At 68.8% G+C, this 164026-nt stretch carries 177 protein-coding genes, 4 tRNA genes and 2 pseudogenes (1 of these 183 running past the window's edge); 113 read left to right on the forward strand and 70 right to left on the reverse strand.

Features of this window, described 5'->3' with window-relative positions; genetic code table 11:
* Positions 1–290 carry the start of a nucleotidyltransferase family protein gene (locus tag ACWEKR_RS12440; RefSeq protein ID WP_452354569.1) on the reverse strand. The gene continues 307 nt to the left of window position 1, outside the view, so only the first 290 of its 597 coding nucleotides appear in the window; its start codon is at positions 288–290; the stop codon falls past the left edge of the window.
* Positions 291–426: 136 nt separating this feature from the next.
* Between ACWEKR_RS12440 and uraD the strand changes: the two genes are divergently transcribed.
* From uraD to puuE, 9 genes are all read left to right on the forward strand, one after another.
* Positions 427–930, forward strand: coding sequence for a 2-oxo-4-hydroxy-4-carboxy-5-ureidoimidazoline decarboxylase (gene uraD, locus ACWEKR_RS12445; RefSeq protein WP_452354570.1), 504 nt, complete (start codon positions 427–429; stop codon positions 928–930).
* The gene (uraH, locus tag ACWEKR_RS12450) at positions 927–1244 is read left to right on the forward strand and encodes a hydroxyisourate hydrolase (RefSeq protein WP_159841481.1); all 318 of its coding nucleotides are present in this window, start codon (positions 927–929) and stop codon (positions 1242–1244) included. The genes uraD and uraH overlap by 4 nt, the downstream gene beginning before the upstream one ends.
* Positions 1245–1250: 6 nt before the next feature.
* Positions 1251–2156 carry a factor-independent urate hydroxylase gene (gene pucL, locus ACWEKR_RS12455; RefSeq protein ID WP_452354571.1) on the forward strand — a complete coding sequence of 302 codons (906 nt, stop codon included), beginning with the start codon at positions 1251–1253 and terminating at the stop codon, positions 2154–2156.
* Positions 2144–3502, forward strand: coding sequence for an 8-oxoguanine deaminase (locus ACWEKR_RS12460; protein ID WP_452354572.1), 1359 nt, complete (start codon positions 2144–2146; stop codon positions 3500–3502). Before pucL ends, ACWEKR_RS12460 begins: the two co-directional genes overlap by 13 nt.
* A gap of 291 nt (positions 3503–3793) precedes the next feature.
* Positions 3794–4636, forward strand: coding sequence for an FAD binding domain-containing protein (locus tag ACWEKR_RS12465; RefSeq protein WP_452354573.1), 843 nt, complete (start codon positions 3794–3796; stop codon positions 4634–4636).
* A complete protein-coding gene (locus tag ACWEKR_RS12470; RefSeq protein ID WP_452354574.1) occupies positions 4636–7998 on the forward strand; it encodes a molybdopterin-dependent oxidoreductase in 3363 nt (1120 codons plus the stop codon). The genes ACWEKR_RS12465 and ACWEKR_RS12470 overlap by 1 nt, the downstream gene beginning before the upstream one ends.
* Entirely contained in the window at positions 7995–9212 is a 1218-nt protein-coding gene (locus ACWEKR_RS12475; RefSeq protein WP_452354575.1) for a DUF6986 family protein, read from the forward strand. Before ACWEKR_RS12470 ends, ACWEKR_RS12475 begins: the two co-directional genes overlap by 4 nt.
* Entirely contained in the window at positions 9209–10216 is a 1008-nt protein-coding gene (gene alc / locus ACWEKR_RS12480) for an allantoicase (protein ID WP_452354576.1), read from the forward strand. The genes ACWEKR_RS12475 and alc overlap by 4 nt, the downstream gene beginning before the upstream one ends.
* A 327-nt stretch (positions 10217–10543) precedes the next feature.
* Positions 10544–11479 (forward strand): allantoinase PuuE, encoded by a 936-nt coding sequence (puuE, locus tag ACWEKR_RS12485; protein WP_452354577.1) that lies wholly within the window; start codon positions 10544–10546, stop codon positions 11477–11479.
* A 56-nt stretch (positions 11480–11535) separates the two neighbouring features.
* Here puuE and ACWEKR_RS12490 read toward each other — a convergent pair whose 3' ends face one another.
* The 6 genes from ACWEKR_RS12490 to ACWEKR_RS12515 all read right to left on the reverse strand — a co-directional run bounded on the left by ACWEKR_RS12490 (position 11536) and on the right by ACWEKR_RS12515 (position 15374).
* Complete coding sequence (locus ACWEKR_RS12490) at positions 11536–11988, reverse strand: hypothetical protein (RefSeq protein WP_452354578.1); 453 nt, start codon at positions 11986–11988, stop codon at positions 11536–11538.
* Positions 11989–12699: 711 nt separating this feature from the next.
* Entirely contained in the window at positions 12700–13119 is a 420-nt protein-coding gene (locus tag ACWEKR_RS12495; RefSeq protein ID WP_452354579.1) for a hypothetical protein, read from the reverse strand.
* Positions 13120–13151: 32 nt separating this feature from the next.
* Entirely contained in the window at positions 13152–13607 is a 456-nt protein-coding gene (locus ACWEKR_RS12500; protein WP_452354580.1) for a hypothetical protein, read from the reverse strand.
* A 317-nt stretch (positions 13608–13924) separates the two neighbouring features.
* A complete protein-coding gene (locus tag ACWEKR_RS12505; RefSeq protein WP_452354581.1) occupies positions 13925–14083 on the reverse strand; it encodes a DUF397 domain-containing protein in 159 nt (52 codons plus the stop codon).
* Positions 14084–14286: 203 nt separating this feature from the next.
* A complete protein-coding gene (locus ACWEKR_RS12510; protein ID WP_452354582.1) occupies positions 14287–14496 on the reverse strand; it encodes a DUF397 domain-containing protein in 210 nt (69 codons plus the stop codon).
* The gene (locus ACWEKR_RS12515; RefSeq protein ID WP_452354583.1) at positions 14493–15374 is read right to left on the reverse strand and encodes a helix-turn-helix domain-containing protein; all 882 of its coding nucleotides are present in this window, start codon (positions 15372–15374) and stop codon (positions 14493–14495) included. The genes ACWEKR_RS12510 and ACWEKR_RS12515 overlap by 4 nt, the downstream gene beginning before the upstream one ends.
* 331 nt (positions 15375–15705) lie before the next feature.
* Between ACWEKR_RS12515 and ACWEKR_RS12520 the strand changes: the two genes are divergently transcribed.
* The 5 genes from ACWEKR_RS12520 to metE all read left to right on the forward strand — a co-directional run bounded on the left by ACWEKR_RS12520 (position 15706) and on the right by metE (position 22548).
* A complete protein-coding gene (locus tag ACWEKR_RS12520; protein WP_452354584.1) occupies positions 15706–15969 on the forward strand; it encodes a hypothetical protein in 264 nt (87 codons plus the stop codon).
* Positions 15966–16340, forward strand: a complete 375-nt coding sequence (locus tag ACWEKR_RS12525) for a hypothetical protein (protein ID WP_452354585.1) — start codon at positions 15966–15968, stop codon at positions 16338–16340. Before ACWEKR_RS12520 ends, ACWEKR_RS12525 begins: the two co-directional genes overlap by 4 nt.
* Positions 16341–17360: 1020 nt before the next feature.
* A complete protein-coding gene (gene aceA / locus ACWEKR_RS12530; protein ID WP_195084173.1) occupies positions 17361–18650 on the forward strand; it encodes an isocitrate lyase in 1290 nt (429 codons plus the stop codon).
* Between the two features lie 294 nt (positions 18651–18944).
* Positions 18945–19814: a 3-hydroxybutyryl-CoA dehydrogenase gene (locus ACWEKR_RS12535; RefSeq protein WP_195084172.1), complete on the forward strand. Its 870-nt coding sequence runs from the start codon at positions 18945–18947 to the stop codon at positions 19812–19814.
* A 427-nt stretch (positions 19815–20241) separates the two neighbouring features.
* A complete protein-coding gene (metE, locus tag ACWEKR_RS12540) occupies positions 20242–22548 on the forward strand; it encodes a 5-methyltetrahydropteroyltriglutamate--homocysteine S-methyltransferase (RefSeq protein WP_452354586.1) in 2307 nt (768 codons plus the stop codon).
* 47 nt (positions 22549–22595) lie between these two features.
* On the opposite strand, the gene ACWEKR_RS12545 is transcribed toward metE, so the two are convergent.
* On the reverse strand, positions 22596–23921 hold the full coding sequence (locus tag ACWEKR_RS12545; protein WP_452354587.1) for a tetratricopeptide repeat protein: 1326 nt from the start codon (positions 23919–23921) through the stop codon (positions 22596–22598).
* Positions 23922–24034: 113 nt separating this feature from the next.
* A complete protein-coding gene (locus ACWEKR_RS12550) occupies positions 24035–24223 on the reverse strand; it encodes a hypothetical protein (protein ID WP_452354588.1) in 189 nt (62 codons plus the stop codon).
* 57 nt (positions 24224–24280) lie between these two features.
* Between ACWEKR_RS12550 and ACWEKR_RS12555 the strand changes: the two genes are divergently transcribed.
* The gene (locus tag ACWEKR_RS12555; RefSeq protein WP_452354589.1) at positions 24281–24436 is read left to right on the forward strand and encodes a hypothetical protein; all 156 of its coding nucleotides are present in this window, start codon (positions 24281–24283) and stop codon (positions 24434–24436) included.
* Positions 24437–24446: 10 nt separating this feature from the next.
* Here the strand turns inward: ACWEKR_RS12555 and ACWEKR_RS12560 are convergent, their stop codons facing one another.
* Both ACWEKR_RS12560 and ACWEKR_RS12565 read right to left on the reverse strand, forming a co-directional pair.
* On the reverse strand, positions 24447–25637 hold the full coding sequence (locus ACWEKR_RS12560; protein ID WP_452354590.1) for an AI-2E family transporter: 1191 nt from the start codon (positions 25635–25637) through the stop codon (positions 24447–24449).
* Between the two features lie 60 nt (positions 25638–25697).
* The gene (locus ACWEKR_RS12565) at positions 25698–26750 is read right to left on the reverse strand and encodes an NAD(P)-dependent alcohol dehydrogenase (protein ID WP_452354591.1); all 1053 of its coding nucleotides are present in this window, start codon (positions 26748–26750) and stop codon (positions 25698–25700) included.
* Between the two features lie 161 nt (positions 26751–26911).
* On the opposite strand from ACWEKR_RS12565, the gene ACWEKR_RS12570 reads away from it, so the two are divergent.
* Complete coding sequence (locus tag ACWEKR_RS12570) at positions 26912–28033, forward strand: S1C family serine protease (RefSeq protein WP_452354592.1); 1122 nt, start codon at positions 26912–26914, stop codon at positions 28031–28033.
* A gap of 6 nt (positions 28034–28039) precedes the next feature.
* Here the strand turns inward: ACWEKR_RS12570 and ACWEKR_RS12575 are convergent, their stop codons facing one another.
* From ACWEKR_RS12575 to ACWEKR_RS12585, 3 genes are all read right to left on the reverse strand, one after another.
* Positions 28040–28606 carry a vitamin K epoxide reductase family protein gene (locus ACWEKR_RS12575; RefSeq protein ID WP_452354593.1) on the reverse strand — a complete coding sequence of 189 codons (567 nt, stop codon included), beginning with the start codon at positions 28604–28606 and terminating at the stop codon, positions 28040–28042.
* Positions 28603–29382: a DsbA family protein gene (locus tag ACWEKR_RS12580; RefSeq protein ID WP_452354594.1), complete on the reverse strand. Its 780-nt coding sequence runs from the start codon at positions 29380–29382 to the stop codon at positions 28603–28605. The genes ACWEKR_RS12575 and ACWEKR_RS12580 overlap by 4 nt, the downstream gene beginning before the upstream one ends.
* 108 nt (positions 29383–29490) lie before the next feature.
* Positions 29491–30135, reverse strand: a complete 645-nt coding sequence (locus ACWEKR_RS12585; protein WP_452354595.1) for a TetR-like C-terminal domain-containing protein — start codon at positions 30133–30135, stop codon at positions 29491–29493.
* A 94-nt stretch (positions 30136–30229) separates the two neighbouring features.
* On the opposite strand from ACWEKR_RS12585, the gene ACWEKR_RS12590 reads away from it, so the two are divergent.
* Positions 30230–31567, forward strand: a complete 1338-nt coding sequence (locus tag ACWEKR_RS12590; protein WP_452354596.1) for a carboxylesterase family protein — start codon at positions 30230–30232, stop codon at positions 31565–31567.
* 106 nt (positions 31568–31673) lie between these two features.
* Entirely contained in the window at positions 31674–32537 is an 864-nt protein-coding gene (locus ACWEKR_RS12595; protein WP_452354597.1) for an LLM class flavin-dependent oxidoreductase, read from the forward strand.
* A 31-nt stretch (positions 32538–32568) separates the two neighbouring features.
* On the opposite strand, the gene ACWEKR_RS12600 is transcribed toward ACWEKR_RS12595, so the two are convergent.
* The 4 genes from ACWEKR_RS12600 to ACWEKR_RS12615 are packed head-to-tail and all read right to left on the reverse strand — an operon-like array spanning position 32569 to position 35270.
* Positions 32569–33417 (reverse strand): polyphosphate kinase 2 family protein, encoded by an 849-nt coding sequence (locus tag ACWEKR_RS12600; protein WP_452354598.1) that lies wholly within the window; start codon positions 33415–33417, stop codon positions 32569–32571.
* Between the two features lie 34 nt (positions 33418–33451).
* On the reverse strand, positions 33452–34177 hold the full coding sequence (locus tag ACWEKR_RS12605; protein ID WP_452354599.1) for an ESX secretion-associated protein EspG: 726 nt from the start codon (positions 34175–34177) through the stop codon (positions 33452–33454).
* Positions 34174–34836 carry a hypothetical protein gene (locus ACWEKR_RS12610; protein ID WP_452354600.1) on the reverse strand — a complete coding sequence of 221 codons (663 nt, stop codon included), beginning with the start codon at positions 34834–34836 and terminating at the stop codon, positions 34174–34176. The genes ACWEKR_RS12605 and ACWEKR_RS12610 overlap by 4 nt, the downstream gene beginning before the upstream one ends.
* Before the next feature lie 41 nt (positions 34837–34877).
* Complete coding sequence (locus tag ACWEKR_RS12615) at positions 34878–35270, reverse strand: hypothetical protein (protein WP_452354601.1); 393 nt, start codon at positions 35268–35270, stop codon at positions 34878–34880.
* A gap of 182 nt (positions 35271–35452) precedes the next feature.
* Here ACWEKR_RS12615 and ACWEKR_RS12620 point away from each other — a divergent pair, with 182 nt between their 5' ends.
* Both ACWEKR_RS12620 and ACWEKR_RS12625 read left to right on the forward strand, forming a co-directional pair.
* Positions 35453–36196 (forward strand): GntR family transcriptional regulator, encoded by a 744-nt coding sequence (locus ACWEKR_RS12620; RefSeq protein WP_452354602.1) that lies wholly within the window; start codon positions 35453–35455, stop codon positions 36194–36196.
* A gap of 61 nt (positions 36197–36257) precedes the next feature.
* Positions 36258–36449: a hypothetical protein gene (locus ACWEKR_RS12625; RefSeq protein WP_281875845.1), complete on the forward strand. Its 192-nt coding sequence runs from the start codon at positions 36258–36260 to the stop codon at positions 36447–36449.
* A 181-nt stretch (positions 36450–36630) separates the two neighbouring features.
* Here ACWEKR_RS12625 and ACWEKR_RS12630 read toward each other — a convergent pair whose 3' ends face one another.
* From ACWEKR_RS12630 to ACWEKR_RS12645, 4 genes are all read right to left on the reverse strand, one after another.
* Positions 36631–37263, reverse strand: a complete 633-nt coding sequence (locus ACWEKR_RS12630) for a class I SAM-dependent methyltransferase (protein WP_452354603.1) — start codon at positions 37261–37263, stop codon at positions 36631–36633.
* 13 nt (positions 37264–37276) lie between these two features.
* Positions 37277–38527, reverse strand: a complete 1251-nt coding sequence (locus ACWEKR_RS12635) for a saccharopine dehydrogenase family protein (protein WP_452354604.1) — start codon at positions 38525–38527, stop codon at positions 37277–37279.
* A gap of 36 nt (positions 38528–38563) precedes the next feature.
* Positions 38564–39976, reverse strand: coding sequence for an ABC1 kinase family protein (locus ACWEKR_RS12640; RefSeq protein WP_195084154.1), 1413 nt, complete (start codon positions 39974–39976; stop codon positions 38564–38566).
* A gap of 222 nt (positions 39977–40198) precedes the next feature.
* Positions 40199–40882: a TetR/AcrR family transcriptional regulator gene (locus ACWEKR_RS12645; RefSeq protein WP_452354605.1), complete on the reverse strand. Its 684-nt coding sequence runs from the start codon at positions 40880–40882 to the stop codon at positions 40199–40201.
* 218 nt (positions 40883–41100) lie between these two features.
* On the opposite strand from ACWEKR_RS12645, the gene ACWEKR_RS12650 reads away from it, so the two are divergent.
* From ACWEKR_RS12650 to ACWEKR_RS12670, 5 genes are all read left to right on the forward strand, one after another.
* The gene (locus tag ACWEKR_RS12650) at positions 41101–42435 is read left to right on the forward strand and encodes a DUF445 domain-containing protein (protein WP_195084152.1); all 1335 of its coding nucleotides are present in this window, start codon (positions 41101–41103) and stop codon (positions 42433–42435) included.
* A gap of 104 nt (positions 42436–42539) precedes the next feature.
* The gene (locus ACWEKR_RS12655) at positions 42540–43046 is read left to right on the forward strand and encodes a helix-turn-helix domain-containing protein (RefSeq protein WP_159841552.1); all 507 of its coding nucleotides are present in this window, start codon (positions 42540–42542) and stop codon (positions 43044–43046) included.
* Entirely contained in the window at positions 43043–43726 is a 684-nt protein-coding gene (locus tag ACWEKR_RS12660) for a heparin-binding hemagglutinin (protein WP_452354606.1), read from the forward strand. Before ACWEKR_RS12655 ends, ACWEKR_RS12660 begins: the two co-directional genes overlap by 4 nt.
* Positions 43727–43808: 82 nt before the next feature.
* Positions 43809–44099, forward strand: coding sequence for a DUF2516 family protein (locus ACWEKR_RS12665; RefSeq protein ID WP_040870424.1), 291 nt, complete (start codon positions 43809–43811; stop codon positions 44097–44099).
* A 92-nt stretch (positions 44100–44191) separates the two neighbouring features.
* Positions 44192–45235, forward strand: a complete 1044-nt coding sequence (locus tag ACWEKR_RS12670; protein ID WP_452354607.1) for an alpha/beta fold hydrolase — start codon at positions 44192–44194, stop codon at positions 45233–45235.
* Between the two features lie 19 nt (positions 45236–45254).
* Here ACWEKR_RS12670 and purU read toward each other — a convergent pair whose 3' ends face one another.
* The gene (gene purU / locus ACWEKR_RS12675) at positions 45255–46145 is read right to left on the reverse strand and encodes a formyltetrahydrofolate deformylase (protein WP_159841558.1); all 891 of its coding nucleotides are present in this window, start codon (positions 46143–46145) and stop codon (positions 45255–45257) included.
* A 57-nt stretch (positions 46146–46202) separates the two neighbouring features.
* Between purU and ACWEKR_RS12680 the strand changes: the two genes are divergently transcribed.
* A complete protein-coding gene (locus tag ACWEKR_RS12680; RefSeq protein WP_452354687.1) occupies positions 46203–46496 on the forward strand; it encodes a PIN domain-containing protein in 294 nt (97 codons plus the stop codon).
* Between the two features lie 82 nt (positions 46497–46578).
* Here the strand turns inward: ACWEKR_RS12680 and ACWEKR_RS12685 are convergent, their stop codons facing one another.
* Positions 46579–47121 carry a GNAT family N-acetyltransferase gene (locus ACWEKR_RS12685; RefSeq protein WP_452354608.1) on the reverse strand — a complete coding sequence of 181 codons (543 nt, stop codon included), beginning with the start codon at positions 47119–47121 and terminating at the stop codon, positions 46579–46581.
* 154 nt (positions 47122–47275) lie between these two features.
* Here ACWEKR_RS12685 and deoC point away from each other — a divergent pair, with 154 nt between their 5' ends.
* The gene (deoC, locus tag ACWEKR_RS12690; protein WP_452354609.1) at positions 47276–47944 is read left to right on the forward strand and encodes a deoxyribose-phosphate aldolase; all 669 of its coding nucleotides are present in this window, start codon (positions 47276–47278) and stop codon (positions 47942–47944) included.
* Between the two features lie 68 nt (positions 47945–48012).
* On the opposite strand, the gene ACWEKR_RS12695 is transcribed toward deoC, so the two are convergent.
* The gene (locus tag ACWEKR_RS12695) at positions 48013–48735 is read right to left on the reverse strand and encodes an LmeA family phospholipid-binding protein (RefSeq protein ID WP_452354610.1); all 723 of its coding nucleotides are present in this window, start codon (positions 48733–48735) and stop codon (positions 48013–48015) included.
* 153 nt (positions 48736–48888) lie between these two features.
* On the opposite strand from ACWEKR_RS12695, the gene ACWEKR_RS12700 reads away from it, so the two are divergent.
* Positions 48889–49443: a type IV toxin-antitoxin system AbiEi family antitoxin domain-containing protein gene (locus ACWEKR_RS12700; RefSeq protein WP_452354611.1), complete on the forward strand. Its 555-nt coding sequence runs from the start codon at positions 48889–48891 to the stop codon at positions 49441–49443.
* 11 nt (positions 49444–49454) lie between these two features.
* On the opposite strand, the gene ACWEKR_RS12705 is transcribed toward ACWEKR_RS12700, so the two are convergent.
* The 3 genes from ACWEKR_RS12705 to ACWEKR_RS12715 all read right to left on the reverse strand — a co-directional run bounded on the left by ACWEKR_RS12705 (position 49455) and on the right by ACWEKR_RS12715 (position 51359).
* Positions 49455–50261: a class I SAM-dependent methyltransferase gene (locus tag ACWEKR_RS12705; protein WP_452354612.1), complete on the reverse strand. Its 807-nt coding sequence runs from the start codon at positions 50259–50261 to the stop codon at positions 49455–49457.
* A complete protein-coding gene (locus ACWEKR_RS12710; RefSeq protein ID WP_159841570.1) occupies positions 50231–50752 on the reverse strand; it encodes a DUF2505 domain-containing protein in 522 nt (173 codons plus the stop codon). The genes ACWEKR_RS12705 and ACWEKR_RS12710 overlap by 31 nt, the downstream gene beginning before the upstream one ends.
* Before the next feature lie 121 nt (positions 50753–50873).
* Positions 50874–51359, reverse strand: a complete 486-nt coding sequence (locus tag ACWEKR_RS12715) for a DUF2505 domain-containing protein (protein ID WP_452354613.1) — start codon at positions 51357–51359, stop codon at positions 50874–50876.
* A 199-nt stretch (positions 51360–51558) separates the two neighbouring features.
* Here ACWEKR_RS12715 and ACWEKR_RS12720 point away from each other — a divergent pair, with 199 nt between their 5' ends.
* Entirely contained in the window at positions 51559–52653 is a 1095-nt protein-coding gene (locus ACWEKR_RS12720) for a UDP-N-acetylmuramate dehydrogenase (RefSeq protein WP_452354614.1), read from the forward strand.
* 81 nt (positions 52654–52734) lie between these two features.
* Positions 52735–53958 carry a L,D-transpeptidase gene (locus ACWEKR_RS12725; protein ID WP_452354688.1) on the forward strand — a complete coding sequence of 408 codons (1224 nt, stop codon included), beginning with the start codon at positions 52735–52737 and terminating at the stop codon, positions 53956–53958.
* A gap of 6 nt (positions 53959–53964) precedes the next feature.
* Here the strand turns inward: ACWEKR_RS12725 and mscL are convergent, their stop codons facing one another.
* Both mscL and ACWEKR_RS12735 read right to left on the reverse strand, forming a co-directional pair.
* Positions 53965–54438, reverse strand: coding sequence for a large conductance mechanosensitive channel protein MscL (mscL, locus tag ACWEKR_RS12730; protein ID WP_452354689.1), 474 nt, complete (start codon positions 54436–54438; stop codon positions 53965–53967).
* Between the two features lie 126 nt (positions 54439–54564).
* Positions 54565–55302: an SDR family NAD(P)-dependent oxidoreductase gene (locus ACWEKR_RS12735; protein WP_452354615.1), complete on the reverse strand. Its 738-nt coding sequence runs from the start codon at positions 55300–55302 to the stop codon at positions 54565–54567.
* A gap of 70 nt (positions 55303–55372) precedes the next feature.
* On the opposite strand from ACWEKR_RS12735, the gene ACWEKR_RS12740 reads away from it, so the two are divergent.
* The 8 genes from ACWEKR_RS12740 (at position 55373) to ACWEKR_RS12775 (ending at position 64183) form a co-directional block, all read left to right on the forward strand.
* Complete coding sequence (locus ACWEKR_RS12740; RefSeq protein ID WP_452354616.1) at positions 55373–56194, forward strand: alpha/beta fold hydrolase; 822 nt, start codon at positions 55373–55375, stop codon at positions 56192–56194.
* 77 nt (positions 56195–56271) lie between these two features.
* Positions 56272–57708: a D-inositol-3-phosphate glycosyltransferase gene (gene mshA, locus ACWEKR_RS12745; protein ID WP_452354617.1), complete on the forward strand. Its 1437-nt coding sequence runs from the start codon at positions 56272–56274 to the stop codon at positions 57706–57708.
* 5 nt (positions 57709–57713) lie between these two features.
* Positions 57714–58208, forward strand: a complete 495-nt coding sequence (locus ACWEKR_RS12750) for a type III secretion system chaperone family protein (protein WP_195084494.1) — start codon at positions 57714–57716, stop codon at positions 58206–58208.
* A 66-nt stretch (positions 58209–58274) separates the two neighbouring features.
* Positions 58275–59165: an ROK family protein gene (locus ACWEKR_RS12755; protein ID WP_452354618.1), complete on the forward strand. Its 891-nt coding sequence runs from the start codon at positions 58275–58277 to the stop codon at positions 59163–59165.
* An 82-nt stretch (positions 59166–59247) separates the two neighbouring features.
* Positions 59248–59985 (forward strand): phosphoglyceromutase, encoded by a 738-nt coding sequence (locus ACWEKR_RS12760; RefSeq protein WP_195084135.1) that lies wholly within the window; start codon positions 59248–59250, stop codon positions 59983–59985.
* 214 nt (positions 59986–60199) lie between these two features.
* The gene (locus ACWEKR_RS12765) at positions 60200–62257 is read left to right on the forward strand and encodes a CocE/NonD family hydrolase (RefSeq protein ID WP_452354619.1); all 2058 of its coding nucleotides are present in this window, start codon (positions 60200–60202) and stop codon (positions 62255–62257) included.
* Positions 62258–62446: 189 nt separating this feature from the next.
* Positions 62447–62866 carry a YciI family protein gene (locus ACWEKR_RS12770; protein WP_159841588.1) on the forward strand — a complete coding sequence of 140 codons (420 nt, stop codon included), beginning with the start codon at positions 62447–62449 and terminating at the stop codon, positions 62864–62866.
* Between the two features lie 15 nt (positions 62867–62881).
* Positions 62882–64183, forward strand: coding sequence for an RNA polymerase sigma factor (locus ACWEKR_RS12775; RefSeq protein WP_452354620.1), 1302 nt, complete (start codon positions 62882–62884; stop codon positions 64181–64183).
* An 11-nt stretch (positions 64184–64194) separates the two neighbouring features.
* On the opposite strand, the gene ACWEKR_RS12780 is transcribed toward ACWEKR_RS12775, so the two are convergent.
* Positions 64195–64854 carry an NADPH-dependent F420 reductase gene (locus tag ACWEKR_RS12780; protein WP_452354621.1) on the reverse strand — a complete coding sequence of 220 codons (660 nt, stop codon included), beginning with the start codon at positions 64852–64854 and terminating at the stop codon, positions 64195–64197.
* A gap of 91 nt (positions 64855–64945) precedes the next feature.
* Here ACWEKR_RS12780 and ACWEKR_RS12785 point away from each other — a divergent pair, with 91 nt between their 5' ends.
* The 3 genes from ACWEKR_RS12785 (at position 64946) to ACWEKR_RS12795 (ending at position 67407) form a co-directional block, all read left to right on the forward strand.
* On the forward strand, positions 64946–65344 hold the full coding sequence (locus tag ACWEKR_RS12785; protein ID WP_452354622.1) for a winged helix-turn-helix transcriptional regulator: 399 nt from the start codon (positions 64946–64948) through the stop codon (positions 65342–65344).
* Positions 65345–65485: 141 nt separating this feature from the next.
* Positions 65486–66721 (forward strand): sensor histidine kinase, encoded by a 1236-nt coding sequence (locus tag ACWEKR_RS12790; RefSeq protein ID WP_452354623.1) that lies wholly within the window; start codon positions 65486–65488, stop codon positions 66719–66721.
* Entirely contained in the window at positions 66718–67407 is a 690-nt protein-coding gene (locus tag ACWEKR_RS12795) for a response regulator transcription factor (RefSeq protein ID WP_039802162.1), read from the forward strand. Before ACWEKR_RS12790 ends, ACWEKR_RS12795 begins: the two co-directional genes overlap by 4 nt.
* Before the next feature lie 192 nt (positions 67408–67599).
* Here ACWEKR_RS12795 and ACWEKR_RS12800 read toward each other — a convergent pair whose 3' ends face one another.
* Complete coding sequence (locus ACWEKR_RS12800; protein WP_195084129.1) at positions 67600–67929, reverse strand: hypothetical protein; 330 nt, start codon at positions 67927–67929, stop codon at positions 67600–67602.
* Between the two features lie 109 nt (positions 67930–68038).
* Entirely contained in the window at positions 68039–68911 is an 873-nt protein-coding gene (locus ACWEKR_RS12805; RefSeq protein ID WP_324198049.1) for a hypothetical protein, read from the reverse strand.
* A gap of 65 nt (positions 68912–68976) precedes the next feature.
* Here ACWEKR_RS12805 and ACWEKR_RS12810 point away from each other — a divergent pair, with 65 nt between their 5' ends.
* The 9 genes from ACWEKR_RS12810 to ACWEKR_RS12850 all read left to right on the forward strand — a co-directional run bounded on the left by ACWEKR_RS12810 (position 68977) and on the right by ACWEKR_RS12850 (position 77507).
* A complete protein-coding gene (locus tag ACWEKR_RS12810; protein WP_452354624.1) occupies positions 68977–70011 on the forward strand; it encodes a Ppx/GppA phosphatase family protein in 1035 nt (344 codons plus the stop codon).
* Positions 70008–71576 (forward strand): hypothetical protein, encoded by a 1569-nt coding sequence (locus ACWEKR_RS12815; protein WP_452354625.1) that lies wholly within the window; start codon positions 70008–70010, stop codon positions 71574–71576. Before ACWEKR_RS12810 ends, ACWEKR_RS12815 begins: the two co-directional genes overlap by 4 nt.
* A 115-nt stretch (positions 71577–71691) precedes the next feature.
* A complete protein-coding gene (locus ACWEKR_RS12820; RefSeq protein WP_452354690.1) occupies positions 71692–72570 on the forward strand; it encodes a sugar phosphate isomerase/epimerase family protein in 879 nt (292 codons plus the stop codon).
* 132 nt (positions 72571–72702) lie between these two features.
* Positions 72703–73590 (forward strand): thioesterase family protein, encoded by an 888-nt coding sequence (locus ACWEKR_RS12825; RefSeq protein ID WP_452354626.1) that lies wholly within the window; start codon positions 72703–72705, stop codon positions 73588–73590.
* A 32-nt stretch (positions 73591–73622) separates the two neighbouring features.
* Positions 73623–74441: a pyrroline-5-carboxylate reductase gene (gene proC, locus ACWEKR_RS12830; RefSeq protein WP_452354627.1), complete on the forward strand. Its 819-nt coding sequence runs from the start codon at positions 73623–73625 to the stop codon at positions 74439–74441.
* A 145-nt stretch (positions 74442–74586) separates the two neighbouring features.
* Positions 74587–74889 (forward strand): helix-turn-helix domain-containing protein, encoded by a 303-nt coding sequence (locus ACWEKR_RS12835; RefSeq protein WP_416382523.1) that lies wholly within the window; start codon positions 74587–74589, stop codon positions 74887–74889.
* Positions 74890–75115: 226 nt separating this feature from the next.
* Positions 75116–75217, forward strand: a complete 102-nt coding sequence (locus tag ACWEKR_RS12840; RefSeq protein WP_003402602.1) for a 30S ribosomal protein bS22 — start codon at positions 75116–75118, stop codon at positions 75215–75217.
* Positions 75218–75427: 210 nt separating this feature from the next.
* Entirely contained in the window at positions 75428–76507 is a 1080-nt protein-coding gene (locus ACWEKR_RS12845) for an NAD-dependent epimerase/dehydratase family protein (protein WP_452354628.1), read from the forward strand.
* Positions 76500–77507, forward strand: coding sequence for a lysophospholipid acyltransferase family protein (locus ACWEKR_RS12850; protein WP_452354629.1), 1008 nt, complete (start codon positions 76500–76502; stop codon positions 77505–77507). The genes ACWEKR_RS12845 and ACWEKR_RS12850 overlap by 8 nt, the downstream gene beginning before the upstream one ends.
* A 3-nt stretch (positions 77508–77510) precedes the next feature.
* On the opposite strand, the gene ACWEKR_RS12855 is transcribed toward ACWEKR_RS12850, so the two are convergent.
* Positions 77511–78458, reverse strand: coding sequence for an HAD family hydrolase (locus tag ACWEKR_RS12855; protein ID WP_228829332.1), 948 nt, complete (start codon positions 78456–78458; stop codon positions 77511–77513).
* A 223-nt stretch (positions 78459–78681) separates the two neighbouring features.
* On the opposite strand from ACWEKR_RS12855, the gene ACWEKR_RS12860 reads away from it, so the two are divergent.
* The 5 genes from ACWEKR_RS12860 to ACWEKR_RS12880 all read left to right on the forward strand — a co-directional run bounded on the left by ACWEKR_RS12860 (position 78682) and on the right by ACWEKR_RS12880 (position 84283).
* Positions 78682–78942 (forward strand): glutaredoxin family protein, encoded by a 261-nt coding sequence (locus tag ACWEKR_RS12860; RefSeq protein WP_452354630.1) that lies wholly within the window; start codon positions 78682–78684, stop codon positions 78940–78942.
* Between the two features lie 238 nt (positions 78943–79180).
* Positions 79181–80026: a redox-sensing transcriptional repressor Rex gene (locus ACWEKR_RS12865; protein ID WP_452354631.1), complete on the forward strand. Its 846-nt coding sequence runs from the start codon at positions 79181–79183 to the stop codon at positions 80024–80026.
* Between the two features lie 144 nt (positions 80027–80170).
* Positions 80171–81604, forward strand: a complete 1434-nt coding sequence (locus ACWEKR_RS12870; protein ID WP_195084123.1) for a glutamyl-tRNA reductase — start codon at positions 80171–80173, stop codon at positions 81602–81604.
* On the forward strand, positions 81601–82656 hold the full coding sequence (gene hemC / locus ACWEKR_RS12875) for a hydroxymethylbilane synthase (protein WP_236566836.1): 1056 nt from the start codon (positions 81601–81603) through the stop codon (positions 82654–82656). Before ACWEKR_RS12870 ends, hemC begins: the two co-directional genes overlap by 4 nt.
* Positions 82657–82720: 64 nt before the next feature.
* Positions 82721–84283, forward strand: coding sequence for a uroporphyrinogen-III synthase (locus ACWEKR_RS12880; protein ID WP_452354632.1), 1563 nt, complete (start codon positions 82721–82723; stop codon positions 84281–84283).
* 141 nt (positions 84284–84424) lie between these two features.
* On the opposite strand, the gene ACWEKR_RS12885 is transcribed toward ACWEKR_RS12880, so the two are convergent.
* The 3 genes from ACWEKR_RS12885 to ACWEKR_RS12895 form a co-directional block, all read right to left on the reverse strand.
* Positions 84425–84697, reverse strand: a complete 273-nt coding sequence (locus ACWEKR_RS12885; RefSeq protein ID WP_195084122.1) for a hypothetical protein — start codon at positions 84695–84697, stop codon at positions 84425–84427.
* 120 nt (positions 84698–84817) lie between these two features.
* Entirely contained in the window at positions 84818–85627 is an 810-nt protein-coding gene (locus ACWEKR_RS12890; protein WP_452354633.1) for a tetratricopeptide repeat protein, read from the reverse strand.
* Between the two features lie 45 nt (positions 85628–85672).
* The gene (locus ACWEKR_RS12895) at positions 85673–86458 is read right to left on the reverse strand and encodes a hypothetical protein (protein ID WP_452354634.1); all 786 of its coding nucleotides are present in this window, start codon (positions 86456–86458) and stop codon (positions 85673–85675) included.
* Positions 86459–86641: 183 nt separating this feature from the next.
* Here ACWEKR_RS12895 and hemB point away from each other — a divergent pair, with 183 nt between their 5' ends.
* The 6 genes from hemB to ACWEKR_RS12925 all read left to right on the forward strand — a co-directional run bounded on the left by hemB (position 86642) and on the right by ACWEKR_RS12925 (position 89882).
* A complete protein-coding gene (gene hemB / locus ACWEKR_RS12900; protein ID WP_452354635.1) occupies positions 86642–87619 on the forward strand; it encodes a porphobilinogen synthase in 978 nt (325 codons plus the stop codon).
* 5 nt (positions 87620–87624) lie between these two features.
* The gene (locus ACWEKR_RS12905; RefSeq protein ID WP_452354636.1) at positions 87625–88140 is read left to right on the forward strand and encodes a hypothetical protein; all 516 of its coding nucleotides are present in this window, start codon (positions 87625–87627) and stop codon (positions 88138–88140) included.
* Between the two features lie 323 nt (positions 88141–88463).
* Positions 88464–88946 (forward strand): hypothetical protein, encoded by a 483-nt coding sequence (locus ACWEKR_RS12910; protein WP_452354637.1) that lies wholly within the window; start codon positions 88464–88466, stop codon positions 88944–88946.
* Positions 88943–89203, forward strand: a complete 261-nt coding sequence (locus tag ACWEKR_RS12915; protein WP_195084116.1) for a hypothetical protein — start codon at positions 88943–88945, stop codon at positions 89201–89203. The genes ACWEKR_RS12910 and ACWEKR_RS12915 overlap by 4 nt, the downstream gene beginning before the upstream one ends.
* Positions 89204–89260: 57 nt before the next feature.
* Positions 89261–89491, forward strand: coding sequence for a hypothetical protein (locus tag ACWEKR_RS12920; RefSeq protein ID WP_452354638.1), 231 nt, complete (start codon positions 89261–89263; stop codon positions 89489–89491).
* Between the two features lie 169 nt (positions 89492–89660).
* Positions 89661–89882, forward strand: a complete 222-nt coding sequence (locus ACWEKR_RS12925) for a hypothetical protein (RefSeq protein ID WP_281875781.1) — start codon at positions 89661–89663, stop codon at positions 89880–89882.
* Between the two features lie 19 nt (positions 89883–89901).
* On the opposite strand, the gene ACWEKR_RS12930 is transcribed toward ACWEKR_RS12925, so the two are convergent.
* The gene (locus ACWEKR_RS12930) at positions 89902–90288 is read right to left on the reverse strand and encodes a hypothetical protein (RefSeq protein WP_452354639.1); all 387 of its coding nucleotides are present in this window, start codon (positions 90286–90288) and stop codon (positions 89902–89904) included.
* 192 nt (positions 90289–90480) lie between these two features.
* On the opposite strand from ACWEKR_RS12930, the gene hemL reads away from it, so the two are divergent.
* The 7 genes from hemL (at position 90481) to ccsB (ending at position 97157) form a co-directional block, all read left to right on the forward strand.
* A complete protein-coding gene (gene hemL / locus ACWEKR_RS12935) occupies positions 90481–91800 on the forward strand; it encodes a glutamate-1-semialdehyde 2,1-aminomutase (RefSeq protein ID WP_452354640.1) in 1320 nt (439 codons plus the stop codon).
* Positions 91801–92141: 341 nt separating this feature from the next.
* Entirely contained in the window at positions 92142–92792 is a 651-nt protein-coding gene (locus ACWEKR_RS12940; protein ID WP_195084488.1) for a histidine phosphatase family protein, read from the forward strand.
* Between the two features lie 47 nt (positions 92793–92839).
* The gene (locus ACWEKR_RS12945) at positions 92840–93430 is read left to right on the forward strand and encodes a TlpA disulfide reductase family protein (protein WP_228829327.1); all 591 of its coding nucleotides are present in this window, start codon (positions 92840–92842) and stop codon (positions 93428–93430) included.
* On the forward strand, positions 93427–93672 hold the full coding sequence (locus ACWEKR_RS12950; protein WP_195084110.1) for a hypothetical protein: 246 nt from the start codon (positions 93427–93429) through the stop codon (positions 93670–93672). Before ACWEKR_RS12945 ends, ACWEKR_RS12950 begins: the two co-directional genes overlap by 4 nt.
* Before the next feature lie 40 nt (positions 93673–93712).
* Positions 93713–94546, forward strand: a complete 834-nt coding sequence (locus ACWEKR_RS12955; RefSeq protein ID WP_452354691.1) for a cytochrome c biogenesis CcdA family protein — start codon at positions 93713–93715, stop codon at positions 94544–94546.
* On the forward strand, positions 94543–96189 hold the full coding sequence (resB, locus tag ACWEKR_RS12960; protein WP_452354641.1) for a cytochrome c biogenesis protein ResB: 1647 nt from the start codon (positions 94543–94545) through the stop codon (positions 96187–96189). Before ACWEKR_RS12955 ends, resB begins: the two co-directional genes overlap by 4 nt.
* 2 nt (positions 96190–96191) lie before the next feature.
* Positions 96192–97157 (forward strand): c-type cytochrome biogenesis protein CcsB, encoded by a 966-nt coding sequence (ccsB, locus tag ACWEKR_RS12965; RefSeq protein WP_452354642.1) that lies wholly within the window; start codon positions 96192–96194, stop codon positions 97155–97157.
* 210 nt (positions 97158–97367) lie between these two features.
* Here the strand turns inward: ccsB and ACWEKR_RS12970 are convergent, their stop codons facing one another.
* Positions 97368–98534, reverse strand: coding sequence for an alpha/beta hydrolase family protein (locus ACWEKR_RS12970; RefSeq protein WP_452354643.1), 1167 nt, complete (start codon positions 98532–98534; stop codon positions 97368–97370).
* Between the two features lie 147 nt (positions 98535–98681).
* On the opposite strand from ACWEKR_RS12970, the gene ACWEKR_RS12975 reads away from it, so the two are divergent.
* Both ACWEKR_RS12975 and ACWEKR_RS12980 read left to right on the forward strand, forming a co-directional pair.
* Entirely contained in the window at positions 98682–99041 is a 360-nt protein-coding gene (locus tag ACWEKR_RS12975; protein WP_452354644.1) for a hypothetical protein, read from the forward strand.
* Between the two features lie 265 nt (positions 99042–99306).
* Positions 99307–99960 carry a Uma2 family endonuclease gene (locus tag ACWEKR_RS12980; RefSeq protein WP_452354645.1) on the forward strand — a complete coding sequence of 218 codons (654 nt, stop codon included), beginning with the start codon at positions 99307–99309 and terminating at the stop codon, positions 99958–99960.
* Positions 99961–100104: 144 nt separating this feature from the next.
* Here the strand turns inward: ACWEKR_RS12980 and ACWEKR_RS12985 are convergent, their stop codons facing one another.
* From ACWEKR_RS12985 to ACWEKR_RS13025, 9 genes and pseudogenes are all read right to left on the reverse strand, one after another.
* Positions 100105–100368 (reverse strand): hypothetical protein, encoded by a 264-nt coding sequence (locus tag ACWEKR_RS12985; RefSeq protein WP_452354646.1) that lies wholly within the window; start codon positions 100366–100368, stop codon positions 100105–100107.
* A 270-nt stretch (positions 100369–100638) separates the two neighbouring features.
* Entirely contained in the window at positions 100639–101478 is an 840-nt protein-coding gene (locus ACWEKR_RS12990; protein ID WP_452354692.1) for an alpha/beta fold hydrolase, read from the reverse strand.
* A gap of 512 nt (positions 101479–101990) precedes the next feature.
* Positions 101991–102344: a hypothetical protein gene (locus tag ACWEKR_RS12995; protein WP_452354647.1), complete on the reverse strand. Its 354-nt coding sequence runs from the start codon at positions 102342–102344 to the stop codon at positions 101991–101993.
* Entirely contained in the window at positions 102331–102798 is a 468-nt protein-coding gene (locus ACWEKR_RS13000) for a hypothetical protein (RefSeq protein ID WP_452354648.1), read from the reverse strand. The genes ACWEKR_RS12995 and ACWEKR_RS13000 overlap by 14 nt, the downstream gene beginning before the upstream one ends.
* A gap of 239 nt (positions 102799–103037) precedes the next feature.
* A complete protein-coding gene (locus tag ACWEKR_RS13005) occupies positions 103038–103259 on the reverse strand; it encodes a hypothetical protein (RefSeq protein WP_452354649.1) in 222 nt (73 codons plus the stop codon).
* Between the two features lie 7 nt (positions 103260–103266).
* Positions 103267–103761 (reverse strand): DNA-directed RNA polymerase subunit beta, encoded by a 495-nt coding sequence (locus ACWEKR_RS13010; protein ID WP_452354650.1) that lies wholly within the window; start codon positions 103759–103761, stop codon positions 103267–103269.
* A complete protein-coding gene (locus ACWEKR_RS13015) occupies positions 103758–104210 on the reverse strand; it encodes a hypothetical protein (RefSeq protein ID WP_452354651.1) in 453 nt (150 codons plus the stop codon). Before ACWEKR_RS13015 ends, ACWEKR_RS13010 begins: the two co-directional genes overlap by 4 nt.
* 170 nt (positions 104211–104380) lie before the next feature.
* Positions 104381–105232 carry a hypothetical protein gene (locus tag ACWEKR_RS13020; protein ID WP_452354698.1) on the reverse strand — a complete coding sequence of 284 codons (852 nt, stop codon included), beginning with the start codon at positions 105230–105232 and terminating at the stop codon, positions 104381–104383.
* 135 nt (positions 105233–105367) lie between these two features.
* Positions 105368–105541, reverse strand: a pseudogene (locus ACWEKR_RS13025) (helix-turn-helix transcriptional regulator); the annotation flags it as partial.
* Between the two features lie 431 nt (positions 105542–105972).
* On the opposite strand from ACWEKR_RS13025, the gene ACWEKR_RS13030 reads away from it, so the two are divergent.
* Complete coding sequence (locus ACWEKR_RS13030; protein WP_452354693.1) at positions 105973–107169, forward strand: lipase family protein; 1197 nt, start codon at positions 105973–105975, stop codon at positions 107167–107169.
* A gap of 476 nt (positions 107170–107645) precedes the next feature.
* Here ACWEKR_RS13030 and lppU read toward each other — a convergent pair whose 3' ends face one another.
* Positions 107646–108296 carry an LppU family putative lipoprotein gene (gene lppU, locus ACWEKR_RS13035; protein WP_452354652.1) on the reverse strand — a complete coding sequence of 217 codons (651 nt, stop codon included), beginning with the start codon at positions 108294–108296 and terminating at the stop codon, positions 107646–107648.
* Positions 108297–108607: 311 nt separating this feature from the next.
* Between lppU and ACWEKR_RS13040 the strand changes: the two genes are divergently transcribed.
* The gene (locus tag ACWEKR_RS13040; RefSeq protein ID WP_195084100.1) at positions 108608–109216 is read left to right on the forward strand and encodes a hypothetical protein; all 609 of its coding nucleotides are present in this window, start codon (positions 108608–108610) and stop codon (positions 109214–109216) included.
* 189 nt (positions 109217–109405) lie between these two features.
* Here the strand turns inward: ACWEKR_RS13040 and ACWEKR_RS13045 are convergent, their stop codons facing one another.
* Both ACWEKR_RS13045 and ACWEKR_RS13050 read right to left on the reverse strand, forming a co-directional pair.
* A complete protein-coding gene (locus ACWEKR_RS13045; RefSeq protein ID WP_452354653.1) occupies positions 109406–109612 on the reverse strand; it encodes a hypothetical protein in 207 nt (68 codons plus the stop codon).
* Positions 109613–109728: 116 nt separating this feature from the next.
* Positions 109729–109938: a BldC family transcriptional regulator gene (locus tag ACWEKR_RS13050; protein ID WP_040783886.1), complete on the reverse strand. Its 210-nt coding sequence runs from the start codon at positions 109936–109938 to the stop codon at positions 109729–109731.
* Between the two features lie 248 nt (positions 109939–110186).
* On the opposite strand from ACWEKR_RS13050, the gene ACWEKR_RS13055 reads away from it, so the two are divergent.
* The 5 genes from ACWEKR_RS13055 (at position 110187) to ACWEKR_RS13075 (ending at position 112944) form a co-directional block, all read left to right on the forward strand.
* Entirely contained in the window at positions 110187–110486 is a 300-nt protein-coding gene (locus tag ACWEKR_RS13055) for a DUF4229 domain-containing protein (protein WP_267470261.1), read from the forward strand.
* Positions 110483–111568, forward strand: coding sequence for a PLP-dependent cysteine synthase family protein (locus ACWEKR_RS13060; RefSeq protein ID WP_452354654.1), 1086 nt, complete (start codon positions 110483–110485; stop codon positions 111566–111568). The genes ACWEKR_RS13055 and ACWEKR_RS13060 overlap by 4 nt, the downstream gene beginning before the upstream one ends.
* Before the next feature lie 115 nt (positions 111569–111683).
* Positions 111684–111905, forward strand: coding sequence for a helix-turn-helix domain-containing protein (locus tag ACWEKR_RS13065; protein WP_040870358.1), 222 nt, complete (start codon positions 111684–111686; stop codon positions 111903–111905).
* Complete coding sequence (locus tag ACWEKR_RS13070; RefSeq protein ID WP_195084096.1) at positions 111905–112486, forward strand: Clp protease N-terminal domain-containing protein; 582 nt, start codon at positions 111905–111907, stop codon at positions 112484–112486. The genes ACWEKR_RS13065 and ACWEKR_RS13070 overlap by 1 nt, the downstream gene beginning before the upstream one ends.
* Before the next feature lie 74 nt (positions 112487–112560).
* Positions 112561–112944: a phage holin family protein gene (locus ACWEKR_RS13075; protein WP_195084095.1), complete on the forward strand. Its 384-nt coding sequence runs from the start codon at positions 112561–112563 to the stop codon at positions 112942–112944.
* A gap of 82 nt (positions 112945–113026) precedes the next feature.
* Here ACWEKR_RS13075 and ACWEKR_RS13080 read toward each other — a convergent pair whose 3' ends face one another.
* Positions 113027–113896 carry a 1,4-dihydroxy-2-naphthoate polyprenyltransferase gene (locus ACWEKR_RS13080; RefSeq protein WP_452354655.1) on the reverse strand — a complete coding sequence of 290 codons (870 nt, stop codon included), beginning with the start codon at positions 113894–113896 and terminating at the stop codon, positions 113027–113029.
* A 105-nt stretch (positions 113897–114001) separates the two neighbouring features.
* Complete coding sequence (locus ACWEKR_RS13085; protein ID WP_195084093.1) at positions 114002–114457, reverse strand: SRPBCC family protein; 456 nt, start codon at positions 114455–114457, stop codon at positions 114002–114004.
* Positions 114458–114588: 131 nt separating this feature from the next.
* On the opposite strand from ACWEKR_RS13085, the gene ACWEKR_RS13090 reads away from it, so the two are divergent.
* On the forward strand, positions 114589–117921 hold the full coding sequence (locus ACWEKR_RS13090) for an AfsR/SARP family transcriptional regulator (protein WP_452354656.1): 3333 nt from the start codon (positions 114589–114591) through the stop codon (positions 117919–117921).
* A 96-nt stretch (positions 117922–118017) separates the two neighbouring features.
* Here ACWEKR_RS13090 and ACWEKR_RS13095 read toward each other — a convergent pair whose 3' ends face one another.
* Positions 118018–118854, reverse strand: coding sequence for an ABC transporter permease (locus ACWEKR_RS13095; protein WP_452354694.1), 837 nt, complete (start codon positions 118852–118854; stop codon positions 118018–118020).
* 68 nt (positions 118855–118922) lie between these two features.
* Entirely contained in the window at positions 118923–119915 is a 993-nt protein-coding gene (locus tag ACWEKR_RS13100) for an ATP-binding cassette domain-containing protein (RefSeq protein ID WP_452354657.1), read from the reverse strand.
* Positions 119916–120175: 260 nt separating this feature from the next.
* On the opposite strand from ACWEKR_RS13100, the gene ACWEKR_RS13105 reads away from it, so the two are divergent.
* Entirely contained in the window at positions 120176–120604 is a 429-nt protein-coding gene (locus ACWEKR_RS13105; protein WP_452354658.1) for an organic hydroperoxide resistance protein, read from the forward strand.
* Positions 120605–120752: 148 nt separating this feature from the next.
* On the opposite strand, the gene menE is transcribed toward ACWEKR_RS13105, so the two are convergent.
* From menE to ACWEKR_RS13120, 3 genes are all read right to left on the reverse strand, one after another.
* A complete protein-coding gene (gene menE, locus ACWEKR_RS13110; protein ID WP_452354659.1) occupies positions 120753–121913 on the reverse strand; it encodes an o-succinylbenzoate--CoA ligase in 1161 nt (386 codons plus the stop codon).
* 337 nt (positions 121914–122250) lie between these two features.
* Positions 122251–122643, reverse strand: a complete 393-nt coding sequence (locus ACWEKR_RS13115; protein WP_452354660.1) for a VOC family protein — start codon at positions 122641–122643, stop codon at positions 122251–122253.
* 1 nt (position 122644) lies between these two features.
* Positions 122645–123538 (reverse strand): 1,4-dihydroxy-2-naphthoyl-CoA synthase, encoded by an 894-nt coding sequence (locus ACWEKR_RS13120; RefSeq protein ID WP_452354661.1) that lies wholly within the window; start codon positions 123536–123538, stop codon positions 122645–122647.
* A 188-nt stretch (positions 123539–123726) separates the two neighbouring features.
* On the opposite strand from ACWEKR_RS13120, the gene ACWEKR_RS13125 reads away from it, so the two are divergent.
* From ACWEKR_RS13125 to menD, 3 genes are all read left to right on the forward strand, one after another.
* On the forward strand, positions 123727–124383 hold the full coding sequence (locus tag ACWEKR_RS13125) for a PaaI family thioesterase (protein WP_195084085.1): 657 nt from the start codon (positions 123727–123729) through the stop codon (positions 124381–124383).
* 74 nt (positions 124384–124457) lie between these two features.
* Positions 124458–124904, forward strand: coding sequence for a DUF6918 family protein (locus ACWEKR_RS13130; RefSeq protein ID WP_159841696.1), 447 nt, complete (start codon positions 124458–124460; stop codon positions 124902–124904).
* A 443-nt stretch (positions 124905–125347) separates the two neighbouring features.
* Positions 125348–126991 (forward strand): 2-succinyl-5-enolpyruvyl-6-hydroxy-3-cyclohexene-1-carboxylic-acid synthase, encoded by a 1644-nt coding sequence (gene menD, locus ACWEKR_RS13135; RefSeq protein ID WP_452354662.1) that lies wholly within the window; start codon positions 125348–125350, stop codon positions 126989–126991.
* Positions 126992–127011: 20 nt separating this feature from the next.
* Here menD and ACWEKR_RS13140 read toward each other — a convergent pair whose 3' ends face one another.
* Positions 127012–127239 carry a hypothetical protein gene (locus ACWEKR_RS13140; protein WP_452354663.1) on the reverse strand — a complete coding sequence of 76 codons (228 nt, stop codon included), beginning with the start codon at positions 127237–127239 and terminating at the stop codon, positions 127012–127014.
* A 429-nt stretch (positions 127240–127668) separates the two neighbouring features.
* Here ACWEKR_RS13140 and ACWEKR_RS13145 point away from each other — a divergent pair, with 429 nt between their 5' ends.
* Positions 127669–128262 (forward strand): TIGR03086 family metal-binding protein, encoded by a 594-nt coding sequence (locus tag ACWEKR_RS13145; protein ID WP_452354664.1) that lies wholly within the window; start codon positions 127669–127671, stop codon positions 128260–128262.
* Here ACWEKR_RS13145 and ACWEKR_RS13150 read toward each other — a convergent pair.
* The gene (locus ACWEKR_RS13150) at positions 128259–128891 is read right to left on the reverse strand and encodes a TetR/AcrR family transcriptional regulator (RefSeq protein WP_452354665.1); all 633 of its coding nucleotides are present in this window, start codon (positions 128889–128891) and stop codon (positions 128259–128261) included. The two genes, ACWEKR_RS13145 and ACWEKR_RS13150, sit on opposite strands and share 4 nt — an antisense overlap.
* Positions 128892–129004: 113 nt before the next feature.
* Here ACWEKR_RS13150 and ACWEKR_RS13155 point away from each other — a divergent pair, with 113 nt between their 5' ends.
* Entirely contained in the window at positions 129005–130039 is a 1035-nt protein-coding gene (locus tag ACWEKR_RS13155; RefSeq protein ID WP_452354695.1) for an aldo/keto reductase, read from the forward strand.
* Positions 130040–130059: 20 nt separating this feature from the next.
* Here the strand turns inward: ACWEKR_RS13155 and ACWEKR_RS13160 are convergent, their stop codons facing one another.
* From ACWEKR_RS13160 to ACWEKR_RS13180, 5 genes are all read right to left on the reverse strand, one after another.
* On the reverse strand, positions 130060–130410 hold the full coding sequence (locus ACWEKR_RS13160) for a hypothetical protein (protein ID WP_195084080.1): 351 nt from the start codon (positions 130408–130410) through the stop codon (positions 130060–130062).
* Positions 130411–130537: 127 nt separating this feature from the next.
* Positions 130538–134713, reverse strand: coding sequence for a molybdopterin-dependent oxidoreductase (locus ACWEKR_RS13165; protein WP_452354666.1), 4176 nt, complete (start codon positions 134711–134713; stop codon positions 130538–130540).
* A 114-nt stretch (positions 134714–134827) separates the two neighbouring features.
* Entirely contained in the window at positions 134828–135532 is a 705-nt protein-coding gene (locus tag ACWEKR_RS13170; RefSeq protein ID WP_195084077.1) for a demethylmenaquinone methyltransferase, read from the reverse strand.
* A gap of 73 nt (positions 135533–135605) precedes the next feature.
* Positions 135606–136748, reverse strand: coding sequence for a glycosyltransferase family 4 protein (locus tag ACWEKR_RS13175; protein ID WP_452354667.1), 1143 nt, complete (start codon positions 136746–136748; stop codon positions 135606–135608).
* 110 nt (positions 136749–136858) lie between these two features.
* Positions 136859–137329: a DUF3592 domain-containing protein gene (locus ACWEKR_RS13180; protein ID WP_159841714.1), complete on the reverse strand. Its 471-nt coding sequence runs from the start codon at positions 137327–137329 to the stop codon at positions 136859–136861.
* Between the two features lie 39 nt (positions 137330–137368).
* Here ACWEKR_RS13180 and ACWEKR_RS13185 point away from each other — a divergent pair, with 39 nt between their 5' ends.
* Positions 137369–137875 (forward strand): DUF2505 domain-containing protein, encoded by a 507-nt coding sequence (locus ACWEKR_RS13185; protein ID WP_452354668.1) that lies wholly within the window; start codon positions 137369–137371, stop codon positions 137873–137875.
* A gap of 41 nt (positions 137876–137916) precedes the next feature.
* Here the strand turns inward: ACWEKR_RS13185 and ACWEKR_RS13190 are convergent, their stop codons facing one another.
* Genes ACWEKR_RS13190 through ACWEKR_RS13200 form a run of 3 tightly spaced genes read right to left on the reverse strand, consistent with a single transcriptional unit; the run spans position 137917 to position 140123 of the window.
* Complete coding sequence (locus tag ACWEKR_RS13190) at positions 137917–138354, reverse strand: VOC family protein (RefSeq protein ID WP_195084076.1); 438 nt, start codon at positions 138352–138354, stop codon at positions 137917–137919.
* A gap of 57 nt (positions 138355–138411) precedes the next feature.
* Positions 138412–138840: a helix-turn-helix transcriptional regulator gene (locus ACWEKR_RS13195; protein WP_452354669.1), complete on the reverse strand. Its 429-nt coding sequence runs from the start codon at positions 138838–138840 to the stop codon at positions 138412–138414.
* A gap of 14 nt (positions 138841–138854) precedes the next feature.
* On the reverse strand, positions 138855–140123 hold the full coding sequence (locus ACWEKR_RS13200) for a geranylgeranyl reductase family protein (protein ID WP_452354670.1): 1269 nt from the start codon (positions 140121–140123) through the stop codon (positions 138855–138857).
* A gap of 223 nt (positions 140124–140346) precedes the next feature.
* Here ACWEKR_RS13200 and ACWEKR_RS13205 point away from each other — a divergent pair, with 223 nt between their 5' ends.
* Positions 140347–141378, forward strand: a complete 1032-nt coding sequence (locus ACWEKR_RS13205) for a polyprenyl synthetase family protein (RefSeq protein WP_452354696.1) — start codon at positions 140347–140349, stop codon at positions 141376–141378.
* A gap of 94 nt (positions 141379–141472) precedes the next feature.
* Positions 141473–142354: a zinc metalloprotease HtpX gene (gene htpX, locus ACWEKR_RS13210; RefSeq protein ID WP_195084073.1), complete on the forward strand. Its 882-nt coding sequence runs from the start codon at positions 141473–141475 to the stop codon at positions 142352–142354.
* Between the two features lie 12 nt (positions 142355–142366).
* Here the strand turns inward: htpX and ACWEKR_RS13215 are convergent, their stop codons facing one another.
* Positions 142367–142831 (reverse strand): MarR family winged helix-turn-helix transcriptional regulator, encoded by a 465-nt coding sequence (locus tag ACWEKR_RS13215; RefSeq protein ID WP_452354671.1) that lies wholly within the window; start codon positions 142829–142831, stop codon positions 142367–142369.
* 134 nt (positions 142832–142965) lie between these two features.
* Here ACWEKR_RS13215 and ACWEKR_RS13220 point away from each other — a divergent pair, with 134 nt between their 5' ends.
* Positions 142966–143187 (forward strand): nitroreductase/quinone reductase family protein, encoded by a 222-nt coding sequence (locus ACWEKR_RS13220; protein WP_452354672.1) that lies wholly within the window; start codon positions 142966–142968, stop codon positions 143185–143187.
* Between the two features lie 60 nt (positions 143188–143247).
* Here the strand turns inward: ACWEKR_RS13220 and ACWEKR_RS13225 are convergent, their stop codons facing one another.
* Entirely contained in the window at positions 143248–143739 is a 492-nt protein-coding gene (locus ACWEKR_RS13225) for a YajQ family cyclic di-GMP-binding protein (RefSeq protein WP_039802015.1), read from the reverse strand.
* 174 nt (positions 143740–143913) lie between these two features.
* On the opposite strand from ACWEKR_RS13225, the gene ACWEKR_RS13230 reads away from it, so the two are divergent.
* The 25 genes and pseudogenes from ACWEKR_RS13230 to ACWEKR_RS13350 all read left to right on the forward strand — a co-directional run.
* Positions 143914–143996, forward strand: a tRNA-Tyr gene (locus tag ACWEKR_RS13230).
* 617 nt (positions 143997–144613) lie between these two features.
* Positions 144614–144686 (forward strand) — tRNA-Thr (locus ACWEKR_RS13235).
* A gap of 76 nt (positions 144687–144762) precedes the next feature.
* Positions 144763–144838 (forward strand) — tRNA-Met (locus ACWEKR_RS13240).
* A gap of 42 nt (positions 144839–144880) precedes the next feature.
* On the forward strand, positions 144881–145051 hold the full coding sequence (gene rpmG, locus ACWEKR_RS13245) for a 50S ribosomal protein L33 (protein ID WP_011211653.1): 171 nt from the start codon (positions 144881–144883) through the stop codon (positions 145049–145051).
* Between the two features lie 184 nt (positions 145052–145235).
* A complete protein-coding gene (locus tag ACWEKR_RS13250; RefSeq protein ID WP_452354697.1) occupies positions 145236–146303 on the forward strand; it encodes a fused (3R)-hydroxyacyl-ACP dehydratase subunits HadA/HadB in 1068 nt (355 codons plus the stop codon).
* A 222-nt stretch (positions 146304–146525) separates the two neighbouring features.
* Positions 146526–146598: transfer RNA gene (locus ACWEKR_RS13255), tRNA-Trp, on the forward strand.
* A 108-nt stretch (positions 146599–146706) separates the two neighbouring features.
* Positions 146707–147105: a preprotein translocase subunit SecE gene (secE, locus tag ACWEKR_RS13260; protein WP_195084071.1), complete on the forward strand. Its 399-nt coding sequence runs from the start codon at positions 146707–146709 to the stop codon at positions 147103–147105.
* Between the two features lie 119 nt (positions 147106–147224).
* On the forward strand, positions 147225–148013 hold the full coding sequence (nusG, locus tag ACWEKR_RS13265; RefSeq protein ID WP_195084477.1) for a transcription termination/antitermination protein NusG: 789 nt from the start codon (positions 147225–147227) through the stop codon (positions 148011–148013).
* A 97-nt stretch (positions 148014–148110) separates the two neighbouring features.
* Entirely contained in the window at positions 148111–148545 is a 435-nt protein-coding gene (rplK, locus tag ACWEKR_RS13270; RefSeq protein ID WP_040783829.1) for a 50S ribosomal protein L11, read from the forward strand.
* Between the two features lie 147 nt (positions 148546–148692).
* Positions 148693–149406 carry a 50S ribosomal protein L1 gene (gene rplA / locus ACWEKR_RS13275; protein WP_063017222.1) on the forward strand — a complete coding sequence of 238 codons (714 nt, stop codon included), beginning with the start codon at positions 148693–148695 and terminating at the stop codon, positions 149404–149406.
* Positions 149407–149505: 99 nt separating this feature from the next.
* Positions 149506–150045: an NADPH-dependent FMN reductase gene (locus ACWEKR_RS13280; RefSeq protein WP_452354673.1), complete on the forward strand. Its 540-nt coding sequence runs from the start codon at positions 149506–149508 to the stop codon at positions 150043–150045.
* A 423-nt stretch (positions 150046–150468) separates the two neighbouring features.
* A complete protein-coding gene (gene rplJ / locus ACWEKR_RS13285; protein ID WP_452354674.1) occupies positions 150469–151008 on the forward strand; it encodes a 50S ribosomal protein L10 in 540 nt (179 codons plus the stop codon).
* Between the two features lie 55 nt (positions 151009–151063).
* Positions 151064–151444 carry a 50S ribosomal protein L7/L12 gene (gene rplL / locus ACWEKR_RS13290; protein WP_043733084.1) on the forward strand — a complete coding sequence of 127 codons (381 nt, stop codon included), beginning with the start codon at positions 151064–151066 and terminating at the stop codon, positions 151442–151444.
* 237 nt (positions 151445–151681) lie between these two features.
* Positions 151682–152758 (forward strand): ABC transporter ATP-binding protein, encoded by a 1077-nt coding sequence (locus ACWEKR_RS13295; RefSeq protein ID WP_195084067.1) that lies wholly within the window; start codon positions 151682–151684, stop codon positions 152756–152758.
* Positions 152759–152856: 98 nt separating this feature from the next.
* Positions 152857–153564, forward strand: coding sequence for an MlaE family ABC transporter permease (locus ACWEKR_RS13300; protein WP_228829281.1), 708 nt, complete (start codon positions 152857–152859; stop codon positions 153562–153564).
* Positions 153565–153567: 3 nt separating this feature from the next.
* Positions 153568–154431, forward strand: a complete 864-nt coding sequence (locus ACWEKR_RS13305) for an MlaE family ABC transporter permease (protein WP_452354675.1) — start codon at positions 153568–153570, stop codon at positions 154429–154431.
* Positions 154428–155777: an MCE family protein gene (locus ACWEKR_RS13310; protein WP_195084065.1), complete on the forward strand. Its 1350-nt coding sequence runs from the start codon at positions 154428–154430 to the stop codon at positions 155775–155777. Before ACWEKR_RS13305 ends, ACWEKR_RS13310 begins: the two co-directional genes overlap by 4 nt.
* Positions 155774–156850, forward strand: coding sequence for an MCE family protein (locus ACWEKR_RS13315; protein ID WP_195084064.1), 1077 nt, complete (start codon positions 155774–155776; stop codon positions 156848–156850). The genes ACWEKR_RS13310 and ACWEKR_RS13315 overlap by 4 nt, the downstream gene beginning before the upstream one ends.
* Complete coding sequence (locus ACWEKR_RS13320; RefSeq protein ID WP_228829280.1) at positions 156850–157860, forward strand: MCE family protein; 1011 nt, start codon at positions 156850–156852, stop codon at positions 157858–157860. The genes ACWEKR_RS13315 and ACWEKR_RS13320 overlap by 1 nt, the downstream gene beginning before the upstream one ends.
* Positions 157861–157897: 37 nt before the next feature.
* Complete coding sequence (locus ACWEKR_RS13325) at positions 157898–159130, forward strand: MCE family protein (protein ID WP_195084475.1); 1233 nt, start codon at positions 157898–157900, stop codon at positions 159128–159130.
* A complete protein-coding gene (locus tag ACWEKR_RS13330) occupies positions 159127–160365 on the forward strand; it encodes an MCE family protein (RefSeq protein WP_195084063.1) in 1239 nt (412 codons plus the stop codon). The genes ACWEKR_RS13325 and ACWEKR_RS13330 overlap by 4 nt, the downstream gene beginning before the upstream one ends.
* Positions 160362–161603: an MCE family protein gene (locus ACWEKR_RS13335; protein ID WP_452354676.1), complete on the forward strand. Its 1242-nt coding sequence runs from the start codon at positions 160362–160364 to the stop codon at positions 161601–161603. Before ACWEKR_RS13330 ends, ACWEKR_RS13335 begins: the two co-directional genes overlap by 4 nt.
* A 106-nt stretch (positions 161604–161709) precedes the next feature.
* Positions 161710–162417 carry a hypothetical protein gene (locus tag ACWEKR_RS13340; RefSeq protein WP_452354677.1) on the forward strand — a complete coding sequence of 236 codons (708 nt, stop codon included), beginning with the start codon at positions 161710–161712 and terminating at the stop codon, positions 162415–162417.
* 9 nt (positions 162418–162426) lie between these two features.
* Positions 162427–163164, forward strand: a complete 738-nt coding sequence (locus tag ACWEKR_RS13345; RefSeq protein ID WP_452354678.1) for a hypothetical protein — start codon at positions 162427–162429, stop codon at positions 163162–163164.
* A gap of 409 nt (positions 163165–163573) precedes the next feature.
* Positions 163574–164026, forward strand: a pseudogene (locus ACWEKR_RS13350) (DNA-directed RNA polymerase subunit beta); the annotation flags it as partial.

A 164026-nucleotide genomic window follows, 5' to 3' on the forward strand; every position in this document is an offset into this window, starting at 1 on the left:
GACGCGGCGATCAGACCCGCCCGCAGCGAGGCGCTCAGGCCGGTGGCCCAGTCCGCCGCCCAGACGTGGCGCACCCCCGGCGGCAGATCGATGATCTGCGGTGTGGGGCCGGTCGCGCCGAGCACCACGATGATCGGATCACAGCCCCCGTCGCACAGCGCGGTGACCGTCGTTCGCAACCAGGCGCCGCCCTCGGCGAGCACTTTGGGTTTTCCGTAGCGGGTTCCGGCGCCCGCGGCGAGCACGACGCCGGCGCACGGTGCGACGGCGGAGCGATCAGGGTCGGCCATGCGTAAACGGTAATACCGGCCGGTCTGCGCCGCACGATGGGAAACCGGTGCTCAGACGCATCCATGGAGCGACACGCCGACAGCGATCCGTGCCCTTCCGGTGGCGGCGGGCCCGGGCGTATTCGATGCTGGTCCGATGACGGATCGGCGACCCGGGATCGCGGCGTTCGACGCGCTGTCCGACGACGCCGCCTATCAGGCGGTGCTGGGCTGCTGCTCGTCGCCGGGCTTCGCGCGGTCGCTGGTCGCGGGCCGTCCGTACCGGAGAGCCGAAGCGATGCTCGACGCGGCGGAGGAGTTGTCGGTGCGGCTGCCGGAGCCGGAACTGGACTTCGCGCTGGCGGGCCATCCCAGGATCGGGGAGCGGCCGCATTCCACGGCCTCGGCGCGCGAGCAGGCCGGGGTGGCGGGAGCGGACGAAGCGGTACGCGCGGCACTCGCCGAGGGCAACCGCGTCTACGAAGAACGGTTCGGGCACATCTACCTGGTGTGCGCGAGCGGAAAGTCGGGCGAGGAGTTGCTCACGCTGCTCACCGCCCGGTTGCGCAATGATCCCGAAACCGAAAGGCGAGTCGTGCGAACTGAATTGGCCAAGATCAACCGCATCCGGCTGCGCGCGCTGCTGGCGGAGCTGTCGTGAGCACGCTGAGCACCCACGTGCTGGATGCCGTGCGCGGTACGCCCGCCGCTGGCGTCACGGTGACGTTGTACCACCAGGAGCGACAGCTCGATTCGGGCGAAACGGGCGCGGATGGGCGGATCCGGGCATTGGGCGAAGCGCTCGAACCGGGAACCTATCGGCTGGTGTTCGACACCGGCGCCTACTTCGCGAGGCAGGGGGTCGAAACCTTCTATCCGGAAGTGAGCATCGCGTTCGCCGTGACCGACGAAAAGCGCTATCACGTCCCATTGCTGCTGTCGCCCTTCGCTTTTTCCACCTATCGAGGGAGCTGAGCGAGCATGGAACTGACCGGACCGATCGAGCTGACCGACCACCGCTACGGCAAGGCGGAGAACCGGATCGTCCGCATCTACCGCCGGGCCGCACGGCACGAGATCCGCGATGTGAACGTCTCCACCGTGCTGCGCGGTGATTTCGCCGACGCGTACGTGTCCGGCGACCAGGCGAAGGTCCTGCCCACCGATACGCAGAAGCAGACGGCCTACGCCTTCGCCGAGCAGCCGGGACTGCGGGCGATCGAGGACTACGCGCTCGCGCTGGCCGATCATTTCGTCGCCGACATCGAACCGGTGCGCAGCGCGCGCGTCGAGGTCGACGAATACGCCTGGCAGCGCGTCTCGGTCGGCGGCGTGGAGCACGACCACACCTGGGTGCGCAGCGGGCCGGACGTGCGCACCGCGGCCGTCACCGTGACCGGCAGCGGCGACGAGCGACGGGCCTGGGTCGTCGGCGGGGTGAAAGACCTGACCATCCTCAAATCGACCGGCTCGGAATTCGCGGATTTCCTGACCGACGAGTTCACCGTGCTCGCGCCGACCCGTGATCGGATGCTGGCCACCGCGCTGGTGGCCGAGTGGCGGTTCGCGACCAGCACGGGCGTGGACTGGGACGAGGTCTACGCGGGCGTACGGGCGCGGCTGGTGGAGACCTTCGCGACGCTGCACTCGAAGGCCCTGCAACAGACTCTGTTCGAAATGGGCAAGGCCGCGCTGGCGGCCTACCCGGTGCTCGCCGAGATCCGGCTCGCTGCGCCGAACAAGCATCATTTCGAGTACGACCTGGCTCGCTTCGGCATCGAGAACCGCGGCGAGGTGTACCACGCCGACGACCGGCCCTACGGGTTGATCCACGCCACCGTGGCACGTGCCGACGCGCCGGAAGCGGGCCTGGCGTGGACCAGGTGACCGTCATCGCGGACTGCGCCGTCGCGACCGTGGACCCGCACGGGACCGAGTACGAACGCGGCCACGTCGTGGTGCGCGGCAACCGGATCGACGCGGTGGGCGCGGGCGATCCGCCGGAATCAGACGGTGCGCGGCGTATCGACGGGCGCGGCTGCCTGCTGACTCCCGGGCTGGTGAACACCCACCAGCATCTCTATCAATGGATCACCCGCGGCCTGGCCACCGACCACACGCTGTTCGAATGGCTCGGAAAGCTCTACCCCGTCTGGGCGGGTATCGACGAGGACGCGGTCCGCGTGGCGGCCACGGGCGCGCTCGCCGCTCTCGCAGGCACCGGGTGCACCACCACCACCGATCACCACTACGTGTTCCCCCGCGACGGCGGTGACCCGCTCGCCGCCGAGATCACCGCGGCGGCGCGGGTCGGTCTGCGGTTCCACCCCTGTCGCGGCTCGATGGACCTGGGGGCGAGTGCGGGCGGGCTGCCGCCCGATCACCTGGTGGAACGCCTGGACGACATCCTCGCCGCGAGCGCGGAGGCCGTCGCGCGCTGGCACGACCCGTCGTTCGACGCCATGCTCCGGATCGCGCTGGCGCCGTGCTCGCCCTTCTCGGTCACGCCCGATCTGCTGCGCGAATCGGCGGCCCTGGCCCGCGCGACCGGGGTGCGGCTGCACACCCACCTCGCCGAGACCGCCGACGAGCAGGATTACTGCGCGTCCGCCTTCGGCTGCACGCCGGCGCAGTACATGCAGCGGCTCGGCTGGTTCGGTCCCGACGTCTGGTACGCGCACGCCGTCCACTTGGACGACGACGCGATCGATGCCATGGCGGAAACGGGCACCGGCGTGGCGCATTGCCCCACGTCGAACGCGCGGCTCGGCGCAGGCGTCGCCCGCACCGCCGACCTGGTGCGCGCGGGCGTCCCGGTGGGTCTCGGTGTCGACGGGGCGGCCAGCAACGAGGCCGGTTCGATGATCGAGGAACCGCGCCACGCGCTGCTGTGGGCGCGCAACCGAGGCGGCCCGCACGCGATGACCGTGCGCACCGCGTTGGAACTGGCCACCATGGGCGGGGCGCGCGTGCTGGGCCGCGCCGCCGAGATCGGTTCGATCGAGGTGGGCAAACTGGCCGACTTGGCGCTGTGGCGCCTGGACACGGCCGCGCACGCCGGGATCGAGGATCCGGTGACCGCCCTGGTGCTCGGCTCGGCCCCGCCGCTGGCGGCGCTGCTGGTGAACGGACGCGAGGTGGTGCGCGACGGCGAGGTACGGACGGTCGACACGGATGTGGTGGCCGCCGAGGTGGCACGGGCGCAGGCGGCGTTGCTCGCGAAGGCGGGTTGAGCGGCTCGTCGGTGTCCGGTCGGCGGGCCGGATGTCACCGCGGATCTGGGCGAGGTGTCGTGCCTGGTCAAGCGGGACGAGCAATACTGAAGCAGTATCGGCTCGGACGCCCGTGGAGGCGGGCGGAGCTGTGGTGTTGTGGACGGTATGCCGGCTCGGCCGGGACGGGTTCCGGCGGCAGGTGGCCGTCGTGCGGTGCGGTAACCGCGGCGCAATCCGACGCGCGTCGCGCGCAATATGGCGGCAACCGACTGGCTCTACGGTGACGGAGAGGCAGGAACGAGGTGAGACGTGGACCTGGACACGATCCGCGAGGTGGTGATCGCCCGCGAGCGCGCGGACCTGGCGGCGCTCGGCGCTTCGGCCGCGGTGCTCGCCGGAGGGACCTTCCTGTTCTCCGAGCCGCAGGATCAGCTGGTGCGGCTGGTGGACATCACCGGCCTGGGGTGGCCTTCGTTCGAGATCCGAGACGACGGGCTGGAGATCGCGGCGACCTGCACCCTGGCCGAGTTCGCGGGCGCCGCGCCGGGACGCGAGCTGGGGATGCCGGTGCTGCACGACCCGTGGCCGGGGACCGCGCTGTTCGCACGGTCGTGCCGGGCGCTGTTGGCTTCGCACAAGATCTGGCGCACCGCCACCGTCGGGGGCAACGTCTGCCTCGCCTTGCCCGCGGGCGCGGTGCTCGGCGCGCTGGTCGCGCTCGACGGGACGGCGCAGGTATGGGCGGCGGACGGTGTCGATCGGAGTGTCCCGCTGCGGGAGTTCGTCCTGGCGCCGGGACAGACGGTGCTGCGGCCCGGTGACGTGCTGCGCTCGATTCACTTGCCGCGGTCGAGTCTGCTGGCGCGCACGAGTTTCCGGAAGATCGCGCTCGCTCCGCTGGGCCGGTCCGGCTCCGTGGTGATGGGACGGCGGGAACGGGACGGCCGCAGCGCGGTCACCATCACGGCCGCCACGACCAGGCCCGTCGTCCTGGACTTCGCCGCGCCGCCCACCGAGGGCGCGATCAGCGACGCCGTGGACGGCATCGATCCCGCCTTCTGGTTCGACGATCCGCACGGGTCGCCCGAGTGGCGCGAGCACGTCACGGGGATGCTCGCCCGCGAGGTCGCCGCGGAATTGCGGGAACCCTGATGCGGTTCGAGGTGGACGGCAGGACCGTCGACGTCGCGGCGCAGCCGGGCCAGTGCCTGCGGACGGCGCTGCGGGACGGTGGCGCCCTGGCGGTGAAGAAGGGGTGCGACACCGGCGATTGCGGCGCCTGCTCGGTGCTGGTCGACGGAATGACGGTGCACTCCTGCGTCTTTCCGGCCTATCGCGCCGACGGGCGTTCCGTCACCACCGCCGCCGGGCTCGGGGCGCCCGAGCACCCGCACCCGGTGCAGCGCCGGTTCGTCGACAACGCCGCCTTCCAGTGCGGTTTCTGCACTGCGGGCATGGTGGTCACGGCCGCGGGGCTTGGGGGTGGTGAGCAGGTCGACGTTCCGAGCGACGACCTCGCCGAACTGATGAAAGGAAATCTCTGCCGCTGCACGGGCTACCGCGCCATCCGCGCGGCGCTGGGCGAGCCGCTCGATCCAGGCGAGTCCGGGGTGTCGGCTCCCGACCAGGTATCGCTGAACGTCGTCGGTGCGGGTGGTGGGGTCGGTGAGTCGGTGGGGCGGGGGGTTGTCGCCGGTGGGGAGTCGCGGGAGCGGGGCGAGTCTGGGGCGTCGGTTTCTGATCGTGCCGCGCCGAGTGTTGTCGTTGCGGCCGGTGAGTCGGTGGGGCGGGGGGTTGTCGCCGGTGGGGAGTCACGGGAGCGGGGCGACTCCGCGGCGTCGGTTTCTGATCGTGCCGCTTCGAATGTTGTGGTTGCGGCCGGTGAGTCGGTGGAGCGGCGGGTCGTTTCCGGTGGGGAGTCGCGCGAGCGGGGCGAGTCTTGGGCGTTGGCTCCTGGTAGGACCTCGGCCAATGCAGTGGGTGCGGGCGGTGGGGTCGGTGAGTCGGTGGGGCGTCGGGTTGTCGCGGGTGGGGAGTCGCGCGAGCGGGGCGACTCTGCGGCGTCGGTTTCTGAGCGGGCCGCGCCGAATGCCGCAAGCACGGGGGGTGGAGTCGGCGAGTCGGCCGCGCGGCGGATGGTCCCAGGCAGTGACCCGCACAGCCCGAGTGACCCGGCAGCCATGGCTCTCGGTCGAACCGCGACGACCGTCACCGGCGGGGGCGCCGGGGGCGGCGCCTTGGCCGGGCCGCGTCTCGTGTCCGGCACCGAGCCGTTCACGCTGGACTTACCGCAGGTCGGCTCCCGCGCGGAGGACCGGTCGCGAGGGGGCGATAGCGCGCCGCCGATCGCTCCGCTGCACATCGCAGTGCTGACCAGCCCGCACTCCCACGCGCGCATCCGCTCGATCGCCACCGCCGCCGCCGAGTCGCTGCCGGGCGTGCACGCGGTATTCACCCATGCCGATGCGCCGGGCGTGCCGTTCTCCACGGCGCGGCACGAATCGCGCACCGACGATCCCGATGACACCTACGTACTCGACCGGACCGTCCGTTTCGTTGGGCAGCGGGTGGCCGCGGTGGTGGCCGACAGCGTCGCGCTCGCCCGCGAGGCATGCCGCTTGCTGGAAGTCGACTACGAGGTGTTGCCCGCCGTCTTCGAGCCGGAAGACGCGCTACGCGCCGACGCGCCGAAACTGCACGGGGACAAACCGGCCTCGGCCCGGATCGTCGATCCCGGTCGCAACCTGGTCGCGGAGCTGCACGGGGAAGTGGGCGATGTCGCGGCGGGACTGACCGCCGCGGCTCAGGTGGTGCGCGGTGTCTGGCACTCGCCGCGCGGGCAGCACGTGCACCTGGAGACGCACGGAGGGGTCGGCTGGCTGGACGACGCCGGACGGCTCGTCATCCGGTGCAGCACGCAGGTGCCGTTCCTGGTCCGCGACGAACTGTGCCGTCTGTTCGGGCTGGAAGCGGCGCGGGTGCGGGTGTTCGCGGCCCGGGTCGGCGGCGGATTCGGCGCGAAACAGGAGATGCTGGCCGAGGACCTGATCGCGCTGGCCGTGCTGCGGACCGGCAGGCCGGTGCAGTACGAGTTCACCCGCACCGACGAGTTCACCTCCGCCACCTGCCGTCATCCGATGCGGGTCGAGGTGACGGCGGGGGCCGACACCCACGGTGTACTCACCGCCTTGGCCGTCGATGTGCTCGCCGACACCGGCGCCTACGGCAATCACAGCGGCGGGGTGATGTATCACGGCGTCGGCGAGTCGGTGGAGCTGTACCGCTGCGCCAACAAGCGGGTCGACGCGCGGGCGGTGTACACCAACAACGTTCCTTCCGGCGCGTTCCGCGGCTACGGCCTCGGGCAGGTGATCTTCGCGGTGGAGTCGGCGCTGGACGAGCTGGCGCACGCGCTCGGCATGGACCCCTTCGAACTGCGCCGCCGCAATGTGGTGGTGCCCGGAGACCGGTTCGTCGGCGCGGCGGTGAACGAGAGCGACCTCATGTTCGGCAGCTACGGCCTGGACCAGTGCCTCGACCTCGCCGAACGAGCGCTCTTGCGCGGCAACGACGTGCACGCGCCCGGCCCCGAATGGCGGGTGGGCACCGGCATGGCCGCCGCGATGATCGCGACCGTCCCGCCGCGCGGCCACCGGTCGGCGGCGACGGCCGCGCTGCTGCCCGACGGTCGCTACGAGATCCGTTGTGGAACAGCGGAATTCGGCAACGGAACGACGACGGTGCACGCGCAGCTCGCGGCCGCCGCACTGGACACCGAGGTCGCCCGCATCGTGGTCCGCCACGCCGACACCGACCTGGTGGACCACGACACCGGCGCGTTCGGCTCCACCGGCATCGTGGTCGCGGGCAAAGCCGTGTACGCGGCGGCGTGCGCGTTGCGCGGGCTCCTGCTGGCCAGAGCGGCCGAACTGGCGGGCGTTCCGGAGCGGGACTGCGTGCTGACCTCCGGCGGCGTGCACTGCGGTGACCGGTTGCTTCTCGCGGCCGAACTGCTGACCGGCGGCGATCTCGTCGCCCACGCCGAGCACGGGGGCAGTCCCCGGTCGGTGAGTTTCAACGTGCACGCCTTCCGCGTCGCCGTGCATCCGGGCACCGGGGAGGTGCGCATCCTGCAGTCGATCCAGGCCGCCGACGCGGGCACGGTGCTCAACCCGGTGCAGTGCCGCGGGCAGGTCGAGGGCGGTGCCGCACAGGCCGTCGGCACCGCGCTCTACGAGGACATGCGCAGCGCGCACGGCGTGATCGGCGCGCGAACCCTGCGGCACTACCACATACCGCAGTTCGCGGATGTGCCGCGCACGGAGGTCTACTTCGCCGAAACCGCCGACACGCTCGGCCCGTTGGGCGCCAAGTCGATGAGCGAATCGCCGTACAACCCGGTCGCGCCCGCGCTCGCCAACGCGATCCGCGACGCGGTCGGCGCGCGGCTGTACCGGCTGCCGATGACCGCGGACCGGGTCTGGGCCGCACTGCGGGAGAGGGGATCACGATGACGAAGGTGCCGGAGAACGTCCGCGCGCGCATCGAGGCGCTACTCGACACGGTCGACGCCGAGCTGCGCCGCAGATATCCCGGCTCGAACGGCCCCCCGCAACCGATCCACACCGTGTACGTCCCGGCCGACCGGGTCGCCGAGCAGACACCGGAGGTCTGGGGCGCGACCGCGGTCGAGTTGCTCGACCGCCACCAGGACCTGCTGGCCATGCTCGACACGACCGGTGCGCTGCCCGACGTGCGTAAGCGGCTGGAAGCCGCCCCGGTCCAGGACTTGCGCATCGACTTCGAGGACGGTTACGGCCTGCGCGCCGACGCCGAGGAGGACCGCGCCGCCACGGCGGCGGGCACGGTGCTCGCGGGCTGGGCGCGCAGCTCCGGAGGCCCGCCGAACAGCGGCATCCGGATGAAAGGTCTGGGCGGCGGTGAGCGTCGCCGGGCGCTGCGCACGCTGGACCTGGTTCTGGAGGGCGCGGGCGGGGTGCCTGCGGGGTTCGTCTTCACCGTCCCCAAGATTCGGGCCGCGCAGCAAGTGACGGCTCTGGTGCAGTTGTGCGTCGGGGTGGAGCGCGCGTACGGCATCGCCGAGGGCAGCTTGCGTTTCGAATTGCAGATCGAGAGCCCGCAGGCGATCCTGGCCGCGGACGGCACCTCGCCGGTGGCCACCATGCTCACTCTTTCCGAGGGACGGTGCAGCGCACTGCATTTCGGCACCTACGACTACACCGCCGCTTGTGGCGTCGCCGCGCCGGATCAAGCGCTCGACCACCCGGCCGCCGACTACGCCAAAGCGGTGATGCAGGTGGCGGCCGCGCAGACCGGGGTGTGGGTGTGCGACGGGTCCACGCAGATCGTGCCGGACGGCGATCCCGCGGCCGCGCTACGCAACCACCACCGGCTGGTCACCCGCGCGTTGCGGCGGGGGTACTACCAAGGCTGGGACATGCATCCGGGCCACCTGGTCACCCGCTGGCTGGCCACCTACGACTTCTTCCGCCGGGCGATCGACGTGGCGGTGCCGCGCCTGCTGGACTACCTGGCTCGGCGCGGCGGCGACGTCGTCGACGAACCCGCCACCGCCGAAGCACTGGCCGCCACCGTGCTGCGCGGCATCGAGTGCGGGGCCCGCCCGGACGCCGGCGCTCCGGAACTCACCGAGGCGGTCCTGCGCGCCCTGGCGGCCCGCGCGCCGCTGCCTGCGGAGACGCCGTGACCGCCCATCCGAACGGGGTCATCCCGGGAGACGCGGGGCACGAGGACGCGGATTTCGTACTGTTGCCGGATCTGGCGGTCCGGCCGCTCGGCGGCTCGGTGATCTGGGCGAACGACGAATTCTTCGCGGAAAAAGAGAATCTGATCAACCCCGGCCCCGCGCAGTATCGTCCGTCCACCTTCGGCCACAAAGGGCAGATCTACGACGGCTGGGAGACCCGTAGACACCGCGGGCAGCCCGGCGACGACGCCGCGATCGTGCGGCTCGGTGTGCCGGGCGTGATCCGCGGGATCGTCGTGGACACCGCGTGGTTCAAGGGCAACTACCCGCCCGCCGTCTCGGTGTCCGCGCTGGAGATCGAGGACTATCCGACCGCGGAAACCATTGCCGCGCGCGACGATTGGGTGATGCTGGTCGATCGCTCCCCGATCGCGGGCGACAGCCGCAACCTGTTCCAGGTCGAGAACGAGAAGCGCTGGACCCACGTGAAACTCGAGATGCATCCGGACGGCGGCGTGGCCAGGCTGCGGGTGCACGGCGAAGGCAGGCCCGATCCGCGCCTGCTCGGGCTCGGCCCGCTGGATCTGGCCGCCTTGGAGAACGGCGCGCTGGTGCTGGACTGCTCCAATCGCTTCTACAGCTCGCCCAACCAGCTGCTGTATCCCGGCCTGGCCCGGTCCATGGGCGAGGGCTGGGAGACCGCCCGCCGCCGGGACGACGGCAACGACTGGGTGCGCATCCGTTTGGCCGGACCCGGACTGATCCGGCTCGCCGAACTGGACACCTCCTACTTTCTCGGCAACAGTCCGGGGGCCGCCCGGCTCACCGGCCGCACCAACGACGGCACCGAACTGGAGCTGTTGCCGCGCACCGCCCTGCTGCCCGACACCAGGCACCGGTTCCCGATCGCGCCGATGGCCGCGTCCGTGGAGGAAGTGCGCCTGGACATCTACCCGGACGGCGGGTTGGCGCGATTGCGACTATGGGGCGAGCTCGGCGGATGAGCGAGCGCGGCGAGCGGAAGTCGATACAGCACAACGCATCTGCTGGAGCCGAGTGCCGGGGAGGTGCCGTCGTGAACAGTCCAGAGCTGGGGCCGGTCGGGTGTCGATCGGGCGCAGTCGTGGGGCAGGCGAGTGTGGGAGGTGCCGTCGTGAACAGTCCAGAGCTGGGGCCGGTCGGGTGTCGATCGGGCACAATCGTGGGGCAGGCGACTGCGGGAGAGTCGCAGTGGTGAGGGGCACAGTCCTGGGGGTGGCGGCCGAGCGTCGATCGGGCGCAGTGGTTGGGCAGGTGCGGGGGCGGCAGGCAAGTGTGGGGAAGGCGTGATCGTGAGCAACGCGGACTCGGGGGGAACAGCCGAGGGTGCGCGGGATTTCGTCGGTTACGGCCCGAACCCGCCGGACCCACGGTGGCCGGGCGCGGCGCGGGTCGCGGTGCAGTTCGTGCTCAATTACGAGGAGGGCGGCGAGAACAACGTGCTGGACGGCGACGACTTCTCCGAGACGTTCCTGTCGGAGATGACGCCCGCCGAAGCGTTCCCCGACCGGCACATGAGCATGGAGTCGCTCTACGAGTACGGCTCGCGGGCCGGGCTGTGGCGGGTGCTGCGCGTCTTCGAGCGCCGCGGACTGCCGCTGACGATCTTCGCGGTGGCCCGCGCTCTGCAACGCAATCCGGAGGCGGTGGCCGCTTTCCGGGAACTGAACCACGAGATCGCCTGCCATGGTCTGCGGTGGAAGTCCTACCAGCTGACCGACCGCGACACCGAACGCGCGCACATGGCCGAGGCGGTGCGCATCCTCACCGAGCTGACCGGCGCGCCGCCGTTGGGCTGGTACACCGGCCGCGACTCCCCGAACACCAGAGAACTGGTGGTCGAGCACGGCGGCTTCGCCTACGACGCGGATTCCTACGCCGACGACCTGCCCTATTGGGTACGCGTACACGACCGCGACCACCTGGTGGTGCCCTACACCCTGGACACCAACGACATGCGGTTCGCGTCACCCGCAGGCTTCCCCACCGGCGAACAGTTCTTCGCCCACGTCCGCGATGCCTTCGACGTCCTCTATCGCGAAGGCGCGGAGGGAAGTCCGAAGATGCTCTCGATCGGCCTGCACTGCCGCCTCATCGGCCGCCCCGCCCGCACCGCCGCCCTGGAACGCCTACTCGACCACATCCAGTCCAACGACCAGGTCTGGATCACCCGCCGCATCGACATCGCCCACCACTGGCACTCGGCCCACCCCCCGCCCGCTCGATAGCCGACGAGTGACCCGGCTGCGGCAGAACGCGAGAAGGCCCCTCGCTGATGTGCCACTCATGAACTGCAGTCAGGGGGGGTCCGGGTCAGAAATTCGGATAGCGCGGTGGTGATAGCGGCGTCTATGGCGGCGCGATTGTCGGGCTCATCCTCCCATTGGGTGCACCACGCGTGCATCGGCTCGCAAATGCCGAACGGATCGTCAGGTTCGTAAATGCGGAGCGTTCGAATCGCGACGGCCGCGAGATAGGGGCGCTCTACGCGTTCCAGCACCGCCACCGCTTGGTGCTCGCAGACGAAGGCGAGGCCCGCGTGCGGCTGCCCCGCCGTCAATCCGAACTTCTCCATCACCTGTGCGACAACCTGGCGTGTCGCACTTTCCAACGCGTCGAGGTCCGTATCCGACCCAGCCGCGTAGTCGACAACGAACTGGCGTGCACAGCGGATGCACAGCTCCTCGTAGGCGGAGTGGGTCCGCAGCTGTTCTGCATCATCGAGCAGAGCAGCCACGTCACGGGCCGTAGCCAATACCGTCGACGCCGGCACTTCCCACACCGTGTGATACCCGCAGGCAGTAAAGAAGTCGGTCAGAGCCCGTCGCATCGCCCATCGGGGGTCGGCGGTCCGTCGAGCCTCCTCCATGGCACGTGCTTGTCGAACTCGCGCGACAACACCTGCCGGTCGTTCAACGCCCATTCGAACATCCCACCCAGTCGTCGTCCGGATCCGTCATTGGTGGTCCCGATTTGGTTGGACGTCGCGGATGACCGATCGGTTCGGTCGATATCTGAATCGGATCGGTTTCCGTAGTGCGGCAGCGGCGGCTCAACCAGGCCCCAAAGTTCATCTGGCACAAGGTGTTTTCGACAATTAGCCCGTCACGTTCTGGCAGGACAGCGGCTGCGTTGACATCACCAGCACGATGGCCTACGAACATGCATGGGAAGAGGGAGTGCTGACTACACGGGGTGTTGGAAAGTAAGCGTGTCACGGGATTTGTCGAGTCCTCCACCGGAGCCCACATCTGGTTCGTTTGGACCCATTGCGTGGGAGAAATTTCGACGACATCTCGATAGGCGATAATGTCGAGGTCGAATACGAGTTCGCCCAACAAGACTTCCATACGATGCGCGCAGTAGGAATCTACTGGTTGTAAACCGCACCACAGTCGTTGACGTGAATCGTTCGATGCGATCGAAGTAGGCTCATGCCGCGCTGCATTTATCGGGAAATGTCGAAAGGCGGCCAACCTCCGATCGTGAATTCTACGTAATCATGTCCTGGGATCTTTGAGCTCAGTGCGCCATTCTGGAATTCCAGTGTGTAGCGTATTACCGGCTCCCCGAACGGATTGATGGGAATCGAAATCGAAATCCCTGACTCGATAAGTGATTTCACGATAACAAGGATGTCGGATAGCTCGAACGGGTCGTCTCGTGGTGCCAGGAACGACACATTGAGTCCGAGATCAACGCGAATCCCCTCCTCTTGTTTGGTCAAGGCGATGGATAACCCCGATCCGCCTCTGGGAATCGCTGTAACAATATCCGAACCTGCATCGAACAAGATGTGCCCGACGGTCCCGTACTCTGTAGACAGCCACGAATGCACGTCCGACATGACATGATCGAAATCATCCACGAAGTCTAGTCACCTCTTTCTTTGTCGGCGAATCAGCAGGTCACCGTCGATCGTGGCCCAAACCCATTCTGATAGTTCTTGGTTGTCTTCCCGTCCACGGTGAGATACCCTTCTGCTACTCCAATGTACTCCCCTGGTACGCAACGAGTTCCATTCTGCGACATGACGGTATATTTCTTTCCAGCTGTAGGGGAGTGCACCGTTCTCTGGGCAATGCTGCTCTCGATACGAACCCACTCCGCCCCGTCTACCTTGACGTAGTAGATGAACACATCTGCGCGCTCGACATCACCCTGGCATGTGAGAGTTCCTTTGACGTCCATCAGGCCAGGTGAACCTTTCGATTGATGCACGTTATGAACGTTGACCTCGCAGCTGCCGACACCGGCGCTTGCAACACCCGTTCCAACGCCCAAAATCCATCCAGCGGATAAGATTAGAACTGCTCCGAGAAATTTCCACAACTGGACATTCGAATAGAAACGCATCGAGTACATCGTTCCCCTGTCTCGGAAGCATATCCCGAGGTTGATCCCAGACTCAGGTTACGTATCGACTTCCGCATGGTCAAGGTTGAAATTTATTGACCGCGTGGATCTCTGGCTCGCGGCAACGACATGTGCGCTGATCTCGACGAGGGGATAGGCTCAGCCCGCAAGGAATGGCTGGACTGCGACTCGTTGGTGATCGACGGTGACCCGCCGAAGCGCTCCGTCAGGGTTTCCGGCGTCGTCGTCGACGCCGAGAACCGAGGTCAGGCGGGCGGGTGGAACTGTCCATACTGCACGCCAGAGATGACGGCGTCTTACGCGCCTGGAGTGAAGACCAGCGCCGGGCCGGTGGGGTCCTTGGAATCACGGACTCCGACCGTGCCTCCCTCGAGGTGCGCAACCTCCACGCAATCTCCGCCGGTGCCGCTGCGGCTACTCTCTAACCACTTCGCTCCAGGCAGGTCGGTCTTCACGCCTCGTAACTCTGTGCTATTCGCCTGAGTGGGTCTCGCGATCTCATTGCCGGGTGTCAGCAGTCGGGGGGTTGAACTCGCCGCTGGTCATGCCAGCAGTGGAGGTGGTGGGCGAGCGTGATGAGGGCTTCGAGGACCTCCTGGACGGCGGCGGGTCGGCGGTGGGTAGTGCCGCGACGGCGTCGTCTATGGAGGAAGCGTGCTCACCCCGAGAAATCGAACCCGCCGCCGGCGATGGTTGCTGTGAAGGCATCCCACTCGGAGGGTGTGAAGATCAACGCTGGTCCGGTGGAGTTCTTGGAGTCACGGACGCCGACCATGCCCCCGGTGAGATGTGCGACCTCGACGCAGTCTTTGCCGGTGCCGCTCCGACTGCTTTTGAACCACTTCGCCGTCGATAGGTCGGCACTCACGCTCCGTACTCCTCTGCAATTGCCACCAGCAGCGCTCGGGACTCGTCCTCGCTCAGTGCCGCACTCTCGACACTTGACCGCGCGGTCTGGTACTGCTCGATCTCGTCGGGTTTGTCCAGGTACAGGGCCCCAGTGTAGCCCTCGACGTAAATCACGGGCGGCTCGGTCAGCGACGGGTTCGGGTGTTCGGGAAACTCCAGCAACACAAAGGAACCTGCCTCCAGTCCGAGGTAGGAACCGGCGCTCAGTGGAACGATTCGGATGGACACGTTCGGCAAGCCGCTCAGTTCCGCCAAGTGACTGGACTGGGCTGCCATGACCGCAGCGCCACCGATCTGGTGGCGCAACGTCGCCTCGCTCAGTCTCACGTCCAAGCGGAATCGGTCAGGTGGTTCCTGGAGGCGTGCTTGTCGTTTGGTGAGCAACTCTATGTGTCGGTCGATTGCGTCATCGGTCAACGCTGGGATGAAAGCTTTGGCAACGGCACGTCGGTAGTCGGCTGTCTGCACCAACCCTGGCAGCAAGGTCAATTGGAACGACGTGACATGGCAGGCGGACTGTTCGAGCACGACGAACAAGTCTGTGTTCGCGAACATCGCGTCGCTGTAGGACTGCCACCACCCGGTCTTGCGCGCCTCTTCCGCCAGCCAGAGCAGCGCTTGCCGATCGTCGTCACTCGCGTCGTACACGTCGCACAACGCTCGGATCACCATCTTCTTGACCATAGCGACCTGACCGTTCTCCAAGCGCCACAGCGTTTGTGAACTCATCTCGGACAGCTTGGCCGCCTTGTCCCTGGTGAGTCCGGCGTTCTCGCGCAGCTCGAGCAGGCGTCGAGCCAGCAGTCTGCGCGGAAGAGTCGTCGTCTGGGCTGCCACGCGAACCCCCACCTTTCGTTAGCAGTGCTATGAAGTCATTCCAGTTGATCTGGAGTGAATCTGCCTGTGTTCAATCATATTGTTATTACTCCATTTTCGAGCTGAATGGTGCTGTACTCGGTGTGCGCCAAGCGGCTGGAGCGCTCGAGGGAACGCGCCGATGCCGCAAGTCGGACGTATCGCTACGAAAATGCTGGGGGTTTCGATGAACAGGCAAGTCGCAAATGTCGAGTCGGGTCTCCGCCCGGGCGCGAGTGGGAAGGAGCCGGAAGCGATCGGGCTCGTTCGCGGTGACGTGTCCGGCCCGGACGCACCACGGCATGCTGATGCGGTGCAGCGGCACGCTCGCACGCTCGGCTATCAATACGTCTACACGGTTCGTCCACCGGCCGACGTCGATGATCCGATCGGGTACATGCTCACGATCGCGAGTGGGCTCGCGATCGAGGTGATCGTCGTCTTCGGTCTCGAGCAGGTGGACAACCAGCCCGCGTTGGTTTGTGATGCGGGTTTCGATCTGGAAACCGTTTGTCCGCAGAGCGCTTGGGTGCGGTCGGCGCAGGCTGCGCCGGCCCCAGGAGCGGGGGCGGCGTGAGGCATCGACCCGTAATTCTGGCTCCGCCGCGCGTCTGCGCGTCCGCTGATCTCGAGCTGGCGCACCAGCAGATGCAGCGTCATCGTGCCTGCCGGATCGAGCGGTGCGCCTGGAAGTGGGTGGCCTACTGCACGCTGGTGTGGAGCGGCCGGATCGTGCCGCAGCGGTTCAGCCCGCGAGAACGTGCTCATCGTCGCGGTATCGCTTTTCCGCTCGACCACAGCGGGCGCGGACCGGAGCTCGAAGGGACGCCGGAAGTGGCGACCCTTCGGCAAGTGCTCGACGGCCTCGCGCAGTTGGCGCTATCCACACCGGACCCGGACAACGGTGGTGCTGGGGAAGGCGAGCGGCCGTGTGCCTGTGGCAAATAACGCACAGCGTTCTCGCCGTGGTTGGGGGTGGCGCGTTCGCCGTGATCGGTGTCGCTTGCGTCTGGCCGATCGCCCGCCCGCGCCGTCCCGCCCGCCCGCGTAGTTCCGCCCGGGCCCGTTGTTCATTGCGGCCGGTGACCTGGCCGGAGGCATGGACATGTAACCGTCCGGGGCAGTCGTTCACGCTCGCCGATGCTCATCGCGCGATGCAGTTGCATCGCGATCACGACTGCCCTCGCAAGCGCGCCGCCTTCGCGGCATTGATCGCGGCGGGGCGCGTCACGCCGGACTCCGCGCGACGACACCGGCCGTGGGGATGGTCCGAGGACTCCGAGTGACGGCTTTGGGAAGCGCGCGTGGCGGGTGCCGGGGGAGCGTGCATAGCGGGTTACGGGGAAGTGCGCGTTGCGGGCGGCTGCTGAGCGCGCATGGCGGCTGCTGAGCAGCGCATGGCGGGTGGGGAAGCGCGCGCTGCGGTCGGCTGCGGAGCATGCATGGCGGGCGGCTGCGGAGCGTGCATGGCGGGTCCGGGGGAGCGCGCGCGGCGGGCGGCGGAAGCGCGCATGGCGGGCAGCTGCGGAGCGCGCATGGTGGCGGGGGAACACGCTCGGGTTCGGGAGCCGAGGGAGGCCGTGTGATCGGAGCATTGATGCGACGCGTGGCGTGGGCCACAGCGGCCGTGTGAAGGTCCTCACAGTTGGGAATGGCGATGCCGGGGTGAGGGGGACCGCTCGCTGATCGCTAACAGTACAAGCGTTACGCTAAAACCCCACGTCAGAGCTACCGGCTAGTAGATTGCGCTACTGCAATTCGAGGGCAAATTTTGCAGAGTTAGCAAAGGGGGTGGAAATCCTAGCTCAGATTCACACTAACAACAGGTAGACGGCTATTTCTTCGTGTGCCATCGTGTGGAAGTACACCCCAAAGGCCTAGCAAGCCTGCAAATTGCCGCTCCAGCAGTACGAGCTGCTTCGTAGCTCGACCGGGCGGCATGGACCGAACGAAGAAGTGGAGTCACAGATGTCGACCACCGGCACCCCGAGGACCGCCGCGGAAATCCAGCAGGATTGGGACACCAACCCCCGCTGGAAGGGCGTCACCCGTAACTACACCGCGGAGCAGGTGTCGAAGCTCCAGGGCACCGTCGTCGAGGAAGCCACCCTCGCCCGCCGCGGCTCGGAGATCCTGTGGGATCTCGTCAACAACGAGGACTACATCAACTCCCTCGGCGCCCTCACCGGCAACCAGGCGGTCCAGCAGGTCCGCGCCGGACTGAAGGCCATCTACCTGTCGGGTTGGCAGGTCGCCGGTGACGCGAACCTGTCCGGCCACACCTACCCCGACCAGTCGCTGTACCCGGCCAACTCGGTGCCTGCCGTGGTTCGCCGCATCAACAACGCGCTGCTGCGCGCCGACGAGATCGCCAAGGTCGAGGGCGACACCTCCGTCTCCAACTGGCTGGCGCCGATCGTCGCCGACGCCGAGGCCGGCTTCGGTGGCGCGCTGAACGCCTACGAGCTGCAGAAGGCCATGATCGCCGCCGGCGCCGCCGGTGTGCACTGGGAGGACCAGCTGGCCTCCGAGAAGAAGTGCGGCCACCTGGGCGGCAAGGTGCTGATCCCGACCCAGCAGCACATCCGCACCCTGACCTCCGCGCGTCTGGCCGCCGACGTCGCCGACGTGCCTTCGGTGATCATCGCCCGCACCGACGCCGAGGCCGCCACCCTGATCACCTCGGACGTGGACGAGCGCGACCGTGAGTTCCTCGACGGCACCCGCACCCCCGAGGGCTTCTTCGGTGTGAAGAACGGCATCGAGCCCTGCATCGCGCGTGCCAAGGCCTACGCCCCCTACGCCGACCTCATCTGGATGGAGACCGGCGTGCCGGACCTCGAGGTCGCGCGCAAGTTCGCCGAGGCCGTCCGTGGCGAGTTCCCGGACCAGCTGCTGGCCTACAACTGCTCGCCGTCCTTCAACTGGAAGGCCCACCTGGACGACGCGACCATCGCGAAGTTCCAGCGTGAGCTCGGCGCGATGGGCTTCAAGTTCCAGTTCATCACCCTGGCCGGCTTCCACTCGCTCAACTACGGCATGTTCGACTTGGCCTACGGCTACGCCCGCGAGGGCATGACCGCCTTCGTGGACCTGCAGGAGCGCGAGTTCAAGGCCGCCGCCGAGCGTGGCTTCACCGCCATCAAGCACCAGCGTGAGGTCGGCGCGGGCTACTTCGACACCATCGCCACCACGGTCGACCCGAACACCTCCACCGCGGCGCTCAAGGGCTCCACCGAAGAGGGCCAGTTCCACTGAGTTGACGGGCCGCGCCCCGGGCGCGGCTGGTCGAATGCCCCGCGCGGCGCGGACCGCGGAGAAACGACGCGCGGGACATTCGAAACACATCGGGTGCTTACCGAGGGAAGTGAGGTTCCCGACGTGAAAACCGACAATCCTCTACTCCGGTAGGGGTGTACTGCCCTCCCCGCTGAACAGCCCCGGCGGGGAGGGCATCCCTATACCTTGGACCATCGAAGGGCGCGCTCACACCGGAGCGACACCTTCGCAGACCAGCCACCCCAGAGCCAGACAACCCAGCAGGAGCGGGACGTGAGCAGCGAAAAGATCCAACGCGTCGGCATCATCGGCGCCGGCCAGATGGGCGCAGGAATCGCGGAGGTGTGTGCCAGGGCGCACGTCGACGTACTGGTGTACGAGCAGACCCGCGAACTGGCCGCGGCGGGCCGCGCACGCATCCTGCGGTCCCTCGATCGTGGCGTCAGCAGCGGCAAGATCACCGAGCGCGAACGCGAACAGGCGGCCTGGCGTCTGCGGTTCACCTCCGACCTCGGCGACTTCGCCGACCGCCAGCTGGTGGTCGAGGCCGTGCTCGAGGACGAGAAGGTCAAGACGAGCATCTTCGCCGAACTCGACAAGGTCGTCACCGATCCCTCGGCCGTGCTGGCCTCCAACACCTCCTCCATCCCGATCATGAAGATCGCGGTCGCCACGGCGAACCCCGAGCGCGTGGTCGGCATGCACTTCTTCAACCCCGTCCCGGTGCTGCCGCTCGTCGAGTTGGTCACCACGCTCAAGACCAGCGAGTCGGTCTCCACGCGGGCCGAGGCCTTCGCCGGCGACGTGCTCGGCAAGCAGGTCGTGCGCTCGGCCGACCGCTCCGGCTTCGTGGTCAACGCGCTGCTGGTGCCCTACCTGCTGTCGGCGATCCGCATGGTCGAGTCCGGTTTCGCCACCAAGGAGGACGTCGACAAGGCGATGGTGCTCGGCTGCGCCCACCCGATGGGCCCGCTGGCGCTGACCGACCTGGTCGGCCTCGACACCGTGAAGTCCATCGCCGACTCGATGTACGGCGAGTTCAAGGAGCCGCTGTACTCCGCGCCGCCGCTGCTCATGCGCATGGTGGAGGCGGGACTGCTCGGCAAGAAGACCGGCGCGGGTTTCTACCAGTACCGGGCCTGATTTGCGGTGTTGAATTCGCAGCGCCTGCGGCGCTGTGCGTTCGCGGCCCCTGGGAGTCTCGCGTCCGAGCGTCCGCCGCTCGCGCCTGCGACGCATGCGCGACGGACGCACGGACGCGAGACGGGCCGCGAACGGTGCTCGTAAGACTCGCACCTGACGGGGCCGAGAAGGCGAGCATCGAGCGATTCGCCGACGCAACGCTCCCGGGCCGGTGCGAAACGCGAGGGTAGTAGGACACGGCACCGTCCGACCTCGATGCGGAGCCGACCAGAAGTCGGTGTCGCCGAGCCGGTGACGGCAATCGGCATAAGCTGCACAACAGCCGGGCCATGGCGACGGTTCGGCTGGGTATCCGGAGCGCAGCGCCGGATCGATTCGTCGATCTCGGCAAGGGCCGCGCAGGTGATCGAAAGAAGGTATCCCGCTCATGGTGAACGTGACCGACGGCTACGGGTCGAGCATCCTCGGCTATCCCAGAATCGGGCCGCACCGCGAGCTCAAGCGGGCGCTGGAGGCCTACTGGCACGGTTCGCTCGAGCGCGAGGAACTGCTGGCGGTGGGCCGCGAGATCCAAGAGACCCAGTTCAACGAGCTGGCCGCCACGGGCCTGACCCAGGTGCCGGGCAACACCTTCTCCTTCTACGACCACGTGCTGGACAACGCGCTGCTGTTCGGCGCGGTGCCGAGGCGGTTCGAGCCGTACCGCGAGGGCCTGCATCCGCTGGACTTCTACTTCCTCATGGCGCGCGGCCGTCCGGACCTGCCGCCGCTGGAACTGGTCCGGTTCTTCGGCACGAACTACCACTACCGCCAGCCGGAAGTGGACGCCGACACCGAGTTCTCGCTGCATCCCGAGGCGCTGCTCGACGAATTCGATCGCGCGAAGGCGGTCGGCATCGAACTGCGGCCGGTGGTGATCGGCCCGGTGTCGTTGCTGCTGTTGTCCAAGGCGGGCCACATCCCCGGGGAGTCGGGCGGATTCGACACGCTGAGCCTGCTGGACAAGTTGCTGCCGGTCTACGAGGAGCTGTTCGAGATCCTCGCCAAGCGCGGCGCCACCTGCGTGCAGCTGGATGAGCCCGCGTTCACCAGCGAGCGCACGCCCGCCGAGCTGGCCGCGTTCGAGGCGGCCTATCACCGGTTGGGCAAGGCTCCACTGCGCCCGCGCATCCTGGTCACCGGCCAGTACGGCGATTTCGGTGAGGCGCTGACCATCCTCGCGGGCACCCACGTCGAGGCGATCGGGCTGGACCTGGCCAGCCACCGGATACGTCCCGAGGACCTCGCCGAGGTGCCCGGCATCCGTCGCAAGCGCCTGTACGCGGGCGTGATCAGCGGACGCAACGTCTGGCGCGCGGACCGCTACGTCACGCTGGAATATCTCAACGAGCTGGCCCAGGTGTGCCCGGATCTGGTCGTCTCCACCGGGACCACGCTGCTGCACGTGCCCTACGACCTGCTGATCGAATACGACATCGAGGGCCACGTCGCCGACCGGCTCGCGTTCGCGAAACAGAAGGTCGGCGAGGTGGTCTCGCTCGCCAAGGCCCTCACCGAAGGCCCGTCGGACAAGTGGCGCAAACGGCCCACCGAGGTGCACTTCAAGCAGAAGCACGCGGTGCGGCAGCGGGTCTACGCGGTCACCCCGGACATGCGCGCGCGGGAGCCCTACGAGGTGCGCCGGGAAGCCCAGCAGCGCAAGCTGAACTTGCCGCCGGTGCCCGCCACCACGCTCGGCTCGTTCCCGCAGACCACCCGGATCCGTCAGGCCCGTTACGAACTCGGTCAGGGCCGGTTGTCCTACGAGGAGTATCGCAAGCGGATCGAAGCCGAGATCGAGGCGACGATCCGGCTGCAGGAGGACATCGGCCTGGACGTGCTGGTGCACGGCGAGCACGAGCGCAACGACATGATCCAGTACTTCGCCGAGCTGCTCGACGGCTTCGCGACCACCCACTTCGGCTGGGTGCAGGTGTACGGGTCGCGGTGTGTGCGGCCGCCGATCATCTACGGCGACGTCTCCCGCCCCGCGCCGATGTCGGTCGAGTGGATCACCTACGCGCAGTCGCTCACCGAGAAGCCGGTCAAGGGCATGGTCACCGGTCCGGTCACCATGATCGCCCGTTCCTTCGTCCGGCAGGACCAGCCACTGCACGAGACCGCCGACCAGGTGGCGCTGGCCATCCGTGACGAGGTGGTGGACCTGGAGAAGGCGGGCATCGCGATCATCCAGGTCGACGAGCCCGCGATCCGGGAAATGCTGCCGCTGCGGCCGGAGGGCCGCGCGGAGTACCTGCGCTGGGCGATCGGCGCGTTCCGGTTGGCCACCTCCGGGGTGCAGGCGGAGACCCAGATCCACACGCACATCGGTTATTCCGGCCGTGCCGAGGTGGTCGAGGCGATCGAGGAGCTGGACGCCGACGTCACCGCCATCGTGGCGACCCGCTCGATCGAGTGGGTGCTGCGGGCGCTGAAGGAGGACTGCGCCTCCGGGCACGGCCTGAGCCACGGCGTCGGCCCCGGCGTGTACGAGAGCCGGTCGGCGCGCATCCCGGACATCGACGAGCTGGATGAATTGCTCACCGCGGCGGCCGCGGCCGTGACGCCGCAGCGGTTGTGGGCCAATCCCGACGGTGGTCTGAAGACCCGGCACTACTGGCAGCTCGAACCGTCACTGCGGAACATGGTCGCCGCGGCGCGTCGCATCCGCAGGCGGGTGGAGTCCGAAGAGTAAGATCGCGCGCCGACAACAGCGGGCCGGACTCGCTGCGCGTCGCGCGATCACCCGCTGACGGTGGGCAGCGCGCTCAGCGTCGCGAGCACTTCGGTGGCGGCGTTGGCCACCGTCTCGGCCTCGGCCATGGCCAGTGCGGCCGATGTCGCGGCACGCACGCGCGGCAGCAGCGTCAAGCAGGCCGCGGCGGCGGCGCGGTCGGCCGCGGTGAGCTCGGCGTCGTCCTCGGCGGCGGACTGCCATGCCGCGGTGGCCATCACCTCGTGCAGCCAATTGAGCAGCTCCGAACGCAGCGGTTGCGGCTCGCGCACCCAGGCGCGGGCATAGGTCACGTCGGTGCGCTCGTGCAGCAGGGCGCCGAGCACGACCTCGGCGGCGGGCGCGGTGACGGAGTAGATCGATCCCTGGTGCAGGACGGCGGAGAAGAGGAAGACGATGCCGCGCACCTGGTCCTCGACGGTCGGGCCGATCAGGTCGGCGAGCATGGCCGGAGCGTCGACCGCGGGTCCGTCGGCGTGCGCCAGCCCCGCCCAATCCGTCTCGCGCAGCACGGTCGCGGCGCGTTCGTGATAGATCGGCGCGAGCGCGGCGGCCGCGCGGACCCGAGCTTCGGCGTCCGTCGAGTCGAGCGCGCGCTGGAAGGCCGCCAGCGCCACGTCCGGCTCGCCGAGCCGCTCGCTGAATACTCCGACGTCGAGGCTGGCGCGCGCGGCGACCGCGGGATCGTCCGATTCGGCCAGCGACCGGCTGACCTCCCTGGCCCCCGCGAGATCGCCTGCCTCGCCGAGATGCTGGACCAGGTCACCCGCGACGATGAGCGATTGATCGGCGGGCCAGCCGTCGATGACCGCGCGGTAGGCGGATTTCACGCCGTCCAGGTCGTCCTCGGTGCGCAGCAGGTAGGCCAGGTTGGACAGCGCGAGCCGGGCGATGTCGCCGGGACCGGCGTCGATCGCGTGCCGGTAGGCCGTGCGCGCCGCGTCCGAATCCCCGCGCTTGGCACGGGAATAGCCGAGGTTGATCCAGGCCCGCGGCGCGGCGTCGGGATGGCCGGATTCGGCGGCGCGCTCGTACATCGCTTCGGCCGCCGCGGTATCGCCGCGTTCGGCCAGCAGCAGGCCGAGGTTGTAGGCCGCGCGCGGCGCCGCGTCTTCATGGCCGGAATCGACCGCGACGTGGTACGCGCCTTCCGCGGCCGGCTTGTCGCCCACCGCGCTGAGCAGTCCGCCCAGCTCCGCGGCGGCCAGCGGCGCCCAGTTCGGATGGCCGGAGGCGATGGCGATCTGGAACGCCTCGCGCGCGGCCGCCACGTCGTTGCGCCTGCGGTGCATCTTGCCGAGGTCGAAGGCCAGATCCGGCGGCCGCTTCAGCATTGTTCCCATCCAGCCTTCGGCACCGAGTCGGTGCGAATCGTTTCGGAGAAGTTCTACATCGGCGCGCGATCCCTGGCTACCCATGGCGTGCGATACCCCGGGCGCGGGACGGTTCAGTCGGCGCCGATCTCGCTTGCGAGCGTGCGCAATCCGGCGATCAGGTCGGCGGGTGGCAGCGCGTGTTCGGGGTCGACCAACCACTGAGCCATGAGGCCGCCGATCAGCGCGTGCAGCACCGCGCCGACGGCGCGGTCGGCGTCCGCGCCCCGAGTCGGGCCGAACAGCTGCCAGATCTCGGTCACCTGCCCGCGCTTTCGACCCCACCCGGTCTGCGAATCGTCCGCAACGACGTTTTCGCCATGGCGGCGGGCATGCCGCCGAAGCTGACCGTGTTCACCGTCGGCGACCGGATGACCATTCGGGTGGAGTACGACACCGCCCGCTACAGCCCGGCTCAGCTGCGGGAGGTGGGTCAGGCGCTGATGCGGACGTTGGCGACGGTCCGCGCCGCCTAGCGCGCCCGGCTCACTCCGCGGGCGGACCGTGACGGCCGGTCAGGCGAAGAGCCAATTGCCTGGCAAACCTGCGGCGTCGCTTGGGCGGGCCCGCGCGCTCGATCTCGGCCTCCACGTCGGCCTCGACGTCGTAGCGGCGGATGTAGGCGCCGGCGAACGCCTGCACCGTCGCGGTGACCGGGATGGCGAGCAGTGCGCCGGTCGCGCCGAGCAGCGCCGCGCCCGCCAGCACCGCGCCGAAAGCGACGGCCGCGTGCATGTCCAAGGTGGTCGCGGTGATGCGCGGTTGCAGTACGTAGTTCTCGAATTGCTGGTAGAGCACGATGAATCCGAGGATCCACAGCGCGGTGCTCGGCCCGTGCACCAGCCCGACGATCACCGGCAGCGCACCGGCGAGATAGGTGCCGACCGTGGGGATGAACTGGGAGACCACGCCGACCCACAGCGCGAGGGCGAACGCGGACGGCACGTCCAGGATCCGCAACATCACGTAGTGCGCCAGCGTCGAGATGAGCCCGAGCAGCGCCCGTGAGTAGATGTAACCGCCGGTCTTGTCCACCGCGATGTCCCAGGCGCGCAACACGTGCCGCTGGCGCCGCGGCGGCAGCAGCGAGCAGACGGCGGTGCGGATCCGGGGGCCGTCGGCGGCGAAGTAGTAGGTGAACAGCAGGATGCCGAGCCCCTGGAAGAGCGCGCCGATCGCGGCGGTGCCGATGCCCCAGACGTTGCCCGCCAACCCCGTGAGGTAGCCCTCCAGGGTCGAACTCCAGTCGGTGGCGTACTTCTGGATGTCCGTACTCGACAGATCCTGGTGGAAGGTGTGGTTGATCCACTCCACGCCCCGATCGGCGTACTCGGGGGCGTTCTTCACCAAGGTGGTGACCTGCTCGACCAGCAGCGCCCCCAGCGTCCAGAGGAAGGCGACCACGAGGGCCGTCAGCCCGAGAAACACCAATCCGGTGGCGGGACCCCGCCGCATGCCGCGCCGCGCCAGCCAGTTCACCGCGGGCTCGATCGCGAAGGCGAGGAACAACGAGACCAGCAGAACCGTCAGCAGGCCCTGCAGCCGCTCGAGCACCCAGAACGCCGCCAGCAACCCGGTGATCGTCGCCGCGGCCAGCAGAAACGCACGCGGCAGCCACGGCGGCATGCCCCGCGCGCCGTTGACGGGTGGCGTCTCGTCGTCATCCTGCACAGGCACACCGCCAAGGTACCCACGCCGCGGCGGACGACGCGGGCCGCGCCGGTGCGGCGAGCAGGCTCACATGGTCGAGACGTCGATGACGAACCGGTAGCGCACGTCGCTGGCCACCACCCGGTCGTAGGCGCCGTCGATCTCGTCGGCGGCGATCAGCTCGATCTCGGCGCCGATGCCGTGCTCGGCGCAGAAGTTCAGCATCTCCTGGGTCTGGGCGATGCCGCCGATCGACGAACCCGCCAGCGAACGGCGGTACCCCGCGAGGTTGAACGGCTTGACGCTCACCGGATTCTCGGGAAGACCCAGGATCACCAGGGTGCCGTCCAGGTTCAGCAGGCGCACGTAGTCGTCCATGGGCAGGTCCGCCGAGACGGTGTTGAGAATCAGGTCGAACCGGCCGCGCAGTTCGCGGAAGGTCTGCTTGTCGCTGGTCGCGTAGTAAGCACTGGCGCCGAAGAGCTTGCCGTCGTCCTGCTTGCTCAGCGAGTGGCTCAGCACGGTGACCTCGGCGCCCATCGCGGCCGCGAGCTTCACCCCGACGTGGCCGAGCCCGCCCATGCCGATGACCGCGACCTTCTTGCCCGGTCCGGCGCCCCAGTGCCGCAGCGGCGAGTACAGCGTGACGCCCGCGCACAGCAGGGGCGCGGCCACGTCCAAGCCGATCCCTTCGGGGATGGCGACCACGAAGTTCTCGGTCACCACGATCTGCGTGGAGTACCCGCCGAGGGTGTGCCCGCCGGGCTGCACCGCCGGGTCGACCGCGGTGTTGTAGGTCATCGTCGCGCCCACGGCGCAGTACTGCTCCTCGTCGGCCAGGCACGGCCCGCAGACGCCGCAGGAATCGACCATGCAGCCGACGCCGACGCGGTCGCCGACCCGATGCCTGGTGACCGCGGATCCGACCGCCGCGACCACGCCCGCGATCTCGTGCCCCGGCACGCAGGGGTAGCGGGTCCGGCCCCACTCGTTGCGGGCGGTGTGGATGTCGGAGTGGCAGATGCCCGCGAACTCGATGTCGATCAGCACGTCGTGCGGACCCAGGTCCCTGCGTTGGATCGTGACCTTCTCGAACGAGCCGTCGGAGGCGGACAGGGCGTAGGCGGCGGCGGTGCTCATGAAGACATGCCTACCGTCGCATGGGTGCCGTTGCCAACTGTGACACGAGAAAGGCACGCTCGAGGGCCTTTTTCCGGCGCGGTCCAGCGTTCGATGATCTTCGGCGGCGTTCTCCGGCGACAATGGAATCGGTGAGCGGTTTCGGCCGAGGCGGGAGAGCCATGGACGAACAACGGCAGCAATGGACCGGGGCGCGGCGCACACCGCGCGGTGGCCGGGTGTTCGTGTCGGTCCTCACCCTCGTGCTCGCGGTCACGGCTTTCCTCGGATATCGCGCCGATCTGCCGGACCCCGCCCCGCACGACCCCGCCGGGACCGCGGCCTCGGTCGCCTTCGCTCCGCCCGCGCCGCTGGACCCCGGCATGGTCACCGCGGCGGTGCGGCCCGCGCTGGTCAACATCAACGCCTCGGCCGAACGGTCCGGGCCGGGTGCGGCGGGATCCGGCATCGTCCTGACCGCCGACGGAGAGGTGCTCACCAGCCATCACGTGGTCAAAGGCGCGGACAGCGTGACCGTCACCGACGTGGGCGACGGCAAGGTCTACGACGCGGTGGTACTCGGCTACGACGCCGAGGCCGACATCGCGTTGCTCGACCTGGCCGCCGCCGGGCTGCCCACCGCGCAGATCGGCAGTTCGGCCGGATTGCGGCTGCGGGAGGAACTCGTCGCGATCGGCAACGCGGGCGGAACCGGTGGAACGCCGACCGCGGTGCACGGCCCCCTCACCGACTTGGACAGCGCGATCGTCGCGGTCAACACCGCCGATCTGTCCCGCAAAGCGCTCAGCGGGATGCTGGAGGTCGCCGCGGCGGTCACGCCGGGACAGTCCGGCGGAGCCCTGGTCGATCGCAACGCCTCCGTGGTCGGTGTCATCGCCGCGGCCTCGGGCGACGGGGCGCGCCCGGCCGACCATCCGGCGAACGGGTACGCGGTGCCGATCGACGCCGCGATGCGGGTGGTCCAGCAGATCCGCTCGGGGACTCCCACCGACACCGTGCACATCGGTCCCACGGCCACCCTCGGCGTGCTCATCTCCAACGCGCTGCCGGCCGGGACGGGCGCGCGGGTGGACGTGGCGATCTACGGCATGCCCGCGTATGCCGCCGGTCTGGCCGCCGGGGACGTCATCACCTCCGTCGACGACCGCATGGTCACCAGCGCCCAAGCCCTGCGCGCCGCACTGAACAAGCGCAAACCCAACGACACGGTGCGATTGGGGGTCACCGGCGCGGGCGGCGCGCGCACGGTGCCGGTGGCGCTGGTCGCGGGTCCGCCGAACTGAGCCGGATCAGACCAGCGACAGCCAGTAGTCCTGGAAGCGCAGGAACACCAGCAGCAGCACGACCGCGAAGAACAGCGCGACGATCGTCCACCGCCATTCGGCGAGCACGCCCAGCGGCCCCCGGGAGCCGCCCCACAGCTGGTCGGTGGTCACCGCGAGCAGCGGTGTGATGATCGCCCAGACCACCATGCAGTACGGGCACAGCGCGTTGATCCGGTACAGGCTCTCGAAGATCAGCCAGCCGATGAAGCCGACCCCGAGCAACGTGCCCAGCCACAGCCCGCCCCAGACCCAGCGCGGGAAACCGACCGCGGCCACCGACAGCACGCCGAGCGTCACGACGACCGAGAACCCGACGATCCCCATCAGCGGGTTCGGGAAACCGAAGACCGAGGCCTGGTCGGTCACCATCACCGACCCGCAGGACAGGATCGGGTTGATGCTGCACGACGGTGTGTAGCCGGGATCGGTGAACAGTTTGAACCGTTCGACGGTGAGCGCCACAGCGGCCAGCCAACCGGCCAGCCCGCCGATCAACAGGACCCAGGCGGCCCGGGGTCCCGCGGTGATCATCGGCCCGCGGCGGCGTTGATCGCGGGTGCGAGGCCGCCGGTGCCGAAGATCTCCTGGCTGGACTCGACCTTCTTGCCGTTCACGAACACCGAGGGCGTCGACTGGATACCGCTTTCCAGCACGTCCTTGGTGCGGGCCTGGATGTACTTGTCGAACTTGTGGTCGGTGATGCACTGGGCGACCGCGTCGTCGGTGTAGCCGACGCCCTTGGCGATCTGCACCAGCTGGTCGTCGGGCAGACCCGCGCCGCCCTCCGGCGGCTGCTGCGCGAACATCGTCTTCAGCCACGCCTGGTACTTCGACGGGTCGGCCTCGGCGACGCAGTAGGCGGCGTTCGCCGCGCGTGTGGAGTACCGCGTGGTGGAGGCCTTGTCCAGGAAGGCGATGATGTTGTACTCGACGACCGCGGTGCCGTTGGCCACCGCTTCCTCGAGCACCTGTCCGTTGGCTGCCTCGAAGGCTTTGCAGGCGGGGCACTGCAGGTCGGCGACGACGCGCACGGTGACCTTCGCGTCCGGCTTGCCGATCCGGACGGCGCCGTTGTCGGTGAGCGAGCCGGGCACGCCGCCCGCGTTCGCGGTGCCGGTCGCCGTGATGGCCGGGGTGGGGCCGGGATCGTCGTTGCGGGCCTTCTTCACCGCGATGCCGATGCCGATCGCCGCGATCAGCGCGACGAGCACGGCGGCGACGGCCACCTGGATCAAGATCTTGCGGTTGCGGTCGGCGCGTTCCGCCGCCAGCAGCGGGTTCGACTTCCCACCCTGGTTTTTGCTCACCGTGCGCTCACCACGCCTTTCGCTCGCCGGACGGTTCCTGCCGCCTCGATCGTAGATCCGCCGACCACCTTGCCCGGCGATCGGCCCACAGCGGTCATCATGGTCGGCCTACCTGAGAGATTCCGAAACATCCGTCCCGCTGCCGGTGACACCGGCCGAGTCGCGCCCCGCGGCGGGTTCGGTACCGGTGATGCCGGTGAGGATCAGATCGACGGCGTCGCGGGCCAGCCCGGGCGGCAGGTCGCCGCCCAGTTGCGTGACGTGCAGATGGACCAGGCCGCCCAGGGTCAGCACGGTGAGCCGGGGATCCGCCGTCGCCGCGACGTCGCCGCGGGCGATGGCCCGCTGGACGATCTCTTCGGACGCCGACAGCCGCCGCACCCAGAATTCGCGCCGGATCGCCTCCACCTCCGGATCGGCTTCGGTGATCACACTGCCGCGGATCAAAGCCCGGCCCGAAGGCGTCCGCGCGAAACGGATGAGATCGGTCATGAACCGCTCCAGATCGCCGCGTAGCGATCCGGTGTCCGGTAGCGGGATCTCTTCGGCCACGCGGGACAGCAGGGCCTCCAGAAGCAATCGAGGCAGCGTCTTCCACCGGCGATAGATCGAGGTCTCGTGGACGCCCGCGTCCACGGCGATATCGGCGATCCGGACGGCGCCGATGCCCGCCGACTCGATGCGGGCCACGGTCGCGTCGAGGACGGCTTTCCGCAGACGTGCGCCGCGGATCTGTCCGGGGGAATCAGCCATACGGCGATTATCGCAAGTCCTCTTGCGTTCATGTCGGACGCGGCTTTAGCGTGGAGCTATCGCAAGTCATCTTGCGATAGAAAGCGAGAGTGGCATGGAGCATGTCATCGCGGCCTCCGGGCGCTGGCGAGGCGAGGCCCGCGCCGGAGTGGCGGTGTTCCGCGGCATCCCGTACGCCGGGGCCGAGCGGTTCGGCCCGCCGGAGCCGGTCGAGCCGCCGGACGGGGTGTACGACGCGACGCGCCGCTACGCCATCGCGCCGCAGTTGCCCGGACGGCTCGAGGGTGTGATGGGCCGGGCGAACGCGATGCCACAGTCGGAGGACTGCCTGGCGGTCACCGTGACGGCCCCCGCAGGCGCCGAACCGGGGAGCTGTCCGGTGCTGATCTGGCTGCACGGAGGCGCCTATCTCGCGGGCAGCGGCCAATGGAACCTGTACGACGCGGACCGGCTCGTGCGCGAGACCGGCATCGTGGTGGTGTCGGTGAGCTACCGGCTCGGTGTGCTGGGATACCTGCGCGCACCGGGTGTCTCGGTCGGAAATCGCGGCGTGGACGATCAGATCGCGGCGCTGCGCTGGGTGCGGGAGAACATCGCCGAGTTCGGCGGCGATCCGGCGCGCGTCACCCTGGCGGGACAGTCCGCGGGCGCGCAGTCGGTCGTCGCGCTGCTCGGCATCGCGGCGGCCAGGAGCCTGTTCGGCCAGGCGATCGTGCAGAGCGCGCCGTTCGGCGTCGGGTTCCGGAGTCACCGGCAGGCCGAGCGGGTGGGGGCGATGTTCCTCGCCGAACTCGGCGCCGATCCGCGTACCGCACCGGTGGCCGACCTGCTCGCCGCCCAGGCACGCACGGCCCGCCGGATAGCGGGGCCCGCCGCGCTGAATCCCGCACCACCCTTCTCGCCGGTGGCCGATGCGGGCGCACTGCCCGGCGAGCACGCGTGGCGGCAGGCGGTGCGGGACGCGGCGACCGAACTGCCGGTGCTGCTGGGTCGCACGGCCGAGGAGGCCCGGGCGTTCTACGGTGGCCCGCATCCGGTCTTCGGCAGACTACGGCGACTGCCGGTGACGGGCGCCCGGCTCGACACGGCGATCCAGCGGCTGATCGGGCGAAAGGCCTTCGAGGACGGGCTGTTCCGTTTCGCCGACGAACTGGCCGACGCCGGGGCGCGCGTGTACTGCTACCGGATCGGACAGCTCCATCCGGCGAATCCGTACGGCGCCTGCCACTGCATCGACCTACCGCTGCTGTTCGCCGACGGTGACACCTGGCGAGCCGCTCCGATGCTCGCGCCCCTCACAGCGGGCGAGATCGACGCGCTCGGCCGCCGAACCCGCAGCCACTGGGGCGAATTCGTGCACACCGGACGGATCACGGGCAGCGGCTGGACGCCGCACCGGCCGGGCTCGCGTCTCGCCCGGCAGCTGCCGTGAGCGCACCTCGGGTGAGGTCACCGAACTGTTCGCCATCGACGTCGCGAACCGACCGGCCGCACATGCCGCCGCGCTCGATAGATCCGCAGCCGGTAGGAATAGTGGGATGACTGTTCTCGGTGCTGTGTTCCGTCCGCAAAATCCGCCCGAACTGCTGCGCGAGTCGGTCCGCGTGGCCGAGGCCACGGGCCTGGAGGAGCTGTGGCTGTGGGAGGACTGCTTCCTGGAGAGCGGAATCGCCGGCGCGGCGGCCGCGCTCGCCTGGACCGAACGAGTGCGCGTCGGAGTCGGGCTGCTGCCGGTGCCGCTGCGCAACGTCGCGCTCACCGCGATGGAGGCGGCGACGCTGCACCGGCTGTTCCCGGACCGGTTCCTGCTCGGTGTCGGCCACGGCGTGCAGAGCTGGATGGCGCAGGTCGGCGCACGCGTCGAGTCGCCGGTGACGTTGCTGAGCGAGTATGTGGCCGCGTTGCGCGCCCTGCTGGCCGGCGAGCGGGTCACCGTCTCGGGCCGCTATGTGCGGCTCGACGCCGTCGCGCTGGACTGGCCGCCCGCCACGCCGCCGAAGGTCTACGCGGGCGCGCGCGGACCGCGCTCGATCCGGCTGTCGGGAGAACAGGCCGACGGCACCCTGCTGGATTCGATCACCGACGCCGACGGCGTCCGTGCGGCGCGCACGCTGATCGACGAGGGACGTGCCGCGGCCGGGCGCACCGACCGTCACCACGTGGTGGCGAACCTGCTGGCGGTCACCGGCCCGGACGCCGAAGCGCGCCTGGCCGCCGAACGCACCCCGGCGCACGCGCCGAAGGCGGGCGTGGCGGGTGACGCGCACGCGATCGCCGAAGCCGTGACCGCGCTGGCCGAAGCGGGCGCCGACACCGTCGTCCTCCAGACCACCGCCGACGATCCGGATGCCGCCGCTTACCTCCGGTTCGTCGCCGAGGAGGTCCGGCCCCTGGTCGCCTGAGTTCGCCTGCGCGAAGCCGCGCCGCGACGCCCTACGCTCGGGCCAGGCGACGTTTCTGCGCCTCGACGTCGAACGTCGGCCCGGGCCAGTCGAGGTCCAGCCGCTCGAGGGCGGCGATCAGCAGTTCGGTGACCGCGAGCCGGGAGAACCACTTGCGGTCGGCGGGCACGACATACCAGGGCGCGTACTCGGTGGACGTGCGATCCAGCATCGCCTGGTACGCCTCCTGGTAGGCGGGCCAGTACGCGCGCTCATCGATGTCGGCCGGGTTGAACTTCCAGAACTTGTCCCTGCGTTCCAGTCGCTCGGCGAGCCGTCTCTTCTGCTCGTCGAGCGAGACGAACATGGCCACCTTCACCAGCGTGGTGCCCTCGTCCACCAATTCGCGCTCGAACGCGTTGATCTCGTCGTAGCGCGGCTCCCACACCGTGGGCGGCACCAGGTTGTGCACGCGCACCACCAGCACGTCCTCGTAGTGCGAGCGATCGAACACCCCGAGTTGACCCGCGCGCGGCAGCGCCTTGCGGATGCGCCACAGATAGTGATGACGCCGCTCTTCCTGTGTCGGCACGCCGAAGGCGGCGTGATCGACGCCCTGCGGGTCGACGGAGCCGATGACGTGCCGGACGATGCCGCCCTTGCCCGCGGTGTCCATGCCCTGCAGGATCAGCAGCACATTGCGCCGGTCGCCGCCCGACCTGCCGTTGGCGTACAGCTTCTCCTGCAGATCCGACAGCACCTGGCTGCGTTCGGCCAGCAGCTCGAGCCCTGCTTTCTTGCTGCCGGAGAATCCGGGTGTCCCTGAGGTGTCCAGCTCCGCTACGTGCAGGCCATCGGCTTTCATGGCTTCGGTAGGGCACGTCGTCCACTGTTCGGGCATGGTCTCAACCTACCTACGCGGCCCTCGCGCCCGGTCAGACTTGCGCGAGCCGCAGCAGCTGGGCGGCGAACTCTTCGTCCGAGACGGGGGTGAGCACGAGATCCTGCGCCGTGGTGAGCAGGTAGCGGCCGTCGCCGGTGAAGTCCAGCCAGGTGCGGTGGCGGGTGGGCGGGGACATCGGGTTCTCCGGCTCCACCGTGACGGTGATGAAGCCGCGCCCGTCCACGGGTTTGCGCAACGTGTGGCGGAATTTCGCCGCCCCGCGATGACCATTGGCGCCGAACGGCTCGGTGCGGTCCGGACTCAGCACCGCGTCCTGCGGCTCGCGCATCGGGGCGAGCTTGCCCGGCCGCGCCGACCCGATGATCTGGACCAGGCGTTCGCCCACAGCGCGGGCATGGCACATCTGCACGGTCACCCGGTCGGGCGTGGCGACCAGGATGCCCGCGTGGTTGTGCACCACCGCGGCGAAGGCGAGGATCTGTTCGGCCGCCGCGCCGTCTCCGTTCCGGGCGAGCGGCGTGCGTTCGCCGGAGACGGTGATGGTGGTCGCGTCGTTGCGCGCGCAGAGCATCAACGCGGCGGCCAGGTCCGGGTCGGCCTGGCGGGCGAAGCGCTGTGGGAGACGCAGGGCCAGGTATTCCGACTCGGTCCGAGCCGTGGCCGAGGGGACCATGTTGACCGGGTAGGGCCTGCGGTCCAGGCTTGTTTCGTTCGTCCAGACATGCGTGAATTCGTCCGGGGTCAGCACCCATTTCACCGTGCGCCGCCTCCGCGGACGGAATCCGGATCGCCGGGTGCGTCCTCGGTCGCGGAACCTGCTCGCGGCCGGGGGAATTGCGGAACGTGATCGCCGGTGGCGGGCATCGTCGGGGTGTAGACGTACGTCATCGTGTCCCGGACATCCGCCTCGATGTCTGCCGCCGCACTATCGTGTTCCATCCTACGTTTTCCACCGTAAACCGCTTCGGCGGCCGGGTCGGCCAGCGGGCGATACCGCTGCGGCGGCGCGATCGCGCCCCGGACCGTTTGCGCGGCATCGCTATTCAACTCCATCAGCCGGGCGACCGCCCGGCACACGTCGTGCGCGTCCTCGCCCGCGCGGACGAACTGCCTGGTCGCGCCGACCGCGGCGTCGGCCGCCCGGCCGGACCAGCGCGCGAACTCCCGGTTGGTGGCATCGGAGAACGCTTGGAACGCTTCGGCCACCGCGGTGGCGTTCGCCTGCCACGCCGCGGCGACCCGGCCGAGCGCCGCCGGGTCGAGCGCTTCGTGCACCAGGTCCCAGATCTGCTGGTGGGTGTAGGCGCCGAACAGTTCCCGATCCGGCGCGTAAGCGGGATCGGTTGCGCCGCTGGTGAATCCGGCCAGCTCCTGCCGGATGCCGTCGGCGGCGGCGCGTGCCGCGGAGTCTGCCATCGATCCTCCCCCTCAGTCGGTTCCGGCGCGTGGGCGCATGCTCACCGTGGCTCCAAGTAGTCGGCGACCAGCCGCAGCGCGGCCTGGTTCGCCGCCTCGGCGTCGGCGAGCCGGTCGGCCGCGGCGAGATAGGCGGCCTTGAACAGCAGCGCCGTCTCCTGGAACGCGGTGAGGGTGTCCAGGTACTGGCGTCCTTTCGCGGCGAATCCGCGGGTGAGACCCTGGCCGGTGGGCAGGTCGGGGAACCCGGTCACGTCGGTGAGCAGGTGTTCGTCGGCCATCGCGCGGCGCAGATCGTCGACGAGCCGATCGCAGGCGGCGGCGAGGTTCTCCGCGACCGCGGTGTCCAGCTCGAACCTCTCGCCCCCGCCCGCGCCGACGGCCGCCGCGTACAGCTCTCGCGCCGTCCCCTGTCCGGTATCGGGTACCGCCACGTGGAACCCCCTTCGGCTCGGTCCTGTTCGTACCGCGCTGTACTGGACTCGCACTTTACCGGTCGGTACAGCGCTACGGACCGTGTCGGTGCCGGGCTTGTGCGCGTCACCCGGAAGCCGGCTCCGCCGTTGTTACACTGACCAGCGGTCCGAGGGGCGGTGTCCGCAGGGGAAGGCGACCGGTGACCGGAATCGAGGGCGTGGTCCCGAAATACCTGCAGATCGCAGCGCATCTGCGGGAGCTGATCGAGCGCGGCGAGCTGGCCGAGGGCGCCGAGGTGCCGTCCGAGCGCGAACTCGCCGCCCGCTGGAAGGTGGCTCGGCCCACCGCCGCCAAGGCGCTGAATACTCTGCGGCAGCAGGGAATCGTCAGGTCGCGCCGCGGGTCGGGCACCTATGTGGCCGAACAAACCGTGCTGCGGGAGAGCGCGCCGCGATACGAGTCGTCTTCGCCCGGCGTTCACTCGGTGCGCGTGCTGCGCGCGGAGGTGGTGGAAGGACCGCGGGAGGTCACCGCCGCGCTCGGCCTGCCCGCCTCCAGCGCGGTGGTCGTCCGGACGCTGCTGAGCGAGGAGCATTCCGGCGCCGCGCGGCTGGTCACCTGCTGGTACCCCGGCGAATTCGCTTCGGCCGCCACACTGTTACTCGAACCCGAGGCGGTGCCCGGGGACGGCTTGCGGTATCCGGAAGCCGTGCTCGGGCGTGGTGTCGCGATCGTGCGGGAGAGCGTCGGCGCCCGGCTGGCCACGGAGGACGAACGCCGCCATCTCGCGCTCGCGCCCCCGGCGGCGGTGCTGGTGGTGCACCGCATCGGCCTGGATGCCCACGGTGTCGCGCTGGAGTACCGCGAAAGCGTCCACCCGCCCGGACGGTCCACCTTGCATCGGGAGTATTTCACCAGCTCAACGGCCGATTTCCGCCGTTGACACCCGTTCGCCGCAACTGGCATAGTCCACTTGTCGGAAGTGTCGAAGGGTGGGAGGGGCGATGTCCGATCAATTGACCGTCGGCGGCTGGGTGATCGTGGGGGAGCAGTGCTCGGTCCGCCTGGCCCCGGTACCCCGCGGCGACTACCTCGCCTTCGTCTTCGAAAGCAGCGGAACGGAATTCGAATTAGCCCTGGCTCCCGCCATCCTGCACCGCATGGTCGATCTCGGCTCCGGTCCGCGGCCGTCCTGACGCGAACCTCGGCTCCGGCCGCACAGGGCACCCTTTTCCCCGATGCCGACCGTGGTCGGGGCGGCGATGCGCCGGGCCGATTGCGGCCTCCGCCCGCCCGGACCGTGGACGAGCGCGACTTGCTGATCCGGTAGGTCCCCGGCGAACGGACGCCGCTCCTGCGGCCGGGGAAGCCGCGCGATCAGGCGGGTTTCGTCGCGCTGACGTACTGGAGCAGACGATGGACCCGCTGGTCGATCTCCACCAAGCCCTGCTCGGCGAAGAGGGTCGGGAAAGTCCGCGTGCCGAACACCCGCAGACCGCTCAAACCGCCGACCACGCGGCTCACCTCGCCGATGGGGTTCGCGGCCCGGTAGCTGGTGGTGATCGCGATCCGGCCACCGGGAGCCAGGACGCGGATCATCTCCCGCGCGGCGACGAGCGGATCGGGGATGAGGTAGAGCGCGCCGAAACAGTAGACGGCATCGAAGGTTCCGTCCGCGAACGGGAGCGAGCGGGCGTCGCCACGCAGATACCCGACGCGCGGGCCGGCGTTGTCGGCGACGGCGCGCGCCAGCATCGGCTCGGAGTAGTCCAAGCCGATCGCGTAGCCGTCGCCGGACAGTGCGTCGCTCAGGTATCTGGTGAAATTGCCCGGCCCGCAAGCGATGTCGAGCACCTTCTGCGCGCCGCCGAGCCGCAGGGTCGTCACCGCCTCGCGCCGGTCCGACGCGGTCGTCCGCCCGCTCGCGAGATAGAACAGCGCCGGCCGCCAGGCTCGCTCGTACACCGCGGCGAGCGCGGGGGCGTTCATCGTCTTCCGTGCGAGGTTCACCGGAGCATGTCCCTCAGGCCCGGTCCACGGTGATGGTCATGCCCGCCGCGCGCAACCGCTCGGTCAGGGCGTCGCCCATCGCGGCGGCGGGCGTGAGGATGCCCGCGAGGTCGGGTTGCTTGTCGGTGTCGAACGCCAGGCACAGGCCGCTCTCGCCGAGCAGCACCGCGGTGGCCTGGTAGCCCGGGTCGCCGGTGCCGGAGAAGGTGGCCACGTACTTCGCGCCGGAAGTGGTGTGCGCGAACGTCTTCATGGTGAACCAGCCGCTCTTGCGCGCCTTTTCGTCCGGTCCGGTGCCCGGCTTGGGCAGCACGCGGTCCAGCAGTTTGCGGCCCGCGGCCGCCCGCGACAGCAGCGCGCCCGCGGTCATGCCCGCCACGATGCCGCCCGCCATGCCCGCCGCCACCAGCGGCGCCACTCGCGACTTCCCCGCGCTCATCACCTCGCGGTAGCGGAAGTTCTTGCCGTAGACCCAGCCGAGCAGTCCGTTGGTGCGGCGCACGACTTTGGTGTTGTGCGCGGCCATCACGAACGTGCTCACCCATCCGTCCAGGCTCGGGTCGATGGCGCCGGCTCGCGACAGCGCCTGATCGGACTGGCGGCCGACGTCGGGATCCATCGCCTTGTCCGGGCTCAGCGAGTACGGGTGCGACAGCACCTTGCCCTTGGCCGGGTCGGCGGCGATCGCCTCCATCATGGCGCGGCCGGAATCGATGGTGCCGCCGCTGACGCCGCCTTTGAGCGAAGCCACCAGCGTGGTGTCGACGAGTTCACCGGCGTTGTCCTCGACCGTGCGGCGATAGAGCTGGTACACGCTCAGATCCGACGGAATCGAGTCGTAGCCGCAGGAGTTCACGATCTTCGCGCCCGTGGCGACGGCCTGTTCGTGATAGGCGTCGATGGCGTCGCGGATGAACAGCGGCTCACCGGTGAGGTCGGCGTAGTGGGTGCCGGCCTTGGCACACGCCGCCACCAGCGGCATCCCGTAGCGCAGGTACGGGCCGACCGTGGTGACCACGACCTTGGTGCGCACCGCCAGTGCGTCCAGCGCGGCCTGGTCGGTCGAGTCGGCCACCACCAGGTCCCAGCCCGCGGCCTTCGGGCCGAGATCGGCACGAACCGACGTCAGCTTGTCCAGCGACCGCCCCGCCAGCGCGATCCGGGCGGATTCCGGCGCGGCCCCGAGGAGGTACTCCGCGGTGAGTTTGCCGACGAAACCCGTCGCGCCGAAGAGGACTAGGTCGAATTCCCGTGTGTCTGCCATGGTCTTCCGTTCTGGGGTAGGGTCGCCGGTCTGCGGCTACTTCGTGGTCTTCTTGCGCGGCCGTTGCGGCGCGGCAGTGGGACGGTCGGCGAGCCAGGCGTGATGGGCCCGGCCGAGTTCGGTGACCGGCGGTTCGTCGTAGAGCCATTCCCGGGCGACGCGATGCCAGTTCGCGGTGCAACCGAGCTGACCGAGCATGCCGAAGGTGAGGAAGTCGGCGCGGCGCGAGAAGAGGTGCTCCGGCGGCAGATTCTGCTGCTTCATGCCGGTGAACTCGCTGGCCCTCGGGTCCACCGCGAGCAGGAACGCGCCGCTGGCCAATTCGGGGGTGATGGTCAGTTCCTCGTCGACCAGACACCATTCCGAGGCGGCCAGCACGTATTCCAGGCACTCCTCGGCGCCGATCTCCTGCGGCGAGTCGATGACGCCGCGCCGGATCATCAGCTCGCGCAGGTCTTCGGCGCGATCCTCCGCGGCGGCGCGCAGACAGACCAGTTCGAACTGCACGTGCTCGGCGTCCATCCGGTTGAACAATCCGAAATCCAGGAAGCCGACCCGGCCGTCGGCGGCCAGCAGGACGTTGCCGGGATGGGGGTCGCCACAGAACTCGTTGAAGGTGAACAACGATCCCACGTAGAACCGGTAGATGATCTCGCCGATCCGGTCGCGCTCCGCCTGCGGCAGCTGCCGAATCGCATCGAAGCCTTGGCCCTCCACGTACTCGGTGACCAGCACCCGCGTGGTGGAGAACTCCGGCAGCGAGCGCGGCACGATGACGAACGGGTGCCCGGCGTACAACTCGGCGATCTGCAGCTGGGTGGCCGCCTCGGCCCGGTAGTCGAGCTCGGCTTCCATGTTCAGCCGCAGCTCGTCCAGCACGGCGGGCGTCACCCAGGGCATCGCGGACTGCAGCACGCGCCGGAACATCGCGAGATTCTTCAGATCCGCCCGCACCGCGGCGTCGATGCCCGGGTACTGCACCTTGACCGCGACCTGGCGACCGTCGTGCAGCCGCGCCCGGTACACCTGGCCGATCGAGGCGGCGGCGACCGGCTCGGCGTCGAACTCGGCGAAGACCGCGTCGAGCGGCTTGCCGAAGTCGTCCTCGATGACCTGGCGCATGGCCGCGAAGGAGACCGTCGGGGCCGCGTTGCGCAGCACGGCCAGGCGTTTCTGGAATCGTTCCCGGTGGTCTTCCGGCACCAGATCCAGGTCGAGCACCGACATCATCTGGCCGAGCTTCATGGCCACGCCCTTCATGGTGCCCAGCACCGTGACCACTTGCTCGGTGGTGCGAATCATGGATTCCTCGGCCATCTTCGCCCGGACGGCCTCTGATCTGCCCCGCATGGTCAGTCGCGTGCGCTGGGTGCGAAGCACGGAACCGGCTGCCACCGCGCCCAGTTTCGTGCCACGAGCAAGCCGAGAGGTCGGTACTTGCTTCGCCATCGAGGTACCTCCGTTGGTGCCGCGGTCGTAGCGACGGACACGCAGGCGGCTACGCGCGGAACCGGGAGGTCTCGCGTGGACCGCCGTCGAGTACGGCGCAGGCGGTGACGCAGCGCACTCGGCGCACCGCTCGGGTTCAGACTAGCCAAGGTTTCGACAAAGTCGAGAGTGGCAGTGAACTTTTGCAAGCGGCCCAGCTAGCGCTGGGGGCGGAGGGCCGATTCAGTCTTGCGCGGGAGACTCGGGCACGGGCAGCACGTGCTGCTGCGCGTTGAACGCCGCGGGGGAACCGCCGGCGCGGGCCATGCCCTCGATCGCGCTCCAGGCGAGCATGGTGAGGTAGTCGATCACGTCCTCGCGCGACAGCGACTTGTTGGTGGTCCACCAGTGCGTCGCCAGCTGGATGCCGCCGACCAGCACGTACGACGCCAGCGCCGCGCCCTCGGTCGCCACGCCCCGATCCTTGGCGCGCTCGGTGATGACCGCGCACACCACCTCGGCGAAGAGCTTCTCGAACTCCGCGAGCGAGGACTGGTCGGCCGAGCCGTTGCCCATGATGAACCGGTAGACCTCGGGATCCTCGTCCACCGTCCCGACGTACTCGGCCAGCGCGGAGCGGACCAGCTGATACTCGTCGGCGTCCAGGCTGATCGCGCCGTACACCCGCGGCATCAGCGTGGTCTCGATGAACCGCTGCATGGTCGCGTGGACCAGGTCGTTCTTGTCGGAGAAGTAGCGGTAGAGCACGGTCTTGGAGACGCCGATCTCCGCGGCGATCTCGTCCATGCCCGCGTTGGAGCCGCGGGCGCGCACGGCGGCCAGGGTGCCGTCGACGAGCTCCTCGCGGCGATCGATCTTGTGTTGCCGCCACCGGCGCTTGCGGCCGTCCATCCGGCCGCCGCGCACCGCCGACGGTCGCTCGCCGATATCGACAAGGTCTTCGGTGGACAGCGTGGGCTCCCTCGTTCGTACGTGTTCCGGTGGCTACCAGCTTAGGTCCCCGATACCCGTGATATGCGCTTTTGGGCCCGGATGCGGCGGGAACCACAGTGTCGGGCGCGTCTGGCGTGTCCCGGTCCGCTCGCCCGCTCGCCCATTTCGCCGCGCACAGCAGAATGGGAGGCATGGAGAAAGCTCCCGGCAACACCGCGGTGGCGGATGCCCCCGCCGCGCCTGCCGCCGCGCCCTTCGGCTTCGCCGCCGTGCTCGACGAGGCGGCCAAGCGTCGTGACCTCTGGCGGATGAAGGCGCTGGCCACCGGCCTGCTCGCCCTGGCAACCGCGATCTATCTGTTCTGTCGCTGGACCGAATCGCGCGGAGCGGGTGGCGACTGGGTCGGCTACCTGCGCGCCGCGTCCGAGGCGGGCATGGTCGGCGCGCTGGCGGACTGGTTCGCGGTGACCGCCTTGTTCCGGCACCCACTCGGCCTGCCCATTCCGCACACGGCGATCATCCGGCGCAAGAAAGACCAGCTCGGCGCCAGTCTCGGCACCTTCGTCGGCACGAACTTCCTGGCGCCGGAGGTGGTGTCGACGAAACTGAGTTCCGCCCAGATATCCCTGCGGGTCGGACGATGGATGGCGGATCCCGGTCATGCCGCGCGAGTGGCGCAGGAGAGCTCGACGCTCCTGCGGGCCGTGGTCGGCGTGCTGCGCGACGAGGACGTGGAACAGGTCATCGACAACACCATCGTCAAGCGGATCGCCGAGCCGCTGTGGGGCCCGCCGATCGGGCGCGTGCTGGCGGAACTGCTGGCCGACAACCGGCAGCTCGCGCTGCTGGATCTGCTTGCCGAGCGCGCGCACCAGTGGGCGCTCGGCTCCCAGGAGACGATCGACCGGATCGTGCTGCGCGACGCTCCGCAATGGGCGCCGAAATTCGTCAACATCCTGCTTTCGGAACGGATCTATCGTGAGCTGGTCGAGTTCACCTGGAAAATCCGCTCCAATCCGGAGCACGAAGTGCGCCTCGCCGCGAATCGGTTCCTGGAGGAATTCGCCGAGGACCTGCAATTCGACGACGCCATGATCAAGAAGGCGGAGCGCATCAAGGCGCAGATCATGGGCCGTGAGGAGATCACCGGACTGGCCTCGGCCACCTGGCGCGCGGCGAAGCGGCTGATCCTGGAGTCCGCCGACGATCCGGGCAGCACGCTGCGGCGCAAGGTCGCCGAGAACGTGCAACAGCTCGGCGAGCGGTTGCGCGACGACGCGGACATGCGGGCCAACGTCGACGGCTGGATCGATCGCGGCGCGCGGTACCTGGTGGAAAACTATGCCGGTGAGATCAGCACCCTGGTCACCGACACGGTTGCCCGGTGGGATGCCGACGAAGCGAGCAAGAAGATCGAATTGCAGGTCGGCCGGGATCTGCAATTCATCCGGATCAACGGAACCGTGGTCGGTTCGCTTGCCGGACTGGCGATCTACACGATTTCCCATCTGATGTTCGGCGGCTGATCCGCGGCACGCGGAACGTTTGCCGAAACACTGCTAGCAGACTGCTTGCAATAGCTAGCACCCTGACCTAGAATCGAACCCGTACAACCGCCAGAAGGTGAGTGATGGCAGACCAGCCCGAGGTTTCCGCCGAGTACACCGACAGATCGGACGAGCACTCGTCCGGCGTCGGAGAACGAGCGGGTCGCGTCGTCAACGCGGCGCACGACATCGGAGGCTTCATCAGGGCGCAGCGGGAAGCCGCGCAAGTCTCGCTGCGTCAGCTCGCCCAGCTGGCGGGAGTGAGCAATCCGTACCTCAGTCAGATCGAGCGCGGACTGCGTAATCCGTCCGCCGAAGTGCTCACGCAGATCGCGAAAGCGCTGCGGGTCTCCTCGGAGGTCTTGTACGTACGGGCCGGCTATCTCGAGCAGCGGCCGCACAGTCCGGTCCGGGACGCCCTGCTCGCCGACACATCGATCAGTGAGCGGCAGAAGCAGGTGCTGCTGGACATCTATGAGTCGTTTCGCCGGGAAAACGGAGGAAACGAGGCAGGGGGGGACGTATGGGACAGCGACGTTCCGCGCACGACAACCGACACTCCGCCACGCCAGGAGAACGAAACCTTATGACCGAGAAGAACGCCACCGTCACCAAGCCCTTGCTCGCCACCGTCGGCGCGGGTGACGCCCTCTACGCCGCCGTGAACGACGTGTTCGCCCAGGTGCGCGAGCGCGCGGCCGCCACCGAGGTGCAGGCCCGGGTGGAGGAGGCGCGCGAGCGCTTCGCCAACGTCCCCGCCGACGTCCAGTCGCAGTTCGGTTCGCTGCGCGAGCGGCTGTCCGTACTGCCGTCGGAGCTGCCGGACGACCTCGCCGAGCTGCGCGAGAAGTTCACCGCCGAGGAGCTGCGCGCCCTCGCCGAGAAGTACTACCGGCAGGCGCTCGACATCTACGCCGACCTCGCCGCCCGCGGTGAGGAGACCATCGAGCGGCTGCGCGCCAACCAGGCCGTCGAGGAGCGGATCGGCAAGGTCGAGACCCTCTACGGCGACGCCGTGAGCCGCGCCGAGGACGTGGTCGGGCGCGTCAACGGGCTGCTCGGCCGCCCGGCCAAGGTGGAAACCGAGGTGGAAACCGAGGCGGACCTCCTCCCGGCGCCGGTCGTCGAGGCCGAGGTCGTCGAGGTGACCACCGAGTCCACCCCGGCGCCCGTCACGAACGGTGCGGCGAAGAAGGCTCCGGCCAAGAAGGCCGCCGCGCCCGCCGCCAAGAAGGCTCCGGCGAAGAAGGCCGCGCCCAAGAAGGCCTGAACGGCCCGCCGCTGAGGCGATTCGACGCCCTCGCGCACCCCTGGTGCGCGGGGGCGTTGCTTCTATGATGGGTGGGGTGAATATGGTGCACGGATTGACCGGGATGATCCTGCTGGTGCTGTGGCTGGCGGCGCTCGGTGCGACGATTTTCGCGCTGATCCACGCCGTGCGTCAGCGTCCGGACGCGTTCACCGCGGTGGACAAGCTGACCAAGCCGATCTGGCTGGCGATTCTCGGGGCGGCTGTGCTCGTGCTTCTTCTCTCGCCCGCGGGGCTGGGCCTGCTGTCCTTCGCGGCGATCATCGCCACGGGTGTCTACCTGGCCGATGTGCGGCCGAAGGTGGACGAGGTGCAGCGCGGTCCGCGCTGGTGAGAGGGAAGTCTGCCGACGGGTAAGGGTGCTTGCACTAGCAAGCGGCGCGAATCGGGGTTACTGTATCTGGCAGTAACACAAAGGAGTGTCCGATGCGTGCCATGCTGCCGACCGCGTTGACGAGCTTCCCGGGACTGCTCCGGAGCTTGCGCGCCGCGCACAGCGCCGACCTGCGTTCGCGTACCTACCAGACCGCCGCGTTCAATCCACCGGCCGCGCCCCGCGAGGTGATCCCGGTCCGCGCCGGAGACGGAGCGCGCCTGCGGGTACACGCCTACGGTCCGCCGGACAAGCCGGTCGTCGTGCTCGTGCACGGCTGGACCTGCTGCCTCGAGTACTGGAACCCGCAGATCAACGCGTTCGCCGGCGATTATCGCGTGATCGCCTACGACCAGCGCGGACACGGCGAGAGCGAATACGGCTCGAGCGAGCTCAGCATGGAATTGCTGGCCGACGACTTGGCCGCGGTGCTCGACGCCGCGCTCGCACCCGGGCAGCGGGCCGTGCTGGTCGGCCACAGTCTCGGCGGCATGACGCTGCAGGCGTGGGCGGGACGTCACCCGGAGCAGGTCGCGCGCCGAGCCCTCGCGGTGCTGCTCACCAACACCGCGGCCGATCGGCTGATCCTGGAGACCACGGTGGTGCCGCTGCTCAACCGGCCGATGCGGCTGCTGCAACTGAAAGTGCCGCTGCCGTTCCTGTTCGGCAGGCTCGGCCTGGGCGCTCCGATCGTCTTCCCGCCCATCGCGCCGGTGCGCTGGCTGTTCGCGCGCCAGATCCTCAGCACCGCGGCGAAAGGTGACCTGCTGGACTTCAGCATGGCCATCGTGCGGTCGTGCCCGGCCTGGGTGCGGTCCAAGTTCGGGTTCCTGCTCGCCACGATGGACGTCGGGGATGCGGCCAGGAGCCTGGTGGTGCCCACGACGGTGCTGTCGGGGCAGTTCGACGACATGACGCCGCCGGTCCACTCCGAACGCATCGTCGAGTTGCTCCGGCAGACCGGCAGCCTCGTGCGCTACCAAGTGCTGCCCACCGGCCATCTCGGCAACGTCGAAGCCTACGAGCGGTTCAACGAGGAACTCGCCCGCGTCCTCGCCGCGGCGGGCAAGTCCGCCCGCGCCGACCTGGCGGGCTGACGCGCCGAGCGCGCGCCGGTCAGGAGAACACCACCGTCCGGCGGCCGTGCACCAGGACGCGTCCTTCCAGATGCCAGCGCAGCCCGCGCGCGAGCACCACCCGCTCGATGTCGCGGCCCTGGCGGACCATGTCGCGTACTTCGTCCGCGTGATCGATGCGGATGACGTCCTGTTCGATGATCGGGCCCGCGTCCAGTTCGGCGGTCACGTAGTGGCAGGTCGCGCCGATCAGCTTCACCCCGCGGGCGAACGCCTGGTGGTAGGGGCGGGCGCCGACGAACGAGGGCAAGAAGCTGTGGTGGATGTTGATGGCCTTGCCCGCCCAGTGCTCGCACAGTTCGGCGGGCAACACCTGCATGAACCGCGCCAGCACCACCGCGTGCGGGTCGTGCGCGTCCACCAGGGCGCGGACCTCCTCGAACGCGGGACCGCGCTCGGCCGGGTCCTTCGGGAACGGCACGTGATGGAACTTCACCCCGTGTGCCTCGGTCATCGCAGCCAGATCCGGGTGGTTGCCGATCACCGCCTCGATAGTGGCGGGCAGTTCACCGCTGGCCGCGCGCCCGAGCAGGTCGTGCAGACAGTGTCCGTCCTTGCTGACCAGCAGCACCGCCCGGCGGCGCGACCGGGAGTCCAGCAGTTGCCATTCGGTCTCCGGCCCCAGGCCGGCCGCTACCCCGGCGAACCGGTCCCGCAGTTCCGCGATCCCGAACGGCACCGTCGCGGCCTTGATCGCCTGGCGCGTGAAGAACCAGCCCGTCTCCACGTCGGAGTGATACCCCGCCTCCACGATCGAGCCGCCGAACTCGGCGATGAACGACGTGATCCCGGCGATGATGCCCGGACGATCCTTGCAGCCGAGCGTCAGCACGTACCGGCGATCGTCCAGAACGGGAGAAGCGGAACTCATGCGTACATCTTCCCAGGTGCACCGCTCGCCGATCGCCGCGCCTTCGCCCGGGTGCGCGTGAAGCTGTTCTGCGGCTCAGCGCCGTCTTCTGGTAGGCGGCGAGACAACCTGCGCGAAAAATTCGAGGCTCGCGTGTTGCCACTGTTCGCAGGGCGAGTCCTCGCTTTCGATGTCACCACCTCGGCGGTGTATGCGGAACTCATGGCCGCGGCCCGCGCCAGTGGAGCCGCGATCGGCACTGCCGACGGCTATATCGCGGCTACCGCCAGCGCTGCGCGGATGGCCGTCGCCACTCGCGATACCGCGCCGTTCCGAGCTGCCGGAGTGCCCGTCATCGACCCGTGGGCCTAGCGCCGTCGCGCTGGTACTCCTGCCGCGCAGGGTATCGCAGAGCTCGGGTTGTCTGCGCCGACTCTGAACCCGGAGGTGGCGCTCAAAGGTTGTAAAACGGCTCCGCGTAACGGAACTCGCCGACGATTCGGGAATCGTAGGCGGACAGGGAGCGGACCTGGAAGTGGCTGATCCAAGCCGGGTCGTCCGGGGTGATGCCGAGGCGGGCGGCGGGGACGAAACCGAAGCGGGGGTAGAACTCCAGGCTGCCGAGCAGGCCGATCAGGGGTTCGTCGAGGGCGTCGGCGGCGCCGAGAGCCGCGTGCATGAGGGCCGAGCCGACTCCGGCGCCTTGGTGATCGGCGAGCACGCCGATCGGGCCGAGTGCCAGCACCGGGAACGGGCCGACGGCGGCTCTGGTCAGGCACAGGTGGCCCACCACGCTGTCGTGCTCGATCGCCACCAGCGACAGGGTGGGGATCCAGCCGTCGTCGCTGCGCAACTGCGCGACCAAGTCCACTTCGGGCGGATCCGCGCCGACCCGGTCACCGGAAGCGCCGGCAGCGGCATAGCGCGGGGCGAATGCGCTGCGATGCACCGCCGCGATCGCAGCGGCGTCGTCGGCGCGTTCGCGACGGATCAGCACGGTCGTCTCCTCCCGAACGAAGTAGGCCCATCCGCACACGTTAGTCGGTCGACCGCGGCGTCCCGCTGTCCGATGCGCCATCAGCTACGAGTGTGCGGGAAGTGCCGCCAGGCGCGCAACGGAATTCGCGCCGGGTGTGCCAGACTCTGGACCCATGGCAAGTTCCACGTCGCTGAGCAGGTCCGAAGTGGCCGCCATGATCGATCACACACTGCTCGCCCCGGAGGCGACGCGCGACGAGGTGGACGCGCTGGTCGAAGACGGGCGGGCGTTGGGCGTGTTCGCGATCTGCGTGTCGCCGTCCATGTTGCCGGTGCGCGCGCCCGGGCTGGTGGTCGCCACCGTCGCCGGTTTCCCTTCCGGCAAGCATCATTCGCTGGTGAAGGGCGCCGAGGCACGGCTCGCGGTGGACCAGGGCGCCGCCGAGGTCGACATGGTCATCGACGTCGGCGCGGCCCGCGCGGGTGATTACACGGCGGTGCTCGCCGACATCGTCACGGTGCGCGAGGCGGTGGGCGATCGGGCGCTGCTGAAAGTGATCATCGAATCCGCCGCGCTGCCGGACGAGGCGATCGTGCAGGTGTGCCGGGTCGCCGAACGCGCGGGAGCCGATTTCGTCAAGACCTCCACGGGATTTCATCCCGCGGGCGGCGCGAGCGCCCACGCGGTGGGATTGATGGCCGAGACGGTCGGCGGCCGGCTCGGCGTCAAGGCCAGCGGCGGCATCCGGACCGCGCAGGCGGCGGCGGAGATGATCGCGGCGGGCGCGACCCGGCTCGGACTGTCCAGGTCGCGCGACGTGCTCGACGGCTTCCCGGCCTGACCGGAGCCGGACGGCTTCGCGGCTGTCCGGTTCGCCGCCGAGCATCCCGGAGTTGTTGCGGGGCGTGTTCAGCAGCGCATGTCGGAGCTGTTGCCTGCGGACTCGAGTCGGGTAGGACCACCCGACAGATGGACGTCGACGCCCGAGTCGGTGACCTTCACCTCGGTCGCCGTCATGCCGAGCGGATAGCTCTGCAGACTCTGGGTGAACAGGTCGACGATGCTCTGCACGAAATCGGCGGGCAAGCCGATGCCGAGCAGTTCCGCCGACATCGTTTCCACCTGCACGGCGCCGTTCACGATCTGCGGCTTCAGCTGGAGTTCGGCGATGCCGCCGAGCACCGCCAGGTTCAGCATGCCGGAATCCGCCGAGGAGGTCACGCCGCTGACCATGCCGCCGAGGGTCTCCTTGATTCCTTCGTTGCTCCAGGTGACGTCGGCGGAGGAGCTGCCGATCACGCTGCCGTTGGGGTCGGCGACGTCGACGTCGCGAAAGACGGCGTGCACCCCCATCCCGACGGCGGGGCCGAACTTGGAGTCGGCGCTGTTCACCCGCACCGACGGCACCTTGCCGTCGATCCACGTGACCAGCATCGGCTTGGGCCCGAAGCCCACGTCGATCTTCGATCCCATTTCCTTCTCGAACTGCGAGCTGATGCAGTTCGAGACCGTGTGCCTGGCGTAGGCCTCGCCGCCGACCAGCACCGTGGCGAGCAGAACCGCTACCACGGTCAGGGCGATCAGCAGGCCTCGCCGGGTGATCCTCGAGGTGGAGGTTGCGTTCGTACTCATGGTCAAAATTCTTCCCGACCTTTCTGAGCCGTCTCTGTGGAGGCGGTGAGGGGTTCGAATGTGACATGAAGCACAAAATCCGAGCGTAGCCTGATCTCCATGGCCGGCGATGTGGCAAGCCGCGCGATCGGATCCGCGGAACAAGGATGGCGTGTGCTGCGCCGTTGGGCCGGTCGGCACGCCGGTTTCTTCACCACTCGGCAGGTGCTGCGCACGGGGTGCGGGGAGCGGGTGCGCACAGCCCTCGGCGACGGTTCGGTGACCAGGGCGGGAACCGGCATGTTGCGGTTGGCGGGGTGGCCGGACGGCCCCCTCGACGAATACGCGATGTGGGCGGCCTGGTTCGACGGCGCCGCGGTCGTCTCCCACCAGAGTGCGGCCGAACTGCACGGCCTCGGCAGCCTGTCCCCGCGTTTTCTGCACCTGTCGGTGCGCACGGGACGTCCGCCGGTGACGCCGCGGCTGGCGGTGGTGCGCCGGTCGCTGGCCGACGGCGACGTGGAATCGGCGGGCCCGTTCCTGGTGACGACGCCGGTGCGCACGGTGCTCGACCTGGCCGAGGCAGATATCGGCCAAGCGGCTTTGAACGAGGTGGTCGCCGACGCGGTCGCCATCCGCCGGTGCGCGGGCGAGGAGATCACCGACGCCGGGTCGCGCTTGTCGCCGCGCGCCGCGCGACGGATATACCAGGCGCTCGCCGTAGCGTGACGAACCGGCCCTCAGCCCGCACCGAGCGGCGCGACGGCCCGCCACGGCACCGAGAGCACGTTGTCGCGCAGGCGACGGCGGTAGTGGCGGATCGGGAAGCCTTCGGCGCGCAGCGCCCGCGCCGCCGAGCGCCAGCGGACGCGAGGACCGAAAGGCGCCATCGGCGCCGCGTGGGCCCACGCGCGATCGGCGGCGGCGAGCAGCGCGTGAATCGGTTCGCCCGGGACGTTGCGGTGGATCAGCGCCTTAGGCAAGCGTTCGGCGAGATCGGAGGGCCGCTCGACGGTGAACGGGTCCCAGGCCAGCGTGAGCGAGCGCGGCCCGTCCCGGTCGAGCAGGACCCATGCGCACCGCCTGCCCAATTCGTCACAGGTACCGTCGACCAGCAGGCCGTCCGGCGCCAGTCCGGCCAGCACGGTCGACCACGCCTCCGGCACCGCCGATTCCGGATACTGCCGCAGCACGTTGAAGGCGCGCACCAGAACGGGTCGCAACCCGGCCAGTTCGAAGCCGCCGCGCGCGAAGGTGACGCCGTCGCGGCCGGGCACCACGCGCTGCGGATCGATCTCGAGCCCGACCACCCGCACGTCGGCGCGGATCGTGCGCAGTCGCGCGGCCAGCTCGAACGTGGTCCAGGGGCTCGCGCCGTAGCCGAGGTCGACCACCAGCGGATCGGCGGCGGCACGCAGCCGGTCGGCGACGAATTCGTCGTTGATCAGCCAGCGGTCGCTGCGGCGGAGACGGTTGACGGCGGTGGTGCCACGGGTGATGGTGCCGACCGGTTTGGTCAGCGAGTGGAGTGCTGTTCTTCCAGCCACCGCACCGTGAACTCTGCCTCGCCACGGAACAGGTCGACCAGGTTGACCAGCATCAGCTGTTCCAGGCGCGGCCCGACCATGGGAATGAACACCTTCGCCTCCGAGGAGAAGCGCATGGTGCAGCCGGTCTCGGTGGGGAACAGGCGGATGGCGCCGCCGAGGCTGCCGGGCCCCGCCGGGATGGACGCCGAGTACTTGCCGGTGGTCTCTTCCGCGTCGTACGGGCTGTAGGACTCCTTGCGGGTGATCACCATATCCTTGCGCATCACCGTCTGGGCGATCTCCGGCAGCATGTCGCGGGGCAGGACATGATGCAGTTCGACGTCGATGCCACCGTCGCCCGCCTCCAGCCGGACCACCTGGTTGCCGGGAGTGAGCTTCCGCATCTCTTCCATCCGCGCTTCCCAGTAGTCGCGGTTCGACAGCGCCGCGTACAGCTCTTTCGTGGTGTGCAGCGGATAGCGGGCGGAGTAGTCCAATCGGCGTGCCATGGGCTCACACGTTACTGGGTGCGACGGCGCCGACCTCGGCGGGCGGGGGGAGTGCCCAATAGCCACGGATGCCGGGGCCGCATGGTGTGACGTGGAACAATACCCACGCGCCCCGGGCGGATCAGTGGTCGGCGAGCCAGGTATCGGTGAATTCGGCCTCGTTCTTCAGCAGCTCCGTCAGGCGCTCCGCGATCGCCTTCTCGATCTTGCCGCCGAACAGCGGAATCTTCACCTCGATGGTGCCGTCGACCGTGGCGACGGCACCGGAGCCCTCGGCGGCCAGGCCGATGGTGCCGCGCACCTCGGCGGGCGCGCCCTCGACGCGGGCCTCGAAGGTGGCCGCGTCCCCGGTCCACTGCTCGACACGCGGGATGATCAGATCACCGGGACGCACCGCGGTGATCGCGGGCGGCAGCTGGTCGGCGGCGATGGCCTGCACCATCTCGACGCGCACCTGGTCACCGCTGACGGTGACCGAATCCAGCCGGGCGTTGGGGCCACCGACCGCCGCGATGCGATCCTTCCAGTACTGGTCGTTCGCGAACGCCGCGCGCACCGCGGCGGGCGGATGGGAGTAACGGGCCGTGTACGCGAGCGGTGTAGCCATGGGTGCACACGCTACCGTGTGACGTTCGAGCCGCACGAGTCGTGCCGCCGGAGCCGCTAGCGGTGGAAATATGCCGTTGATTAGCTGTCAGCGGGCGCTACAACCGGGCAATTCGAGCTTCCGGAGTGCTGTCTGCGAGCTGCGCGAGGCGGAATACGCGAGCGTGCGGTCGTCCGGGCGCACGCTACCGTTGAGCACCGTGCGAACTTCACGAGTGGTGCCGTCGGACCTCCTCGCCGGTACCGGTGCGCGGCTGCGCGCCGACGTGCGGCTTTCGGAGTTGACCACCTTGCGGGTGGGCGGCCCCGCTCTGGTCGCCGAATGCGCGACGACCGAGGCGCTGGTCGCGACGGTGCGCGCGCTGGATGCGGCGGCCGTCCCGGTACTGCTGCTGGCGGGCGGCTCCAATCTGCTGGTGGGTGACGAGGGCTTCGACGGCGTGGTGGTGCGGGTCGCCACCACCGGTGTCGAGATCGGCGACGGCGGCGTGCTCGCCGAGGCCGGCGCGAACTGGGACGACGTGGTGCGCGCGACGATCGCCGCAGGTCTCGGCGGACTGGAGTGCCTGTCCGGGATTCCCGGCTCGGCCGGTGCGACGCCCGTGCAGAACGTGGGAGCCTACGGCGCGGAGGTGGCGCACCTGCTGCGTCGCGTTCGCCTGCTGGACCGCGCCGCCGGGGAGATCCGCTGGGTGGAACCGGGCGAACTCGGGTTCGGCTACCGCACCAGCGTGCTCAAGCATCGCGACGACGCCATGGTGCTCGCGGTCGAATTCGCCTTGCGCCGCGATGGTTCCAGCGTGCCGCTGCGGTACGGCGAACTGGCTTCGGCGCTGGGCGCCGCGGACGGCGAGTCCCGGCCCGCGGCGCAGGTCAGGGACGCGGTGCTGCGGTTGCGCGCGGGCAAAGGCATGGTGCTCGATCCCGCCGACCACGACACCTGGAGCGCGGGATCGTTTTTCACCAACCCGGTGGTCGCGCCGGAACGGGAGGCGCAGGTGCGCGCCATGATCGCCGCGCACGTCGGCGACGTCGCGGTTCCCACCTACCCGGCGCCGGACGGGGTCAAGTTCTCCGCGGGCTGGCTGATCGAGCGGGCCGGCTTCGCCAAGGGGTTCCCCGGTGACGGGGCGCCCGCCCGGCTGTCCACGAAACACACACTGGCGCTGACCAATCGCGGCGCCGCCAGTGCGGCCGATCTGGTGGCGCTGGCCCGGACGGTCCGTGACGGCGTCGCCGAGCGTTTCGGGATCCGCCTGGAACCGGAACCGGTCACCGTCGGCATCACGCTCTGACGCTGAGGCCGACACCACACGCTGCGACGACGGGATGGAGCACGCGTCGAGCGTAGATTCGACGAAGTGAACCACCGCCCGATGCTCCGCCGATCGGTTGCCGTGGTGTCGGCCGTCCTGCTGGTGGTCGTCGCCTTGGCGGCCGGGTGCACGATCGACCGCGACTCCGGCAAGCCGAGTTCCGCCGCCGGCCCGATCGCGAAAGCGACGTTGAACCCAGCCGACGACGCGGCGAACGTCAACCCGACCGCGCCGGTGTCGGTGACGATCAGCGACGGCGCCATCGATCAGGTCGCGCTGACCAACGCCGCGGGCAAGCAGGTTCGCGGCGAACTCGCGCCGGACCGGCGCCGCTTCACCATCACCGAGCCGCTCGGCTACGGCGCCACCTACACCTGGTCGGGTACCGCCGTCGGCACCGACGGCAAGGCGATCCCGATCGACGGCTCGTTTCGCACCCTCGCGCCCAAGAGCACCGTCCCCGCGACGCTGAATATCGGCGACCATCAGGAAGTCGGTATCGCGGCGCCGATCATCCTGCAGTTCAAGTCCTCCGTCGCGAACAAGGCGGCGGTGGAGAAAGCACTGACCATCACCACCGACCCGCCGACCGAGGGCGCGTGGGCCTGGTTCCCGGACGACGGGGGCTCCCGGCTGCACTGGCGTCCGAAGAACTATTGGACGCCGGGGACGAGCGTGCACGTCTCGGCCCGGCTCTACGGACTCGACCTGGGCGGCGGCAATTACGGCGATTCCGATCTGACCACGGATTTCCGCATCGGCCGCAGCCAGATCGTCAAGGCGAGCGCACCGAGCCACCGCATGCAGGTGGTGCGCGACGGGCAGGTGGTGTTCGACTTCGCGGTCAGTTACGGCGAGGGCAACGAACCGCGCAACGTGACCCGTTCCGGCGTTCACGTGGTCACGGAGAAGTACGAGGATTTCATGATGTCGAATCCGCCGTACTACACCAATGTCCGCGAGCGTTGGGCGGTACGCATTTCCAACAACGGCGAATTCATCCACGCCAACCCGGAATCACTGTCCGCGCAAGGATCGGCGAACGTCACCAACGGATGCATCAATCTCTCGCCCGGTGACGCCCAGGCGTATTTCCCCACGGCCTTGTACGGCGATCCGGTCGAGGTGACGGGGACATCCATTCCGCTGTCGGCCGCCGACGGCGACCTCTACGACTGGACCATCGACTGGAGCACCTGGAAGACCATGTCGGCGTTGCAGGGCGCGCCGTCGGCCGTGGTCTCCGCCACGCCCTTGCCGCCGCAGCCGGCGGGAGCGCGCTGATCGGTTCTAGCGGACCTTCACATCCTGGGATTCGGCCTCGTCGTCGTCCGAATGCTCCGCTTCGACTTCGCGGTTGGCGGCGCGTTCGGCGCGGATCGCGTCGTGCCGCTCGGCGAGCAGGTCGCGGATCTCGGTCAGCAGCTCGACTTGGGTGGGCTCGGCGGCCTTCGGGGTGCCGAAGCGGTTCTTGATCGTCTTCATGGGCAGGATCAGCACGAAATACAGCACCGCGGCGACCATGACGAAATCGATGGCGGCGGTGATGATCGGGCCGATGGCGATGAAGGTGGCGGGCTTGGAGGGGATCAGCTGCACGCCGAGGCCGAGTTCGTTGGTGCTGCCGAATACCGCGAGCAGCGGATTGACGACGCCTTTCGTCACCGAGGTCACCACGGAGGTGAACGCGGTGCCCATCACGACGGCGACCGCGAGGTCGATGACGTTCCCGCGCATCAGGAACTCTTTGAAGCCCTTGAACATGAGCCGAATCACTCCCATCCGATGTCCTTACCTTGCGGCTGCGTGGATGCTAGCGGCTCCGGGCGAACAGCGAAGTCCCGGCGATTCGCGGCCGCACCGAGGCGCCGGCCGAATCGTTCGCTCGAGCTATGCGGTGCGGCGGGCGAATCGACCCGCGTCCGCCTGATCCCGCGGCTTGATGATGATCTGGTCCAGGTTGACGTGCGCCGGCCGCGACGCGACGAACCCGATGACTTCCGCGATGTCCTGGGCGACCAGCGGGTCGATGCCCTCGTAGACCTTGGCCGCCCGGTCGGCGTCGCCGCCGAAGCGCACCAGCGAGAACTCGGTTTCCACCGCGCCGGGAGCGATCTCCGTCAATCGCACCGGCTGCCCGAGCAGCTCGCCGCGCAGCGTCCGGTGCAGCACCGCCTGCGCGTGCTTGGCGGAGGTGTATCCGGATCCGTTGTCGTAGGCGGTGAACGCGGCCACCGACGTGACGGTGACGATCAACCCGTCGCCGGAGGCGATCAGCTTCGGCAGCAGGGTCTTGGTGACCCGCAGCGTGCCGAGCACGTTGGTCTCCCACATCCAACGCCAGTCGTCCAGGTCGGCCTCGGCCACCGGAGCCAGCCCCTTGGCGCCGCCCGCGTTGTTGACCAGCACGTCGACGCGCTCGACCGCTTCGCCGAAGGCGCGCACCGATTCGTCCGAGGTGACATCGAGTTCTACTGCGGTGCCGCCGATCTCGTCGGCGAGGCGGCGCAGACGGTCGAGCCTGCGCGCACCGACGTAGACGTGAAAGCCCTGCTTCGCCAGCTCGCGGGCGGTGGCCTCTCCGATCCCCGAGCTGGCTCCGGTGACGACGGCGATGCGAGTGCTCATGTCCAGAGATCCTAGGTGCGCGACGTTTGCCGGGTGCGGCCCGGTCACCGCGCGCGGTTAGCCTCGGGACATGGCTATTCGGGACGTGGTGAGTGCGGACGGAACGAACATCGTCTACCGGGTGAGCGGTCCGGCGCACGGCAGGCCGCTGGTGTTGCTGCACGGTTGGTCGGCGAATCTGCGCTGCTGGGGCGCGGCCGCCGACGACCTCGCGGCGCGTTTCCGGGTGATCGCCGTCGACTTGCGCGGCCACGGCTACTCCGACGCGCCCGCGGCGGGCTACGACGATCCGAAGAACTGGGCGGCCGACGTCGCGGCGGTGCTGGCGGCCGAGAGCATCGCGTCCGGCGCGGTGCTGCTGGGGTGGTCCTACGGCGGGATCGTGCTGTCGGACTACCTGACCGCGTACGGCACGGACGCCGTCGCGGGCGTCGTCTACACCGGCTCGATGGCGAACATCGGTCCCGGTGTCCCGGGTGCGGCGACCGGCGACATGATGCGCGAGGCCATCCCCGGTGTCTTCGAGGAGAGCGCGGGACGGGCGGTGCGCGCCTTCGGCGTGTTCGGCAACGCCAACACCGGACCGGGCACGGACAAGGGCCCGGACGCCCAGCGCCTGTTCGGGGCCAGTCTCGCCACCCCGCCCGCGGTGCGCAAAGCGCTGTTCTACCGAACCGTCGACAACACCGAGACGCTGCGCACGCTGGACGTTCCGGTGCTCGTGCTGCACGGGACGGCCGACCGGGTGGTGCCGGTCGAGAACGGCCGCTACATCGTCGAGGCCGCCCCGGACGCACGCGCGTCGTTCTGGGAAGGCGCCCAGCACGGGCTGTTCATCGAAGACCGCCCGCGCTTCGTCGCCGAGGTCGGTGCGTTCGCCGAGAGCCTGTGATCGGATTCATGTCTGCCGTGTGATAGCTCTCACTTGCCGCGGATAGCGTGTCTGGGCCGGGGAACGCAACGTGCACTATGGATAGTGTGAGCCAGCGCCCGGGCCTACGGCCGAACCGTATCGCCGTGTTATCGGTGCACACCTCACCACTCGCCCAGCCGGGCACCGGCGACGCGGGCGGCATGAACGTCTATGTCCTGCAGACGGCCGTCGAACTGGCCCGGCGCGGCACCGAGGTGGAGATCTTCACCCGGGCCACGGCGTCCAACGTTCCACCCGTCCAAGAGGCCGCACCCGGCGTGCTGGTGCGCAACGTGGTGGCGGGCCCGTTCGAGGGGCTGGACAAGCACGATCTGCCCACCCAGCTGTGCCCCTTCACCGCCGAGGTGCTGCGGCAGGAAGCCAGGCATCTGCCCGGTCACTACGACCTGGTGCACTCGCACTACTGGCTGTCCGGCCAGGTCGGCTGGCTGACCAGGGACCGCTGGCGGGTGCCGCTGGTGCACACCGCGCACACGCTGGCGGCGGTGAAGAACGCCGCGCTGGCCGAAGGAGACTGTCCCGAGCCCGCGACCCGCGAGATCGGCGAGAAGCAGGTGATCGCGGAATCCGATCGGCTGGTCGCCAACACCGCCGAAGAGGCCCGTCAGCTGGTCGAGCTGTACGGCGCCGATCCCCGGCGCATCGACATCGTCCCGCCCGGCGCCGATCTGACCCGCTATCGCCCCGGCGACAAGGCCGCCGCCCGCGCCGAGTTCGGACTCGCCGCCGACGAGCAGATCGTCGCGTTCGTCGGCCGCATCCAGCCGTTGAAGGCGCCCGATGTGCTGGTGCGCGCCGCGGCCGAGGTGCTGCGCGCCGACCCGGAACGCAAGTTGCGCGTGCTGATCGTGGGCGGTCCGTCCGGCAGCGGACTGGAGCGGCCCCACGCGCTGATCGATCTGGCCGCCGAGCTCGGCATCGCCGAGCGGGTCAGCTTCCTGCCCCCGCAGCCGCCGCGGCAACTGGTGCAGATCTACCGCGCGGCCGACCTGGTGGCGGTGCCGAGCTACAACGAGTCCTTCGGGTTGGTCGCGATCGAAGCGCAGGCCAGCGGTACTCCGGTGCTGGCCGCCGAGGTGGGCGGTCTGGGCACGGCCGTACGGCACGAGGTGTCCGGCCTGCTCGTCCCGGGACATCGCACCGCGGACTGGGCGAACGCGCTGCGCCACCTGCTGGACGACCCCGACCGGCTGCGGCGGATGAGCGAGCAGGCCGTCGCGCACGCGGCCAATTTCTCCTGGGCGCACACCGCCGACGGGCTGCTCGCCAGCTATGCCGCGGCTCTGGCCGGTTTCCGGGACGAGCGGGCCGGGCTCGGCGGCCGGGGCCTCGCGCACAGCGTGGTACGCGACGATGCCTACGACCGGGTCGCCACCGGCCCGGCCGGTGAACGGACCGCCGCCCTGCTCGGTGAGACCAGCCAGTCCAGATCGCGGGCGCTGTGGCGGCGCCGGATGGGAGTACGCCGGTGAACGAGATACAGGTGACCGCGCAGCTGATCGATGAGACGCTGCGCGACAGGGAGATCGAGTACACCCGGCCGGGGGAGGAGACGTTCGTCGTCGTCCTGCCCGGCGAGCGCAAGCTGAAAACCACGGTGATGGTCACGGTGGGCAAGCACGGCGTGCGGTTCGAGGCGTTCGTCTGCCGCAAACCGGACGAGAACTTCGAGGGCGTCTACAAGTTCCTGCTGCGCCGCAACCGCAGGCTCTACGCCGTCGCCTACACCCTCGACCGGGTGGGCGACATCTACCTGGTGGGCCGCATGTCCGCGCACGCCGTCACCGCCGACGAACTGGACCGCGTGTTCGGGCAGATTCTCGAGGCCGTCGACGCCGACTTCAACGTGCTGCTGGAACTCGGCTTCGCGGAATCCATTCGACGGGAATGGAAGTGGCGCGTCTCGCGCGGCGAGTCGCTGCAGAACCTGCGCGCCTTCGAGCACTTGGTCGACTCCGCCGACAAGCCGTAGCCGGTCGCCGGACCCGGCCGGCCGGGTGACAATCGCAGGCGTTCGGATCGGCGGAGGGACACGGCGTTGGCGATTCTCGCTCTGGACATCGGCGCGACGAAGTTCGCGGCCGGGGTGGTAGGCCCCGGCGCCGAAGTGCGCGACGTGCGCCGGGTGGACGTGCCGGCCGCCCGTGTGTGGGACACCTGTCGCGAGTTGCTGCTGGCGGTGGCCGGTGGGGAATCCGTCACCGCGGTGGGGATCGGTGCGGCGGGACCGGTGGACGTGCGGACCGGCGTCACGGGTCCGTTGAACATTCCGGAGTGGAAAGCGGGCTTCCCGGTGGTCGCCGCCGTGCAGGAGCTGTTTCCCGCCGCCGCGATTCGTTTCGCCATCGACGGCGCCTGCCTCGCGCTGGCCGAACATCGCCTCGGCGCGCTGCGCGGGGTGCCGGACGCACTGGCCATGACGGTGTCGTCGGGGATCGGCGGCGGGATCCTGGCGGACGGGAAGGTACTGCTCGGGCGCACCGGTAATGCCGGGCACGTGGGCCACATCGTCGTGCCCGGCTGGGACACGCCCTGCGGGTGCGGTGGCCGTGGTTGCGTCGAAGCGGTCGCGAGCGGCATGTCGTCGGTGCGCTGGGCGCGCGAGCAGGGCTGGTCCGGCACGACGGGCGCGCAACTGGCCGCGGACGCGCACGCGGGCGACGAACTCGCCGTCGCCGCACTGCGCCGGGCGGGCACCGCGCTCGGCGCGGCCATCGCCTCGGCCGCGGCTGTGCTGGACGTCGACCGGGTGGTGATCGGCGGCGGTTTCGCGCAATCCGGTGCGCCGCTGTGGGATCCGCTACGTGCCGCGCTGGACGCGCACGCCGGACTGAAGTTCCTGCGCGGGCTGCGAGTGGAACTCTCCGAGATCACCCACGGCGCCACCCTGGCGGGCGCGGGGGTGCTCGCCGTCGACGAACCCGTCTGACTTCGCGCTTTCCCGCGCGGGCCGGGGGCGGGCCGGCGGGAACCGATGCGACCCGGTCGAGCGCGCATGGGAGGATGACCGCATGACGTACACCCTCGTGCTGCTGCGCCACGGCGAGAGCGAATGGAATGCCATGAACCTGTTCACCGGCTGGGTGGACGTGCACCTGACCGACAAGGGCATCGCCGAGGGCAAGCGCGCCGGGGAACTGCTGGCCGAGCACGGCATCCTGCCGGACGTCGTCTACACCTCGCTGCTGCGCCGCGCGATCTCCACCGCGAACATCGCGTTGGACGCAGCCGACCGGCACTGGATCCCGGTGATCCGGGACTGGCGGCTCAACGAGCGGCACTACGGCGAGTTGCAGGGCAAGAACAAAGCGCAGATCCGGGAGAAGTACGGCGACGAGCAGTTCATGTTGTGGCGTCGCAGCTACGACACCCCGCCGCCGCCGATCGACCCGACCAACGAGTACAGCCAGGAAGGCGACCCGCGCTACGCGGGCATCGACGTCCCGAAGACCGAATGCCTGCTGGACGTGGTCAACCGGATGGTGCCCTACTGGGAGTCGACCATCTCCAAGGACCTGCTGTCCGGCAAGACCGTGCTGGTCGCCGCGCACGGCAACTCGCTGCGCGCGCTGGTCAAGCACCTCGATCGGATCTCCGACGACGACATCGCCGGCCTGAACATCCCCACCGGCATCCCGCTGCGCTACGAGCTGGACGAGAACCTGCGCCCGGTGCGCCCGCACGAGTACCTGGATCCCGAGGCGGCCGCCGCCGGAGCCGCCGCTGTCGCCGGGCAGGGCGGCAAATAGCCCGCACAACGCGAATCCGCAACGCGCCGTCACCCGCAGGGGTGGCGGCGCGTTGTCGTTTTCCCGCGGGCGAAAGCGTTGCCGGGCGACACGCCGGTGGGATGACATCGACCTGCGACGCGGCCGCGCCGAATTAAGTTACCCACTGTTTTTACCGGCAAGTAGATAGGTACACTCTGGTCCGTTCGACCAGCCGAGAGGTGGATCACGTCCGATGAAGCACGCGTTGCGGGCCACGGTGGCGGCAGTTGCCGTCACGATGCTCGTTCCCTTCCTCGCCGGCGGCGCCGATGCCGTCGCGCCGCCCACCGGTCCGGATGGCGGCGCCGCGGGAGCGTCCTGGGCGGCCACCCAGGACGGCCCTCAGCAGTTCCCGAACATCTACATCCAGTGGGACGTCCCCATCACGATGAGTGACGGGACCGTCTTGAAGGGCAACGTCTACCGCCCCGCCGACGCCTCCGGCCGCCCTGTCGACGCGCCCACGCCGACGATCGTCAACCTCACGCCGTACACCAAACTGGTCTCGAACCTGGCCGATCACGCGCAGTCGATCCCCGGCCTGTCCGACGCGCTGATCGAGTTCTTCCGGCAGATCGACATGAGCGGCACCCCGCTGTCCGGCGTCACCGATCTGACGAAGGCGTTCGGCGGTGGCGAGTTGCGCAACTTCACCGTCGACCGGCAGCTGATCAAGAGCGGCTACACGCAGGTGGTCGTCGACGTGCGCGGCACCGGTTTCTCCCAGGGTGTCTGGGACATGCTGCGCGGGCGCGAACAGCAGGACACCGTCGAGGTGATCGACTGGGCCTCCCGGCAGCCGTGGTCCAACGGTCGCGTCGGCATGAACGGCATCTCCTACTCCGGGATCAACCAGGTGCAGGCCGCCGAGCAGCGGCCGCCCGCCTTGCAGGCGATCTTCCCGGTCGTGCCGGGCAGCGACCTGGTCAACGACGTGCTCGCGCCGGGCGGCGGCTTCGGTTTCAACTTCATCCCGCTGTGGCTGACCGCGATCAACGGTCTCAAGCTGATTCCCGACCTGGCCTCGGTGCTCAACGGTCGACTGGACACCACATGGCTGGCCGACCGCGCCCGCGACCCGTTGACGTTCATGGACGTCCTGCTGAACGTCTACACCACCGCGCGGCTGGAGGACCTCGATCCGCGCGCCAAGGAACTGCTGACCGACGGCTCGGCACCGCGGCAGGACTGGCTCGGCGATCCGGGCGGGATCCGGACGCCGACCTTCGTCACCGGCGGCTGGCACGACCTGTTCACCTATTCGGAATCGAAGATCTACAACGAGATTCCGCTGCCGCCGGGCCAGAAGCAGTTGCTGATGGGCAACACCTACCACCTCAACTCGGGCAACGAGTACGGCAAACCGGGCCTGCCGCCGCGGCTGGACGTGCTACAGCGCGCGTGGTTCGACAAGTGGCTCAAGGACGTCGACAACGGCATCGATCGATACGGCCCGATCACTCTGCGCCAACAGGGCGGCGGCTGGATCACCACCGACTCCTTCGCCGCGCCGAGCGCTACGGCGGATCCGGCACAGGCGGTGCACCGCAGGATGTATCTGTCGGCCGCGCCCAGCGGCACCGCCGCGAGCGTCTACGACGGTTCGCTCAGCCCCGAGGGCAGCGGCGAGCCCGCCCGCCTGACGGTCGCGCCCGGCCTGACCAGCCTGTGCTCCAACGACGCGGCTCAGGGCACCGCCGGTGTGCTGGCGGTCATCGACGGTTGCGCCAAGGACTCCAGGATCGAGGAACTCAACGGGCTGACCTTCACCAGCGCCCCGGTCGCCGAGCCGACCTCGATCTCCGGGCGGATCGCGGTGCGGCTGAACACTGTCCAGGACACGGCCGACGGCTACTGGGTGGTCACCGTGAACGACGTCGCGCCGGACGGGCAGTCCACCGTGCTGTCCTCGGGACAACTCATGGCCTCACTGCGCGCGATCGACGAGGCCAACAGCAGCAAGTCGGCCAACGGCGACTACACCGACCCGCGGCCGTACACCTCGCTCGACCAGCGGCAGCCGACGGTCCCGGGCGAAGTGACCACGCTGGACATCGCGCTGCCCGCCACCGAGGCGCTCCTGCAGCCGGGCCATCGCCTGCGCGTCGACGTGTACGCGGGCAACTTCCCCAAGGGCCTGCCGATTCTGCCGATGCTGATCGACACCGGCCTGCGGCCGCAGCATCTGGAGCTGGATCCCGCTCGTCCGAGCTTCGTCAACGTCCCGGTTCGGGGAAATCCGGGCTGGTAGACCGGGGCGTGCGCCCTCGCGCATCAAGGTTGACGCCGCGGGGTATGGGTGAGGGCGCACGCTCCGACCGGGTCTGTGGAAACAGGCCGGAAAAAAATTTCCGCGCGTGTGTCGATCGTCTGGATCTCCCGTTCGACCTATGGGTGAGAGGGTCCGGTCAGGGACCCGGACAGCCAGAGGGAGACAACGATGAAGTTCATGCTGATCATGCGCGCCACCGACGAGGCCTACGCCACGATGGTGAACACCGACTTCGACCAGATGCTCGACACCATGGGCAAATTCAACGACGAGCTGATCCGGGCGGGCGTGCTGCTCGCGGCGGAGGGGTTGGAGGACGCCGCCGAGGGCGTGGTCGTCGACTACTCCGCTGAGACCCCCGTCGTCACCGACGGCCCGTACGGCGAGACGAAGGAGTTGTTCGGCGGGTTCTACCTGCTCAACGTGGCGTCGAAGGAGGAGGCGATCGAGTGGGCCAAGCGGATGCCGATCAGCGGCCCCGGCTTCAAGACCGAGATCCGCCGGGTTCCCACGATCGACGAGTTCCCACAGGACAATGTGTGGGTCCAGAAGGAGCGGGCGTGGCGCGAAGCCACCGGTCAGCTCTGAGCGGATCGAGGGGCGATGGGCGACCACACCGGCCGTGAGGCGGTCGCCGCGGTCTGGCGGATCGAGTCGGCCCGGATCGTCGGCGCGCTCGCCCGCTACACCGGCGACTTCGCGCTGGCCGAGGACCTGGCGCAGGAGGCGCTGGCCGAAGCGCTGGTGACGTGGCCGCGGGAGGGGGTGCCGCGCCATCCCGCCGGGTGGTTGCTCACCGTCGGCCGCCGCCGCGCGATCGACGCGTTCCGCCGGCGCTCGGCCCTCGACGAGAGATACGCCGCCTTCGCCCGGGACCTGGGCGAGGGCGGCGCCGTCTCGGGTGGCGCCGCGGTCGATCCCGTCCGCGACGCCCAGGACGTGCTGTGGGATCCGGACCGCATCGATGACGACCTGCTCGCGCTGATGTTCGTCTCCTGTCATCCCGTGCTGTCGCGCGAGGCGCGGGTGGCGCTCACCTTGCGGGTGGTCGGCGGTCTGACCAGCGACGAGATCGCCAAGGCGTTCTTCGTTCCGGCCGCCACCGTGCAGGCTCGGATCACGCGCGCCAAGAAGACCCTCGCGGCGGCCCGGGTGCCGTTCGCCGTGCCTCCGGCCGACGAGCGGGCCGAGCGCCTCGGCTCGGTGCTCAGTGTGGTCTACCTGATCTTCACCGAGGGGTCCTCGGCCAGCTCCGGTGCGGATCTGATCCGGCTCGACCTCGCCAGCGGGGCGTTGCGCCTGGCCCGGGTGCTGGCCCGGCTGATGCCGGAGGAGCCCGAGGTACACGGCCTGCTGGCGCTGCTCGAGCTCACCGCGGCGCGTTTCCCCGCCCGTACCGGGCCGGACGGCGAGCCGGTGCTGCTGGAAGACCAGGACCGCCGCCGCTGGGACCGCGCGGCGATCGGCCGGGGCCGGGCGGCGCTGGCCCGCGCCGAGCAGGCGGGCCGGGGGCTGGGCGCCTACGGCTTGCAGGCGGCGATCGCCGAATGCCATGCCGTCGCCCCGTCGGTCGAGGAGACGAACTGGGAGCGCATCGTGCTCGTCTACGAGGCGCTCGGCCGCCTCGCGCCGTCGCCGGTGGTCGACCTCAACCGGGCGGTGGCGGTCGCCATGGCGCAGGGACCGGCCGCGGCGTTGCCGATCGTGGACGAGCTGGCGGCCACCGACGCGCTCGCGCGGTCGCACCTGCTGCCGAGCGTCCGCGGGGAACTGCTCGTCCGGCTGGGACGCACGCAGGAGGCGCGCACCGAACTGGAGCGCGCCCTCGGCCTTTGCGGCAACCAGCGTGAGCGGGTGGTGCTGGAGCGTAAGCTCGCGGACCTCGACGCGGCCGATCCGGCCTGAGCGCCCGGCAGTCAGTCCGCGACGGCGAACGCGGCCGCCAAGGGCGGAAACATCGCACGGACGTCGTGCCCGGCGAACCAGAGGCCGACGGCGAATACCGATGTCGCTTCCAGGTACCGGGCCCGGTGCAGCCCGCCCGCCGGGAATGGTTGTGCGCCGAGGTCTTCGGCCAGCGTCGCGACCGCTCGCACCGCGGCCGCGTCGTCGCCGCAGAGCGGCACCGCCAAGCGTCGCTCGTCGAAGACGCGCGCCGCCGCCTGCCACACCTCGGCGGCGCAGAGGTTGAACGCTTTCACCACTTTCGCCCCCGGCGCCTGCGCCGCGATCCGTTCGGCGACAGCGTCCTCGGTGAGGACGAACGCGGTGATTCCCTCGGGCGCCGCGGCGTCCGGGGCGAAGGCGTTGGTGCAGTCGATCACCGTGCGGCCGGTCAACAGCTCACCGACGGCGCGCAGCACTTCCGGCAACGCGGGGACCGGTAACGCGAGCAACACCACATCTCCGAAAACCGCGGCGTCGCCGATCGTTCCGGGCTGTGCGCCGATCCCGGCCGCCAGTTCCGCGGCGGCCCCGGCGTTCCGGGCGCCGACCAGCACCTCGTGACCCGCCGCGCGCCAGCCGCCGCCGAGCGCCCGCGCCATCGCGCCCGCGCCGATGATTCCGATTCGCATCCGAACTCCTGACTCGAAAGGTTTCCGGCGACGAGGCTAGGAACTCCGATAGGCACTCTGGGGTGCGCAACGGCGCTGGCAAGCTGGAGCAGTGAGCGCAGAACCGATCACCGCCGAACGGGTGGAATTCGCGCCCTACGGCGACTTCGAATCCGACTGCCCGGCCCGGATGGGGGTGGACATCTTCGGCAACTCCTGGTTGCCGGTGCTCGTCTACCTGCTGCGCGAGGGCCCCATGCGTCCCGGTGAGCTCCGCACGGCCATCGGCGGGATCAGTCAGAAGATGCTGACGCAGACGCTGCGCCGGATGGAACGGATGACGCTGGTGCGCAGGCGCCGCTACGCCGAGGCGCCGCCGCGCGTCGAGTACGAACTGACCGCCGCGGGCGCGGACCTGCTCGTCCCGATCTACGCCCTCGGCGACTGGGTGGACAAACACGGCCGCGCGGTGAACGAGGCGCTGGCCGGAGCCGACGACCACGCAGACTGACCGGTCGGTGAATACGCAGCGGGTACGCCGTGTCGAACAGCGCGTAAACATGCGGCTAACGGGGCCGGAAGGGGCTATGACCTGCGCGAAACTTCGTGTACCCCGCGTTGGCCGACCGGTCGGCGACCGTACGATTCAAGGGTGAGTGTTCCCCAGGCCGTGCTGCTGGCCATCTTGGCGGCTGTCGTCGGCCTGGCAGTCGGCGGGCTATTGATCCCGTATGTGAATGCCAGGCAGGCCGCGCGCAGGCAGGCCGAGTCCGGTCTCACCATGTCCCAGGTCCTCGACCTCATCGTGCTCGCTTCCGAGAGCGGGATCGCCGTCGTCGACGAGTACCGCGACGTGGTGCTGGTCAATCCGCGCGCGGAGGAACTCGGGCTGGTCCGCAATCGCCTGCTCGACGAGCGGGCCTGGGCTGCGGTGGAGAAAGTGCTCGCCACCGGCGAATCCGCCGAGTTCGACCTGACCGCGAAGAATCCGGTCCCCGGTCGCGGCCGCATCGCGGTGCGCGGCGTCGCCCGGCAGCTCTCGCGCGAGGAGACCACGTTCACCGTGCTGTTCGCCGACGACGATTCCGAGCAGGCCCGCATGGAGGCCACCCGCCGCGACTTCGTCGCAAACGTCAGTCACGAGCTCAAGACCCCCGTCGGCGCGATGAGCCTGCTCGCCGAGGCTCTGCTGGAATCCGCCGAAGACCCGGAGGCCGTGCGACACTTCGGTCAGCGTGTGCTCGGCGAATCGCGCCGCCTCGGCAAAATGGTGACCGAACTCATCGCGCTCTCCCGCCTGCAAGGCGCGGAGAAACTGCCCGAACTCGAGGTGGTGGATGTGGACACCGTGGTGATGCAGGCCGTAGATCGTTCCCGCACCGCCGCCGAAGCCGCCGGAATCACCGTCAGCACCGACCGCCCGAGCGGACTCGAGGTGCTCGGCGACGAAACTTTGCTGGTCACCGCCCTGTCCAACCTGGTGGAGAACGCGATCGCCTACTCACCGGCCGGCTCCCACGTGTCGGTGAGCCGCTCGCTGCGCGGCGATCACGTGGCGATGGCGGTCACCGACCGCGGCATCGGCATCGCCAAGGAAGACCAGGAGCGCGTGTTCGAGCGCTTCTTCCGGTCCGACAAGGCGCGTTCCCGCGCCACCGGCGGCACCGGTCTCGGCCTGGCTATCGTCAAACACGTGGCCGCCAACCACAACGGGGAAATCACCCTGTGGAGCAAGTTGGGCACCGGATCGACGTTCACCTTGCGCATACCCGCCCACCACGAAGCAGGCGCCGACGACGACCACGACGGCGCCGTGGTGGGCATGAAAGAAACAAGCCCGCGTCCCGCCGGGCCGGGCCGACCGAATGGTGTGGAGGCACGCAGATGACGAGTGTTCTGATCGTCGAGGATGAGGAGTCGCTGGCCGATCCGCTCGCGTTCCTGCTGCGCAAGGAGGGTTTCGAGGTCACCGTGGTTGGTGACGGGCCGTCCGCGCTCGCCGAGTTCGACCGGTCCGGCGCGGACATCGTCCTACTCGACCTCATGCTGCCCGGCATGAGCGGCACCGACGTGTGCAAGCAGTTGCGCACCCGCAGCGGCGTCCCGGTGATCATGGTCACCGCGCGCGACAGCGAGATCGACAAGGTGGTCGGCCTGGAACTGGGCGCCGACGACTACGTCACCAAGCCGTATTCCGCGCGCGAGCTCATCGCGCGCATCAGGGCCGTGCTGCGCCGCGGCGCGGGCGACGAGCTGGAAGGCTCCAACGAGAGCGGCGTGCTGGAAGCAGGTCCGGTCCGGATGGACGTCGACCGGCACACCGTGATGGTGAACGGCAAGCCGGTCACTTTGCCGCTCAAGGAGTTCGACCTGCTCGAATACTTGCTGCGGAACTCCGGGCGGGTGCTCACCCGCGGCCAGCTGATCGACCGCGTGTGGGGCGCCGACTACGTCGGCGACACCAAGACCCTGGACGTGCACGTCAAGCGATTGCGCTCGAAGATCGAGGCGGACCCGGCCAAGCCGGAACACCTGGTCACCGTGCGCGGCCTCGGTTACAAACTCGAAGCGTAAACCCCACAAGCGAGGTCGGTTCCGGCCTCCATCCACGCCGACGCCCCATGTGCTCACGAAACGTAACAACCGATTTCGTGAGCACATGGGTAACTCGCCGGGGACGCCCAGAACGTGCGTGGCATCCAACGCAGGACATGAACGCAAATTTCGCGCTCCCGACCAGTACGGCCTGAAGACGCGCAGAGGCGGCTACGGCAAGTAGATCCAGGTGGTGCCGAGCGGCGTCTCGGTCTTCTGCAGGGTGATCCAGCCCAGATCGTCTTCCTGCATGCAGTCGTAGAGGTCCGCGGCGTTGGTGCCACGGCAGGCGATGGTGTGCGAGGTGCCGTATGGACTCGCGATCAGGAGCTTGCCCGCGGCCTTGGCGTTGACCGCGGCCGGGTCGGTGGCCGCCACGAACTCCGTGGTGAAGTCGTAGAACTTGTGCGGATCGCCGTTCGGCTCGGCGTGGGCTACTCCGGTCAGCGAGAGGGCGGCGCCCAGGGCGATGGTCGCCACGGTGAGAAGTTTCTTGGACATAACGGCACATCAAACCCGATCCGGGTAAAGCTCGCATGGCGACGGGGTGAACCACCCGCCGAACCGGGCAGCCCACGGCCTCCCGACCGAGCGCTCGACCGGCAAACCCTCAGGCGAACGGATCCGCGCAATCGCGCATACGGTCGGCGTGCACCGTCGCCGGGTGGACGGCGATCAAGCCCAGGCCCTCGCGGCGCTTGCAGTGCCGGGCCAGTTCGGCATACGCGGGCGCGCCGATCAGTTCGGTCAGCTCGGGAGCGTAGGACTGCCACACCGGCTTGCTGCCGACATGGGCGTCGGGGGAGCCCGAGCAGTACCAGTCCAGATCGGCCCCGCCCGGCCCCCATCCGCGGCGGTCGTACTCGGTGATCACGGTACGGAGAATCTGCACGCCGTCGGGCCGGTCCACCCAGTCCTGGGTGCGGCGGATCGGCAGCTGCCAGCACACGTCCGGCTTGACCTCCAGCGGCTCGATACCGCGCCGCAGCGCCATGGTGTGCAGGGCGCAGCCGACTCCGCCGGCGAAGCCGGGACGGTTGAGGAAGATGCACGCGCCCTCGAACCGCCGCGTGCGCAGCGCGGGCTCGTCGTCCAGCTCGTCGAGTTCCAGATAGCCGCTCTTGGTGATCTTGCCCTGCGCGTTGGTCGCCTCCTCCCGCAGTTGCCAGTCCTGCGGTGTGAGCATCTTCACGGCGCGGCCCAGCCTCTTCCGGTCGTCCTCGTCGGAGAGGAACGCGCCGTGCGAGCAGCAGCCGTCGTCCGGCCGGTCGGACAGGATCCCTTGACAAGCCGGGGTACCGAAGACGCACGTCCACCTCGACAGCAGCCAGGTCAGGTCGGCGACGATCAGATGCTCGTCGTTTGCCGGATCTACGAACTCGATCCATTCACGGGGAAAGTCGGGGTCGACTTCGGGGGCTGGGTCGATCTTCCCCGCTGGTCGGGGCCGGGTCGGGCTGCTCGGGGATGCGCCTACCGTCACGAAATACGACGCTAACAGTTAAGTCGCCTGGGTTGTAGTGCCGGATCACCCAGTACCGTGTTCATGTGCGGCTTGGGGTACTCGATGTCGGAAGCAATACCGTTCACCTGCTCGTGGTGGACGCGCACCGTGGCGGTCATCCCTTGCCGATGAGCTCGACGAAAGCCACCTTGCGGCTGGCGGAGAACATCGACGACGCGGGGTGCATCACCGAAGCGGGCGCGCAGCGGCTGATCGACACCGTGGCCGAATTCGCCAGCATCGCCGAGACCTCCAGATGCGTCCAACTGATGCCGTTCGCCACCTCCGCGCTGCGGGAGGCGGCCAACTCCGACGAGGTCCTCGGCCGCGTGCGCGCGCAGACCGGCGTCGACCTGCGGGTGCTGACCGGCGTCGACGAGGCGCGGCTGACCTTTCTCGCGGTGCGCCGCTGGTACGGCTGGAGCGCCGGGCGCATCCTCAACCTGGACATCGGCGGCGGCTCGCTGGAAATGACCAACGGCGGCGATGAGGAACCCGACGTCGCGCTCTCTTTACAGCTCGGTGCGGGCCGGTTGACCAGGGAATGGCTGCGCGAGGATCCGCCCGGCAAGCGCCGGGTGGCGGTGCTGCGCGACTGGCTCGACGCCGAGCTGGTGGTACCGGCGAAGAAGCTGCTCGAGCCGGGTAAGCCCGATCTCGCCGTCGGCACTTCGAAGACGTTCCGGTCCCTCGCCCGGCTGACCGGAGCGGCGCCCTCGGCGGCAGGCCCGCGGGTGCGCCGTACACTCACGAGCTCGGGCCTGCGCCAACTGATTGCGTTCATCTCGCGGATGACCGCGGCGGACCGTGCAGAATTGGAAGGCGTAAGTTCCGATCGGTCACAGCAATTGGTGGCCGGTGCGTTGGTCGCGGAGGCGAGTATGCGGGCACTTTCGCTGGATTCCTTGGAGATTTGTCCGTGGGCGCTGCGTGAAGGGCTCATCCTGCGCAAACTGGATACCGATATGAATGGTGGACCCGAAGCAACGTACTCAGCGGGCTCGGCGACCGGAGACGGTCGGCCGGCGTCCGGCAGCGGCGCCCCGGCGCCGGGCTCGATCGGGACGGTGTCGTCATGAGTGAGGACTCCAAACAGTTGTCGGTCGCGGAGCTGCTGGCGCGCAACGGCCAGCAGAGCGGCGCCTCTTCCGGTGGTGGTAGACGCCGCCGCAGTGGGCGCGGCATCTCCGTCGCCGAACTCACCGGCGACCTGCCGGTCATCCGGGAAGGCGGCGGTCACTCCGCGCACGCGGCGCCCGACGCCGGCGCCGACGAGCAGGCGTACGCGCCGCCCTCGTATGATCCGCCCGCGCCGGAGCCGGTGTCCTACTCGCCCGACCCGCAGCCCGACCTGTCGTCGTATTCGCCCATATCGGGCCCGATCTCGATGTACGACCCGCTGGCCGGTTACGCGGAGCCCGACCCGCCGCAGGCCGATCCGCCGCCCGGGCGATCCAGCCGGGTCATGCCAGGCCGGGAGATGCCTTCCGCGCGGCACGGCACGTCGTTCGATCCGCTGTCGCCCGATACCCCGGTGTCCGACCTGTTCTCGGCCGCCCCCGTTCCGTACGTGCCCGACCCGCTGCCCGAGACGCCTCCGCGTTCGGGGCGCAGGCGCAGGCGGGAGGAATCCGACGAGCAGGCCACCGAGGTCCGCTCGTGGCACGATGTCTCACCCGAGCCGTTCGGCGGCGGCGCGCCGCCCGATCGCGGTTTCGGCGAGCCGGGGCGCAGCAGCCACGCGGAGTTCGACGAGCCCGCCTTCGGCCGCTCGCCCCTTCCCGAGCGCAACGGCGCCAGAGGTGGTCGCGCGGCCAGGCGCAGAGCGGCGGAAGCGGCCGAGGATCTCGGCCCGTCCACCGCGGCCTGGTCACCGTCCACCGGCGGCTTCGCCCCGGAATCGGAACCGCTGCCGCTCCCGCCGCCACCCGACCCGCGACCGAAGCCGGGCAGGCCCGCTCCTCCAGACCCACAGCCGGAGGGGCATCGCCGACCGGCCCGCCGCGAGGGCGTCGGCGAGAACGGTCTCCCGGCCTGGTCCGCGCGGCGGCACAAACCGCAGCCCGACGCCGCGCCGGAATCCGGCGGCCTTTCGACCGCCGCGTGGTCGCTGGCCAGCCAGGACCAGCAGTTGCTCTCCGGCCAGACGGTCGCGGGTGACCTGTTGCGCGATGGCGTCGACCGGGCCGAGCGCGGGGCAGCGCAACGGCGCGGGCGCGGAGGGCGCGCCGCCGTCGACGTCGCGGAAATGGACGGCGTCACCGACGTCTACGAGCCGATCGAGCTGGACGAGGACGACGAGGACGATCTCCCCGACGAACCTCGCGCCACCCGGGCCGCGTCGCGGCGGTCCAGGACGGCCAAGAAGACGGAGGACGACGACAACCGGCGCCAATGGATGATCCTCGGCGGTCAGAGCACCGGCGCCGCCGTCGCGGGCATGCTGCTGTTCAAGGGCTTCGAACGCATGTGGGAGATGCTTCCCTGGGTGGCGCTGGCGCTGGCGATGATCGTGATTCTCGGCCTGGTGGCCCTCGTGCGGATTCTGCGCAGGACCGACGACATCCTCAGCACTGTGATCGCCGTCGTCGTTGGCATCTTCGTCACGCTGGGGCCACTGGCCTTTCTTCTCAGTACGAACTGAGCAGGGAGCAGTCGTGGCGAATATCGGACAAGCGAACGAGACCGGGGCGGGGTCGCGCGCAGGCGCCGGTCCGCCGGGCGAAGACGACGGCGTGGCCCGGACGCGCCCGATCCGGGTGGGGCTCTCGACCGCCTCGGTGTACCCGCAGAACACGGAGGCCGCGTTCCGGTACGCCGCCGAGCTGGGCTACGACGGCGTCGAGCTGATGGTGTGGGCCGAGCCCGCCAGCCAGAGCATCGCCACCGTGCAGGCCTACTCGCACAAGTACGACGTTCCGGTGCTCGCGTTGCACGCGCCGTGCCTGTTGATCTCGCAGCGCGTGTGGGGGTCGGACCCGGTGGCCAAACTGGAGCGCAGTGTGCACACCGCCGAGGCGCTGGGCGCGAGCACTGTGGTCGTGCATCCGCCGTTCCGCTGGCAGCGCCGCTACGCGGCGGGGTTCGCCGCGCAGGTGGCCGAGCTGGAGGAGAACAGCCCGGTGATCGTGGCGGTGGAGAATATGTTCCCGATGCGGGCCGACACGCTGTTCGGCCGACGCGAAGGCGCGGTGAAACGGCTGGAGCGCCGTGGCGGTCCCGGCCCCGCGGTCACCGCGTTCAGCCCCTCCTACGACCCGACCGATACCGGCTTCCGCCACTACACGCTGGACCTGTCGCACACCGCCACCGCCGGAGTCGATCCCTTGGCGCTGGCCGCGCGGATGGGCTCGGGTCTGGCTCATCTGCACTTGGCCGACGGCCGGGGCGCCGCGCACGACGAGCATCTCGTTCCCGGCGAGGGCACCCAACCGTGCGTCGAGGTGTGCGCGAACCTGGTCCGTACCGGCTTCAGCGGCCAGGTCGTCGCCGAGATCAACACCCAGAACGCGCGCACCACCAAGGAGCGGGCCGAGATGCTGCACCGCACGCTGGCCTTCGCCCGCAAGCACTTGGTCGTGGCCGCCGCGCCCACCCCTGCCGGCGCGAGCCGGAGGTCGCCCGACCGTCCGATGTGACGCTCGTCGCTTCTGCGCCATACGGCGATGCGGTTCGCCACGGCGTGCGTTGTACGCTGTACGAACCCCGGCGACGTTGGGCCGCACCCGCGAACGACGCCATCGGGTGCAGGTCGACGGACAGGAGTGAGGATGACGATGGAGCTGACGGCCGAGTTCGGCCCGGCGGCCACCACCGACGCGCCGTTCAGCCGGGTGTGCGCGGTGCGCGATGTATCGCCCGCCACCGCGGAGACCGGACGCTATCTGGGTGTCATCGACGACATCTGGACCATCGGCCCGAAGGTGCACGGTGGGACGATGGTCGCGGGCAGCGCCGCGGCGGCCACGGAGTGGCTGCGCGCCTCCGATCCGGCTCTGGTCGGCATGGCTCCGATCGCCGCGAGTTCCGACTTCCTCGGCGCCCCGAACCCCGGTGAGGTCGAGTACGAGGTGCGCGTCCGCAAGATCGGTCGCCAGATCTGCCTGGCCGACGCCGACCTGATTCAGGACGGCCGCGTCCTGGTGCGCACGGCGCTGACCTTCAGCCGTCTCGACGACGCGGAACCGAGCTACGCGCCGCAGCACTCCGACATGCCCGTGCAGCCGCCCGCCGACGCCGTCGGCTACGAGCCCGGTTCCCAGATGGGCGACATCGTGCACGTCGGCCGAGGCGCCGAGATCTACCTCGATCGCGAGTGGGCCCGCTTCCTCGACGGAGAAAAGGGCGAACCGCGTCTGCGGATGTGGATCCGGCCGCGGCCGGGCGACGAACAGGACCCCGACGTCGCGATGTACTTCGCCATGATGAGCGCCGACATGAGCCCGCCGGTGCCGATGAACCTGGGCCACTTCGGCTGGGCGCCCACCGTGCAGATGACCACCTACCTGCGCCGCAGGCCCGCGCCGGGCTGGCTGCGGATCATCGCCACCACACACGAGGTGGGCGGGCGCATGTTCGACGAGGACCAGCTGGTGCTCGACGCCACCGGCGCGGTCGTCGCGCAGAGTCGTCAGCTGGCGCTCGTTCCCCAGCGCTGAGTTCCGGCGCGCGCCGTCTAGCCTTGAGGCCCATGACGAGAATTGCGGTGATCGGTGGCGGGCGCATCGGGGAGGCGTTGGTCGCCGGTTTGCTGGAGTCCGGGCGGCTGACCAAGGACCTGGTCGTCGTGGAGACCCATCGGGAGCGGGCCCATCAGCTCGCCGAACGCTTCGGCATCCGGGTCACCGACGACTTGGCGGATGCCGCGATCGGCGCGGATCTGCTGGTGATCGCGGTGAAACCGAACGACGTAGACGCGGTGCTCGCTCCGCTGGGCAAGGCGGAGATCGGCAGCGACCGCGATCAAGTGCTGGTCTCACTGGTGGCCGGTGTGCCGACCGCCCGGCTGGAGGGCAAGATGCCCGCCGGGTTCCCGGTGGTCCGGGTGATGCCGAATACGCCGATGCTGGTGGGGCAGGGCATGAGCGTCCTCGCGCCGGGCCGCTACGCGCGCGAGCAGCATCTGGAACTGGTGACCGAGGTGCTCGGCGCGGTCGGCAAGGTGGTCATCGTGGCGGAGAGCCAGATGGACGCGGTCACCGCGGTGTCCGGATCGGGGCCCGCCTATTTCTTCCTGGTGGTGGAGGCCATGGTGGAGGCGGGCGTCGGGCTCGGGCTCACCAGGGACGTGGCCACCCAGCTCGTCGTGCAGACCATGGTCGGCTCGGCCGCCCTGCTCGACAGTTCCACGCAGACCGCCGCGGAACTGCGCGCCGCGGTGACCTCGCCGGCGGGCACCACCGCGGCGGCGATCCGCGAACTCGAGCGTGGAGGACTACGCTCGGCGTTCTACGAAGCCCTCCTGGCGGCCAAGGAAAGGTCGCTCGAACAGGGCGCGTCAGCGGAGTGACCGGTCTGTTTCAAATCGGAAAACCCGATTTCTCACTCCCGTCGCAGTAACACCACTGGTCCCGCTAAGCTTCAAGGAGCACGTGCGTGTCTGTTCCGCCGGTGGGGAAGCCGGCGGCGCGGACGTGCCGGAGGTCAATGGTGCAATGATGTCTGCGAACAAGATGTCTGCGAATTCCGGAGGGTCCGGCGGCTCCGGTCCCGCGGGCGGTCGGGGGAATTCCCGTACACAGCGTGAGGCCGCGACACAGGGGCAATCCGTGCTCGGCGGCGGCACCCAGTTTCTCACCGTCGCCGAAGTGGCGAATCTGATGCGGGTGTCCAAGATGACGGTCTACCGGCTGGTGCACTCGGGCGAGTTGCCCGCCGTGCGCGTCGGCCGATCGTTCCGGGTGCACGCCAAGGCGGTGCACGACTATCTGGAAACGTCCTATTTCGACGCCGGATGAGGCGGTTTCGGGACCACTGGGGAGTGCCGGTACGATAGTTCCTCGGTTCGTGTTCGCCCGCCGGTGGCATCGCTGTTCGTTGCCCCGTGGTATCCGGCGGCGCGGACACGGGGCGTGAGCTTGCCGAGTGACCCCGGCCCGTCGGCCGGGGACTCGGCGGACGGGCGTCCGGCAATCGCGCACGGGCAGCGTGCGCGCCGAGTAGAGAGAACGCGAGGACAACCCTATGGGTTCTGTGATCAAGAAGCGCCGCAAGCGCATGTCGAAGAAGAAGCACCGCAAGCTGCTTCGCCGTACGCGTGTGCAGCGGCGCAAACTCGGCAAGTAAGACTTCGCTGCGTGATAGCTGCGGGAGCCCGTCACCACTAGGTGACGGGCTCTTTTGTTTGAAATTCGAAATTTTGCAATCGTCGTTTGTATCACGTGACTGAAGTCATCGTTAGATCCTGGTTAATACTCTCGGTGAGCGGGTAGGCAGCCGCTACGCTAGGCACTGGGAATAATCACAAGGGCGGCTGGCAAGGGAAAGCGGGTGCCGGTGGGTTCTGCGGGTCGGGAAGGAAACGCGCCGAAGGTCGTGCTGGTCACTGGAGCCAGCCGCTTCTTCGGTGGCACGGTCGTCGCCCGGCTCGCCCAGGATCCCGGGATCGAGCGCATTCTCGCCGTCGACACCATGACGCCGAGCCGAGAGCTGCAGCGGCGCATGGGCCGCGCCGAATTCGTGCGAGCGGACATCCGAAATCCGTTGATCCGTAAGGTGATCGATGGTGGCGAGGTGGACACGGTGGTGCACACCGCCTTGCTGACCCGCCCGCCCGCGGGCGGCGGTCGCGCGGTGATGAAGGATCACAACGTCCTCGGCGCGATGCAGCTGTTCGCGGTGTGCCAAAAGGTGTCTTCGGTGCGCCGGGTGGTCCTGCGGTCCTCGTCGGCGGTGTACGGGTGCAGTGCGAAGGATCCCGCGAAATTCAGCGAGGAAATGAGCGCGCGTACACCGCCGCGTGGCGGGTTTGCCCGCGACCTGATCGATATAGAGGGTTACGTTCGCGGGCTCGCCCGGCGCCGTCCCGATATCGCCGCGTCCATTTTGCGATTCGCACCCATCGTCGGCCCGCGGCTGGCCGCTCGCGGCGTGCAATATCTGCGTTCGCCGGTGACTCCCACCGTATTCGGCCGGGACGCCAGGATGCAGCTGCTGCACGAGGAAGACGCCGTGGCCGCGCTGACGCACGCGGCGCGGCGGACGGCAGGCGGCACGTACAACATCGCGGGCGACGGCGCGCTGTCGCTGTCCCAGGCGGTCCGGCGGGCGGGCCGGATCGAATTGCCCGTTCCGTTCACGGTGTTCCGCACCGCTGGTCGCCTGCTCATGGGCCCGGTGATGCGGGAGTTCTCCGCCGAACAGCTCGATTATTTCCACTTCGGTTGTGGCCTGGACACCACGCGCATGCGCACCGAACTCGGGTTCGTGCCGCGCTGGACGACAGTGCAGGCGTTCGACGACTTCATCGGGGGCGCAGCGTTGCGGCCCGTGGTCGATCCAGCCTGGATCGACGCCGCAGAACACAAACTGCTCGGCCTGCTCGGGGCCGGTACGGGAGCACACACCAATGAATGACGTAGCGAAAGTCATCCAACTCCACGACCTTCAGATCGAGGCGGGCCGGCGGCCTGCGCCACGACGCCTGGCCGCGCCGAGTCCGGTGACCTCGCTGGTCGAGCGCCGCGCGGCGGTGACGCCCGCCGCGCCGCTGTCGCTGTCGGGGATGCTGCGCGGCGCGCTCGGCAAGCAGATCACCAAGACCGCGGATTTCGCGCGCCGCAGGCTCACCGGCGATTATCAGGTCGACGAGTTCGGTTTCGACGAGCATCTGCTCGAGTCGGTCATCCTGCCCGCCCTGCGGCCGCTGTCGGACCTGTGGTTCCGGGTGGAGGTCAGCGGAATGGACAACCTCCCGGAGGCGGGCGGCGCGCTGATCGTGGCCAACCACGCGGGCACCGTGCCGCTGGACGGCCTGATGCTGCAACTGGCCGTGCACGACCGCCACCCGAAGCAGCGTGCGTTGCGCTTGCTCGCGGCCGACCTGATCTTCGAGACGCCGGTGCTCGGGGTGCTGGCCCGCCGAGCGGGCCACACACTGGCCTGCCGGGAGGACGCCGAACGGCTGCTGCGCTCCGGCGAGCTGACCGGCGTGTTCCCGGAAGGGTTCAAGGGCGTCGGCAAGCAGTACACCGATCGCTACAAGCTGCAACGCTTCGGCCGCGGCGGCTTCGTGGCCGCGGCGGTGCGCACCGGCGTGCCGATCATCCCGTGCTCCATCGTCGGGTCCGAGGAGATCTACCCCAAGCTGGCCGATCTGAAGCCGTTGGCCCGGCTGCTCGGCCTGCCGTACTTCCCGGTGACGCCGCTGTTCCCGCATCTGGGTCTGCTCGGCGCGGTGCCGCTGCCGTCCAAGTGGTACATCGAATTCGGCACCCCCATCCCGACCACGCCCTACGAGCCGGAGGCCGCCGACGACCCGATGACCATGTTCGAGGTCACCGACCAGGTCCGCGAGACCATCCAGCAGACGCTCTACAAGCTGCTCACCAAGCGCCGCAACGTCTTCACGGGGTAACGGCTAGCTCCCGTCGCGTCGGCGTGTAACTGCCGCGGCGACCGCGCCGCCCGCCGCGCCCAGGGCGAGGGCGGTGGGCACGCCGATCTTGGCGGCCTTGCGGCCGGTGCGGAAGTCGCGGATCTCCCAGCCGCGGTTCTTGGCGACTTCGCGGAGATCCGAATCGGGGTTGATCGCCACGGCCGTGCCGACCAGTGAGAGCATCGGCACGTCGTTGTGGCTGTCGGAGTACGCGGTACACCGCTTGAGGTTCAGGCCCTCGCGAATGGCCAGCGTGCGCACGGCGTGCGCCTTACCGAGGCCGTGCAGGATGTCGCCGACCAGCCGCCCGGTGAACGTCCCGTCCACGCTCTCGGCCACCGTGCCCAGCGCCCCGGTGAGCCCGAGCCGCTTCGCGATCACCTGCGCCAGCTCCACCGGAGTCGCGGTCACCAGCCACACCTGCTGGCCCGCGTCCAAGTGCATCTGGGCCAGCGCGCGCGTTCCGGGCCAGATCTTGTCGGCGATGATCTCGTCGTAGATCTCCTCGCCCAGCGCGGCCAGCTCGGCGGTCGAGCGCCCGGCGATGAACGCCAGCGCCTTCTCCTTGCCGCTGGCCATATCGGTGCTGCTCTCCTTGCCGGTGACCCGGAATTTCACCTGTTTCCAGGCGACGTCCACCAGATCGGAGGTCTTGAAGTACTTGCGCGCGGCCAGACCGCGAGCGAAATGCACGATCGACGCGCCCTGCACCATGGTGTTGTCGACGTCGAAGAACGCCGCCGCGGTGAGGTCGCGCGGGGCCTCCGGGCCGACGGTCTCCAACTCGCCCGCGGCGAGTTCGGCGTCATGCAGGGTCAGCGCCGCGTCGGCGCTCGCCTCACCGGCCAGATTGGCCCGCAATTCCTCTTCACTCGGGCCGAAAGGGCTGCGCGAGATGCGGGCGAGCTGGTCCTGCAATCCCTGGCCCATCTGGCTCAGGTTCCACCGTGCCGGAAACTCACCGAACCGTCCCGCGATGAATCCGGCCCTCGCCACCTTCGATCGTTCCGGCACCAGTACCTCCGCCCGTCGCGCGAACCATGTCAACAGTAGCCGGATGAGCCGACAGTCACGGCAGAAGGCGGCGCGCGACACAATCGCGTGGCGCGTACCGGGCCGCCCCGGCGTGCGGCCCGCGGATTAAATTCCGGTCATGACCAATCCCACACATTCGGTGACATTGCTGACTCGCACGGGCTGTGGACTGTGTGCGACAGCACTGGAACAGCTGCGCGTGATCTGCGCCGAATTCGGTATCGAACCGGGGACCGTCGACGTCGACGAAGTCGCCGTTACCGACCCTGGCCTGCGCGCGGAGTACGGCGACCGGCTTCCCGTCGTCCTGCTCGACGGCCGCGAACACAGCTATTTCGATGTGGACGAGACCCGATTGCGGGCGGACCTGAAGCGCTGAGCGCGCCGTTTCGCGTCCGATTCGGCCGCTGTGCTGGTCGCGGCGGAAAATGAGGCCAATTTCACCGACTTTGTGCAGGGCTTCACAAGCAGTTACGGTGGTGGCACGCGACCCGCATGCCGAGGCTGCGGAGCCGCCCCGAAATCCGAAACTTCGACACCCTGGCACCGGACCGTCCCCGGTGCAGCGGGTCGAGCGACGAACCGGAGCCCGAGGCCCGGGACGAGGAGCCGACGACGTGACAGAGCAGCATGAGGCGCCGAGCGGCGTCTCCGGCAGGGCTCTGCAGAAGGACATCCCGCAGGCCACTGTCGCGCGGCTGGCTACCTATCTCCGGGTCCTCGCCATGTTGGCCGACGACGGTGTTGCCATCGTATCGAGTGAGGAACTGGCTGTCGCGGCGGGTGTCAATTCGGCCAAATTGCGCAAGGATCTCTCCTTCCTCGGCCCCAACGGGGTTCGCGGCGTCGGCTACGACGTGGCCAAGCTCCGCTCCCGGATCGAGGACGTGCTCGGCTTGTCGCAGGGCCACCGCGTCGTGCTGGTCGGCGCCGGGAATCTGGGCCGCGCCCTGGTCGGCTACGGCGGGTTCCAGCGACGCGGTTTCACCGTGGTCGGCATTCTCGACAGCGACCCCGAGGTGATCGGCATGCCGGTCGCGGGCCTGGTGGTGCGCGACGTGGCCGAGCTGGCCGCGGCGGTCGCCGAGTTGGAGCCGACCATCGCGGTCATCACGGTGCCCGACGACGCGGCCCAGGACGTGTGCGACCGGCTCGTCGCCGCGGGCCTGCAGTCGATCCTGAGCTTCGCGCCCTGTGAGCTGGTCGCACCGGCGACCGTCGAAGTCCGGCGCGTCGACCTGGCCGTCGAGATGCAGATGCTGTCGTTCGAACGGGTGCGCAACGCCGAGCAGGCCCCGCTGCCGGAGGTCGCGCACGCCGGATCCGGCCGCATCGCCCACCGCCTGCCGACCCCGCACCCGGCGCAGGCGCATCCGGCACTCCAGCACTCGACAACCCCGCATACGACAACCTCGCATACGGCAACGGAGCCAAGCAGCAAGGGATCGGTGGTCACACCATGAGTGAGCGCAGCGAGCGAATCATGCAGCACAGCACGGCCGAGCATTCCGTCCGTGCCGGGACGGTGGCGGCATGAGCGGTCAGGCCTGGAGGAGGCGGCGCAGCGTGACCACGCAGGGTCCCGCTCATGCCGGAAAGGTCACAGCATGAGCGTTCTCCTCGTCGGCATCTCGCACCGCAGCGCGCCGGTTCCCGTGCTGGAGAAGGTGGCCGTCACCGACGCCGACCGGCCGAAGCTGATCGACCGGCTGATCGCCTCCAGTCATGTGTCCGAGGCGATGATCGTGTCCACCTGCAACCGGGTGGAGGTCTACGCGGTGGTCGACGCCTTCCACGGCGGTCTCGCCGAGATCGGCGACCTGCTGACCAAGCACTCCGGCCTGCCGATGCCCGATCTGACCAAGCATGCCTATGTGCGCTACTCCGAGGCCGCCGCCGAGCACCTGTTCGCGGTGGCCAGCGGCCTGGATTCGATGGTCGTCGGCGAGCAACAGGTGCTCAGCCAGATCCGCGGCGCCTACGCCTCCGCCGACGCGCAGAGCGCGGTCGGACGGACCCTGCACGAGCTGGCGCAGCACGCGCTGCGGGTCGGCAAGCGGGTGCACGCCGAGACGGGCATCGACCGCGCGGGCGCGTCGGTGGTGTCGGTCGCGCTGGACCGCGCGCAGCAGGTTCTCGGCCCGTTGGCCGGGCGGACCGCCGCGGTGGTCGGCGCCGGGGCGATGGGCGGGCTCGCGGTCGCGCATCTCTCACGCGCCGGGATCGGCCGGATCATCGTGGTGAACCGCACCATCGAGCGGGCTCGCAGACTCGCCGAGACCGCGCGCACGCACGGCGTCGAGGCCGAGGCGATGGAGCTGTCGCGGCTCACCGAGGCGATGGCTGCCACCGACGTGGTGGTCACCTGTACCGGCGCGGTCGGCGCGGTCGTGACGCTCGCCGACACCCACCGCGCGCTCACCGACCGCGAGCGCGGCGAGGAAGCCACGGTGGAGCGGCCGTTGGTGTTCTGCGATCTGGGGTTGCCGCGCGACGTCGAGCACGCTGTGACCGGCCTGCCCGGTGTCACGCTCATCGACATCGAGACGTTGCAGCGCGATCCGGCCGCGGGCGCCGCCGCCGACGACACCGCGGCCGCCCGGTCGATCGTCGCCGACGAACTGGCCAGATATCTGGCCGGACAGCGGATGGCCGAAGTCACCCCCACGGTGGCCGCGCTACGCCAGCGCGCCGCCGAGGTGGTCGAGGCCGAACTGCTCCGGCTGGATTCGCGGCTGCCCGGCCTCGCCGACCCGGAACGCGACGAGGTCGCGCGCACGGTGCGCCGGGTGGTCGACAAGCTGCTGCACGCGCCGACGGTGCGGGTCAAGCAGCTCGCGTCCACGCCGGGTGGCGACAGCTACGCCGAGGCGCTGCGCGAATTGTTCGAACTGAAGCCCGGTGCGGCCCAGGCGGTCGCCGCGCCGATGGAGATCACCACGCTTGCCGGCGATCACGCCGAGCTCAGCGACGGGGAGATCGCGCTGGCCGACGATTTCACCGCAGGCCATCGCGGCGAGGAACAGGGGCAGACGGCATGACCATGGTCCACCAAGAAGGCAACGCGACCGCGGACGGCACCCGCGCCCCGTGGCGGATCGGCACCCGCGGCAGCCTGCTCGCGCTCACCCAGGCGGGCACGGTGCGCGACGCGCTGATCGCGGCCGGGCAGCCCGCCGAGCTGGTCGTCATCAAGACCGCCGGTGATCTGTCGTCGGACCCGGTGCAGAAGATCGGCGTCGGCGTGTTCACCTCCGCGCTGCGCGACGAGCTGGCGGCGGGCGCGATCGACATCGCCGTGCACTCCTACAAGGATCTGCCCACCGCGCAGGACCCGCGCTTCACCATCGCCGCCATCCCGCCCAGGGAGGACCCGCGCGACGCGCTGGTCGCGCGCGACGGACTGGTGCTCGGTGAGCTGCCCGCGGGCGCCAAGGTGGGCACTTCCGCGCCCCGGCGCGCCGCCCAGCTGCGAGCGCTCGGGCTCGGCTTGGACGTCGTCCCGCTGCGCGGCAACCTGGACACCCGGCTGCGCAAGGTCAGCGAAGGCGAGCTGGACGCCGTCGTGGTGGCCAGAGCCGGACTGGCCCGCATCGACCGGCTGGACGCGGTCACCGAGGCGCTGGAGCCGGTGCAGATGCTCTCGGCTCCCGCCCAGGGCGCGCTCGCGGTGGAATGCCGCAGTGACCACGCCGCCCTGGTGGAGATCCTGTCCGGGCTGGACGACGCGGCCACCCGGGCCTCGGTGATCGCCGAGCGGTCCCTGCTGGCCGAACTGGAAGCGGGCTGCACCGCGCCGATCGGTGCGCTCGCCGAGGTCGTCGAATCGCTCGACGACGAGGGGCGGATCGTGGACGAGCTGTCGCTGCGCGCGTGCGCCGCGGCCGTCGACGGATCCGACGTACTGCGGGCGTCGGTGGTCGGCGCCCCGGCCGACGCGGCAGAGCTCGGCCGCGCGCTCGCCCGCGAGTTGCTCGACATGGGTGCGCGCGAGTTGCTCGCCACCGAACCGGACGACGGTTCCCCCACCCGGGCGGTGAGTTCGCCCGCCACAGACTTGCCCAACCCCAGCCCAATGGAGAACAGCCGATGAGCCAGCGAAGCACAGGCACCGTGCCCTCGGGTTTGCCGGAGCCGAGCGCAAGCGAGGTGCAGGCATGAGCCGAGCCGCGAAGAAGCACCCCGGTCGCATCCTTTTCGTCGGATCGGGTCCCGGTGACCCGGCGCTGCTCACGGTGCGTGCGCGTGAGGTCATCGGACGGGCGACGCTGGCGTTCACCGACCCGGACGTCGACAAAGGCGTGCTCGCCCTGATCGGCACCGCCGTGGAGCCGGGCCCGGACGGGGAACGTCCCGTCGACGTGCGACCCGCGCTCGGCGAACCCGCCGAGGTGGCCAAGACGCTGATCGCCGAAGCGCGTGCCGGGCACGACGTGGTGCGTGTGGTCGCGGGCGACCCGTTGACCACCGACTCGGTGATCGCCGAGGTCAACGCCGTCACCCGCTCGCACATGGTCTTCGAGGTCCTGCCCGGCCTGCCCAACGGCTCCGCGGTGCCCAGCTACGCCGGCATCGCGCTGGGTTCCGGGCACACCGAGGCGGATGTGCGCGGCGAGGTCGACTGGGCCGCTCTGGCGGCCGCGCCGGGCCCGCTGGTGCTGCACGCGACCTCCGGGCATCTCGCCGAGACCGCGAGTGCTCTGGTCGAGCACGGTATGGCGCCGCAGACGCCGGTCGCGGTGACAGTGCGGGGCACCACCCGGCAGCAGCGCACCATCGAGGCCACGCTGGCCACGCTGAACAGCGCGGCCTCCGAGCTGGTCGGCCCCCTGGTGGTGACCATCGGCAAAGTGGTCGCGCAGCGCTCGAAGATGTCCTGGTGGGAGTCGCGCGCGCTGTACGGCTGGACCGTGCTGGTGCCGCGCACCAAGGACCAGGCCGCGGAGATGAGCGAACGACTCGTCACGCACGGCGCCATTCCGATGGAGGTGCCGACCATCGCGGTCGAGCCCCCGCGCAGCCCCGCCCAGATGGAGCGCGCGGTCAAGGGTCTGGTCGACGGGCGCTACCAGTGGGTGGTGTTCACCTCCACCAACGCGGTGCGCGCGGTGTGGGAGAAGTTCGCCGAGTTCGGCCTGGACGCGCGGGCGTTCTCCGGCGTGAAGATCGCCTGCGTGGGCGAGGCCACGGCGGACAAGGTGCGCTCGTTCGGTATCAACCCCGAACTGGTCCCCAGCGGTGAGCAGTCCTCCGAGGGCCTGCTGGCCGACTTCCCGCCCTACGACGACGTGTTCGACCCGGTCAACCGGGTGCTGCTGCCGCGCGCCGATATCGCCACCGAGACGCTGGCCGAGGGTTTGCGCGACCGCGGCTGGGAGATCGACGACGTCACGGCCTACCGCACGGTGCGCGCTTCGCCGCCGCCCGCGGAGACCCGCGAGATGATCAAGACCGGCGGTTTCGACGCGGTCCTGTTCACCTCGTCCTCCACGGTCCGCAACCTGGTCGGCATCGCGGGCAAGCCGCACGCGCGCACCATCGTGGCCTGCATCGGCCCCAAGACCGCCGAAACCGCCATCGAATTCGGCCTGCGCGTGGACGTGCAGCCCGACGTGGCACAGGTCGGTCCGCTGGTCGAGGCCCTGGCCGAGCACGCGGCCCGGTTGCGCGCCGAGGGTCTGCTGCCGCCGCCGCGCAAGAAGAGCCGCCGCAGCAGGTGATGCCGTGTCGAACCTCCAGTGCCTGCGGCACTGGAGGTTCGCGGCCCCTCTCCTGGCCCGCTCCGAGCTTCTCTCGGACCAGCCATTCGACAACGCTCTGCCCGCACTACTTGTAGCGCGGGACAGCGCACTTCGCAGGTCTCAGTACCGCCTGCGCATCAAGGTGCGGACCATGGAGCAGGTGGCGTCGGAGGGCGGCCGGATGCCGATCACCTCGGCGGTGTGCCTGATCCGCTTGTTCGTGGCGTAACTCGGTGCGTAGACACCGGAATCGAGCAGTGCGATCGCCAGGCGCATCGCCTTGAGCCGCCGGTTGTGCAGGACGTACCAGGCCCGTGGGCGGCCCGCGGGCAGCGGGCGCTTCTGCAGCGGGGTGTAGGGGCGATCGATGAGAACGGTTTGCGGTGTGCGCATTGGCATCCCTCCCGTGGCGATCGGGGGCAGGCGAGCCCCCTCGAACGTACCTTCGATTCTACCCGGAGGGTCCGACAAACTTGGCTGGCCAGAAGGGTTTTCGGACGCGGAATGGGCGGGTCACAGGTCGTGCAGCAACCGCAGCGACTGCGAATGGCCCAGTGCGGCCGCGCGTTCGAGCCACTGCCTGGATTCCAACTGCGCCGGAGTGCGGCCGGTCGCGATGGCGGCGGCGGTCCGCAGCACCTCGGGGTCGGCGAAATCTCCTGCGAGGTAGGGCGTGTTGGCGGCGCGCAGCAAGAGCGCGAGGTGGAACATCGAGTCCGCGTCGCCCGCTTCGGCGCCCTTGCGCAACCAGCGCTCGCCCGCGATCGGTTCGCCGCGGTCCAGATACAGCGCGCCCAGCACCGCCATCGCATCCGTTCTTCCCCGCCGTGCGGCCTCGGTGAGCAGGTCGATCGCGCGCTCGAATTCGCCGCGGCGCGCCAGGCGAAGGCCGAGACTGCGCATGGCCGTGGGATTACCGGCGTGAACGGCTCGTTCGTACCACTGCTCGGCCTCTTCGTCGCGCCCGCGGCGGTTGGCGATGACGCCCATGTTGCAGAGAGCTTCGGGCAACCCGAGCTCGGCGGCGGGTCGCAGCCAGCGCTCGGCCTCGTCGAAATTCCCCCGCTCCACGTGCAGCAGCCCCAGCTGTATCCCCGCCGCCTCGTTGCCACGCGCCGCGGCGGTCTCCAGCCAGCGGATGCCCTCGCCGATCCGTCCGTCCGCGCCCAGCAGCGCGCCGAGCATGCCCATGGCGGGCGCGCTGCCACCCGCGGCGGCCCGGCGCAGCCAGTGCTCGGCGCCCGCCGCGTCGCCGGCGTCCCACAGCGCTTCGGCGCGCCGCTGCATGGCGAGCAGTTCCACCTCGCTCGGCAGCTCGCTCATCTCAGCACCCGGCCTGGCGGTATCGCGCGGACAACACGCAGTCCATCATCGCGCCTGTTCGAGCGGGGCGCGGTACCCGTTCGCCCGCGCGTACGCGGTCAACTGCTCGTCGTAGTTGCGGAGGCTGTCCAGCAACCAGGTGTGTCCGGTGTCCTTGACGACCACGATCGGCCCGCGGCTGCCCGGCGGGAGCGTGGGCACGGAGCCGTCGAGGTACCAGCTCGTGGTCGACCACGGGAAGATGTACGCCCAGCCGATGTCGGCCACCCGTTGCGGCGGCCCGAGCTGCAAGGGGTCGGCGGGAGTGGCATGCCGCGCGCTGTGCTGGGCGAGCAGGTGCCGGGCGCTGTTGCGGGCCACCCGCACGTCCAGCGGCCCCGACGTCGTGCAAGGGAACCGCAGACTGATCTCCGCCCCTGGGCGAAGCAGCCGACCTGCCTCTTGCATCACTTCGCACGGCCTGCTCTGCAGGCGCAGGAGAACGCTATGGGCGGTGTCGGAGAAGCGCAGCTGGATGGTGGCGTCCTCGGTGCCGCCGACGAGGTGCGTCCCCCGGCTGCGTGCCCACTCCGACTCGTCGGGACGGATGCCGAGCGTGGCGAAGGCGACGTGCGCGCCGGGCATCACGCCGGGCGCGGCCGACTGACGTGCGACGAACTCCACGCCGAAGTTCCGCCCGGTCGCGTCGACGGCACGCCAGATGCGCAGCACCGTCGCCGGCGGGGGCAGATTGCCGGTCAGCACGGGCCACCAATCCGACAGCAGTACCGCCACCCACGACTCGAAGTCGGCGGCTCTGGCCAGCGAGATATCGATGTGCGGATCGGTCATGCTGTCCCCCAGCGGGTCTCGCCCCTAGTCGGAGTATGCGCCTTCGGGCGCGGAACCAGGTGTGATTTCACACACCGTTATCAGTCGGATGACATGGCCGATCGCCGCATAACGGCCCGGGGTCCGCGAGCACGCCCACGGGCGCTCGCGACAGCGGATCGCACCGGGCGTATCGTGCGATTCATGACCGGAATGGACCGCCCACGGCGGTTGCGCCGCACCCCGGCTATGCGTCGTCTCGTGGCCGAAACAACACTCGAACCACGGCAATTGGTACTACCGATGTTCGTGGCCGACGGCTTGGCGGAGCCGCGCCCGATCGGTTCCATGCCGGGCGTGGTGCAGCACTCGCTGGACTCGCTCCGCAAGGCGGCCGTCGAGGCGGTCACGGCGGGGGTCGGCGGCATCATGCTGTTCGGCGTGCCGCGTCCGGAGGACAAGGACGCCGTCGGCAGCGCGGCGAGCGATCCAGGCGGCATCCTCAACCGCGGACTGCGCGCGCTCGCCGACGAGGTGGGCGGCTCGACGGTGGTCATGGCCGACACCTGCCTGGACGAATTCACCGACCACGGCCATTGCGGTGTACTGGCCGCCGACGGCGCGGTCGACAACGACGCGACGCTGGACCGCTACGTCGAGATGGCGCTGGCACAGGCCGAGGCGGGCGCCGACCTGCTGGGCACCAGCGGCATGATGGACGGCCAGGTGGGCGCGATCCGGCGCGGCCTGGACGCAGCCGGGCGCATCGATACCGGCATCCTGGCCTACTCGGCGAAATACGCGTCGGCGTTCTACGGCCCGTTCCGGGAGGCGGTCGGTTCCTCGCTGGAAGGCGACCGGCGCACCTATCAGCAGGACCCGGCCAACCGCCGCGAGGCGATCCGCGAACTGGAACTGGACCTGGCCGAGGGCGCGGACATCGTGATGGTCAAACCGGCCATGTCGTATCTGGACATCCTGCGCGAGGTCGCCGATCGCTCGACGGTCCCGGTCGCGGCCTACCAGATCTCCGGTGAGTACGCGATGATCACCGCCGCGGCCGAGCGCGGCTGGATCGATCGCCGCGGCGCGATCCTCGAGTCGCTGCTGAGTATCCGCCGGGCCGGCGCGGACATCGTGCTCACCTATTGGGCGACCGAGGCCGCGAACTGGCTGTCGTGACGAATATGGCGGGACCGTTCGCCGTGGGCCCGGCCCGGCCCCCGATGCCCGAGGACGTCGGCACCGCGCGGCAGCTGTGGTGGGGTGTGATCGGCTTCGGCGTCGTGCAGTTGATCGCCTCGATCCTCGCCGCGCTCGATCAGCGGCGCACTTTCGCCGAAGAGGTCTTCGAGCAGGCCAAAGTGCAGGATCCGCAGGTCACGATGGCCAGCGCCGAGCTGATGGTGTCGCTGGTCTACATCGTCGTGGTCCTGATCGGGCTGGGCGTGGCGGCGCTGGCGTCGGTGATCGTGCACCAGTTCGGGCGCGGCAAGTCGTGGGCGCGCACCGTGCTGACGGTGCTCGGCGCGTGGGTGGTGGTGATCGGCGTCGGGGCGCTGCTGGCGATCGACGCGGTGACCGGGACGGCCTCGCTCGTGGCGGGCGGCGCTTCCATCGTGCAGGCGGTGCTGGCGGGCGGCGCCATCTATCTGTCCCACCGGCCCGAGTCCACCGCCTACTTCCAGCCGGGCGGACGCTGAGGCGCCGATGGAACACGTTGCCAATTTGTCCCGGACATTCCGGCATGTATGGTGAGGGTTGTCACAGTGGACGTGGGAACCGGAAGCTACTTGCCGTCCGTTTTCGTGGATTACGCGCGGGAACTGGGCAGATGGCTCCGGAGGATCGGAGGCAACGATGCGAGTGGTGATCCAGCAACCGCACAGCATTCGGCGAGATCTGGCCGTCTTGAGCCTGCTGATTCTGTTCGCCGTGCTGACCGTCGCCGTGCTGTTGCTGCCCGGCTCGATTCACTGATTCCGCTTTCCGCCGTGCCGGCGCGCGCTGCCGTGGGGGGCCCGGCGTGACCGCAGCGGCCGTCTTGTTCTCCGAACCGGGTGCCCGGTGGCGTGCGGTGGCCTACGGGCCGATCCTGTGCCTGGCCGTTCTCGTTCTCGAACTCGTCACCGGCGGTGACGTGCATTGGTTCGCCCTGCTGTTCTGTGCCGCGCTGATCGCGGGTTTCGTGGCGCTGCAGGTGGTGGCGGGCAAGCGGCACGTCAGCGTGGAGCTGACTACGGAGACCCTGCGCTCGGGCGCCGAGTCGCTGCCCTTGAGCTCGATCGCGGAGGTTCTTCCCGAGCGTGACGAGGACTCCTGGGACGAGCAGGAGTGGGAGTCGGCCAGGGCGCTCGGTGAGCTGACCGGCGTGCCCCGCCGCCGCACCGGCATCGGATTGCGGCTGGCCGACGGCGGCTTGGTGCAGGCGTGGGCCAGAGACCACAAGGCGCTGCGCACGGCGTTGACCGACGCCGTCCAGCGCAGTTCGGACGGAGTGGACCGTTGAGGCGCTGGATCGTCGCGGTGCTCGTGGAAGTGGATCTGCTCGTGCTCGCCCTGGTCGGGGCGGCGCTGAGCGCGCACGCGGGCGTGCGCACCACCGACTTCGGGCCCTCCGGCGACGCCCCCGGCTTCACCGCCACCCGCTACGTCGGCCCCTGGTGGCTGCTGGCCGCGGTGCTCGTCGCGGTGGCAGGTGTGCTGGCCATCGACGCCGCGGCCCGGCTCGTGCGCGGGCTCCGGAGCGCCGAGGCCGGGCGCTGATCGGCGCGAGTCCGCTTGCCGCCGTTTGATCCCGCGGTGCGCGGGAACGCCCAGCACATGAAACCAACTGTCCAGCGAACACTTTTCGGTGCGGTGGCGGCCGGTGTGATCGGCGCGGCCGCGGCCGTACCAGCCACCGCGTCCGCCGAAACCGTTCCGGGAACGCCTGTTCCGGGGACACCGGTTTTCGCGGCGACACCGCCCGCGCCGTTGCTACACGCGCTGCCCACGCCGTTGGCGTGCCTGGTGACCACCGGGTTCGCCAAGTTCTGCCTCGGTCTGACGTAGCCACGGATTGCCTGCGAACCGCTGCGGACGGCGCGCGAACGCGTTACCGTGCAACCGCGCGCCGTCGGGCGCAGGACGTCGCCGACCGCGTGCTTTGGCTGGAATGGCCCTGGGGCAGTTAGTATTTCGGCCGTAGTTCGGAATGTGTGTCGATGAAGGATAGTGTTCGATGAACCGGTTCGCCGTGAAGATCTGTGCCGCGTTTGCCGTGGCCGCCGCCCTCGGGATGGGAGCCGCGCCCGCGGGCGCGACCCCGGGATTGCCGTTGGAGGATGCGAGCCCGGTCGACGCGCCGATCCTCGTGCCGGATTCCGGTTCCGCGGGCCCCTACAACGGGTTCATGTGCGTCCTGCACACCATGTCGGCGCAGGTTCCCTGCATGTACGCCTGATCTCCAAGCCCGCGCCCGGTCAGTTCCAGTGCTGGTAGACGTCCAGCACGCGGCCGTTCCGGGTACCGGGCGCGTTCAGGTAGACGGTGACCGTCCCATCCGGATGGCCCGCGGCCTCGAGCACCACTTGGCGCAGCGTCGCGTGCACCGCGCCGCGGTCGTCGCGATAGATCTCCGAGTCGCTCTTCAGCCCGGCACCGATCCGGTTGGGCGGGACGAACATGGTGACCACGGCGGGAATCGGGCCGCCGGCCAGCGCGGTGGTCATCGTGTGGTCCAGCGGGATGGCCAGTCGCGCCTCGTCGAGTTGATCGAGCGGCTGCGCGGCGGCGGACCCGGCGCCGAGTACCGCTGCGGCTCCCGCGACGACCGCGAGCACACCCACGCTGACGATGGCAATCCGCATGCAGACCCTCCCGGATGATGGACGAATGTGAGCTGAGACTACGCACCGGCAACCGTCCAGCGATCGAAATCCGCGCGAACCCCACCTCGGCGTGTTGCCGGACGGCTGCGGCCTGCATCACTGCACTACACCCTGTCGTCAAACGGATTTTTCGGTGCTGAGAGACTGGAACGCGTGAGTTCTTCTCCGCGCGTGACCAGTGCGACTGTGCCGGTTTCCGCTCACCTCTTCGACCGGGCGAGTTCGGTGATTCCGGGTGGCGTCAACTCCCCGGTGCGGGCATTTCGATCCGTCGGCGGCACACCGCGATTCATCGCCTCGGCCGACGGCTGCACACTCGTCGACGCCGACGGCAACGAGTACGTGGACCTGGTCTGCTCCTGGGGGCCGATGATCCTCGGTCACGCGCATCCCGCGGTCGTCGAGGCGGTACGCCGCGCGGCGAGCGGCGGCCTGTCCTTCGGCGCGCCGACCGAGGCCGAGATCGAACTCGCCGAGGAGATCGTGCGCCGGGTCGCGCCGGTGGAGCGGGTACGACTGGTGAACTCCGGCACCGAGGCCACCATGAGCGCGGTCCGGCTGGCCCGCGGCTACACCGGGCGCACCAAGATCATCAAGTTCGCCGGTTGCTATCACGGCCATGTCGACGCCCTGCTCGCGGACGCGGGCTCCGGTGTCGCCACGCTCGGACTGCCCACCTCCCCGGGCGTCACGGGCGCGCAGGCGGCCGACACCATCGTCCTGCCCTACAACGACCTCGACGCCGTCGCCGCCGCGTTCGCCGCGAACCCCGGCGACATCGCCTGCGTGATCACCGAGGCGGCGGCGGGCAACATGGGCGCGGTCGCGCCGCTGCCCGGATTCAACGCGGGCCTGCGCGCACTGACCGCCGAGCACGGGGCACTGCTCGTCATGGACGAGGTGATGACCGGTTTCCGGGTCAGCAGCGCGGGCTGGTTCGGCCGGGAAGGCGTCGCGGGCGACCTCTACACCTTCGGCAAGGTGATGAGCGGCGGCCTGCCCGCGGCCGCGTTCGGCGGACGCGCCGAGATCATGAACCACCTCGCGCCGCTCGGGCCGGTCTACCAGGCCGGGACGCTGTCCGGTAACCCGGTCGCGGTGGCCGCGGGCCTGGCCACACTGCGAGCGGCCGATGAGGCGGTCTATGCCGCGCTGGATCGCAACGCCCAACGGCTCGGCGAACTGTTCTCCTCGGCGCTGACCGCCGCGGGGGTCGGGCACCAAGTTCAGTTCGCGGGCAATATGGTGAGCGTGTTCTTCGCCGAACGCCCGGTCACCGACTACGCCGCCGCCAAGGCGAGCGAGACCTGGCGCTACCCAGCGTTCTTCCACGCCCTGCTCGACGGTGGCGTGTACGCGCCGCCGAGCGCGTTCGAAGCGTGGTTCGTCTCCGCGGCGCTCGACGAGGACGCGTTCGACCGTATCGCTGCCGCCCTGCCCGCCGCCGCGCACGCGGCGGCGGCCGCCACCCCCGAAGGATCCCGCGCGTGACCTCCGACCTCGATCAGCCCGATGCCGACCAGCGCGAGCCGGCCCAGCCGTCCGCCGAGCCGGACGTGACCGCGACGAACGGCGCGGCCGCTGTCGCGTCGGTCATCGACCAGGTCGCCGAGGCGACCGTGATCGACGCGGGCGTGCAGTTCGCCGCCGCGAGCGCCGCCAGGACCGCTACCACCGACGCCGTCGCGTCCAGCCTGGTCGATGCGGGCGCTCACTTCGCCGCGGCCGCCGGCGCCCAGGCCCGCAAGGACGCCGAGGCCGCGCCCGCCGAGAACGAGAGCTCCGCGCCCGACCCGGTCGAGCGCGCCGACAGCCGGGCCGGCGCCGAGCGGGTGCACGACGGCGGCACGGCTCCCGTCGAGACAATCGTGCACGTGCTGCGGCATGGCGAGGTGCACAACCCCAACGGCATCCTCTACGGCCGCCTGCCCGGCTTCAGCCTTTCGGTGGCGGGGCGCGCGCAGGCCGCTGCGGTCGCGCGCACCCTGGCCGATCACGACATCGCGCTGGTCATCGCGTCGCCGTTGCAGCGTGCCCAGGAGACCGCCGAACCGATCGCCGCGCAGCACGACGTCATCGTGCGCACCGACGAGAACCTCATCGAGGCGGGCAACACCTTCGAGGGCCTGCGCGTCTCGGTCGGCGACGGCGCGCTGCGCAAGCCGCGGCATTGGTGGAAGCTGCGCGATCCGTTCACCCCGTCCTGGGGCGAGCCCTATCTGCAGATCGCGCACCGCATGCTGGCGGCGGTGAACAAAGCCAGGGTCGAAGCGGCCGGGCGGGAGGCGGTGCTGGTCTCCCACCAGTTACCGGTGTGGACGCTGCGGCGGTTCCTACAGGGGCAGCGCCTCTGGCACGACCCGCGCCATCGGCAGTGCTCGCTCGCGTCGCTGACCTCACTGGTCTACCACGGCGACACGCTCGTCGACATCGTCTACTCCGAGCCCGCGGGCGGTTCGGACCCCTCGATCCACGGCGCATGATGCATCGCACCGCGTTCTCCTTCCCGCCCTCGGCGCGCGCCGGGCGGATGCTGCCGGTTCTGCTCGCGTGCGTGGCGCTGATCGCCGCGCTCGCGGGTTGTTCGACCGGTTCGGACGCGGTGGCCACGGGCGGCACCTTCGAATTCGTCTCGCCCGGCGGCAAGACCGACATCCGCTACGACCCGCCCGCCGCGCGCGGCACCATCGGCAGATTAGCCGGTCCGGATCTGATGACGGCGGGCAAGACCACGTCGGTCGAGGACTACGCGGGCAAGGTCGTGGTGCTCAACCTGTGGGGGCAGTGGTGCGGTCCGTGTCGCGCCGAGGCGCCCGCCTTGGAGCAGGTCTACGAGGCGACGAAGGACAAAGGCGTCGCCTTCCTGGGGATCAACGTCCGCGATCCGCAACAGGACAAGGCCCAAGATTTCGTGGTCGACAACAAGGTCGGCTACCCGTCCATCTACGACCCGTCGATGCGCACGCTCTTGGCGCTCGGCGGGAACTTCCCAACCAGTGTCATCCCCACCACTCTCGTCCTCGACCGGCAACACCGGGTCGCCGCGGTCTTCCTGCGGTCCCTGCTCGCCGAGGATCTGCAGCCAGTGGTCGAAAGTATCGCCGCGGAGGAACAACAGTGAATCGCGACCGTCGTACCCGCCACCTGCGTGCCTGTCGGCCACGGCAGGGCGCCCGACGCATCGGCGGCGGATGGGCCGTCGACGACCGGTGGGCGGGTATCGCCACCGTGCCGCGCAGCGTCGCGGCGGAGTCCTTGCTCGACTTCGCCGTGTTCGAGGAGCCACAGGCCACCGAGCGGACGGTAGCGCCGCGCCGTGGCGCCGGACGAGCGCCGGAGGAAACGCCGGAGGACTCGGTGTGACCCTTCCGCGCACCGCGCCGCGCATCGGTGAGGGCCTGTGATGGTGCTCGCCGGAGTCGGTGATTCGTTCCAGCAGACGGCGTCTTCCGGGCCGCTGCTGCTGGCGCTCGGCGCGTGCCTGCTCGCGGGTCTGGTGTCGTTCGCGTCGCCGTGCGTGGTGCCGCTCGTGCCGGGATACCTGTCCTACCTGGCCGGACTGGTCGGCGCCGAGGCGCCGCCCGCCACCGTCGCGGAGGCCACCGGGACCCGCCGCGCGACCGTGGCCGCGGCGGCGCGACTGCGCTCAGGACGGATGCGCGTCGCCGGCGCGGCGGGCTTGTTCGTCGCCGGTTTCACGGTGGTTTTCGTGCTCGCGACCGCGACGGTGTTCGGCGTCATCCAGACCCTCAACGTCAATCGGGAGCTGCTGCAACGTATCGGCGGCGTGGTGACGATCCTGATGGGCCTGGTCTTCATCGGCCTGGTGCCAGCGTTGCAGCGCGACACCCGGATGGAACCGCGCAGGCTCACCAGCCTCATGGGCGCACCGCTGCTGGGCGGGGTGTTCGCGCTCGGCTGGACACCGTGTCTGGGACCGACGCTGTCCGGTGTCATGGCGGTGGCCGCGGGCACCGACGGGACGACAGCGGTGCGCGGGGTCGCGCTGATCGTCGCCTACTGTCTGGGGCTCGGTCTGCCGTTCGTCGTGCTCGCGTTCGGGTCGGCGAGCGCGTTGCGGGGTGTGGGCTGGCTGCGCCGTAATTCCCGCACCATCCAGATCATCGGGGGCATGTTGCTCGTCGCGGTCGGCGCCGCGCTGGTCACCGGGGCGTGGGACCAGTTCGTCGCCTGGGTGCGCGACGCGTTCGTCTCCGAGGTGACCTTGCCGATATGACCGTGACCGATCACCCTGCGATCGAAAGCCCCGAACAGCCGCCGCGCCAATCCGTCGCCGGACGGGCGTTGGCGTTCCTGCGCAATACCTGGCGCGGGCTCACCAGCATGCGCACCGCCCTGGTGCTGCTGTTCCTGCTCGCGCTGGCGGCGATTCCTGGGGCGCTGCTGCCGCAGCGCAACCTCAACGAGCAGAAGGTCGAACAGTACATCGCCGACCGGCCCACGCTCGGTCCGTGGATGGACCGTTTCGAGCTGTTCGACGTGTTCTCCAGTTTCTGGTTCACGGCCGTCTATGTGCTGCTGTTCATCTCGCTGGTCGGTTGCATCCTGCCGCGCACGTTCGATCACTACCGCGCGCTGCGCACCCCGCCGGTGCGCGCGCCGCGCAACCTGACCAGGCTGCCGCATCACTATTCGGGGCGGGTGGAGCGCTCGCCGCAGGAGCTGATCGATCACGCCCGCGCCCAGCTGCGCGGATGGCGCAGCGAGGTTCGCCCCGGCCCCCGCGAGGGGGAACTGGCGCTGTCGGCGGAGAAGGGCTACTCCCGTGAGCTCGGCAACCTGGTGTTCCATCTCGCGCTGGTCGGACTGCTGATCGCCATCGCCGCCGGCAAGCTGTTCGGCTACGAGGGCAGCGTCATCGTCCTGGCGAACAACGGCCCCGGCTTCTGCACCACCTCGCCCGCGGTGTTCGACTCGTTCAAGGCGGGCAACGTCAACGACGGCACCGGCATGACCCCGCTCTGCGTGCGGGTGAAGGATTTCCGAGCCGACTACCTGACCAACGGGCAGGCCGAGATGTTCACCGCGAACCTCGCCTACCAGGCGGGCGAAGACCTGCGGACGAACACTTGGCGCGACACTCAGGTGCAGGTCAACCACCCGCTGCGGGTCGCAGGTGACCGGCTCTACCTGCAAGGGCACGGCTACGCTCCGACCTTCACCGTCACCTTCCCGAACGGTCGGACCCGAACCGAATCCATCCAGTGGCGTCCCGACGACGCCTCGACGTTCCTGTCCAGCGGTGTGCTGCGGATCGACCCGCCCGGGGGTATGTACGCGACCGACGAGGAGCGCCGCAAGAACCAGATCGCGATCGAAGGGCTGTTCGCGCCCACGGCGCTGTTCCACGGATCCTTGCTGAGTTCGGCGTTTCCCGCGATGAACGATCCCGCCGTCGCGGTCGACGTCTACCGCGGGGACACCGGCCTGGACACCGGGAAGCCGCAGTCGTTGTTCGCCCTGGATCCCGAGCAGGTCAAGCAGGGCCGGCTGACCAAGGAGGCCAGGGTCAATCTCCGTCCCGGTGAATCGACCACGCTGCCGAACGGCACCAAGGTCACCTTCGACGGCGCGCAGGAGTTCGTGAACCTTCAGGTGTCGCACGACCCCGCACAGCAGTGGGTGCTGGTCAGCGCGCTGCTGATGATGGCGGGCCTGCTGGTGTCGCTGCTGATCAAGCGTCGCCGGATCTGGGTGCGGGTCTACCCGGCCGAGGACACAGCCGGTACCGTTGACCAACGACGCACTGTAGTAGAGATGGGCGGGCTCGCCCGGACCGACCAGGCGGGCTGGGGCGGCGAGTTCGATCGGCTGCGCGCCCGCCTGCTCGACCAGCCCGCCGAGACCACGGGAGAGTGACGATGCCGATCGACGAGACCATCGCCAGGTACAGCGATTTCGCCTTCAAGACGGCGATCGTGGTGTACGCGCTGGTGCTGGTGCTGCTGATCTGGCAGTACGCGACGGCCCGCAGCCGCCAGGTCAGCGAGCGCGAACTGGTGACCGTGGGCGGCGGATCGACACCGCGGGGGCCCGGCCGGATCGTCGAGCCCGCGCGGCGGCCGCTGTCGGAGCGGCTGGGGAACATGGCGTTCTCGGTGCTGATGGTCGCCATCGCGCTCCACGTCGGCGCGATCGTCCTGCGCGGTTTCGCGACCCACCGTTTCCCGCTGGGCAACATGTACGAGTTCGTCACCATGGCCACGGCCGCCGCCGTGCTGGTCGGGCTCCTGCTGCTGCGGGAGCAGCGCTACCGCGCCATGTGGGCGTTCCTGCTGGTTCCGGTGCTGATCCTGCTGTTCCTCGCGGGGACGGTGCTCTACGCCGACGCCGCGCCCGTGGTGCCCGCGTTGAAGTCGTTCTGGTTGCCGGTGCACGTCACCATCGTCAGCGTCGGCAGCGGCGTGTTCCTTTTCGCGGGTGTGGCGAGCATGCTGTTCCTCTACCGCCTGCGTCAGCCGGATGGTCAGGAGTCGGACAACGTCCTCGGCGCCATCGCCCGCCGCCTGCCCGACGCCCGCACCCTGGACCGCCTGGCCTACAAGGCCACCATCATCGGCTTCCCGCTGTTCGGCGCGGGCGTCATCCTCGGCGCCATCTGGGCCGAAGCCGCCTGGGGTCGTTTCTGGGGCTGGGACCCGAAGGAAACCTGCTCCTTCATCGCCTGGGTCCTCTACGCCGCCTACCTGCACGCCCGCGCCACTTCCGGCTGGCGCGACACCAAGGCCGCCTGGATCAACATCGCCGCCTTCGTCGCGATGCTGTTCAACTTGTTCATCATCAACATGGTGATCAGCGGGTTGCACTCGTATGCGGGATTGAACTGATAGGGCTTGACCAGCGCTTTCGTACGTGTGGCGCGCTATTCGGCTTGGTCGCTCGCGTCGTCGGTACGCAGTGAGTACGCAGTAGTGCCGAGGCGGGCCTCGAGTACGCCGCCGACCGCTGTCCGCGTCGTCTCATCGGCATCCGGCCACAAGTGGGCGTAGTAGCGCAAGCGCTTGCCGCGACGAGGTGACGCGGCCCGGCTGCGGGGTTCATGGGCAGCCGGGTGCTGCCGTTCGGTTCTCGTCGCGGACGTGGGATAGATGGATGCCGAAGAAGGCGCTGAGTGTGTGGTGTTGAACGGCCAGGCTGTAGGCAGGATCGATGGCGCCGACGAACCCTGCTGCGGCACCGCCCAGCTGGGGGAGCAAGATTTGGTAGTCGGTGTAGCTGAAGTGTTCACCGTCGGCCAGGTGAACTCGGCAGAGCGGCCCGCGGTGATGGCGGAGGAACTGTTGCCATGAGGCGTCGGTGTCGAGGCTGTGGTCGCCGGCGCTCATCAGCAGGAACGGCCGGTCCAAGCCTTCGTCGGCGGCTCGGCCGAAGTCGCGGGCGGATTGGGAGTAGGCCATACTGCCGTCGAGATCGGCGCCCGCGCTGATGCGCTGGTCGGCGAGCATGGTCTCGGCGGTGGTGAATCCGCCGCCGGAGTGACCGAACATGCCGATCCTGGAGAGATCGAGAGCTGTGTTCAGCCCGGCCGGTAGGGCCCCGCCGTCGGCGTCGCGGTGTGCGCCGGCCGCCAGCAGTTCCAGCTGGTCCAGGACGAACCGGATGTCCGCGATGCGGGTGGTGATCAAGCGTTTGGAGACGTCGATGGTGGGCGCCGGGAGGGCTTTGCGCGCGACGCGGCCGCCGGGGAATTCGACGGCTTCGGCTTCGTGGGTGTGGTCGATCGCTACGACGATGTAGCCGTCGCTGGCCAGTTGTTCCATTTGCGTGGTGCCGTGTGAGCGCGACAGGGTCGCCCCCGGCGAGTACAGCAGGACCGGCCGGCGGCCGTCGGCCGCAGGCGCGCCCAGACCGGAGTGGGTGGGGAAGCGGTAGTCGAGCAGGTTCGGCTCGACGCCAAGTTTGCCGGCATCGGTTGCGGCTACGGCTTCGGCGACCCCAGCGGCCATGTACGGCGCTTTCGGCTCGGTGTTCGGCTGCGCCGGATAGCGCACGGTGACCATCAACTCCCGCACGCCCTCGGGTACCCACGGATCTACCCGGCTCGGGTCGATCAGGTGCAGCTCGGCGCTACCGACCGGATACGGGCCGGTCGGTGCGGGCAGGCCCAAACGAACCGGCTCCGCGGACGCGGCGGCGGGTACACCGGCCAACGCCAAGGCGATCACGAGCGCGCTGACCCGGAGCAGCAGGGAAGTAGCAGTCACACACGAGAACATAGAACCGCAAGCGCTGCGCATACATCGGGGCGATCACCCGTACCGACCCTGAGGTCCGGAGGGATTTGTCGATCAAGCCTGCGCCACCCCGGTTCGACTTGACCTCAACCATTATCGAGGTTTAATTATCGAGGAATGAGCATTCTGTTCCACAACACCATGCGGATAACCGACGGTCATCTCGAACAGTTCAAGGAGGCCGTGCAGCGGGCGGTGGCGTTCGTCGCAGAGCATGGCCCGCAGCTGATGGTGCAGGTCTTTCTCGACGAAGACCGCGGGCTTGCACACAGTTTCCAGCTCTATCGTGACTCGGAGGCAGTGCTCGCGCACTGGAAGTTGTCCGATCCCTACATCCAGGATGTGATGGAGCACTGCAGTATTCAGTCGTTCGAGACCTACGGCGAGATGTCCGACGAGGTGCTCGACGGGCTGCGTGCTGGACCCGTCGGCGAGGTGACGGTACGGCGAGCGCTCACCGGCTTTACTCGATTCTGACCGTCCGTACGGTAGCCACGAACCGCCCCTCACACACCTAGGGCTACAGCCTTCGCCCGGAGTTGCGTGCCACACCTCGTCGGCAACATCCGATGTTCGGCGGGACGCTGGCAGGGTGTCAGCGGCGGCAACCGGCCGCCTGCGGGGAATCGCAACTGGCCGTACGCAGGAACTTCGCGGTGGCCACTGACAGGGCTCGGGCGGTGGGCGCGTCGTGCGCGGCCTTCGGCGCGTGGCGGTCCGCACTGGCCGTTACCATTGCGGCATGTCGGTGCCACACATCGAGCGGCCGGAACTTCCCCAGTCGATGACTTGGGAGGAGTTGGAGCGGCTTCCCGACGAGATCGCGCAGCAGATCGAGTTGTGGGACGGTCGAGTGGTCTGGGTGCGTCGCGGGCCCGGCGAACATCAGGTCTTCACACGTCGCCTGACGAACTCGCTGGAGCGCTGCGCGCGGAAGTCGATGTCCGACGAGCCGGAACACTGCTGGCGGGTCACCTTCGAAACCAACGTGTTCCTAGGTCCTACTGGGAAGTCCAACTTCCTGACGCCGGACTTCCTTGTCCACCGCTGTCTCGAATCCCCCTATCAGGACGTGCGGGGGAGTGATGTCGTACTGGTCGGCGAAGTCTTGTCCCCGTCCAACTCGCAGACGGACATCGAAGCAAAAAAGGGACGCTATGCCACCGCCGGGATCCCTTGGTACTGGGAGGTGACCCTGGCCCGCGAGGTCAGCGAGATCGCCACCGTTCGCGCTTATGGCCTCGACATCGGCCATGTGCAGCTTCCGGGCCGGGTGCGCCCGCTCCGTGCCGCCAATTACATCCTCGCCGCCGAGTGGACCCACCAGAATCCGGATGGGATCGAAGTCGAGGCACCCTTCCCGATCAGCATCCCCTGGACCGAACTCGAATACTGACGGAGGTGTTCCCGCCATCCTCCGTACGCGATCCCGGTTGCCTGGACCGGGCAGGGATAGCGCTCGGGGATGCGGAACGTCGGATCAGCCGCAATATCAATGCGGCCCGCCAGTGTGCGGGCCGCACGTCGTCGCCTTGCTCGGTCACATGATCCCCGGCCCGATCAGCCGGGAGTGAGGTCGGTGGGGAGTACCCGAATCGAGGTTGCTGTGGCCGCCGGGGGCCGGGCTGTCCTGCGGGACGCAAACCAGGTTGGGCCCGGAACAGGTGGTTACGGTGGCGTCCTGACCGGCTTGGGCCACTCCTGCGGTCACCACGCCGATGCCGAGTAGGGCGGGTATCGCCGCGATCGCCAAAGCGCGGGTTGATCGATGCCTGCGGTGGGTCGAGCGCTGGTCCGTCGTCATGCGGGCTCCTTCGTGTTCGTGTCGCGGGACGATCCCGCTGTCGAGGTGACGCGGTAAAGCCTCATCGACGCCGGATCCCGCCGAAAGGACACCAAGGGTGCCCGGCAGTGCACCCGTGCGGTACGCCGATTCCGCCAAGGTGGGGTTGCGGCCCAGATCCTCCGCCGGTTTGTCAGCGGCCTCCTTGGAGGAACGTGAAGCCCGTCACGGTCTCGTCGAGGGAGAACGCCACGTAGACGATTTGCTTGACGCGGAACTCGAGCCGGGCGGTTACAGGGCGAGCATGGCGGCAGCGACCTGGTCGGCTGCGGCATGGCGCAGAGCGGTGCCGATGTCGTCGAGCACGAGCAGTCGCGCCCCGGGGATTTCGGCGGCGAGGACCGCACCGTTGCCGACCGGGAAGAACGGGTCTGCGCGACCGTGCACCACGAGCGTGGGCACGTCGAGTTCCCCGAGCCGCTCCCGCCAGCGTGGGGCGCAGTCGATCCGGGAGAACACCATCCCGAGCTGGTTCGCCTGGTGCACCGCGGGATCGCTCGACGGTGTCCGGTCCCAGATTCGGGCCGCCGTCGCCCGCGCCTGCTGCGGATCGTTGCCCATCGGCTCGGCGCCCTCGGCGGCGAACGCCGCGACAGCATTTCGGTCGGTCCAGTCCGGCTGTGGGCGGGAGAACAGCGCGCCCATGACCGCGCTGTCGTGGTCGGGCAGGTCCTCGTCGACCGGGCCCGGCGCCACCGGCCGGGTGCCGACGAGAGTGAGTGCGGAGAACATGTCCGGGTGGTCCAGCGCGGCGATCTGAGCGACCATCCCGCCGACGCCGACCCCACCGAGGTGGGCGGTCCCGGCGCCGAGCACCTCGACCAGCGCAGCCGCGTCGGCGGCGAGATCGCGCAGGTCGTATCCCGGGTTCTCCGGGTCGAGGGTCGTCGACGCGCCGGAGTCACGCAGGTCGTAGCGGACCACCCGCCGCCCGCCCGAGGCGAGCCGCTCGCACAGCGCGTCGGGCCAGGACAACATTGTCGTGCCACCGACCAGCAGGATCAGCGGATCGTCCTCGCGGCCGAAGCTCTCGATGCCCAGATCGACACCGTTCGCCCGCACCGACGTCATGCCCACCCGAAACGGTCCCATGCCTGAACTCCTGTCTGCCGGTATCTCCAGAGGTGTTGACGACAGGTTCACCCCAAAGTCATCGGTGCAGCCGAGACCGCGTCCACACTCCCGCAATCGCCCCGAACCCGACAACAGCGGGTTGTCCCGCCTGAATGCTCGCGGTATGCCATATCGCCACAACTGGCCGCTCGCGGGGAGTCGCAACTGGCCGTACTCGGGAACTCCCGGTGGCCGCTGACACCGGTTGGACACCGACAACCCGCGACAGCCGAATCCGACATCCCCACGTTCCCGGTTACAGCCCTACGCGAAACCGTGGAAGGTCACGCCCGTTCGGCCCGAACAGGCAGGGCTTCTAGAGGGTGTTCGACGAGTCACCGACGGCCACTCGGTGACGTCGAATCGTAGAGGACCGGCCGGCGGGCGAGGTCGCCGGTGCGGGCCAGCGGCGCCAATTCCCAGCACATCCGCAGGACTTCGCTTGCGCCATCGCGAGGCCCTGCGGTGTTCTACACCGGTTCGGCCCAGAATCCAGCCCTATCGATCACGATGACGCATGGCTGGTTGAGCACCCCCACCTTGTAAACGGCCTCGCTGAGGTGGGTCGACATCAGAACCATCCACGTCTTCCACGGCGTGCTCTCGCCGGTCGGTGTTCCAGCTTTCGCTGCGAGGCGCGCGTAGTAGTCGCGGAGTTCCTGGTCGCTGAACCGGAACTCGACGGTGGGAACCACCGGCGATTCGCCTACAGCCGTGAGTAGCAGCCGACCTGCGCTGTCGCGGCCGATCCGGTATCCCCACTCGTTACCGGCACGAACCACCGAATCGGTGAGTTCATCCAGATCGGGATCAGACTTTTCCACCACAGGCTCCTCCCGGGTAGGCGGTGATGACCTTGCCTTTCTCGTTCACGATCACGGTGGGCTGAACCGTCTTGGCTATCGCTCCCGTGGCACGGTTGACGAGATAAATCTGCCCCGTGTAACAGTACTTGCCGCTCCCAACCGAGCCATGCCAGTCGGGTGCGTCGTGAGCTTTGGCGATAGCCATGTCGGTGATGTCCCTCCAATTGCGACCTTCGATTCCCGCGAGGCCTTCCCACTCGCTCATGTGCCTCTGCTGGATGTGCCGATAACCTGATTCTTCGTCCCCACACAGCAGTTTCCAGTCGCCGAAGGTTGTGACGACCTTGTCCGCGGGCGAGCTGATTCCGCACGCTCCCCAAGGGAATGACGCTTGAGCCGGTGGGCTTTGGATCGCCCCACCGATCAGGCTGAACACCACTGCTGCGGCGACTATCAATGCATGTGTCTTCATCTCAACCCCCACGTAGTCGCACCGGACCGGTGCCTATCTGAAATGTCGTTGCTTCTCCAGTGATGGCGGGTCAGCGCCCGAGACGGCTCCATCGCCGCAGCGGGTGGCGCAACATCCTGACTGCCGAATTCATTGCTTTTCAACATGATTTGACGCATCCGCCACGGTTTCGGTTCCCTGGGTTCCCCGAGTGACTCGGTCGCTTCTCTGGCCCAGTCGGCGGGCACCGGCTGGCCTGTTCAGGATTCGAGGTAGAGCCGTTCGTTGGGGAGGCGGGGGAGGCCGGTGGGGTTGCCGGGGAGGACGGTTACCGCGCCGGGGCGGTGGCGAGCGTTCCAGTCCTGGATGAACACCAGGGCGGCGGTCAGGCATGCGGCGAAGTCCATCCGCTGGTCGTGCAGGTAGACCGAAAGGTGGACGTCGGGTTCTTCTGTGTGCGGAGACTGGGCGAGACCGGTCATGAGGCTGTCAACGGGTTCGTTGGTGGCGTGATCGCTCCGCGAGCAGGCACGCGCGCACCGCTTCCACCACCAGCCGCCCCGACGGTCGGTAGGTGTCGCGGGGCGCTTCGAGCCATGCGCGATACGCGGTGTCGCTGTCGGCCGGGGAAGGGAGTGCGATCAACCCGCCGTCGCGGATCACCTTCACTCGATCCCGGAACAGGCCCGCGAAGGCTCGAGGGTCGTCGGGCAGATCAGGTCGCACCAGAAAGGTCCAGGTCCCCGAATGCGGGTGCGTGATGATCGGGCCGAGGCCATAGCCGCCGCTTCGTAAGCGGTCTGTCACTGCCCGGCCCAACGGCTCGGGTACCGATACACCCCAGACCATCGAACCCGCCCGCATCACGATCCGGCCGAGGGCTTCGGGGTCTACCTCGGCCGGGAGCTGACAGACCAGCCTGTAGAAAGCGCACCGCCCGTTCGGTGTGGTCGGATCGAAACCGCTTATGCCCGCTGCGCTCATCCCTGCACCTCTGCGTCTTCGGCGCCGCCGGGCACTGTCGGCGTCGGGTACAGCGAGCGGCCGAGCATCACGTGCCCCGGCATGATCACGCTGCACACCCGCGTGAACTCGGCCGGGACCGACCCGCCCAGATGCGCCATCCCAGGGACGATCACCGCACCCGCGCGGGCCACGTGCACCATCTCGAGCACGTTCGCTGCCGTGACCAGCGGCGCAGTGTCCGGCGCAATCACGTACGTGGCAACCAGCGTGTACCGGTGGCGACGTGCCGGCATCGCAACCGTTGTATGTGCCAACGCGCCGGGCAACGGTATCGACTCGTCTTTCAAATACGCCGCGATCCGTCGCAATTCGGCGATCCCCGCCGAATAGAACCCCTGCCGACTGCTCGCATCCATCCCCTGCGCCTCCCTGCCATCCGATTGGAAAGCACCCGACGCCGAGGGCATCGACCCCAGCCGGCGGCCATCACCGCGCTGGCGGCCGAGAGGAAATCGGCCCGCTCACCCCGGCGTCGGGGCCGGTGACAGCGTCACAGTCCGAGAAGCCCCGCAACAATGGCACTCTCGGTGAGTGGCCCGATGAAGTGCCATCAGGCCATCGAAACTTGTTGTAAGGCTTAGTATTCGAGGTGAATCAAATCGGCGAGGGACCGCATCTCCGGGGTAAGGGTGCGTCGTCTGGCGATGATCCGGCCGAGTAGTTCCTTCGCGTACCGCTGTTCGATCAACCACGGGCGCGCCTCGCGGGACAGCTGGACCAGGACGTCGAACGCGGTGTCGTAGCTTCGAAGTTCGATGTGTGCCGCGGCGACATCGAGCAGGTGTCTGTTGCGGTTGTCGGACGTCGGCCGCAACCCTGGCGGCACCTGTCGGGCCAGTCGTAACGCGAGGTCGGGACGGTCGTCCACGATGGCGTTCTCGACCCGCTTCATGGCGACCGTGGCGGGCCCGAATGTCGTCCAGTATTGGTGATAGCTTCCCGAATCGCGTTTCAGCGCGGCCGCTGCCGCGTTGGCGAGCCGCATCATGTCGTCCGCCTCATCCGGCCGGTTGTCTCGTATCGCCGCCGCTGAGCCGCGCAAGAGTAACCACCCCCAGGTCGACAGTTCTCGGGTTGTGGCCACGGACAGTCGCGGCTCGATCCGATCTGCCCACGACGCGGCCAAGGTGCGGACTTGGCCGAACTGTCGTTCCACAAGTAGGAGCCAGCACAGAGTGATCACCGCCGACGCTGCGTCGAGCACGTTCCCGGTCGATTCCGCATCCCGCAGCGACTGATCGAGCGCGGTTTTCGCGGATTGGAGTTGCCGCGTCTGGACCATCACCGACCCGGCCAGTTGCAGAATCCGGGATCGCATGAGCGGCGAAGCGGCGCGCCCGTCGAGTATCAGGTGGGGAAGCAGTCGGCTCAACTGGTCGTACTCGTTGTCGTGGTAGAGCTTCACCGCGGTGACAAGTGACTCGTTCATGCTCCGTTCTGGAGGCGTTTCGGCCGCTTGTCCATCTGCGATCGAAAGGAGAGCCCGCCGCGTGGGAAGCCAGGCTTCTCCGTTTTCGGTCTCGGGGCGGTAGGGGTCCGGACCGAGAAGCGCAGACAGCGGGCAACTCATCGCCACGGCCAGTCGTCGAAGTGTCTGCACGCGAGTGTCGTCGCGCTCGCCCTGTTCGATCTTGCGAATCAGTGAGAGCGATACCCCTGAACTCAGTGCGAGTTCACGTTGCGTCAGACCGCTCCGCTTGCGAACCGATCGCAAGCGTTCCCCGAGATCGGTGCTCATGGCCCGAGGCTACGGGAGCTCTCGGTTCTCGTCAGGCCGTGTCGGCATGAATTGTGCGGGTGATCGAAGCGAGTCGAATCGCGAGCGGACGCGCCGAGTCGCCGTCGGCACCTGTCCCGATGGCATGCCCTGACCCGGGGGCTGCGCGAAGCCCTGCGTGGAGATCCGCCTGCGGGAAAGACCACCTCGGCGGTCCGCTGGAGACGTGGCCGAACGATTCGCCTGATCGGGATGACTCGGGCGGATTCCTTGCGTTTCCGCTCGCTGTCCGGCGTGTCGCTGAAGGTTTGCTCGTTGCGTCCGATTTGAATGCAGGCTGGCTGATCGACGAATGCCGCCAACTACCCGTGGAGGTCGAGGCCGTGATCAGGCAGGTTCTTTCCGCCGACAGCAGGCGCGGTGGTGTCCGGGTCCTCGGCGCCGTCGGCTGTCTGGCACTCGGGTTGCTCCTCGCGACGACGGCAACCGCGGAACCGCTGTACCCACGGCCCGATCCGGACCCGTTCTACGCCGCCCCGGCGGATCTTGCGGCACACCGACCAGGGGATGTGCTCGGTGTGCGCGCTCTGCCGCCGTTGGCGATGTTTCCCGGCTCGACCGTCACGCTCGTCAAATTCCGGTCCAGCAACTCGCATGGAGCGCCGATCGCGGCGACGACGACGGTGCTCACCCCCTTCGGCCGTCGGTCCGACGGGCCACTGCTGTCGTATCAGCACTTCATCAATGCGCTCGGCACCGGCTGCGCGGTGTCGCACAAGCTGTACGGCGACGACCTGAATCTGAACGTGACCACGCCGATCTTGAACGTGGCGCTGGCGCAGGGTTGGGCCGTCGCGCTGCCGGATCACCTCGGACCGCAGTTCGCGCTGGGGGCCGCTCGCCTGGGTGGCCAGATCGTTCTGGACGGCATCAGAGCGGTGCAGCGCCTGCCCGCGCTCGCCGCGCAGCACAGCGCGACGGTCATGGCGGGTTACTCCGGCGGCGGTCTGGCGACCGCATGGGCGGCCGCGCTACAGCCGACGTACGCACCGGAGTTGCGGCTCGCGGGCGCCGCCATCGGCGGCGTCCCGATGAACTTGGTGACGATGGCGGAGGCGCTGGGTCTGGATCCGCACCCGTCGTTCGGCTTGGCCATGGCGGCGGCGATCGGACTGGAGCGGGAGTATCCGGACCGGCTGCCGATCAGCTCATATCTCACCCCGCGCGGGCGCGAGGTCGCTGACGCCATGGCCAACAGCTGCAGCAACGAGATTCTCACTGCGGGTATCAATGGCAGCGCTCGGGAGTACGTCACCGACACTTCGATCTTCGACAGCCGCCAAGCACGCTCGGTGGTGGAGGAGAACAGTCTGGAACTCTACGGCGGGGTACCGGACACACCGATCTTCGAATGGCATTCGCCGGAAGACCGGCAGATCGCGGTCGAAGCCATCGATAACACCGTCCGCCGCTGGTGCGCGGCGGGGGTGCGAGTGCAGACACTGCGGGTGCCCGCGATCGAACAGCTGCCGGAAGCCGAGCCGCTGTCCGGAGCCGAGCATCTGACCACAGCGGTACTGGGTGCGCCGGCCGCGATGATGTGGCTCGGCGCGCGGGTTCGCGGCGAGCCCGCGCCCAGCAACTGCTGACGAAGCGGGTGGGTGGACATCAGTGCGGGCGACCCCGGCGCGGTCAGCGCGACTCGGCGACAGCCGTGCACCTACTGACGCGGAGGAGGGAGGCATTGGCTGTGTTGCGAGCTGATTACCAGCACCGCAGGAGCGACCTGTTGGACGCGGTGCCGTCGGGGACACGAACGCGGCGGCCTGACAAGACGTATGCCTCCAACTATTTGGCGGAATAGTAGGGTTTTTATTAGCGCGCTTGCGTCGAAAGATTGAATACGACCGTTTCAGATTGTGTCGCCCAAATATGCGAGACCGTCTTCGGCGCGTGATGCGAGTAAGACGCAGATCAGCATTACGCCGAAATATGTACCGCCGGAATCGATAACACTTCGAGTTCCGCTGCCTTAAGGGACACGCGACTTCGCATGTCTGCTAAAGAGCTCCTCTGGGTGGCTACGCCGCGGACGGCCGACGCGGAGGACGGCCGAGCGATGTTCCTACAGCCGGGCCACGCAGACGACGAAATGTCGCTGCTGGTAAACGATTCCGCTGTCGGCCGAGCCGCAGGCGTTCACGTCGACGGTGTTCTGCTTGATGTCGATCACGCGGACGGCGCCGGGGGTGTGGGCTGCGCAGTCGAGACGCTTGGGGCTGCCGGGCGTGAGTTCCATGCAGCCGCCGACGACCCAGTCGATGTCCAGGCACAGCGCGGCCTGTGCCGCTCCGTGCAGGGTTTCGTTGTAGGTGTGGTCGGCGTCGGTGGGGCAAGTGGCGTTGGCCGGGGCCTTCTCGACGACCTTGTAGACCGAGTTCGGGCTGCCACAAGCGGTTTTGTCGATCGCGCCCGCGCCGCCGAACTGCACGCAATCGCCGATGTTCACCTGCAGGCTGGTCGCGCTCTTGTTCGACGCGCCACGTAACGCCGACGTGGTCGGCAGTGCCTCCGTGGTGGTCGGCAGTGGCTCCTCGGTGGTCGTCGGTGGCGCGGAGGTGGTTGCCGCGCTGGCGGCCTGAGCGGCGGCCTTGGCCGGCTCGTCGGCGGGGTCGGACATCGATAGCGCGGCGACGACCACGAGAGTGGCCGCCAGCCCGGTCCCGACCATGAAGGCGGCCAGGGTGATACCGGCGCGGACACGTTGGCGCGACACGTACGTCCTCCAGAGCTCTGAACCCTTCGAACCCACCTAGCGACCCGAAGTTGTGAATCTTGCGGATTGAAGACCACGCCATGCTTACACTACGCGGCACGTCCGCGTCGAGTTTTGCTTCCCAAGGGGAGCGAACCGTCCTGGCAATTCACCTGTGTCCCGGCATCCGGGGCAGCGGTGATCACGATCGGATAACGAACTTCGTGATCATGTGTGCCGGCCGCCAGGTCTGGAAACAAGTCACGGGCGCTGTACAGTCACACGCCATCCGGCCTCCGGAGCCGGGTGTCTCGGTGAGAAGGAATTCCAGAATGAAGTTCGGCACTATTGCCGCCATTACGCTCGGTGCGGTTGCCGCAGTGGGCATCACAGCGGGGGCCGCGAACGCGAAACCCATCGAACCGGAGCGGGAGACCACGACAGCGGGCGTCGAGCAGGGCGTCGACTACCGCACCACGGTTTCGCGCGAGACCGGGGCCATCACGACCGCCGTCGAGCACGGCACCTTCGCGGTGACCGACGACGGCACCAAGATCAAACTGACCTCCGATACCGGAGCCGTGGTGGCGGAAGTGCCGCTGACTTTCCAGGTTTCCGGCAGCAAGCTCTCGGTCGCGCACGAAATCAGCGACAGCGGACGGCGTCTCGCGCTGACGCCGACGGCCGGCGCCAAGGAGATCGGCGAGATGCAGCCGATCAGCTCGATGAACCGCCTCATCGCCGAGCTGAACCAGAACGTCGTCGGTGTGGTCGCGGGCGCGCTGCTCGGTGGACTGCTCGGGGCCCTGATCGGTCTGGGCTTCTTCAGCATCATCACCGGCCCGATCGGTCTGGTCGTCGGTGCGATCGCGGGCGGAGCCATCCAGGGCGGGCAGCCGTTCATGGACGCGCTGATGGCGGTCGTCAACGGCGAACCCTGATCGGGACCGCACGATCGGGTACGGCAGGCGCACCGCAGCGCGCCTGCCGTACCCGGACCGGCTTGCCGATCGCCGTGGCCGCCTGACGGGAGCTCGGTCAGGCCGCCACGGCTGCGGCGCGGAGCGAAGAGAACGCGCGAACGCCCGATGCCGCTGGACGCGTGCTATCGCGCGGGTGACGCGACACGATCAGCGCTCGGTGGAACCGGACTCGCCGTCGCGGTGCTGGCGAGATAGTCGCCAGAGGAACTCCGGGTCGTCGTCGGGTCCGATGACGCGCTTGCGCTGTGGTGAACGCTTCTGCGGGGCAGTGGGTCCAGTCCGCTCGGGGCCGAACGCCTTCCAGCACAACACCGCTATCGCCACCACCGCGATGAGTGCCAACAAGTACGTCACGTCGCTCACCTCCTGGTTACGAGGGTAGCCGCGGACGTGACTCCCGCACACCGCAGACGCAGAAAATGGTCTGCGGGCGAGCGGACCCGAGCACGACGGGCCCGCGCGCCCTGCGATCAGCGTGCGGTCGCCTCGGTGGTCAGCGACTTGAGCAGCTGGAGTACTTCCGATTCGCGGAACCGGCGATGTCCGCCCGGTGTGCGCAGCGACCCGAGGCGCCCGGCGTGGGCCCAGCGCGTCACGGTCTTGGGGTCGACGTGGAACAGGGCAGCAACCTGGCCCGGAGTCAGCAGGGTGTCCTGGCCGCCGACGGTGATCGCAGTCATAGCAAACCTCTCCGTTCTCGACAGTTCCCTCATCAGATGGCGCCATCGTCGCACTGAAACCCCTAGGTACTCGAACCACCTACAGTTGGTAAAGGGGAGGTAATAGACAAAACGGATGCGCGCCCCACCCCCGGCTGTTGGGCGTGCACCGGGGGCGGGCAACAGCTTCGCATAGGCTGAGGGATGTGCGTGACGCAACTCCACCAAAAGGTGCTTCCGGACAGCAAACGGCTGGCGCAGGTCGTCGGTTGGCCCGCAATCTGGCGCTATACACCGTCGCCAGGTTGGGTCTCGTGGTAGCGCTCGCCGCGCTGATCAAGCTGGCCGCGTGGCTGGTGGCGGTGGACATCCCGGTGGTGGTCGCGGCCCTGTTCGCGTTGATCATCGCGATGCCGCTGTCGCTGACCCTCTTCAAGCGGCTGCGGGCCAAGGTGAACGAGGACATCGCCCTGGTCGACGAGCGCAGGCGACGGGACAAGGCCGAGCTTCGGGCGCGGTTGCGCGGCGACGAGCCGCCCACTCCGCCGGAGGCCGGGGCCTCTTCGTGAAGTCCTGTGATCACACCGCACCGCGCGATTGGGTCGACAACGCGGTGCGGTTGATCGACGCCGACGCCCAGCGCAGCGCGGACACCCACTTGCTGCGCTATCCGCTGCCTGCCGGGTGGAACGTCCAGCTCTACCTCAAGGACGAGTCCACCCACATCACCGGCAGCCTCAAGCACCGCCTGGCCCGCTCGCTGTTCCTGTACGCGATCTGCAACGGCTGGGTCACCGAGGGGACGACCGTGGTGGAGGCGTCCTCCGGTTCGACCGCGGTCAGCGAGGCCTACTTCGCCAAGCTGCTCGGCCTGGACTTCGTCGCGGTGATGCCGGCGAGCACTTCCCCGCAGAAGATCGCGCTGATCGAGGCGCAGGGCGGGCGCTGCCACTTCGTGCGCCGCCCGCCGGATATGTACACCGAGGCCGCACGGCTGGCCGCCGAGTGCGGCGGTCACTACATGGACCAGTTCACCCACGCCGAGCGCGCCACCGACTGGCGCGGCAACAACAACATCGCCGAGTCGATCTTCCAGCAGATGTTGTTGGAGGCCAACCCGGTGCCGGAATGGATCGTGGTCGGCGCGGGCACGGGCGGCACCAGCGCCACGATCGGCCGCTATATCCGGTACCGCAGGCACGCGACGAAGCTGGCCGTGGTCGATCCGGAGAACTCCGCGTTCTACGGCGGGTACGAGACCGGGGACGCGGCTTATCAGACCGGAATGCCTTCCCGGATCGAGGGTATCGGCCGTCCGCGCGTGGAGCCCTCGTTCGTCGGCCAGGTGGTGGACCGTATGTTCGAGGTGCCCGACGCGGCGTCCATCGCGGCGGCCAGGTTCGCGAGCGCGCGCCTCGGCCGCCGGGTCGGTGGATCGACCGGGACCAACCTGTGGGGCGTGTTCGCCCTGATCGCCGAGATGCTCTCCGAAGGCCGCGGCGGCAGTGTCGTCACCCTGCTGTGTGATGGCGGCGATCGTTACGCGGGAACCTATTTCGATGATGCGTGGGTCGCGGGCCAGGGATTGGATCTCGCCGCGCCCACCGCGGTATTGGAGAAGTTCATGGCGACCGGCGTCTGGGACGCCTGATCGGTTCGCGCCTCGCGTAGGTGCTGTTCGCTGCGAGCGGAATGGGGTGCCTGTCGCACCCCATCGTGTCAATTTTTGTTGACACCACACGTTGACGTCAATCAAAATTGACGACATGACGGAAGCAACCACTCTGGCGGCCGCCGCGGGCAGCCCCGATCCCAAAGTCGGGCTGCGCGCGGTGCTCGCCCTACGCAGGCTGCTCGAACGTCTCGAAGCGATCCAGGTGGCCAACGCCCGTGCCCAGGGCTGGTCCTGGCAGGCGATCGCGGAAGCGCTCGAGGTCAGCAAGCAGGCAGTTCACCAGAAATACAACCGGAAAGGCAGGAGCCGCTGATGTTCGAACGGTTCAGCAGGTCGGCGCGCACGGCGATCGTCGCCGCTCAGGAGGACGCGCGCGAACTCCGCGCGTCGACTATCGAGGTCGAGCACGTGCTGCTCGGATTGCTCGCGCAGGCCGAGCCCGCGGTGACGGCTTTGCTCGCGGAGGCGGGCCTCACTCGGGACGGCGTGCGCCGCGCGCTGGCCGAACAGGGCAACGGTGTGCCACTCGGTCCCGAGGACGCGGAGGCGTTGCGATCCATCGGCATCGATCTGGACGCCGTCCGGGAATCGCTGGAAGCGAATTTCGGCGAGGACGCACTCGACCGCGCCGCGCCGGACCCGCGCCGTGGGCCGTTCCCCTGGAGCCGCGGCGGGTACTACGGGCACATTCCGTTCACGAAGGAAGCGAAGAAGGTGCTCGAACTCTCCCTGCGTGAGGCGCTCGGCCGCAAGGACAAGACCATCGAATCCGGGCACATGCTGCTCGGCATCCTGCGCGCTCCCAACCAGACGACGGTGCGCCTGTTCGGCGGCCCCACCGTGATCCAGGAGTTGCGGCCCAAAGTGCACGCCCTGCTCGACCGTGCGGCCTGAGCCGGCGGACATGCGCTGCCGGAGTTCGGGTTTTCCGGCGGCGCGTGTCCGCATCCGACGCCTAGCATTGGGCCATGCAGCTCGTGATTCGGTTGATCATCAACGCGGTGGCCATCTGGCTGGCCGCCTTCTGGATCGACAAGATCGACATTCTCGCTCCCGAAGGCGGCAACGGCGCGAAGATCGGCGTGGTCCTCGCCGTGGCCGCGGTATTCACGGCGGTGAACGCGGTGGTGAAGCCGATCGTGAAATTGCTGTCACTACCGCTGGTGATCGTCACCCTCGGCTTGTTCCTGCTGCTGATCAACGCGCTCATGCTATGGCTGACCGCCGAGATCACCGAGGCGTTCACCGAATACGGCCTGCGCGTCGAGGGTTTCTGGGCCGCGGTGTTCGGCGGCATCATCGTCTCGCTCGTGAACTGGGTGCTCGGCATCCTGGTTCCGGACGAGGACTGATTCGCGGCGCAGGCGCACGCGCGGTCACGTTCCGCGCGGAGGCCGTCAGCGGGTCGGCGCGGCCGGGGAACGGGTTCGGACGTCAGCCCAGCCCGACTGCCAGCGCGGTGACGGCCGACCACACCAGGAGAGCCAGGCCGGAGTCCCGCAGCGCGGGAATCAGTTCCAAGCCGCCCTTGCCGCCGCGCACCGGCGCGTTGGCGCGCACGGCGAGCGGCACCGCGAGCAGTCCGGCCAGGGCCAACGGCGTGCGGGCGATCAGCGCCAACGTCACGAGGAACGGCACCGTGAGCAGCGCGAGGTGCAGGGTCCGGGTACGCGGGTCGCCGAGTTTCACCGCGAGGGTGACCTTTCCGGAGCCGGTGTCGGTCGGGATGTCGCGCAGGTTGTTCGCGACCAGCACGGCGCTGGAGAACGAGCCCACCGCGATCGCGAGCAGCGCGCCCACCCAGTCGATCCGGCCCGCCTGCACGAACTGGGTGCCGAGCACGGCGACCAAGCCGAAGAAGACGAACACCGCCACTTCGCCGAAGCCGCTGTAGCCGTACGGGTTGCTGCCTCCGGTGTAGTACCAGGCCCCGGCCAGGCAGGCGGCGCCGACGAGCAGCAGCCACCACGCGCTGGTGAACACCAGCACCAAACCGAAGACGGCGCCGATGACGAGGCTGACGACGGCGGCGGTTTTCACCGCGGTGGGGGAGGCCAGCTTCTGCCCGACCAGACGCAGCGGGCCGACCCGGACGTCGTCGGTGCCGCGGATGCCGTCGGAGTAGTCGTTGGCGTAGTTCACGCCGACGATCAGCGCCAGCGAAACGAGCAGCGCGAGAATCGCTTTCCACCACACCGCGCCGTCGACGGACGCGGCGGCGCCGGTTCCGGCGAGCACCGGGGCGATCGCGTTCGGCAGGGTGCGTGGGCGCGCGCCCTCGATCCATTGCGCTGCAGTAGCCATGTCCGCAGCATAATCGGCGCAGTCGGAGGCAGTCCGTCTTCAGCCCGCGCACGGCCGGAGCGAAGGCGCAGGTACCGCCTGGTGCGAGTGTGGCGATCAGGCCGTTTAAGCGGTCGCCGCCTCTTGCAGGCGCGCGAGTCCCTTCTCGAAGTCGCGGCCGACGAACTTGTCCATCGGGATGAACTTGCCGATGACGCCCATCAGGCCGGTCTGCTGCCCGGTCATCCGCCAGGTCACCTCGGTGCCGGTCTCGACCGGGGACAAGAGGAAGGTCACCATATTGGTCGCCTTCATCGGCTTCAGGAATTCCAGGCGCACCCCGATCTCGCGGTCGGCGCTGCCGATGATCTCCATGCTGCCCGCGCCGGCCTTGCGGTTGCCGCTCCAGGCATAGCGCGCACCCACGCCGGAGTCGGCGCCGGAATAGCTGCGCTGCAGCTGGGGGTCGAGATCTTCCCACGGCGACCACTCGACCCATTTGTGGAAGTCGTTGATCAGCCCGTGCACACGCGCGGGGTCGGCCGTGATCACGGCCGATCGGACCACCTCGAACTCAGCCATGGGGTCAGACTATGCGACCGATTGCTCACAGTCGCGGCAAAGAAATCGTGTCGGCTCCCTCCGGCCTGCTCGCCTACGATGACCGCGGGATGTTTCCGGAGCACAGCGGCCCGCACGGCCACAGTCGAGCAGTGACGACGCCCGCAGGCGAATCGGTCGTGGTGGCCCTGCTGGGCGAGGTCGCGCTGCGCCGCGACGGAACGCTGACGCCGCTGCCCGGCGCGCGCTCCCGGCTCCTGCTCACCGCGCTGGCCCTGCGGCCCGGCCGCAGCCGCGGCGCGCAAGCCCTGATCACGGACGTCTGGGGTGAACAACCGCCGCGGGCGCCGATGAACGCGCTGCACACCCAGGTGTCCCGGTTGCGTTCGGCGCTGCCGGAGGGCGCGCTGGAGATCGGCCCGGCGGGATACCGGTTGACGCTCGCCGCCGAACAGGTCGACTTGTCGTCGGTGGGCGGCCGTGTGACGCGGGCGCGCGGGCTGCACGCCGCAGGCGATCTCGCCGGCTGCCTGGCGGAGATCGCGGGGGCGCGGGCGCTGTGGCGCGGGGATCCCGGTGCGGACCTGCCGCCGGGTGAGCTGGCCGACGAGTTGCGCGTCGCGGCGGGGCGGCGCCTCGCCGAACTCGACGAGCTCGAACTCACCGCCCGCGAAGCCTGCGGCGACGTCGACGGGGCGTTGGCCCTGGCGCGTGGCCGCGCCGCCGCCGATCCGCTGGACGAACCCGCGCAGCTGGCCTTGATGCGTCTGCTCGCGGCGGCGGGACGGGCCAACGAGGCGCTGGAATCGTTCGCGGCCTTCCGCTCCCGGTTGATCGACCAACTCGGCGCCGATCCCGGGCCCGCGCTTTCCGCGGCGCACACGGCGATCCTGCGCGGAGAGCCGATCGGGCCCGCAGGGCCGCCGCCGCGACCCGGCGCGGGCGGTGCCGGGACGCCGGTGACGGATCTGCGCAGGGAACCGGCGGCTCCAGCCACCCCCGCGGAACAACCGCCTGTCGCGATGGGCCTTCGCGCCGCGCCCAACGCGCTGCTCGGCCGGACGGACGACCTCGCCGCGCTGACCGACCTGCTGCACACCTGCCGGGTGGTGACCGTGCTCGGTCCCGGCGGCGCGGGGAAGACCAGAGTCGCCAACGAGCTCGGTGCGCGGGTGGCGCGCACCCGCCCGGCGGCGCTGGTCGAGCTGGCCTCGGTGCGGGCCGAGGGCGGCGACGCCAGAGTCGAGATCGAGGCGGCGATCGCCGCGGTGCTCGGCCTCAGCGAGGTCACCTTCGACACGGCGACGCTGCGCTCCGGGCAGTCCGTCGATCTGCGCAGGCGGTTGCGTGACGCGGTGTCGGCGCGCCCGATGCTGCTGATCCTGGACAACTGCGAGCACCTGATCGACGCCGTCGCCGTGGTGGTCGCCGACCTGATCGGCCTCGCGCCCCGGCTGACCGTGCTCACCACGAGCCGCTCGCCGCTGACGATCACCGCCGAGACCGTGTATCCGCTGCCGCCGCTGACCATCGACCCGGCGGGCTCACCCGCCACCGAGCTGTTCGCCGCGCGTGCCAGGGCCGTGCGCCCCGCGGTCCGGCTCGACCCGGAGATCGTCGCCCAGCTCTGCCACACGCTCGACGGGCTGCCACTGGCCATCGAGCTGGCCGCCGCCCGGGTCCGGACGATGAGCGTCGAGGAGATCAACGAGCGATTGGCCGACCGGTTCGCGCTGCTGCGCCACGGCGACCGCAGCTCGCCCGCACGGCACCGCACCTTGCACGCGGTGATCGAGTGGAGCTGGAACCTGCTCGACCGCGAACAACAGGCGACGCTGCGCCGATTGTGCCGGTTCCCGGCCGGTTTCACGCTGTCCGCCGCCGAGGCGGTCGCGGGCGGGACCGACGTGACCGATGTCGCCGCGGCCGTCGACGGCCTGGTCAATCAATCGCTGCTCACCGTGCTGGACGACGCGGTGCTCGGCACCCGCTACCGGATGCTGGAGACGGTGCGGGAATTCGGCGAAGAGCAGCTGACCGCCGCCGCGGGGGAGCCGGACGAGGTCGATACCCGCATGCTGCGGTGGGCCGGGCTCTACGCCGATGATGTGGCGAGCCGGTACATGACCGGCGATCAGTTCCACCTCGCGTTATCCGTGGCGGCGGAACTGGACAACCTGCTCGCCGCGCTGCGCTGCGCCATCGAACGACGGGACGCCGCGACGGCCTACACGGTGTTCCCCGTCGTCGGCACGCTGTGGATGATCCGCGGATCGCATATGGAAGTGATCGCGTGGGCCCAGCGCGTCATCGAATTGGATGCGGCCGGTCTCGGGCCGGAAGGTCCGCGTGCGGACCTGGTGCTCGTCACCTATCAGATGATGTTCCTGCATCTCGCCTACACCAACGGCAGCGCCCGGGCCCTCGCCGAATTGCGCCTGCGTGTGCGCCGTTTGTTCCGCCCCGGCGTAGAGCTCAGCGAGAACAGCCGTTTCATCGGCCGGGTCGTGCTCACCAGAGCCGATGGACGCGGAATCGGCAGGCTGCTGGCCGAGGCGGTCCGCACGGACGATCCGGAGACCAGGGCCTCGGCGCTGCTGTTGCGGGCCAACATGCGAGAGAACCTCGGCGACGTGCGCGGCTCCACGATCGACGCGATCAAGGCGCTTAATGTCCTCGGGCGCGAGAACGTCTGGAGCGTAGCCATGGTGAGCAGGCACCTCGGACAGGTCTGTGGGCAGATCGCCCAGTACGCCGAATCGGTCACCTATTACCGCCGCGCGCTCGACGTGCTGCAACGGCTCGGCGCCTACGAGGACACCGTGGAGATCCGCAGCCTGCTGGTGGCTTCGCTGGTCGGCATCGGCGAGCTGGAGCAGGCCCGCCGCGAACTCGACCTCGCGTCCGGCACGCCGGACCTGGACAGCTCGTCCCTCGGCCGGAATCGGCTGCTGTCCACGGTGATGCAGAGTTCGGCCGAGCTGGCGTACGCGGAGGGCGACATCGCGGGCGGATCCGCTCGCTACGAACGCGCGCTGGAGCTGTTCGGCTGGCCGGACAACGCTGTCGGCCCCGGCCCCGGCGCCCTCATGCTCGCCGCGGCGGCGCTCGGCGCGCAGGTACTGCACGGCGGGGCGGGCACAGCGGCCGTCCTGTCGGCACAGCTGGCCGAGCTCACCGTGCCGACGATGAGCCAATATCGAGACCTGCCGCAGATCGGCGCCGTCGCGTGCGCGGTCGGCTCGTACCTCGTGGCCGCCGACCGTGCGCCGAGCATGGGTCTCGACTTGCTGGTGCTGGCCCCGAACGTCTTCTGCCGACAGGATTTTCCCTCGATGCGCTGGCAACGGCACCTGGACGCGGCGATCGCGGAACTCGGCGCCGACCAGGTCGCGGAAGCCCGCAGCCGCCTCGGCCGGCTGCGCCGGAACGATTCCGCCGACCGCATCATGCGGATGCTGCGGAGCCTGAGCGCCGCCCGCTGACCACTCGTCCTCCGCAACGGCACCGATGTGCGCGAGCTGATATGCGAAAAGGCCGGGTAACCGTGGTCACCCGGCCTGCTCTGGTGTGTGGATGGCTCACGCCCGCCGCATGTACGCCTTGACCGTGAGCGGAGCGAAGATCGCGATGACGACCACCGCGCCGATCAGCGACCAGGCGAGGTCGCCGCCGAAGCCTGCGCCGTTCATCAACCCGCGGCACGCGTTCACCATGTAGTACACGGGGTTCACGTGATTGAGGCCCTGCATCCAGCCCGGCATCGTGCTCACCAGCGCGAAGGCTCCGGACATGAAGGTCAGCGGGAACATGATCATCATCGAGATGCCCTGCACGCCCGCCGCGCTCTTGCCGGTGACCCCGACCAGCGCCCAGATCCAGCTGATCGCGAACGAGCAGATCACGATGACCAGGCCCGCCGCGACGACCCCGACCACGCCGCCCTCCGGTCGATAGCCGATGGCGACGCCGACGACGATGGTGAGCACGGTCGCGATGACGTAGCGCACCATGTCCGCCAGCAGCGCGCCCGCCAGCGCCGAAATGCGGGCGATGGGCAGGGATTTGAACCGGTCGAAGACGCCTTTGTCCATGTCCTCGCGCAACTGGGTGCCGGTGACGACCGAGGTCAGCACCACGGTCTGCACCAGGATCCCGGGGATCAGGACCGGCAGGTAGTCGTGCACGCTGCCGCCGATGGCGCCGCCGAAGATGTAGGCGAACAAGGCGGTGAACAGGATCGGCTGCACCGTTACGTCGAACAGCTGCTCGGGCTTGTGCTTGATCTTCAGCAGGCCGCGGTAGGCCATGGTGAACGAGTTCGCCGCCGCTTGGGTGAGCGGAACGCGGTTGCTCACTTCGGGAATTCTCGTCGGCGCCGCTCGGCGCTTCTCGGTCGCGGTGATGGTGGTGGTCATGCTGTGCTCCTCGTCGGCATGCGCGGGCCCTTCGTGGTGACGCAAGCTGCCGCCTGCGGGCCGGACGCTCATGCCGCGCTCCTCTCGGACTCGTCGGTGGTGTCGTCGGCGGGGTGGCCGGTGATGGTGAGGAAGACCTCGTCCAGGCTCGGCTTCGTCACGGTGATCTCGTCGACGCCCACCTCCCACTCGCGCAGGCGGATCAGCAGGTCGGCGGTGACACTCGCGTCGGTGAGCGGCGCGGCGAGCCGCCCGGCCTCCGGGGTGATCTGCGCTTCGACGCCGAGGAAATCGCCGATGATGCGGCGCGCCTCGTCGAGCTGATCGCGATCGATCAGGGTCAGGTGCAGCGACGAGCCGCCCACCGAGGCCTTCAGTTCGTCGGCCGTGCCGTCGGCGATCACCTTGCCGCGGTCGATCACCGCGATCCGGTCGGCCAGCTGATCGGCCTCGTCCAGATACTGTGTGGTGAGCAGCACCGTCGCGCCCGCACGGACGAGGCGGCGGATGGTCTCCCACATCTGGGCGCGGGTGCGCGGGTCGAGCCCGGTGGTCGGTTCGTCGAGGAACAGCAGCGGCGGTGTCGCGATCAGGCTGGCCGCCAGGTCGAGCCTGCGCCGCATGCCGCCGGAGAAGTTCCGCAGCGGCTTGTCCGCCGCCTCCGTGAGGTCGAACTCTTCCAGCAGGTCGGCCGCCTTACGCCGGGCATCGATCCGGCTCAGGCCGAGCAGGCGGGAGAAGATGATCAAGTTCTCGGTGGCGGACAGATCCTCGTCGACCGAGGCGTACTGCCCGGTGACGCCGATGAGCGAACGGACGGCCGTCGGCTCCGCGACCACGTCGTGGCCGAAGATGCGGCCGCTGCCGCCGTCCGGTCGCAGCAGGGTCGCGAGCATGCGGATGGTCGTGGTCTTGCCTGCGCCGTTCGGACCGAGCACGCCGTACACCGAGCCCTGCGGCACCGCCAGGCTCACCCCGTCGACGGCCCGCTGTTCCCCGAACACCTTGACCAGGCCGTCCGCCTCGACGGCGAGCGCTGAAGTTGGTGCGAATGAAGTCATGTGGACAACTGTGGACACCCGGACTTGCACGGCTCTTGCACAGCGCTGTCACACCGGCCGCGACTGCGTCGCGGCGTGTTCATGGCCCCTTGTGGCTGGCTTCGGGAGTCGTCGGCCACCAAGTCCTCCGCAGCCGGCGCAGCGCCGCGCTGTCGCCGGTCGCCGACGCCTCGCCGCTCTCGATCGCTTCGGCCAGGGTGAGTTCCTTCCTATCTTCGAAGTGTGAAGTTCGATTAACAGAAGCAACGAAGGAAATCGAGATGACGGAGGTGCTGTACCGAGCACGGGCGCACGTGACCGGTGGCAGGAACGGCCGTGGACGAACGTCCGACGGAAGTCTGGATCTGACTTTGCGTCAACCGAAGGAGCTGGGCGGTGACGGGGAGGGCGCGAATCCCGAGCAACTTTTCGCGATCGGATACGCGGCGTGCTTCGGGACGACGCTCGCCCTCGTCGGGCAGCGCGGCGGACTGCAGACCGGCGACGCGGAAATCGACTCGTCGGTCGCGCTGATCCCGATCGACGGCGGCCGCTTCGAACTCGGCGTCGAACTGCGTATCGGGCTGCCTTCGGTCACCGATGAACAGGCGATCGAACTGGTCCGGGCGGCCCATGAGGTCTGCCCGTACTCCAATGCCACACGAAACAACATCGCCGTCGCGCTGGTGGTCAACGACGTCCGGCTGTAACGACCGGCCCGGAAACCTGCTCGCTCGATCCATGCCCGTTTCGGATCGAGCGACCATCGAAGTGCCGCTGCCAGTCGGTAGCCGGATCGAGTCAGCGGTGGGCTGCGGCCGCGGGCAGCGCCGGTAGCGGGCGCTGCCCGGGGATCCGCTAGCGGTTCGAATCGGCCAGCAGGTATTCGCGGAGTTTGGCGCGGTCGGGCTTGCCGGGGCCGCGGAGGGGGAACTCGTCGAGGACGGCGAGTTCGCGGGGGGCCGCGATGGAGTCGAGTTCGTCGGCGACGTATTCGCGCAACTCGGCCAAGTCGGGTGTGGCGCCGGGCGCGGGGATCACCGCGACGGCGACGCGCTGGCCGAGTCGTTCGTCGGGCAGGCCGAGGACGACCACCTCGCTGATCGCCGGGTGATTGATCAGCACGGCCTCGACCACTTGCGGAATCACCAGCAAGCCGCCGGTGGTGATGGCCTCGTCGAGCCGCCCGGTGATGCTCAGGACGCTGTCGTCGAAGGTGCCCGCGTCCTCGGTACGGAACCAGCCCGGTTCGGCGAAGGCGGGATGGTCGGGCTGGTTGCGATAACCCGAGGCGATCATCGCGCCGCCCAGGACGACCCGGCCGTCTTCGATGCGGACCTTCGTGCCCTCCAGCGGCACGCCGTCGTATACGCAGCCGCCGCAGGTCTCGCTCATGCCGTAGGTGCGCACCACGGTGATGCCCGCGGCTCGCGCGCGCTCGTAGACCGGCAGCGGAGTGGCCGCGCCGCCCACCAGCACCCCGTCGAGCTCGGCCAGCGCGGTGGTGGCGACCGGCGACTCGAGCGCCTTGATCAACTGGGTCGGCACCAGGGCCGTGTAACGGCGTTCCCCGCGCATACCCGAGATGGCGCCCCCGAGGGCCTCCGGCAGGAACCCACCGGACACGTCCAGCACGGTGGGCTCGGTTCCCGCCAGGATGCTGCGCAACAGCACCTGGATGCCGGCGATGTGATGGGTCGGCAGGGCCAGCAACCAGTTGCCGGGGCCGCCGAGCCGGTCGTGGGTCGCGGTGCCGCTTGCGCGCAGGGCCGCCGAACTGAGCATCGCGCCCTTCGGCACGCCCGTGGTGCCGGAGGTGGTCACCACCAGAGCGATGTCCTCATCGATCGGCTCGCCCGGCGACAAAGCGTCGCTCAGGCGTCTGGCTTCGCGCCGATCGCTCGTGGGAATGGGCAGCCACGCCGCCCCGCTACCTTCCAGCGCCTCCCGCAGGTGGGGTATGACGTCGCCGAGGCCGGACCCGGTGGGCATCGGCAAGGTACGCAGTTTCTTGCTCATGCCGTGCCTCGCCGCTCGCCGGACTCGGTGGTGCCCAGAGCCGCAGTGCCCATGGCTCGCTCGCTGCACTCCCTCACGGTAGGGATCGTGTCATGCCCGCGTCACCGCGTGCGGAACGGGTCGGTCTGCCGGGGTGGCGCGCCCGCGGCGCGGCCACCCGGTCGGATCGGGGCTCGGATAGGACAGACATCGAGACTGCGATTCACTCGTCGGACGGGACACGGACACAGCCGGCCCGGACGTCGGCGGTCGGGTGGCCCTCCGAGCGTTATCGTCCTCGCCGGTCGACCCGTTGGCAACTCGGCACGGCCCGCGCAACTACCGAACGGAACCGTTGTCACGACGCCGGCCAGCGGGAATCCCGTCGGATCGGATGCGTCGGCGGAACCTCGACGAACACGATCGGCACACCGTCGGGATCGCGCACCCACATCTCGTGCAAACCCCACGGCTCCTCGACCGGGGCGCGATCGATCGCGATGCCCTTCAGCGCCAGTTCCGCGGCGGCGTCCGTCACGTTGCGCACCTGGAGCCAGATCGCGCCCTCGAACGACGACGACCTGCCCGACCCGCCGTGCGCGGCCACCTCGATCAGCGACTGTCCCGCGAAGAAGACCGTGCCGCCCGGATACTCCCGCGCGACGGCCAGTTCCAGCCCGTCCCGATAGAACGCGAGCGTGGCCTCGTAGTCGGCGGGCCGCAGGATGATCCGGCTGCTGAGGATGTCCATGTCAGAAGTACCAGGGGTAGGGGGTCCAGTCCGGCTTGCGTTTCTGCAGGAACGCGTCGCGGCCTTCGACGGCTTCGTCGGTCATGTAGGCCATCCTGGTCGCCTCGCCCGCGAACAGTTGCTGGCCCACCAATCCGTCGTCCAGCAAATTGAACGCGTACTTCAGCATGCGCTGCGCCTGCGGCGATTTGCCGTTGATGTCGGCGGTCCACTCCAGGGCGACGTCCTCGAGTTCGGCGTGATCGACGACCTTGTTCACCGCGCCCATCTGGTGCATCTCCTCGGCGGTGTACGGACGGCCGAGGAAGAAGATCTCCCGTGCGAACTTCTGGCCGACCATCTTGGCCAGGTACGCGCTGCCGTAACCGCCGTCGAAGCTGCCCACGTCGGCGTCGGTCTGCTTGAAACGCGCGTGCTCGCGGCTGGCCAAAGTGAGATCGCAGACCACGTGCAGGCTGTGCCCGCCGCCCGCGGCCCAACCGTTCACCAGCGCGATCACCACCTTCGGCATGAAACGGATCAGCCGCTGCACCTCCAGGATGTGCAGGCGGCCCGCGCGGGCCTGGTCGACGGTGTCCGCCGTCTCGCCAGTGGCGTACTGATATCCGCTACGGCCGCGGATGCGCTGGTCACCGCCGGAGCAGAAGGCCCAGCCACCGTCCTTGGGGCTGGGGCCGTTGCCGGTGAGCAGCACCGCGCCGACATCCGGAGTCATCCGGGCGTGGTCGAGGGCCCGGTAGAGTTCGTCGACCGTGTGCGGGCGGAACGCATTGCGCACCTCCGGCCGGTCGAACGCCACACGCACGGTGCCCTGCTCGAGGTGCCGGTGATAGGTGATGTCGGTCAGGTTCTCGAATCCCGGAACGGGGCGCCACAGCTTCGGATTGAACGTCACCGGGCAATGCTAGGTCTCGTGCGGCTCGAAAGTCGTGGTCGGGCCCGTGAGCGGCGACGCTCCCCGGATACCGGCGCCTCGCCTCCGGAAGTCGGCGGTGCGGTGCGGTCGCCATGAATCCCGGCTGTTCGCACGGGATCGGCGAGACTTCGATTTGACGGTGTAAAACAACGCGTTACCGTGCAGGTATGAGCGAGCGAGTGAAACCGGTTATAGACCGGAGCGCGGTGGACGGATCCCGGTACGAGAAGCATGGCGGATTCCCGAAGGTCAGGCCGGCGAAGGTCGGGCCGGACTTCGGCGGGTTCGTGGAAGCCATGCGGACGTTGCAGGATCTCGCGGTGTCCGTGGACGCGCCGGACGACGTCTTCGGGGCCGCGCAAGCCAAAGCCCGCGAGCTGATCGAATTGCTGGAGCCCTACCGCGCCCCCGAGCTGCAGGGACCCGCGGGCCGCGCCGTCGAATTGCCGGGACGAGGAAGCCTTCTGCTGCTGCCGTGGCAGGTGGTCGCGGCGGGGCCGGACGGCATCGAGATGACGGGCGTGTTCCGCCGCTTCCATCTCGGCGGCAACGGCGCCGCGCACGGCGGCGTGCTGCCGCTGCTGTTCGACGACCTGCTCGGCATGATCGTGCACTACGCCGGACGGCCGATCAGCCGTACCGCGTACCTGCACGTGAACTACCGCAAGATCACTCCGCTGGAAACGCAACTGACGGTTCGCGGACGGGTCGACCGGATCCAAGGACGAAAAACTTTCATCACCGCCGAATTGCTCGATGAGCAGGGCGATCTGCTCGCGGACTGCGAAGGTTTGATGGTCGAGTTGCTTCCGTGGCAGCCGTAGCCGGGTGAATGCTGGCGCGGGTGCGTATAGTTGCCCTCGCTCGTTCATCGATACCGATCCGGAGGAACCTGAAAGTGGTTGCAGCACTGTCTGAATCCCTGCTCGACGACGCGAAGCGCCCGGCTTTCCTTGCCGATGCCGTCGAGGTTCTCGACGCCGAGGTGTCGGACAAGGGTGGTGCGTCCGGCCTGGCTGTGAAGGGTGGCTACGCGGCGGTCAAGAAGATCAGCCCGTCCATCGTCCCCGATGCGCTGGAGTCGTTGGCGCCCAAGCTGGTCGCGCAGCTGGAGCCGTTCTGGCAGGAGTACACCGCCTCGGGCAACGGCAAGTTCGCCGACCTGCTCGTCGCCAAGTCCGATGAGGTCGCCGAGGCGTTGCTCGCCGTCACCGACGCCCGGGCCGAGGCCTCCAGCCGCCCTGCGCTGCAGAAGGTCTACTCCTCGATGCGTTCCTCCGCCAAGAAGAACGTCATCGAGGCGCTGCCGCGGGTCGGCGACCTGATCGAGAAGCACGCCAAGTAAGCCCTCATGGCTCGCGTTCGAGCGACCACCCTCGCGACTTTGTCGCGGACGTGGCGGCCACTCGAACGCGAGCCGGGCTGAGTTGGTTTCTCCAGCGCCCGCGGCGCTGGGTGTTCGCGGCCCTCTGGTGGCTCGCGTTCGCGCGACCGCCGCTTGCTCCTTGGCCGCCTACGCGACGGCCGCGCAAACGCGAGCCGGGCTGTGTCGGTTTTTCCAGCGCCCGCGGCGCTGGGTGTTCGCGGCCCCTTGTGGCTCACGTCTGCGCGAGCCGGGCCGCGAACGGCGGATGCTCGGTCTCGCTCCGCTCGAACCGCCGATCACTTCGTCGTGGACCCGGCAGCCGGGGAGTGAGCCGGGCTGCGAACGGGCAGTGGGCGAGGACACAGTGTGATTGCGAGCCTCCCGGCGGGGACTTCTCGTTGGCTGTCTGCCAGTCTGGAGGCGTGAACCCGTCTACAGCACAAGCGCAGGTCGTCGTCGACGAGCTCGTGCGCGGGGGCGTGCGGGATGTCGTCCTGTGCCCCGGCTCCCGGAACGCTCCGCTGGCTTTCGCCCTTCAGGCTGCCGACGCGGCCGGGCGGCTGCGGCTGCACATGCGGATCGATGAGCGCACGGCGGGCTTCCTCGCCGTCGGGCTCGCGATCGCGAGCCGGCTTCCGGTCCCGGTCGTGATGACCTCGGGGACCGCGGTGGCCAACCTGGGACCTGCCGTGCTGGAAGCGAACTATGCCCGGGTCCCGCTGGTGGTGCTCAGCGCCAACCGGCCCTACGAGTTGCTCGGGTCGGGCGCCAATCAGACCGTGGAACAATTCGGCCTGTTCGGCAGCCAGGTTCGGGCCACCATTTCGCTCGGTCTCGCGGAGGAGGAGGCGGGCGACGCCGATCACCCGCCCTACGGTCAGCAGAACAGCCAGTGGCGCTCCGCGGTCTGCCGGGTGCTGGCCGCGGCGCGCGGCACCCGCTCCGGCAACGCGGGCCCGGTGCACTTCGACGTCCCGCTGCGTGAGCCGCTGGTCCCGAATCTCGGGCCGGGCGAGACGGCGCCCGCGGGTCGCACGGGCGGGTGCGCTTGGACCGAGACGCAGTACGCCACCCTGGACGTGCCGCTCGATCTCGATCTCACGTCGGACACGGTCGTGATCTCCGGGCACGGTGCCGGGCTGCGGCCGGAGTTGGCGGAACTGCCGACCGTCGCCGAGCCCACCGCCCCGATGCACGGCCCAGCGCTGCATCCGCTCGCGCTGCCCTTGCTGCGGCCGAAACAGGCGATCATCACCGGCCGTCCCACCCTGCACCGGCAGGTCTCGAAGGTGCTCGCCGATCCGGACGTGCGGGTCTACGCGCTGACCACCGGCCCGCGGTGGCCCGACGTGTCCGGCAACGTAGTCGGCACCGGGACGCGCGCCGTCACCACCGGGGCTCCCAGTGCGCAATGGCTGGAACAGTGCCGCGAGTTGAACGCGAAAGCCGACCAGGTGGTGCGCGCCGAACTCGCACGGCACCCGAAACCCACCGGGTTGCACGTCGCCGCCGTCGTGATGGACGCGCTACGCGACGGCGATCAACTCCTGCTCGGCGCCTCCAACCCGGTGCGCGACGCCGCGCTGGTGTCGCATCCACGTCCGGGGATCAAGGTGCTGTCGAATCGGGGCGTGGCCGGTATCGATGGCACCGTGTCCACGGCGGTCGGCGCGGCGCTGCACCACGTCGGGCGCACCATCGCGCTGATCGGCGACCTGACCTTCCTGCACGACGCGTCCGGCCTGCTGATCGGGCCCGGCGAACCGCGGCCCGCCGATCTGACCATCGTCGTGGCCAACGACGACGGCGGCGGCATCTTCGAACTGCTCGAGCAAGGCGACCCGCAGTACGCGGGGGTGTTCGAGCGGGTCTTCGGCACACCGCACGGCATGGATCTCGCGGCGTTGTGCGCCGCCTATCGCATCCCGCACCGGCAGGTGGATCCGCAGCAGCTGGCCGTCGAGCTGACCGGGCGCGCCCATGGCATGCGGGTGCTCGAGGTGGCCACCGAGCGGTCCAGCCTGCGGGAACTGCATGCGGCGGTGCGGTCGAAGATCCAGCCCTGACCGGCCGCCCGCGCGGGCGGTCAGTAGCCGAATTCGTCCTCGGGGTCGTCGTCGAGCGGAACCGCGATGGACTGCTCCATCACGTCCGCCGGGTTCGCCTCCAAGACGTCGCGCTCCAAAACCGCTCGTCCGACGGTGTCGTCCTGCTCGGGCAGGTCGTCGGCGAGCACCGGTTCCTCCGGATACGCCGGAATGGACTGCTCGGCGAGATCGGCCTCCGGGACCGCGTCGGCAAGGGGATCTGACATGGTGCGCTCCTCTCCGCGTGGGCCTCTCCGATCGGCATACCCGTCGCGGGCCGCCGCAATCGAGGCGGGCGATCAACTTCGACTGGATCGAGGATGCCTCTGGTCCGCAGCTACGGCAAGCATCGGACCGGTCATGTTCGCCCCTGTTCGCCTGCTTGCGGCGCGGTACCGTTCGCGGGGTGCTCGACCACCGCGAGGGTGCGCCCGGCCATGAACCGCGCGGTCCGCACCGCCACTCCCGATCGCGTCACTTCGCTGACTTCCACCACGCCACGCGTGATCCGTACCTCGACCCGCCGCCCCGCCCGGGTAGCCGCGAACCAGGGCTTTTCACCGCTACGAGTTGGTTGCGGAAAGGCTCGCCGCTCAATTTCGCCGCCTCGCCTCGTCTCCATTCCCGGAGACGTCACACACCCCCGAGGAGGCCAGATGAATCCCGAGTTCGACTTCGCGCCCGCGGCCGCGGCTTTGGCGAGCGTCGTCGGCGGCATCACCGACGATCAGCTCGCGGCGGCGACGCCGTGCGCCGACACCACGGTCCGCGATCTGCTCGCGCACGTCATCGATCTGACCGAGGCGTTCCGTCAGTCGGCCACCAAGGAGGCCGTCGGCGGTTCGGTCGCGCCGCCTCCGCCTGCCGGGCGCGTCTTGCCGGAGGATTGGCGCGGGCGCATTCCGGCGCAGCTGGACGCCTTGGTGGCGGCGTGGCGGGAGCCCGCCGCCTGGGACGGCGTGACGGAGGCGGGGGGAGTGAGCGAGCCCGCGCCGGTGATGGCGAGGATCGCTCTGGACGAGGTGGTCGTGCACGGCTGGGATCTCGCGAAAGCCACGGGTCAGCCTTTCACCTGCGACGCCGGGCATCTGAGCGTCCTGCTGGACATGCTGCGTGACACACCGGCCGAAGGCGTGCCCGGCCTGTTCGGCCCGGTGGTGCCGGTAGCGGCGGAAGCGCCGGCCCTGGAGCGGGTCCTGGCTTTCACCGGCCGCCGCGCGGACTGGAACGCCGCGGCGGTGCTCGGCTAGCCGACCGGCGGGGAGCCCGTGGGCACGAACGTGCCCGCGGCCACGGCGGCGGCCGCGGCGCGCGCGGCCGTATCCGCCGCGGCGTCGTCGATCGGGTCGCCGCTGGCGAGCAGCCGATAGTAGAGCGGGGCAGACACCGCCGACAGCACTGCGCGCGCGTCGGTGTGCTCCGGCGCTTCACCGCGCGCGACGGCGGCAGCTACACATGCCGACCATTCGGTGAGGCGCACGTCGTAGAAGCGGCGCAGGGCGGTCGCGGCGGACTCGTCGCAGGTGGCGGCCGCGATCACGGCGCGAAACAGCCGGCCTTGGCGAGGATCGGACAGTGTTCTCGCGACCAGGCGGGCGTTGGCGGTGAGATCGCCGAGCAGGGAGCCGGTGTCGGCGCGCGGCAGCGACTGCTCGGCCATGTCGACCAGCAGGTCGGCGATCAGGCCCGTGGGTGTGCGCCAGCGGCGGTAGACGGTGGTCTTGCCGACTTCGGCGCGCGCGGCGACCTCACCGAGGTCGAGGTGGGCGAAGCCGCGTTCGGCCAGCAGGTCACCGGCCGCTCGCAGGACGGCGGCGCGGACTCGCGCGGTGCGTCCACCGGGGCGAACAGATCCCGGGGTGGTCTCTTCCGACTCCATAACGGCACTCCAGTTTCATTTGTGCGCGAACGGGTGTACCGTCCGAAGTGTTAACGGAACTATAGACCCTTTAGGAGGGTGGTCCAGTGAACGTTCGGACGGAGGACGCGCAGATGGAGTACCGGCGGCTCGGCGCATCGGGGCTGCACGTCCCGGCCTTGAGCTTCGGCGCGGGCACCTTCGGCGGTCGCGGCGAGCTGTTCGGCGCGTGGGGCGACACCGACGCCGGCCAGGCGCGGCGACTGGTCGACATCAGCTTGGACGCGGGCGTGTGCATGTTCGACACCGCCGACGTCTACTCCGACGGCGCATCCGAGGAGGTACTCGGCGCGGCCGTGAAAGGCAGGCGTGATCGCGTGCTGCTGTCCACCAAGGCGACGCTGCCCACCGGTCCCCGCCCGGCGGACGCCGGTTCCGGGCGGGCCAGGTTGATCGGCGCGGTGGAGGGCTCGCTGCGCAGACTCGGCACGGACTACATCGATCTGTTCCAGTTGCACGCCTTCGACGCGGGCACGCCGGTGGAGGAGGTCGTCGCCGCGCTCGACGATCTGGTGCGCGCGGGCAAGATCCGCTATGTCGGCGCGTCGAACTTCGCGGGCTGGCAGCTGATGAAATCCCTTGCTGCGGCGGATCGCAACGGTCTGACCAGGTATGTCGCGCATCAGGTCTACTACTCGCTGGTCGGGCGGGATTACGAGTGGGAACTCATGCCGCTGGGCCGCGACCAAGGCATCGGCGCGGTGGTCTGGAGTCCGCTCGGCTGGGGGAGGCTCACCGGCAAGATCCGGCGCGGGCAACCGCTTCCGGAAGGCAGCCGTCTGCACCGGACCGCCGAGGCCGGACCACCGGTGGACGACGCGAAGCTCTACGACGTGGTGGACGTCCTCGACGAGCTGGCCGCCGAAACCGGCAGGACGGTCCCGCAGATCGCCCTCAATTGGCTGCTGCGCCGCCCCACCGTCGCCACCGTCATCGTCGGCGCCCGCAACGAGGAACAGCTGCGCCAAAACCTCGGCGCGATCGGCTGGGAACTCGATGCCGACCAGATCGCGCGCCTGGACAAAGCGAGTGAAACCACCCCGCCTTACCCCTACTACCCGTACTACCGCCTCCCGGACTTCACCCGCCTGAACCCGCCCGCGGTGTGAGCGAATTCGAAGGTGGACCGTTAATCCGTTCGGATAGGCGTGGCTGTGAAGCCGAACTCGCCAATAGTGATCTCGGCCGGCCCATCCAAGCGGTCCAGGTCGTACATCGCCTCTCCCAGGTGGGTGGACATCAAGTCCATCCACCACTCCCAGGGAGATTCGGGCCTGCCGTGCAGAGCATCCTCCGCGATCTTGCGGTAGTACTCCCGCAGTGTGCCCGGGGCGAATCGCATGGGTATCGGAGTTGGCAGCGCCACGCTATCGCGTTCGATGATGTACGGAACGCCATCCCGTAGCGCGATTCTCAACCCTTCCCAGCTGCCGGCTCGAACGATCGAGTCTGTCAGCTCAGAGTACGTCGGCTCGGTCACGGCAAGCCTTTCCTCCCGGGTAGGCAGTGATGATCGCTCCGTCACTGCCAACGATAACGGTGGCGTTCCAGGATGTGACTTCTATCACTGAAGTTCTGCGAGGTGTGTGAAGAGTCGGGATGAACAGTCAGTACACGTCGCGGACGTAGCGCTTTTCGGCGACGAGTTGTTTCTTGAAGGCCAACGCTCCGTGCTCGTCGAGTTTGCCGTGGATGCGGGCGATGCGCAGGAGGGCCTCGTCGACGTCGGCGGCCATGCGACTGGCGTCGCCGCAGACATAGAAGTGGGCGCCGTCGCGCAGCCACGACCACAGCTCGGCGCCGTGCTCGATCATGCGGTGCTGCACGTAGATCCGCTCTCGCTGGTCGCGGGAGAAGGCCAGGTCCAGCCGGGTGAGAAAGCCGGAGCGGAACATGTCCTCCAACTCGGTGCGGTAATAGAAGTTCTGCGCGGCATGCTGATCGCCGAAGAACAGCCAGTTGCGCCCCGTGCAGCCGAGGGCCCTGCGCTCCTGCAAGAACCCCCGGAAGGGCGCGATGCCGGTGCCCGGGCCCACCATGATCATCGGCACGGACGGGTCGGCCGGGGGGCGGAAATGCGGCGCGCGCTGCAGGAAGATCGGCACCGCCGCGTCGGCGCCCGCTCGATCGGCGAGGAAGGTCGAGCACACTCCGCCGCGCCGCGCCGCCGACCCGGTGGCGGCCGGGTCACCGTAGCGCACGACACCGACGGTCAGCTCCACCTCATCCGGGCTGACCAGCGGGCTCGACGAGATCGAATACTGGCGCGGCTGCAGCTTCTTCAGCGTGCCGAGCCACTCCACCAGATCGGCCCGCACCGGGAAATCGCGCAACACGTCCACGGCCTGCCGGTCCCACAGGTAATTGGCCAGCTCGTTGCGGTTGTCCCGGCGCAGCAATTTGGCGAGTTTGCCGCTGTGGTTGCGCTCGGCGAGGAAGCCGAGCAGGTCGTGACCGACCTTGGTGATGTCGTAATGCGTGCGCAACGCTTCGGCCAGGGTGAGTTCGCGTTCGTCCACCTCGACCGCGCGGCGACCGTCCAGCCCGGTGGCGGCCAGCCATTCGGTGACCAGCGCGTCACTGTTCACCGGCCAGACGCCAAGGGAATCACCCACCTCGTACGCGCCGTCCAGGCCACACAGATCGAACCCGAAGCGGCGCACCTCTTTCGGTGATCCTTCGGCCGACAGCAACTCGTTGCGCAGCAGCGGAGCGCGCAGCGGTGCGGCGCGGGTGAACGGCGCCGGAGCCGTGCGGGTTCCTACCGGCGCCGGTGCGGCAGCGGGCGATTCCAGCGTCGCGACGCCGCCGCGGGATGGGGAGCGACCCGGGCCGGTTCCGCCGCGCACCGGCAGATCGGCGGGGGAGCCGGGCTCCGCGTCACCGAACGCGGCGAGCACGTCGTCGAGCCAGCGCTGCGCCGCGTCTTCGTAGTCGGGTTCGCTGTCGACGCGCGGCAGCAGCCGGGTCGCGCCGAGTTCGGCGAATTTCTCGTCGAGTTTGCGGCCGTAAGCGCAGAAGTCGTCGTAGGAGGAATCGCCGAGGGCGAACACGGCATAGCGCACACCGGTCAGCCGCACGACCGCGCCGGCTAGACGCTCCCAGAAGTCGGTTCCGTTGTCCGGCGGCCCGCCGTCGCCGAACGTGCTGCTGACCACCAGCACGTCGCCCTGGATCGTGTTCAGGTCGCAGGAGTCCAGGTCCAGCAGTCGCGGCGCGAAGCCGTGCCCGGCCAGATGCGCCGAGACGGTGGCCGCGAACTCTTCGGCGGTGCCGGTCTGCGAGGCCCACAACACCGTGATCGCCCGGGCCGCGCACTCGTCCACCGCGGGCGCCGGGCCCGCAGTGCCGCGCGAGTACATCCCCGCCAGCAGCCCGTCGACCCACAGCCTGCCGTGCGCGGACATCGGCGCCGAATCCGGGAGCACCGGCTGACCGGTCACCGGAAGCGCCTGCAACGCCGCGAGATAACCACTCAAGTAGATCCGCTCGGTCTCGCTGAGCGTGGGCGCGGTGCCGCTGTCGAGGCCGAGCGCGGCCGCCAGCGGGTGCACCGCCTGGGCCGCGGGCAGCGCGGCGGGTACCTCCGGTTGCGGCACCGCCGCCACCCGGCGCAGCGCCACCGCACACGCCTTGAACTCCGGTTGCAAGGAGTCCGGATCGACCGCGTCATTCGTGACCGCGTTGATGGTCAGATACTCGCCCTGCTCGTCGTTCCAGTGAAACGGCACGAAGCAATCGCCCGGCCGCACCCGATCACCGACCAGCACGGGCAGCACCGCGCGGCCACGGCGAGAGGCGATCTCGAGCTGATCGCCCGCGCGCAGGCCGAGACGCTCGGCGTCAGCCGGGTGCACCTCGACGAACGGCGCGCCGTTCAGCTTGGTCAGTTTGTCGATCTTGCCGGTCTTGGTCATCGTGTGCCACTGGTGCTGCAGGCGGCCGGTGTTCAGCAGGAACGGGTAGTCGTCGTCCGGCATCTCCTCCGGCAGCATGTGTGGCCGCGGCCAGAACACCGCGCGACGGCTCGGCGTGGCGAAGGCCAGCCGGGGCCGGTGGCCGTGCTCGTCGGCGAACAATGTCTGGCTGACGCCGTCGTTCAGGTAGCGAATCGGATTACGCCTGCGTTCCGGCCGCGCGCACGGCCACTGCATCGGCCCTTCGCGCAGTGCCTCGTAGCTCACACCGCGCAAGTCGTAGCCGGTCGCGGGATTCGCGAAACGGGTGATCTCGTCGAACACTTCGGCGCTGGAAGCGAAATCGAAGCCGGGGAAGCCCATGGCGGAGGCGATGTCGGCGATGATCCGCCAGTCCGGCCGCGCGTCGCCGGTGGGGGGCACCGATTGCTGCAGCAGGGTGAGGTTGCGTTCCGAATTGACCATCACCGCGTCCGCCTCCGCCCACAGCGTGGCGGGAAGCAGCAGGTCGGCGTAGGCGTTGGTCGCGGTCTCGGTGTAGGCGTCCTGGGCGATCACCAATTCGGCCGCTTCCAGTCCCGCGATGACGGTCTTGCGGTTCGACACGGTGGCGACGGGGTTGGTGCAGATGATCCAGGCCGCTTTGATCGTTCCTTCGGCCAGTTCACGGAACATCTCCACGGTGCCGGGCCCGGCTTCGGTGCGCAGCGTGCCGGGCTCCAGTTCCCACACGGTCTCCACGAACGCCCGGTCCGCGGCGGAGAGCAGGCTGCGCTGACCGGGCAGGCCCGGACCCATGTAGCCCATTTCGCGCCCGCCCATCGCGTTGGGCTGCCCGGTGAGCGAGAACGGCCCGCTGCCCGGACGGCAGATCGCGCCCGTGGCCAGGTGCAGGTTGCACAGCGCGTTGGTGTTCCAGGTGCCGTGCGTGGACTGGTTGAGCCCCATCGTCCACAGCGACATCCATTCGCCGGCCTCGCCGATCCACCGAGCGGCGGTGCGGATGTCGGCTTCGGCCAGCCCGGTGATCTCCGCCACTCGCTGCGGCGGATAGTCGGCGAGGAACTCCGGCATCGCGGCCCAGCCCTCGGTGTGCTCGGCGATGAACTCCTCATCGATGTGGCCGTTCGCGACCAGCAGGTGCAGCAGCCCGTTCAGCAGCGCCAGGTCCGTGCCGGGAGCGATCTGCAGGAACAGGTCCGCCCGCGCGGCGGTCTCGGTGCGCCGCGGGTCCACGACGATGAGCTTGGCCCCGGCCTTCAGCCGGTCGGCCATCCGCAGGAACAGGATGGGATGGCAGTCGGCCATGTTGGCGCCGATCACGAAGAACAGGTCGGCGTGCTCGAAGTCGTCGTAGGATCCGGGCGGCCCGTCCGCGCCGAGCGACTGCTTGTATCCGGTCCCCGCGCTGGCCATGCACAGGCGCGAGTTCGCCTCGATGTGCACCGTGCGCAGATAACCCTTGGCCAGCTTGGTCGCGAGGTACTGCGCCTCCAGCGACATCTGCCCGGAGACGTAGAGCGCGATCGCGTCCGGCCCGTGCTCGTCCAGGATCGCGCGCAATCGGGTGGCGGCCTCGTGCACGGCCTCGTCCACGGGGAAGGGCACCGGGACCTGACCCCGTTCCGAACGCCGGTAGGCGGTTTCCATCCGGCCGGTGGTGCGCGTCAACTCGGCGTGCGTCGCGCCCTTGGTGCACAGCCTGCCCGCGTTCGCCGGATGCAGTTTGTCGCCGCTGACCTTGGCGATCACCGGCTTCCCCGCGCCGTCCGGGGCGGTCGTCACCGTGATCCCGCAGCCCACGCCGCAGTACGAGCACGCCGTTCGGGCGATGCCGTCGCTGTGGCCGGTCACTGGGTCGGACATGCCTTCGATCATGCGGATCGCCGATTGCGCGGGATTTACCCCGCGTTATCACCAGGTGACATTCCACCTCACCGTGCTCGAAATCGGTGGTGAGGTGTGACCGAGGTCTCCGGCTCAGCCGAGTTTGTACGCCCGGTGCAGCGCGACGACGCCTCCGGTGAGGTTGCGCCACTTCACCGACGACCACCCGTTCGCCGCGATCCGCATCGCCAGCCTGCGCTGGTTCGGCCAGTCCGAGATCGATTCGGCCAGGTAGACGTAGGCTTCGGGATTACTGCTCACCATGCGCGCCACCTTGGGCAGCGCCTTCATCAAATACTCCAGGTACACCGTGCGGAACAGCGGGAGAACCGGCGCGGAGAACTCGCACACGACCAACCTGCCGCCGGGCTTGGTGACCCGCAGCATCTCGCGTAAGGCGAGGTCGGTGTCGGCCACATTGCGCAGCCCGAAAGAGATCGTGACCGCGTCGAAGGAGTCGTCCGCGAACGGCAACGCCATGGCGTCGGCCGCCACCATCGGCACGTCACGGAAACGGCCCGCGCTGAGCATGCCCTTGGAGAAGTCGGCCGCCAGGCACCAAGCACCGGATTTCCGCAGCTCCAGCGTCGATACACCGGTGCCGGCGGCGAGATCGAGCAGCCGTTCGCCCGGCCGCGGCGACAGCGCCCTGCGGGTCGCCCAGCGCCAGTAGCGATCCTGCCCCGCGGAGATCACCGTGTTGGTCAGGTCGTATCGCCGGGCGACGCCGTCGAACATCGCCGCGACTTCGTGCGGCTGCTTGTCCAGCGAGGCCCGGTTCGATTGCGTTTTCGCCACGCCAAGACCCTAACTCGCGGTCTGTTACGAACCGAGCGCGGCGCGTGGATACTTCCGTCACGCCCGAGCGGCCTCAGGCCGTATGCGGCAACCGAATCCGTGAGCCGGTCACTTCGGCGTAATGGCCGATCAGCTGGGCGCAGATGGCGGGCCAGGTCCGCGACAGCACCGACTTCCTGGCCGCTCCGGCGAAGCGGTCACGCAGCTGCGAATCGTGCAGCGCCCCGATGGCGCTGGGCAGCAACTCGCCGAAGCGATCCACCGGAAGCAGGTAGCCGTTGCGGCAGTGGGCGATCAGGTCGCGCGGACCGCCCGCGTCGGGGCCGATCACCGGGACACCCGACGCCAAGGCCTCCTGCACGCCCTGGCAGAACGTCTCGTGCTCCCCCGCGTGCACCATCACGTCCAAGCTGGCGTATGCCCGCGCCAGCTCGTCGCCGCCGAGTTCGCCGGTGAACACCGCGGTCGGCATCAGTCGCCCGAGCCGTCGGCGTTCCGGTCCGTCGCCGACGATCACCAGCTGGACATCGGGGTCGGCGCCCAGCACCGCCAGCCGCTCGACGTGCTTCTCCGGCGCGAGCCGCCCGACGAAGCCGACCAGCAGCCGGTCCCGGCCCGCGAGCCAGGCGTCGCGCAGCTCGGCGGAGCGGGCGCTCGGCGTGAAACGCGCGGTGTCGACACCACGTCCCCAGCGGTGCACGCGCGGGATGCCGTGCCGGGCCAGATCCTCGGCAGCCGCCCGGGACGGCGCTAGCGTCCGCGTGGCTCCCTCGTGGATACGCCGGGTCCAACCCCATGCGGCACGACCGGTCAGCCCCAGTCCGTAGCTCTTGGCGAAGCCGGCGACGTCGGTCTGATACACCGCGACGGTGGGCAGATCCAGCCGCAGCGCCGCACCCAGACCGCCTGCGCCGAGCAGGAACGGCGAGGCCAGGTGCACCACGTCGGCATCGAAGCCCTCGATGGCCGAGACGATGCCCGGCTGCGGCAGCCCGACCGGCAGCGAACTGATCTTCGGCACCATGACCGCGGGCACCCGATGGACCGGGAAACGCTGGTACTCGCGCGGAGCCGCGGGCTGACCCCTCGGGGTGTCGGGCGCGATGATCAGCGCGTCGTGCCCGTGCTGGTCCAAGTGCTCCAGCACCCGCAGCACGGAGTTGACGACGCCGTTCATATTCGGCAGGAACGACTCCGCGACGATCGCTACACGCACGTCCTCAGCTTGACCGGTACACCGCGCCGCGCCGCCACACCGAAGTGAAGCGCACGGAAAGATCCGGCGAACTGTCGGAGCGCCGCCGGTCTTCGCCCGGCGCCGGGAGGTCAGGCCTGAGGCGCGGGGCGAGCCACCGGCTCGGCACCTCGGCTCCGGCGGGAGAGCAGCCACAGCGTGGGCAGCGCGAGCAGCCACACCACCACGATGACCGACAACGCGGGCGGAATCGCGACGCGCACGTCGCGGCCTTCCACGCGCACCAGGTCGGGGTCGCTGCGGCTGTATTCCACCCGGATCCGCTCACCCGCGGTCAGGTTGGTCGGGTACAGCACGCCGACCTTGGGATTGTGTGTTTCGCCGTCCGGTGTGACGTACATGACCGCCGAGCGCAACCGCCCCGCCGAGAGCACTTCGGCCGTGGTACTGCCCTTGTCCGAGCTGATCAGGTAGTCGTTGCGCCACGCGGCCAGCACCAGCAGCCCGACGAGCACGCTCACCGCCGTCGCGGCGATCAGCACCCCGATCCTCGCCCGTCGCAGGCGGATCGGCCGCCCTCGAGACTGGCTGGTTTCCGACACCGCCACAGGCTACCGACCGGCTCGGCTACGGTGGCGGCCATGTCCCGAAAATTCAGCTTCACCGTGCCATATACCGTCCCGGTCGAAGATCTCCACCGGGCACTCACCACCGACGACGTCTGGCGGGCCCGCTTCGCCGACGCGCCGACCGCGACGCTGGAGCTGTCGCACCCGGACGGCGCGGGCACCATTCGCATCCATATGACCGAAAAGGCCGCGCAGGACAAGGTACCCACGCTGGTCCGCAAGGTGCTCAAGAGCGACCTCACCTTCTCCCGCACCGACAACTGGCAGGCGCTGGTCGGCGAGGTCGCCAAAGGCACCTTCGAGGCCACCACCGGCGGCATCAACACCGCGATGTCCGGGTCCTACGAAATCCGTTCCACCGCGGAGGGATCCGAGATCGAGGTGGCGGGCACCGTGCAGGTGAAGGTGCCCGTGGTCGGCGGCGCGATCGAGCCGCTCGCCGAGCAGTTGCATCATCGGGTGCTCAACAGCGAGCGCAAATTCATCGAGGAGTGGCTGTCGGCGAAGCCGACCGCCTGAACGCGCGTTGCCCCGGCCCGGCCGGGGCAACGCCGCCGGGCCTACGCGAAATCTTGCGGTGAGTACGCCTTCGGCTCGACCAGAACCAGCCAGTTCCCGGAATTGTCCCGGACGATCGCCTCGGTGCCGTAGGGCCGTTCGGCGGGCGGCTGGACGAACTCCACGCCCTTGGCGGTGAGTTCCTCGAAGGTCTTCTGGCAGTTCTCCGTCCGCAGGCCGAGGGAGCCGTGTGTGCCGTTGGCCAGCGCGCGCCGGACGGCGTCGGCGTAGTTCTCGTCCAGCGGCGGACCCGGGAGCATCAGGGTGATCTCCAGTTCCGGGTGCGCGGGATGCGCGACGGTGACCCAGCGGAAACCGTTGTCGCCCATCGTGATGTCGCTGGTCTCGACGAACCCGAGCTTGTCGACGTACCACTCCTTCGCGGCGGTTTGGTCCGTGACGTACACCGTAACCAGGGAAACATTCGTAATCGTCGTCATGCGGGCCAGGCTATGGCGGCCGCCCCGGCACCGGCTTCTCCGAAATTGCGCTGTTGCTCAGCCGCGCGGTTCGCGGTCGGAGAGCCCGTGCATGAAGACGAAACAGCCGGGAATGCGCGGCGCGCCGTCGGCGAACTTCGCCTGGTACTCCGACGGCGTGACGCCGACCAGCTGCCGGAACTTGCTGCTGAACGAGCCGAGGCTGCTGTAGCCGACCAGCATGCACACCTCGGTGACGGTGAGATTGGTCGCGCGCAGCAGGTCCTGGGCGCGTTCGATGCGCCGCTCGGCCAGATACGCGGCCGGGGTGAGGCCGTAGACGGCGGAGAACGCGCGCAGGAAGTGGTATTTCGACACCCCGGCGGCCGCCGCTAGCCCGTCCAGATTAAGCGGGTCGGCGTAGTGCCGGTCGGCCAGGTCCTTGGCGCGGCGCAGATGCGGCAGCAGAGACAGCGCGGGCAATCCGCGGGCTCGTCGTCCGCTCATCGCGCCTCCCGTGCCTAGGCGAACGGCGGACGCTCGTCGAAGCGCAGCGACGCCCGCCCCGCCATCCGCCAGGCCCGCGCGGTCAGGTCGACGTCCTCGTCGGTCACCAGATTGCCCATCACCCGGACGGCCGTGCGCTGCAAGTACTTCGAGCGCAGCACGGGAGGGCCGCCCAGCGGCACCATGCGCGGATGCGTGGCCAGGCCCGCGATCCGCCGGGCGACCGAGAACGTGCGCCCGTAGCGGGCACGCAGCACCTGCGGCCAGATCGCGCCGAGGTCGGGTTCGTCCAGCAGGTCGGCCAGCATGTGACCGCCTTCCAAGCCGTAATCGATGCCTTCGCCGTTGAGCGGGTTCACACATCCGGCGGCATCACCGATGAGCACCCAGTTGCGTCCCGCGACGTTCGACACCGCCCCGCCCATCGGCAGCAGGGCCGAGGCCACCGCGCGCAGCGAGCCCTCGAACTGCCATTCCTCCCTGCGCAGCGCGGTGTAGTGCGCCAGCAGCGGCTTCAACGCGATATGCGAGGGCCTGCGTTCCGTCGCCAGCGACCCGACACCGATGTTCACCTCGCCGTTGCCGAGCGGGAACACCCAGCCGTAGCCGGGAACCAGCTCGCCGGAGGCATCGCGCAACTCCAGGTGCGAGGTGATCCACTGATCGTCGCTGCGGCCGGACCGGATGTAGGCCCGCGCCGCGGTGCCGTAGGCGTATCGCCGATGCCAGACGCGGCCGAGCAGCCGCCCGATCGGTGAACGCACCCCGTCGGCGACCACCAGCGTCCGGCACGAGATCGTCCGGGTGCCGTCGGCGGTCCGCACGGTCACGCCCGTGACCCGGTCGTCCTCGCGGGTGACATCGACCACTTTCGTGCCGTCCACCATGCGCGCGCCGGACTTCACCGCCGTCTCACGCAGTTTGTCGTCGAGTTCGGTACGCGGAACCGCGCTTCCGTACGTCGGGAAGGAACCGCCCGGCCAGCTCAGCAGCGCCTCGCGGCCGAAGCCGGTCATCCGGAGGCCGTGGTTGACGATGTGCGCGCGCACCCACTCGCCGAGACCGAGCTGCTCCAGTTCCGCGGTCGCGCGCGGAGTGAGCCCGTCACCGCAGGTCTTGTCCCTGGGAAAGACCGCGGAATCGATGAGCAGCACGTCCCGTCCCGCCCGAGCCGCCCAGGCCGCCGACGCCGATCCGGCCGGGCCCGCGCCGACGACCAGCACCTCGGCGCGGCTGGGCAACGCGTCCTCGTCGCTCGCGGGACTCGCTTCCGGTGCACCCATGCGCTCCATACTCGCAGGGCCGTCGCACCCATGTCGACGGCGGTCGCGCTCGCGTCGTGGACGATCACCGCCGACGCGCCGCGATCGTGGTCGATCCACCACAGAGTGACGGTGTTCATGGGCCATCCGACCGGGACACGCTAGGTTCTCTACCGTGGGGTCGAACGCATCGCTGGGAGAAGAAATGAGCACATCGGCCATGAGCGAGCGGAGCGAGCGAATCATGGACACGACGCACGGCGGAGCCGGGAGCGACGCGAGCACGGTCGTGGCCGGAGTCGACCTCGGTGACAGCGTGCTGGCCGACACCGTGCGCAACGGCCTGGCGGGAGTCGAGAAACTCCTGGTCGAGGAGCTCTCCGACGGTGCGGAATTCCTCCAGGAGGCCGCCCTGCACTTGGCCAAGGCCGGCGGCAAGCGCTTCCGCCCGCTCTTCACCATCCTCACCGGGCAGCTCGGCCCACGCCCCGCCGATCCCGCGCTGATCACGGCGGGCACCGTCGTCGAGCTCGTGCACCTGGCCACGCTGTACCACGACGACGTCATGGACGAGGCCCCCATGCGCCGCGGCGCTCCGAGTGTCAACTCGCGGTGGGGCAACAACATCGCCATCCTGGCGGGCGATTACCTGTTCGCGCACGCGTCCCGGCTGACCTCCACCCTCGGCCCCGACGCGGTGCGCATCATCGCCGAGACCTTCGCCGAACTGGTCACCGGTCAGATGCGCGAGACCATGGGCGCGCGGGAGTCGCAGGACCCGGTCGAGCACTACCTGCGCGTGGTGTGGGAGAAGACCGGATCGCTGATCGCCGCTTCCGGCCGCTTCGGCGGCACCTTCTCGGGGGCGGACCCCGAGCACGTCGAGCGTCTGGCCCGCCTCGGTGACGCGGTCGGCACCGCCTTCCAGATCTCCGACGACATCATCGACATCTCCTCCGCCTCCGAGCAGTCCGGCAAGACTCCCGGCACCGACCTGCGCGAAGGCGTACACACCTTGCCGGTGCTGTACGCGCTGCGCGAGGAGGGCGCCGACGGCGATCGTCTGCGCAAACTGCTGGCCCGTCCGCTGGAGACCGACGACGAGGTGGACGAGGCGCTCGCCCTGCTCGCCGACTCGCGCGGCATGACGCTGGCCAAGGAGAAATTGCAGGGCTACGCCGACCTCGCCTACGCCGAGCTGTCCGCCCTGCCCGGCGGTCCCGCCAACGACGCGCTCGAACGGCTGGTCCGCTACACCATCGAACGCGTGGGGTGAGCGCGGCGCGGATGCACCGGAACTTTGCCTGGGGCTTCTATCGTTTATCTGCTGTAAGGCGACTCGGTGAACGGGGGAGCGGCAAGGGAGACGTATGCACGGGCACGGGTTTGCGAACGGGCTGAAGACCTTCGGGCTGATGGTGGGCCTGTCGGCCCTGATCGTGGTGATCGGCGCGTTGTTCCGCAACCCGACGATCCTCGTCGTCGCGATCCTGCTCGCGGTGGGCATGAATGCCTACGCGTACTTCAACAGCGACAAGATCGCGCTGAAGGCCATGCACGCGCAGCCGGTCAGCGAGTTGGAGGCCCCGGTCATGTACCGGATCGTGCGGGAGCTGGCCACCATCGCGCGGCAGCCGATGCCCCGGCTGTACATCAGCCCGACGAACGCGCCCAACGCCTTCGCCACCGGACGCAGTCCACGCCACGCCGCGGTCTGTTGCACCAGCGGCATCTTGCAGCTCCTCGACGAGCGGGAATTGCGGGCCGTGCTCGGTCACGAGCTCTCGCACGTCTACAACCGCGACATCCTCATCTCCTCGATCGCGGGTGCGCTCGCGGCGGTCATCTCCGGCGTGGCGAACCTGGCCATGTACCTGTCCATGTTCGGCGGCAATCGCAACGGCGAGGGTCCGAACGTGCTGGCCGTGCTGCTGGTGTCGCTGCTCGGCCCGATCGCCGCGACGCTGATCAAGTTGGCCGTCTCGCGTTCGCGCGAATTCCAGGCCGACCAGTCCGGCGCCGAGCTGACCGGTGATCCGCTGGCGCTGGCGTCCGCGCTACGGAAGATCGAACGCGGCGTGCAGGCCGCCCCGCTTCCGCCCGAGCCGCGGCTGGCGTCGCAGTCGCACCTGATGATCGCCAATCCGTTCCGCGCGGGTGAGCGGGTCGCGCGCTGGTTCTCCACGCATCCGTCGATGAACGAACGCATCGCCCGGCTCGAGGAGATGGCGGGCGGCCCGCGCCGGTACTGAGTCCCCGGGCGCTCAATCCTCCATGGCCAGCTGGTCTTCGTAGGCGCGAAACGTCTCGACGAACAGCTGCCGCTGCTGCGCGGTGAGCGGCTCGAGCACCGTGCGCCAGGCGCGAGCGCTGCGCCCGAGCCATTTGTGCACGGCTTGCTCGTGCGCCGGTGCGATGGCGACTATGGTGCGTCTGCGGTCGTCCGGGTCCGCGCCGCGTTCGAGCACACCCTGCTTGCTGAGTTCGCCGACCATCAGACTCACCGTCGTCGGCGCCACCTCCAGCCGGGCGGCCAGATCCGTCACCGTGGTCGGTCCGTCGAACACCAGATTGGCCAGCAGCGACAGGTGCCGACGCGCCAGCGAAAACGACTCCAGCTCCTTCGGGGCACCCAGTTTCTTGGCCCGTCCCACCACGCGCGGCATCAGCAGCAGCAACGTGCGGATGCCTTCGTCCACGCCGAGTCCCGGCCGCTCCTCGGTTGACACCCCGACCGCCTTCCCACACCTGTGTCTACAAAACAATTTTGCTTGCAAAGCAAAACCCTGTCTTCTGATCAGGCTGTAACCAGCGGCCGCGGCGGCTGCGGCGGCTGCGGTCGTACCGCGGAAGGGTGTCGGACATGACCGATCCGGAGCGCAGTGGGCCGAACGAGTTCAACCAGGCGATCATCGCGGAGTTCCGCGCGAACGCGGGCCGCGTCGGCGGAATGTTCGAGCGAGCGCCGCTGCTCCTGCTCACCACCGTCGGCGCGAGAACCGGACGCGACCACACGGTGCCGGTCGTCTACCGCACGGAATTTCGACCGCCTCGCGACCGGATTGGAGACCCACTTCACCTATGAGAAGCAGACCCTCGTGGACACCGCTGAACGCGACCGATCCCGCCGCGCTTCGGCCGGCGGTCAGCGGTAGTTGACGAACTGCAGCGCTATGCCGAAATCCTCGCCCTTCAGCAGGGCGATGACGGCCTGCAGATCATCGCGCTTCTTGCTGCTCACCCGCAGCTCATCGCCTTGAATCTGCGCCTTCACGCCCTTGGGGCCCTCGTCCCGGATCTTCTTGGAGATCTTCTTCGCGTGCTCGGAGTCGATGCCCTGCACCAGTGAACCGGTGATCTTGTACACCTTGCCGGAGGAGACCGGCTCGCCCGCGTCGAACGCCTTCAGCGAGATGTCGCGGCGGATCAGCTTCTCCTTGAACACCTCCAGCGCGGCCTTCACACGCTCCTCCGCCTCCGCGGTGAGCACGATCTTGTCCTCGCCGGACCATTCGATCGACGCGCCGGTGCCGCGGAAGTCGTAGCGGGTGTTGAGCTCCTTCTCCGCCTGATGCAGAGCGTTGTCGACCTCCTGCCGGTCGACCTTGCTCACAACATCGAAAGACGAATCAGCCACGCTGTGCTCCTGTTCTGACGGTCCGACGGGTGAGCTGAACCCGATGCTTCCAGCCGCCGTCAGTTCTACCCGGAGACCCGAGGGTAGTCGCGTCGCAGTGCCGATAGCCAGCCGGTTTGCATTCAGGGTGCGGGTTCGATGTATTCTGCTCAGCGCGCGAAACAATGCGCGAACGGCAGGTTGCCCGAGCGGCCAATGGGAGCAGACTGTAAATCTGTCGGTGAAAGCCTACGTAGGTTCGAATCCTACACCTGCCACCGTCGTTCGCTGAGTGAGCCCTGTACGCAAAAAGCGCGTACAGGGCTCACTTTGTCTGTCTTGTGGGGGTGCAACCCCCACCCCCCGCCCGGCGGGGCTTCGCCCCCCGGACCCCCCTTCGGCGGTTGCTTCGGTCACGTCTGTTGCGTTGTCTTGTGGGCGACCGACTGACATTTGCGATCTCTCCCGGTTGCGCCCGAGCGCAGCCCAACACTGCTCCATCCTTCCGCGTCGCGTCGATCGCTTCGTTCAACGAGTGATCGGGGTTCGTCGGCGGGCCGTAGCATCATCTCGATGGCTTCGACGGGCTCCATTCGTCGAGACATCGCTATGCCTACCGGGATGAATCGCTTTTTGGTGCTCTCGTGTGGCGTGATCGCTCGAGCGGCCATGTTCGTGTTCGAGGGCAGCCACCCTACGCGTTCGATAATCGCGTGGTCGCGAGCGGCGAATCCCGGGTATAGGCAGCCCTGAAACTGCGAAAGTTCCGGGCTGAGCGCCGGAAAATATTGCTCTGACCACGCGGTTTGGTGCTGAGACCGGTGAGTGTGTAACCTCGTTCAAGACTTCACCGCGCTGGGGTCGAGCGTTCGAGGCTCGGTGCGGAAGTAGTCATGCCCCCTTAGCTCAGTCGGCAGAGCGTTTCCATGGTAAGGAAAAGGTCAACGGTTCGATTCCGTTAGGGGGCTCGCCGGATTGCCGGTGGTGACCGACTCGGCATCGCTCCCGTAGTGCGGGCTCGGCACCATGGCAATGCGACGCCGTGGCGGTGTAGCTCAGTCGGTAGAGCAAACGACTCATAATCGTTGTGTCGCCGGTTCAAGTCCGGCCATCGCTACCACAACCGATACAAGCCCATCAGGTACCGGAAAGAAGGCATATCGTGGCCGCGAAGTCCACCGATGTCCGGCCAAAGATCACCTTGGCCTGCGAGCAGTGCAAGCACCGCAACTACATCACCAAGAAGAACCGGCGCAACGACCCGGATCGTCTGGAGCTGAAGAAGTTCTGCCCGAACTGCGGCACACACCGGGCGCATCGCGAATCCCGCTAGTCCTCCACGCGTGAACTACCGCGTGGACTAACGCCGGGAGTCGCCTCCCGGTATCTCGGGCCGTGGCACCGCGAGGGCCGGACAACTGTCCGGCCCTGACGCATTTTCACGGTGTGGGTGCGGTAGGTGAGCGCTCCGCAGACTCCGGGTGACGGGGTCAGATAGGTACAGTCCTCCCGTGACAATCAACACCGGTACAGACGAAGCGGTCCAGACGGGCGAGGCGCTCGACCCCGCGGCGAACGCCGCGGCGATGGTCGGTCACCACTACCGCGTCGACGACTACTACGAGGTCGGCCGCGAGAAGGTGCGTGAATACGCCCGCGCCGTGCAGGACTACCACCCGGTGCACTGGGACGAGGACGCGGCGCAGGAGTACGGGTACGACAACCTGCTCGCGCCGGTCACCTTCATCTCCCTGGTCGGGATTCTCGCGCAGCGCAAATTGTTCGAAGAGGTCGTCACCGGCTACGACCTCAGCCAGATCATGCAGACCGACCAGATCCTGGAATTCCATCGCCCGATCCGGGTCGGCGACCAGCTCACCTGCGATGTCCACCTGCATTCGTTCCGGCAGGCCTTCGGCGGCGACATCATCGTGACCAAGAACATCGTCACCGCGCAGAACGACGAACTGGTGCTCACCACCTACACCACGCTCGTCGGCCGCAGCGGCGGCGACATCGACCCGAACCTCAACGCCGCCGTCCGCAACGTGCTCATGCACGGCATCGGCGAGGACGCGCCGGGGCACCACCCGCGCACGTCGCTCGCGGTGACCGAGGCGCCTGCGCCGGTCGTACCGCCCGCGGAAGGGGTGCGCACGAAGCACGCCATCCGGTTCGAGGACGTCTCGGTCGGCGACGAGCTGCCCGCGCGCATCGTCCGGCTCACCCGCGGCGACCTGGTGAACTACGCGGGCGTCTCCGGCGATGCCAACCCGATCCACTGGAGCGACGAGGTCGTCAAGCTGGTCGGCCTGGAGAACGTCGTCGCGCACGGCATGCTGACCATGGGTCTCGGCGGCGGATTCGTCACCTCGTGGCTCGGCGACCCCGGCGCGATCAAGGAGTACAACGTCCGCTTCACCAGCCCGGTCTACGTGGGCTCCGAGGAGGCGGCCGAAATCGAGTACACCGGTAAGGTGAAGTCGGTCGATCCGGAGAACCGGACCGCGGTCGTGGCCATCGTGGCGAAGGCGGCGGGGAAGAAGATCTTCGGCCGCGCCACCGCGACGGTGCAGCTCGCCTGACCAGGGACAGCGACCCGGATTGGCTAATGGCGCGCACGGTAACGTACACTCAGGTTTCTGGGGTCGCCAGCCGCTGCGCGCTGCTCTGAGGGGCTGGTTCCAGGCGGTCCGTGTGGATCGCCCACGGGGCCGGCAACTGCCGGAGCGGCGCGCGTGTTGTGTGACACCAGGACACAACTGAATATCGGAACAGTGGTTGGACAGCCCACATCGTCCAACCGAAGGGGCGTAGCTCAACTGGCAGAGCAGCGGTCTCCAAAACCGCAGGTTGCAGGTTCAAGTCCTGTCGCCCCTGCCCTGGATGCCAGCGACGAGAGAGGATCGACGTGAGCGAGCGTAGCGAGCGAGCCATTGGCACAGCGCGCATCGCGCACGACGGCACCAAACGGAGCGAGGAGAAGGCGTGAGCGACGAGCGGGACACTCGCCGCGGCGCACATGCCGCCGACGAAGGCGATGGCACCGCCGCAGCGACACGACCGAGCGGAAAGCGATCCGCCCGGCGGACCCGCGCTGGATCCTCACAGGTCGACACCGGCGCTATCGCCACGCTCGACCGTCCGTCGCGGAAGGCAACCAAGGCGACCGATCGGGCCGAACGCAAGAAGTCGGGTAATCCGTTCAAGCGTTTGATCAAGTTCCTGCGTGAGGTCATCGCGGAACTGCGCAAGGTGATCTGGCCCAACCGGAAGCAGATGGTCACCTATACGAGCGTTGTTCTGGTGTTCGTGATTTTCATGGTCGCGTTCATCAGCGGGTTGGATCTGGCGTTCATCAAGGGTGTCAACTGGCTGTTCGGCTAGCTGAACTACGCCGACGCCGGTAGCCGATCCCGGGGCGGACACGGGTGGCAGTGATGCCGCCGCGCGCCCGGCCCGGCACGCAGAGGATGTACGTGACGACACAGGAAGCGAGTGCCCCAGTGAGCACCCCGGAGAACGACACACACGACAAGTTCCCGGCCGACGACGCGGTGGCCGAGCCCACCGACTCCGTCGAGGAGTTCGCGACCGACGAGCCCGCGGTCGAGGAATCGGAGCCCGCTGAGTCCGCCCCTGCCGCCCCGATCGATGCCGAGCCCGCCGATCCGGTCGCCGAGATGAAGGCAGCGCTGCGGCGCGCCCCCGGCGAGTGGTACGTCATCCACTCCTACGCCGGCTACGAGAACAAGGTGAAGGCCAACCTCGAGACCCGCGTGCAGAACCTGGACCTGGAGGACTACATCTTCCAGGTCGAGGTGCCCACCGAAGAGGTCACCGAGATCAAGAACGGGCAGCGCAAGCACGTCAACCGCAAGGTGCTGCCCGGTTACATCCTGGTCCGCATGGAACTCAACGACGAGTCGTGGGGCGCGGTGCGCAACACGCCCGGCGTCACCGGTTTCGTCGGCGCCACCTCGCGCCCGTCGCCGCTGTCCATCGACGACGTGGTGAAGTTCCTCGTCCCGGCCGCGCAGCAGCAGAAGAAGCCCGCCGCGGCGGCCGCGGCGGCGACCACCGAGACCGCGGGCGGCGAGGTCGCGCCGAAGCCGGTCATCGAGGTCGACTTCGAGGTCGGCGAGTCGGTGACCGTGATGGACGGTCCGTTCGCCACGCTGCCCGCCAGCATCTCCGAGGTCAACGCCGAACAGCAGAAGCTCAAGGTGCTCGTGTCGATCTTCGGCCGCGAGACTCCGGTCGAGCTGGCGTTCACTCAGGTCGCGAAGATCTAGATCCGTTCCGTCGACGACGGGATGAGTCGACCCGTGCCGCGGGTCGAGTCACCAGACTTGCAAAGAGCAAGGGACACCAAACACCTAGGAAAGAAAGATGCCCCCCAAGAAGAAGAAGCTCGCCGGGATCATCAAGCTTCAGATCCAGGCCGGCCAGGCGAACCCGGCCCCTCCGGTCGGCCCCGCGCTCGGTCAGCACGGCGTCAACATCATGGAGTTCTGCAAGGCGTACAACGCCGCGACCGAGTCGCAGCGTGGCAACGTCATCCCGGTCGAGATCTCGGTGTACGAGGACCGGTCGTTCGACTTCAAGCTGAAGACCCCGCCCGCCGCCAAGCTGCTGCTCAAGGCCGCAGGCGTGCAGAAGGGCTCGGCCGAGCCGCATCGCAACAAGGTCGCCAAGGTGACCATGGACCAGGTGCGCGAGATCGCCAAGACCAAGCAGGAAGATCTGAACGCCAACGACCTCGATCAGGCAGCCAAGATCATCGCGGGTACCGCGCGTTCGATGGGCATCACCATCGAAGGCTGAGCGGAATCGCTCCCTGTGGGAGGGCCGGCCAGGCCCGATAACCACGTCTGAACTACCAATGCGGCGCGAGCGACGGGCTCGGAGGCGGAAGCCTGCGTGACCACGCAGAGCCCCGGGAGTGCCGCCCATCGAACAGGACAGAGAATCATGGCAAAACGAAGCAAGGCGTACCTCGCCGCGGCCGAGAAGGTCGATCGCACCAAGCTCTACTCCCCGCTGGCCGCCGCGCGCCTGGCGAAGGAGACCGCCACCACCAAGACCGACGCGACCGTCGAGGTCGCCGTGCGTCTGGGTGTGGATCCCCGCAAGGCCGACCAGATGGTCCGCGGCACGGTCAACCTGCCGCACGGCACCGGTAAGACCGCGCGCGTCATCGTGTTCGCCGCGGGCGAGAAGGCTGCCGAGGCCGAGGCCGCCGGTGCGGACGCCGTCGGCGCCGAGGACCTGATCGAGCGGATCCAGGGCGGCTGGCTGGACTTCGACGCCGCGATCGCCACCCCGGACCAGATGGCCAAGGTCGGCCGGATCGCGCGTGTTCTCGGCCCGCGCGGCCTGATGCCGAACCCGAAGACGGGCACGGTCACCACCGACGTGACCAAGGCCGTCAACGACATCAAGGGCGGTAAGATCAACTTCCGCGTCGACAAGCAGGCCAACCTGCACTTCGTCATCGGCAAGGCGTCTTTCGACGACAGCAAGCTGGTGGAGAACTACGGCGCCGCGCTGGACGAGATCCTGCGGGCCAAGCCGTCGACCGCCAAGGGCCGCTACGTCAAGAAGGTGACGGTCTCGACGAACACCGGACCGGGCATCCCGGTGGACCCGAACCGCACCCGCAACCTCCTCGACGAGGACGCGTAAGCAGCGGCTGAGCCGACCGTGACGGCGGGAACGCGTAATGCGTTCCCGCCGTCACGCGTTCGCGGACTAATCCGCGCGGCGACGTGGTTGCGGTTCGATGTGACCGTCGTTCTGTTGATCTCCGGCAGCACTCGCGCCGCCTCCACCAACTCGGCCGCCCTGCGGACCGTCTCGGCCATCGCCCCCGCGGGTGTCGAGACCGTCCGGTACGAGGGTCTCGTCGACTTGCCCGCCTTCGACCCGGACGACGACGGCACCGCTCATCCTTCGGTTCTCGCACTCCGCGAACAACTTTCGCGCGCCACCGCCGTGCTGTTCTGCACACCCGAATACGCGGGCACCTTGCCGGGCAGCCTGAAGAACCTGTTGGACTGGACGGTCGGCGCGGGCGATCTCTACGGCAAACCGGTCGCCTGGATCACCGTCGCGGTCCCCGGGCGCGGTGACGGCGCGACCGCGACACTGCGCAGCGTGCTCGGCTATGTCGGAGCCGACATCGTTTCCGATGCCTGCAGGCGGTTGCCGATGCTGCGTGAGGACGTCGGCCCGGACGGATTGGTCGCCGACGCCGGATTCCGGTCCGGCGCCGTGAGGGTGCTGCGCGAACTCGTCCGGCATGCCGAGACCGCGATATCGTGAGAAACGTCACCGCCGAAGCCTCTTTCCGCTCGGTGGGTCGAGCGGCCGTAGCGTAAATATCAATCGCCACACAACGATTCGACGGCCGGACGGTTGCGGTCCGGCAATGTGCCGTGCCCCGTTTTGGCAGAGGGGAATCCCTCCGGGTACATTGGAGGTCGGTTATCGACGAGTTCGATCGCTACCCAATCCGTTCTACCGAAGACCGTTGGTCGCCGATCCCGTATGGGTTCGGTCGAAGGTCCGGCGACATTGCCGGCGGCCCACGCAGGGAGAGCCGAGGCTGGGAATTGATCCGGGCATGCTCCGGATCGATTTTCTGTTGCGCCCCGGAACGCTCTGCGTTCGGGGCGTTTGTTTTGTCGCCGGCCCCTGATCGGTAGTTCGCGTATACGAACCGACCAATCAGAGAGGAGGCGAAGTATGGCAAAACCCGAGAAGGTCACCGCGGTCGAGGAGATCGCGGAGCAGTTCAAGAGCTCGACGGCCACCGTCGTCACGGAATACCGTGGCCTGTCGGTCGGCAAGCTCACCGAGCTGCGGCGCGCGCTCGGCGCCGACGCCACGTACTCCGTCGCCAAGAACACCCTGGTCAAGCGTGCCGCCGCCGAGGCGGGCGTGGAAGGCCTCGACGACCTGTTCGTCGGGCCGACCGCGATCACCTTCATCACGGGTGAGCCGGTCAACGCGGCCAAGGCCCTGAAGACCTTCGCGAAGGACAACAAGGCGCTCATCATCAAGGGCGGCTACATGGACGGCGCTCCGCTGTCCGTGTCCGAGGTCGAGCGGATCGCCGACCTGGAGACCCGCGAGGTGCTGCTGGCCAAGCTGGCGGGCGCGCTCAAGGGCAACCTCACCAAGGCCGCCGGTCTGTTCAACGCTCCCGCCTCGCAGGTGGCCCGCCTGGCCGCCGCGCTGCAGGAGAAGAAGCAGGCCGACGAAGGCGCAACTGCCGCCGAGTAATTCCGTGCGGCACGACTCGCCCGCATAGACAGCAACTACCGAAAGGAAAACAACAATGGCCAACGTTGACGAACTGCTCGAGACCTTCGGCAACATGACCCTGCTCGAGCTGTCGGACTTCGTGAAGAAGTTCGAGGAGAAGTTCGAGGTCACCGCGGCCGCTCCGGTCGCCGTGGCCGCCGTCGGCGGTGCCGCCGCTCCGGCCGAGGCCGCCGAGGAGCAGGACGAGTTCGACGTCGTCCTCGAGGGTGCCGGCGACAAGAAGATCCAGGTCATCAAGGTGGTCCGCGAGATCGTCTCCGGCCTGGGCCTTAAGGAGGCCAAGGACCTCGTCGAGAGCGCTCCGAAGCCGATCCTGGAGAAGGTCGCCAAGGAGGCCGCCGAGGCCGCCAAGGCGAAGCTGGAAGAGGCCGGCGCCAAGGTCTCGGTCAAGTAATTCACGACCGAACACGCCGAACGGGCGGTCCCCTTTGTGGGGCCGCCCGTTTGCGTTTTCCGGCTATCTCGCCGCTATTGCTGATACCAAAAGGATTGCGGAGTTACTCCGCAGTCAGGTAGGGGTGTGCCCCGTCTCGCTCATGAGTTACAGTGACCGAACCCACACGTGACGCACCGTGATGACCGAGCGCGCGGTTCGCCGGTGGGCAGCTCGCTGAGAATTGTGGAGGTTGGCGTGGGCGTCGAGGTCAGGACCGAGAGTGTAACCAAGTCTTTCGGTTCCCAGCGAATTTGGCAGGATGTGTCTCTGACGTTGCCCTCGGGCGAGGTCAGTGCGCTGCTGGGCCCGTCGGGTACCGGTAAGTCGGTCTTCCTGAAGTCGCTGATCGGACTTCTGCGCCCCGAACGCGGCTCCATCTTCATCGACGGCACCGACATCACCACCTGCTCCAACAAGGAGCTCTACGAGATCCGCAAGCTCTTCGGCGTGCTGTTCCAGGACGGCGCGCTGTTCGGTTCGATGAACCTGTTCGACAACGTGGCCTTCCCGTTGCGCGAGCACACCAAGAAGAGCGAATCCGAGATCAAGAAGATCGTCATGGAGAAACTGGAGCTCACCGGTCTGCTCGGGGCCGAGGGCAAGCTGCCCGGCGAGATCTCCGGTGGTATGCGCAAGCGCGCCGGGCTGGCCCGCGCCCTGGTGCTGGATCCGCAGATCATCCTCGTCGACGAGCCCGACTCCGGCCTGGACCCGGTGCGCACCTCGTACCTGTCGCAGCTGCTGATCGACATCAACGCGCAGATCGACGCCACGATCCTGATCGTCACGCACAACATCAACCTCGCGCGCACGGTCCCGGACAACATCGGCATGCTGTTCCGCCGCCAGCTGGTCATGTTCGGCCCGCGCGAGGTGCTGCTCACCTCCGAGGAGCCGGTGGTGAAGCAGTTCCTCAACGGCCGCATGATCGGCCCGATCGGCATGTCCGAGGAGAAGGACGAGGCGCAGATGGCGCGCGAGCAGGCGCTCGTGGACGCCGGGCATCACCACGGCGGCGCGGAGGAGGTCGAAGGGATCATCCCGCAGATGCGCGCGACCCCGGGTATGCCGGTGCGCCAAGCGGTCTTGCGGCGTAAGGAGCGCGTCCGCGAAATCATGCACACGCTGCCGCACGCGGCGCAGGTCGCGATCCGCGAATCACTTGCCGAAAACGACGACACGCAGGTGATGGCGTACAACAGCGGCGACCTGGCTAATTATCAAGGCGGCGCGTACGACACCACCGTGCGGCACAACGCAACTAACGGGTAACATCTGCGATCGTGAATTCGACCCTGGCGCGATTGCGAACTCCCCTGGAGTCGGGGTTTGCCCAGGCCGGCAATATATTTGCGCTGCTCATCGACGTTATGCGGAAGACATTCCGTCGCCCGTTCGAGTGGCGGGAGTTCATCGAGCAGTCGTGGTTCATCGCGAGTGTCTCGATCCTGCCCAGCGCGTTGGTCGCGATTCCGTTCGGCGCGGTCGTCGCATTGCAGACCGGCTCGTTGATCAAGCAGCTGGGCGCGGAGTCCTTCACGGGCGCGACCAGTGTGCTGGCAACCGTCCAGCAGGCCGCCCCCGTCGTGACCGCGCTGATCATCGCGGGCGCGGCCGGTTCGGCGGTGGCCGCCGATCTAGGCTCGCGCACCATCCGCGAGGAGATCGACGCGATGGAAGTGCTCGGCATCGACCCGGTGCGAAAGCTGGTGGTGCCGCGCGTACTCGGCATGATGCTGGTCGCACTGCTGCTCAACGGTCTGGTATCGGTGGTCGGCATCGCCGGGGGGTACTTCTTCAACGTGTTGCTGCAAGGCGGCACCCCCGGCGCCTACCTGGCGTCGTTCTCCGCCCTCGCCCAGCTGCCGGACCTGTGGATCGGTGAGATCAAGGCGGCGGTGTTCGGCCTGCTCGCCGGCGTCATCGCCGCGTACAAGGGGCTGCATCCCAAGGGGGGCCCGAAAGGAGTCGGTGACGCGGTGAACCAATCCGTGGTGATCACGTTCATGGTGCTGTTCTTCGTGAACCTCATCCTGACCCTGGTGTACCTACAGGTCGTCCCGGCCAAGGGTGCCTGACGGATGGCCACGTCGTACCGGACCCCGGTCGCCAAGTCCATGCGCCGGGTGGGTGAAATCGCTCGTATGCCGCTCAACGTCATCGATCGCGCGGGCGAGCAGATGTCGTTCTACACGCGGGCCATCGCGTGGATCCCGCGGACCGCGGTGCACTACCGCAAGGAAGTCATGCGGTTGCTCGCCGAGGTCACCTTCGGCACCGGCGCGCTCGCGGTGATCGGCGGCACCATCGGCGTCATCGTGTTCATGTCCGGCTCCGTCGGCGTCGTCGTCGGTCTGCAGGGCTTCAAGGCCCTCGACGCGCTCGGCAGCTCGGTGCTCACCGGCTTCCTCACCGCCTACATCAACACTCGCGAGATCGCTCCGCTGGTCGCCGCGCTCGCCCTGTCCGCCACGGTCGGTTGCGGTTTCACCGCGCAGCTGGGCGCTATGCGGATCTCCGAGGAGATCGACGCGCTCGAGGTGATGGCGGTGCCCGGCGTGCCGTTCCTGGTGACCAGCCGGGTGATCGCCGGATTCCTCGCGGTGATCCCGCTCTACATCGTCGGGCTGCTCGGCACGTTCCTTGCGTCGCGGTCGATCAGCATCTGGTTCAACGGCCAATCCAGCGGGTCCTACGACCACTACTTCAGTTTGTTCCTGCCACCGGAGGACGTGCTCTATTCGTTCCTCAAGGTGCTGGTCTTCGCGTTCGTGATCATCATGGTGCACTGCTATTACGGGTTCCACGCCACCGGCGGCCCCGCGGGCGTCGGCGTCGCGGTCGGCCGCGCGGTCCGCGCCGCGATCGTCCTGGTGAACGTGCTCGACTTCTTCCTCAGCCTCGCGATCTGGGGCACCACCACCACGGTGCGGGTGGCCGGATGAGCCGCACGCAGGCCTGGCGCTCGACCGCGAAGCTGCGAACCCGAGCGCTCGGCATCGCTTTCTTCGTCGTGGTCGCGCTGTTCCTCTGGACCACCGTCGCGATCTACAACAAGCAGTTCGTGAAGACAGTGCACGTCGATCTGATCACCGACAGTGTTGGCAACGCGCTGACCCGCAACGCGGACGTGAAGGTCCGCGGCATCACCGTCGGCGAGGTGCGCTCGAGCAGTTCCGAGGGCGGGGAGGTGACCTTGGACCTGGCCATCGATCCGGACAAGGCGCAGCAGATCCCGGCCAACGCGACCGCGCGCCTGCTGCCCAAGACGTTGTTCGGTGAGCGCTACGTGGATCTGGTGATCCCGGAGAACCCGAGCCCGCAGCATCTCACCGACGGCCTGACGCTGCACCAGGACGTCAGCGGCAACGCCATCGAGTTGAGCAAACTGCTCGACGACCTGTTGCCGTTGCTGCAGGCCATCCCGCCGCAGGATCTCGCGGCCACGCTGGGCGCGCTGTCGCAGGCGCTCGCCGGTCAGGGCTTCGCGCTCGGTGAGACCGTGGACAAGCTGGACGACGCCTTCCGCCAGGTCAACGTCGTGCTTCCGGACCTGCAGGCCGATCTGCGCAGTTTCGCCGAGGTGGCGGCCACCTACTCCGACGCGGCGCCGCAGCTGATCCAGGCTCTGGACAACCTGCGCACGACCAACGCCACGATCGTGCAGCGGCGCACCGACATCGACGTCCTCTACGCGACGTTGACGCCGACCTCGGCCACCACCACCGATTTCCTGATCGCCAATCGCGACAACATCGTCGACGTGGCCGCCGACTCCCGGCCCGCGCTGGAGCAGCTGGCCTACTACTCGCCGAACTACGCCTGCGCGCTGGCGAACTTCGCGCAGCTGAAGCCACGCATCGACCGGATCTTCGGCAAAGGCACCGACCTGCCCGGCTCACGGGTGACCATCGAACTGACCAACACCCGCGGCAAATATCTGCCCAACCAAGACGAACCGCGCTGGCTGGACACCCGGGGGCCGTGGTGCATCCCCGAGATGCCGCTGGGCGTCGACCCCGGCCAGTACACCGGCGGCCCGAACAACGACGGCTCCTACGCCGTGCCCAGCCGCAACCCCGGTGACCAGCAGACCGGCCACTTGGAGCCGCCGCAGTTCGGCGTCCATCCGGCGAGCAAGATGCCGACGATCGCCGGTTCCCCCATGGAACAGCAGTCGCTCGGCGCGATCTACGGCGCGGCCAACGGCGTCGCCCCGGATCAGGTGCCCGGCTGGGTGACCAGGGCCGGCGCGCCCGCGTTCCGCGGAAGCGAGGTGAGCGTGCGATGAAGCAGCATCTGCGCGGCTTGGGCGGTCCGCTGACCAAGCTGATCATCTTCGTCGTGGTGACCCTGTTCGTCACCACCGTTCTCGCGCTGTCCATCGCGAACTACGGCGGCGGCGGTACCGGGTTCAAGGCCAGATTCACCGACGTCACCGCGCTCAACCCCGGCGACGAGGTCCGCATCGCGGGCGTCCGGGTCGGCAAGGTCACCGACGTCTCGATCGTGGACAAGCGGCTGGCCGAGGTGAAATTCGACCTCACCGACCGCGACTGGCTGCCCGCCTCGACCACCGCGACGATCAAGTACCGCAACCTGGTCGGCCAGCGCTACATCGCGCTGGAGCAGGGGACCGGGGAGCAGGGCCGCAAGCTGAACAAGGGCGGCACCATCCCGCTGGAGCGCACCAGGCCCGCGCTGAACCTGACCACGCTGTTCAACGGCTTCCGGCCGCTGTTCCGGACGTTGACCGCCGAGGATGTGAACAAGCTGTCCTTCGAGATCATCCAGGTCTTCCAGGGCGAGCAGGGCACCATCCGCGATCTGGTCGCGACCACCGCGAACTTGACCAACAAGATCGCGGACAAGGACGCGGTGATCGGTGAGCTGACCCGCAACCTGACCGCCGTGCTGGACACCGTCAACCAGCGCGACGACCAATTCGATCAGTTGATCGTGAACACCGAGGCGCTGATCAGCGGCCTCAACGCCGAACGCGACACGATCGGGCGCTCGGTGACCTCGCTGGCGAACCTGACGTCGGCGACCTCGGACCTGCTCGTCCCGGTGCGTCCGACGCTGCAAGGGTCGATCGCGGGTCTGAGCCAGCTGACCGGCACGCTCGACGAGCGTGAGGACGAGGTGAACGAGGCGCTGTACAACCTTCCGCTGAAGATGGAGAAGCTGGGGCGCGCCGCGAGTTACGGCTCTTGGTTCCAGTTCTACCTGTGCGGCATCGATATCGTGGTCGGCCCGGGCGCCGTCGAGGCGCCGCAGCTCAACCTGCCCGCCGGCCTGCCGACGATCAACCAGCCGTTGTACACCAACGCCGCGCCGCGCTGCCATGGGAAGGCTCGCTGATGGACGACCGCATTCTGCTCGGCAAGCGCAGCCCGGCGTTCCTGGGCGCGCTCGGCATCGCCGTCGTGCTGTTGGTGACGATGTCTGCTTTCTTCCTGGATCGGCTGCCGATCATCGGGGCCGGGACCAAGTACACCGCGGAATTCAGCGAGGCGGCGGGTCTGAAGAAGGGCAACGAAGTCCGGGTGGCGGGCGTCAAGGTCGGCTCGGTCTCCGACGTCCGGCTCGACGGTGACCGGGTGCTCGTGGACTTCCGCACCAAGGACACCTGGATCGGCAACGAGACCACCGCGTCGATCCAGATCAAGACGCTGCTCGGACAGAAGTACCTCGCGCTCGACCCGAGGGGTTCGAAACCGGCCACGCCGAGTTCGCGGATCCCGCTCTCGCGCACGGTGTCCCCGTACGACGTGGTGGACGCGTTCACCGATGCCGCGCGCACCATCGATCAGATCGACACCACGCAGCTGGCCAAGAGCATGCAGGTGCTATCGGAGGCGTTCGAGACGACGCCGCCGGAGATCCGCGGGTCCATCGACGGTGTGGCCCGGCTGTCGGAGACGCTGGCCAAGCGCGATCAGGAGCTGAAGAAGCTGTTCGCCGCGACCAGGCAGACCACCCAGATCCTGGCCGACCGCAACGCGCAGTTCGAGCGGCTGCTCGGCAACGGCGGTCAGCTGCTGGCCGAGCTGAACATCCGGCAGCAGTCCATCAAGCAGCTGCTGTCGGGCGCGAGGACGGTATCGGCGGAGCTGAGCGCGCTCGTGCACGACAACGAGCAGCAGATCGGGCCCGCGCTGACGAATCTGCGCGCCGCCATCGATCTGCTCAACGCCAACCAGCAGAACATCTCCAAGACGCTCGAACTCGCGGCGCCGTTCTACAGCCTGTATGCCAGCGTGCTGGGCACCGGACGCTGGTTCGACGCGGTGATCGTCAACGTGCTGCCGCCCGCACTGCCCGAAATCCCCGGCTACCGTCAGCCGATCCGCACCTTGGGAGGTAACTGACGTGGCGGACAACTGGCGTAGCGATCCGGCCGGTGCGGTGCGCGGCTCCAGCCGCGGCGCCAAGGTGGGCATCGCGCTGGTCGTCGTCCTCGCCGTGCTGGTGGCGGTGGTGCTGTGGTGGTTGTTCAACCGGCTGTCCACCACCAAGATTACCGCGTACTTCGATCGCTCGGTCGGCATCTACGAGGGCTCGGACGTCCGGATTCTCGGCGTGCCGGTCGGCTCGGTGGATTCGGTGGAGCCGCAGGGCGATCAAGTGAAGATCGTGATGAGCGTGGACCGCAAGTACGACGTGCCCGCGGGCGCGCGGGCCGCCCAGATCACGCCCTCGATCGTGTCGGACCGCTACATCCAGCTCACGCCCGCCTACACCGGCGGCCCGAAGATGGCGCGCGACGCGACCATTCCGCGCGAGCGCACGGCGACGCCGGTCGAAGTCGACCAGCTGTACAAGAGCATCACCGAACTCTCGGACGCGCTGGGACCCAACGGGGCCAACGCCGAGGGCGCGGTGAACGAACTGGTGCGCACCGGCGCGGCGAACCTGGCCGGCAACGGCGAGGCGCTGGCCAACAGCCTCACCCAGCTGTCCAGAGCGGCCCGCTACCTGTCGGACGCGCGCGGCGACATCTTCGACACGGTGAAGAACCTGCAGGCGTTCATCACCATGCTGGCGCAGAACGACCAGCAGGTGCGGCAGTTCAACACCCAGCTGGCCGATCTGTCGACGTTCCTGGCCGACGAGCGCGAAGATCTCGGCGCCGCACTGCATCTGCTGTCGATCGCGCTGGGCGACGTCGCCCGCTTCATCGACGACAACCGAGACCTGATCGCGAGCAATGCCGAAGGGCTCGTCCAGCTCACCAAGACGTTGTCCGATCAGCGCAACGACGTGGCCGCCCTGCTGCCGGTCCTGCCGGTGGCGTTGAGCAACCTGATCAACGTGCACAATGCCGAATCGGGCACCCTCGACATGCGCGCCAACTTCCCCGAACTGCAGGACCCGTTCGGCGTGGTGTGCAAGATGCTCGACTTGTCCAAGCTGAAGCCCGGCGATCCCAAGTTCGAGGCGCTCGGCAGGCAGATGCGGCCGATCCTCGACCACTGCAAGGAGATCACCGACCAGATCACCGCAGGGGTGCAGACCCCGACGCTGAACCTGCCGTTCGGCATCCTCAGCGGCGAGAACCAGCAGCGTGATCCGGTGCCGGGCACGGTGCCCGGCACGCCGTCGGACCGGCTTCCGCCGTCGCAGGGAGGGGAGCGATGAGCATCCGATTCCGTTCCGTCGCGCGCGGTCTGGGCGCGGCCGTGGCACTGGGACTGTCCGCCGCGCTGGTCACCTCGTGCGCCGCCGACGGCATCTACAGCGTGCCGCTCCCCGGCGGCGCGGACGTGGGCGACCATCCGATGCACATCGACATCCAATTCGACGACGTCCTGGACCTGGTGCCGCAGTCGGCGGTCAAGGTCGAGGGTGTGCCGGTCGGCCGGGTCGAGAAGATCAGCATCGGCAAGGACCAGTGGACCGCTACGGTGCGCACCGTGGTCAACTCGTCGGTGGACCTGCCCGCGAACGCGCGCGCCGAGGTCCGGCAATCGAATCTGCTCGGCGAGAAGTTCATCGAACTCTCCAAGCCCGCAGCCGATCCGGAGCCCCGCAGGTTGGCCGACGGGTCGGTCATCCCGGTCGACCGCACCCGGCACGCCACCGAGGTCGAGCAGGTGCTCGGTGCGCTGTCGCTGCTGCTCAACGGCGGCGGCGTGGCGCAGTTGCAGCCGATCGTCACCGAACTGAACAAGACTCTCGGCGGCCGCGAAGACCGGGTGCGCTCGCTGATCGAGCAGGCGAACACGCTGATCGGCGGCCTGAACCAGCAGGTGGACGACATCACCCGCGCGCTGGACGGCCTCGACGTGCTCAGCAGCCGGGTGAGCAAGCAGACCGATCAGATCGGCAAGATCCTCGACCAGCTGCCCCAGGGCATCAAAATCCTGGAAGAACAGCGCCCGCAACTGGTCGCCCTGCTCGCGCAGTTGGACCGGCTGGGCGAGGCGGGATTCGACGTGCTGAACACGTCGAAGGACGACCTGATCCGCGATCTCACCTCACTGCGGCCGACCTTGCAGGAGCTGGGCCGGTCGGCGCCGGATCTGGTCACGGCGGTCCCGCTGATCCCGACCTATCCGTTCCCCGACTCGGCGCTGGAGAGCACCTTCGGCGGCAGCGTCAACACCTGGCTGTCGGTGGACCAGCAGATCGGTGTCACGCTGAGCAATCTGGGGGTGGGCAAGCCGGATCCGGTGTACATCCCGCCGGTCGGCCCGCCGGTGCCGGTGAACCCGACCAACCCGTACTACAACGGCAACGGCCCGCGTCCGGGCTGGCCGACGGTGTCGATCCTGCCGCTGCCGCCGCTGATGGCGCAGCCGCCCGCGCCCGGCGTGCCCGGTCCGGTCGGGGCGATCCTCGAGCAACTCGGCGTAGGGAGTGGTCCGCGATGACCCGTCTGGTGCGGTGGCAGCTCATCGCGTTCGTGGTGATCGCGGTGCTCGGCGTCGTCTATGTCGGCGGCAAGTACATCCGGCTCGACCACATGTTCGGACTCAACGAGTACACGGTGAAGCTGCGCGCGGCGCAGACCGGCGGCATCTACAAGGGCGCCGAGGTGACCTACCGCGGCGTCCCGGTCGGCCGGGTCGGTGAGCTGGAACTCACCGGCGAAGGCGTGGTGATGAATCTCGTCATCGACACGAGCGCGCCGAAGATCCCGGCGTCGGCGAAGGCCGTGGTGGCCAATCGGTCGGCGATCGGCGAGCAGTACGTCGACCTGCAGCCCGATTCGGACGAAGGCCCGTATCTGCGGGACAACTCGGTGATCACCTCGGCGACGCTGCCGGTGCCGGTCGAGGAACTGGTGTCCAGCGTGGACACCTTCGCGGGCTCGGTGGACCTGGCCGCGCTCAACACGACGGTCCGCGAGCTGGGCAAGGCGTTCGACGGCAAGGGCGACGATCTGCAGGTGCTGATCGACTCGCTGAACAAGTTCACCGAGACCTTCCACGCGACGCTGCCGCAGACGATCCAGCTGATCCGCGACGGCCGCGTCGCCCTCGGCACCCAGGCCGAGCAGTCCACGGCCATCCGCGAGTTCAGTGACGGCCTGGACAAGCTCACCGCGCAGCTGCGCTCCAGCGACCCCGATGTGCGCAGGCTCATCGGCACCGGAACCGACGCGGGCGAGCAGCTCGGCGCGCTGATCGAGGAGAGCGGCGGCTCGCTCACCCAAGACCTGACCAACTTGCGGTTGCTGTTGCAGGCGATCTCGCCGAAGTTCTACGCGATCAAGCCGTTGCTGCAGATGCTCCCGCAGCTGTCGATCGGCGGGTCATCGACCGCGCCGGGCGACGGGACCAGCCACTTCGGTCTGGTGCTCGAGACCAATAATCCGCCCGCCTGTACGGTGGGCTACGAGGGCACGTACCGAATTCTGGAACAGATGAAGGCGCAGAACCCGAACTTCGACGACACACGCGACGAGTTCCCGTTCAACAAGGACGCCAAATGTCTTGTGCCGTTCGGTAATCCGACCGCCGTCCGGGGTGGCGAGCGCGCCGAGCTGGCCGACCCGGCCATCGTCCAGCCCTGGGACTCCAACCCCAAGACCGATCCGGAAAAGCTGAATCTGACTCCGGTGGCCGTGCAGTTGTCGACCCTGTTGGGGGTCACGCCGAAGCGGTGACCAGGAGCAATGACGTTAGGGTGTCTCGCGTGAGTGACTGGAGCGAGCGAACCACGGCCACCAGGCCCTGGGGCGCGACCGAGCCGACCGACGGCGAGACGCTGTCGTGACCGCCGACCTGACCAAGCGATCCGACCAGGCGTCGCCGGACACCGAGACGACCGCGCCGGGCGCGCCCGCCTCGTCCGCGCAGCCGGTCGCAGGCGATCGGAAGGCCACGGCCGAACAGGCGGGCGGCGCGTCCGCGCTGAGCCGCGTGGCCTTGGTCTGCTCCGCCGTGTCGCTGGTGATCGCGTTGATCGGCGCCGCATGGTTCGGCGCGGGCTGGGCGCGGTCCGCGCTGACCGACGGCCCGCGCGGTGACGCCAGGGACACCGCGCTCGACGCCGCCCGTCAAGCCGCGCTCAACATGACCTCGATGAATCTCGACGACGTGCCCGGCTCGCTGGCGCTGGCCCGCACCTCGATGACCGGCGCGCTGCTGGATTCGGCCACGAAGAACAAGGACCAGGCCGAGCAGATGGCCCAGCAGAGCGGAGTCGGGATGACCTCCAAGGTGCTCGGCGCGGCGCTCACCTCGCTCAACAGCGAGCAGGACAAGGCATCGGCGCTGGTCGTGCTGCAGGTCACCGAGAAGGGCAAGGACAAGCCGTCCGCCGATTACCGCTACACCTGGACCGTCGACCTGGCCAAGGACGGCGACGTCTGGAAGGCCGAGCAGATCTCCTCGCTGAGTCAGCCGGTGTTGCTCAGCGGCGGCCCCGCCGCGTCGGCGGCCGACCAGCCGCCGGCCGCGCCGAAGCCGGGATCGTAGGAGGAACCCATGACGTCTCGCCGACCGGTCAACCGGGTCACCTCCAAGCGCAGGCCCGCCACGGAGCAGGCACGCGCCGCCGCCCCGCGGAGCGAACGGCCCGTAGCAGCCCGCAAACCGCGCGTGGCGGGTGTTTCGCGACCCGCCGCGGAGCAGGACACCCCCCGCGCCGAGCAGCGCCCGGCGGACGCGGGCGGTTCGTCGTGGCGCAAGATCGTGTCGCGCGGCGACGAACGTCCGCGGCGACGACCGACCGGACGACCGCGCTGGGGCGTCACCGCGGCCTTGCTGCTCGCCGCCCTCCTGCTCGGTGGGTTCGCCTGGTTTGCCGCGCAGAAGCCGGGAGTGGACACGTCGAACAAGGCGTACGTGGACAACGAGGCCACGCAAGAAGTGCGGGCGGCCGCCGACAACGCGTTGCGGACCGTCTACGCCTACGACGTCAAGAACATCGACGGCTATCGGGACACCGCGAAGCAGGTGCTCACCGGAAAGATGCTCGCCGACCTGGATAAGTACGCCGACACCACCATTTCGGCGGTGAAGCAGGCTCAGACCAGTGCAGACGCGAAGGCCGACCCGATTGCTGTGACGTTGCTCACCGACGATCGCGCGGAGCTGATCGTCAACTTGGTGGTGAGCGCCACCAAGGACGGCGTGGCGCAGCAGAGCGTCGCGGGGCCGGTCGTCCTGCACATGCAGAAGGTGGACGGTCGCTGGCTGGCCAGCGACATCGTCGACCAGTAACGGCTACCGCGTCGGCCGGGATGACGCAGCGCGCCAGGCGATCTCGCCGGCTCCCCGGCCGGGCCTGCCACTTGACGAGTTTCGCCCGAACCGTCACGCTATTCACAACAGCGGCAGCTGTCACAGTGGCTCCCAGCGCACCGCGCCTGAAGGACGCAGCCAGCGACTTCGGCCCGGCGCGCCAGCCATGCGGACGATCACACGGGTGGTACTTTGACACCCCCGTGTACTTGGGTGTAGGTTTGGACGTTGCGCTGGCTGCCTCCTGTCCATACCTCGATTTGCACACGTAAGTTCACCCTTCCGGTGTTACTTCCGTTGTTGCCTGTTCGAGTTTCGTTCGGGTAGTAACCAGCGGAATTCGTAGCAGACAAGCGACGGTCGCGGACCACCACGCGACGCGCGTGAGGTGCTGGAAGGACGCATCTTGGCAGTCTCCACCCAGACCAAGGCAGTTGCCGGAATCCCCGGAGCCCCGTTGCGGGTGTCTTTCGCGAAGATCCGTGAACCCTTGGAGGTGCCCGGGCTTCTCGACCTACAAACGGAATCGTTCGCCTGGTTGATCGGTTCGCCGGATTGGCGTGAGCGCGCGGCCGCTCGCGGCGACGTCGGCCTAGTCGGTGGCCTCGAGGAGGTGCTCGAGGAGCTGTCTCCGATCGAGGACTTCTCCGGCTCCATGTCGCTGTCCTTCTCCGACCCGCGCTTCGAAGAGGTCAAGGCCTCGATCGATGAGTGCAAAGACAAGGACATGACGTATGCGGCTCCGCTGTTCGTGACGGCGGAGTTCATCAACAACAACACCGGTGAGATCAAGAGCCAGACGGTCTTCATGGGTGATTTCCCGATGATGACCGACAAGGGC

This window comes from Nocardia sp. NPDC004573 (assembly GCF_053602135.1).

Coding starts and splice junctions, on each gene's coding strand:
- ACWEKR_RS13155 (WP_452354695.1), top strand. CDS start 129,005: ATGGAGTACCGGCGGCTCGGCGCATCGGGGCTGCACGTCCCGGCCTTG.
- ACWEKR_RS12860 (WP_452354630.1), top strand. CDS start 78,682: ATGACCAATCCCACACATTCGGTGACATTGCTGACTCGCACGGGCTGT.
- ACWEKR_RS12635 (WP_452354604.1), bottom strand. CDS start 38,527: ATGGCAGACACACGGGAATTCGACCTAGTCCTCTTCGGCGCGACGGGT.
- ACWEKR_RS13300 (WP_228829281.1), top strand. CDS start 152,857: ATGCGGAAGACATTCCGTCGCCCGTTCGAGTGGCGGGAGTTCATCGAG.
- ACWEKR_RS12725 (WP_452354688.1), top strand. CDS start 52,735: ATGCTCCGCCGATCGGTTGCCGTGGTGTCGGCCGTCCTGCTGGTGGTC.
- ACWEKR_RS12825 (WP_452354626.1), top strand. CDS start 72,703: ATGACGATGGAGCTGACGGCCGAGTTCGGCCCGGCGGCCACCACCGAC.
- ACWEKR_RS12840 (WP_003402602.1), top strand. CDS start 75,116: ATGGGTTCTGTGATCAAGAAGCGCCGCAAGCGCATGTCGAAGAAGAAG.
- ACWEKR_RS13080 (WP_452354655.1), bottom strand. CDS start 113,896: ATGGCTACTGCAGCGCAATGGATCGAGGGCGCGCGCCCACGCACCCTG.
- ACWEKR_RS12780 (WP_452354621.1), bottom strand. CDS start 64,854: ATGCGAATCGGAATCATCGGCGCGGGCGCGATGGCGCGGGCGCTCGGC.
- ACWEKR_RS12595 (WP_452354597.1), top strand. CDS start 31,674: ATGACTGTTCTCGGTGCTGTGTTCCGTCCGCAAAATCCGCCCGAACTG.
- ACWEKR_RS13100 (WP_452354657.1), bottom strand. CDS start 119,915: ATGACTTCATTCGCACCAACTTCAGCGCTCGCCGTCGAGGCGGACGGC.
- ccsB (WP_452354642.1), top strand. CDS start 96,192: ATGCCGATCGACGAGACCATCGCCAGGTACAGCGATTTCGCCTTCAAG.
- ACWEKR_RS12600 (WP_452354598.1), bottom strand. CDS start 33,417: ATGCCCGAACAGTGGACGACGTGCCCTACCGAAGCCATGAAAGCCGAT.
- ACWEKR_RS13335 (WP_452354676.1), top strand. CDS start 160,362: ATGACCCGTCTGGTGCGGTGGCAGCTCATCGCGTTCGTGGTGATCGCG.
- ACWEKR_RS12475 (WP_452354575.1), top strand. CDS start 7,995: ATGACGAAGGTGCCGGAGAACGTCCGCGCGCGCATCGAGGCGCTACTC.
- ACWEKR_RS12895 (WP_452354634.1), bottom strand. CDS start 86,458: ATGACCGATCCGCACATCGATATCTCGCTGGCCAGAGCCGCCGACTTC.
- rplL (WP_043733084.1), top strand. CDS start 151,064: ATGGCCAACGTTGACGAACTGCTCGAGACCTTCGGCAACATGACCCTG.
- ACWEKR_RS13020 (WP_452354698.1), bottom strand. CDS start 105,232: ATGAACGAGTCACTTGTCACCGCGGTGAAGCTCTACCACGACAACGAG.
- ACWEKR_RS12905 (WP_452354636.1), top strand. CDS start 87,625: ATGGCGGGACCGTTCGCCGTGGGCCCGGCCCGGCCCCCGATGCCCGAG.
- proC (WP_452354627.1), top strand. CDS start 73,623: ATGACGAGAATTGCGGTGATCGGTGGCGGGCGCATCGGGGAGGCGTTG.
- ACWEKR_RS12610 (WP_452354600.1), bottom strand. CDS start 34,836: ATGGCAGACTCCGCGGCACGCGCCGCCGCCGACGGCATCCGGCAGGAG.
- ACWEKR_RS12775 (WP_452354620.1), top strand. CDS start 62,882: ATGGGCGACCACACCGGCCGTGAGGCGGTCGCCGCGGTCTGGCGGATC.
- ACWEKR_RS13015 (WP_452354651.1), bottom strand. CDS start 104,210: ATGCCCTCGGCGTCGGGTGCTTTCCAATCGGATGGCAGGGAGGCGCAG.
- ACWEKR_RS13065 (WP_040870358.1), top strand. CDS start 111,684: ATGACGGAAGCAACCACTCTGGCGGCCGCCGCGGGCAGCCCCGATCCC.
- ACWEKR_RS12930 (WP_452354639.1), bottom strand. CDS start 90,288: ATGCGGATTGCCATCGTCAGCGTGGGTGTGCTCGCGGTCGTCGCGGGA.
- ACWEKR_RS12815 (WP_452354625.1), top strand. CDS start 70,008: ATGAGTGAGGACTCCAAACAGTTGTCGGTCGCGGAGCTGCTGGCGCGC.
- ACWEKR_RS12555 (WP_452354589.1), top strand. CDS start 24,281: ATGGCGGCGGGCATGCCGCCGAAGCTGACCGTGTTCACCGTCGGCGAC.
- ACWEKR_RS13145 (WP_452354664.1), top strand. CDS start 127,669: ATGAATCCCGAGTTCGACTTCGCGCCCGCGGCCGCGGCTTTGGCGAGC.
- ACWEKR_RS12545 (WP_452354587.1), bottom strand. CDS start 23,921: ATGCTGAAGCGGCCGCCGGATCTGGCCTTCGACCTCGGCAAGATGCAC.
- purU (WP_159841558.1), bottom strand. CDS start 46,145: ATGAGTTCCGCTTCTCCCGTTCTGGACGATCGCCGGTACGTGCTGACG.
- mshA (WP_452354617.1), top strand. CDS start 56,272: ATGGATAGTGTGAGCCAGCGCCCGGGCCTACGGCCGAACCGTATCGCC.
- ACWEKR_RS12640 (WP_195084154.1), bottom strand. CDS start 39,976: ATGGCGAAGCAAGTACCGACCTCTCGGCTTGCTCGTGGCACGAAACTG.
- hemC (WP_236566836.1), top strand. CDS start 81,601: ATGACCATGGTCCACCAAGAAGGCAACGCGACCGCGGACGGCACCCGC.
- menE (WP_452354659.1), bottom strand. CDS start 121,913: ATGAGCAAGAAACTGCGTACCTTGCCGATGCCCACCGGGTCCGGCCTC.
- rplA (WP_063017222.1), top strand. CDS start 148,693: ATGGCAAAACGAAGCAAGGCGTACCTCGCCGCGGCCGAGAAGGTCGAT.
- ACWEKR_RS12835 (WP_416382523.1), top strand. CDS start 74,587: ATGATGTCTGCGAACAAGATGTCTGCGAATTCCGGAGGGTCCGGCGGC.
- ACWEKR_RS12955 (WP_452354691.1), top strand. CDS start 93,713: ATGGTGCTCGCCGGAGTCGGTGATTCGTTCCAGCAGACGGCGTCTTCC.
- ACWEKR_RS12985 (WP_452354646.1), bottom strand. CDS start 100,368: ATGACGACGGACCAGCGCTCGACCCACCGCAGGCATCGATCAACCCGC.
- ACWEKR_RS13095 (WP_452354694.1), bottom strand. CDS start 118,854: ATGACCACCACCATCACCGCGACCGAGAAGCGCCGAGCGGCGCCGACG.
- ACWEKR_RS13070 (WP_195084096.1), top strand. CDS start 111,905: ATGTTCGAACGGTTCAGCAGGTCGGCGCGCACGGCGATCGTCGCCGCT.
- ACWEKR_RS12625 (WP_281875845.1), top strand. CDS start 36,258: ATGTCCGATCAATTGACCGTCGGCGGCTGGGTGATCGTGGGGGAGCAG.
- ACWEKR_RS12880 (WP_452354632.1), top strand. CDS start 82,721: ATGAGCCGAGCCGCGAAGAAGCACCCCGGTCGCATCCTTTTCGTCGGA.
- ACWEKR_RS13040 (WP_195084100.1), top strand. CDS start 108,608: ATGAAGTTCGGCACTATTGCCGCCATTACGCTCGGTGCGGTTGCCGCA.
- htpX (WP_195084073.1), top strand. CDS start 141,473: ATGCACGGGCACGGGTTTGCGAACGGGCTGAAGACCTTCGGGCTGATG.
- metE (WP_452354586.1), top strand. CDS start 20,242: ATGGTGAACGTGACCGACGGCTACGGGTCGAGCATCCTCGGCTATCCC.
- ACWEKR_RS12870 (WP_195084123.1), top strand. CDS start 80,171: ATGAGCGTTCTCCTCGTCGGCATCTCGCACCGCAGCGCGCCGGTTCCC.
- mscL (WP_452354689.1), bottom strand. CDS start 54,438: ATGTTCAAGGGCTTCAAAGAGTTCCTGATGCGCGGGAACGTCATCGAC.
- ACWEKR_RS12570 (WP_452354592.1), top strand. CDS start 26,912: ATGGACGAACAACGGCAGCAATGGACCGGGGCGCGGCGCACACCGCGC.
- ACWEKR_RS12990 (WP_452354692.1), bottom strand. CDS start 101,478: ATGACGTCGGTGCGGGCGAACGGTGTCGATCTGGGCATCGAGAGCTTC.
- ACWEKR_RS13315 (WP_195084064.1), top strand. CDS start 155,774: ATGAAGCAGCATCTGCGCGGCTTGGGCGGTCCGCTGACCAAGCTGATC.
- ACWEKR_RS12795 (WP_039802162.1), top strand. CDS start 66,718: ATGACGAGTGTTCTGATCGTCGAGGATGAGGAGTCGCTGGCCGATCCG.
- rplJ (WP_452354674.1), top strand. CDS start 150,469: ATGGCAAAACCCGAGAAGGTCACCGCGGTCGAGGAGATCGCGGAGCAG.
- ACWEKR_RS12760 (WP_195084135.1), top strand. CDS start 59,248: ATGACGTACACCCTCGTGCTGCTGCGCCACGGCGAGAGCGAATGGAAT.
- ACWEKR_RS12850 (WP_452354629.1), top strand. CDS start 76,500: ATGAATGACGTAGCGAAAGTCATCCAACTCCACGACCTTCAGATCGAG.
- ACWEKR_RS12920 (WP_452354638.1), top strand. CDS start 89,261: ATGAAACCAACTGTCCAGCGAACACTTTTCGGTGCGGTGGCGGCCGGT.
- ACWEKR_RS12500 (WP_452354580.1), bottom strand. CDS start 13,607: ATGCGTTTCTATTCGAATGTCCAGTTGTGGAAATTTCTCGGAGCAGTT.
- ACWEKR_RS12770 (WP_159841588.1), top strand. CDS start 62,447: ATGAAGTTCATGCTGATCATGCGCGCCACCGACGAGGCCTACGCCACG.
- ACWEKR_RS13205 (WP_452354696.1), top strand. CDS start 140,347: ATGGACACGACGCACGGCGGAGCCGGGAGCGACGCGAGCACGGTCGTG.
- ACWEKR_RS13185 (WP_452354668.1), top strand. CDS start 137,369: ATGTCCCGAAAATTCAGCTTCACCGTGCCATATACCGTCCCGGTCGAA.
- ACWEKR_RS12855 (WP_228829332.1), bottom strand. CDS start 78,458: ATGGGCCAGGGATTGCAGGACCAGCTCGCCCGCATCTCGCGCAGCCCT.
- ACWEKR_RS12890 (WP_452354633.1), bottom strand. CDS start 85,627: ATGAGCGAGCTGCCGAGCGAGGTGGAACTGCTCGCCATGCAGCGGCGC.
- ACWEKR_RS13345 (WP_452354678.1), top strand. CDS start 162,427: ATGACGTCTCGCCGACCGGTCAACCGGGTCACCTCCAAGCGCAGGCCC.
- aceA (WP_195084173.1), top strand. CDS start 17,361: ATGTCGACCACCGGCACCCCGAGGACCGCCGCGGAAATCCAGCAGGAT.
- deoC (WP_452354609.1), top strand. CDS start 47,276: ATGGCAAGTTCCACGTCGCTGAGCAGGTCCGAAGTGGCCGCCATGATC.
- ACWEKR_RS13140 (WP_452354663.1), bottom strand. CDS start 127,239: ATGTCAGATCCCCTTGCCGACGCGGTCCCGGAGGCCGATCTCGCCGAG.
- ACWEKR_RS12765 (WP_452354619.1), top strand. CDS start 60,200: ATGAAGCACGCGTTGCGGGCCACGGTGGCGGCAGTTGCCGTCACGATG.
- ACWEKR_RS12655 (WP_159841552.1), top strand. CDS start 42,540: ATGGCAGACCAGCCCGAGGTTTCCGCCGAGTACACCGACAGATCGGAC.
- ACWEKR_RS12575 (WP_452354593.1), bottom strand. CDS start 28,606: ATGATCACCGCGGGACCCCGGGCCGCCTGGGTCCTGTTGATCGGCGGG.
- ACWEKR_RS12945 (WP_228829327.1), top strand. CDS start 92,840: ATGCTGCCGGTTCTGCTCGCGTGCGTGGCGCTGATCGCCGCGCTCGCG.
- ACWEKR_RS12695 (WP_452354610.1), bottom strand. CDS start 48,735: ATGAGTACGAACGCAACCTCCACCTCGAGGATCACCCGGCGAGGCCTG.
- ACWEKR_RS12710 (WP_159841570.1), bottom strand. CDS start 50,752: ATGGCACGCCGATTGGACTACTCCGCCCGCTATCCGCTGCACACCACG.
- rplK (WP_040783829.1), top strand. CDS start 148,111: ATGCCCCCCAAGAAGAAGAAGCTCGCCGGGATCATCAAGCTTCAGATC.
- ACWEKR_RS13310 (WP_195084065.1), top strand. CDS start 154,428: ATGAGCCGCACGCAGGCCTGGCGCTCGACCGCGAAGCTGCGAACCCGA.
- ACWEKR_RS12585 (WP_452354595.1), bottom strand. CDS start 30,135: ATGGCTGATTCCCCCGGACAGATCCGCGGCGCACGTCTGCGGAAAGCC.
- pucL (WP_452354571.1), top strand. CDS start 1,251: ATGGAACTGACCGGACCGATCGAGCTGACCGACCACCGCTACGGCAAG.
- ACWEKR_RS12800 (WP_195084129.1), bottom strand. CDS start 67,929: ATGTCCAAGAAACTTCTCACCGTGGCGACCATCGCCCTGGGCGCCGCC.
- ACWEKR_RS12590 (WP_452354596.1), top strand. CDS start 30,230: ATGGAGCATGTCATCGCGGCCTCCGGGCGCTGGCGAGGCGAGGCCCGC.
- ACWEKR_RS12975 (WP_452354644.1), top strand. CDS start 98,682: ATGAGCATTCTGTTCCACAACACCATGCGGATAACCGACGGTCATCTC.
- ACWEKR_RS13075 (WP_195084095.1), top strand. CDS start 112,561: ATGCAGCTCGTGATTCGGTTGATCATCAACGCGGTGGCCATCTGGCTG.
- ACWEKR_RS12980 (WP_452354645.1), top strand. CDS start 99,307: ATGTCGGTGCCACACATCGAGCGGCCGGAACTTCCCCAGTCGATGACT.
- ACWEKR_RS13330 (WP_195084063.1), top strand. CDS start 159,127: ATGAGCATCCGATTCCGTTCCGTCGCGCGCGGTCTGGGCGCGGCCGTG.
- ACWEKR_RS13005 (WP_452354649.1), bottom strand. CDS start 103,259: ATGACCGGTCTCGCCCAGTCTCCGCACACAGAAGAACCCGACGTCCAC.
- ACWEKR_RS13190 (WP_195084076.1), bottom strand. CDS start 138,354: ATGACGACGATTACGAATGTTTCCCTGGTTACGGTGTACGTCACGGAC.
- ACWEKR_RS13150 (WP_452354665.1), bottom strand. CDS start 128,891: ATGGAGTCGGAAGAGACCACCCCGGGATCTGTTCGCCCCGGTGGACGC.
- ACWEKR_RS13195 (WP_452354669.1), bottom strand. CDS start 138,840: ATGAGCGGACGACGAGCCCGCGGATTGCCCGCGCTGTCTCTGCTGCCG.
- uraD (WP_452354570.1), top strand. CDS start 427: ATGACGGATCGGCGACCCGGGATCGCGGCGTTCGACGCGCTGTCCGAC.
- ACWEKR_RS13010 (WP_452354650.1), bottom strand. CDS start 103,761: ATGAGCGCAGCGGGCATAAGCGGTTTCGATCCGACCACACCGAACGGG.
- ACWEKR_RS12565 (WP_452354591.1), bottom strand. CDS start 26,750: ATGAGCACCGCCGCCGCCTACGCCCTGTCCGCCTCCGACGGCTCGTTC.
- ACWEKR_RS13125 (WP_195084085.1), top strand. CDS start 123,727: ATGAGCGAGCGAGTGAAACCGGTTATAGACCGGAGCGCGGTGGACGGA.
- ACWEKR_RS13050 (WP_040783886.1), bottom strand. CDS start 109,938: ATGACTGCGATCACCGTCGGCGGCCAGGACACCCTGCTGACTCCGGGC.
- ACWEKR_RS13115 (WP_452354660.1), bottom strand. CDS start 122,643: ATGGACATCCTCAGCAGCCGGATCATCCTGCGGCCCGCCGACTACGAG.
- ACWEKR_RS12925 (WP_281875781.1), top strand. CDS start 89,661: ATGAACCGGTTCGCCGTGAAGATCTGTGCCGCGTTTGCCGTGGCCGCC.
- ACWEKR_RS12665 (WP_040870424.1), top strand. CDS start 43,809: ATGGTGCACGGATTGACCGGGATGATCCTGCTGGTGCTGTGGCTGGCG.
- ACWEKR_RS13220 (WP_452354672.1), top strand. CDS start 142,966: ATGACCGATCCGGAGCGCAGTGGGCCGAACGAGTTCAACCAGGCGATC.
- ACWEKR_RS13085 (WP_195084093.1), bottom strand. CDS start 114,457: ATGGCTGAGTTCGAGGTGGTCCGATCGGCCGTGATCACGGCCGACCCC.
- ACWEKR_RS12885 (WP_195084122.1), bottom strand. CDS start 84,697: ATGCGCACACCGCAAACCGTTCTCATCGATCGCCCCTACACCCCGCTG.
- ACWEKR_RS12650 (WP_195084152.1), top strand. CDS start 41,101: ATGGAGAAAGCTCCCGGCAACACCGCGGTGGCGGATGCCCCCGCCGCG.
- ACWEKR_RS13320 (WP_228829280.1), top strand. CDS start 156,850: ATGGACGACCGCATTCTGCTCGGCAAGCGCAGCCCGGCGTTCCTGGGC.
- ACWEKR_RS12670 (WP_452354607.1), top strand. CDS start 44,192: ATGCGTGCCATGCTGCCGACCGCGTTGACGAGCTTCCCGGGACTGCTC.
- ACWEKR_RS13000 (WP_452354648.1), bottom strand. CDS start 102,798: ATGAAGACACATGCATTGATAGTCGCCGCAGCAGTGGTGTTCAGCCTG.
- ACWEKR_RS12470 (WP_452354574.1), top strand. CDS start 4,636: ATGCGGTTCGAGGTGGACGGCAGGACCGTCGACGTCGCGGCGCAGCCG.
- ACWEKR_RS13165 (WP_452354666.1), bottom strand. CDS start 134,713: ATGTCCGACCCAGTGACCGGCCACAGCGACGGCATCGCCCGAACGGCG.
- resB (WP_452354641.1), top strand. CDS start 94,543: ATGACCGTGACCGATCACCCTGCGATCGAAAGCCCCGAACAGCCGCCG.
- hemB (WP_452354635.1), top strand. CDS start 86,642: ATGACCGGAATGGACCGCCCACGGCGGTTGCGCCGCACCCCGGCTATG.
- ACWEKR_RS13305 (WP_452354675.1), top strand. CDS start 153,568: ATGGCCACGTCGTACCGGACCCCGGTCGCCAAGTCCATGCGCCGGGTG.
- ACWEKR_RS12740 (WP_452354616.1), top strand. CDS start 55,373: ATGGCTATTCGGGACGTGGTGAGTGCGGACGGAACGAACATCGTCTAC.
- ACWEKR_RS12735 (WP_452354615.1), bottom strand. CDS start 55,302: ATGAGCACTCGCATCGCCGTCGTCACCGGAGCCAGCTCGGGGATCGGA.
- ACWEKR_RS12715 (WP_452354613.1), bottom strand. CDS start 51,359: ATGGCTACACCGCTCGCGTACACGGCCCGTTACTCCCATCCGCCCGCC.
- ACWEKR_RS13105 (WP_452354658.1), top strand. CDS start 120,176: ATGACGGAGGTGCTGTACCGAGCACGGGCGCACGTGACCGGTGGCAGG.
- ACWEKR_RS13200 (WP_452354670.1), bottom strand. CDS start 140,123: ATGGGTGCACCGGAAGCGAGTCCCGCGAGCGACGAGGACGCGTTGCCC.
- ACWEKR_RS12660 (WP_452354606.1), top strand. CDS start 43,043: ATGACCGAGAAGAACGCCACCGTCACCAAGCCCTTGCTCGCCACCGTC.